162 protein-coding genes, 5 pseudogenes and 1 riboswitch are annotated in these 163,658 nt (G+C 42.1%); of the genes and pseudogenes, 42 read left to right on the top strand and 125 right to left on the bottom strand.

Annotation, left to right across the window (positions count from 1 at the left end; translation table 11 throughout):
- Positions 1-169: 169 nt before the first annotated feature.
- The 4 genes from F9856_RS00840 to F9856_RS00825 all read right to left on the bottom strand — a co-directional run bounded on the left by F9856_RS00840 (position 170) and on the right by F9856_RS00825 (position 4,447).
- Positions 170-1,234 carry an LLM class flavin-dependent oxidoreductase gene (locus tag F9856_RS00840; protein WP_172043152.1) on the bottom strand — a complete coding sequence of 355 codons (1,065 nt, stop codon included), beginning with the start codon at positions 1,232-1,234 and terminating at the stop codon, positions 170-172.
- A gap of 122 nt (positions 1,235-1,356) precedes the next feature.
- Positions 1,357-2,604: an ABC transporter permease gene (locus F9856_RS00835; RefSeq protein ID WP_172043153.1), complete on the bottom strand. Its 1,248-nt coding sequence runs from the start codon at positions 2,602-2,604 to the stop codon at positions 1,357-1,359.
- Complete coding sequence (locus F9856_RS00830) at positions 2,605-3,300, bottom strand: ABC transporter ATP-binding protein (RefSeq protein ID WP_029172991.1); 696 nt, start codon at positions 3,298-3,300, stop codon at positions 2,605-2,607.
- Entirely contained in the window at positions 3,281-4,447 is a 1,167-nt protein-coding gene (locus F9856_RS00825; protein ID WP_172043154.1) for an efflux RND transporter periplasmic adaptor subunit, read from the bottom strand. The genes F9856_RS00830 and F9856_RS00825 overlap by 20 nt, the downstream gene beginning before the upstream one ends.
- A gap of 213 nt (positions 4,448-4,660) precedes the next feature.
- Here F9856_RS00825 and gorA point away from each other — a divergent pair, with 213 nt between their 5' ends.
- A complete protein-coding gene (gene gorA, locus F9856_RS00820) occupies positions 4,661-6,010 on the top strand; it encodes a glutathione-disulfide reductase (protein ID WP_202105420.1) in 1,350 nt (449 codons plus the stop codon).
- 50 nt (positions 6,011-6,060) lie between these two features.
- Here gorA and F9856_RS00815 read toward each other — a convergent pair whose 3' ends face one another.
- Positions 6,061-6,798: a cyclase family protein gene (locus F9856_RS00815; RefSeq protein ID WP_013730222.1), complete on the bottom strand. Its 738-nt coding sequence runs from the start codon at positions 6,796-6,798 to the stop codon at positions 6,061-6,063.
- A 206-nt stretch (positions 6,799-7,004) separates the two neighbouring features.
- On the opposite strand from F9856_RS00815, the gene F9856_RS00810 reads away from it, so the two are divergent.
- Complete coding sequence (locus F9856_RS00810) at positions 7,005-7,544, top strand: biotin transporter BioY (RefSeq protein WP_105101091.1); 540 nt, start codon at positions 7,005-7,007, stop codon at positions 7,542-7,544.
- 11 nt (positions 7,545-7,555) lie between these two features.
- On the opposite strand, the gene F9856_RS00805 is transcribed toward F9856_RS00810, so the two are convergent.
- Positions 7,556-7,771, bottom strand: a complete 216-nt coding sequence (locus tag F9856_RS00805; protein ID WP_004194749.1) for a YdbC family protein — start codon at positions 7,769-7,771, stop codon at positions 7,556-7,558.
- 91 nt (positions 7,772-7,862) lie between these two features.
- Here F9856_RS00805 and F9856_RS00800 point away from each other — a divergent pair, with 91 nt between their 5' ends.
- Positions 7,863-8,186, top strand: a complete 324-nt coding sequence (locus F9856_RS00800; RefSeq protein ID WP_044777602.1) for a hypothetical protein — start codon at positions 7,863-7,865, stop codon at positions 8,184-8,186.
- Positions 8,187-8,398: 212 nt separating this feature from the next.
- Here the strand turns inward: F9856_RS00800 and F9856_RS00795 are convergent, their stop codons facing one another.
- Both F9856_RS00795 and F9856_RS00790 read right to left on the bottom strand, forming a co-directional pair.
- Positions 8,399-9,688 carry a peptidase U32 family protein gene (locus tag F9856_RS00795; protein WP_202105419.1) on the bottom strand — a complete coding sequence of 430 codons (1,290 nt, stop codon included), beginning with the start codon at positions 9,686-9,688 and terminating at the stop codon, positions 8,399-8,401.
- Between the two features lie 293 nt (positions 9,689-9,981).
- On the bottom strand, positions 9,982-10,911 hold the full coding sequence (locus F9856_RS00790; RefSeq protein ID WP_099871829.1) for a peptidase U32 family protein: 930 nt from the start codon (positions 10,909-10,911) through the stop codon (positions 9,982-9,984).
- 160 nt (positions 10,912-11,071) lie between these two features.
- Here F9856_RS00790 and F9856_RS00785 point away from each other — a divergent pair, with 160 nt between their 5' ends.
- Positions 11,072-11,386 carry a DUF3270 domain-containing protein gene (locus F9856_RS00785; RefSeq protein WP_002938687.1) on the top strand — a complete coding sequence of 105 codons (315 nt, stop codon included), beginning with the start codon at positions 11,072-11,074 and terminating at the stop codon, positions 11,384-11,386.
- Between the two features lie 21 nt (positions 11,387-11,407).
- On the opposite strand, the gene nmlR is transcribed toward F9856_RS00785, so the two are convergent.
- From nmlR to F9856_RS00765, 3 genes and pseudogenes are all read right to left on the bottom strand, one after another.
- Positions 11,408-11,818: a stress response transcriptional regulator NmlR gene (nmlR, locus tag F9856_RS00780; protein ID WP_099871827.1), complete on the bottom strand. Its 411-nt coding sequence runs from the start codon at positions 11,816-11,818 to the stop codon at positions 11,408-11,410.
- Between the two features lie 99 nt (positions 11,819-11,917).
- Positions 11,918-12,479: pseudogene (locus tag F9856_RS12405) on the bottom strand (phage tail protein).
- 87 nt (positions 12,480-12,566) lie between these two features.
- The gene (locus F9856_RS00765; RefSeq protein ID WP_202105418.1) at positions 12,567-13,502 is read right to left on the bottom strand and encodes a manganese-dependent inorganic pyrophosphatase; all 936 of its coding nucleotides are present in this window, start codon (positions 13,500-13,502) and stop codon (positions 12,567-12,569) included.
- Positions 13,503-13,640: 138 nt separating this feature from the next.
- Between F9856_RS00765 and F9856_RS00760 the strand changes: the two genes are divergently transcribed.
- The gene (locus F9856_RS00760) at positions 13,641-15,338 is read left to right on the top strand and encodes a M3 family oligoendopeptidase (RefSeq protein WP_202105417.1); all 1,698 of its coding nucleotides are present in this window, start codon (positions 13,641-13,643) and stop codon (positions 15,336-15,338) included.
- A 28-nt stretch (positions 15,339-15,366) separates the two neighbouring features.
- Here F9856_RS00760 and F9856_RS00755 read toward each other — a convergent pair whose 3' ends face one another.
- Positions 15,367-15,714, bottom strand: coding sequence for a winged helix-turn-helix transcriptional regulator (locus F9856_RS00755; protein ID WP_172025987.1), 348 nt, complete (start codon positions 15,712-15,714; stop codon positions 15,367-15,369).
- Positions 15,715-15,960: 246 nt separating this feature from the next.
- Between F9856_RS00755 and F9856_RS00750 the strand changes: the two genes are divergently transcribed.
- The 5 genes from F9856_RS00750 (at position 15,961) to F9856_RS00730 (ending at position 19,477) form a co-directional block, all read left to right on the top strand.
- Positions 15,961-16,500, top strand: a complete 540-nt coding sequence (locus F9856_RS00750; RefSeq protein ID WP_044688572.1) for an NADPH-dependent FMN reductase — start codon at positions 15,961-15,963, stop codon at positions 16,498-16,500.
- A 167-nt stretch (positions 16,501-16,667) separates the two neighbouring features.
- A complete protein-coding gene (locus tag F9856_RS00745; RefSeq protein ID WP_029943787.1) occupies positions 16,668-17,288 on the top strand; it encodes a thioredoxin in 621 nt (206 codons plus the stop codon).
- Positions 17,289-17,303: 15 nt separating this feature from the next.
- Positions 17,304-18,122, top strand: coding sequence for a cytoplasmic protein (locus tag F9856_RS00740; RefSeq protein ID WP_202105416.1), 819 nt, complete (start codon positions 17,304-17,306; stop codon positions 18,120-18,122).
- Positions 18,123-18,125: 3 nt separating this feature from the next.
- Positions 18,126-18,527 (top strand): nuclear transport factor 2 family protein, encoded by a 402-nt coding sequence (locus F9856_RS00735; protein WP_044781054.1) that lies wholly within the window; start codon positions 18,126-18,128, stop codon positions 18,525-18,527.
- Between the two features lie 107 nt (positions 18,528-18,634).
- Complete coding sequence (locus F9856_RS00730) at positions 18,635-19,477, top strand: VOC family protein (protein ID WP_202105415.1); 843 nt, start codon at positions 18,635-18,637, stop codon at positions 19,475-19,477.
- A gap of 328 nt (positions 19,478-19,805) precedes the next feature.
- On the opposite strand, the pseudogene F9856_RS00725 reads toward F9856_RS00730, so the two are convergent.
- From F9856_RS00725 to F9856_RS00710, 4 genes and pseudogenes are all read right to left on the bottom strand, one after another.
- Positions 19,806-20,998 (bottom strand): annotated as a pseudogene (locus F9856_RS00725) (IS110 family transposase).
- A 281-nt stretch (positions 20,999-21,279) separates the two neighbouring features.
- On the bottom strand, positions 21,280-22,422 hold the full coding sequence (locus F9856_RS00720; RefSeq protein ID WP_024375866.1) for a glycoside hydrolase family 3 protein: 1,143 nt from the start codon (positions 22,420-22,422) through the stop codon (positions 21,280-21,282).
- A 21-nt stretch (positions 22,423-22,443) separates the two neighbouring features.
- A complete protein-coding gene (gene pflA, locus F9856_RS00715; RefSeq protein ID WP_024375865.1) occupies positions 22,444-23,235 on the bottom strand; it encodes a pyruvate formate-lyase-activating protein in 792 nt (263 codons plus the stop codon).
- 245 nt (positions 23,236-23,480) lie between these two features.
- The gene (locus F9856_RS00710; RefSeq protein ID WP_002942867.1) at positions 23,481-24,818 is read right to left on the bottom strand and encodes a hemolysin family protein; all 1,338 of its coding nucleotides are present in this window, start codon (positions 24,816-24,818) and stop codon (positions 23,481-23,483) included.
- Positions 24,819-24,950: 132 nt separating this feature from the next.
- On the opposite strand from F9856_RS00710, the gene F9856_RS00705 reads away from it, so the two are divergent.
- Complete coding sequence (locus F9856_RS00705; RefSeq protein ID WP_105147129.1) at positions 24,951-25,730, top strand: ABC transporter ATP-binding protein; 780 nt, start codon at positions 24,951-24,953, stop codon at positions 25,728-25,730.
- 15 nt (positions 25,731-25,745) lie between these two features.
- On the opposite strand, the gene F9856_RS00700 is transcribed toward F9856_RS00705, so the two are convergent.
- Positions 25,746-26,300 (bottom strand): class I SAM-dependent methyltransferase, encoded by a 555-nt coding sequence (locus F9856_RS00700; RefSeq protein WP_029185180.1) that lies wholly within the window; start codon positions 26,298-26,300, stop codon positions 25,746-25,748.
- 9 nt (positions 26,301-26,309) lie between these two features.
- Positions 26,310-26,828: a TetR/AcrR family transcriptional regulator gene (locus F9856_RS00695; RefSeq protein WP_024378110.1), complete on the bottom strand. Its 519-nt coding sequence runs from the start codon at positions 26,826-26,828 to the stop codon at positions 26,310-26,312.
- Positions 26,829-26,949: 121 nt separating this feature from the next.
- Here F9856_RS00695 and F9856_RS00690 point away from each other — a divergent pair, with 121 nt between their 5' ends.
- The 4 genes from F9856_RS00690 to nadE all read left to right on the top strand — a co-directional run bounded on the left by F9856_RS00690 (position 26,950) and on the right by nadE (position 30,869).
- Entirely contained in the window at positions 26,950-27,768 is an 819-nt protein-coding gene (locus tag F9856_RS00690) for a cation diffusion facilitator family transporter (RefSeq protein WP_024378111.1), read from the top strand.
- Between the two features lie 51 nt (positions 27,769-27,819).
- A complete protein-coding gene (locus tag F9856_RS00685; RefSeq protein WP_029185181.1) occupies positions 27,820-28,464 on the top strand; it encodes a prepilin peptidase in 645 nt (214 codons plus the stop codon).
- 107 nt (positions 28,465-28,571) lie between these two features.
- Positions 28,572-30,032 (top strand): nicotinate phosphoribosyltransferase, encoded by a 1,461-nt coding sequence (locus F9856_RS00680; RefSeq protein WP_029185182.1) that lies wholly within the window; start codon positions 28,572-28,574, stop codon positions 30,030-30,032.
- A gap of 12 nt (positions 30,033-30,044) precedes the next feature.
- Positions 30,045-30,869, top strand: coding sequence for an ammonia-dependent NAD(+) synthetase (gene nadE / locus F9856_RS00675; protein ID WP_024378114.1), 825 nt, complete (start codon positions 30,045-30,047; stop codon positions 30,867-30,869).
- A 41-nt stretch (positions 30,870-30,910) separates the two neighbouring features.
- On the opposite strand, the gene trpB is transcribed toward nadE, so the two are convergent.
- From trpB to F9856_RS00600, 15 genes are all read right to left on the bottom strand, one after another.
- Positions 30,911-32,086, bottom strand: coding sequence for a tryptophan synthase subunit beta (gene trpB / locus F9856_RS00670; protein WP_024378115.1), 1,176 nt, complete (start codon positions 32,084-32,086; stop codon positions 30,911-30,913).
- A gap of 687 nt (positions 32,087-32,773) precedes the next feature.
- On the bottom strand, positions 32,774-33,298 hold the full coding sequence (locus tag F9856_RS00665) for a VanZ family protein (protein WP_024378116.1): 525 nt from the start codon (positions 33,296-33,298) through the stop codon (positions 32,774-32,776).
- Positions 33,295-34,407: a 23S rRNA (adenine(2503)-C(2))-methyltransferase RlmN gene (gene rlmN, locus F9856_RS00660; RefSeq protein ID WP_002942845.1), complete on the bottom strand. Its 1,113-nt coding sequence runs from the start codon at positions 34,405-34,407 to the stop codon at positions 33,295-33,297. The genes F9856_RS00665 and rlmN overlap by 4 nt, the downstream gene beginning before the upstream one ends.
- A gap of 8 nt (positions 34,408-34,415) precedes the next feature.
- The gene (locus tag F9856_RS00655; RefSeq protein WP_014638483.1) at positions 34,416-35,057 is read right to left on the bottom strand and encodes a YutD family protein; all 642 of its coding nucleotides are present in this window, start codon (positions 35,055-35,057) and stop codon (positions 34,416-34,418) included.
- A 187-nt stretch (positions 35,058-35,244) separates the two neighbouring features.
- Positions 35,245-36,294 (bottom strand): SepM family pheromone-processing serine protease, encoded by a 1,050-nt coding sequence (locus tag F9856_RS00650; RefSeq protein ID WP_014638484.1) that lies wholly within the window; start codon positions 36,292-36,294, stop codon positions 35,245-35,247.
- On the bottom strand, positions 36,281-36,769 hold the full coding sequence (gene coaD, locus F9856_RS00645) for a pantetheine-phosphate adenylyltransferase (RefSeq protein WP_002939048.1): 489 nt from the start codon (positions 36,767-36,769) through the stop codon (positions 36,281-36,283). Before coaD ends, F9856_RS00650 begins: the two co-directional genes overlap by 14 nt.
- Positions 36,759-37,298, bottom strand: coding sequence for a 16S rRNA (guanine(966)-N(2))-methyltransferase RsmD (gene rsmD, locus F9856_RS00640; RefSeq protein ID WP_014638485.1), 540 nt, complete (start codon positions 37,296-37,298; stop codon positions 36,759-36,761). The genes coaD and rsmD overlap by 11 nt, the downstream gene beginning before the upstream one ends.
- Before the next feature lie 299 nt (positions 37,299-37,597).
- Positions 37,598-38,320, bottom strand: a complete 723-nt coding sequence (locus F9856_RS00635) for a hypothetical protein (protein WP_029179803.1) — start codon at positions 38,318-38,320, stop codon at positions 37,598-37,600.
- A gap of 56 nt (positions 38,321-38,376) precedes the next feature.
- Complete coding sequence (locus F9856_RS00630) at positions 38,377-38,763, bottom strand: rhodanese-like domain-containing protein (RefSeq protein WP_029175886.1); 387 nt, start codon at positions 38,761-38,763, stop codon at positions 38,377-38,379.
- Complete coding sequence (locus F9856_RS00625; RefSeq protein WP_024375849.1) at positions 38,763-38,981, bottom strand: YqgQ family protein; 219 nt, start codon at positions 38,979-38,981, stop codon at positions 38,763-38,765. Before F9856_RS00625 ends, F9856_RS00630 begins: the two co-directional genes overlap by 1 nt.
- 104 nt (positions 38,982-39,085) lie before the next feature.
- Complete coding sequence (locus F9856_RS00620) at positions 39,086-39,688, bottom strand: response regulator transcription factor (protein ID WP_029175885.1); 603 nt, start codon at positions 39,686-39,688, stop codon at positions 39,086-39,088.
- A complete protein-coding gene (locus F9856_RS00615; protein ID WP_029175884.1) occupies positions 39,685-40,779 on the bottom strand; it encodes a sensor histidine kinase in 1,095 nt (364 codons plus the stop codon). Before F9856_RS00615 ends, F9856_RS00620 begins: the two co-directional genes overlap by 4 nt.
- 8 nt (positions 40,780-40,787) lie before the next feature.
- Positions 40,788-41,519: an ABC transporter permease gene (locus tag F9856_RS00610; protein WP_029175883.1), complete on the bottom strand. Its 732-nt coding sequence runs from the start codon at positions 41,517-41,519 to the stop codon at positions 40,788-40,790.
- Positions 41,516-42,394, bottom strand: coding sequence for an ABC transporter ATP-binding protein (locus F9856_RS00605; RefSeq protein ID WP_029175882.1), 879 nt, complete (start codon positions 42,392-42,394; stop codon positions 41,516-41,518). Before F9856_RS00605 ends, F9856_RS00610 begins: the two co-directional genes overlap by 4 nt.
- Positions 42,395-42,542: 148 nt before the next feature.
- Complete coding sequence (locus tag F9856_RS00600) at positions 42,543-43,061, bottom strand: Dps family protein (RefSeq protein WP_029175881.1); 519 nt, start codon at positions 43,059-43,061, stop codon at positions 42,543-42,545.
- 523 nt (positions 43,062-43,584) lie between these two features.
- Here F9856_RS00600 and F9856_RS00595 point away from each other — a divergent pair.
- The 4 genes from F9856_RS00595 to F9856_RS00580 all read left to right on the top strand — a co-directional run bounded on the left by F9856_RS00595 (position 43,585) and on the right by F9856_RS00580 (position 46,744).
- Positions 43,585-43,797 (top strand): CsbD family protein, encoded by a 213-nt coding sequence (locus F9856_RS00595; protein WP_044690644.1) that lies wholly within the window; start codon positions 43,585-43,587, stop codon positions 43,795-43,797.
- Positions 43,798-43,966: 169 nt separating this feature from the next.
- Positions 43,967-44,401, top strand: a complete 435-nt coding sequence (locus F9856_RS00590) for a low molecular weight protein-tyrosine-phosphatase (protein WP_024375843.1) — start codon at positions 43,967-43,969, stop codon at positions 44,399-44,401.
- A gap of 131 nt (positions 44,402-44,532) precedes the next feature.
- Positions 44,533-44,955: a membrane protein gene (locus F9856_RS00585; RefSeq protein WP_024375842.1), complete on the top strand. Its 423-nt coding sequence runs from the start codon at positions 44,533-44,535 to the stop codon at positions 44,953-44,955.
- Entirely contained in the window at positions 44,945-46,744 is a 1,800-nt protein-coding gene (locus F9856_RS00580; protein WP_202105414.1) for an acyltransferase family protein, read from the top strand. The genes F9856_RS00585 and F9856_RS00580 overlap by 11 nt, the downstream gene beginning before the upstream one ends.
- Positions 46,745-47,093: 349 nt before the next feature.
- On the opposite strand, the gene F9856_RS00575 is transcribed toward F9856_RS00580, so the two are convergent.
- The 15 genes from F9856_RS00575 to F9856_RS00505 all read right to left on the bottom strand — a co-directional run bounded on the left by F9856_RS00575 (position 47,094) and on the right by F9856_RS00505 (position 59,348).
- A complete protein-coding gene (locus tag F9856_RS00575) occupies positions 47,094-47,747 on the bottom strand; it encodes a phosphatase PAP2 family protein (protein ID WP_029177621.1) in 654 nt (217 codons plus the stop codon).
- Between the two features lie 24 nt (positions 47,748-47,771).
- Entirely contained in the window at positions 47,772-48,329 is a 558-nt protein-coding gene (locus F9856_RS00570; RefSeq protein WP_024375839.1) for an ECF transporter S component, read from the bottom strand.
- A 59-nt stretch (positions 48,330-48,388) separates the two neighbouring features.
- A riboswitch (FMN riboswitch) is annotated at positions 48,389-48,725 on the bottom strand.
- Positions 48,726-48,774: 49 nt separating this feature from the next.
- Entirely contained in the window at positions 48,775-49,320 is a 546-nt protein-coding gene (locus tag F9856_RS00565) for a tRNA (cytidine(34)-2'-O)-methyltransferase (RefSeq protein ID WP_024378130.1), read from the bottom strand.
- Positions 49,321-49,706: 386 nt separating this feature from the next.
- Positions 49,707-51,482, bottom strand: a complete 1,776-nt coding sequence (locus F9856_RS00560; protein ID WP_044688527.1) for an oligopeptide ABC transporter substrate-binding protein — start codon at positions 51,480-51,482, stop codon at positions 49,707-49,709.
- Positions 51,483-51,979: 497 nt separating this feature from the next.
- Positions 51,980-52,219: a membrane protein insertion efficiency factor YidD gene (gene yidD, locus F9856_RS00555; RefSeq protein WP_024375837.1), complete on the bottom strand. Its 240-nt coding sequence runs from the start codon at positions 52,217-52,219 to the stop codon at positions 51,980-51,982.
- The gene (locus F9856_RS00550) at positions 52,219-52,950 is read right to left on the bottom strand and encodes a pseudouridine synthase (RefSeq protein ID WP_024375836.1); all 732 of its coding nucleotides are present in this window, start codon (positions 52,948-52,950) and stop codon (positions 52,219-52,221) included. The genes yidD and F9856_RS00550 overlap by 1 nt, the downstream gene beginning before the upstream one ends.
- Positions 52,940-53,509 (bottom strand): SMC-Scp complex subunit ScpB, encoded by a 570-nt coding sequence (gene scpB / locus F9856_RS00545; protein WP_002939233.1) that lies wholly within the window; start codon positions 53,507-53,509, stop codon positions 52,940-52,942. The genes F9856_RS00550 and scpB overlap by 11 nt, the downstream gene beginning before the upstream one ends.
- Positions 53,493-54,212, bottom strand: coding sequence for a segregation/condensation protein A (locus F9856_RS00540; RefSeq protein ID WP_029996852.1), 720 nt, complete (start codon positions 54,210-54,212; stop codon positions 53,493-53,495). Before F9856_RS00540 ends, scpB begins: the two co-directional genes overlap by 17 nt.
- Positions 54,212-54,943 (bottom strand): site-specific tyrosine recombinase XerD, encoded by a 732-nt coding sequence (gene xerD, locus F9856_RS00535; protein ID WP_202105413.1) that lies wholly within the window; start codon positions 54,941-54,943, stop codon positions 54,212-54,214. The genes F9856_RS00540 and xerD overlap by 1 nt, the downstream gene beginning before the upstream one ends.
- On the bottom strand, positions 54,940-55,398 hold the full coding sequence (gene cbpB / locus F9856_RS00530; protein ID WP_024378617.1) for a cyclic-di-AMP-binding protein CbpB: 459 nt from the start codon (positions 55,396-55,398) through the stop codon (positions 54,940-54,942). The genes xerD and cbpB overlap by 4 nt, the downstream gene beginning before the upstream one ends.
- Positions 55,395-55,922, bottom strand: a complete 528-nt coding sequence (locus F9856_RS00525; RefSeq protein WP_024398407.1) for a metallophosphoesterase — start codon at positions 55,920-55,922, stop codon at positions 55,395-55,397. Before F9856_RS00525 ends, cbpB begins: the two co-directional genes overlap by 4 nt.
- A complete protein-coding gene (locus F9856_RS00520; protein ID WP_202105412.1) occupies positions 55,895-56,905 on the bottom strand; it encodes a nucleoside-triphosphate diphosphatase in 1,011 nt (336 codons plus the stop codon). The genes F9856_RS00525 and F9856_RS00520 overlap by 28 nt, the downstream gene beginning before the upstream one ends.
- Positions 56,902-57,696, bottom strand: a complete 795-nt coding sequence (gene racE / locus F9856_RS00515) for a glutamate racemase (protein WP_024381678.1) — start codon at positions 57,694-57,696, stop codon at positions 56,902-56,904. The genes F9856_RS00520 and racE overlap by 4 nt, the downstream gene beginning before the upstream one ends.
- A gap of 89 nt (positions 57,697-57,785) precedes the next feature.
- A complete protein-coding gene (locus tag F9856_RS00510) occupies positions 57,786-58,028 on the bottom strand; it encodes a YneF family protein (protein WP_024375830.1) in 243 nt (80 codons plus the stop codon).
- A 72-nt stretch (positions 58,029-58,100) separates the two neighbouring features.
- Positions 58,101-59,348: a diaminopimelate decarboxylase gene (locus F9856_RS00505; protein ID WP_202105411.1), complete on the bottom strand. Its 1,248-nt coding sequence runs from the start codon at positions 59,346-59,348 to the stop codon at positions 58,101-58,103.
- Between the two features lie 133 nt (positions 59,349-59,481).
- On the opposite strand from F9856_RS00505, the gene pepC reads away from it, so the two are divergent.
- A complete protein-coding gene (gene pepC / locus F9856_RS00500; protein WP_202105410.1) occupies positions 59,482-60,813 on the top strand; it encodes an aminopeptidase C in 1,332 nt (443 codons plus the stop codon).
- Between the two features lie 142 nt (positions 60,814-60,955).
- Here pepC and tnpA read toward each other — a convergent pair whose 3' ends face one another.
- From tnpA to F9856_RS00480, 4 genes are all read right to left on the bottom strand, one after another.
- Positions 60,956-61,420: an IS200/IS605-like element ISSsu4 family transposase gene (tnpA, locus tag F9856_RS00495; protein ID WP_002939996.1), complete on the bottom strand. Its 465-nt coding sequence runs from the start codon at positions 61,418-61,420 to the stop codon at positions 60,956-60,958.
- A gap of 198 nt (positions 61,421-61,618) precedes the next feature.
- Positions 61,619-62,320 (bottom strand): Bax inhibitor-1/YccA family protein, encoded by a 702-nt coding sequence (locus F9856_RS00490; RefSeq protein WP_009910586.1) that lies wholly within the window; start codon positions 62,318-62,320, stop codon positions 61,619-61,621.
- A 21-nt stretch (positions 62,321-62,341) separates the two neighbouring features.
- A complete protein-coding gene (locus F9856_RS00485; RefSeq protein ID WP_002942738.1) occupies positions 62,342-62,824 on the bottom strand; it encodes an HD domain-containing protein in 483 nt (160 codons plus the stop codon).
- Positions 62,825-62,870: 46 nt separating this feature from the next.
- Positions 62,871-63,611 carry a TrmH family RNA methyltransferase gene (locus tag F9856_RS00480; protein WP_002942736.1) on the bottom strand — a complete coding sequence of 247 codons (741 nt, stop codon included), beginning with the start codon at positions 63,609-63,611 and terminating at the stop codon, positions 62,871-62,873.
- Positions 63,612-63,741: 130 nt separating this feature from the next.
- Between F9856_RS00480 and F9856_RS00475 the strand changes: the two genes are divergently transcribed.
- Entirely contained in the window at positions 63,742-64,023 is a 282-nt protein-coding gene (locus F9856_RS00475; protein ID WP_202105409.1) for an acylphosphatase, read from the top strand.
- Between the two features lie 66 nt (positions 64,024-64,089).
- Positions 64,090-65,004, top strand: a complete 915-nt coding sequence (gene yidC, locus F9856_RS00470) for a membrane protein insertase YidC (RefSeq protein ID WP_024399634.1) — start codon at positions 64,090-64,092, stop codon at positions 65,002-65,004.
- A gap of 273 nt (positions 65,005-65,277) precedes the next feature.
- Here the strand turns inward: yidC and greA are convergent, their stop codons facing one another.
- From greA to rsmH, 25 genes are all read right to left on the bottom strand, one after another.
- Positions 65,278-65,760, bottom strand: coding sequence for a transcription elongation factor GreA (gene greA, locus F9856_RS00465; protein ID WP_002938298.1), 483 nt, complete (start codon positions 65,758-65,760; stop codon positions 65,278-65,280).
- Positions 65,761-65,833: 73 nt separating this feature from the next.
- Entirely contained in the window at positions 65,834-67,651 is a 1,818-nt protein-coding gene (gene mltG, locus F9856_RS00460; protein ID WP_105120080.1) for an endolytic transglycosylase MltG, read from the bottom strand.
- Positions 67,652-67,722: 71 nt separating this feature from the next.
- Positions 67,723-68,208, bottom strand: a complete 486-nt coding sequence (locus F9856_RS00455) for a GNAT family N-acetyltransferase (RefSeq protein ID WP_202105408.1) — start codon at positions 68,206-68,208, stop codon at positions 67,723-67,725.
- Between the two features lie 55 nt (positions 68,209-68,263).
- Positions 68,264-69,595, bottom strand: a complete 1,332-nt coding sequence (gene murC, locus F9856_RS00450) for a UDP-N-acetylmuramate--L-alanine ligase (protein ID WP_024400971.1) — start codon at positions 69,593-69,595, stop codon at positions 68,264-68,266.
- Position 69,596: 1 nt separating this feature from the next.
- Positions 69,597-70,259, bottom strand: coding sequence for a hypothetical protein (locus F9856_RS00445; RefSeq protein WP_024376675.1), 663 nt, complete (start codon positions 70,257-70,259; stop codon positions 69,597-69,599).
- A gap of 78 nt (positions 70,260-70,337) precedes the next feature.
- On the bottom strand, positions 70,338-73,430 hold the full coding sequence (locus F9856_RS00440; RefSeq protein WP_202105407.1) for a DEAD/DEAH box helicase: 3,093 nt from the start codon (positions 73,428-73,430) through the stop codon (positions 70,338-70,340).
- A gap of 139 nt (positions 73,431-73,569) precedes the next feature.
- Positions 73,570-73,878 carry a hypothetical protein gene (locus F9856_RS00435; RefSeq protein ID WP_024399415.1) on the bottom strand — a complete coding sequence of 103 codons (309 nt, stop codon included), beginning with the start codon at positions 73,876-73,878 and terminating at the stop codon, positions 73,570-73,572.
- A gap of 1 nt (position 73,879) precedes the next feature.
- On the bottom strand, positions 73,880-74,218 hold the full coding sequence (locus F9856_RS12340) for an MFS transporter (protein ID WP_328708140.1): 339 nt from the start codon (positions 74,216-74,218) through the stop codon (positions 73,880-73,882).
- A gap of 332 nt (positions 74,219-74,550) precedes the next feature.
- Entirely contained in the window at positions 74,551-75,861 is a 1,311-nt protein-coding gene (der, locus tag F9856_RS00430) for a ribosome biogenesis GTPase Der (protein WP_012027640.1), read from the bottom strand.
- Between the two features lie 180 nt (positions 75,862-76,041).
- Positions 76,042-76,755 (bottom strand): NADPH-dependent oxidoreductase, encoded by a 714-nt coding sequence (locus F9856_RS00425; protein WP_202105406.1) that lies wholly within the window; start codon positions 76,753-76,755, stop codon positions 76,042-76,044.
- Positions 76,752-77,651, bottom strand: coding sequence for a primosomal protein DnaI (dnaI, locus tag F9856_RS00420; RefSeq protein WP_014636109.1), 900 nt, complete (start codon positions 77,649-77,651; stop codon positions 76,752-76,754). The genes F9856_RS00425 and dnaI overlap by 4 nt, the downstream gene beginning before the upstream one ends.
- The gene (locus F9856_RS00415) at positions 77,651-78,802 is read right to left on the bottom strand and encodes a replication initiation/membrane attachment protein (RefSeq protein ID WP_202105405.1); all 1,152 of its coding nucleotides are present in this window, start codon (positions 78,800-78,802) and stop codon (positions 77,651-77,653) included. The genes dnaI and F9856_RS00415 overlap by 1 nt, the downstream gene beginning before the upstream one ends.
- Complete coding sequence (gene nrdR, locus F9856_RS00410; RefSeq protein WP_002938341.1) at positions 78,789-79,280, bottom strand: transcriptional regulator NrdR; 492 nt, start codon at positions 79,278-79,280, stop codon at positions 78,789-78,791. Before nrdR ends, F9856_RS00415 begins: the two co-directional genes overlap by 14 nt.
- Positions 79,281-79,351: 71 nt before the next feature.
- Complete coding sequence (locus tag F9856_RS00405) at positions 79,352-80,482, bottom strand: AI-2E family transporter (RefSeq protein ID WP_202105404.1); 1,131 nt, start codon at positions 80,480-80,482, stop codon at positions 79,352-79,354.
- A gap of 336 nt (positions 80,483-80,818) precedes the next feature.
- A complete protein-coding gene (locus F9856_RS00400; protein WP_202105422.1) occupies positions 80,819-81,508 on the bottom strand; it encodes a response regulator transcription factor in 690 nt (229 codons plus the stop codon).
- An 80-nt stretch (positions 81,509-81,588) separates the two neighbouring features.
- Complete coding sequence (gene gndA / locus F9856_RS00395; RefSeq protein WP_202105403.1) at positions 81,589-83,016, bottom strand: NADP-dependent phosphogluconate dehydrogenase; 1,428 nt, start codon at positions 83,014-83,016, stop codon at positions 81,589-81,591.
- Between the two features lie 89 nt (positions 83,017-83,105).
- Entirely contained in the window at positions 83,106-83,645 is a 540-nt protein-coding gene (locus tag F9856_RS00390; protein WP_105127860.1) for a YceD family protein, read from the bottom strand.
- 9 nt (positions 83,646-83,654) lie between these two features.
- Complete coding sequence (gene trxB / locus F9856_RS00385; RefSeq protein ID WP_202105402.1) at positions 83,655-84,572, bottom strand: thioredoxin-disulfide reductase; 918 nt, start codon at positions 84,570-84,572, stop codon at positions 83,655-83,657.
- Between the two features lie 11 nt (positions 84,573-84,583).
- Positions 84,584-84,808, bottom strand: a complete 225-nt coding sequence (locus tag F9856_RS00380) for a DUF4059 family protein (protein ID WP_172028263.1) — start codon at positions 84,806-84,808, stop codon at positions 84,584-84,586.
- A gap of 17 nt (positions 84,809-84,825) precedes the next feature.
- Positions 84,826-86,169, bottom strand: coding sequence for a DEAD/DEAH box helicase (locus F9856_RS00375; protein WP_172090984.1), 1,344 nt, complete (start codon positions 86,167-86,169; stop codon positions 84,826-84,828).
- A gap of 220 nt (positions 86,170-86,389) precedes the next feature.
- On the bottom strand, positions 86,390-87,223 hold the full coding sequence (locus F9856_RS00370) for a hypothetical protein (protein WP_105125124.1): 834 nt from the start codon (positions 87,221-87,223) through the stop codon (positions 86,390-86,392).
- Positions 87,224-87,321: 98 nt separating this feature from the next.
- The gene (mraY, locus tag F9856_RS00365) at positions 87,322-88,320 is read right to left on the bottom strand and encodes a phospho-N-acetylmuramoyl-pentapeptide-transferase (RefSeq protein ID WP_202105401.1); all 999 of its coding nucleotides are present in this window, start codon (positions 88,318-88,320) and stop codon (positions 87,322-87,324) included.
- Between the two features lies 1 nt (position 88,321).
- On the bottom strand, positions 88,322-90,571 hold the full coding sequence (gene pbp2X, locus F9856_RS00360) for a penicillin-binding protein PBP2X (protein WP_202105400.1): 2,250 nt from the start codon (positions 90,569-90,571) through the stop codon (positions 88,322-88,324).
- Positions 90,571-90,894: a cell division protein FtsL gene (gene ftsL, locus F9856_RS00355; protein WP_002942683.1), complete on the bottom strand. Its 324-nt coding sequence runs from the start codon at positions 90,892-90,894 to the stop codon at positions 90,571-90,573. Before ftsL ends, pbp2X begins: the two co-directional genes overlap by 1 nt.
- 11 nt (positions 90,895-90,905) lie before the next feature.
- The gene (gene rsmH / locus F9856_RS00350) at positions 90,906-91,856 is read right to left on the bottom strand and encodes a 16S rRNA (cytosine(1402)-N(4))-methyltransferase RsmH (protein ID WP_202105399.1); all 951 of its coding nucleotides are present in this window, start codon (positions 91,854-91,856) and stop codon (positions 90,906-90,908) included.
- A 270-nt stretch (positions 91,857-92,126) separates the two neighbouring features.
- Here rsmH and F9856_RS00345 point away from each other — a divergent pair, with 270 nt between their 5' ends.
- Genes F9856_RS00345 through F9856_RS00320 form a run of 6 tightly spaced genes read left to right on the top strand, consistent with a single transcriptional unit; the run spans position 92,127 to position 94,799 of the window.
- Positions 92,127-92,315: a helix-turn-helix transcriptional regulator gene (locus F9856_RS00345; protein WP_002942681.1), complete on the top strand. Its 189-nt coding sequence runs from the start codon at positions 92,127-92,129 to the stop codon at positions 92,313-92,315.
- Positions 92,316-92,328: 13 nt separating this feature from the next.
- Positions 92,329-92,529, top strand: a complete 201-nt coding sequence (locus F9856_RS00340; RefSeq protein ID WP_202105398.1) for a hypothetical protein — start codon at positions 92,329-92,331, stop codon at positions 92,527-92,529.
- A 13-nt stretch (positions 92,530-92,542) separates the two neighbouring features.
- A complete protein-coding gene (locus F9856_RS00335) occupies positions 92,543-93,625 on the top strand; it encodes a DUF3278 domain-containing protein (protein ID WP_202105397.1) in 1,083 nt (360 codons plus the stop codon).
- Positions 93,626-93,635: 10 nt separating this feature from the next.
- Positions 93,636-93,974: an MFS transporter gene (locus F9856_RS00330; protein WP_172003175.1), complete on the top strand. Its 339-nt coding sequence runs from the start codon at positions 93,636-93,638 to the stop codon at positions 93,972-93,974.
- A complete protein-coding gene (locus F9856_RS00325; protein ID WP_202105396.1) occupies positions 93,971-94,318 on the top strand; it encodes a hypothetical protein in 348 nt (115 codons plus the stop codon). Before F9856_RS00330 ends, F9856_RS00325 begins: the two co-directional genes overlap by 4 nt.
- Positions 94,319-94,370: 52 nt before the next feature.
- Positions 94,371-94,799, top strand: coding sequence for a NusG domain II-containing protein (locus F9856_RS00320; RefSeq protein ID WP_202105395.1), 429 nt, complete (start codon positions 94,371-94,373; stop codon positions 94,797-94,799).
- A gap of 41 nt (positions 94,800-94,840) precedes the next feature.
- Here F9856_RS00320 and menA read toward each other — a convergent pair whose 3' ends face one another.
- The 5 genes from menA to F9856_RS00295 all read right to left on the bottom strand — a co-directional run bounded on the left by menA (position 94,841) and on the right by F9856_RS00295 (position 100,374).
- Positions 94,841-95,797 (bottom strand): 1,4-dihydroxy-2-naphthoate polyprenyltransferase, encoded by a 957-nt coding sequence (gene menA, locus F9856_RS00315; protein WP_202105421.1) that lies wholly within the window; start codon positions 95,795-95,797, stop codon positions 94,841-94,843.
- Positions 95,790-96,839: an FAD:protein FMN transferase gene (locus F9856_RS00310; protein WP_202105394.1), complete on the bottom strand. Its 1,050-nt coding sequence runs from the start codon at positions 96,837-96,839 to the stop codon at positions 95,790-95,792. The genes menA and F9856_RS00310 overlap by 8 nt, the downstream gene beginning before the upstream one ends.
- Before the next feature lie 76 nt (positions 96,840-96,915).
- On the bottom strand, positions 96,916-97,395 hold the full coding sequence (locus F9856_RS00305; protein ID WP_002942658.1) for an FMN-binding protein: 480 nt from the start codon (positions 97,393-97,395) through the stop codon (positions 96,916-96,918).
- Positions 97,396-97,473: 78 nt separating this feature from the next.
- Positions 97,474-98,463: a polyprenyl synthetase family protein gene (locus tag F9856_RS00300; protein ID WP_172013033.1), complete on the bottom strand. Its 990-nt coding sequence runs from the start codon at positions 98,461-98,463 to the stop codon at positions 97,474-97,476.
- An 18-nt stretch (positions 98,464-98,481) separates the two neighbouring features.
- Positions 98,482-100,374: an FAD-dependent oxidoreductase gene (locus F9856_RS00295; RefSeq protein ID WP_172088351.1), complete on the bottom strand. Its 1,893-nt coding sequence runs from the start codon at positions 100,372-100,374 to the stop codon at positions 98,482-98,484.
- Between the two features lie 182 nt (positions 100,375-100,556).
- Here F9856_RS00295 and F9856_RS00290 point away from each other — a divergent pair, with 182 nt between their 5' ends.
- The 4 genes from F9856_RS00290 (at position 100,557) to F9856_RS00275 (ending at position 105,043) form a co-directional block, all read left to right on the top strand.
- Entirely contained in the window at positions 100,557-101,096 is a 540-nt protein-coding gene (locus F9856_RS00290; RefSeq protein WP_012027668.1) for a Gx transporter family protein, read from the top strand.
- Positions 101,097-101,358: 262 nt separating this feature from the next.
- The gene (locus tag F9856_RS00285; protein ID WP_002942653.1) at positions 101,359-102,708 is read left to right on the top strand and encodes a TrkH family potassium uptake protein; all 1,350 of its coding nucleotides are present in this window, start codon (positions 101,359-101,361) and stop codon (positions 102,706-102,708) included.
- Positions 102,709-102,719: 11 nt separating this feature from the next.
- Positions 102,720-103,385: a potassium channel family protein gene (locus F9856_RS00280; protein WP_002942648.1), complete on the top strand. Its 666-nt coding sequence runs from the start codon at positions 102,720-102,722 to the stop codon at positions 103,383-103,385.
- Between the two features lie 320 nt (positions 103,386-103,705).
- A complete protein-coding gene (locus F9856_RS00275) occupies positions 103,706-105,043 on the top strand; it encodes an MATE family efflux transporter (RefSeq protein ID WP_202105393.1) in 1,338 nt (445 codons plus the stop codon).
- A gap of 18 nt (positions 105,044-105,061) precedes the next feature.
- Here F9856_RS00275 and F9856_RS00270 read toward each other — a convergent pair whose 3' ends face one another.
- The 19 genes from F9856_RS00270 to F9856_RS00180 form a co-directional block, all read right to left on the bottom strand.
- Complete coding sequence (locus F9856_RS00270; RefSeq protein ID WP_228377182.1) at positions 105,062-105,355, bottom strand: hypothetical protein; 294 nt, start codon at positions 105,353-105,355, stop codon at positions 105,062-105,064.
- Between the two features lie 171 nt (positions 105,356-105,526).
- Positions 105,527-105,784 (bottom strand): DUF896 family protein, encoded by a 258-nt coding sequence (locus F9856_RS00265; protein ID WP_002942632.1) that lies wholly within the window; start codon positions 105,782-105,784, stop codon positions 105,527-105,529.
- A 9-nt stretch (positions 105,785-105,793) separates the two neighbouring features.
- Positions 105,794-107,830 (bottom strand): glycine--tRNA ligase subunit beta, encoded by a 2,037-nt coding sequence (gene glyS / locus F9856_RS00260; RefSeq protein WP_202105392.1) that lies wholly within the window; start codon positions 107,828-107,830, stop codon positions 105,794-105,796.
- The gene (glyQ, locus tag F9856_RS00255; protein ID WP_002939388.1) at positions 107,830-108,747 is read right to left on the bottom strand and encodes a glycine--tRNA ligase subunit alpha; all 918 of its coding nucleotides are present in this window, start codon (positions 108,745-108,747) and stop codon (positions 107,830-107,832) included. Before glyQ ends, glyS begins: the two co-directional genes overlap by 1 nt.
- 287 nt (positions 108,748-109,034) lie before the next feature.
- Positions 109,035-109,796 (bottom strand): elongation factor Tu, encoded by a 762-nt coding sequence (locus tag F9856_RS00250; protein WP_202105391.1) that lies wholly within the window; start codon positions 109,794-109,796, stop codon positions 109,035-109,037.
- Positions 109,797-110,104: 308 nt separating this feature from the next.
- Positions 110,105-110,809 carry a B3/4 domain-containing protein gene (locus F9856_RS00245; protein WP_202105390.1) on the bottom strand — a complete coding sequence of 235 codons (705 nt, stop codon included), beginning with the start codon at positions 110,807-110,809 and terminating at the stop codon, positions 110,105-110,107.
- A gap of 196 nt (positions 110,810-111,005) precedes the next feature.
- A complete protein-coding gene (locus F9856_RS00240; protein ID WP_202105389.1) occupies positions 111,006-111,635 on the bottom strand; it encodes a hypothetical protein in 630 nt (209 codons plus the stop codon).
- 18 nt (positions 111,636-111,653) lie between these two features.
- Entirely contained in the window at positions 111,654-112,565 is a 912-nt protein-coding gene (locus tag F9856_RS00235) for a hypothetical protein (RefSeq protein WP_202105388.1), read from the bottom strand.
- A 294-nt stretch (positions 112,566-112,859) separates the two neighbouring features.
- On the bottom strand, positions 112,860-113,552 hold the full coding sequence (locus tag F9856_RS00230; RefSeq protein ID WP_014638544.1) for a methionine ABC transporter permease: 693 nt from the start codon (positions 113,550-113,552) through the stop codon (positions 112,860-112,862).
- Entirely contained in the window at positions 113,553-114,617 is a 1,065-nt protein-coding gene (locus tag F9856_RS00225; protein ID WP_202105387.1) for a methionine ABC transporter ATP-binding protein, read from the bottom strand.
- Positions 114,610-115,977: a M20/M25/M40 family metallo-hydrolase gene (locus tag F9856_RS00220; RefSeq protein ID WP_202105386.1), complete on the bottom strand. Its 1,368-nt coding sequence runs from the start codon at positions 115,975-115,977 to the stop codon at positions 114,610-114,612. The genes F9856_RS00225 and F9856_RS00220 overlap by 8 nt, the downstream gene beginning before the upstream one ends.
- 156 nt (positions 115,978-116,133) lie before the next feature.
- A complete protein-coding gene (locus F9856_RS00215) occupies positions 116,134-116,991 on the bottom strand; it encodes a MetQ/NlpA family ABC transporter substrate-binding protein (RefSeq protein WP_044759061.1) in 858 nt (285 codons plus the stop codon).
- 178 nt (positions 116,992-117,169) lie between these two features.
- Entirely contained in the window at positions 117,170-121,003 is a 3,834-nt protein-coding gene (locus F9856_RS00210; protein WP_202105385.1) for a hypothetical protein, read from the bottom strand.
- Between the two features lie 110 nt (positions 121,004-121,113).
- The gene (locus tag F9856_RS00205; protein WP_202105384.1) at positions 121,114-121,803 is read right to left on the bottom strand and encodes a gamma-glutamyl-gamma-aminobutyrate hydrolase family protein; all 690 of its coding nucleotides are present in this window, start codon (positions 121,801-121,803) and stop codon (positions 121,114-121,116) included.
- A gap of 84 nt (positions 121,804-121,887) precedes the next feature.
- Positions 121,888-122,769, bottom strand: a complete 882-nt coding sequence (locus F9856_RS00200; RefSeq protein ID WP_202105383.1) for an ATP-binding cassette domain-containing protein — start codon at positions 122,767-122,769, stop codon at positions 121,888-121,890.
- The gene (locus F9856_RS00195; protein ID WP_202105382.1) at positions 122,762-123,622 is read right to left on the bottom strand and encodes an ABC transporter ATP-binding protein; all 861 of its coding nucleotides are present in this window, start codon (positions 123,620-123,622) and stop codon (positions 122,762-122,764) included. Before F9856_RS00195 ends, F9856_RS00200 begins: the two co-directional genes overlap by 8 nt.
- Entirely contained in the window at positions 123,622-124,452 is an 831-nt protein-coding gene (locus F9856_RS00190) for an ABC transporter permease (protein WP_044690184.1), read from the bottom strand. Before F9856_RS00190 ends, F9856_RS00195 begins: the two co-directional genes overlap by 1 nt.
- A complete protein-coding gene (locus tag F9856_RS00185; protein ID WP_202105381.1) occupies positions 124,449-125,411 on the bottom strand; it encodes an ABC transporter permease in 963 nt (320 codons plus the stop codon). The genes F9856_RS00190 and F9856_RS00185 overlap by 4 nt, the downstream gene beginning before the upstream one ends.
- 89 nt (positions 125,412-125,500) lie before the next feature.
- Positions 125,501-127,072 (bottom strand): ABC transporter substrate-binding protein, encoded by a 1,572-nt coding sequence (locus tag F9856_RS00180; RefSeq protein WP_202105380.1) that lies wholly within the window; start codon positions 127,070-127,072, stop codon positions 125,501-125,503.
- A 291-nt stretch (positions 127,073-127,363) separates the two neighbouring features.
- On the opposite strand from F9856_RS00180, the gene metE reads away from it, so the two are divergent.
- Positions 127,364-129,613, top strand: coding sequence for a 5-methyltetrahydropteroyltriglutamate--homocysteine S-methyltransferase (gene metE, locus F9856_RS00175; RefSeq protein ID WP_202105379.1), 2,250 nt, complete (start codon positions 127,364-127,366; stop codon positions 129,611-129,613).
- A gap of 3 nt (positions 129,614-129,616) precedes the next feature.
- The gene (metF, locus tag F9856_RS00170) at positions 129,617-130,477 is read left to right on the top strand and encodes a methylenetetrahydrofolate reductase [NAD(P)H] (RefSeq protein ID WP_053861571.1); all 861 of its coding nucleotides are present in this window, start codon (positions 129,617-129,619) and stop codon (positions 130,475-130,477) included.
- A gap of 347 nt (positions 130,478-130,824) precedes the next feature.
- Here metF and F9856_RS00165 read toward each other — a convergent pair whose 3' ends face one another.
- A complete protein-coding gene (locus tag F9856_RS00165) occupies positions 130,825-132,285 on the bottom strand; it encodes an NCS2 family permease (RefSeq protein WP_202105378.1) in 1,461 nt (486 codons plus the stop codon).
- 343 nt (positions 132,286-132,628) lie between these two features.
- Between F9856_RS00165 and F9856_RS00160 the strand changes: the two genes are divergently transcribed.
- The 6 genes from F9856_RS00160 to serS all read left to right on the top strand — a co-directional run bounded on the left by F9856_RS00160 (position 132,629) and on the right by serS (position 138,356).
- Complete coding sequence (locus F9856_RS00160; protein ID WP_192369418.1) at positions 132,629-133,441, top strand: Cof-type HAD-IIB family hydrolase; 813 nt, start codon at positions 132,629-132,631, stop codon at positions 133,439-133,441.
- A gap of 228 nt (positions 133,442-133,669) precedes the next feature.
- Complete coding sequence (locus tag F9856_RS00155) at positions 133,670-134,662, top strand: PTS sugar transporter subunit IIB (RefSeq protein ID WP_202105377.1); 993 nt, start codon at positions 133,670-133,672, stop codon at positions 134,660-134,662.
- A 31-nt stretch (positions 134,663-134,693) separates the two neighbouring features.
- Positions 134,694-135,506: a PTS mannose/fructose/sorbose transporter subunit IIC gene (locus F9856_RS00150; protein WP_024399371.1), complete on the top strand. Its 813-nt coding sequence runs from the start codon at positions 134,694-134,696 to the stop codon at positions 135,504-135,506.
- A 17-nt stretch (positions 135,507-135,523) separates the two neighbouring features.
- A complete protein-coding gene (locus F9856_RS00145) occupies positions 135,524-136,435 on the top strand; it encodes a PTS system mannose/fructose/sorbose family transporter subunit IID (RefSeq protein ID WP_105128468.1) in 912 nt (303 codons plus the stop codon).
- 59 nt (positions 136,436-136,494) lie between these two features.
- Positions 136,495-136,866: a DUF956 family protein gene (locus F9856_RS00140; protein ID WP_202105376.1), complete on the top strand. Its 372-nt coding sequence runs from the start codon at positions 136,495-136,497 to the stop codon at positions 136,864-136,866.
- Between the two features lie 215 nt (positions 136,867-137,081).
- Positions 137,082-138,356 (top strand): serine--tRNA ligase, encoded by a 1,275-nt coding sequence (serS, locus tag F9856_RS00135; RefSeq protein ID WP_202105375.1) that lies wholly within the window; start codon positions 137,082-137,084, stop codon positions 138,354-138,356.
- A 49-nt stretch (positions 138,357-138,405) separates the two neighbouring features.
- Here serS and F9856_RS00130 read toward each other — a convergent pair whose 3' ends face one another.
- From F9856_RS00130 to F9856_RS00105, 6 genes and pseudogenes are all read right to left on the bottom strand, one after another.
- On the bottom strand, positions 138,406-139,995 hold the full coding sequence (locus F9856_RS00130) for a type I restriction-modification system subunit M (protein ID WP_105128476.1): 1,590 nt from the start codon (positions 139,993-139,995) through the stop codon (positions 138,406-138,408).
- Between the two features lie 44 nt (positions 139,996-140,039).
- Positions 140,040-140,555, bottom strand: a pseudogene (locus tag F9856_RS00125) (restriction endonuclease subunit S); the annotation flags it as partial.
- Positions 140,556-140,647: 92 nt separating this feature from the next.
- Positions 140,648-141,316 (bottom strand): Fic family protein, encoded by a 669-nt coding sequence (locus F9856_RS00120; protein ID WP_024382878.1) that lies wholly within the window; start codon positions 141,314-141,316, stop codon positions 140,648-140,650.
- 12 nt (positions 141,317-141,328) lie between these two features.
- Entirely contained in the window at positions 141,329-142,492 is a 1,164-nt protein-coding gene (locus F9856_RS00115) for a restriction endonuclease subunit S (protein ID WP_202105373.1), read from the bottom strand.
- Between the two features lie 107 nt (positions 142,493-142,599).
- A complete protein-coding gene (locus F9856_RS00110) occupies positions 142,600-145,806 on the bottom strand; it encodes a type I restriction endonuclease subunit R (protein WP_202105372.1) in 3,207 nt (1,068 codons plus the stop codon).
- Positions 145,799-146,374 (bottom strand): restriction endonuclease subunit S, encoded by a 576-nt coding sequence (locus F9856_RS00105; protein WP_024398178.1) that lies wholly within the window; start codon positions 146,372-146,374, stop codon positions 145,799-145,801. The genes F9856_RS00110 and F9856_RS00105 overlap by 8 nt, the downstream gene beginning before the upstream one ends.
- Before the next feature lie 120 nt (positions 146,375-146,494).
- On the opposite strand from F9856_RS00105, the gene F9856_RS00100 reads away from it, so the two are divergent.
- Complete coding sequence (locus tag F9856_RS00100; RefSeq protein WP_024398179.1) at positions 146,495-147,421, top strand: site-specific integrase; 927 nt, start codon at positions 146,495-146,497, stop codon at positions 147,419-147,421.
- A gap of 79 nt (positions 147,422-147,500) precedes the next feature.
- Here the strand turns inward: F9856_RS00100 and F9856_RS12100 are convergent, their stop codons facing one another.
- The 17 genes and pseudogenes from F9856_RS12100 to F9856_RS00010 all read right to left on the bottom strand — a co-directional run bounded on the left by F9856_RS12100 (position 147,501) and on the right by F9856_RS00010 (position 161,984).
- Positions 147,501-148,166 (bottom strand): CPBP family intramembrane glutamic endopeptidase, encoded by a 666-nt coding sequence (locus tag F9856_RS12100; RefSeq protein WP_236659509.1) that lies wholly within the window; start codon positions 148,164-148,166, stop codon positions 147,501-147,503.
- 177 nt (positions 148,167-148,343) lie between these two features.
- Positions 148,344-148,976 carry a hypothetical protein gene (locus F9856_RS00085; RefSeq protein WP_202105371.1) on the bottom strand — a complete coding sequence of 211 codons (633 nt, stop codon included), beginning with the start codon at positions 148,974-148,976 and terminating at the stop codon, positions 148,344-148,346.
- Positions 148,969-149,448 (bottom strand): annotated as a pseudogene (locus F9856_RS12335) (GNAT family N-acetyltransferase). Before F9856_RS12335 ends, F9856_RS00085 begins: the two are co-directional and overlap by 8 nt.
- A 63-nt stretch (positions 149,449-149,511) precedes the next feature.
- A complete protein-coding gene (locus F9856_RS00075; protein ID WP_024376001.1) occupies positions 149,512-150,285 on the bottom strand; it encodes an acetyl-CoA carboxylase carboxyl transferase subunit alpha in 774 nt (257 codons plus the stop codon).
- Complete coding sequence (gene accD / locus F9856_RS00070) at positions 150,282-151,148, bottom strand: acetyl-CoA carboxylase, carboxyltransferase subunit beta (protein ID WP_202105370.1); 867 nt, start codon at positions 151,146-151,148, stop codon at positions 150,282-150,284. Before accD ends, F9856_RS00075 begins: the two co-directional genes overlap by 4 nt.
- 235 nt (positions 151,149-151,383) lie before the next feature.
- Positions 151,384-152,751 (bottom strand): acetyl-CoA carboxylase biotin carboxylase subunit, encoded by a 1,368-nt coding sequence (locus F9856_RS00065; protein WP_202105369.1) that lies wholly within the window; start codon positions 152,749-152,751, stop codon positions 151,384-151,386.
- Between the two features lie 293 nt (positions 152,752-153,044).
- The gene (gene fabZ / locus F9856_RS00060; protein ID WP_024378919.1) at positions 153,045-153,467 is read right to left on the bottom strand and encodes a 3-hydroxyacyl-ACP dehydratase FabZ; all 423 of its coding nucleotides are present in this window, start codon (positions 153,465-153,467) and stop codon (positions 153,045-153,047) included.
- Positions 153,464-153,940, bottom strand: coding sequence for an acetyl-CoA carboxylase biotin carboxyl carrier protein (gene accB, locus F9856_RS00055; protein ID WP_029188423.1), 477 nt, complete (start codon positions 153,938-153,940; stop codon positions 153,464-153,466). Before accB ends, fabZ begins: the two co-directional genes overlap by 4 nt.
- Positions 153,941-155,176 carry a beta-ketoacyl-ACP synthase II gene (gene fabF / locus F9856_RS00050; protein WP_202105368.1) on the bottom strand — a complete coding sequence of 412 codons (1,236 nt, stop codon included), beginning with the start codon at positions 155,174-155,176 and terminating at the stop codon, positions 153,941-153,943.
- A 347-nt stretch (positions 155,177-155,523) separates the two neighbouring features.
- Entirely contained in the window at positions 155,524-156,258 is a 735-nt protein-coding gene (fabG, locus tag F9856_RS00045; protein ID WP_202105367.1) for a 3-oxoacyl-[acyl-carrier-protein] reductase, read from the bottom strand.
- Between the two features lie 9 nt (positions 156,259-156,267).
- Entirely contained in the window at positions 156,268-157,188 is a 921-nt protein-coding gene (gene fabD, locus F9856_RS00040) for an ACP S-malonyltransferase (protein WP_029179322.1), read from the bottom strand.
- Position 157,189: 1 nt separating this feature from the next.
- The gene (gene fabK / locus F9856_RS00035; RefSeq protein WP_099777059.1) at positions 157,190-158,155 is read right to left on the bottom strand and encodes an enoyl-[acyl-carrier-protein] reductase FabK; all 966 of its coding nucleotides are present in this window, start codon (positions 158,153-158,155) and stop codon (positions 157,190-157,192) included.
- 169 nt (positions 158,156-158,324) lie between these two features.
- Complete coding sequence (locus F9856_RS00030; RefSeq protein WP_002938891.1) at positions 158,325-158,549, bottom strand: acyl carrier protein; 225 nt, start codon at positions 158,547-158,549, stop codon at positions 158,325-158,327.
- 59 nt (positions 158,550-158,608) lie between these two features.
- Positions 158,609-159,586, bottom strand: a complete 978-nt coding sequence (locus F9856_RS00025) for a beta-ketoacyl-ACP synthase III (protein WP_105146750.1) — start codon at positions 159,584-159,586, stop codon at positions 158,609-158,611.
- Positions 159,583-160,017 (bottom strand): MarR family winged helix-turn-helix transcriptional regulator, encoded by a 435-nt coding sequence (locus tag F9856_RS00020; protein WP_012775319.1) that lies wholly within the window; start codon positions 160,015-160,017, stop codon positions 159,583-159,585. Before F9856_RS00020 ends, F9856_RS00025 begins: the two co-directional genes overlap by 4 nt.
- Before the next feature lie 80 nt (positions 160,018-160,097).
- On the bottom strand, positions 160,098-160,889 hold the full coding sequence (locus F9856_RS00015; RefSeq protein ID WP_202105366.1) for an enoyl-CoA hydratase: 792 nt from the start codon (positions 160,887-160,889) through the stop codon (positions 160,098-160,100).
- A gap of 453 nt (positions 160,890-161,342) precedes the next feature.
- Positions 161,343-161,984 (bottom strand): annotated as a pseudogene (locus F9856_RS00010) (HAD family hydrolase).
- 175 nt (positions 161,985-162,159) lie between these two features.
- On the opposite strand from F9856_RS00010, the gene F9856_RS00005 reads away from it, so the two are divergent.
- A complete protein-coding gene (locus F9856_RS00005) occupies positions 162,160-163,515 on the top strand; it encodes an aspartate kinase (protein WP_044774590.1) in 1,356 nt (451 codons plus the stop codon).
- The last annotated feature ends 143 nt before the right edge of the window (positions 163,516-163,658 follow it).

Genomic DNA, 163,658 nt, shown 5'->3' with positions numbered 1-163,658 from the left:
CGAAAAAAAGATGAAAAATTTTTTAAAATCATCAAAATCGGGAAAAAGTACGCATTTTTGATATACAAAAAGAACCTCGCTAAACCCTTGATATGCATAGGGTTAGGGAGGTTTTTGTCGTTTCAAACTATCAAAGATGGGAGTATAACTCATCCTATCAACTATCTCATCAGTCTTGGGACTGATTCTCTTCTTTTTTTGCAAAATAATCTCGGACAATTGGCGCAACTTCTTTTCCGTAGAGTTCGATAGCACGGAGGACATCTTCATGTGACATTGAACCGATTGGGAGATGGAGGAAGAAACGGTCCAAGTCAAGTGTTTCAATAGTCTTGATAATTTTTTCAGCGACTCGTTTTGGATCTCCGACGATGGTTGCTCCTTCGTCTGTCAGAGAGTAGAGATATTGCGCCTTGGTCATCTCGCTCCAATGTGGGCGGTCTTTGGCAATATTGTCCGTAATTACTTTGGTTGGATGATAGTATTCTTCCACAGCCTTGTCATGGTCGTCTGCAATCCAACCCCAGGAATGGGCTGCAACTTTCGTTTTCTTTGGATCATGACCTGAGTTGCGAGCAACCTTGCGATAAGCATCGACTAAAGGTTTAAAGCGATGGGCACCTGCACCAATGACAGCATAAACGATTGGCAGGCCTTTCTTAGCAATCTTGATGGTGGACTCTACATTGCCCCCAGTTGCTACCCAAACGGGAAAATCTTCCTGAACAGGACGTGGATAGACTGGCTTATTATCGACAGACTGGGTAAAATGCCCATCCCACTTGAGATTGGTTTCCTTATCGATTTCCAGAAGCATATCTAGCTTTTCATCGAAGAGTTCTTCATAGTCGTGGAGATCATAACCAAACAAGGGGAATGACTCGGTAAAGGAACCCCGACCCGCCATGATTTCCGCTCTGCCATTTGACAAAGCATCAATGGTGGTGTACTGCTGGTAAAGTCTCACAGGATCCATGGAGGAAAGGATAGAAACTGCTGATGTTAACTTGATATGCTTGGTATTGACGGCACCAGCTGCCAGCACAATCTCAGGTGCAGAAACCGCAAAATCTTCTCGGTGATGTTCCCCAATCCCATAGACATCAAGCCCCACCGCATCTGCTAGCTCGATCTCTTTGACTAGCTGACGAATCCGCTCGTCGTGGCTGTAAGTCTCCCCTGTTTTTTCTAGTGGAGTTGTTTCGCCAAATGTTGAAATACCTAATTCTACCATGATGTGTTCTCCTTTACATCTCTTACTTATTTGATGGTCTTATTTTATTACTAACTAGTGATATTGTCAAGGAATTTGCTCAAATAATAAAACGACTAGGAAAACCTAATCGTTTCAATCAATTATTCGTAACGTAATGCCTCAATTGGATCAAGCTTAGAAGCCTTATTAGCAGGAAGAACGCCGAAGACAATTCCGACTGCTGCTGAAAATGCTAAACTTCCTAATACAACCGGTATTGAGATTTCAGCTGTCATCTCTCCCATAACCTTTGTGGCGTTGAGAATAAACACAATGGCTTGAGCGATAGCTAAACCGATTGCTCCACCTAAAGTGGTCAAGACCATAGCTTCAATCAAGAACTGCATCAAGATATTTCCTCGGGTTGCCCCCAGAGCTTTACGAAGACCGATTTCACGTGTCCGCTCAGTCACAGATACCAACATGATGTTCATAACACCGATACCACCTACAAGAAGTGAAATTCCTGCAACAGCACCGATAAACGTAGTGACACCTGACATTTGGTTCTTAAAATCATCTAACATAGCTGACATATCATAGATATCATAACGGGCTTCCTTTAGACCTGTAATGTTGGTCAAGTATGCTGCGGCAGCCTGACCAACCTCAGCAGCTCTACTCACATCTTCTACATGGACATAGAGCCCACTATTTTCCTTGGTACCCATTTCAGCAGCTAGTTGCGTATTGGTCATAATGGCATTTCCGCCTGAGTTGAAACCATAGAGGGAAGTACCTGCTTTGGGATCTTTGTAAACACCAACTACAAGGTAAGAATTGGCATTGACACTGACGATTTGGTTAAGGGCCGCTTCTGCTGAACCAAAAAGTTTCTCAGCAAGTGCAACATCCAACATGATAATACGGGAAAATCGGCTGTAATCGTTAGCTGTGAAACGACGGCCAGCCAAGATTTCTAATGCCTTTATGTCAAAATAGGATTGACTAACACCAGTAATAAAGACATTATCAGCTTGCGCATTGCCCGCTGCTACAGTAGAGGTACTTGAAGCACTAATGTAGTAGCCACTGAGCCCATCGATTTCCAAAAGCCCCTTTAACATTGTGTCCGTTACATCTGGCTCCTGTTCTTCAGAAGCCTCGCCAGGAACTGTGTACGTAAATGCACCCTGAGTTTGTTCTTCAGTTCCAACAAAGGGAGTAAAGTAGACCTGAACATTATTCTGATCACCAGCCAGAGACTTTTCAATACTCTTAGACATACCTGTTCCCATTGCTACAATGATCACAACAGAGGCCACACCGATGATAATACCTAACATAGTCAAAAGAGAACGCATCTTATGGGCTAGGATAGACTTGAGGGCAAATTTCCAATTTTCCATCTATACCTCCTCCCTTCTACTATCTTCTGTAATGACACCGTCACGCAAAACGATTTTACGTTTGGCATAGGCAGCAATCTCAGGCTCGTGTGTAACCATGATAATGGTCTTTCCTTCATTATTCAACTCTGTCAAGAGTTCCATGATTTGCTCACCTGTCTTGGTATCCAAGGCACCTGTTGGCTCATCTGCCAAGATAATAGCTGGTGTATTGACCAATGCACGCGCAATGGCAACCCGTTGTTTCTGACCACCTGACAATTCTGACGGTAGGTGGGTCATCCGTTCTGCCAATTCGACTTTTTCTAAGTATCGCTTGGCTAATTTTTTTCGTTGATTGGCTGGAACCCCTGCATAAATCAAAGGTAACTCAACATTTTGAAGGGCATTGAGTTTGGATAATAGAAAGAATTGTTGGAAAACAAAGCCAATCTGGTCATTGCGGACGGAGGCTAATTTCTTCTCAGACAGTTGACTAACTTCTTCACCTTCTAACCAATAGTTCCCTGAACTGGAACGATCCAATAGCCCGATAATATTCATCAAGGTTGATTTCCCTGAACCAGACGGTCCCATAATAGCCAAAAATTCTCCCTCTTCCACCTCTAAATCAATATCTTTGAGGACACGAAGTTCTTGGTCACCGTTTTTATAGGATTTATTGATATTGGTTAATCTAATAAGTTGGTTCTTCATTGGCTTCAACCTCTTTTCCTTCTTCAAGGTCTGGAGTTGGAATAGTAATGACCTGATCTCCTGCTGCAATACCTGCTGTCACCTCTTGATTGAGAGCATCTGCATTTCCAAGGGTAACCTCTACTTTTTTAGCCTTCCCTTCCACAATTGTCCATACAAAGTTTTTATCTTCTTCTGGAACAACTGCTGTTACAGGAATTAAAATATGATTGGTAGTATTAACAACTTCAATATTAACTGTAAAACCTTGCTTCAATTCACCCAATTCACTGGTCAAAGCAGCCTTGAAAGGATATTTGGCACCTGAGCCACCACTAGTTCCTGTTGCTACACTAGCAGTTTGTTCAGTTGAGGGATAGTTGGAGATATAGGTGATTTTACCTGTCCAGGACTTATCAGGGTATACCTTACTAGTCAATTTTACTTCTTGGTCAACCGCAATGTTTGCCAAATCGTATTCTGTCAAATTACCTGTAACTTGTAAGCTACCTTGGTTGACGATATGAACCACTGTCTGGCTAGATGTTGAACTTTTTGAGACAGATTTATTCACTTCCACAACTGTACCAGCTACTGTACTTGTAACTGTAGCTTCTTGCAAGGCTGTATACGCTTTATCCACAGCAGCTTGTGCATCTGCGTACGAATCATTCAAGTCTGCCAACTGCATATCTACTGAACGTTGAGCTGCAGCTGTTGCCGCTTCATCTGTTGCAGCATCACCCGTTGTTTGAACAGTCTGACCATTGTTTCTCAAATCATAAATCTGACGTCCAATCTTATCACGCCCACGAACAGCAGTATCCAAAGCAGACTGCAATTCTGTTGCATCATAGCGAATCAATGGTGTTCCTACTTCAACCTGAGTTCCTGGCTCAACTAAGACCTCGCTCAAATCTCCTTTTGAAGGATCATAGTAAACGTATTGTTCATCTGCTGCAGAAATCGTTCCTGTCAATAAGGTCGATGAAGCAATCGATCCCTCTTTAGCTACTGTATAGGTCAAACTGGTCGCAACTTGCTCTGTAGAAGTCGGTGAGGAACCACCTAATACACCTCCAAATACCAAGGCACCACCAATTAAGGCGACAGCCGCAACACTGAGACCACTGAACAAAGCAATTTTAGCCTTCTTTGTCTTTAACATATGATACTCCTTTTCTAATTCAAAACATATTTATTTTGTATTGTCTTTATAATACACAAATACACGTTTTTTTGCAAGTGTTTTCTTAATCATTTTACAAAAAGTTCGGTATTTTTCCTACTTACAATTTTGTAAGAGAACGTAGCGGATTTTTGATTGATAAGTAAAAAAACGATAGAATGAAGATAATTATCATTTAGAGGAGAAAAACTCATGAAAGAATTTGATATTATTGCCATTGGTGGAGGCAGCGGCGGTATTGCTACTATGAACCGTGCTGCTATCTATGGGGCTAAGGCTGCTGTGATCGAAGGAAGCCACCTTGGCGGAACCTGTGTTAACCTTGGCTGTGTTCCTAAAAAAATCATGTGGTACGGTTCTCAAGTAGCTGAAGCCATTCACCACTATGGACCTGAGTATGGTTTTACCAGCCAGGATGTAAAATTTGATTTTGCCACCTTGCGTAAAAATCGCGAAGCCTATATTGAGCGTTCACGCGCATCCTACGGTAATACTTTTAACAATAACGGAGTAGAAGTTATCCAGGGTTTCGCACGTTTTGTGGATAATCAAACAGTTGAAGTCAATGGTGAGCTGATTCGTGCAAAACACATTGTCATCGCAACTGGCGCCAAACCGGTAGTCCCTGCTATTCCTGGTAGTGAGCTAGGGATTGTATCTGACGATGTCTTTGCATGGGAAGAATTACCTTCTTCTGTGGCTGTGATTGGTGCTGGTTATATCGCTGTAGAAATGGCTGGTCTCCTACATGGACTCGGTGTCCAAACTGACCTCTTTGTTCGTGGAAATCGCCCTCTTCGTAGCTTTGATACCTACATTGTTGATGCCTTGATGGAAGAAATGCAACGTACCAACCTTCCACTCCATACTGGGAAAACTCCTGTCAGTCTTGAAAAAACTGATGATGGACAAATCCAGATTAACTTTGCTGACGGTAGTAACCATATTGCTCAGAAGGTCCTTTGGGCAATTGGACGTAAACCAAATATTGACAAACTCAACCTAGAAGCAACTAGTGTTCAACTTACTTCTTCAGGACATATTTCTGTCAATGAATACCAAGAAACAGCTGTACCAGGCATCTATGCCCTCGGTGATGTGACTGGTGAAAAAGAATTAACACCCGTTGCAATCAAGGCAGGTCGCCTTTTGGCAGAACGTTTATTTAACAATAAACCAACCGCAAAAATGGATTACACAACCATCCCAACTGTCGTCTTTTCTCACCCCGCTATCGGAACCGTTGGTCTAACTGAGGACGAAGCGATTGCCCAATACGGTCAGGACAATGTAAAAGTCTATACTTCAGCCTTTACCTCTATGTACACTGCCCTAGCAAACAATCGCCAAATGGCTAAGTTTAAATTAGTCACAGTTGGCGAGAATGAACAGGTTGTCGGTTTACACGGCATTGGCTATGGTGTCGATGAAATGATTCAAGGATTCTCAGTTGCTATCAAAATGGGAGCTACAAAAGAAGAATTTGATGCCGTTGTCGCCATCCATCCGACAGGTTCTGAAGAATTTGTTACTATGCGTTAACTCAATTGAAAAAGTCCAGACATGAAGGTCAGCACTGTCTGGACTTTTTCTTATGGTAATATAGCAATTGCTCGCACTGGTGAACCCGAAGCCTTCTCCCAATGAGGAAAAGCGATTGAAATCAATGCACCTGTCGGTGGTACCTGATCCAAGTTTGCCAATACTTCCAACTGATAAATATCTTTTGATAGGAGATAGTATTCTTCTGGTAAACTTCCTCCGTGTTTAGCTGCAGATACTCCTGAATCGGTATCCAACGTTTCATGACCAACTGCTTTCACCTGACGTTCTTCAATCAAATATTCTAGAGCTTCATGACTCCATCCTGGTGTACGTTGAACTCCATCTTCGTCTAGATTACGAATGGCATCTTGACTAGGCCAGCGCTTTGACCAATCCGAACGAAAGGCAACAAAAGATTCTGGCGCTATCGGACCATATTCAGCCTCAAAGTCTAAAATATCCTGCTTAGTTATCTCATAGTCATTATTTTCTATAACAGCAGCTGATTTATCAATAACGTAGAGTGGCAGGAGTAAATCTTTCAAATCAATCTCATCAAGATAACGAGCTCCTTCTACAAAATGAATCGGAGGATCAATATGGGTTCCATACTGCCCCACAACCGTAAATTGTTCGACAAAGAAGCCATCCTTATGAGTAAATAGGGCTTTCTTTTCGAGAGCTGGTAGCGCAGGGAAATGCGGGCTCTTTTCATTGATTTGGTGAGTCAAGTCTACCCAAGTTTTAGATTTAAGAGTACGGTAAATATCAAGTAATTCTGTCATAGAAATTCTCACTTTCTTTTTTTTATTATTCTAGCATAGGTATAGGTTGTTTTACATATAATTTGTTGTTTTTTTACTATATAAGTTTCTTATTAGCTGTTATAAAAATCACCTATAGAGTTGTTACATCCGATGAAAGAGCATTGACTTTCTTATCTAATCTCACTATAATTTTTGTTAACCATAAAATTTTAAGAGGATAACAAATGAAAACAACTTCTATCAAATCTCTTGTTTATATCGCTATTGGAACAGCCTTAATTTCCACCCTTTCACAAATCAGTCTGTCTATCGGACCTGTACCATTTACATTACAAACCCTAGCTATCGGCTTAGTAGCTTGTCTATACAAACCCAAGGAGGCAATTACAAGTGTCAGCTTATATCTAGTTCTTGGCGCTATCGGTTTACCTGTTTTTGCTGGTTTTTCTGGTGGCTTTGCTGCACTCACAGGACCGACCTCGGGCTTTCTATGGGGGTTTCTACTCTACACTATCATCACTTCTGCCCTCACTAAATCAGACTCCTCACCAGTCACAATTTTTCTAGCCTGCCTACTTGGAACAAGTATCTGTTTCCTTATCGGCTGTTTTGTATTTAAGCTAGTTTTAGGTGCCAGTTGGACTGACTCTATCGGATGGACTGTTATGCCTTTCATTCTTCCTGATTTAGCTAAAATTACACTAGTCATGATTTGTCATCGTTTATTGCAACCTGTTATCAAAAAAGAAGCCTATTTTGCTTAGGCTTCTTTCATTTATTTATTAGCAAACGCGTCGAGTAGAACTTGGAATTCCTCATTGCTGAGCGTGATCCCCTTGCCCATCTTGGTATGGTCAGGGCTCCAGGTTCGGATGTCATACTTGGCTGGTGCTCCATTAAAAGATACTCGATTAAGCTCCTTGGTCCATCCTTTATCATTTTCAGATAAGACCAATAATTTTTCTTCAATTTCAAATGTAAATTCTGCCATTTGTTACCTCCTCACTTATCTATTCGAAAAAGCTTGTCATTTTTATAAAAATTAGATAATATAATTATATCAAGTTTGAAAGGATTATGCTATGAAGAGGTTTTTAGAAGTTATTTTCGAGCAGATCACCGTCTTTTTAGAACATGGCAAAGCTCCTAAGTCTATTGAGCCAGATAGCAAGGAAGAAATCAAGAATAACTTGGAGCTGGCTTTATATAAAAAAGCTGCAGTCCATGTCATCTATGGTGATCGTAGTTTCACAGGTGACATTGTGAAATATGATACCGATCGCCAACGGATTATCATGAAAAATTTCAAACGTCAGGTTACCAGCATTATAAAAATCGAGGACATCAATAAAGTCACCTTGGTTCCAGATAGCATCAAGACTTCTCAACAACAAACAAAAGGCTGAAATTTCAGCCTTGCAGATTGAAGAAAAAGTCCATTTTGGACAATTTTCTTCAATCTTTTTTCTTTATATTGAAAATTAAAAACTCTCAGAAACACCGAAATATCAATGTTTCTAAGAGTTTAATGACTTGCTATCTTTCGCAAACTTCTTCAATTTTTATATTTTTAAGAGTTTATCTACGTTCTGAAGCTGAAATTTCAGCCTTTTTATGTTTATGCACGAATAGTTAGAGATTGCCCATCTTCTTGGTAGAGGTTGATGAGGCCTGATTTGCAGGCACGAATCATGTCACCAGGATAGATTTCACGGTCCAGCTTAATAGTTAAGAGTTCCATCGGCTTGTTGGCACGTTCAATTTTCTCACCTGTCGAATCACGAAGGTCTTGAATAGTAGTTTCAAAGTGGCGGAATCCTGGTCCATAGAATTCTACTTGGTCACCCTCGTTGATAACATTACGCTGACGAATGGTTGCGGTCATGGTTTCCTTGTCAAAAGCCACTACTTCGGCGATAAATTTGTATTCTGGAATCTTACGGCGGGCTCCAAAGAGCTGCTCATTTTCACTCGGCGGGCTATAGTAGAAACCTGTCGCCAATTCACGTTGGGCAACCTTCCACATCTCATCAATCAGGTCTTGCTTGATCGCTTCAAACTTTTCTGGGCTTTCAAGATAGGCATCTACCGCAGCCTTGTAGCAGTTGGTCACGGTTGATACGTAGTGAACAGATTTCATACGGCCTTCGATTTTCAGGCTATCGACCCCGTTTTCAATCATGTCTGGAATATGGTCAATCATACACATATCCACCGCAGACATGGAGAACTCCTCTGGTATTTCCCCCTTAATCGAACGGCGTTCTTCACCAAACGGGAGGTCGTAGAGGTTGTACTTCCAGCGGCAAGACTGAGAGCAACCGCCGCGGTTGGCATCGCGCTTGCTCATGTGGTTGGAGAGAACGCAACGACCTGAGTAGGAGATACACATGGCTCCGTGAACAAAGGCTTCAATCTCAACGTCTGTCCGTTTGCGGATTTCAGCCACTTCTTCCATGGTCACTTCACGGGCCAAGACGACACGAGTCAAGCCCAATTCTTTCCAGAATTCAAAGGTTTCATAGTTGGTGGAAGAAGCCTGGGTAGACAGGTGGATTTCAAGGCCTGGCGCTTCAGTAGCACAGATAACGATGAGGGCTGGGTCAGATACGATAACGGCATCCAAGCCCATGTCACGCAATTCGCGGAACCAGGCTCCTGCTCCTTCTTCATTGCCTTCGTGGGTGACCATGTTGGCAGCTACATAGACCTTGGCACCACGGGCATGGGCATATTCAATCCCTTCCCGCATCTCGTCCATGGTAAAGTTACCAGCTCGGCTACGCAGACCGTAGGCCTGACCGCCGACAAAGACAGCATCGGCACCATAATCAATGGCAACCTTCAATTTCTCCAAAGTCCCAGCAGGTGACAATACCTCGGGACGCTTTAATATTTTTGACGTCATGTAAAATCTCCTCTATTTGCGACGGTTTCCACATGAAACGATATTTTTCATGTGGAGACCTAGTGCAGAGTTTAGAATATCGCCCAAAGGCGTTCTCGTGCTCTGACCTTACATAGTAAGTGACAGAGCTAACTCTGCCAGGATAGAATACTGTAAACGATGTTGTTTCACTCGGAAACCTAGTGCAGAGTTTAGAAAATCGCCCAAAGGCGTTTTCGTGCTCTGACCTTACATAGTAAGTGACAGAGCTAACTCTGCCAGGTTAAAGTAAATAAATTGTGCTAAAAATATTGTTATTTAACCTTATTACGGTCAAATTCGTAGAAGCCTGTATCCAAGCCACGTTCAGCTGGATGGAGCTTGCGTACCTGTTCATCCAAAAGGAAGGCCTGATCATAAGTGAAGTCGCCTTTTTCAATCAAATCTCTTGCTTGAACAAAAAGCTTAACAATTTCAACAAAGTTCTGACCAGGGCAATAGATACCATCAAGTTTCCAATTATGATAACCATGTTCATCTAATTCTGATAGCTTGGTCATCATATCAATGTCATTGTTGATAAAGATATGGGTGCCATGCTTATCTTCAAAAATGGAATAGTGGCTATCTGGGTCGCTCGGCTCAGCTAAGAAAAGTCCACGTCCACGTGACAAATCTGTTTCATCAGCCTTTGTAAAATTGTAGTAATTCTGTAACAAGGTTCGTTTAGAATGGTGAATAACAGAGGCGCCGTAGACCAAGATTTCCGCTGGCATTTCCAAGTTCTTAGCAATATCAAAGAGTTCTTCTGATGGAATCTCTCTTGCCAAAACAGCCTCTACTGCTCCATGATCTTTCCAAAAGTTAATCTGACGGCTGGAAGTCACAAAGACAGATGTGTCATAGATTAGCTTAAAATTGTAGCCGTCACGTTTATTGATGTAGAAAATTCCAGTATCTCCGACAACCAGATAATCAACCTTTATTTCCCTCATTAGCTCCATAAACGGTTTGATATTGTCCATCATATCTTGGTGCATGAGGGCATTGGCAGCGACCGTCAATTCCTTCCCAGCGCTATGAACTAGCTCTCCTATTTCCCTGAGTTCATCATAGGTAAAATTTGTTGGGATGCGAAGGGCATGATCCTCTTCCCCAACATAAATACGGTCAACTCCTGCTGCAAGCAGTTCTTTGACCTGCTCAATACTTTCAGCTGTTGCTGTAATGATAATTTTTTCCATAAAGATAATTATATCAAAAAGAGAAATATCTGATAAGTGACTACCTGTATTTTAATATTCAGACTTTTCTAATTTTTCTCTTGTAACATTATTGTAATATAAATGACATAAAAATTCAGCAATGTTATGGTACTCTTTAAGGAGCAGAAAAGGAGACGATATGGCATTAAGACACTATCAGTCCCATGAGTACCAGTACGAAGAGTATATCCCGAAAGAGAAAAAGGCTAATTTTCAAACCTATCAGGCAAAAAATACCAATAAAGAACGTCTAAAGGAATTGTTGTTTTTTGTTAATATCGCATTTTTTAGTTTGATAACAGTCATCGCTAGTTATGTCTATCTATCCGTAGGCATTCCTGTTTTTGTTGCCATCATATTGGCAAGTGCGACGGGTTTTCTTGGACTACGTTTGGTTCAAATTGGGCTAAAGAAGAAATTTAAACCCAAACAAGTTATAAGAAAAAATGAATAATGAATTATAAAGGCAGAGAAGTTATCCTCTGCCTTTTTTGAATGAACTACCGCCGTCTGTGAACAATTGATTCTCTGCACCTCTTAATATAGTCTGGTAATTTTCTATTTTATAATCTAAACGATCTAGAGCTTGCTGAATTTCCGACAAGCGTGACCGCAGTTCTTCCTGTTCCTCTTTTAGTAAATCAATCCGGGCTTCCACTGTACTATCTCCTGCCTGCACCAAGCCCATATACTCAATCAAGCGCTCAATAGACATACCAGCACTCCTAAAACAGCGGATAAATTCCAAAATGGCTACATCACTTTCCGAAAAATTCCTTACTCCAGAAGATTTTCTTGCAATTTTGGGAGTAAGTCCTATCCGCTCATAGTAGCGAATGGTATCTGCTGATAGACCTGTTACATCACTAACTTCTTTGATATTCATTCCAGGCTCCTTTCTTTGTTTTCGCTTATTATACACCTTGAAGTCAACTCTAAGTCAAGTCATTATATAAAAAATCTGGGTTTCCCCAGATTTGCCATCCTATAAATACTCGCCCTTGACAACAAAGAAAGTCCCACGGATTTCGCCTGCCAGTTTGGAGCGTTGGCGGGCAAACTTGAATTTGCCTTCAAATTCTTTTGGAATGTCAATGCCGTCTGACAATTTGAAACCGACCGCTCGTTTGCCTCCTTCTTCTAGCGTATAGAGGACATTGACAGCCAGGCCATTGTCATATCGTCATTCAGTTTATCTTTTATTACTGCGTTAACTCGCTTTGCCGTACTCCAGTACTGCCTGCAGCTCGTTGCCTAGTACTAAAAGCAAACTGAAAGACTATAAAAGTTGGGCTGGGTTGAAGGAGTGTAGGGGAGTTTGATAGTCAGGGGAGTGACTATCAAAGCACAAAACGCTCTGCCAAGACCTTCTTGATGAAGGGCAGGATTTCAGGCTTCTCTTCTGGTGTATAGACCACGAACTCCTGCTTGTACTTGTTCCAGAAATAGCGAGCTTCGTTGGCACGCAGACCGGCCAAGACTTCTGCGACTGGACTAGTTTCCAAGCCTGTCGTTTCGACTTCTTTGAAATTTACTGTATAAGACATGATTTTCCTTTCAATAAAGAAAGCACCCGAAGGTGCTAGATAAGGCCTTCCTACCGACTCCAGGTTCGAGGTCGGTAGAAAAATTTATTAGGCGTTGAAAGCATCTGTCAATTGTGGCACCACTTGTTTCTTACGTGAAACGGCACCAGCAAGGAAGGCATGATTGTTTTCCAACTTGAAGTTAAAGGCCGCTTCCACCTTGTCCATGTTGCTACCAAGCGCAAGGATTTCAGAATTTGAGTTAACGATGTCTGTAATCATCAAAACAAAGTCAGAGTAGCCATTTGCTGCTGATGCTGCTGTCATAGCTGCTTCGATTTCTGCTTGGCGTTCCAAGACTTCCGCAATATCCACTGTGTTGACTTGGGCTACACGCACGTCATTGCCATTCAAGCCAAATGTTTTGGCATCAATGTCAATCAATTCTTCTGCTGACTTGCTGGCAAGGTTGGTACCAGCTTTCAAGAGTGCCAAGCCGTATTCCTCCAAGTTTACACCAGCAATTTCAGCCAATTCAGCCGCAACCTGTGGATCTGTTGCGTGAGTGGTTGGTGATTTGAGCAAGAGTGTGTCTGAAATCAAACCTGATAGGAGAAGTCCAGCTACTTCTTTTGGAGGTGTTACTCCGTTTTCTTTAAAGGCACGGTAAACGATTGATGATGCTGAACCTACTGGCTCCAAACGCATGTACAATGGATTTGCCGTTTCGAAGTTTGCGACACGGTGGTGGTCAATGACAGCTGCCACTTCCACATCCTTGATGTCTGCAATTGATTGTTGGAATTCGTTGTGGTCAGTCAAGATAACTTGGCTAACGCCTGCTGCCTTAGCAGACTCAACCACGCGCGGTGCAGTAACACCAAAATAGTCAAGCGCAAAGGCTGTTTCTTCATTTGGCGTTCCAAGTGCAACTGCTTCCGCATCACGACCAAACACTTCACGCTCCAAGTGAGCCCAACCGTATGATGATGCAATGGCATCTGTATCAGGATTTTGGTGACCAAAAACTAAAAATTTAGACATGTCTACAACCTCATTTTTTCTAATAATCTCCTACATTTTACCATAAATAGAAAGACTTGTGAACATGGATGGGTCCAGATTTGCCAAACGTTTTCAAAAAGAGTAAGATAGAAGGTAGTAATACAAAAGGAGAAAGATATGAAATTTTCAGACTATACCTATGTCCGTCCCGATTATGAAGCCATTAAGGCTCAATTTACTGACCTGACCGACCAGTTGGCTCAAGCAAGTGACTTGGAAACAACTCGTACACTTGTGGCAGCCGTTACCAAATTACTCAACCTGGTCGATACCCAGTACAACCTCTGGATGATCCGTCACACCATCGACATGAACGATGAGTTTTACAATGAAGAAACCAAGTTTTGGAATGAATATTCGCCACTTTTTGAAGAATTGACCACCAACTACTACCGTGTCATTGTTCAGACCCCTTACAAGGAAGAGTTGTCAGACATCTTGCCTAAAACCTTCTTCATGCAGGCAGAAAACAAGCTCAAGACCTTCTCATCTGATGTGATTCCCTTGTTCCAAAAGGAAAATGAATTGACAGATGAATACAGCAAGCTGATTGCCGGTGCTGCGATTGAATTCCAAGGTCAGACCTATAACCTGGCACAAATGGGGCCATTCGGTCAATCAACTGACCGCGAGGTCCGCAAGGCTGCTTCTGCTGCCACAACTGCCTTCTTTGAAAGCAAGGAAGCCGACTTTGACCGTGTTTACGATGAGTTGGTCAAGGTCCGCACGGAAATCGCCCACACACTCGGCTTCAAGGACTATGTGGAATACGGCTACCTCAAGATGAACCGTTTCGACTACAATCGTGACATGGTCAAGGTGTACCGTGAAGAAATCCTCAAGCATATCGTACCGATTGTGCAAAATCTTCGCCAACGTCAAGCCAAACGCTTGCAGGTCCCAAGCCTGAAACACTACGACCTCAATCTTGAGTTCTTAGACGGCAATGCGGTCCCACAAGGTGACCCAGACTTTATCGTCAGCCAAGCCCAAGACATGTACCGTGAATTGTCCGCAGAAACAGGCGAGTTCTTCGATTTCATGATTGAGCATGAACTCTTGGACTTGGTTGCAAAACCAGGCAAAAACAGCGGTGGCTACTGTACCTATATTCCTGACTTTAAGAGCCCTTTCATCTTCTCTAACTTCAACGGAACCAGCGGTGATATTGATGTCTTGACCCACGAAGCAGGTCACGCCTTCCAAGTCTATCGTTCGCGTTGGATTCAAAGTCCAGAAGTTGTCTGGCCAACCTATGAAACCTGTGAAATCCACTCCATGTCTATGGAATTTATGACCTGGCCTTGGATGGACCGTTTCTTCAAGGAACAGGTGGATAAGTATAAGTTTACCCACTTGGCAAGTGCCCTTCTCTTCTTACCTTACGGTGTCTTGGTGGATCACTTCCAGCACGAAGTCTATGAACGCCCAGAGATGACACCAGCAGAACGCAAGGCGACTTGGAAAAAACTCCAAGACCTCTACTTGCCAGACCGTGATTATTCTGAGTCAGAAGCCCTCAACCGTGGTATCTTCTGGTACCGTCAGGGGCATATTTTTGCCAGCCCATTCTACTACATCGACTATACCTTGGCTCAAGTCTGCGCCCTCCAATTCTGGAAACGTACGCAGGTAGATCACGATGAAACAGCTTGGGAAGATTACATCCGCATCTGTGATTTGGGCGGAACCAAGTCCTTCTTGCAAGTTGTTGCGGCTGCAAATCTCCAATCACCGTTCAAGGAAGGCGCCCTTGAAAGCACCGCCAAAGCTGCTGCCGATTGGTTAAATGCAGTTAAGGATGACGAACTATAAAAGACAAAAATCTGAATGAGATTCAAACTCATTCAGATTTTTTTGCTTTGACAAATTCGATGTACTTATCCCCAAAAACTTCAATTTGCTCCAAAACCAACTTGAATTCCCGACCAATCTCGCTCAGTTCATATTCCACTTTTGGTGGAACTTGTGCATAAACCTTCCGAGTGATTAAACCATCATCTTCTAGCTGACGCAACTGCTTGGTAAGGGTTGCTTGGGAAATCCCTGTCAATCGACGGTGCATTTCATTAAACCGAATGGGACCTTCTTCGATATGATGTAGTAATAAGATACTCCATTTCCCAGATAATACACTCTGAGTGGTCACAAAAGGACACTCCGGAACCGTATGTTGTGTGAAAGTTGCCATAATTTCTCCTTTATTTTCCCTTGATATTACACATTACTTCACAAAAAGATAGTGACTATTCAAAAAAATCGTACTTGTAATATTTTTAGTACCTGATACAATAATACCATAAACTGCGAAAGCAGGAAAGTATTTTCTCAAAGGAGTTATACAATGAACATCAATTGCACTATATAATACAAAGGAGTCCCTATGTCACTAATCTCAGTTTTCAAAAATATTTTTACAAAAAAGGAAGAAAAAAACATGAAAAACATTCTATTTATCGTCGGTTCACTACGTGAAGGTTCATTTAATCACCAAATGGCAAAGCAAGCTGAAAGCATCTTAGAAGGTCAAGCAACTGTATCTTATCTTAACTATAAAGAAATCCCGCTTATGAACCAAGATCTTGAAACACCAGTCTTGCCAGTTGTCCAAGCTGCTCGCGATGCGATTATGGCTGCAGATGCTATCTGGATTTTCTCACCAGTTTACAACTTTGCTATTCCAGGTACTGTGAAGAACTTGATTGACTGGCTCAGCCGTGCCCTAGACTTGTCAGAAACACGTGGCCCATCTGCACTACAAGACAAAATCGTTACTGTATCATCTGTTGCCAATGCTGGACATGACCAAATGTTCGCTAGCTACCATGCACTCCTACCGTTTGTTCGTACGCAAGTGGTTGGTGAATTTACAGGTACAACTGTCAATCCAGAAGCATGGGGAACTGGACAGTTGGTATTGTCAGAGGAAGCCATCGCTGGTCTGCAAGCTCAAGCTCAAGCTTTGTTAGAAGCTTAGATTCTACAGGTCAATATACATCCTTCTATATTCTTTATCGAGTTGAAGATGATAAAATTGCAGAACTCTGGGATGTTGTTGTACCAATCGAGGAAGATTCCAAAACTGCCAATAGCAATACTAAATTCTAATCAAAATCCAAGAAATCGAAATGAAAGAAATTTAATATGAAACTATATTACATCATCGATGCTTATTGTGGTTGGACCTACGGCTTTAACCACATTTTCACAAAATTCATGCAAGACCATCCTGACATAGAAATAGAGGTCATTAACGGAGGATTGTTTGTCGGAGATAACAAAAAGAAAATGGTTGATTTCCAGCAGGCACAGACCATCAACAAACAAATCGAAAGCTATTACCAAATGTCTTTTGGCGACAACTACAATCAATTGTTTAAGGATAAGGACTTTACCATGGACTCCCTCGGTCCTGCTAGAGCCTACTCAGTCTTGAAAAACTATGTTGAGACTCCTAACCACGCTCAGCTAACATTAGACATTCAAGCCTTATTTTTTGAAGATGGGTTAGATCTCAGTCAAGCAGACAGTTACACCAACCTAATCGGTAGCTATCAGTTACCTACAAAGGCTATGGAAGAACTATCAAGCATCTTAAATCAACCAGAAAATCTACACCCAGACTTTATCAAGGCTTATGAAATGGGGGTAACCTCTTTCCCAACCTTGTTACTTGAAAAAGACGGGAACTTCTTTAATCTTATTAACCAAGTACGCACAGTAGACGATTTGGAAAAAAATTTCCAAGCAGCTATTACGCAATAGAAAGGGCAACTATTTATGGAAAAACATTATAAGCTACAAAATGGAACAGAATTACACATCTTTACAAATGACGAATCAAGTTTTATGGTTACGGCGACCTTAATCATTAAAAATGGCAAGGCTCTCCTTGTAGGTTCAGGGTTTAAACAATCAGAAGGAGAGCGAATTGTTCGCTATCTACAAGACGCACAACTGACATTAGAAAAAATCTTTATCATTCAAGGGGATCCAGACTATTATTTTGCTCTTGAGCCTATCAAAAAATCATTCCCAGAAACCATTGTCTATGCAACGTCTTATGTTATCGACCATATTTTAAAAACAGTATCAAAAAAATTACAGGTATGGGGAGGCTCTTTAGGTGACCAAGCTCCTAAAAATATTATTTTACCAGCGCTCATTCAAGAGTCTACATTAGAATTTGAAGGTGATAAATGGGAATTTTTCGGTAGTGAACCAAGTCAAATCAATCTTTGGAATGCAGAAACCAAAACCATTATTGGCGGTATCAATACCTTTAATCAAATTCACCTCTTCTTAGCAGATTCACAAACTACCGAGCAATTGAAAGCCTGGCAAGATCGATTAAAAGATATGAAGGCACTGGATGCCTCTCTCATTATTCCAGGTCATGCAGATAGTGAAGGTTCATTTGATTCTCAAGCACTTGATTTTTCAATCGCCTATATTGAAGTAGCAATCAAATTAAAAAAAGAAGTCAAAGACTCAACTACTTTTGTCGCTAAAATGAAAGAAAAATTCCCTAATCTTCGTAACGAGGCAGTCTTAGAATTGAGTGCTAAAGTCTTAACCGGTGAAATACCATGGGGGTAATGTATGTCAAAAAATCAATTATATAAAAATATTTTAGAAGAAACTTATCTGGCTACTGCTCAAGGTCGAATAGAAGATTTCAAGAGCCATTTGGCTGCTGATGTCTCTTGGACAGAAGCTGCAGGCTTCCCCTATGCTGGTACTTATATCGGTCCAGATGCAGTGATTGAAAACGTCCATGCAAGACTAGGTTCTGAATGGACCAATTATAGTGCCACACCTGTTGATTACGCCTTTTCAGGAAACCGTGTCATGGTTTATGGCTACTACAAGGGAACCTACAACCTTACTCAGAAATCCTTCCAAGCAGACTTTGTCCATATCTATGATTTTAATGCAGACAATAAAATTGCTAACTTCATCCAAGTTGTAGATAGCGCACTTGTTGAGAAAGCTATGAGATAAAAATCAATTTTCAAAAGTCTATTCGTCACATATTAGTTCACCAAAAGATACTAAGTCTAAGTAACTCGAAAATTCCTATAAATTGTATCAGAAAGTCAGGTATTTCCATGTACAATTCCCAATTTGAGCTGGGCCATGTTGCCCTCAATGTCCGCAATCTGGAACTCCAAAGCCTGTTTTACCAGCAGGTATTGGGGCTCCAAGTTCTGACTGAAAACTCTAAACAGATTGATCTTGGTGTCGGGCAGACCACCCTTGTCCGCCTGATTCAAACAGAGCAGAAAGGCGAAGTCAGCCACAGCTACGGACTCTACCACTTGGCTATTGTCCTACCTAGCCGAGAGGACTTAGGAACCATTTTCCGCCACTTTATCGACAACAAAGTTCCCCTCCAAGGCGCCAGCGACCACGGTTACAGCGAAGCCATTTACCTAGCCGACACCGAAGGCAACGGCATTGAGATTTACCGCGACCTCCCGCAAGACTCTTGGGATGTCCGCCCGGACGGCCGTATCGTCGGCATTACTGAGCCTATGGATGCTGAGACGATCTATGCTTTAGGGAAAAAAGCTGACGCAGCCTATCAGATGCCGCTTGGCAGTCGCATGGGTCATGTCCATCTATCTGTCCGAGAAAGCTCCGCTTCTAGCCGATTTTACCAAGAAGTCCTAGCTGTCGAGGATAAATTCTCCGTCCCATCTGCAGCTTGGCTAGCCTCAGGCGACTACCATCACCACCTAGCAGTCAACGAATGGGGAGGCAAACATCTCCAAACACGAACAGAAGGTATGCCAGGACTTGCCTATTATACTGTTATCTACTCTAGCCCAGCAGACTTTGAAGCAACCTTGAATCGTGCCATTGCTGCAAACCTAAACCTTCAAAGACTAGACAATAGCGCAGCCTTTGTCGATGTGGATGGTATAAAAACTAAACTTGTTTTAGAATAATACGAAAAGAGGCTGGGCAAAAAGACCAACCTCGCTTCTCAGGGTTCGTGTCAACATCTCAGCGCAGTGGTTGATTGGTAGATTTGTTCGTGTTTTACACTCCAAATCTAACCTAATCAACTGTGCGGGGGGCGGGAAGACGAACTCTTTTTTCTACCATTTGTCAAGTTCATCAAGGTATTTGACGAAAAATATTTTGTGTCTCGTCATCCAAATAAGGAAATTATTTTATTTTGGACTAAAGTTTAGTGTAAAAAGTGTATACAAAAGCAACACCTTATGTTGAAAATTTTTGATAAGGTGTTACAATAATATGGCATAAACAATCTTACTGATTTTGGGTAGAACGATAATCGTAAAGTTTGTTATGCGTTATGAGGTAATACATTGTCCGAATGAGACGATGTATGGAGGCAATCGTGTGTGGCTTCGTAGAAGTCGTTTGCGATTGTCTTTTTCGTTTCTCATAAAAGTCGGCTATATGGCAAGGATTGGTGTGACTAGCTGAAGCGATATTGTGAATACATTTGAACAGAATTTTTCTAGCGTAGGGATTGCCACGCTTGGTAATGTGTTCCTTAGCGAGGAAGTTGCCAGATTCATAGTGTCTCAGATCAATACCGATAAAGGCATTGATTTGATTGGCAGACTGAAAACGGCGAATATCTCCCAGTTCACCAATAATACTTGTTGCAGTAGTCTCAGCTATTCCAGGAATAGAGAGCAGAATGTCGTATTCAGGTAATGGCTGAGCTAGTTCTACCATTTCGTCTAAGACTGCCTGTCTCTGTCCAGAAAGCCGAAGCAATTCTTTTGCATAGTAACGAACCTCTTCCATGATCGGAGAGGTTTTCTTAACGGCACAATAAGATTGATTAGCTAGTGCTGTCAGCTTCTCAACTAAGTACGCCACACGCTTATCCGAAATCCGTTTTGAAGTGGACTGACGGATGCTCTCTGAGAGTTCATCCTTGCTTAACTCAAGCACGAAGTCCTTGCAAGGAAAATCTATGACTAGGTTCCAGTATTGTTGGCCAGATGGTGTTGATAAGATAGTTTCCAATTCAGGAAAAGTGACTTGTAAGACCTTGTGCAGACGGTTTTTAGCTCGAACAATGTCCTCGGTCAGATTCTGATAGAAACGGCTGAGAGCCCGCAAGTTTTGGTAGACTTATAAGTGGGTTTACGATTCAGCACAAATTGAGATTGAGCCAGTTTTTCAGCGTCAATTTGATCTGTTTTCCTCACACGCAAGCTATCCAGTTGCTTCTTAGCTTCTAAGGGATTAAGCCGTGTATAAGCGTAGCCATGTTCATCCAGAAAAGCTTGAAGACGACGAGAATAGACACCTGTTGCTTCAAAGATGATTTCTGGCTTATGGACGGTTCTCAAATCGCCAAGTAGCCGAGCAAAGCCGAGGGCGTCATTGGACATGGTATAGCCATGAACTTTCTCACCATTGACTAGAATGGCCACTTCTGAACTTGCCTTACTCACATCAATCCCAAAAACTGCACGCATGATATTACCTCTTTGTCTTGAATGATTCCTTGTTTTAGTGATGTCATTTTCAATACTCGACGTCAGGCGTCCCACATACTTTGATAACATTCTTTCTAAAACAGGTGTCTTGCCAGTTTTTGATGCGACGTCTAGCGTCAAAAGAGTTCTCGACTTAACAAGACACCTCTACTTTAACATAAAGAAAAAGTAGTGACTACTCTCTCCCGTCGGAGATTTCCTCACTACTAATCTTAGTATGTTTTTGACCAGTCGAGTTCTTTCCCGCTCCCTTTCTTTGTTTATTTGATTAAGCCAAGATCATATTTCATTCCCAAAATCCGTTTGACGGATTGGTCAATCCGCTCCTCTGTTATAGTTCCAGCCTTTACTTGTTCGATAATATAAGGAATTTGACTGGCATAGCTTGAAGACAAAATCATATCTGTCCCAGCTTGAATGGTCTGCAAGGCACCTGTATCTTGATCTACAAATTGGACCAATCCCTGCATATCAAAATCATCCGTCATTATGACACCCTCAAAACCAAGCTCATTCCGAAGGATTTTATTGATTTCAGGTGAAATGGATGATGGGACATCATCAATGGCAGATACGATATTGTGACTGACCATAATGGAGTCAGCTCCTGCTTCAATACCAGCCTTAAACGGAAGAAAATCATTAGCCCGTAATTCTTCTAAACTGCGATTGTCATAGACCAAATCCGTATGCGAATCTGCATTGTCCCCATAGCCTGGGAAATGTTTCAAGGTCGAAGTAAACTGTTCTTGCTTTAACAATTTGACCAATTGACCAATATAGTCTGCGGTGGTTTTCGCATCCTGTCCAATGGTCCTATCGTAGATAAAAGATGATGGATCGGTGGATAAATCCGCAACTGGGAAGAAGCCTGCATAGATTCCCTCTTCCTTTAAAAGACTGGTCTTCTGCTTGGCGTCCGACAAAATCGCCTCAATGCCGCCAGATTGGTACAATTCCAAAGGTGATGCAAAAGGTGTTTCCAGAAGTTGACTAATCCGAGTTACCATCCCACCTTCCTCATCTGAAGCCATTAATAGCGGCACTTTTGAAAGTGATTGATAAGAAGCAATTTCTTCTTTAACCTGCTCCAGTGTCTTACCTTCAAAATCAGTTGCAAATAAGATATAGCCCCCAAAATGATAGGTTTCCAATGCCTCAGTTTGTCCTGCAGATGGCATTCGAGCAAAAATCATCTGTCCAACCTTTTCTTCTAAGGTCATCTGATTTAGATAATTTGCAATCACTTTGTCCCTTGCAGATATTTCTTGGCTAGACGATGTCGTTACAACTTTGGTTTGCTCCTTTTGTGTTCGATTTCCCAAAAAGAACAAGCCTAGCATAAGCCCAATAAACAAGAGACAAGCGATACTTGTCCCTAACACATTAAATCTTTTTCGCATCAATCTCCGACCTCTTCACTATTATCCCTTAATTCTATTCAAGTACTCCTGATAGGTCTCTGTCTCCATCAAGGCCTTTGCATTTTCCACTCGAGCCTTCGTTGGGGGCTTAGTCCCCTCTAGTGGATAAGGTCTGCCCAGCTCACGCCACTTAAATTCACCAAGATTGTGATAAGGTAGCACTTCAAAACGCTCCACATTATTCAAAGTTTTGACAAATTTTCCCAATTCAACCAAGTCTTCATCTCGGTCTGTCAATCCAGGGACCAAAACATGACGAATCCAAACTGGCTTACCAATATCCGACAAATAACGAGCACACTCCAAAATCGTCTTATTACTATGACCTGTAACAATTCGATGCTGATCAGAATTAATCTCCTTAATATCCAAAAGCACCAAGTCTGTTACTTCCATCAAGCGATTGTATTTTTCCAAATAACGCTCAGTCGAACGGAAAGTTAAAGCACAGGTATCCAAAGTGGTATGGATACCTTTTTCTTTGGCCAAGGTAAAGAGAGCAATCAAAAAGTCTATCTGAATGGTCGCCTCGCCACCAGAAACAGTAATACCACCTTCTTTTCCCCAAAACATACGAAAACGCAGGGCTTCATTGAGCACATCTTCTGCAGTCCTCTCAGTTGCAGCAGGATTGACCAAATCCCAAGTATCTGGGTTATGGCAATACTGACACCGCATGTGGCAGCCTTGCATAAAAATCACAAAACGCACACCAGGTCCATCAACCGAACCAAAACTCTCTGTTGAATGAACCAATCCAGTAACCTTACGATAATCAATTTCTGTCATCATCTCAACCTCATCACTTAATATGAATAGTATACCACAAAAATGAAAACGCTTCTATCATTTACTTTTTTTCTTTCATAACTATAGCGGTTTGAATTAGGAAAAGGACAGTTTTAAGTTATAGTGTTAATAACCCACTCCTAAAATAACTTTAGAGTTCTCAAATTAACAAACTTAGATATGTCCTGTTTCTAATTCACTCTACTATATCACCTTCCTTAAGAAAAAAGATAAAAGACTAGGTTGCCCTAGTCCTTATCGGTTTCTTCTTTCTCCAGTGGTGTAATCAAGAGTTTTAATTTTGTTACGCGACCATTTTTTACCTTATCGTTAATAAGAACCAGGTGGTGATCTTTACTATCCACTTCAAAGGAAACTTTCTCGTCTTGGCTCGGAATGGTACCGACTCCTGTCAGATAATAACCAGCAATCGTATCAACGTTATCACTTTCCAACTCCATCTCAAAATGCTCATTGAAGTCATTTAAGGTCATATTCCCTTGGACGATATAGGTGTTGTCAGCAATTTCTCGAACAAAAATTTCTGTCTTATCGGTCTCATCATCAATTTCACCGACAATTTCTTCCAGCAAATCTTCCAAGGTAACGAGACCTGCAACTCCACCATACTCATCTAACAAGATGGCCATTTGATTTTGGGTATTTCTCAACGATGTCAACAAATCATCCACGAAAATCGTTTCTGGAACAAAGAGAGGCTCCTGCATAATGCGGCGGATGTTGAGATTGTCAAAGCCATTACTGAAAGCTTCTGACAAGATTTTCTTGGTATGAATCAGACCAATGATATTGTCCTTATCGCCATCATAAACAGGTATACGTGAAAAATTCTGCTTGAGGATAGCTGCCATGATGGTTGCTGTATCATCCTCAATATCCACCATGAAAGCATCCGTACGGGGAACCATTACTTCACGTGCCATCAGCTCATCTAAAGAGAACACACCTTGAAGCATTTCGATTTCTTCGGCATCTAAGGTTTTCTCACTCTTTGTCAAAATATATTCAATTTCATCCCGTGTCATTTGCTCATCCGCATCATCAAAATTCATAGGAGTAATACGGCTGATAAGATTCGTTGCAGCTGATAATAACCACACGAACGGACTAACAATTTTTCCAAGGAAAATAATCACTGGTGCAGTGACTACCGCCAGATTTTCCTTCATATTCATGGCAATCCGCTTAGGATACAATTCGCCAAGAACGATTGAAACGAAGGTCAACATAGCCAGTGCAAGCCAGTATCCTGCGGTTTGCGCGGTTGTTGAATTCCCCATCCATTTGGCAAATACAGCTCCCAAATCATTAGCCAAGCTGGCACCTGAAAGGATGGAGATGAAGGTAATACCGACCTGAATGGTTGATAGAAAATTGTTAGGATTCTCTAAAACTTGAAGCAAGCGAATGTATTTCTTCTCACCGTCTGCGGCCTTTTGTTCCACTCGAGAACGATTGAGGGATACAAGGGCCATTTCTGAGGCTGAAAAGAAGGCATTGAACAGAGTCAATAAGAATAAAATTAACAGTTGTAAATAGATGGTCTGACTACCAGGGTCTTCCATGATGTTCTCCTATAATAAAATTTATAACATTTCCATTATACCACAAATTCTAAAAATTAACATATTTCTTGTTATAAATAGTCCCTCATGTCTGTTTATGTTACAATAATCAAAAGGAATAGGAGAACAACTATGATTATTTCGATGAAGAATGTCCACTATAAACGACAAGGTAAAACTATTTTAAAAGACATCAACTGGGAATTTAGAAAAGGCGAGCGTTGGGCTATTTTAGGGCTAAATGGGGCTGGAAAGTCAACCCTCCTTCGTATTTTAATGGCTGAGTTTTGGAAGACCTCTGGTGACCTGACTGTTCTTGGAGTAGAGTTTGGTAAGGGAGATATTCCTAGCCTACGCACTAAGATTGGGGTCGTCGGTTCTTTCCTTGCCGAACGCTTTCCCATTGATTTGACAGCTGAGCAGATTGTCCTGACTGGAAAGTACAAATCCTCCATCCTCTATCGTGAATACGGTCAAGCTGAATTGGATGAAGCCATAGACATGCTCAAAACCATTAAGGCCGAGCACTTGATTGGTCGTACCTATGCTAGTTTGTCACAAGGAGAACGTCAACTCCTGCTGATTGCCCGCAGTTTGATGGAAGAACCTCCTATTTTGATTTTAGACGAAGCAACAGTCGGCTTGGATTTACTAGCAAGAGAACGCCTGCTCCATCACATCGACCACATCTGCCAACTCCCTACGGCTCCTGCCATTATCTACGTCACCCATCACGCAGAGGAAATCACTGATAATTTCACCCATGTTCTCCTGCTCAAAGATGGAAAGGTCTTGGCACAGGGACCAAAACAAGACATCCTGACACCTGAACTCCTCAGCGATTTTTATGGCAATCAGGTGGAATTGATTGACTTGGGTGAGGGAAGATTGTTCATTAAGCCGATATTGTAAAAAACAAATCCAGCCCTAGTTTGAGCTGGATTTTAATCGTTCCACCATCACCAAAAACGGTGGGGTATTGATTTGATTGAGTGGTTTATAGAGCATGGCTGTAAAGACGGTCTGGTCTAGCTGGCTGACAAAGTCCAGGACAGCATCCTTCTCAAGAGCTCCACCCTCGTGACCATAGTAAATCATGATAGCCAAGCGACCTCCAACCACCAATCTATCCAGGACTTTCTCAATGGCCTGAAGGGTCGTTGCAGGCAGGGTGATGACTGACTTATCCGCCGAAGGTAGATAGCCCAGATTGAAAATCGCTGCCTTGCATTCCTCCACATACTTGTCTAGGTTTTCGTGCCCTGTCAAAACCAATTGGGCATTGGTCAAGCCAGCTTTTTCTAGTTTTTCAGCCGTTGTGGCCAGGGCTTGTTCCTGAATATCAAAGGCCACAACTTTTCCTGCTCGTTGGGCTAAAAATAGCGTGTCATGACCATTTCCCATCGTCGCATCGACCGCTAGGTCCTGGTCTGTTAAAATCTCATCTAAAAAGGCATGGGCCATGTGTAAAGGTCTAAGCATTTTCACTCCTTAAGCTAATAATCTTACATAATATTCGGTCAAGGTGGCTTCGTCCACCTTTTTGCGTTGCTGCAACCACCAGCTGACCGTCTCCACAAAAGTGGTCACAACAAAATGCACCAGCAAATCCTCTGGAAGATTCCCCTTGTCCTGCATGTAGTCTTCAACCACTTTTGGAAAAATGTCGTGTTTCAGCTCCGCTTCCAGTTCTCTTAGAAAATAGGCATTGCGGGACAATAAAAGGCTGGCAACACGATCTTGATTGGTTCGAAAGTGTTTGAAAATATGGGCCAACAAAGTCTTCACATCCGCATCTTCACGACCTGTAAATAAATGATGAAAGAGGTCGTGACAAAGTTCTTCCAAAAGAGCCTCTTTACTGGCATAGTGGGCATAGAAAGTGGAACGCCCCACATCTGCCAGGTCAATAACATCCTGCACGCGCATGTCATCATAACCTTTATCATTTAATAAGGTCAAAAAAGCCTGAAAAATAGCTCTTTTTGTTTTTGCAATTCGTCTATCCATTTTTCGTACATTTCAAACAATTTGTTCAGAAAAAGACAAACCGTTTCTCTTGTTTCTAGTTTTTCGGCTCATTACAGTACATAATAAACCTATAAACAGTATAACACAGAAAGGGAATCTCATGTCATCTTCTAAAAATACATTTATCGCTTTTCTCCTCAATCTCAGCTTTTCTATCATCGAGTTTATCTTTGGTTGGATCTTTGGTTCCAGTGCCATCTTAGCAGATGCTGTTCATGATTTGGGTGACGCTCTCGCCATCGGAAGCTCTGCCATCATGCAAACCTATGCCAACAAACCTGCTGACAAGAACTATCCTTTTGGCTACAAGAGATGGAATATTTTGGCCGCTCTCTTGACTTCTAGCATTCTGATTATCGGCTCCAGCTTGATCCTTGTAGAAAACATTCCCAATCTTTTCCATCCCAACCCTGTCAATCAGGATGGGATGCTGATACTTGGGATTATCGCTGTCATCATCAATTTCTTTGCTTCTCGTATTGTAAAAAATGGCCATAGCCATAATGAATCCATTCTCAGCTTGCACTTTTTAGAGGATATTTTGGGATGGCTGGCGGTCATCCTTGTTTCCATCATTCTTCAATTTACTGATTGGTACTTTCTAGACCCATTACTCTCACTGGGTATTGCTATCTTCATCCTCGCCAAAGCCCTGCCAAAAGCCTGGAACAATGTCAAGATTCTACTTGAAACAAGTCCGCAAGGAGTAAATCTTGAAGAAGTGAAAGGAGTCCTCCTGGCTCTTGAAAACGTTCACGAAATCACTCAGCTAAATGTCTGGACCATGGATGGATATGAACATTGCGCGACGGTGACGGTCAAACTGACAAATCCTGCTGTAGCAGACAAGACCAAAGCAAAAATACGAAATTCTCTCATTACCTTTGGTATTGTCCAGAGTACCATCGAAATTTTGTAAAAAAAAATAAAAAATATCACATTTTCCTCACCCATTTGCGAATAAATAGGTATGAAGACAATTATCCTATTTTTCCTTGGAGCTTCTATCGGCTCCTTCCTGGGATTGGTCATCGACCGTTTCCCTGAACAGTCCATTATCGCCCCAGCTAGTCACTGCAATGCTTGCAAACGACGGCTCAAGGCCTGGGACTTAATTCCAGTCCTATCCCAGCTTTCGACAAAATCCAAATGCCGTTACTGCAAGGCGAAGATACCTTATTGGTATCTGGGACTAGAATTCTTAGCTGGTCTAGTTGTCCTGCTCTGCCATTTTCAAGTCCTAAACCTAACCGAAACCATTCTCATCTTGGCAGGACTAGTTTTGACCATTTACGACATCAAACATCAGGAATATCCTTTTGCTGTCTGGCTCATTTTTACTTTTATAGCTCTGGTGCTCTCCCAGCTCAACTGGCTTTTCTGTGGCTTTTTACTCTTGGCCTATCTGACTGAAAAATGGCAAATCAATATTGGTTCTGGTGACTTTCTCTATCTGGCAAGTTTGGCCTTAATATGTGGATTTACAGAACTCCTCTGGATTATCCAGATTAGTTCCCTCCTAGGGCTTCTTGTCTTCGCCATTTTCAAACCCAAGTCTATTCCCTACGTACCACTCCTTTTTCTTTCAAGTATTCCTATCATTCTGTGCATCTAAATCGAGTTTTTCTCGATTTTTTTGTTATAATAGAAGGCATATTAGAGTTCAACTCCATCAAAATAATTGGAGTGCCTTCTTGATAGGAAGGCAAAAGGAGAAACGTTATGACACTATTTAAGGATGACAGTTTAACCCTGCATACCGACCTTTATCAAATCAACATGATGCAGGTCTATTTTAATCAAAACATCCACAATAAACATGCCGTGTTTGAAGTCTATTTCCGTTCTCAACCCTTTAAAAATGGCTATGCCGTCTTTGCAGGTTTGGAGCGTGTGGTAGAATATCTCAATAATCTCAGCTTTAGTCAGATAGATATTGACTATCTGACAGAACTAGGTTATCCGCAGGATTTCCTTGATTACTTGTCCCAATTGGAAATGACTCTCACTGTCCGTTCGGCTAAGGAGGGCGACCTGGTCTACGCTAACGAACCCATTCTTCAAATCGAAGGACCATTGGCACAATGCCAACTAATCGAAACTGCCCTCTTAAACATCGTCAACTACCAAACCCTAATTGCTACAAAAGCTCGCCGTATCAAGGCTGTCATTGAAGATGAGCCCTTGATGGAATTTGGCACTCGCCGTGCCCAAGAAATGGATGCTGCTATCTGGGGGACTCGAGCAGCCTTTATTGGTGGAGCATCTGCGACTTCCAATGTTCGAGCTGGCAAAATCTTCGGCATCCCTGTCGCTGGTACCCATGCCCACGCCTTGGTTCAAACATACGGAGATGATTACAAGGCTTTCAAAGCCTACGCTGAAACCCATCATGACTGTGTCTTCCTCGTTGATACCTATGATACGCTTCGTATTGGTGTTCCAGCAGCCATCAAGGTTGCCAAAGAAATGGGAGATAAGATTAACTTCAAAGGGGTTCGGATTGATTCAGGCGATATGGCCTATATTTCCAAGAAAGTTCGTCAACAATTAGATGATGCAGGTTTTACAGATGCGAAGATTTACGCATCTAATGACCTGGATGAAAATACCATCCTCAACCTCAAAATGCAAAAGGCAAAAATTGATGTCTGGGGAGTGGGCACTAAGCTAATTACAGCTTATGACCAACCTGCCTTGGGGGCTGTCTACAAAATTGTATCCATCGAAGATGAAGATGGAAATATGCGTGACACCATCAAGCTGTCTTCTAATGCGGAAAAAGTCTCCACTCCTGGTAAGAAACAGGTTTGGCGCATCACCTCCAAAGAAAAAGGGAAATCAGAAGGGGACTACATCACCTTTGCGGACACTGACGTCACACAGATGGATAATATCTATATGTTCCATCCAACCTACACCTACATCAATAAAACCATCGAGAACTTTGATGCCCGTCCTCTCCTAGTTCCTATTTTCGAAAAAGGAAAACAGGTCTATGAACTTCCAAGCCTAGCGGAAATTCAAACCTATGCCAATCAAGAATTTGATAAACTCTGGGATGAATACAAACGTGTGCTCAACCCTCAGCTCTATCCAGTCGACTTGGCACAAGATGTTTGGGATAATAAGATGAACCTCATCAATCGTATTCGCAAACAAACTCAGACCAAATCCATCTAAGAAAGGTATGTTATGACCCTACAAGAAACCATTATCAAGGAACTAGGTGTCAAGCCAAGCATTGACCCCAAAGAAGAAATCCGTCGCTCCATCGACTTTCTCAAAGACTATCTGAAAAAACACCCATTTTTGAAAACCTACGTTTTGGGAATTTCGGGTGGACAAGACTCGACCTTGGCTGGTCGTTTGGCCCAGCTGACTATGGAAGAAATGCGGACGGAAACGGGTGACGATTCTTATCAATTTATCGCTATCCGCCTACCTTACGGCGTGCAAGCTGACGAGTCCGACGCCCAAGCAGCCCTAGCCTTTATTCAACCAGATGTCAGCTTAACCATCAACATCAAGGAATCAACAGATGCCATGGTGGCTGCAGTCAATGCAAATGGACTTGCTATGTCTGATTTTAATAAGGGAAATGCTAAAGCCCGCATGCGCATGATTGCCCAGTATGCAGTTGCCGGTGAACGCAAAGGAGCTGTGATTGGAACCGATCATGCAGCTGAAAATATTACCGGCTTCTTTACCAAGCACGGTGATGGTGGTGCAGATATTCTCCCCCTCTTCCGCCTCAATAAACGCCAAGGAAAACAGCTTCTAGCCGAACTGGGGGCAGATGAAAAACTCTACCTAAAAGTCCCTACTGCGGACTTGGAAGAAGACAAGCCAGGTCTGGCTGATGAAGTCGCTCTCGGTGTTACCTATAACCAAATCGACGACTATCTCGAAGGCAAAACCATCGACCCTCAATCCCAAACCATTATCGAAGGATGGTGGAACAAAACTGCTCACAAACGCCACCTGCCAATCACGATTTTTGATGATTTTTGGAAATAACAAATAACCCCTGACGATATGCAACCGTCAGGGGATTTCTTTTATCTATTCTCCAAATAATCCGCAATAGCCGCCACATCCTTGTCTCCTCGACCGGAAACATTGATAATAATGATTTTATCTTTATCTAGTTGTGGTGCTAATCGAATAGCTTCTGCAATCGCATGAGAAGATTCAATGGCTGGAAGAATTCCTTCTGTACGACTTAAGGTCAAAAGGGCATTAACAGCCTCATCATCTGTTGCTGCGACATAATGAACACGACCAGTTTCCTTATAGTGGGCATGTTCTGGGCCAACACCTGGATAATCCAAGCCTGCTGAAATGGAATAAACAGGTGCTACTCCACCATTTTCATCAAAAAGGGAGATAGTCTTCATACCATCAACCACACCGACTGTTCCTTTCGTCATGGTCGCCGCATGCAGTTCTGTATCAACACCTTTACCAGCAGCTTCTACACCGATAAGCTTGACTGACTCATCTGGTAAATATTGAGAAAATGCACCGATGGCATTGGAACCGCCACCCACACAGGCAATAACGTAGTCTGGCAAGCGACCTTCTTTTTCCAGAATCTGACGCCGAGATTCCACACTAATAATCTTTTGAAACTCATGGACAATCGTCGGATAGGGATGTGGACCAACTGCTGATCCCAAAACATAGAAGGCATCTAAATCTGCCATCCAAGCACCGAATGCCGCATCAACTGCCTCTTTCAAGGTTTGAGTTCCATCCGTTACAGCATGAACACGCGCCCCCATCATCTCCATTCGGAAAACATTTAGCCGTTGACGTTTGACATCTTCTGCCCCCATATAAACATCACAGCCCAAACCAAATCGTGCCGCAACAGCAGCAGTCGCAACCCCATGTTGACCAGCACCAGTTTCTGCAATCACTCGAGTTTTCCCCATTCTTTTCGCCAACAAAATTTGCCCCAGCACATTGTTTAACTTATGAGAGCCTAAGTGATTCAAATCTTCCCGTTTGAGATAGATTTTCGCTCCACCAAGCTCCTTGCTCAATGATTCCGCAAAATACAATGGCGTTTCACGACCAGCATAATCTTTCAGATAAGCTTGGTATTCCGCCAAAAATTCTGGATCGTTGCGGTACTGTTCAAACGTCTCCTCCAACTGATTCAACAAAACCTGAATTTGCTCTGGTACAAAACTACCACCAAACTGTCCAAAATAACCTTTTTCTGTCATATAATTCCCTCTTTCAACATTCGCTACAAGAGACCAATAAGGTCAAAAGTTTAATCCTTCTTTACTTATCCTTAATTGCTACGCCATCGTTTCATATTGCTTACCTCGTAATATCTATCATCATCGAAATAGATTGCTTTTTTGATAAGAGACCAAGACCAGACATAAGTCAAGTTAGACAAGCTGAACGTGACAAAATATAAAAGCAATCTACAAAGACAATGAAAAAGCCCACGCAGGAAAAAACATCCTGCGAGGGCGTCAATGACACGGTGCCACCTCACTTATGGGAATTGTCTATAATCCTCCCATATCTCATCTCCTCTAACAAGGAGTTGCACTGTAAGGTGTGCGGACCGAACTATCATTGTTTTAAGTTCTTTTACGTGACTGTTTTGGCTGATTACTCAAAGTAAGTTACAGCAAACAATCATTGTGAATTTAGGGCATTTTAGGACTAGCAGTCGAGTGAAGGCAGTACTGGTGGTACGGCAAGACCGACTAACGACGTCATAAAATAGACATAAATGCACATCAGCCCATTTCATAAAACTCCGCCACCCGTTCTCAGCACCACAGGCTCCCTGAAGACTTCTGCTTTATTACTTCTTCTGATTTAAAGAGATTATACGGTATCTGCTCAAGATTGTCAATAGATTTTTTAAAATTTTCTAAAAAATCTGAAAACTACTGTTTCGTTCTTCCTTGACAGAATCTACACCACATTTTATAGGTTGTATAAGCCAACACACCGCCTAATGTATTAGTCCAGAGATCATCCACTTCAAAGACCCGACCAGCATCGATCAGGAGGTCCAACAGAAGCTGGGTGCACTCGATGAAGAGACTGATACAAAAACTATAACGAATCACCGCTCGAAGGCTCCGCCATTCTTCCCTAAGAAACAAAAGAAGAAAAATCAGAGGGAAAAGTAGAAAAATATTAGTGATGTTTTGCAAGAAAATCCATCCTAGGTCCGCCAAACTATCTACCTTGTCCCCGTTGACGATGCTGTTGAAAGGAGTTGGTAAAAGATAGAGCCGCCCAATTTGAATAATTCCCGGGGTCGAGAAATCCTTATACTGTGGGTACCAAGTCTGTGGTAGGAAACAAAGTAAAACAATAGCCAGAGCATAGGCTCCAGCTAAGGTCTTACAAATCTGTCTTCCTAGCTTGGTCAAGTTTCCATCTGCTTGGAAGAATTTTCTCATGCTCGAATACCTGCCTTTGCTTTTGCGGCTGCAATACGAGCACGGGCTTTTTCACGATCTTTCTTGAGCGTATTGGAACGCAATTGACCACAGGCCGCATCAATATCTGTACCATGTTCCTGACGAACGACACAGTTAACACCATTTTTCTTCAAAACATCAAAGAAAGCAAGAGTACGTTCCTTGGTTGAACGACTGTACTGGTCATGTTCACTAACTGGGTTATAAGGAATCAAGTTGATATAAGACAATTTACGGATATTCTTGGTCAAATCAGCCAATTCTTGCGCCTGTTCCACTCCATCGTTGACCTCATTAAGCATGATGTACTCAAAGGTAACACGGCGGTTGGTCACCTTGATATAGTCTTCGATTGCCTCGAACAAGACCTCGATTGGATAACGGCGGTTGATCCGCATAATGCTTGAACGAAGGTCGTTATTTGGCGCATGGAGTGAGACAGCCAAGTTAACTTGGACACCTTCACGTGCAAAGTCACGGATTTTTGGTGCCAAACCAGAAGTGGATACCGTGATGTGACGGGCACCAATTGCCAAGCCCTTGTCGTCATTAACCACTCGCAAGAAGGTCATAACATTATCGTAGTTATCAAGCGGTTCACCAATCCCCATCACAACGATATGGCTAACACGCTCATTCTGATTGCGCTCATCCAAGTACTTTTGTACCAACATAATCTGAGCCACAATCTCACCGCTAGTCAAGTCACGTTGCTTAGGAATCAATCCAGATGCACAGAATGTACAGCCGATATTACAGCCAACTTGTGTCGTTACACAGACTGAAAGGCCATAGTGCTGGTGCATGAGAACTGTCTCAATCAACATGCCATCTGGCAGTTCAAAAAGGTATTTGATAGTACCGTCCTTAGACTCCTGTACAATCCGTTGTTTGAGCGGATTAACTACAAAATGTTCTTCCAACTTTTCAATCAAAGATTTTGGCAAGTTGGTCATTTCCGCAAAAGATTGGACACGAGAACGGTAAAGCCATTCCCAAATTTGAGTGGCACGGAACTTCTTCTCTCCGTTTTCTAAAATCCAATCAACCAGATTGGCTTGACTAAATGCATAAATTGATGGTTTCATATTTCTCCCTATTTCTGGCGGATAACAAAGTTACGCTTCACTTCATTCATCTCACGCTTGCTCTGCTTACGCTCACGTTTTTGAGAACGCTCCGTTTGACTCGCCTTAACACCAGCATTCTTCATAGTAAAATGACGCTGTTCCGACTGTTTATTTTGCTGCTTCCCTTTTTTCTGACGGTCATTGCGATTACTTTTGTTTTCTTTTGGCGCAATAGGCTCCGTCCGCTGCTGATTTCTGTTCCGATTGCGAGAACGACTCCGCTTCCGACGCGGTCTATCCTCCTCCTCAGCAGGCAAGTCTTGTGGATTCGGATTGGCTAAGACGAAATAAGCACAACCAAAATTACAATACTCCGTCAAATAGTCGTCCAAGCGGCTGATTTTTAAGTCTGATTTAACATTTTTATCGTCTGTATAGAATCCCCTTAATCTCAGCTGCTCATTGCCCCAATCTCCCACAATATAATCAAACTTGAGCATGAGTTGTGAAAAACGTTGACCAAAAATCGTCTGGTCAAAAGCATTCTTGTAATCTTCCAAAAGGTCCAATTCAATATTTTCAGATACAACCTTATCTCCGACACGAGCAAAACTCGGGCCAGGGTATTTATTATAGTTATACATTTCAGGTGAAATTTCTTTTTTCATTTGTCCTCCTATCTTATAAAATCTTCATACGTAAAAATCATTTGATTAATAATCTATCTGGTCAGAATCTAAATTCTCACACTTAACCTTATCATTATAACACGATTTATCTGGAAATTCTCCTACTTTACCATTTAGGAGAAATTTCTGACAATTATAATATTATTCTCTAGCAAAAAAGGACGATTTACTCGCCCTTCGTTTTCTTCAAATAATCAATAGCCTCTTGAACAGTTTTCACAGGAACTACCTCAATATCCAACCCTGCTTTCTCCGCAGCTTCTTTAGCTTCCTCATAGTTGGTTTTAGCCTTTGGATCTTCCTTCAAAACTTCCACATCAACTGGATTATTTGGTACGAAAAAGATACTTGCACCTGACTTAGCTGCTGAAATAACCTTCTTATCAGCCCCACCAATGTCACCTACTTTTCCATCCTGCTCGATAGTCCCCGTACCAGCAATAATTCGACCATCACGTAAGTCAGGCTCTGCGAGTTGAGTATAGATGGCAAGTGTAAACATCAGACCAGCACTTGGACCACCAATATCTCCCGTTTGGAAATCAATCGGAATCGAACTTTGAACCTCTGTATGATCTACAAGAGTGATGCCTATTCCGTTTTTTCCATTAGACAATTTGATAATCTTACCGTCCGCAGATTTTTCCTGACCAGCGCTAATATAACCAACTGTCACATCACTTCCAAGTTCCAAGCCACTCACATATTTAATCAAATCAGGAGAAGACTCAAATGTTTTTCCATTGATACTCACAACAGTGTCAGCAATATTAAGAACTTTTTTAAAGGTCGAATCATCCGCCAAGGCAAGTACATAGACACCAAAGAAATCAAGATTGACTTCTTTTCCTGCCAAGGTCAAACCTTGGTACTTCGCCATATTTTGCGATGTCTCCATGTAAAACTGTGCTATACGGAAATACTCTTCATTGTCGGCCCCTCCTGTCATCTCTTCAGAGGAACGAACTGTCGTATAGGGATCAAACTGAGCAGCGAATAATTGTAAAGCTGTAGCTTGTTGGACTGATACATAGGTGAAGTTGTAAGAGCCATCCTCTTGGTCTATTTGATTGTTCACCGTTAGTACCTGACGAATATCGGCAGCTCCACCTGGACTTTCCAAATAATAAGGCAGACGAACAAAAACGGCAAACCAAATCAAAAGAGTTCCTAAAACAATAGATGCAATTAAGGTTAACTTCCTATTTTTCTTCATTCTTTCTAATCTCCTCACTAACAATTTCTGGAACATAAGGGCCTATATCCTGTTTGAAATACAGCAATTCTCGAACCTGGCTGGATGATACGAACTTAAGCTCTGGCTTGGCGATTAAATAAATAGTTTCCAAATCTGGCGCCAACTGACGATTGTAAAAATCAAAACTTGACTCGTATTCCAAATCGGTCGCATTACGCAATCCTCGGACCAAATGTGTCACTCCATAGCGCTTAGCTACATCGACTACCAATTCATTTTCAGACAGAACGACCTCGATATTCTCCATTCCTACAAAAAGCTTCTCCAAAATGGCTTTTCTCTCCAAGCCCGTCAAGAGTCCTGCCTTTTTAGGATTGGTAAAAACTCCCACATATAATTTATCAAATAGTCCACTCGCTCGTTCAATTAAGTCCAAGTGTCCATTGGTAATGGGGTCAAATGAGCCCGTAAACAATCCAATCTTATCTGACATATACTGTTACCTTACTAATTCCGTAGAGTTTCTCTTTCCATATCCCCAGCTCTGCTATTTCCTCCGGAAGAGAGACCGCCTTATCCGTTTCGCAGACTACCATAACATCATCTGCTAGTAAGTCACGGCGACAAAGTTCTGTTATCACATCTTCAATTTCCTGCTCTGCATAAGGAGGGTCCAAGAATACCAGGTCGAAAGGCCCTTCCACACTGTTCAAAGCCTGTCTAGCTTCCATTGCTAGAAGCTGAAATTTATCTGCTTCCTTAGTCATTGCAATATTTTCACGGATAATGGCTTGTGCTCGTCGATCTCGCTCAACCAGAACTGCTGACTCCATGCCACGAGATATAGCCTCGATAGATAACCCACCACTGCCGGCGTACAAGTCAAGAACTCTACCACCCTCAAAATAGGGACCAATCATATTAAACATGGCTCCACGGACCTTATCCGATGTCGGTCTGGTTGTTTTTCCATCTAACGTTTTCAGTGGCCTTCCACCATAGCTTCCCGATACAATTCTCATAAGGTATATTATAGCAAAAAATGAAGCTCGTTGCTGAAACCAAGTGCACTTTGTTCTGCTTTCCTTTTTGCACCAACTTTTTCATCCTCCTATCAAATATGCTCTCAACCGCTATAGCAAGAAATCATTCTCACATTATTCAATAAAATGATAAAAATAAAAAGCAAGGAAATTCTGTTTTACGCGAAATTCCTCACTCTTATCGTATGTATTAAACTAGATTGTTACAAGAAAAAATTGATGTTGAAATACAAATAGCTATTTTTCCAGTATGCTAATACACCCCGTAGCTAAAAAGCCTACGGATTATCTGGCGAACTCTCGTCAGCTGTTGGAACTGTTTCTACTGACTCAACCAGGCTAGTTGTTGAATCCGTCGTTTCCGCCGGTGTTTCAGAAACTGTTGGAGTTTCTACCACAGGTGCTCCTTCACTAGTCGGAGGCACTGAAGTACTTGTACTAGTTGACGCCACGCTGCTTGTATACTGGCTTGTTGAACTCACACTTTGATTTCCATATATATTTTGATTAGGCACTACATAGGATTCTTGTGAGGTCTCACTAGCTTCAGCAAGGTCCGTTGACTGACTAGTCCCTGTTTCAGATACTTTTTTCTCATCAGCTACTTTTTGGGCTGCTTCCGCCCTGACCAACTCCGCTTTTAGCTTAGCCTGTGTTTGAGCATCTATCTGCTGTCCCACTAGCTCTTTTACTTGGTCAATCCGTTTCTGTAATGCTGCTTTTTTAGTCGCATCCGTAACCTTGTTTACTGCAGATTGTGCCTCTGCAAGTTTCTCTTCAGTATGTGTTCCTTCTAATACAATGACAGCATTCTCAGCATCCTGAAATAATGTATCAACCGTTTTTTTCTGATTGGGCACTTGCTGTACTGTCTTTGTATCACTTGTTTCGCTTTGAGCATTTTTATACCAACTAGCGCCTAAGCTAATCAATAAAATAAGTCCCATAAAAGAAATAATGCCAATTTCTGCCAATGACAACTTTTCAAATTTCTTTTCCATATTTTTGCCCTTATCCGTCTTATTGCATAAGAAAATACTCTAGCCTACTGACAATGCTACTTAGTCGTTTTTACCTTACCATTCCATCCGTTTAGACCATAGCTTAAAATATAGATTTCGTTAAAGCCCTGTTTCTTCAGATGAAGAGCTGCAGGCGTTACCAACTGACCACGATCATTCTCATAGATTAAGACAGGTCTGTCCTTACGCAAAGCAGCTGTAGACTGGCGCAATTGCTGGTAAGGAATATTTCTCGCACCTAAGATATGCTTACGATTAAACTCACTCGGGTCTCGCAGGTCAATCAACTGACCTCCGTGTATCTTTTCTGCAAATTCTGCATTATCAATCACCGTCGCCGCACGGCGCAATCTCCAGTAATTAAAACCCATCCAGGCTCCCAATACTGCCAAAAATACTAAAAATACCCAAAATGTTGCCATCACTCATTCTCCCTTGATTTCTGATACTCTAATTCCAAACGATGTTCCCGTCGCAAAACCAATTCGGCCTCCATGTAGTCCATCCTATCCAGAAGACCAGCCTGATAAACGCGATTGAGCTCTATCTGCATCATCTCGATGTCATAGAGACGATTGCCCATATAGATGATAATACCAAAGCGTTTTAGCAACTGTTGCACATCATATAGTCGTTTCATATAGTAAATTTTAGCAGAATATCCGAAGATTTTCAATATAAAAACTCAAGTGCTGTTTCCCTGCATTCATCAAAAAAGATTGGGTTCTAGCCCAATCTCATTCGTTATGCTATCCAACCCTTTTCCTGTGCAATCTTAACAGCAGCCGTGCGGTTTTCTGCACCCAGCTTGGACAGGATAGAGGTCATATAATTGCGGACCGTCCCGTCAGACAGGTAGAGCTGACTAGCGATTTCCTTGTTGGACAAGCCATCAGCAACCAGCTTGAGCAGCTGGCTTTCCTGGTCCGTCAAGGGACTGCGTTGGGTTAGGAGGATATCCATCAACTCTGGCGAGTACTCCTTTCGCCCTGACAAGACCGTTTCAATAGTCCGCATAAGGTCCGAAATGGAGCGTTCTTTTAGCACGTAGGCATCCACATCTGCCTTGACCGCTCGCTCAAAATAACCTGGTCGCTTGAAGGTGGTCATGATGACAACCTTGACGGGCAAGGATTTCGCTCGCACCCATTCCAAGACATCCAGCCCCGTCTTCTCAGGCATTTCAATGTCTAGCAGTACCACATCTACTTGCTCTTTTTCCAAAAGAGCAAGGGCCTGACTGCCATTTTCTGCCTGTAAAACAGCCTCAACCGCATCTTGAAAGCCCAAGAGCTGACAGAGGGCGTCCCGCAGCATGGCCTGGTCTTCAGCGACTAAGATTCTCATTCTACCACCTCCTCAAACGGAATTCGGATGGACAGGCGGGTGGGCTTGGCTAGAGAGATAAATTCCAAACTTCCTTTCACCGTTACCAACCTGTCCTTTATGGTATGCAATTCCTGACCAGTCAACTGGGCAAAGCCCACACCGTTGTCTTCGTAGTATACAACCAATTCTTGCTGGTCTTTTTCAAAAACCAAACGACAATTGCTAGCCTGGCTGTGCTTGAGCAGGTTATTGGCCAACTCTCTCAGCACCATAGCCAGCTTGTTCTGGACGGGCAAGCTGAGCTGCTCTGCTATTTCCCCGCCCAAGACGACCAAATCCACTCCTGCCAAGTCCAACATCTGCTGCAAAATCTGGAGTTCCTCTGCCACGGTGTGCTGCTTGAGGGACTGGACAATCTGGCGGACATCCTGCATGGAGTCCTTGGCCAAGGTCTGAAGGTCTGCCACCTCCTTCTTGGCCTGGTCAATCTGGTCGTGGTCTAAAAGTGTCTGGACCAGCTCAGCCTTGACAGACAGCATGGCAAAGACATGACCAAGTGTGTCGTGCAAGTCCTGACCGATACGGTTGCGTTCATTCTCAGCCAGCAGGAGATTGATGGACGCATTTTGCTCCTGTAGGCGTTGCTGAAGGGCTTCCCGCTTGGTTTCAATCCAACTGAAAATCAGCAAGGCCAAGCCGAAAAAGTGAATGATGAGTGCAAAAGCTCTCATCTCAAAAGGAACAGGGCCAAAGAGAGCCCAGAGGATAATGGCCAGTAACAAGATCCCATAGGACACCGTCCGATAGGTCGGTCGATTCTCTTTATAATACCAGCCCAGCATAGTGGACAGATTAAAGATAAAGAGGGAGAATTGCAGATTGCCCCAAAAACTCATGACGGCGATATAGCCAATCAGGTAAAACCACCCCAGCAGGGAATAGAGCTTGTGGTCGGTGTAAAAGAGAGAACAATAGACCAAGGCAAAGAGAATGGTCGCTAGGACAACTGCCGTCGGATTGGGACTATACTGGGCATAGTAAAAGGGAAAATAGAGAAAGACCATGCCCACGAAGAACATGAGCGGTACCTTTCTTTTTTCAAATATCATCTGTCACCTCACTGTTGCTCCGATTTTCTATTCAGAACTAGAGCAATTCCTAAGAAAATTATCGCATAGCCTAGGACAATTAGCAAGGATTTCCAGAGAAAATCTCCCTCTTGGGCATAGATGGTCACCAGCTGGTTGGCATGGTAGCTGGGCATGAGTTTGCAGATTCGCTGTACCCAGTCTGGAAAGAGGGAAACAGGCATCCAAGAGCCGCCCATGATAGCCAGAACAAAGTAGAGCAAGTTTGCCACCACCGACATGGTTTGTTCCGACTGAATTTGCACCAAGAGCAAGCCAATAGCTAGAAATACGATAGAGGTTACTAAAAGTAAGAGAGCCGAAATTACCCATTCTTGAGCTGTCATCTCTACACCCTTAACTAAGCCACCCACCGCAAAGACAATGGCAATAGAAGACACAAAGCAGAGCAAGACCCGCACCAGTTTGGAAAGATAGTATTGCCAGATTGGCAGGGGCGAATGCTGGATAAAGGTCAACCAGCTATTTTTTCTGTCCTCTGCCAGCATCGTTGGAAAGGTGAAAAGGGCAAAGCCCGACATGGAAAAACCTGTCATGGTCAGCATATAGGACTGGATAAAGGCCTTTTGCATGGCCACATCGTCAAACTGGACCGTCGATGAGAAAATCAGGAAAAAGATGACGGGCATGCCGATAGACAGGAGAAATACTCCCAAACTTCTGGATAATTTTACCGCCTCTACTTGAACTAATGCTTTCATGATTCTTCCTCCCTCGTCTTGTCAAATAGGCTGTTGAGCAGGGTTTTGTTCTGAACCTCTAGATCCGAAATCCGACAACCTGCCTCCTGCAAGCTAGCCCAAACCTGCTCAATAGCTCGGGTCTTAAAGCTAACCGTATCTTGTTTGTAGCTGATTTCATTGATTTCAGCCAAGCTCTCCACCACCGCCGCAAAAGCAATCGGCAATGTCACTTCTTTTTCTTGCTCCTCACTCCGCATAGCAAATGGCGTGGTATCTCTTAGTAGCCGCCCCTGGTGCAAAACCAAAATCCGCTCCGCCGTATGCTCCACTTCCTCGATATAGTGGCTGGTATAAAAAATAGTCACACCCTGAGCCTTAAGTTCATGGACAATCTCCCAAAAACGCTGGCGGGTCGACGTATCCATGCCCGCCGTTGGCTCATCCAAGAAAAGCAACTTGGGCTTGCCAATCAGGCAGATGACGAAAGCCAAGAGCCGTTTCTGACCACCCGATAGCTTGCCGGCCAGTTGATTTTTTTGCTCTGGGGAAAAGCAGAGCAGGCTGTCGATTTCCACATCTGTCAGACTATCCTTGTAGATGGCTTGGAAAAAGCGGAGCAATTCCTTGACCTTCAGGTCTGTCGGAATGGCATTTTCTTGTGGTAAGACTGCTACCTTTTCCTTATTAGACTGAGCCTGTGGAGCCAGACCGTCCAACAAAACCTGGCCTTTCGTCGCCTTCCTATCTCCCAACAAACAGGACATGAGCGTTGTTTTCCCGGCCCCGTTTGGACCGATTAAAGCCACACATTCTCCTGACTTGATTTCAAAGGAAATATTGGACAAAATTGTCCGTCCTTTGATGATTTTTTCTAGTGCTTGTACTTCTATCATTTTTCTACCTCCTACTTCTTGAACATCTTACATACATAGTATATCTAGAAAAGGGAAGCCCTACTAGAAGACTTTGTCATTGACTCATGTGACAAATGTCATATCGTATCTGCATCAAAAAAAGAGTCCTACTGGACCCTTCAACTATTTACAATCCTGGAGCTTGACCTAATTCTGCCTGCAGCATCCAAATATGTTTTTCAATACTAGCCTTAGCCACATTGAAAATGTCGTTGGTTACGCTGTCACCTTCTTCATCACTGACATCAAATCCCTTTTGGAAAAGAGCAGCCAGATAGCGGAACACCTCTACCACACGCGCCAATTGCTCTTCAATCGTTTTATTGTAGTCACCAGGAACTTCCTTAAGCTGACTATTTTCACTAAACTCTTTAAGGGTAGAAAATGGTGCCCCACCTACGGTGATTAAACGCTCACTCATCTCATCCAAATAACCATCAATTTCTTCCATATATTCATCCATCTTTGGATGCCAAATCATAAAGCCACGACCACGCATATACCAATGAACTTGATGGAGGATTGAATGGGCTACTGATAAATCAGCCACCGCTTGATTCAAAACAGCCTTAGAATCAGCCAGTGATGGACGCGGGCTGAAAGACGCAATTTCTGCTGGAGATTGATAATATTTTTGTTTCATCATATATCATCCTTTCTTTTATTTATAATTATTATAAATAAAAGAAGAGAAAAATGCAAGAATTATCCCTCATCCTCTGACTTATTGGCAGACAAATCCCTTGCTATATTAACTTATATACGATAGACTAGTAAGTAAGAATAGTATGTGGGAGTGGGAAAGAACTCGACTAGTTCAAAAAGAGTTCGTCAACAAGTCTTTATTTCTAGTTATTGAGCTGAAACAGTCTATTCCCAGACTGTTTCACTCCCACCCCCGCACAGCTCCAACAGTCACTACTCTGACTGTTGGAGGTTGGAGATATAGCGAACAAAGTTCGCATCAGTCGTAGTGGCCAGATTTGGAGTGCAAAACACGAATTGCTGAGATTTGCTTCGCAAATCCTATCTCCAACCTTTAACAGTCCACTGGACTGTTAAACCCAATCAACCACTGCGCTGAGATGTTGACACGAGCTCTGAGAAGTGGTCCTGGGCTTGTTGCCCAGCCTCATCGCCCCCATATGTGTATATCAAGGAGGAATTTTATGTCAGAAGAAAAATTTGACGCAAAACTAGAACAGCTATCTGGCTCTGCAAAAGAGGTAATTGGTAAGCTGACCGGCGACAAGACAATCGAAGTTGAAGGACTTGTTGAGAAAAGAATTGGCAAGGCAAAAGAGCTAGTCGAAGATGCAAAAGACGGGCTTGAAGGTGCCATTAACGGCATCAAAAATGCTTTCGACAAAGAAGAGAAATAAACAAAGAGTTCAATATAGATAGGATTGGTCGTGCACTGTTTGATAATGAACATTACACTTAATTTGGTCTTTTACCTATAGCCCGAACAAAAATATACAAGAGAGGGGAACTCAGACATTTACCTGTCGAGTCTACCTTCTCTTTTCTTATGCCACGAAAGGAGAATCTATGAAAAAAATCGTTTTTGTCTGTCTTGGAAATATTTGTCGTAGTCCTATGGCTGAATTTGTCATGAAAGATTTAACAAATCAATTTCATATTGAAAGTCGTGCTACTTCAAACTGGGAGCATGGTAATCCTATCTACCCTGGAACACAGAAAATTTTCCAAAAGCACAAGATTCCCTATGATAAGACCAAAACTTCTCAACAAATCTCTCAAGCAGACTTTGAGGAATTTGATGTTATCATCGGTATGGACGGCAATAATGTCCGAGATTTACAGAAAATGGCACCAGCACATGCACAAAATAAGATTTTTCAATTCGCAGAAAAATCCGTACCAGACCCTTGGTATACTGGAGATTTTGACGAAACCTACGAAATGGTAAAGAAAGGTTGCCAAGACTGGTTGGACAGGTTACAGTCATTTGACCAAGAATAAGATTTTCTATGTAATATTTTTGTAATATTTGTAAAAAAATGGTAAACTATTTCTGACTGAACTGATAATTTCTTACTGTATCCTAGAAAGAACTGATTAGCATCGGTCAAATCCTATGAAAGAGTAAAACGATGAAAGAGTTTAAATTACCTAGTATAAAATGGCATGATATAACAAGTCATTTCACCCGTCCAAAACTTGAAATCCTCTCCCTTATTATCATCCTCATCTGTGCCCTCTCTGTATTTACAGGGCGAATTGCCAGCAAGCAAGCCATAACTTTCAATAATGGCGCCCTGCAGTACAACGGTTATGTGGTCGCAAATAAAATGAATGGTCAAGGAAAATTGACCTTTGATAATGGAGATGTCTACGAAGGACAATTTACAAATGGAATTTTCCACGGTCAAGGAACCTACACATCTGCAAGTGGGTGGGTTTATACCGGGCAATTTAAAAACGGCTACGCCGATGGAAAAGGAAAATTGACCACCGAAGGACAAGCTACCTACGAAGGAACTTTTAAACAGGGGATTTATCAATATGAAAATTAAATGGTTATCCGTTATACGTGTGATTGGATTAGTCTTTGTCCTACTCTATCATTTCTTTATCAAATATTTCCCAGGTGGCTTTGTGGGGGTTGACCTCTTCTTTACCCTGTCTGGATATTTGACAACCGCCCTTTTGATTGATGAGTTTGCAAAACATAAAAAAATAGATATTGTCAGCTTTTTCAGAAGAAGGTTCTATCGCATTCTCCCCCCTCTGGTTTTAACGATTCTTTTGGTTCTTCCACTTGCTCTGCTTGTCCGCAATGATTTCATTGCCAATATCGGCAATCAGATAGCCGCTGCGCTCGGATTCATGACAAACTTCTTTGAAATTCTATCAGGTGGTAGTTACGAGAATCAATTTTCACCTCATCTATTTATGCATACTTGGACACTAGCCATAGAAGTTCAGTATTACCTTGTCTGGGCTGGTTTAGTTTGGTATCTGACTCGCATCTCAAAAAGTGTGGGGCAACTACGTGGATCAATTTTTCTAACATCTATAAGCCTCTTCTCGCTAAGTTTTTTAGCAATGTCTATCTCAAGTTTCTTTGTAGATAATTTCTCAACCATTTACTACTCGAGCTTCACACATACCTTCCCATTCTTCCTCGGAAGCATTCTCGCAACCATCGCTGGTATCGGAAATACAACAACTGCCTTCCAGCAACAAGTGAATACATTGACTATCAAACAAGCTATAGGTCTGTTTCTTGGAGGACTAGGAGTAGAACTTCTTCTTCTCTTTACTCTTCAATTCAGTTCCATCTGGACCTATCTAATTGGTTTTCTTCTATCCAGTTTAGCTACAGCAACTATGATTTTTGCTGCTCGGGTACTTCACGAGAAAACCGAAGATGTCAAAGAACCTGCAATTATCCTCTTCTTTTCAAGTATTTCTTATGGTATCTACCTCTTCCATTGGCCCTTACTCATTATCTTTACACAACTGACAAATGCCACTATCGCTGCGGGATTATCCTTTGTTTTTTCTACTATCCTATCAACTATTTCCTTTTATATTCTAGAACCATATATTGCTGGAAAAGTAGGAAGCTTGTTTGGATTACCCATAGATTTGAAACCATATAAAAAATGGCTTCTTGGTAGCTTTGCTTGCTTGACCATAGTTGGCTTAGGTATCTGTCTGTTTGCACCAAAATTAGGAAGTTTTGAACAAGAGAGCATGGTTAGCAATCTTTACCAAGCTCAGACCCAACTAAATACAACACGATCTGCTGCTGAAAACGCTAAAGCTACTAGTTTTGAAATTCAAAAAGGAGTTATCATCTTTGGCGATTCTGTTACTGTTCGCGCAAGTGCTGCCATACAGACCACGCTACCAGATGCACAGATCGATGGAACTGTCAGTCGAAATCTCTCTGAAATTGCTAAATTGATAAATCTTTATAAGCAAAATAATAGCTTGAAAGAGACTGTAGTTGTAGCCCTAGGTACAAATACTACGGATAATTATCAGGAACTACTAGACCAGCTAGTCAAAGATTTTCCTAAAGGACGTCGCCTTATTTTTGTTACTCCTTACGATGGAAACTTCACTCCAAGCGAATCCATTTCCTATCAAACAGGTCAATACGAGAAAGAATTGGCTGAAAAATATGATTACATTTCCATTGCAGACTGGTATCAAGTTGCAAAGGATAATCCACCAATTTGGTACAATACCGACCTTGTTCATTTCAATCTTGAAAGTAATGGAGGCGAAGTCTTCGCCCAAACGATAAAAAATGCTGTCGAAGCCGTTGCTGATGGCCCAATCAAAAACTAGATTTATACATCATCATCCTCTGAGAATTTCTCGGAGGATTTTTGCACGATTTTCCGATAAGTCCAGCGCGAACTCTAAGAAATGGCGCTGTGCCTGAGCTCAGTCTCAATAAATCTTGTGAAATAAGCCACTTCTACAAAGGACGGAAAAGCGAAGTAACGATATAGTCAATATGTAAAGACCCCCAGTTGAGAATTCGTGGATTTACCTGTACACTAGAATAAAAAAAAACAATCAACTTCTAACAGGAATTACCACACTCAATTGGAGGTCTTTACATATTGTCTATAATAGAAAGATGACAAGTTAAAACTCCTACCTTTTACAGTAGGAGTTGGTGTCAAATTGACTATTTTTGCTTACTTTGGAAACGCCATTCAAAGCGTTTCTGATCGTAAAATGGATACATCATTTGTAAAAGAGTGACGGCAAGTAGCCAACCGCCGATAATATCTGTCGGGTAGTGAACCCCAATATAGATACGGGATACAGCTACTAGGACAGCAAGTAGAATCAACACGGCTTGTAGCACAAGTCTAGCTATGCCTTTCTTCATCCTCTGGTGAACAATAATAACAACTGCTCCTGCAATCATCATAGTTGATGCAGTATGCCAGCTAGGAAATGAATAACCGATGGTATCAATCAACCATTCAATACTTGGACGCGGACGTTGGTAGACATATTTCAGGGCTGTGGATGCCACACCCATCGCCGCAAAACTAGCAAGTAGGAAATAAGCTTCTATCTTCCATTTTTTATAGTAGTAAAAGATAGCAGCTAGAATCATGGTAATAGCTAAAATAATAACCGTATTTCCTAAAACAGTAATAGAGGTCCAAAATTGACTGGCTCCACTTGGCAAATTTCCACGAATGGCAGACTGGACAGTCGAGTCAAAACCTGCTAGGGTACTAGGATAAAATTTTACTACATAGCCCAATATCACAAAGGCTAGAGCAAAAAAAGATGCGTTTCGTAAATGGATTTGTTTATTCTTCATACAGTATAGTTTACCTTATAAAGGTTAAACTTTCTTTAAAATAGGTTGGGCTGCTTTGTAACAGATATAAAATATTGCTGAAAGCACAATCCCTTGTAAAAGATTAAAAGGAAGTACCATCATCAAAAGATAGTTAGTCAGACCCAAGATTTCTTTAATATCAAAATTTGCAAAGGCTGCATAGACAGGCACCGCATAAACGTAATTTAATACCAGCATCACTGCTGTCGAACCAAGCGTCGCAACAGCGGCTGCTTTTAAATAATTTTTTAACGTTTGTTCATTTTTCCAGAAATGAGCTACTGCTAAAATGAAAACTGACATAGCTGCAATATTCATCGGTAAGCCAATAATTGTCGATGGTCCCTGATTATTTAAAATCAGTTTGAGAAAAGTTCGTACCAAAAGGATAGCAAAACTAGACTTCATATCTAAAACAAGCAGACCAAATAAAATCGGTACGAGAGAAAAATCCACTTCCAGGAAACTGGCTGTTGGAATTAGCGGAAATTTCAAATACATGAGCAGAAAGGATACTGCTGAGAGAATGGCTATAATCGTCATTTTGCGTGTGTTTGTCATAAGGTTCCTCCAATTTTTGAAAATTGAAGAAGCGTGGAAGGGCAGGCAAAAAGCCGCCACTTCGTCTTCTCCCATCCAGACTTTACTGTCGGTTGTGGAATTGCACCACATCAGCTTTCGCTCGCAGACTGTACGTGTCTTTCTTTCTATTTTATGGCTTCGTTAAGTCGGCTTGACATACCCTTAGTATAGTCTGCACCTCCTTGCCTAGCCCTAAAATGAAACAAAAACACTTTTTTTGAGTGTTGCTTAAGATTTTTCTATCAGTCTAGGCGACAAGGCGAAGGCATAACTGGAGTTAGGCAAGCCTGGTCAACGACGAATGAGAGAAAAAGAAAAGCAAGAATCAAAAAAATCACTGCCGGTCGGGAATCTCACCCTGCCCTGAAGACTATTTCATCATACCAAAAAAGCCTTGCATTTGCAAGAGCTTGGTAAGTTTTCACTATTTTAACTTGTCCCCATCATAGGTGTGAACCAAATCTAGACCAACGAACTGTTGCTGCCGAAGAGCCTCATATACAATCATACACGCTGTATTAGAGACATTAAGACTACGCACATGTTCATCATTCATTGGAATACGGATAGCCTTCTCTGGATGTTCACGCATAAAATCTTCTGGCAAGCCCTTATCTTCACGACCAAATAAGAAATAATGAATGTTCCCATCATTATAGTCTTCATCCGAATAGGTTTTATCAGCAAATTTAGATACTAAGTGAACACGTCCTTGTTTGCTGGCATAATCCATAAATTCTGCTAAATTGTCATAGAAGCGAACATCTAACTTATCCCAATAATCTAGTCCTGCACGTTTCATCTTACGGTCATCAATTGGAAATCCCATAGGCTTAATGATATGGAGAGGACTATTGGTTGCAGCACAAGTTCGAGCAATATTGCCTGTATTCTGTGGAATCTGTGGTTCAAATAAGACAATGTGGTTTTTGGCTGTTTCTTCTATATACTCTAATGTTTCAATATTCATAAGGACCTCTCTGGTGACATTTCACTAAACACGAATACCCTCGAAAATCAAATCCAAACCATGTCAGCTTCATTTTGCCGTATACCAGTACAGTCTGCTGCTTGTTTTCTAGTTTCTTTTTTTGATTTTCATTGAGTAAAAAGACTCGACTGTCTCCTATGGCAAGAAAGACAAAAAAATAGCCACACTGCCCGGAGTCAAGCTCAGCAAACAGCATGGTGAATGATGATTCATTCACTTAACTCACAACAGGTTTGAGTTAAATCAATGAAATCGTGATACTATTGTAGCTTAAAGAAGGCTGAAAATCAAGAGTTTTGCCCCATTTTTTTCAAATTTTCATAGAAAATGAAAAAGGAGAGCAAATAAACTCCCCTTTCTTACATTTATTCTGCTGCAATCCCTTTTTCCGCAGTCAACTCAAGATTTTCATGGCCTGATTTACTATCCGAACCGATATAAACGTCGTAATATTTAACGCGTTTGTTAACGGCAGTAATACTTTCACGTTCAAAGGTTGGAATTGCAAAGGCTTGTTCGAATGCATATTCTTGCCAAGCTTTGTAGTTTTCAATATTTTTTTGTTCGTCAAATGACTCAGCAGAGGTAATTTTATTTAAAAGTGCTGTGTTTTCATCTGAAACGAAGCGAGTATAGTTGTACATCGCTTCAGGTCCCCACAATGATGTCGGGTCTGGATCTAGGCCGGCAATCCAAGCAGCAAGATAGACATCAATCCCCTCATCATTGGCAGCAATTGATTCATAGAAAGTATTGTACTCAATAGTTCTTCCTGTATAGAGTTCCACATTCAAACCAATTTCTTTCCACCATGTAAGGTATTGCTGTACCATGGTTTCTTGCGTTTCGGTTGATTTCTGTGCTGCAACACTGATGGTAAGCGATTTTCCTTCAGCATCTTCACGCATACCGTCTCCATCTACGTCTTTATATCCTGCCTCATCGAGAAGTTTTTTAGCCTTTTCAGGATTATAACTATAGCCAGCTAGTTCTGAATCGTGAACATCTCCAAAGAAAGAGATAATTAGTGAGTTTGTCGGGTGATACAAGCCGTTATATAATTTCTCTCCAATCACCGCATTGTCCAACGCATATCCCATTGCTTGACGCAATTTAACATTATTCATCTTAGCATTAGGATTGGTCACATTCTTACCACTAGCATCATCGTACTTACCAAGATTAAAGCCAATATAATTGTAAATACCATCCAAACTACCTAACAAAGTAATATTTGATAAGTCCTTGTAAGATTCGTACTGGTCTGTTGGCATATCAGCAATATCATAATTGCCTGCTCTCATTTCTGCAACAATCGTATCTGGTGAAACAATATCAATCCTGTAACTATCTAGCTTAACTTTCCCTTTAAAGTAGTACTCATTTGGTACATAGGTCACCGACTCGCCATTGACAATTTCCTTGACCTTATAAGGACCCATACCGACAACTTTTGCCGTACGAGAATACTCACTTGATTCCCAATCTTTGACTGCAATGTCTTTAAAAATGTGTTTCGGCATGACTAAATAAGGTACTCCACCACCAGCATACATCATGGATGGAGACATGTCTTTCACTGAGAGGACTACCGTATAGTCATCAACCTTCTTAACACCTGAAATTTCACTTGCTGTTCCAGCCTGAAATTCTTCAAAGCCAATGATATTTGTATAGGTAGTATCTGCACGAACCCCTGTATAGTCTGGACTAGCTAGTTGTTCGATTGTGAAAATATAATCATCGATGGTGAAGGCTTGCCCATCGGACCACTTATAGTCCTTGCCTGTCAAACTAACGGTAACTGTCTTTGCGTCTACATCAAACTCTGCCTTAGCAAGGCCTGAATCGTCTAACGTCCGAGCTGAATCATATCCAAACATAGAAATATCAACCATGCCTGCAAAGGTTGAGTCTACCGCCGTCTGCGATAATTCATCAATTAAGATACCGGTCGAAGGTGCCGAAGCTACCAAGGCATATTTGAGACTTCCGCCTTCAATAGTTTGTCCTTCGTGTGTCACTTCTGATTTAAATGTCAGAGCAACATCACTCGTCTTTTCTTTAGTTTGGCAAGCTGTTAACGTTGCAATAGAAAGCAGACCGATACCAGTTAAAGCGATGTTTTTCATTCTTTTCATATCCCTACCCCATTTATTTATTTTGAATAGTATAGCACGATTTAGCATAAATATGCAACTATCTTACCAACAATGTTCGCCTTTGAGTATTCTCACTTTTTTCCATTTTAACTAAAAATAGCAGCGAATAGAGGTAAAAAAGAGTACCTCTTCAGCCACTACTGCTTCTTCGTTTTTTATGATAGTCCACTAAGCCCAATACTCAATGAACTCGGATAAGTATAGTCTTGTCTGTAACAAAACGGAGAGTCATTTGGTTTATCTTTGATTCCTTCGACGAGCGGAGGCTGGGCAAAAAGACCAACCTCGCTTCTCAGCGTTCGTGTCAACATCTGAGCGCAGTGATTGATTGGCTATAACAGTCCAGTGGACTGTTAATATTGAGGCGAACTTGCTTCGCCCTATCTCCAGGCCTTAAAAGGTTCCCCAAACCTTTTGAGAGAGTACTAAAGGCAACCTAAAAACCTATATTTATACAAAACAAAAAGTAGGTTACCCTACTTCTGCTTATTTCTTTTCAAACTAAACCTGTCCGGCACAGGATCTTCCCCACCTTCCACAAAGGGATGACAGCGACCAATTCGAGCCAACCCCATCAAAAAGCCCTTGAGTCCATGTTTTTGCAAGGCCTCGATCATATAAGTGGAACAAGTTGGACGGTAGCGACAAGAGGGCGGAAAAAGGGGGGAAATAAATTTCTGATAGAATCGGACCAAGCCGATCAAGAGTCTTGTCATTATTTTTTAACTGGCTTAGTAACAGCCAGGGTATGTAGTTTGCTGATGTCTTTCTTGTTGAGTTTTCGGTATTCTCCTGGACGTAGGCCGGTCAAGTCAAGATTACCAAAGCGAGTACGAGACAGTTTATCTACCTGCAAGCCGACAGCCTCAAACATCTTCTTAACCTGGTGGTTTCGACCTTCATGGATTGTTAATTCTACAACTGAGCGGTTCTTAACAGGATCCACCTTGATAATCTCGTACACCGCAGGCTTGGTCTTTTTGCCATCAATGACAACACCACGGGTCAAAGGACGCAAAACTTCCTTGTTGGCAACCCCTTTGACACGCGCCAAGTAAACCTTATCAATCTCATTTCGTGGGTGAATCATCTCGTCTGTAAAATCACCGTCATTGGTCAAAATCAAGACCCCAGATGTATCCCAGTCCAGACGTCCTACAGGATAAATCCGCTCCTTAACTGTTGGCAACAAGTCCACAACCGTCTTTCTGCCCTTATCATCTGACACACTAGAAATGACACCACGTGGTTTATTGAGGAGGTAGTAAACCTTCTCTTCATTGTAGATTGGTTGTCCTTCGACTTCCACAATATCTCCAGACTTAATAGTAGTTGCCAACTCACGGACAACTTGACCATTTACAGTTACTAGGCCTTGTTTTATCAATTCTTCTGCCTTACGACGACTGGCAACTCCAGCATGGGCAATGTATTTATTAATTCTCATTTTCTAACTCATTTCTTTCTACGAATAGCTCTGTTTCTTCTTGAATCAAATCTATTTCAGACACATCAGGCAATTCTTCTAGACTATTAATTCCCATGTAATCCAGGAAATAATCTGTTGTCACATAGAGATTTGGTCTGCCAAGAACCTCTTTCTTACCGTTCTCACGAATGAGGTCAAAGGCCTGTAATTTACTGATGGCACCACTGGAATTGACTCCGCGAATATCATCAACTTCAATCCGAGTAATGGGTTGCTTATAGGCTACGATTGATAAGGTTTCCAAAAGAGCCCGTGACATAGTCTGATTGATTGGTGTTTTGGCATAGATTCGCAAAAGGTTTGCATATTCTTTTTTAGTAACCAACTTGTAGCGATTGGAAGACTCTAAGATGGCTAAGCCTGAGGCTTTGTCTGCCATATATTTCTCACTAAGTTTCTCTAACTGCTGGCTGACAGCTGTCGGCTGCATTTCCAACATCTCTGCCAAATTTCGTAACGTCAAGCCATCCTCACCTGCCACAAAGAGCAGGACTTCGATTTCAGCTAAGCGATTCATCTTCACTCCTTACTAGATAAATATCTCCAAAAGTCTCTGTCTGCTCCAAGACGATTTCATGAACCTTGACCAATTCCAAAGTCGCAAGGAAGATCGTAATCATTTCATTAACATCTTGACTTTCTTGAAAAAGCTGACGGAGTTCAAGGCGTGGACCAATCTCGAAACGACTGCGAACAAAGTCCATCATGTCTTCGATTTTATATTCATCACGGGCAATGGTCGCATGAGACTGACGGAGGCTTGCCTGTTTTTCAGCCATTACTTTAGAAAAAGCTAGGAAAATGTCAATGACGGTCTTATCCTTGGCTAACTGTACATCATCATAAATCAAATCTAATTTGGGTTTTGAAAAATAGTTGGCCCGTTCATCATGTTGCTCCCCTAATTTCTCACTGAGAAGTTTGAACTTGCGGTATTCTTCCAACTGGTCCAAGAGGTCCATTTCAGGATCATCTTCGGGATCAATTTGCTCAACAACCTTCGGCAATAATCGACGACTTTTGATGACCATCAATTGACTAGCCATGAGCATATATTCTCCCGCTACCTCTAAACGCATGGCTTGCAAGGTAGCAATGTAGGCCAAATATTGCTCAATAACCTCTGTAATCGGAACCTCGTAAATATCTACTTGATACTTGGACACCAGGTGTAGCAGGAGATCAAGTGGCCCTTCAAAATCTTTTAATTTTATATCCATTATCTAAATTTTTCCAAACTCATGCTTGTTTTTAGTCCCAACTGCTTGGCGATTTGGTCCAAGGATTTTCCTTCGTCTATCTGTTTTAGAATATACTGCTCCCGTAATTTTTGGGCTGTCCAATCAGGCTTGCCGATGGACTGGACAAATTCTGTCAGACGATTAAAAAACCACTGACGAGAATAGGTCTGCCCTTTTTTGTCAAAGACATACATTCCAGTCAAATGCCCTTCCAAATAAACAAGTAATTCCTTGGGCAAGTTGAGGACGCGTTTGGCTCCCCCTTTCTCAACTGTTAGGACTTGAAAATCCAGATTGACCTGCTGGCTAATCAGCTCTGCTATTTCACTAGGAGTCAGCCCTAGTAAGGCAATCAAAAGAGCAATCAGTTGCCCATCAAGCCAAGGACTTTCTTGAAAGAGGAGAGTTAAATCCTCACGCTCCAGTTTCTTTTTGACGCTGGCTGGACCTGACATCGTTTGTAATTTATAAAAACGATCCAGGAGATTATTTTCATAAAGAAAGTAGAGAAATTGATTGACCGCTGACATTTTTCTTTTCTGAGCAGCAGGCTTCAAGTCTAGAAGAGACTGCTGATAGACCCAAAGAGACTGTTGGCTAATCTCCCCCTTTGTTACTGTCACAAACTGCTGCAGGTCATAGGTATAGGACTTTTGGCTGTTGACACTGACCTTTTTGCTCTGGATAAAAGATTCAATCGCCTGCTTCATTTCTTGCCTTCTTTTGATGCTAGGGGAAAATTATGCAAGAGGGCATTAATGGCTTTGAGAATGGATTTGCGGGTAATAATGCCTAGAAATTCTCTGTTTTCCCCTAGAACAGGTAGGAAAGATTGATCTACTAGCTTGCGCATCACTTCTGTCAAATCATAATCCAGACCAACCGTCTCTTCATCTGTCTTAGCAATCAAGGAAATATCTCTGTTTAACTCATCATCCGATAGTTCATTTTCAGCTTGATATTTAATGATTTCCGTCAAGCCGATGGTTCCAAAAAAGCGGCCATCTTCTGTTACCACGGGTACGCGTGAATAGGTCATGTGACTGAGTAACAGTTTTGCATGGTCAATATTATGCGTATCAATAATTACTGCCAATTTATCCGCTGGTGTCAAGAAAGTTTCTTCCTGGTCCAATAAAAAGGCTTCAAATTCTCTTGCAATCATCTTGAAATATCCTTTGTCAATGCTGGGTAAAGTTGGTGCTGTCGATTATAGTAATCCACATGGAAGTGATCATCATAGATGGTCACAAGAGCATAGAGACATTCTCTGACCAAACCACGAGGTTGACTAACGGAGCCAGGATTGAGGAAGAGGGTCTTGCCACGCACTTCGGCATCAGGCACATGCAGATGCCCATACAAGCAAATATCCGCATCAACTTCCTGTGCCCAATAATCCAACCGTTGCCAGCCGTAATTAATGCCATAAAGATGACCATGAGTCTGAGCGATAGTCACACCATCCAATTGAGTAATGAGCTGGTCAGGGTAACCACCAAAATAGTCGCAGTTCCCATTGACCACTTGAATGCCGTCCCACAAACTATCTTGACTGTCCAGCTCCGAATCACCATTGTGAAAGATAGCATCGACCTTGCCAAGATAGTGGTTTTTAATCTCTTCTACAATCTGTCTATCCCCATGAGAGTCGCTCATGACTAGGATTGTTTTGCTTGCTCCTGCCATACTGGAAATGCCTCCACTAATTTTTCTAGTGCTTGTGCACGGTGGGAAATCTTATTTTTTTCTTCTAGAGTTAATTCTGCCGAGGTCTTACCTGTTTCGCCCACGAGGAAAAGTGGATCATATCCAAACCCATTTTCCCCACGAAGTTCCATACCGATAAAACCTTCCCAGTCCGCTTCGACAATCAAACTGTCACGATTTGGAGCAGCCATGACCAGAGTACAATGGAACTGAGCAGAACGATTTTTCAAGTCGAAGACCATAGCTAACTCATGCAAGAGTTTGGCATTATTGAGCTCGTCTGTGGCATCTGGGCCTGAAAAACGAGCAGACCAGACCCCTGGCAGGCCACCTAAAGCATCAACCTTCAAACCTGAATCATCTGCCAAGACCATTTTGCCTGTCAGCTCTGCTATGGTTTCAGCCTTGAGCCGTGCATTTTCCTCAAAAGTCATACCTGTCTCTGCTACATCTGGCAGGTCAGGATAATTGTTGAGGTTCTCGACCTGGTAGCCAAAACGCTCAAAAAACTTGCGAAATTCCTTGGTCTTACCTTCATTTTTAGTGGCAATCAAGACGGTATCTCCCACGCTTGCCAATCCCTTGTCTTGACCGAAGAAATCTGCCGTGCTAACCCCTGTTTGGGGCAGATGAACCAAGAGCAATTTGTCAGCTTCTGTGACCAGAATAGCTCCTTGGTGTTGGAGAACTTTGAACTGTCGATTGTTTAACTCATTCAAAATATCACAGGCAAATTGAAAGAGGGCAAATTCAGACTGAAGTTTGATCACTTCAATGTTGACACACTGGTTGAAATTCTCATCTTCAACATTACCCGCAATCAGTTTGTCAAACAACTGACCAATCTGGTAAATTTCCTGCTCTCTTCCATTTACTCCAAATGAACCAAATAGGTTGGCAAAGCTAGCCTTTCCAATAAACCAATTGTGTTCATCTCTGTATTCGTATATCTTGTCTGTCATAGTTCTACATGCTCCACATGAATATCAATGCCCATCCAGCTTTCAGCTATTTCTTTAAAAGCTGCCGGACTAGCTGTTGTGTAAAATCTGTGCTGAATATCCTTTTCGGTACGGCTGCGGTTGATTTGAAAATAATTTAATAAAACAGAAATATCTCGCGCGCACTCTGCCCCACTGTCAATCAACTTGACATCCTTGCCCATGGCATTCTGGATGATGGGGCGAAGTAGGGGATAATGGGTACATCCCAAGACCAAGGTGTCCACTTTCCCAACGAGTGGTCGAAGTGTCTCATAAACAACCTTTTTGGCAAGACTAGATTGGTGGCTATTGGACTCAACCAGAGGGGCAAATTTGGGACAGGCTAGGCTGTCTACCTGCGTTTCTGGAGAAAGGGCCTGAATTTTTTCACGATAGATATCGGATTGAATGGTCATAGCCGTTCCTAAGACACCAACCTTACCAGTTTGCGTTGCCTTGATAGCTGCCGAAGCACCTGGTAAAATAACACCCAAAACAGGAATATCCAACTTTTCCTTGACTTCTTCCCAGGCTACCGCTGTTGCCGTATTACAGGCAAAGACAATCATTTTTACATTTTTTGTCAAAAGGAAATTGACCAACTGCCACGTATATTCTCTGATTTGTTCCGCTGGACGGGGTCCATAAGGTGCCCGTGCCGAGTCCCCTATATAAACGATTTCTTCATGGGGAAGTTGGCGCATTAACTCACGCGCAACCGTTAATCCCCCCACACCTGAATCTAAAAAACCTATTGGTCGATTATCCATAATACTGAGATTAGCCAGAAAATCTGACTAGCCTTTCTTTTCTACTCAAAAAATGGGATCTAGGAATGAATATCCCAGTCCCAGTTTGATTATTTTTTCTTGCTTGCCACTTTTTGTTGGCTCTTGATTTGGCGAAGTACTTGTTGTACTTTTGCTTCGCTTGGCTTTTGACCCATTTGGCTCATCATCAAACGCAAAGCATTTTCATCCAAAACTGGCTTATCAGCAATGTAGTTTTCCACTTGTTTGCGTGACAAGTAAATACCCAAGGCTACACCACCTGCAAATGCCACAAGCACCAAAACAATTACTAAACCGATACCTAATTGCATATCAATCTCCTCAAATCTTTATTTCTACGTAACTACATCTATTATACCAAATTCAACAGTCTTTTCCAAGACTTACTTGTCAAATTCAAAACCGTAAATGGTCGCGAAATAATCCTCAGGAGTTTCAGCACGACGAATCATCCGCGCTGTGCCATCTTCCTGCAAAAGAATTTCAGAAGAACGCAGACGACCGTTGTAGTTGTAGCCCATGGAGAAGCCGTGTGCACCACTGTCATGAATGACCAAGGTGTCTCCTACTTCTGCCCGTGGTAAGTCACGATTAACCGCAAACTTGTCGTTGTTTTCACAGAGGGAACCTGCCACATCCACCACTTCGATTGGCGCATCAGGGCGCGTGATATTGGTGATATGGTGGTAGGCGCCATAGAAGGCAGGACGCATGAGGTTGGCTGCTGATGCATCGACACCAATATAAGTCCGATAGGTTTCCTTACGATGGAGCACCTTTGTAATCAAGTGACCGTGTGGCGCCAACATAAAGCGCCCCAATTCTGTAAAGATTTTTATATGTTCCATACCAGCTGGCGTGAGAATTTCCTCGTAAACCTTACGAACACCCTCACCAATGACAGCAATGTCGTTCGGTTCTTGCTCAGGACGATAGTTGACTCCAATCCCACCTGATAGGTTGATGAAGTCCAAGGTCACACCTGTTTCCTCACGAATTTCCAAGGCCAATTCAAACAACTGACGCGCCAGAACAGGATAATAGTCATTTGTTACTGTATTCGAAGCTAGAAAGGCATGAATACCAAATTCCTTGACACCTAGCTCTTTCAGTTCCTTATAGCCTTTCATCAACTGTTCCTTGGTCATCCCAAACTTAGACTCTTCTGGGTGGTCCATAATATCCGTTCCCAGCGAGAAGATTCCTCCAGGATTGTAACGGAGACAGACCGTTTCTGGAATCCCAGCAACATTTTTCAAAAACTCAATATGCTCATAGGCATCAAGGTTAATGGTCGCCCCAACTTTTCTGGCATAAACAAATTCTTGTGCCTGGGTGTCATTAGATGTGAACATGATGTCCTTAAAGCCCAATTTTTCACTCATCAGCACTTCCACATCGGTGGCACAATCCACTCCACAACCTTCTTCTTGAAGAATTTTTAAAATAGCTGGAGTTGGAGTCGCCTTGACCGCAAAATATTCCTTAAAGCCTTTGTTCCATGAAAAAGCTGCATTAAGGGCACGCGCCTTCTCACGAATGCCTTTTTCATCATACAAATGAAAAGGAGTCGGAAATTGCTCCGTAACGGTTTCTAAAACTTCTTTACTGACAAATGGTGTCTTGGTCATATCTCTACCTCATCAAATATTTTTCTTATTATATCACAAATATGTGAGGAACTGTAGCCTTCAACTCCACCAAATACTTGCAAAATAAATTTCTAGCGCTATAATGTGATTATCATTAAAAAAGGAGTAATATATGTCAACACTAGATTTTGATTTTACAGAACGCTTGTATGCCAACTATCTAGCTAATCCAAGCCTACAGGCAACCGAAAATGCCGTTAGCCATAACGGGCTTTTGAAATCCTTAGAAACACGCCAAAGCGCCATCGACAATGACTATGTCTTTTCAATCGACTTGACAAAGGACGCTGTTTCAAACCAAAAGGCTTCTGGACGTTGCTGGATGTTTGCTGCATTAAACACCTTCCGCCACAAACTCATCTCTGACTTCAAACTGGAGAATTTTGAGCTATCACAGGCCCATACCTTCTTTTGGGATAAATATGAAAAATCCAACTGGTTCCTCGAACAAATCATTGCCACAGCTGACCAAGAAATTGGTAGCCGTAAGGTAAAATTCTTATTGGATACCCCGCAACAAGATGGCGGTCAATGGGATATGGTTGTTGCCCTATTTGAAAAATATGGTGTGGTACCGAAATCCGTCTATCCAGAATCTATCTCATCCAGTGCCAGCCGTGAGCTCAATCAGTACCTTAACAAATTGCTCCGTCAAGATGCACAAATCTTGCGAGACCTCCTTGCCAAAGGAGCATCTCCGGAAGAGGTTCAAACACAAAAAGAAAACTTGCTTCAAGAAATCTTTAACTTCCTAGCTGTTAACCTTGGACTCCCTCCACGCAGCTTTGATTTTGCATATAGAGATAAAGACAATGTTTATCACCGCGATACAAATGTGACACCTCAGGCATTCTACGAGAAATACGTTGGTTTGAAACTATCTGACTATGTCTCCATTATCAACGCTCCAACTACTGATAAACCTTACAATAAATCTTATACAGTCGAATTGTTGGGGAACGTCATTGGTGCCCCTGCTGTCCGCTATCTCAATGTAGAAATGAACCGTTTTAAAGAACTAGCTATTGCCCAACTCAAAGCTGGTGAGTCCGTTTGGTTTGGTTCCGATGTCGGTCAAAGCAGCAACCGTCAAACTGGTATTATGGCAACCAACACCTACGACTTCTCTTCAGGTCTGGGTATCCGTTTCCATCAAGACAAGGCTGGAAGATTAGACTACTCCGAGAGCTTGATGACCCACGCTATGGTCTTAACTGGTGTTGATTTAGATGACAATGAGCAACCTCTCAAATGGAAAGTGGAAAACTCTTGGGGTGACAAGGTTGGTGACAAGGGATACTTCGTCGCATCAGATAGCTGGATGGATGAGTACACTTATCAGATTGTTGTCCGAAAAGAATTCCTCACACAAGAAGAACTAGCAGCTTATCAAGCTCAACCACAAGTCCTTGCCCCATGGGATCCAATGGGAGCTCTAGCATAAATCATGACCACCCGTCAAACGGGTGGTTTGAACAAGGGCTATAAGCCCACATCACCAGCCAGCGCCTAAAGACGCTGGCTTTCACTTTGTTCAAGCCTCACTGCTTTTGACTCGTCACTAGCCTCTTAAAGAGGCATTCGTACTACTTGCCATTATCCCTAAAGGGATCTTCATACTCTTTTACACTTAACTTATCAAGTGCTATATCATGTTTTTCCTGTTCTTGTATATATTTCTTAATTGTGGCTTCATTAAGTCCAACCGTACTTACATAATATCCCTCTGCCCAGAAATGACGATTGCCAAATTTATATTTGAGATTGGCGTGTTTATCAAACATCATAAGAGCACTCTTGCCTTTTAAATAGCCCATAAAACTTGATACACTTAGCCTTGGAGGAATACTGACTAACATGTGAACATGGTCTGGCATCAGATGACCTTCGATAATTTCAACACCTTTATAAGTACACAAACGTCGGAATATTTCTCCCAAACTACTTCGATATTGATTATAGATGATTTTTCGTCTATACTTAGGTGTGAAGACAATGTGGTATTTACACAGCCATTTTGTATGTGATAAACTATGTGCCTTTTGCGCCATATTTTTCTCCTTTCGCTTTACAATAGGCTTGAACACCTTTATTGTATCGCGTTTGGAGTTTTTTTGGTATAACCTTCATCGCGCACCCGCATAGCGGGTGGTTTATTTGTCACGCACCTTACGGAGCGTGACGGACTAAAAGTCACATAATAAACGACATATAAAAAAGAGGGTTACCCTCTTTTTTATATGTCATAATTAGTCTCGACTCAATCCACCAAAGATACGGAGTAAGTTGAGGAAAAGGTTTATAAAGTCAAGATAGAGCTGAAGCGCCATGGATACGACCCAACCTTGGCCAACATTACCACCAGTTTGTTCGAAAACATTGCGGATACGTTGGTTGTCATAAGCAATCAAACCTGAGAATACCAAAACAGAAATGATAGACATCATAAAGCTTAGACCTGAGCTACGAAGGAAGATATTAATAACACTTGCAATAATAATTCCCCATAGAGCTGCACGCAATGCCTGGGCCATACCAGAAAGATCTTTCTTCGTTGTCATCCCAATTACAGCCATGATAGCAAACATGAGAGCCGCTGACACGAAGGCGAGTACAACTGTTTCGCTAGTATAGAACATCAAAATCATGCTGATGGTAATCCCATTTGTTACTGAGTAGGCAAGAAACATTGGTAGAGCCATTGGGCTATTTTTAGCTGCCATTGCTGAAGCAGAAACAACCAAGGCAATCTGACCAATCATAATCAGCATCATGATGATGGAACCTGCACTCAGCAGACTAAGCAATAAAGATTGAAAGACGGTCACAGCCAAGAAAGAAACTAGAGCTGATAGACCAATTCCCATGGCAACCACACCATAAATTTTACCGAAGAAACGGTTGAGGGCGGTATTATCCACCTGATTAATAATAAATGAATCGTTATTCATACTATTCTCCTTTAAATCATTTTATTGAAACCGAAAGACCTTACGATTTTTCCACTTGTGTTGTAAGGGCAGACTCCACTCTCTCACAGCCCAATACTTATCCACACATGTCACAATCCAAGATTCCTTGTAGCGAGGAGGAGCGATTGTCGCACCAAACATATGCTTCACAATGATGTCTTCTTCTAGTTTATTGAGTTGAATGAGTTTCTGAGCATTGCGTTTAGCAATTCGTGGATGAACCCAAGCATGGCTCTTGTTGAATTTGGTATCTCTCCAATCATAGAAGAATAAATCATGCAATAGACCACCACGAGCTGTTGACTTGGCATCCCAACCAAATTTTTTCGCAATCTTATAGCTTGTATAAGAGACATTGATGGAATGTTCCAAGCGCGTGGAGTAATAATGATGAGGGATTTTCCCCAATTTTTGCACCTTGGGTGTGGCAATCAAGTGCCCCACGTAATGCATGTATTCTTTATCTTGTTTATATGCAACCATTCGTTAACCTCGTTGGAATATTATACCACACTATAGTACACTTGGCTTAAATAAAGCTAAACAATAAAATTCCTGCTGCAATCGCCACATTGAGGCTTTCCGCCTGCCCTGGCATGGTAATATGGACAAGTTGATCCGCCTCATCGGCTACAAAAGTTGAAATTCCTTGACCTTCATTTCCCATGACCAAGGCAAAACTCGGATTTGGCGTAACTTCCTTATAGTCAACCGACTGACTAGAGAGGGTTGTTGCCAAGATTTGTAGCTGATTGCTTTTTAAAGCAGAAAAAATAGCAGTCATCGGCATCCGATAAACTGGCAAGTGGAAATGACTCCCTTGCATGGAACGCAGAACTTTCATATTGTAAATATCTGCCGACTTATCCGATAGAAATACTCCATCAAAACCAGCTGCATCAGCTGTACGAATCATGGTACCAACATTTCCAGGGTCCTGCACATCCTCCAGAACCAAAAATTTTCCTGTTAAGACATCGGGTAAGGTCTGATTTGGTAAGGACAGTTGAGCTACTACCCCTTGCGGTGTCCGTGAGTCTGCTAAATCCTGCATAATATCTGAACTAACAACTGTTACATTGGATAAACCAGCAACCCGATGAACATGTTCTTCTGATACCAATATATGTTCAATAGGTACTTTGGCTGCCAAAGCCTCCTCCAACAAATGCCAACCTTCAATCAAATAAGAAGAAGTACGGTATTTTTTCTGTTGTAATTTCTTAACCTGCTTGACCAAATGATTGGCCTTTGAGCGAATGATCTCCATGAATGCCCCTTTTTCTTTTACTGCTCAGCAACTTCAATTTCCCAACGGCTAAATCAATTATCTTGATTTTTGAACAGTCTTACCCAACCATGATATAATAAAGTAAATGTCTTGTCAAAAGGAGAAACTTATGCGAAAGATAAAAATGATTGCATCTGGTCGTGTGCAAGGAGTCGGCTTTCGTTGGTCTGTTCAATTTTTAGCTGTGGAAATAGGCGACATCTACGGCAGAGTTTGGAATAATGATGATGGAACTGTCACCATTTTAGCTCAGTCAGATAATGCTGAGAAGCTCAGCCATTTTATCCATGAAATTCGGAAAGGGCCTTCTCGTATGGCCAAAGTCACCTATCTAGATGTCACCCTAGCCAACTTCGAAGACTATAAGGATTTTCAGGTGGCTTATAGATAAAACTTGTATATTTTGAACAAAAAAAGTAAAATAGAATGTATCTTGTAAAAAAAGGAATGTATCATTTTGAAAAAGAATAAACGAATTTTATTAACAGGTCTAGCCCTGTCTACGCTAGTATTTCTATCAGGATGTGTGCAGACAAAGAACGGTGTTCCTACTGGTGAAGGTTGGGTCTACAACTTCCTTGTTGCCCCAATGGGAAACCTGATTAAATTCTTCGCGGAAAACCAAGGACTCGGTTTCGGTGTTGCTATCATTATCGTGACATTGATTGTTCGTCTCTTCATCATGCCACTAGGTATTTACCAATCTTGGAAATCAACCTATCAGTCTGAGAAAATGAATTACCTCAAACCAATTTTAGGTCCAATCCAAGAACGCATGAAAAATGCAAGTTCCCAAGAAGAGCAATTAGCTGCCCAACAGGAATACTTTGCTGCTCAAAAACAATATGGTGTCAGCGTATTTGGTGGAATGGGCTGTCTTCCTATCTTGATTCAAATGCCATTCTTTACGGCACTCTTCTATGCAGCTCGTTACACAGAAGGAATCTCAGAAGCAACCTTCCTTGGCATTGATCTCGGTTCTGCAAGTCTCATTCTAACAGCTATTGCTGGTATCCTCTACTACGCTCAATCACTTCTGATGCAAGTCGGTATGGACGAAGAACAGAAGAAACAAATGAGAGCTGTGGCAATCATGAACCCATTGATGATTGTTATGTTCTCTTGGTCTTCACCTGCTGGTGTTACCCTCTACTGGGTAGTCGGTGGATTTATCGGTCTTATTCAACAAGCTCTTACAAACTTCATCTTGAAACCACGTATCCGTGCTAAGGTTGAAGAAGAATTTAAAAATAATCCTCCAAAACCATATAAATCAACTATCAAGGATGTAACTCCTAAAGCATCCGCTATCATCGAAGAAAAAACGTCTAAGAAATCAAACCGTAACGCCGGTAAACAACGTTCTAGATAAAAAATCGCAACCATCTGTTTCAGATGGTTGTTTTCTTATATAGTATGTTTAGTTTACTTTTTGTACGTGCTCCAACTATCTGGGAAATAGTTGGAGGTTGGAAATAGGGAGTGGGAAAGGAGCTCAACCATTCATAGAAGAGTTCGTCAACAATTTTTCGTTTTAAGTTGTTGAGCTGAATCGAACTCTGTTCGCCTCAGTACTCGTCGAAGAAATCAAAGCTATACTAAACGACTATACAAAAAGAGAGAATCTTTCGACTCTCTCCACACCTTATTTCGTTTTTTCAACCTTCAAGATTTTTACATCATAGCTACCAGCAGGTGTCTCAATTGTTGCAACATCTCCTGTTTTTTTACCAATCAAAGCATGGCCAATTGGGCTTTCATTTGAAATCTTGTTTGCAAAGGCATCTGCACCTGCAGCACCAACGATATGATAGACTTCTTCTTCGGTCTCACCAACTTCTTGAACAGTCACAGTCTTACCAATTGCCACTTCATCCGCAGCAACTGCATCACTGTTTACGATTTCAGCATAGCGAATTTTTGTTTCGATTGTTGAGATTTGACCTTCAACAAAAGCCTGTTCATCTTTAGCTGCTTCGTACTCAGAGTTTTCTGAAAGGTCTCCGTATGAACGAGCAATTTTAATACGTTCAACAATTTCTGGTCGACGAACTAGCTTTAGTTCCTCTAGTTCTTTTTCTAATTTTTCCTTTTCTTCCAAGGTCATTGGATATGTTTTTTCTGCCATTTGTCTTTCCTTTTCTTTTATTTTTCATGAAAACAAAATTATGTGGAAAACCACATAATTTTGTTATAAGAATTTACTCATTATTAAGATGTGCATTTACATACTTAGCAACGTTTTGGTTATGTTCATCAATATTATTTGTAAAGTAAACACTTCCAGTTGTAACATCTGCTACAAAGTAAAGATAGTCTGTCGTGTTGGCATTAATCACTGCCTCGATAGCCGAAAGGCTTGGACTATCCACTGGTCCAGGCATCAATCCTGGTGTCCAATAAATATTGTATGGTGACTCAATTGATGTATCAATCGCTGCATCTTCTGCCAGAGTTGTTTCTTGACCAAGTTTACCCTGAGCATACAAGATTGCAATATTGGATTGTAGAGGCATTGCTGCATTCAAGCGGTTAAAGAAGACACTTGCAATGTTTCGACGATCTTCATCAGTAGAACCTTCTTTTTCAACCAAAGATGCCAAGGTAAGAACTTCATTTACAGTCAAATTCTTAGCAGCAATCGTTTCATAATATGGTTGTAAACGATTATCCATCGCGGCAATCATTTGCTCAACGAGCTCTTCGATAGTTGTTTCATCGCTGTATTCATAAACCGCTGGGAAGAGGTAACCTTCCAACTGATAAATAACTCCACTATCAGCAGCTGGTAAGCTGGCAAACAATTTTGGATAAGTAGCAACCATTCGATTAATAAAATCTTGGTTGGTCACAGTAGCCATAAATTGTTCTGTGGTAAATGGTGTTTTATCATTTTTATCTTCTGTCTTGGTATTATCTGTAATAGCCTGAGCAATTTGTGTCAGTGTATACCCTTCAACAATCAAAATCTTACCTGCGGCTTCTTTTTGAGCTGTCGGAGTGCCACTTTCTTGAAGTGCTTTGGCGATGTCATCCACAGACATATTTTGTTTTAAATTATAAAAACCACTTTGGAAATTATTATAGCTCTTAATTTTAGAGTAGTAGTTAAAAATAGTAGCATTCTTAATCAACTTGTTATCAACTAAAATTTTACCAATTTCTAAAGTTGAAGAGCCTTCTGGAATCTCTACCTGAATAGCTTCTGTAGCTTTGGTATTGACTGGTTCCAGACTAGATTTTACCCACATATAGCCAGTAAGACCTGTCACTAGAACCGCCACTACAATAATCGACATGATAACAGAGACAATGCGTTTAGCGGCTTTATCCTGTTTTTTACGACGTTGCTTGTTTGCTCTGTGCGACGATGATCGTCTAGACTGTGTTGGTTGCATCTGCTCTTCTGTCGCTGCAACTGGAGCTACTGCCTTCGTTGCAACAATTGTTTCTTCCAGTGAGATAACCTCTGTATCACCCGTTACAGCTGATACATCTTCCGTTGGAAATTCCAAAAATGTATCTTCCAAAGAAGACTTCTCTGAAAGGACAGGCTCGACTGGTTCGGAAACCAACGAGCTTGATGGAGCCTCATCAAATTCTACAGTATTAGCAGCTACAAGGTTTCGTAGCTCTTCCAAGTTCCGCTCCACCGTATCTTGAGGAACCGGACTTGAAATGACTTCTTTTTCAATCACAAAAGTCTCTGGAGTAGCCAAAGTTTCTGATGTTGGCTCTTCAATACTTTCCGTCATCACTTCTGATTCTTGCTGTTCTTCTGGCAAGTATGAATCAGGGAAGGCAATACCTTCTACTTTTACAATTTCAGTCTCTCTATGGGGGGCTTTTTCTTCGGCAAGACTAGGCTGAAGCTCGTTGATAATTTCGTTACGCTTATCAACAAGAACATCCGCTGATTGTTCCGCCAAACGTTTCACCTTCAATTCTTCCAAATCTCGTAAAATTTGATCGCGGAAGCTTGAAGACTGCGTGTTTTTTTCATTCGTATCCTTTGTCACGCTGTTACTCCTTTCACACAGTTACTATACATTATATCTTAAAGGCTTATGAATTGCAAGAACTTCCCTTTCTACAAGGCTTTCCAGTACATATCACTCCACATTTGTCCTCCAAATTGTGACAAGGAGGGGCCAAAGTCTTCAAACTGATTCATTTCATAGTAGCCAATCAAATACTCTTTACAGGTCAGGGAAACTCCTTCAAATCCTCCTGCTAAAGTCACTTCTTTTATGGCTGCCAACAAAAGAGTCCCCACTCCCTGTCCCTTATAGGTATCCGCTACGGATAGACTGGCAATAGCTAGGTGACTGCCTGTCGGCATGTCACTCTCTGTCAAGTAAAAAATATCGTCTGTAACAGTCTGCGAAACAGAAGGACAGGATAATAAATATCCTGCTATTTCCCCATCGTGTTCCATTATTAAGCAGGTTTTACTCAAAGCATTCAGATAAATAGCAAGAACAGACTCAGCTATTTGTTCTTCTTTGGAAAAATTGGCATTTTCAATCAAAACAACTTGTTCTAAATCCGAAGGAGTAGCAAAACGAATTTCCATAATTTTCTCCCTTATATAGCGGAAAAACAGGGGCCATAGGCCTCCGTCTTTCTTTTTATTGGACGTTATTTGTAAGATTTGACAAGAGTCTTTCGAAGGAATATTCATAGGACTGAATATCACCAGCTCCCATAAATACATATACTGCATTGTCATGGTCTAAAAGTGGTGAAGTGTTTTCAACTGTAACAAGTCCACCTTTTTTGTTGATTTTAGCCGCCAAATCTTCTACCTTAACCTGACCATTGTCTGTTTCACGCGCTGATCCATAAATTTGAGCAAGGTAAACTGCATCTGCTTCATTCAAAGCATCTGCAAACTCATCGAGAAGCGCAATGGTACGAGTGAATGTATGTGGTTGGAAAATGGCTACCAACTCCTTGCTAGGATACTTCTGACGTGCCGCATCAATGGTTGCAATGATTTCCGTTGGATGGTGAGCAAAGTCATCAATGATAACAGTATCATTGACAATTTTCTCCGTAAAGCGACGTTTGACACCTCCAAATGTCTTCAAGTGTTCTGCAACCAGTTGCAAATCAAATCCAGCAATATAGAGATTAGCAATAACAGCTGTTGCATTCATCACATTATGCTTGCCAAAGGTTGGAATTTGGAATTCTCCCAACTCTTCTTCACCATGGCGAACTTTGAATTGTGAACCACTTGTAGAAGGCTTCAAGTCATAGGCAACAAAATCATTATTGTCTTCCAAGCCATAATAGTAGATTGGAGCATTTGCCGTGATACGACGAAGTTGCTCATCTTCACCAAAAACGAAGAGAGCTTTTTTTACTTGCTTCGCATAATCATTGAAAGCATTGAAAACATCCTCTAGACTAGTGAAATAATCTGGATGGTCAAAATCAATATTGGTAATGATGCTGTATTCAGGATGGTATGGGGCAAAGTGACGTTCGTATTCATCGGATTCGAACACAAAATACTGAGCATTTGCCGAACCGCGACCAGTACCATCACCAATCAAGAAGGAAGTATCTGTGATATTGCGCATAACATGTGCCAATAATCCCGTTGTAGAGGTCTTACCATGGGCACCAGCAACACCGAGGCTCGTAAAACCTTTCATAAATTCACCTAGAAATTCATGGTAACGTTTGTAGGTATAGCCCTGGGCATCAGCATAAGCGATTTCCACATTGTTATCTGGACGAAAAGCATTACCAGCAATCAATTCAACATCTGCTGTAATATTTTTCTCATCAAACGGTAAAATCTGAATCCCAGCTTGTTCAAGCCCACGTTGTGTAAAGTAGTATTTCTCTACATCACTCCCCTGAACCTTGTGCCCCATTTGATGCAACATAAGAGCAAGTGCGCTCATACCTGATCCCTTAATTCCGATAAAATGATAGGTTTTTGTCATGTTATCCCTCTTCTATATGTGTCAAATTTAATTCTTGTGCCACTTGGCGATCTCGTTGTTGTCTGCGCTCAGGATAATTGTAAACCTGACTCTTTCTTAAAAAGTCATACGAATTTTTCTTTATAACCTGCTCCTGTTCTCTATCTTCTTTCTTCAAAGAATAGACAGCTGGCATATCAGCGAGAATATAGTCTGTCTGACGTAGGTTGTCCGCCAAACGTGTCAACCGACCTGCCTTAGATTCAGTTGTTGAAACGACAGGAGGTTTCACCACAACTTTAGCTGGTGCTGGTTTTTCATCTCTTAAGTAGGTTGCTGATCGTTTTTTCTTCAAGTCTTCTCTAGCCTGTTCACGAGCCAACTGCCCCTGTGTTTTCACTGGAGAAGGCTTCGTTTTAGTCAGTTGCTGAAGGCGTTCCTTGCGAGAATAATGGCTTGGCTTAGCTTCAAACAGAGGAGGCAGGAGCTCATCTTCCGTTTGTGCTACTGGTTTTGCCGACGCAACTCGCTGTGAATCGGTAGACCAGCTAAATTCCTTTTCTTGATAAGGTCCCCTGATATTGCTAATCAGGTCGCTCTCATCATATAAACTCATAATTGGATTTTCTCCAACTAGTACCTCATCATCTGCGACTAGTGGAAATCTTTTTTCATGTCTAATCATAAGTCATCCTTTCGAACCCTTATTATACCATACTTAGGCCTTATTTCCTAATTCTACGCTGAGTCAACTGATTCCATATCACTCAATCCCTAAAATCTCACGAATATCCTCAACCGTCAAATTCGCTCGGCTTTCATTGCCATCAAGGACTGTTTTGACAAGGTTCTTTTTATTTTCTTGTAATTCTTGAATCTTCTCTTCGATTGTCCCTCTAGTAATCAGGCGATAGCATTCAACCTTCTCAGTCTGCCCCATGCGATGAGCCCGGCTGATAGCCTGTGCTTCCACGGCAGGATTCCACCAAAGGTCGACTAGGATGACTGTGTCTGCACCTGTCAAATTCAAGCCAACGCCACCTGCTTTCAAGGAAATGAGAAAGGCATCTCGACTTCCTGCATTGAAGGCCTGTGTCATTTCTTGGCGTTGGTTAGCAGGGGTTGAACCAGTCAGAGTATAGGATGTCATCCCAATTTCTACCAGCTGTTCTTCTATTTTTTCCAGCATATTTCTGAATTGGGAGAATATCAAGACCCTGTGTTCACCTTCTTTTAGTTGCAAGAGTAATTCTTTCAAACTATTGAGTTTGCCACTCTCACCACTAAACTCTTCCATGAAAAGGCTGGGGGTATCGCAGATTTGACGTAAGCGAGTAATTCCTGATAGGATTTCTATCTTACTACGATTGATTTGAGCATCATCTGCGCCAGCTATTTGAGTCCGCATTTGTTGAAGCTGGGCTAGGTAGATGGCTTTTTGTTCATCTGTCAGTTCATTAAGTACATTGACTTCTATCAAATCAGGCAATTCCTGAAGAACGTCTTCCTTATGACGTCTGAGAACGAAGGGTTGAATGGTCCGCGCAATGTCCTTGGCTGCTAATTTACCGAAGTCTTGTTTGCCTGGCAATAAACCTGGTAAGACAATTTGGAAAATGGACCAGAGTTCCGTCAAATGGTTTTCAATCGGCGTACCTGAGAGGGCAAAGCAATTCCCAACCTCAAACTCACGCAGTAGCTGTGCAATCTTAGACTGGGCATTCTTCATGACCTGCGCCTCATCTAAAATGAGGTAGTCAAAGCGTTCCTGTCTATAGAGTGCAACATCCTGTCTGAAGGATGGATAGGAGGTAACTAAGACTTGGTGACCATTGGCAATGATCTCTTCACGCTGTTCCTTGTTTCCATGAACAACTGCCACATCTAAACTTGGAGCAAACCGCTTACACTCATCTAACCAGTTATAAATCAAGCTAGACGGTGCCAATATTAAAACTTTGGAATCTTTTGTCATCCGACTGGACAGAAAGGCGATAGTTTGCAAGGTCTTTCCAAGCCCCATGTCGTCAGCTAAAATTCCACCAAAACCATACGTATCCAGCATAGTCAACCACTTAAGCCCTGTCTGCTGATAATCCCTAAGCGACGTTGTTACTTCCACAGCAGGAAGCGGGAACAAATCTGGCTGAGCTAGATAGCTTGCCATTTCCTCAAATTCCTTGGAGAAACTGACTTGGTTGAATTGTGACAAGGATTGAGCCAATTGGTAACCGGCAAGAGCATGGACTTGTACCTGCCCCTCCTTACCATGACGGGCCCGCAGATAGATTAGGGTTTGACTGATTTTCTTGGTTTCCTCATCAAAAACAAATACCTTACCGCTCGGGCTAGTATAGTGATCCTCTTGATTCAGCAAGGCTGTAATCGCCTGATCGATTTCAGATTGTTCAATACCTGATAAGTCAAACGAAATATCCAAAAGTGATCCGTTACGCACAATTTCTAATTGAGGTTTGGCTTCAATATATAAATCCTGGAGCTTTTCTACTAGATAAACCTGCCCCATTTTTTGTAATATAGGCAATTGTTGTTGGAAAAATGGATAGAGCTCCTGCTGACTAAGAGCCGCTCTCTGGGCATGATATGTCCCCCTAAAGCCAGCTAAACGAATAGCCTGATAGATCCTCTCCAAATGTTGGAAATGGCTAGCAAAAGGCAGGAGAGCCAAATCCTCTTCACTCCTTACCTGACGTCCATCAAAATCCAAAACCAATTGGAGTGATAAACTTTCATTTGCCTCCATCTGAATATGAAATTCTGGCTTGAAATCATGAATGATGAAGCGCTTAGGTGCCTTAACAGTCCCAATTGTCTGCAAATCCAGCAAGCTTAAAGCCAGACGATTTTGGTCAGGGAAATCCACCTGCACCTTTCTCAAACCTGATTCGGTTGGAACAAGTTCGGAAATTTGGTAAATCAGATGTTCTTGATGGCGATTGACACTATAAACCGTGCCATTTACTAAGAGATAGCGCCCATGAAAAAGTGGTCGGACTGGTTTTTCGTGAATAACCATTTCAATCATCTGCGTGTGAACGGTCACCTCAAAATGATAGAGCCCTTCCTCCCCTGTCAACGGAAGAACCATCAAGGAGGAATAGGACTGCTGTTGATAGGAAAAGTTAAAATGTTCTAGCTGATTTAACAGCTCCACCCCCTCCTCAAAATAGGCTTGTGGCAGACGAAAATGTCGTCCAAAATGAGTAAGAATATCCGAATCTATACCAACTTTCTCTGGTACCAAGGCCCAGAGAAAATCCAGGAGAGCCTGACTTGGTTCATCAAAATTTTCATAAGTAACTTGCTCATAATAATTTTTACCTATCTGATAGTGACCGTTGGCTTTCACAATGCGCAAAAAAGCTCCGATGTCCCGCACAATATACGAACGTGTATCTGGCAAGCGGGTCATTTTCAAGGTCCAATCTATCTGACGATCATAGGGCAATAAGCTCCCTTCAACTGATAACTGATACTTAATCCCCAATTCAGGTTCTGGCCGCAAAATTTCATCTAAAAAGAGACCGCCAAAATATGTCCGACGGACGGTTTCCTTATGTTGTTCACCATCTTCTTTCAAAGACTGCTTCATATCCTTGCCTGAGGCATCATTTTTTAAAAAATACTCCGTGGCAGCTAGGTGTTGACAGTAGCCCTTACTTTGAAATAACTGGCAACTACACTGTAAATCGCTATCTGCATCGCCGTAAGTAAAGCGCTCACCAGCAATATCCAGTACCATCTTTCCATTCTCACTATGAAGAACAGTCAGTTTTCCAGCCTCGTACAAATCAATTCCTTCTTGGCGAATCCGCCCTGGCATCATGCGACCCATTCTAACTCCTTTATCCTTCAACCAATCATCAGCTTTTCTGTAAAATATATCTAAAATATTATCTTTTCATTATAGCATATTTTCAATTTGAATTGTTTAAATAGGTATCAAAAAAACACCAGCAGTTAAACTGGTGTCTCTAATGAATAGCTAAATAATAAATCGTTGCTTGCCACATTTTCAAGATTGTTTTTCCGCTTTTCCAAAGCCAAAATAGGGCAAATAGCAGGAAAACAACTGCCACTACTACATTAATCAAGCCTTTTCCATCCAAGAAAAACTTGAAAAAGAAGACAGTCACACAAGTGAGCAAGGCTAGGAGTAAAACATGAATCAGAACTCCCAACCAGCCCAGCCAATAGCGAATTCCAAAGGGAGGGTGTTTCTTTTCATCGAAGTCTGCTAGACCAGTCAAAAACTCAACTAGCAACTCACCAAAAAATTCCATACTAGACTTCCTTTCTTAGCTGTCGGTAATATTTGGTTCGTCGAATCATTATCTTGATAGCCTTAAAGGAAAGTAAGGTTAGCATACTAGCCACGAATAGACAAAAAAGGAATATCACAACCAATGGCTGTTTATACTGATGATAGACCATAATTGAACCACCAGTAAAGGCGATAAAATAGGATGCCAAAGTCACAAAATTGAGCCAGATGCAAGCTACTAGTCCCAGCCAATAACGAAAGCCGAAAGGTTTATACTGACTGTCTTCATAAAATACAAGAAAAAATGATGAAAAAGACAGCAATATCAAAAAAGAACGCCAAATCGGAACCGCTACCATACCAACACCTCCAAGTCCATTCTAGCATATTTACGAATAATTGCAAAGAGGGAGTGGGACAGAACTCGCAAATTGTTAAAAGAGTTCGTCAACAAGTCCTTATTTCTGGTTGTTGAGCTGAAACAGTCTATCCCCAGACTGTTTCACTCCCACCCCCGCACAGCTCAAAAGGTTCAATGAACCTTTTGAGGTTGGAAATAGAGCGAACTTTGTTCGCAACAGTCGTAATGGTCAGATTTGGAGTGTAAAACACGAACAAATCTACCAATCAACCACTGCGCTGAGATGTTGACCCGAACTCTGAGAAGCGTGGCTGGACTTTTTGCCCAGCCTTACTTCCGTTTCCGTGCGATCAGATGAATCGGTGTCCCTTCAAATACAAAGGCCTTGCGGATTTGATTTTCCAAGAAACGCATATAGGAGAAGTGCATGAGCTCTTCTTCGTTGACAAAGACCACAAAGGTCGGTGGTTTGGTCGCAACCTGAGTCGCGTAGAAAATCTTGAGACGTTTGCCCTTGTCGGTCGGCGTCGGGTTAATAGCAATGGCGTCCATGATAACATCGTTGAGAACAGCCGATGGAATACGGGTATTCTGACTTTCACTGATAGCCTTGATCATCTCAGGCAACTTATGCAAGCGTTGTTTGGTCAAGGCTGACACAAAGATAATCGGTGCGTAAGACAAGTATTGGAACTGGTCACGAATATCGTCTTCCCACTGCTTCATGGTATGGTTGTCTTTTTCAAGCGTATCCCACTTGTTGACCACGATAATCATTCCCTTACCAGCTTCATGGGCAAAGCCTGCGATGCGTTTGTCGTACTCACGAATACCTTCTTCGGCATTGATAACCATCAATATGACATCTGAGCGTTCAATGGCACGCATGGCACGCATAACGGAGTATTTCTCCGTATTTTCATAGACCTTACCAGACTTGCGCATGCCTGCGGTGTCAATCATGGTAAATTCTTGCCCTTCTGGGTCTGTAAAGTGCGTATCAATGGCATCACGAGTCGTTCCAGCAACAGGCGACGCAATCACGCGCTCTTCACCCAAAATAGCGTTAATCAAACTTGATTTACCAACGTTTGGACGACCAATCAAGCTGAACTTGATAATATCTGGATTTTCTTCTGCTTCCTGAGCTGGTAGGTTTTCAATGATGGCGTCCAAGACATCCCCTGTTCCGATACCGTGTACAGAAGATACTGGGTAGGGATCCCCAAGACCGAGTGAATAAAAATCGTAGATGTCATTACGCATTTCAGGGTTATCGACTTTATTGACAACCAAAATAACTGGTTTGTTTGTCTTATAAAGGATACGCGATACATACTCGTCAGCATCCGTCACGCCTTCCTTGCCTGATACGACAAAGACGATAACGTCCGCTTCATCCATAGCAATCTCAGCCTGATGCTTGATTTGTTCCATGAAAGGTGCATCCACATCGTCGATACCACCTGTATCAATCAAGGAAAACTTACGGTTGAGCCACTCACCAGTAGCATAAATACGGTCGCGGGTCACACCTTCCACGTCTTCTACAATAGAAATGCGTTCCCCCGCAATACGGTTAAATAAGGTTGATTTACCAACGTTAGGACGTCCAACGATGGCGATAGTTGGTAGAGCCATAGCTCCTCCTCTTCTAATATAGTCGTTTTCGTTTATCTTTTATTACGTCGTTAACTCGCTTTGCCGTACTCCAGTACTGTCTGCAGCTTTTGATGTGAACTTGGTTCACTTTATCTCCAATCTCAAACTGTCTCCCAGACAGTTTGAGCGAGTACTAAAAGCAAATAAAAAGACTATAACTTACAATAGTTTATTTTTTTCTAATACAGCCCTCGTTTCAGGCTGCTCTGGCTGACCAAACTGGGCAACCATACGCTCAGACCAGGTTTCTGTCTGACGAACTCCTGCATAGTCTGACTGAACTTGGTCGTAGGCTTGGATTACTTCCACGCCTTGCTCCACATATTCTTCCTGAAAGACAATGGTTTCACTTGCCAAACGTGGTTTGACAGGATGGTTTTGGGCTGGTCGACCCAGGGCAATGCAGAAAATTGGATAGGTATAATCTGGCAAGTTGAACAGCTCTGCTATTGCCAAGGCCTTATGGCGAATCATACCGATAAATACGCCACCGTAACCTAAGCTTTCCGCTGCCAAGAGGGCGTTTTGCCCTGCTAGGCTCGCATCAACAGAAGAAATCAGGAGATTCTCTGTTCCTTTGGCATCAAAGTCTGAACCATGGAGTTGAGCCGCCTTGCTGGCACGATTATGGTCGCCCACAAAAACCAGAATGGCCTGAGCCTGTAAAATAGCTGGCTGGGGCACCAAATCATAGAGAGCCTGTTTTTTCTCCTCCGACTGCACCACAATGATGGAATAAGACTGGAAATTCTTCCAACTAGACGCAGCTCGCCCAGCTGATATAATAGCTTGCAAATGTTCCGCCTCAATGGGCTCTTCCGTAAAACGACGGACGGAAGTATGGTTCAGCATCAAATCAATGGTTTCATTCATCGGCGGTTATTTCCTTTCAAATGCAAATCGCGAGCCAGATAGCGAATCCGCTCCATTACCCGTTTGGCCTGCCAGGTCTCATCACCAGACTTACCAGAGGCGAAATGACGCTCCAAATCATCAAAGGAGAAATTGGAGGTAAAGAAGGTCGGCAGATTTTCCTGCATGCGGTATTGTAGAATGACCTGCAGCACATCGTCACGCACCCAAGGACTATGTTGCTCCGCTCCGATGTCATCTAGCACCAAGACCTGAGCCATCTTGATTTCATCAATTCGCTCCTTGACAGAACCATCTTTGATGGCATTTTTTATGTCTACCACAAAGGTTGGATAATGGAGCATGGTGGTTGATTGAAGATGGGTCTTGGACAAGAGATTGGCTAAATAAGCCATCAAATAACTTTTTCCAATACCGAAATTGCCATAGATGTAGAGGCCTTTTGGTTTTTCCTCAAATCGTTTGACAAAATCTGCAATAGCCAGCATGACTTCCACACGATTTTCATCACTCTTATCAATATCCGCCACTGTTACATTCTTCAAACTCGCCGGCATATTGATGAGCTGGATACGGTTCTTGATAGCTTCCAAACGACGGTATTCGACCAATTCCTCTGTTTCAAGATAGGAAACATCCGCATAGCCCTCGTTCATGACTAAAACAGGTTGATACCCCTTGGCAATATAGGATTCATCCTGCTTGACAAAGAGGTCACGCTGACTGATATATTCCAAAAACTTAGAAATGGAGAGTGTGATTTCCTGCTGGGTCAAACCTTCTTTTTTGATAAAAGCAGCGACTTCAGGATCACTCACTATCTCCTGATAGAGTTGCTGATAAGATTTTGGACTTGGATTGGTTGTTTGCGACAACCTGTCTTGAACTGATTTCATCAGCTACCTCCTTTGTTTTCCATTTCTTCTAATTCACGATAAAGAGCCGCCAGCTTAGCTTGACCTTCCTGCGTTTGTCCTTGCTGAACCTCTTCCTTACTCCACTCAGGCACATTGCTTTTCTGTGGCTGACTCGGCTTGGTGACAGCTTGACCTGTCTTCAACTCTCTTAGGTAAAGAACAGCTGCCTCTGCACTGCCAATTCCCTTGTAGGAAAAATCATTGCCCAGCTTCATAGCGTATTTTTCATTTAGATTGGCTGAGTCCACCTTGTTAAAGGTATAGAGGACCAAGACATTGATAACTTCGTCAAGCAGACCCAAATTGGCCAAATCCGTCAAGCATTTTCGTTCTGTTCCTGTCACGGCTGCCTTCCGTTGCTCCTTGATAAAGGACAGGAAGGTTAGGCTGGATTTTGCTTTTGCTTCACGAACAATGGCTTGTTCTTGGGCAGTGAGATTGGTGCTTTCTGTTGGCAATGACTGACGTGACTGCTGCAAGCGTTTGGTCGAGATCGTCTGTCCAATAGCTGTTGCTTTAGCCTGCCGATAGGTTTCCAACCAGGTCCACCCTGCCTGCTCTGCTATGTAACTAAGCGCAATAATATCCTCAGCTTCATCCTGAAAAAGAAGCTTATCTTTAGCCATTAATGCCTTGAAGGCAGACCAGTCAAAATCATGTTTCGGTTCAAAAACAACTGGAACCTGCCCATCCATAGTAAAGACCTGAGAAAAGGTTTTGGAAATATTTTGTTCCTGATTGGGTAGGTGAACAAGCAGATTCTCCATGCTTGACTCCCCAATCTTTCTTGCCAACAAGTTCTTATACAAGGGTTTCGCTAGAAAACATTTTACGGTCAGAGGGGCTTGTAGCGCCAAACCTGTTAATTCATCTGCACGATAGAGTTCTAGGAGCCCCATGGCAGTCAGAACATCCAGAGCCTTCTCCAAACGATTCATCCCAAAATCCATGTGATTGAGAATGACAGTCCATTTGTAACGGCCTTGCCCTTGATCGGCAAAACTATAAAAGTAATAATAAAGCGCTAATGCATCAAAACCGATAATCGGCTGGTAGCATTGGCTAAGACTGACAATATCAGGTGTAAACGGGTTGATTTTTATATAGGCAAATAAATCATTTGGTTTCATCTTTTTTTCCCGGTTTTACCTTACTTCCTTTGGAAATCATCTGCTTAAGCAAATTTTCTAGCTCTCCAACATCTTTGAAAGAACGATAAACCGATGCAAAACGCACATAGGTGATTTCATCCAATTCGACCAATTCTTCCATTACTAAATTCCCAATGACATCGGATTCTATTTCACTATCACCTTGTGCTCGAACTTTCTGTTCAATCCGATTCACCACTTCATCAATATCATCGGTTGATACAGGACGTTTTTGAGCAGATCGAATAATCCCATTGAAGATTTTCTCCCGTGAAAACTGCTCTCGCGTTCCGTCTTTTTTGACAACCACAAGGGTCTTCTCTTCAATCCGTTCATAGGTAGTAAAACGCTGACCACATTGATCACAGGAACGGCGACGACGAATGGTATTGCCATCTTCAGCCTGACGACTATCAATGACACTTGATTTCAAACTCTGACATTTTGGACAACGCATACTCTTTCTCCTACATTAACTTTATCACTTCAGTATAGCATAAAATTAACAAAAATAAAAGAAAGCGAGAATTACTCACTTTCCATCAACAATTCATCCTGTTTTTTCAATCGACTGGCAACCCATTCACGAACCAGGCGGTAGACAACTGCAAAAATTGGGGTAAAGAAGACCATACCAAGTAGGCCAAACAGATTTCCACCAATCAAGGCTGCCGCAAGGGTAAACAAGGTCGGAAGACCAACTGATTGACCAACCACGCGCGGATAAATCACATTCCCCTCAATCAACTGAAGAATCTGGAAAAGGACAATAGACCAGAGTGCCAGGAGTGGATTTTGAACCGCCACAAACAAGGCACTAATCAGACAGGCTGTAAAGGGGCCAATGTAAGGAACGAATGATAAGACACCCGCTAAAATCCCCGCCATGCTGGCATAAGGAATACCAGATAGGGAGTAACTGACAAAAACCAAGGTTCCAATGATACAGGCTTCCACAATCTGACTCATCAGGAATTTATCATAGGTATCGATAATCACTTCACCGATGTAGCTGATAACCCTTACCACTTTCGCAGGCAAGGTAGCTTGAAGGAATTGCCTTGTCATAGACTGCAAATGTTCCTTGCTTCCTAGAATTGCTAAGGTGAAGAAGAAGGCCATAACAAGCGTCATAGTATTTGAAAAAATTCCAGTGACATTTGACACCAAACCAGACAAGATTGGAGTTACCAGATTGGAAATAAAGGTAAGATTTTTTAATTGGTCTAACATTCCTGCAATTTGATCCCCAACCTGACCGGTCAAGAGACCATTTTCTTCTAGGAAACTTGTCAAGGCATTGACTGATTTAGGAATAGCCGTACTGCTGACCGTTACCAATTGTGAAACAGTTGTCATCAAAGTCGGCAATACAATTAATACAAGTCCTGTTACAATAAGCAAGAAACCAATCAATACCCCAACAATTGCCAATGAGCGTTTTGATTTTTTTAGAAAGGATACCTTTTCCAACTGGTCCTCAATTTTTTTCATCGGCACATTTAATATAAAGGCAATTATTGCTCCAATAAACAAGGAATTCATACTACCAAGTAAGACACCTATAGCCCCATAGATACTCGACCAATTGAGAACCGCTAAAAGCGTTGCTCCCGCCAGTAAAATCAAAAGAACTTTTTCTTTAAATGCTTTGTTCATTTTATCTCCGAAAAATTTTATGATTGGTTTCCAGTTTATCACAGGAATACAAAAAGGAGACTGGGCAAAAGCCCAGGACCACTACTCAGAGTTCGTGTCAACATCTCAGCGCAGTGGTTGATTGGCAGATTTGTTCGTGTTTTTCACTCCAAATCTGACCATTACGACTGTTGCGAACAAAGTTCGCTTTATCTCCAACCTCAAACTGTCTCCCAGACAGTTTGAGCTGTGCGGAGTGGGAGTAAAATAGTCCAGTGGACTATTTTAGCCCGAACCTGCATATTTGGAAGTGAGGGGAACTCTTTTTGACCTAGTCGAGTTCTTTCCCACTCCCTTTTAATCTCTCATCGCGTATCCAACACCGCGAACGGTTTTAATATAGGAAGACTTCCCTGGTAAATCCAATTTCCCACGTAGATAGCGTATATATACGTCAACAACATTTGTTTCAGAAGCCGCCTCATATTTCCAAACGCGTTCAAGTAATTGCTCACGACTAACAGGTTCTGGGCTGTTCATCAATGTTGCCAGAAGGTCATATTCTCTCCTGGTCAAATTAATCAACTCATCTCCACGAGTGACTGTTCGATTCTGAAAATCAATCGTTAAATCTCGGTAGGCTGCATGAAGTCGGACTTGTTTGCAATTATTGTCAATAAAGTCTCTACCACGAAAAATAGAGGAAATCTGCTCAACCAATTCACTAATGACAAAAGGTTTTACAACATAAGAAACTGCATAGGAGAGTACTTCTTCACCATACCGAGTGACATCCTCAGAATCAATCGCAACGATGATAACACTGGCCGGCTTAATAGACAATAACTCTCTAGATAAGTCTTTGCTGGACATATCAGAAAGCTGAAAACTCATCAAAATCAAATCAAAATCAGTTTCATGAGCTAGCTGAATAGCCTCCTCACCTGTTGAGGCATAATCTACCAAATAGTCGTGTTTCTGTAACTCCATAGAAACAAAATGCGAAAGATTTCGTTCTCTTCCTGCGATTAAAATTTTCTTAGCCATTATCTCTTTCATTATTCTCTCTATCAATCGGAATGGCAAGCAACAAATTAGAAAGAAGGGCGCTCACACGCCCATCCTTTTTATTTTGATTCGCTATACCAATCGTAGTGGAAGACACCTTCTTTGTCTTTACGGTTATAAGTGTGAGCACCGAAGTAGTCACGTTGTGCTTGGATTAAGTTAGCTGGCAAGTTTTCTGCACGGTAGCTATCGAAGTAGGTAATAGCCGCAGAGAAGGTTGGAACAGGCACACCAGCCTGAACAGCCAAGCTTACGACATCACGAACAGCTTGTTGGTATTTAGCTGTGATATCAAGGAAATATTCATCCAAGAGCAAGTTTGCCAAGTCTTCATCACGTCCATAAGCATCTGTAATCTTTTGCAAGAAACGAGCACGGATGATACAACCTGCACGCCAGATTTTAGCGATTTCGCCAAATGGCAAGTTCCAGTTGTTTTCTTTAGATGCTACGCGCAATTGTGCAAAACCTTGTGCGTAAGACATGATTTTTGAGAAGTAAAGGGCCTGACGAATTTTTTCCACCAATTCAGCCTTGTCGCCTTGGTAGGCAAACGGAGCTGGTTTTGGAAGGACCTTGCTTGCTGCCACACGCTCATCTTTGTAAGTAGAGATGTAACGAGCAAATACAGATTCTGTAATTAGTGACAATGGCACACCCAAATCAAGTGATGATTGGCTTGTCCATTTACCAGTACCCTTGTTACCAGCAGCGTCCATGATGTAGTCAACAATTGGACCATCTTGACCTTGGTCATCCTTGCGTTTCAAGATGTCCGCTGTGATTTCAATCAAGTAGCTATCCAATTCGCCTTGGTTCCACTCAGTAAAGATGTCAGCCATTTCATCTACTGACAAGCCAAGCAAGTGTTGCATGAGGTCATAAGACTCCGCAATCAACTGCATATCGCCATACTCGATACCGTTGTGAACCATTTTTACATAGTGACCAGCTCCATCTGGACCGATATAAGTCACACATGGTGCTCCATCTTCTGGTGCTTTTGCTGAAATCTCTTCCAAGACATCTGCCACCAATTCGTAGGCTTCTTTTTGACCACCAGGCATGATAGATGGGCCTTCAAGGGCTCCTTTTTCACCACCAGATACACCTGTACCGATGAAGTTGATACCTGAGTTTGCCAATTCTTTTGAACGACGGATAGTGTCTTCGTAGAAGGTATTTCCACCGTCAATCAAGATGTCCCCTTCATCCAAGTGTGGCAAAAGAGCTTGAATGGTTGCATCTGTACCAGGACCAGCTTGAACCATAAGCATGATACGGCGTGGTTTTTCAATAGAAGCTACAAAGCTTTCTACATCGTAACTTGGGACCAAGTTTTTACCTGGGTTGCTTGCTACAACGTCTTCTGTCTTATCAGCAGAACGGTTGTAAATGGCTACTGTGTAACCACGTGATTCTACGTTAAGTGCCAAGTTGCGACCCATTACGGCCATCCCTACAACACCAAAATTTGCTTTCGTCATTTGTTCGTACTCCTCTAATTTGTATCTCTTTCATTATACACTGAATGGCGAATATTGACAAGAATTTTCAGATAATTCAACCATTCAAACTATTCTTCGCTATCAAACAAGCCCTGCAATTGTGCAAATGGACTATTGGCTTCTTTTTTCTCTTGCGCTTTTTGTTGGAAATCTTCCTCTGTCATCAAAGCCCAAGCTTGACCCGAAGGCAGGTCAGTGCCAGCTTCTTCTTCAGGTGTCAAAACCTTGATTGGAATGGCTAAAAGAATATTGTCCGCCACACTTTCCTCAAGGACAATGTGATCATCTTCTACCACCAAGACCATATCTTCATCGATTAAATCCTGTTCCTTGAGAACTGCCTCATTGGCTACAAAAAGTTCATTGACTTCTTGAACCTCATGCATGAGGACTGGTTGCAAGGAACGGCTGGAAGCCAAGGTAATATCGTAGCTCATCTGGTAGTCCAAGAAAAAGAAACCAGATTCAAAACGGACATTTCCAGCTACATGGACTGGTGATAGTCCTAAAACTTCACCATTTCGAGCCTGCAATTCTTCCTGTAAATCCAAGGTTTTCTCAAAAGAAATTCCATCTGGATTTTTCTGAATATCGTAAATATGAAACATTGAATTCCCCTATTCAGCTAGTTCTGTGATGTAGTTGTAGACTTCTTGTCCAGCAACTGCTCCATTTCCCACAGCAGTCGCAATCTGACGGAGTTGATTTTGACGGATGTCGCCGATGGCATAAATACCAGGCTTGCTGGTTTCCATCTTTTCATCCGTGATAATCCAGCCAGCCTCATCCGTAATACCCAAATCGGCAACCGAATCCGTCATCGGATCCAAACCAACATAGATAAAGACACCACCGAAGTCCACTTCGCTGACTTCCTCTGTTTTCACATTTTTGATAACCACGCTTTGAACCCGTAGGTCATCGCCCTTGATTTCGTCCACTACGCTATCCCAGATGAAGTTAATTTTTTCATTGGCAAATGCACGGTCTTGGATAACTTTTTGAGCACGGAGCTGGTCACGGCGATGAACAATTGTCACGGTTTCAGCAAACTGTGTCAAGAAAAGGGCTTCTTCGACCGCAGAATCACCTCCGCCAACTACCAAGAGCTTCTGACCACGGAAGAAGGCACCGTCACAGACTGCACAGTAGGAAACACCTCGGCTATTGTAGGTATCCTCACCCGGAACACCTAATAAGCGGTGTTTAGCCCCCATAGCTAGAATGACAGTTTTGGTTTCCAAAACACCGTCTTCTGTAATAACTTTCTTGATTGGTCCATCTTCTTCGATACGCACCAAGGTGCCAAAAATGTGATCTACTCCGAATTTTTCCAGAGGTTCAAACATTTTCTCTGCCAAGGCTGGACCAGAAATATGGTCATAGCCTGGATAGTTTTCGATTTCAGCAGTATTGTTCATCTGGCCGCCGTAAATACCACGTTCCAGAAGAGCTACTTTTAGATTGCTTCGTCCTGCGTAGAGGGCAGCAGTCATCCCTGCAGGACCTGCTCCAACAACAATTGTATCGTACATATCTTTTCCTTCTATGCTTTAAACATTAACAAAATCCCCATGACCCCAAAAGCAAGAATTGGGATGGTCATGACGTTGATCATCAACAAATCAAATATAAAATCCTGGCGCTCTTGCGGCGTTCGATCAACTTTTTTACCTGCTCTTACAGCAAAATAAATCAAGCTAGATAGAATAGCCAGCAGGGCTGCAACCAAAAGCCCCTGCAAATAAAAACTGAGAATATTTTGTAACATGGTCTTTTCCAATCCTCCTAGAAGGTTTGGCGTTTGGCCTTGCGCTCTGCACGCCCCTTGGCACGCGCTTCCACACGTTTGGTCTTGCGGCGCTTCTCATCAACAGCCCATTGGATTTTCTTCTTGTAGCCTGGCTTGACTTTTTTCTTTTTCTTCTTCACCAAGCCAATCATTTCCAAGTCCAGTTTTTCACGAGATTTTTCTCGGTTGACACGGCGGTCACGGTCGTAGGTATCAACAAACTCCCCATTCTTCATTTCTTTTGGCAAGAATTTGATGTTGAGTTTTTCTAACTCGCGAATGTCCGCATCATCACTCGGCTGATAGAGGGTAATGGCAATACCTGACAAGCCATTTCGACCTGTACGACCCACACGGTGGACAAAGAAGGAAAGGTCCTGAGGAATGGCATCGTTGATGACATGGCTAACACCTTCGATATCAATCCCACGCGCTGCCAAGTCTGTTGCTACGATGTACTGATAATCCAAATTTTTCACCTGGTTCATGATCCGCTTGCGTTCACGCGGTGGAATGTCCCCATGAATTTTTGCAACCCGCAAACCATTAGCAGTTAAGTAACTGTGCAATTCATCTGCACGGGTCTTTGTATTAACAAAAATCATAGCCAAATATGGCTGCATGAGCTTGGTCGCTTCCAAAATCTGCGCATTGCGATCACGGCCCTTGGTTGAAATCAGCCAATTTTCAATGGTATCTGAAATGACCGTCTGGGTCTTGATTTGTTCCATGACTGGATTTGACAAATACTTTTTCAAAAACGGTTGCAGTTTCTGCGGAATGGTGGCTGAAAAGACCATAAATTGTAAATCTTTTGGCAGACTTCCGGCAATCTTATCAACCGTTTCCAAAAAGCCCATGTCCAAGGTCATATCCGCCTCATCCACCACAAAGGTTTTAGCCTTGTGAATGGCCAGGTCACCTGATTTAACCAAGTCATAAATACGACCTGGTGTCCCAACAACAATATGTGGCTGACCAGTTTGAAGTTTGTCAATCTGACGGTTTTTATCTGTACCACCAACATAATTGGTCACACGAACTTCGATGTCCGAATGACTAGCCAACTGGCGTGCTGCTTGATAAATCTGGGTCGCCAATTCACGTGATGGAGCTGTAATAACTGCTTGAACCTGGTCTAATTCCTCATTTAGCTTTTGGAAGATGGGAATTAAGAAGGTATGGGTCTTTCCTGAGCCTGTTTTTGACTCTCCAATCAAGTCACGACCAGACAAGACGATTGGGATTAGTTTTTCCTGAACCTCTGTCGGCTGAACAAAGTTAATTTCTTTCAAAGCCTCCTGAATGTAAGGCTTGAGTTTCATATCTGTAAATTTCATAGTTTCCTCTTTAGAACCCGTATTCACAAGGCAAGTATAGTCTTTTAGCTTACTTTTAGTACTAGTCAACGAACCGCAGGCATAACTGGAGTTAGGCAAGGCGAGTTAAAAAGAAAAACTAAATGACGATACCAACAATGGATACTGGTTCTTCATTATACTGCCTTCTATTATAGCACGATTTAGGTTGACAAGCAAAAAGGACGGATGCCCGCCCTCATTAGCTCTCACTTACTTCCGTAAATTCTGCCTCGATAATCCCTAGTTCTTTTTCCTCTGCCAAACTAGCCTTGAAGGCTTCGCTGAGTTCTAGTTCGCTATCGAAATCACCCTTTAATTTTTTTACAAAGGTATCAGCTAGCAAACCACCCATTGGTTGGAAAGTAAAATAGGTCAAACCACCTGAAATCAGTCCACCCAAAATAGGGACCGCATTGGCAATGGTTTTCTCCACAGTCTTTTTGGTAATCTTAACACCAATCACTGCAGCAACCTTTCTCACCAAGGGATACCAAGTCGTTTTGGTCAGAGCCTGCATGGCTACTTTCTTACCAACATTTGCCCCAACTGTTTTGGATACTTTATTTAGAAGCACTGCTGAACCACCTGCTCCAAACATGACACCGATGTAGGCAATAATACGGATTTGAACCTCTTCTGGAATTTCCTTTCCTTGACCAACAAACAACTCATCTTCTCCAAAAAGATAAGCAATTTGCTGCGATAAATTCAAGGCAAAGCCAAAATACTGAGCAATATCTGCTGTCCCAGCTGCTATGGCAGTAAAAGGATTGCCCGGCAAGCCTGCTGCAAAGGATAAAAGCGAGGTCTTGGTTGTCATATCATTGATGATTTTATCGGCCTCTTTGCGTAGGGCTTCGAGGCTATAAACCGCTGTTGGCCCATCCGCTAAAATCTTGTCCAAATAGGGACTATCCTTAAACCGAGTTTTCAAAAATTCTTCCCTGTTGACTTTAACCATCGGAAGCTGACTAGCTGCCGTCATGGTCTGGAGCACGACCCCATAAAGCTGTTCTTGATTTAACTGTTCCATAATTATCCTCCGCCTATTCCACTTCTCTTTATTCTACATCTCATCGACCATTTTTGTCAAGGTAAAAATAAAACAGCATTTCTGCTGTTTCTGAAATTCTATAGATAAAGAATGACCAAGGTAATCAGGCTCATGACAAGACCAACTGACCAAAGGAAGAAGTCAACCTGCCACTCGCTCCATTTTTCAGACTTACCTGTCAAACCACCTAATTCCAAATGATGATGGAAAGGTGTCATACGGAAGATACGACGACCTTCTCCAAAACGTTTTTTAGTGTATTTGAAATATGAAACTTGTAACATAACGGATGATGTTTCGATAACATAGACCAAACCGATTAGGAGGAGGGTCCATTCTTGACGAAGCGCAATGGAAATGGTTGCCAACATCCCACCGAGTGCCAGACTTCCCACATCTCCCATGAAGATCTTGGCTGGTTTACGGTTGTAGACAAAGAAACCAAGCAAGCCACCGATCATGGTCACACAGACCAAGAGAATATCAAACTTCTGCTCCTGGTAAGCAATAACAGAATAGGCCAGCAAACTGATTGTCACAGAAATAGAAGCCAATCCATCAATCCCATCTGTCAGATTGACCGCGTTTGAAAAACCAACCAACCAGAATAGAACAAATGGTAAATAGAGTACCCCAAGATTGATAATGTGGCCAAAGACATTGAGCTCACCACCACCAGCACCTTTGACATGGACAAAATAGAAAACAAGACCACCCAGGATTTGTAGGGCTAGCTTTTGCTTAGGATTAAGTCCTTCATTGATTTTGCGGAAGATTTTCAAGAAATCATCCAAAAATCCGACCAAGCCATAGAGAGCCAAAATGAAAAGAATAGCCAAGACACCACCTGTCAGCATTTTCAGGCTAGCTGCAAAAATAAAACTAACAAGGACAGCAACAACTAGGAAGACTGTACCCCCCATGGTAGGAGTTCCGGCCTTGAACTGGTGTTGCTTGACATCTTCGTGCATCTGTTGCCCTTCGATGCGCTTGGCTTGATAAAAGGTAATAAATCGTGGTATCAGGATTACCGTTGCTAAAAATGCAACCAATCCCGACATAAGTGCAAACTGCATATTATTCTCCTAACGTAACTGTTAATTTCTTGGTTTTATTCAACTTGGTCCCCACTTCTACGCTCTGCTTCACAACCTTGGAACCAGACCCCTCATAGGTCACTTCAATACCTGTCCATTCAGCTAGTAGATCCATATTCTCCTTGGTCACCGCATACAAGTCTGGCATTTCTTCCAATTTATTCGTCAATAAGAGAACCTGTTGATTAGGGGCTACTAAGCTACCTTTTTCCAAAGAAACCTTCTTAATCTCAGCACCTTTGCCTAAAATAACTGGTTGAACCAGATAGCGACGAAGCTCCTCAGCCGACTCACCAGGTGCCTTACCAATTAGATCTGGCAATGTGTAGTCCGTTTCTTTTCCAACAGAAGCTAGGGACGGAGCTGGAGCATCTATGTTCAAGCTATCCTTCAATAACATCGCTTCTTTTAAGGTCGGACTAATAATACTATCCCAAGAGAGAACACTCAATACTTCTGGTTGTCGAATCGTAACATACATGATAAATTCTGGATCTTCTGCGGGAATCATTGCTACAACTGAGTTAATGTATGCACCCTTAATATAACCTTGACCATCCTCACCTGCGATTTCGGCTGAACCTGATTTCATCGCAATATCATAGCCTTCAACCTGAATAGCCGGTCCTTGTAAATCGTGAGAATATAAGGTACCAAAGACTGGGTCCGTTCCAACATTTATCATATACCCTAAGGTAGCATCTGCCGCCTGTTCAGAAACTGGATTTCCAACTTCTTCTTTTGAAGAAAGTCTAGCTGAATCTGTATTCGGATTATAAAGGGCTGAAATAAATTTTGGCTCTAACATGATACCATTATTAGCAATTGCCGAAAAACTACGAAGCATTTGAGCTTGGTTAGCCGAAATACCATGACCAAAAGTTGACATTGCGATTGTGACAATATTGTCTTCAGGTACCAAACCAGGTTCCTCATCCCCCATACCAAATCGTGTTGGGTAACCATAGCGAAATTTAGCAAGATAATTTAGCCATTTTTCATCCCCCATTTCTTGTAGTAACAAAGTCATTCCGACGTTACTTGAGAGTGAAAAACCCTGAGCAAAATTTAACGTAACAGCTGATTGGCCAGCGTTTAAAGTCCAGTCATTGATTTTTGCGTCTGCAATCACATACTCGTTATTGGTATAGTAGGCATTTGGGTCAAAGGTTCCATTGTCAATAGCTGATGCGACAGTCAAAACCTTCATGGTAGAACCTGGTTCAAAGGCCTCTTGGTAGAGGAGGGAACGCTCTAGAACCCCCTCTTGTCCCAAGCCTTCCTTGGTATCTGAGTCATAACTTGGACGTTGTGTCGTTGCTAAAATCTCCCCAGTCCTAGCTGAGATCAGAGTAGCATTGGCGTAGCGCCCCTTGGCAGTATTAAAGAAGGTATCCATGTTGGTTTCTAAGGACCGCTGCAGGTCTGCAGAAATCGTCGTATAGACATCCTGACCATTGATAGTTTCTTCTTTAACTGTTTCTGTTCCTGGCAGCACACGTCCCTGACTGTCCTTTTCATAAACAACCTTGCCATCTTGACCAGCGAGGATGCTGTTCAAATAATACTCCATCCCACTTACACCCTGTAAACTATAACTGCCATCTTTGTTTTCAACTGGGTTCGCTAACCCGACAAAAATTGAGGCAAAATTTCCATTTGGATACATTCGTCCTGGACTGGCATTAAAGGCAATCCCCTTTATACCCGCGGTCTTCATCTCCTCTTGGATACTAGACATTGTACTGTAAGAAATATTCTTCCCTAGTGTACCAAAATAGACTTGTTTTAATTCTGGTTGATTTAATTGCTGATTGACATAGTCTGTCTCCATACCAAGGTACTTATTTAGTATTTCTGCAACCTTGCTAAATTGTGTTGCTTCAACATACAAGACTTCTTTAAATTCTGAAACATAATCTGTGTCTATAATTGCATAGATTGTGTAGGTGGTAGAATCTTCTGCAATTGGAATTCCGGTTCGATCATAAATTGTACCACGTCTCGCTTGTACAGTCACTTCTTGTTGATGAACAGCATCTGCCCTCTCAGAAAGCGACACACCTGCTTTACTATCCGTTCCAATAATGAGCGCAAAATTACTCAAAAAAAGAAAAAAGATGAAAACCGTCAAGAGTAGTAGATTCTGCCCTACTTTCTGACGATTTTTTGTTGGAACATATCTTCTTCGTAAAACATACCTCAAAAGTCGATTGTTTCTTCTAGACATTACTCTGCTACTCCAATATTGTCATTATTAAATGTTAATCCTACTTTTTCAGCTATTTCCATTAATCGAGCAGATCTTGTTAGCTCATTTTTTGCCTGCTTTGAGTCATTCAGTTCTACTTGTTTTTGGTTAATGTCTTGATTCACTTTCGCCAAGTCTGATTGAACTTGCAAAAGTCTCGCCTGCATAAAAATAATACCAACAGCCAATGCCAGACCTGAAATTACAATACTAGAATAGAAGGCTCTTTCAACACGAGTAAATGTCTTGATTTTGTCACCAATTACTCGCATGGTTGCTTCTCTACGTTTCTCTTGTACCATAAATCCTTCTCCTATTTATGTACCTTCTTAGCTACACGCAATTTAGCTGAATGTGCTCTGTTATTAGTCTCCAACTCCTCCTGACTCGGCAAAATTGGTTTACGATTGACCAATTCAAGAGGTGCCTTCAAGTCTTCTGGGATAAAAGGCAAACCTTTTGGAACATCAATCGTACTGGCTTCCTTAAAGAGCTGTTTGGTCAAACGATCTTCTAAAGAATGGAAGGTAATGACGGAAATGCGCCCCCCCACTGCCAGTAAGTCAATAGCCTGTTGGATAGACTCATCCGCCGCGCCCAATTCATCATTGACTTCAATCCGAATGGCCTGGAAAATCTGCTTAGCAGGGTGCCCCTTCTTCTTAAGTTCCTTGGCTGGCTTGGCAGATTTGATCAGTTCTGCCAACTCAGTCGTTGTTTCAATAGGTTTGATAGCACGCGCCTGTTCAATCTTACGAGCAATCTGCTTGGAAAATTTATCCTCACCGTATTTAAAGAAAATCCGCACCAAGTCTTGATAGTCATAGGTATTGACCACATCATAAGCCGTCAAATGTCCATCACGGTTCATCCGCATATCAAGCGGAGCATCTTGTTTGTAAGAAAAGCCACGCTCCCGCTCATCCAACTGTGGACTAGATACTCCTAAATCATAACAAATCCCATCAATCTCTGTTACACCCAGCTCTGCCAAGCGAGTCTTGAGATTGCGAAAATTGTCCTTGATGAAGGTCACTTGTCCCTTTTCAATGTAGGATGCCAAGCGAATATGGGCATGATCAATAGCAGTCTGATCCTGATCAAAGGCATAAAGATGCCCCCCATCCGTCAACTGACTAAGCAGATACTCACTATGCCCTGCTCCACCCAGCGTTGCATCTACATAAATTCCATTTGGTTTGATGTCTAACATATCGACTGTCTCATGCAAGAGAACAGTTGTGTGATTAAATTCCTTGGTCATATCTTTTCTATTGTACCACAAATTAAAATAAAAAGTTGTTGCAAACTTTTTACAAAAAAACTGTCAAATATAGTTGACAACTTATATGAACAGGTATATACTAACAGTAAAGAAACATGTCACATATAGTTGACATCAACAGGGAGGGTTCCCACATTTTTTTACACTAGTATGTCAGATATAATTGACAATCATTTAAAAGGATAGCCAACCTATCCTCTCATTTTTAACCAAATATGTCATATATAATTGACATGGAAAGGAGGGCACATGAACCGTGTCAAAGACTACCGCCTACTGCTCGGTATTTCCCAACTAGATTTGGCCAAGGCCATCGGCGTATCCAGGCAGACAATCAACATGATTGAAAACAACAAATACAACCCCTCGCTAGACCTCTGTATCAACCTAGCCAAAGCTTTACAGACCGATCTCAACAGCCTCTTTTGGAATGAATAGAAAGGAAAATATCATGAAAAAGAATACACGCAAAAACCTGATTTCTACCCTTATTTTTATCCCGCTCTTTGTCCTCTTTCAGCTTTGGGGCAATAGCAGAGCGGACATCTTGCAGATCATCAGCCATGTGAAGTTCTGGGTGCAACTGCTGATTGCTGGAACAGTCTACTTTCTTGGACTAGCTTACCTGCCACTCATTTTCCGTCGTAAGTAAATAGGAGTATCGTATGAAAAAGGAAACCTTTCAAGATAAATTGATTAAACGCTTTTACGGTATAGCTGGTCCCCTTGATGAATACCGCAAACAAGAAGCCTTCCGACTAGGCAATACCTGCTTTATCCTGCTCTTTTGGGGCACCATGGCTCTTACCCTGCTGGCACTCACTCTATCCAAACGCTACCCAGAAGTCGTTGCCTATGGCTACCCCGTTGCTCTGCTCCTATCCTACCTATCTGCTAGTACCTACATCATGTTTAAACTCCGGCACAGTCAAGTGGACAGTTTAGATGTAGAAGAACTGACTAGTAAGGAACAAAAGCAACTCAAGGGAGCAAGTATCAAATTCGCCCTCTATTTTACTACCGTTATGTACATTTGGGCTGTTGTTTTCGGTGCCTGGATGGAGGGGCTCAATCCTCTCGACCACCTATTTGACCTCCGAAAAGTCCTGTCTGCCTGTCTAGGTGGTGTTTTCACGGGCATTGCTCTTGAAATCATGTTACGCAAACGCATGAAAAAGGCAGAAAAACTAACTGTCAGCTCTGCTATTTCCAAAGAAGAACCTAAGTGGCTCCAAAATATGATACGGCACTTCTATGGTATCCGTGGTCCTTTAGACGAGTACCGACGGACCAAGGCTGATGAGATTGGGGGGATTGCCTTTATCTACCACTTCTACTTCCTTGCTCTTGGAAATGCTGTTGCCTACTTCCTAGCTATCCGCTATCCTGTGGAGGTTGCCACCTATTATCCAATGACAATTGCTCTCTTTAGCTTTATCTTGCTAGGTGTCGTTAATATGCGCACCCTCCATGCTGACCTGCCTCAATATGACATGGAAGAACTTAGCCCTGAGGAAAGACAAGGTCGGTCCCTTAACCCAATTCTTTGGGGACTGGGAGTTGCACTGCTTTCGACAATTTTTGCTGGAGTAGCAGACCTCTTTAGCCTCAATCTTCCCCTAACGGCCTCAATCTTGCATACAAAATCCCTCCTATTCGGTGGCACGATGGGTATCTTTGCTAGCATTGCCCTGTCTGCCTTTGCCTATCTGCATAAACTGGAAGCAGAAACTACTAAGAAAAAATAAGGAGCTGCCCATGAATAAACCTTTCACTCCCAAACAAACCTGTAAATTTTTTGTTCTATTTTATGGTTTATTTTCTGCCCTCTTCATCTACTCTTACATGGTCAATGAGCCGATTAGCGGTTCATTCTTGCTCATGCTACCGACCATTCAAATCATCAAATCCTATAAAACAGCCGAAGAAAAACACTACTTTATCATCCAAGCCGTCTTTGCCCTGTTTGCCATGACCTTGACCTATTCCGTAGGCATTTGGCTAGGGCATGTCAAACCACTTGCCCTCATCCTTCCTGCTGGATTTGCTCTTGCTATTCTTTATCGACTGTATTTCAAAAAGGAGGAATATAGATGAACAACTTCAACACAAAATTAGTCCTTTCCTTGTTTGTTCTCGCCTATGCGACCATTTGTGGCTTGTTTATCCACAGTTTTCTGACTGGGGACAATCCACCACTCTTTATCTTACTGTTCACTATACTTCCAATCTTGAATAGTGACTGGCAGACTAGCAGCCCAGAATCAAATGCTTTCCAAGAAGCTATCTATCTTTATCGTAAACCACTGCTCTGGTTTCTCATTGCAGGTCTTGTCCTAACCTTCTCCATTGGATTTTTCACTGGACAAATCAAACCACTCTTAGCTGGATTTTGGGGAATATTTACTCTCCTGCTCTTTAATGGACAATTGAAAAAGTAGTCTGCATCCAACATTTTACAAAGTAGGATTTTTTCTATAAAATAGATTGTATATGACATTCAAATCCATTATCAAACAACTCAAACTATTTGATTATATCTTAATCGGATTCACCCTTATTTTATCCTTTCTTCCAGCAATTTTTACCTACACACATCTGACAACAGATACAAATGAGGCAAAAACAATTGCCTATGTCCGCATCAATGGTGAGGTGGTCGACCAATTTGAATTATCAAAGGACACACCCCATCAAGAAAAGACCTACTATCCCAATGAAGGGCAATACAATATCATTGAAGTTGATGGCGAACGCATTCGAGTCAAGGAAGACAATAGCCCAGACCAAATTGCCGTTATGACCAGCTGGATTAGCCAGCCGGGTCAACTCTCCGTCTGTCTACCTCATAATCTCTTGATTGAAATCAAATCCGTCGGTGGAGAGGATACTGACGAAGAAGAACTTATTTTGCCACTATAAGAAAGAAGACACAGCCTGATAAACGACTGTGTCTTTCCTTTTTAGAAAATAAGGGCTAAAGCAAGTATCACCACATATAGCAGCGCAAAGAGTACAAAACTCTTTACTGCCTCGATAAAGGTTTCCCGTTTGACTTGCTTTTTCAAAAATATTTCTAGACTCTTATAAGCAGGCAAGGCTCCGAATAAACCAAGCAATGCCCAGATAGGTAAGAATCCAGTCAGACAGTAAATTATCCACAGCAACCATGGTAAACTTGCCAAGACAAAATACAATTTAAGAGCATTTTTCTTGCCAATATAGTAAACCAGAGTATAACGATGGTTGCGAATGTCTTCTTCTAAATCACAGGTATTGTTGGCCAACATGATATTGGCAATCAAGGTTACCAAAGGAAGGGACATGAAAATAATGTCTATTATTTTTGTCCAAGAGAACTGCAAGGTCATCCATTGACTACTTACTTGACTGGTCAATAGCCCAGCTGGGTCTTGGATAAAGACTGCTAAGAAGAAAATCCCAAATCCCATGGTTACTCCAGAGAAAACTTCACCCAGCGGCATTCTCGAAAGTGGAATAGGGCCAAAGGTGTAAAAGATACCAATGAGAAAACAGAGAGCCCCCATTGGTAATAGGAGCCAGCTGGTCCGCCAAACAAGCACTAATGAAATAATCACTGAAAAAATGAGTAAGGCAAAGACGATTCCAATCATCTGCCGAAAATCAAGGGAGAATTTCCCAATCACATTACTTTCCTGGCGATAGATTTCATCCTTGGCCTTGTAGTAGTCCATGCTATTGTTGATGGCAGTTGTACACATGTCAAAGCTGAGTACGGCAAGAACGAACAAAAGTGTATTGAGCCAATTGAAAGCTTGATAGCGATACAGGCTCCATAAAATCCCCAGGGTCATTGGAAATACACTGGCTACCTTGGTCTTCATTTCAACAAATTCTAGAAATACAGGCAAACTGAGTCCTTTAGTTGATTTATTCATTGACAAGATGATACTCCTCATTTGTTAATTCAAAGCTTTCTTTCAAACCATCACTCAGATGAACGCCCTGCTCCTTATCGATGAAAACAGCTTCTACACCATCAATCTGATTGATAAAGTTAAGACCTTTTTCCACACCTAGTAAGAAGAGAGTTGTGGATAAGGCATCTCCTTGGATAGATGTTTTGGAAAAGACTGTCACACCTGAGATATCATTTTCCACAGGATAGCCAGTTTTGGGATCAAGAATATGGTGATATTTGACACCGTCCACCTCTAAGTAGCGCTCATAAATACCTGAGGTAACAACGGAATTATGTGTCCCTGGCACAGAACCAACCGTTGCTCCACGCACTTGGTCTGGGTCCTGAACTCCCACATTCCAACCATTTTGCGTCGTAGGCGAATCCCCCATAACCACTACATTCCCGCCTAGATTGATGATGGCTGTCGTTATCCCTTTGCTGACAAACAATTCTCTAACCTTATCTGCAATATAACCTTTGGAAATGGCTCCTAATTCTAGCGTCATTCCTTCTTTGATAAAGACGGTCTTCTTCTCCTTATCTAAAGTAATGTCTTTATAATTGATAAATGGCAGAGCAGCTTTGATTTCTTCATCACTCGGCTTACGTGCATCCTCATCTCCAATTTTCCACAGATTGCTCACAGCTCCAATGGAAATGTCAAATAGCCCCTGACTTTCTTTACTCATGTCAATAGCTGTTTCAATCACTTCAAAGGTACGTTCATCCACCTCAACAGCTTCTTTTCCTGCTGCCTGATTGATACGGTAGACATCTGCCCCTTCCAAGTTTGTGGACAACAGACTTTCCATCTCCTTGATATAGGAGACAGCTTCATCCATCGCTTCTTCCTGATTTTCATGATAAATGCTCAATTGCACTACTGTGTGAAGTAAGCTTTCACTACGAGTCAACGGAGTTTTCACAACAGATAAACTTTCGTTTTGTTTACCACCACAGGCAACAAGCAAAACCATCAGTAGGCCCACGAACAATAGACTTGCAATTTTTTTCACTGATTTTACCTTCCCTAAAAAATAAGAAGACACAGTAGCCAAACAAGTGCGACTGTGTCTTTCTGAACTGACTAAATTAGTCAAGTTTTACAGTTTCTGTTTTTCCTTCAGCAGCTGCTGCAAGAAGGGCTTCTGTACTCTTCTTGAAGTCTTCTGAAGTCTGTGTTGCACCTGAGACAACTTCAACAGCTGAAAGGTCTTGTTCTTTCACTAAAGCTGCATTAAGTTGTTCGATTGCTTCACCAGCAGAAACTCCAGCTTTATCTTTCATGTTTTTGTTGTACTCTTCATTTGCTGATTTAAGACTTCCATCTTCAGCTTCGTAGTCAAATTTTGACTCACTGATTTTTCCGTCTTTAACAGTCAATGTGTGAACAATTTTGTAGCCATAATCGTCTTTGCCTGACTCAGCTTTGTAAGTACCATCTTTCAATACTACTGTTTCTGTAGTTGAAGATGAAGTTGAAGTAGATTCTTGTTTAGAACCGCAAGCAGCAAGTGCAAATACCGCACCAAGAACTACCAAACTTTTCAACACAACTTTAGTTGTTTTCATAACAATACTCCTTTTGTAAAGTAAATAGTTTTATATTTATAATGATATACCTAATAAACTAAATTGTCTAGTATTTTTTTAAAAATAATGACTAAAAACTATTGCCACCAAATTTTGCATAGACGCAGTCGATAACTGTGGTATTCTATCTACAAAATTCATCATTTTTTCCAAATAGCTAACAATCAGTTTCTCTGTTTTGGCAATAGCATGCGTTGCAAAAATCCTATCTGTAAGGATTTCCAACCCTTCTGCCGTAGGGGATTGAATATAAGCCCGCAATTGTTGCTGGATAGACTTGTCTTCTCGCATAGCAAATAGTAGCGGTGCAGTATAGATACCGTTTTGAATATCTTGCAATCTAGGTTTTCCTGATTCTGCTACATCCAGCTGATAGTCAATTAAGTCATCTCGTAGCTGAAAGGCCATGCCAAGTGCTTGCCCAGACCGAAAAGCCATGCTACTGTCTTTCCTAGATTGACCTGGTACAAAACTCCCAAGTTGACAGGCAAGTCCAAATAGAAAAGCTGTTTTTCCTTGAATTTGCTTGAGATAGGCTTTCATAGTCATATTGGCATCAAATTGATTGAGTAGCTGAGATAATTCTCCTCGAAGAATTGTTTCCATCAGCTTATCATTGCCCAAATCCAAATCATCACATGATACTTCTAGCAAACGAAGCCCTTTTCCAAATAGTCGACTTGAATAGGCCAGAAGATAATCACCCGTGTAGATAGCGATTCGATTCGAAAATTGTTGATGAGCCGCCGTGACTCCCCTCCGTTTATCCGCGCCATCAATCACATCGTCATGAATAAGAGTCGCCAGATGCAGAACTTCTAAATGGGCAGCAAAATATAGCTTTGAACGGCTAATCTTTCCTTCCGTCATTTGTGCAAAGAGTAGACAGAGGCCAGCACGCAGGTATTTCCCTGGTGCCTCTACATATTCAACAATCTTCGATGTAACTGCTGGATGCAGGACCATCATCTCAGATAAGATGATGGATTTTACCTCTTCAAGTCCCCTCTCAATCTCAGGATAGGTATTCCAAATTTGATGTACCACTAACTTTCTATATTTCCTTTATTTTTTATCCTTGATACGGTAAATATGCTTGGGCTTTCCATAAATCTTCTTGTCTAGGAAACGACCCAACCACGGCATAATCCAGTAGTCTAGACCGAAGGCTCTACCCGCACCATTCATAAGAGAAATAGCTGCTGGGATGAACCAAATATTTACCCAGTAGAACATGCCTGACAGGCTGAACATAACTACCAAAGCAACCGTTGCAGCAGATACAATCCATACAAAGGCACCAGCAATCAAAGCCAGACCAATACCGATTTCTGCTACTGTCATGAATTTTTGCATAAAGAGAGCAACTTCTTGGTTTGGCATCATAAATTCCATGATAGAAGCAAACCAATCAGGCATTTTGTCCAAAACAGCCATCGGTGCTTCACCATAGGCATAGCTCAAACCAAAAATTGGTTCAGCTGCTTCTGCCGCAGCAGTTGCCGCTTGTGAGGCACTTGAAACCGCCTCAGCAGCAGATGCACCAGATACTGGATCAGCTAACCAAGGGAATGGGAAGACAACTTGATCCCCAAACCATGATGTTGTTCCAAATAGACCAAAGGCTTTCTTGATACCTTCGTAGAGCCATACTGAACCATAAAGGACACGCATTGGCACAGACCAGAGAAGATTTCCTTTGCCTGAAGTATGACCGCCAAAAATGTTTCGCTTATTCTGAATGTCAAAGAATTCATGACGAACATAAGAACCCATGTAGAAGAAACTACGGATGGTAAAGAAGTAGAGTAGGTTTACCATGTGTTTGACAGCCATTGCCATAAAGCCTGACATGTGGTATTTGTCCATCAAGAAGGCTACACCGTAGCGTGCTCCAATAGACACCATAAACCCATCATATTTACCTTTGTAGCTATGCTTTTCGCCACCCTTGATTGCTGCAATAATATTGCTTGCTGCCGTATGACCTGTCTGTTCAGCTGCTTGTACAATCTGTGGAGTTGGTTTTCCTTCTGATTCTTCAAAGTAAACCAAGTCGCCAGCTACATAGACATTTTCCTTGCCTTTCGCTTCCATGAACTCATTGGCTACCAAACGACCTGCACGTGCTTTTTCAATACCAAATTCACTTGCGTCTGTATTGGCTTGAACACCAGCTGTCCAAATAGAGGTATAGGTAGGAATTTGACGACCTGATGAAAGTGTCAAGCTATCTTCTTGTACACTTGCTACACCATCGCCAAGTACCAATTCAACACCTTTTTTCTCAAGGTATTTACGTGCCTTGACTTGCTCTTTTTCAGTAACCATAGCCAAGATATTTGGCGTTGCTTCGACAACCTTGAGAGAGAATTCTTTTGGATCCAACTTGAACTCACGCGCCAAAATTGGTACCCAGTCAATCAACTCACCGATCATCTCAATACCTGTGAAGCCAGCACCGATAACGGTAAAGGTTAAAAGAGCGCGACGTTTGGCTTCATCATGCTCACGCATGGCACGATAGCAAGCATCAATCATGTGGTCATGCAAACGTTCTGCTGCCTCGATAGACCAAAGTGTAAAACCGTGTTCCTTAACACCTTTCACACCAAAGTCATTAGCTTCACCTCCCATTGCAAGAAGCAGATAATCAAAATCCAGGGTTTGGTGCTCTGCTACGACTTGTTTCTTATCATAGTCAATCTCCACAACCTTGTCTGTTACTAATTGAACCTTTGGATATTTTTTGAAGATACGTTGAAGGTCATACTTGATTGCACTTGCTTCCACACGCCCAGCCGCAACTTCATGCAACTCTGTCATATAGGTATGGAAAGAGTTCTTATCAATCAAGGTAACTGTTACATCTTGATCCTTTTTAAAGGTTTTTCCTAGCAATCGAGCTGCTGCAATCCCTGCATAACCAGCACCGACAATCACAATATTTTTCGTCACAATTTTACCTCCTTGTGAAATTCACAACAAATGACATGTTCCCATTATATCGTATTCCAAGATAGTTGACAAGCGAATTTCAATAATTAGTAATATACACAAACAAAACTTGCCATAGTGAACAAAAACAAGTATGATAGTAAAATAGATAATCGACTAGAAAGAGTTTTTTCTCTACACCCATGAATTCTAAACGTCAAACACTTAACTTTATTACGATGCTGGCAGCTCAGGCAGTTGTCATTTCTTTGATTGAACGACTCATCACCCCCCCATTTGCCTTTGCTCCAGGTGCCAAGCTAGGACTGGGAAATTTAATTAGCTTGATCGCTATCTTTACCCTCCCTACAAAGGATAGCCTAAAGGTTGTCGCACTACGCTTGCTCATCTCAACCTTTCTGGGAGGCACCTTTTCCACATTCCTCTATGGCTTTGCCGGAACTACTTTGAGTTATGTAGGAATGCTCTCTGCCAAGCAGCTCGGTCCAAACCGTGTCAGTCCTATTGGAATTTCTATTCTGGGTGGGATGTTGCACAATCTTGGTCAGCTTCTTGTTTTTGCTACCATCGCCCGTTCTTTCTATGTACTGAACTACCTGCCAATCCTCGCTTTTACTGGAATTCTATCAGGCTTATTGGTCGGACTGGCTGCTACCTACCTCCTCCAAAAGGTCGGACCTTTACGTCACTATCATCAACAAGTCTTAGCAGAATGGAAATAAATCTCCCTAGGTCAACTAAGGAGATTCTTTTTATGGTCCGCACCACTTTTTCATTATCCATAATAATTTCCCCATAATCCTGGTGTCACAAGTAAAATGAGCCACCTCATATAAACACCACTTATAAAATCCATGGTAATAAAAAACAAGGAAGCTTTCAAGAAGAGAAAAAATCAGGTTCTTTGCGTGTTTTAGTCGTACATTTTCTTTCTTTTGTGCTACAATATCTTCATCTTTTATTTTTTTGAGAAAAGGTAGAATTATGTCACCATTTAGGATCAAACTTTCTCCCAGTCAGCGAATCATTATCAGTTTCTTATTCGTGATTCTGACTGGATCAATTTTACTAAGTCTTCCCATCTCACAAATTAGCACCTCTACAGCAAGTTATTGGGATCATCTCTTCACATCTGTCTCCATGGTTTGTGTGACAGGGCTATTTACCAAAGCCGTTGCTGAAACCTATTCTACTTTTGGACAGATTATCTGTATGATGCTAATCCAAATTGGTGGTTTGAGCTTGATAGGATTCATCGGTCTCTTCGCTCTACGCGGTGGTCGTAAAATGAATTTCATCAATATGGCGACCTTACAAGAGGCTCTAAACCGATCTGACACAAAATATTTTCGTAACTTCCTCAAATCGGCTTTTGGTTTTACCTTGGCGGTCGAAGCCTTTGGAGCCCTCTTACTGTCCTTTCATTTTGTACCTGAATTTGGATGGGCGAGAGGTTTATTTACCTCGATTTTCGTAGCTATATCAGCCTTTTGTAATGCTGGTTTTGATAATTTTGGCTCAACTAGCATCATGCGCTATGTGGATAATCCTCTGATCAACATAACATTAGCCAGTCTCATTATTATGGGAGGTCTTGGATTCTCGGTTTGGTTTGACCTTCAGACACAAATCGGGCAAAAACGTAGCCTACGAAAACTAGGGTTCCATACAAAGATTGTTCTAGGTCTAACAGCTACTATACTAACCCTCGGAACTCTGACAACCTTACTCACCGAATGGAACAACCCTTCTACTATCGGGCAACTATCATTTGGTCATAAATTATTAGCCAGCTTTTTCCAGACGGTTACCATGCGAACCGCTGGTTTTGCCAGTATCGACTACACGAAAGCTGAACCAATCACCCTCTTGCTCTATATCTTTCAGATGATGCTTGGCGGGGCCCCAGGTGGAACAGCCGGCGGTATTAAAATAACCGCCTTCCTAACCTTAGTACTCTATGCTCGTAGTGAAATTCTCGGCCTCCCTCATACCAACTTTATGGGACGAACCATTGATAACCTCAGCATCCGCAAAGCTTTTGCGACATTCTCCGTCTTCCTGCTTATGTTTATCATAGGACTCTTCGCACTTGCCTTAACAGATGACCGACAACCACTTCTATTTTTAATGTTCGAGGTCATGTCAGCACTAGCCACTGTAGGTGTTACTGCCAATCAGACACCAAGTCTAACCATGGCCGGTCAAGCAGTCATTATGGCGCTCATGTTCTTCGGCCGTATCGGTCCACTTTCTATTCTCGCAAGCCTTTCTGTTCGAAAATTATCTAAAACCGAAAGTCTTCAATACGCAAAATCATCTATGCTTGTTTAAAAGGAGAAATCATGCCAAACTATACTATCGGAATTCTCGGTCTGGGAGTTTTTGGTACTACCATTGCAAAAACATTACACAATTACGATTGCAATATCATTGCTATTGATAATCATGAGCAACGTATCAATCATCTAGAACCTATTCTCACGCGCGGTATTGTCGGAGACATCACCGATCGCTCGCTCCTACGTGCAGCAGGAATCGGTAACTGCGATGCTGTTGTTGTAGCTACTGGCGAAAACTTGGAATCCAGTGTTCTTGCTGTTATGCATAGCAAGGTCCTAGGCGTTCCTATGGTCATTGCTAAAGTCAAAGGAACAACTGCGAAAGAAGTCCTTCTCAGAGTTGGTGCTGACAAGGTTATTTCCCCCGAACGCGAAACAGGTATTTCCCTAGCAAAACAATTACTCCACCGAGACACAACCAGCCTTTTTGAGCTTGACGGTAATGTTTCCATTGTTGAGTTTCACCCGCCAGTAAAATGGATTGGCAAAACACTCGGCGAATTAAAACTCCGCCAACACTATAAACTCAATATTATCGGTTACCGAAGTGGCAAAAATCAGGAATTAAACATCCAACTAACTCCTGACTATGTCTTCAAATCTGACGAACTCATCTTAGCAGTAACAGACCATAATACTGTCGATCATTTTGAAGAGCTGACAAATTAATACTCAATGAAAATCAAAAACAGACTAGCTCCAAAGTTTTGGGGAACCTTTGGAGGTTGGAGATAGGGCGAACGTAGTTCGTTACTACTTACGCAGATAGAACCCTGTTACTATTTTGTTTCAAGGTAACAGGCTGAAAGGCTCCACTGGAGCCTTTCACTCATCAAATCAAGTCAACAACGTCTTATTTTGATTTTCGAAGAGTATAAATAACAAATTTACGCCCTATACTCCGTTTTCAGGAGAAATATTTTATCCCTAGAAAGCCTACTAGACTATCATTTTTCTAGTGGGCTTATCATCTGTCAAAAGGAGAGATTATGAATGATTTAACCAAAGGAAAGCCGATTGCGGTCATCTTACAATTCGCTATTCCCTTGTTGATTGGATCTTTTTTTCAACTGGCCTATAATTTTGCTGATTCCATGATTGTGGGGCATACTTTGGGAAAGGATGCCTTTGCCAGTGTCGGCTCAACTGCCAGCCTGATTTTTTTAATCATCGGTTTTGCCCAAGGTGTTACCAATGGATTAACCATTATTTCTGCCCAACGCTTTGGAGCTGGCGACTTAGAGGGGCTTAAAAAATCTTTTGTCCACGGACTCTTCTACGCTTCCCTCATCAGCCTTTTACTAACAGTCTCAGCCTTAGCTTTTTTGAAACCTATCTTGGTCTTAATGCAAACGCCTGTGAGTATCATCGACCACTCCCATGCCTTTCTAACGGCCATGTTTGGAGGATTGACCTTTACTATTTTTTATAATTTCCTGTCTTCAACCCTACGCAGTCTCGGAAACTCTAAAACACCTCTACTGGCTCTAGTTATCGCTTGTTTTATCAATATCGGTCTGGATTTTTTCTTTATCTTAGTTATGAACTGGGGCGTTTTCGGAGCTGGCTTTGCAACTATCCTTGCCCAAGCCTGTTCGGTCCTCTTTCTTATTTTTTACATTATCCACAAGGTACCTCACTATCATATCGGACTAGCTGATTTAAAATTGGATAGAGGTAATCTCAAGAAACATGCCCAGCTTGCTTTTCCAATGGGATTTCAAGCCAGTATTATCGCCATCGGAGCCATGACCTTGCAGTTTATGGTCAACCAACTAGGGACAGACGCAATCGCCGCCCAGGCCATTGCCCTTCGTACTGACCAGCTGGCTATGCTGCCCATGGTCAATCTGGGCTTGGCTATCGCAACCTTTACTGCTCAGAACTACGGTGCCAAACTCTATGACCGTATTCGAGAAGGAGTGCGCCACTCATTACTCCTCAGCATTGCTTGGGCCATTGTATTTGCGGTCATTCTCATCTTGGGCAATCGCTTCTTCTCTGGTCTCTTTCTGCCAAATGCCAGTCAAACAGTGCTGGACTTGGCTCTTGTTTACTACATCATTAACGGCTCTTGTTACTGGATTGTTGCTTCCCTCTTTATTCTTCGTAGCTTTATTCAGGGACTTGGCAAGGGCTTTATCCCAACACTAGCAGGCTTTGGAGAATTGATTTTCCGAGCAGCAGTCGCCATCATCGGTATGCAGTATTTCGGTTTTTATGGGACCGCCGCCGCTAACCCTGCCGCCTGGATCGGAAGCATCATCGTCCTGATTCCAAGTTCCATCATCTTTATGAAAAAATTAAAAGCTGGACAAAGTATATAAAGAAAACGCATGAAACTCTCATGCGTTTTTAAAATAGTATTTTCGTAGGAATTGGATAAGCATAGCTTGCCAAAGGAGTACATAGCTGATACCTAAGAGGATTGCCAGGCCTCTATGCCAATTCACATCTGGAATGAAACTGACCAAAATGGAGAAAAGTAGAATGGTTACTACCATAATCTTGTCCCTCTTAGATCCCCACGGTAAATACTCTGACAATTGTTTTTCAGGATACTTTTTGACTTCTTGATGTAGGGAATAGCTTAGGCCCAGACCAACTCCTGTTGCCTCAACAATTCCAGAAAAGTACATAAAAGGCAGTAAGAAACAAGAGAAAATAGAGTAGTTTTTTCATGACAAAGCCCTCCTGAGCCTATTTATCTATATACATTTTATCATTTATGAATCGAATGAACAAGTAAATATATGTTCTCAAAAGCACAAAAAAAGACTAGGAAACCTAGTCTTTGCTTATTTTTACTCTTAGGAATTTGGATCATCCAAACTACGGCCATGCAAGCCTTTTTCACGTTGGACTTGACGGAGTTTCTCTGGCGTCACATCATTGCCGTCCTCATCAACCAGCTTAATCCCCTCAATATGATGACGGATTGCTCGACGATACCCCTCGATGTATTCTTCCCTGAGCTGAGCCTGTTCAACTTTTTCCTCTGGTGTCAAGGTACCAGCTTTTTTCTTTTTAGCCAATTCATTGATGCGATCGATTTTTGCTTGTTCCATGAATACCTCCTACTTGCTATTCAAGAGATTGAAGACCGCCACAGCACTTGCCTTATCCGCCAAGGCTTTCAAGAGAGCCAAGCGGTTGGCTTTGACTGCTGCGTCATCTACCATAACCATGGTATTGTCGAAGAAGGCCGCGATGACTGGGCTGAGAGCAAAGAGCTTGTCCAAGTTGCCCGCCATGTCTTCTGTCAACTCCAAACCTGTCACTGCAGCAGCAAGGGCTTTCTCCTGGTCGTTTTCAAAGAGAGCCTCGTCAATCGCAGTCGCCTCCGCCTTTTCAGCCAAGTTGAAGACCCGTGACAAGTTTTCCACGGCTTCCTTGTAGTCAGCCTCTTTTGATTTTTGGAAAATAGCAGAGCTAGCTGCTAGTTGCAGTCTGACCACAAAGGTTGAGCTAGCCAGTACAGCCTCGCGGATGTCTTTCGGAATGGCCTTATCCATCATCTTCTCTACACGGGCACGGATAAAGTCCATCACAGCTGGCTGGTTGTCATAGGTCAAGCTAGAAAAGTTCAAGCTGTAGAGCTCCGCAATCAACTGATCCAATGGAATTTCCCAACCAAATGCTTCCAAGATCCGTACGATACCCTGTGTTGCACGACGAAGAGCGTAAGGGTCGTTTGAGCCAGAAGGAATCAAGCCTACTGAGAAGAAGGATAGGAGGGTGTCAAACTTGTCAGCCAGTGCCAAGACCGCACCGACCTTGCTCTCAGGCAATTCGCCTTCTGCTGAGTTAGGAAGATAGTGCTCACGGATTGCCGCTGCCACCGCAGGTTTTTCCCCTGCAAGAAGGGCATACTTCTCACCCATAATCCCTTGTAATTCATCAAACTCGCCGACCATGCCTGTCAAGAGGTCAAACTTGTAGATGTCCGCCGCACGTGCCACATCTGCTTTTTCATCCGCAGACAAGCCTGCCAAGTCAGCCAGTTTTTCTGCGATGACTTTTGTGCGTGCCATGTGCTCGTAAAGCGAGCCGATTTTCTCATGGAAGGTCACGACTTTTAGGCGTTCTACCAAGTCAGCAATCTTAAGTTTTTGGTCTTCACGCCAGAAGAACTCACCATCTTCCAGACGAGCCACCAAAACTTTTTCATTTCCTTTGATGACATTATCAATGTACTGGTCATTACCATTGCGGACGGAGATGAAGTTTGGCAAGAGTTTGCCAGCCTTATCACGCACCACGAAGTAACGTTGGTGGTTTTTCATTGAAGTCACCAATACTTCTTCTGGTACTTCCAAATACTTGGTATCAAAAGAGCCCATAAAGGCGGTTGGGTACTCGACCAAGTTGAGAACTTCATTGAGCAGGTCTTGGTCAATCTCAACAGTCACATTGTGTTTGTCCTCGATCGCCTTGATTTGCTCAACAATCATATTTTGACGCTCTGCGGGGTCTGTAATGACAAACTGTGCACGCAAGTCAGCCTCGTAAGAATCTGCACTTGCAATCTCGGTTTCATTTCCAAGGAAACGATGACCACGGCTGATGCGAGCTGACGAAATGTCCAAGAAATCCATATCCAATGCTTCGTCGTCCAAGAGAACGGTCAGGGTGTGGACAGGGCGGATGTAGGCGAATTTGTTGGAAGCCCAGTTCATGCTGACAGGGAAGGTCATAGCCTTCAAGACCTCTGGAATGGCCGCCAGAACGGTCTTAGCTGGCTGACCCGCTTCATGCTTGGTCACATAGACATACTCTTCGCCCTTGATTTCGCGGAATTCGATGTCCGCTGTCGTCAAGCCTTTGCCACGGACAAAGCCTTCTGCAGCTTTAGTGAAGTTCCCGTCTGCATCCAAGGCAATCTTCTTAGCAGGACCCTTGAAATCTTCTGTAAGATCAGTCTGCTGGTCTGCCAAACCACGGACACGAACAGCCAAACGGCGTGGCGTTGAAAAGACATCAATGCTGTCAAAAGCCAAGCGATTGTCTGTCAAAAAGGTTGCCATGCGATCACGCAACTGGTGCATGGCTGGGGTTACGATGTAGGCAGGAATTTCTTCCAAACCAAGTTCAACAAGTAAATTCTTTGTCATTATTCTGCGTCCTCCTTCAACAATTCTGCTCGTGTTGCTTCATCCAAAAGTGGGAAACCGAGTTTCTTCCGCTCTGCCACAAAGGTCTTGGCAACGACACGGGCAAGATTACGGATACGGGCAATGTAGCCTGCACGCTCGGTTACAGACACAGCTCCACGGGCATCCAACAAGTTAAAGGTATGAGAGCATTTGAGTACATAGTCAAAGGCTGGGTGAACCAAACCTTCTTCCAAAGCCCGCTCTGCTTCTTTCTCAAACTTAGTAAAGTTTTCAAGGAGCATGTCCTGGTCTGATACCTCAAAGGAATATTTGGAATGCTCGTACTCTGGCTGGATAAAGATTTCACCGTATTTAACACCGTCAGCCCATTCGATATCGTAAACGGAGTCAACCTCTTGGATATAGGAAGCCAAACGCTCCAAACCATAGGTTACTTCGGCTGTGACTGGACCTGTTGCCAAACCACCAACTTGTTGGAAATAGGTAAACTGTGTGATTTCCATACCGTCCAACCAAACTTCCCAGCCTAGACCAGCTGATCCTGTTGACGGGTTTTCCCAGTTGTCCTCAACGAAACGAATGTCATGTTCCAAAGGATTGATGCCCAAACGCTCCAAAGACTCCAAGTAGAGTTCTTGGATATTAGATGGAGATGGTTTCATAACCACTTGGAATTGGTGGTGCTGATAAAGGCGGTTTGGATTTTCCCCGTAACGACCGTCCGCAGGACGACGACTTGGCTCTACATAAGCCGCATTCCAAGGCTCAGGACCGATGGCACGCAAGAAAGTGTATGGACTCATAGTCCCCGCCCCTTTTTCCGTATCATAAGCCTGCATGAGCAAGCACCCCTGCTCATTCCAAAATTGTTGTAAGGTCAGGATAATCTCTTGAAATGTAAGTTTTTTTGACATATATTTCCTTCTTTCTTTAATTATAAGTCTTTTAGTTTACTTTTAGTACTAGGCAACGAGGCGTAGGCATAACTGGAGTTAGGCAAGGCGAGTTAACGACGTAATAAAAGATAAACCAAATGACGATGTTCTTGCGACGTGAGCCTTCCTAGCCGATATTGCTAGGAAAGGCGAACTAGTACAGCGTCTAGCTCAGTCGCCCTAGCGATGAGCGTGTGGCAAAGGAGATTATGCCACTGACGCTGTGAAAGGTAAGTTTTTTAGACATAAGTTACTCCTGTTTCTTTTTAAATTTCTTTTTCTAATAATTCTTCCTGCACAAACCAGTTGAGTAGCGAAATGCTTTGGTCTGACTGCGCCCATTTATGATAGGTTTCAAAAAGTGCTTGGACCGAACCTACTTTCTCTACTAACTGGTCAATGGTGAGAAAACTTCGCCAGTACTCGTAAAAAATACTCGCGTAATCTCCTTCGTAAGTGGATTTTCCAAAAGCATCCAAGGAATGCCAGCCGTATTTTTCTTGAAAGAGGTCAACCAAGAGCTGATTACAGAACCGCTCTTGAGCAAACTCTTCTTCTGTCAAAAAATACTGTCTGCTGATGTACTCGACCATGCCCTCTTCAAACCAGATGTTTGCATCATAGTCCGCAAAGTCATCCAGAAAAAGGTCTGACCAATGCGCCAGCTCATGACCGATAATTTGCAACAGATGATTTTCCGACAAACCTTTGTAGTGAGCACTCAATGTCTGCAAGTCTGGGCTGTTCTCGTAGCTATCTAGTTGATGCTGGTAAATCTTTTTCCAAACTGCTAAGTCTGGTGTCATGACCATGCGGATATCATTAGTGTAGGCTGGTACGGGACTTTGGCCAAGTAATTTTCTTGCGGCTTCTTCATTTACCCAGATAAGGGCTTGGGGCAAATCACGAACTTGATATTCCTTCCTTAGAAAATGGATATAGTCATGCCATTTTGCCTCGTATTTTGAGACAAATTGCTGATAGTTAAACAGCTGTTCTTGGCTATCCACTAGATAAAAATTCTTCATATTCTCTCTTTCATCTCTGGTAAAACAGAAAAAGAACCACATTCTCTTCCCCTGTCAACAGACATAGGGGCGTTAAGAACGCGGTTCCACCCTAATTTATTACTTCATTTGTATGATTCTGATTGAGTCGGACAGAGTCACGACTGGGAAAGCGCCAATTATTTCAAGACTGGCTTGGCTTTCACTCTCCCAAGCTCGCTAAACAGGCTTTTGAAATAACCTTCTTTCATGCTTAGTATTGTAGCAGAAAAATCAGCATTTGTCTAGAAAGACCACTATTTATCCGAACACAATCTCACTGACAAATCCTACAAGGCTATTGCAGGCCTATCGCAATCTAATAGATATTTTTCTGGTACTACTCCCAAGAATTTTTCTGCCTGTTGACTGATAAAATCTAGGGCATTTTCCAAATCTTCTACTCTATCAGAATTGACCAGCTCCATGACCAAGAAAGCATTCTTCGTGCTATCTGTAATCATGGTCCGCTCACCATCTCGCCAGTTGAAACAACGACAGACCGCGCCTTTATCATCCTTATAGCAAACTTCACCTGGTAGAGTTGGGTTATTGGTTTCATCACCAATGAGATAGAATTCATCCCCTCCCTCAGTGACCGTTAGTTGAAGATTGCCTACAAATGTATCTAAATCTTCAGCACCACATGGAAGACCGAAACGCAAACTTGCCGCATTATAGATATCCACTAGCGGTGAAATGGTTGAAACTGGACGGTCACTAGCAGAACGCTTCAAAAGCGCTTCGATACTCGAACGAGCGCCTTTTTTTGTTTTAAATTTTTGATAGGCTTGACGATATGTACGAATGACCTCGTTCTCACTAAAGGTATCTTCCGTAAGAAATTTCTGGGCAATTCCGTTGCTTTCTTCCAGTAATTTCACTAATTCATCAGGTGATTGCGTCGGCGTTTTATAATCTTTCAATAAAAGAACTCCGATTTTTGCATCTGGAAATAGACTCCAAAAAGTTGAATCAATAACAAATTGTGACATATTCTCACTCCTTTTATAGAAAAATCAGCACCCTATGAACATCTTCTAAGACCTAACGACGTTCATAAAATGCTGTTGCATGACTACCCGGTGGCAGTGTTTATTTAATTAACATTATTGTATAAAATCACAGTGAGAATGTCAAACATTATCTCAGAATATGGGGAAACATACTCTGAGGTTAGCCACAAGAAAATTAAAATTTATCTACAAAATTATCTCTATTGATGCGAACGTTTAAGAACATATAAAATGCCGATAGGAGCGTACACAAAATCAAAACGATTCCAACTGGTTTCAATTCTGGAACATCATAATTTGCCAATGCTAATACAGGAACACTTAAAATAATGTAGGGAAGTAACATGGTTGACCCTGCAGCAACATCTACTAAATCTTTGTCAGGGTCCTCAACAAACCAAACAAATGGTAAAAATAAACGAAGCCATTTTGCTCTCTCTGTAGATCCTAAAATTGGTCGAATAAATAGTGTCAGCAACTTGTATCCAACAAAAGCAAGTAAGCGATACCACCATAGAAAAACAAAGGCAAGAAGGACACCAATTAGCCAGGTCCAAATATCAAAACTATCCTCCTTACGACTTTTTGGCGCAAACAAATTCGCCAAGATAACTCCCACTCCTATTTGCGGAACAAGACTGACCCATGTATCTAAATTAGGATTATCATATCCAATTTTTATATACTCTAAGCCATCGTAATGATAGACATTATTATTCAAATCAATATAGGTTCCTTCTTTATAGGGGTGAAGTTCACCCACATTTTTCTTAACATATTCATTTGCTGTTTTACGAAATACCATATTTGCCTACCTCAATTTCTATTTTTTTAATACATTGTAAATTGTATTAAATGTAGCCATCTGTTGGATTTGTTCCGCTCGCTGTAGTGTGGCAGCTTGTTGGCGCAACAGTTGGTCATATTGACTTTCTTGATGATACAGATTTAGAGCTTCCTGTAAGGTATTGACACGCCCCTCATTGACATAACCAAGCATTGTTTCAAAAAAGAATGATGAACTATGTTGCCCCTGTTGCATAATCAATGGATGCTCCTGAGCTTTATGATAGTGCCAACTTTTACACTCTTTTACTTCCTCAAGCCTTTGTTTAATCACTGCAATATCTTCTTGCTTTTTCTGATGTTTTCTCTTTGCAAAAATACCGATAATAGCTGATAAGAAAAAGAATGTCAAACTCCTTTGAAAATAGCCAGCCCTATCATTACCGAAGAGCAATTCTCCAATAGCCAAGAAGAGGGTCAAACCAAGAAGCCACCAAATCCAATTCCCCTTTTTTTCCCTGTTAGACCAGGCAATAAGCACCTCATTTTCCCAATGCAGAGTTGATTCCCATCTACTCATCAAAATCACTGCATCATAAAGATACCACCTCAATTCATTCACATTGAATTTTTCAAAGAAACCTATTCCATATACCGAACGGTACCATTCCTCAGAGGTCATTACTTGACTAGTCAGATGCCGAACCCTTTCAAGAGTTCCTGCGCTCTCGCCTAATTTATCAACAGCTTTCTCATCTTCCGGCGAGAATACTATTTTATTCATTAAGTAATGCTCATAAGTTGGGGCATCTTTAGCTGCTTCACTCTTGTAACCATCGGGAATATCGTAATAACGATACTCTTCAATAATCCTGTTTTTCTTTTGCAAATTCTCTGCCTTAAATTGTTCGATTAGTTGCAAATCCTCTTGATCTAAAAACTTTGCCATTTTTACCTCCAAAATCTATCTCTAATCTATCTCTTTTCAATCCATTTTATGAGAGTATTTTTGCTTTTATAAATATGTCTCAATCTATATACTACTTTAAAATGGCAAACCTAAATGATTATCACCAATTTTAATAACCTGATGACTTCCACATTTCGGACACATATATTCCCCCTAATTTGCTTTTTAGAAAGGCTTGGCTGTAAAGTCAAGCCTTGTTATACTAGTATAACAAGAAATTTGTCAAGTATTTTGCATCAAAAAAGAGGACCAACTGTCCTCTCAAAACATAACTTATCTATGACTAATCTTCCTCGTCAAGAAATCTCCAATAAACTGGATTACGAAGATGATAACTAAAATCAAAAGAGTTGCTAAAAAGGTCACATCATTATTATACCGTAGGTAGCCGTATGATAGCGCAACCTGTCCCAAACCACCTGCTCCGATAGCTCCTGCCATGGCTGTATAGCCAACCAATGAAACCAAAGCAAAAGTCGTCACACGAATCAAGTCAGGCAGACCCTCACGCAGATAGACAAGGACAATATCCCAGAAAGTCGCACCTGATGCCTGAGCCGCCTCAATGACACCACGGTCCAATTCTGACAAGACCACTTCAACCTGACGTGCAAAAAACGGAAAGACTGAAAGAGCGAGCGGCACCAAAGCCGCCTCTGTACCAATTGTTTTTCCAACAATAATTTTCGTCAAAGGAGCAATGGCCGCCAACAAAATAATGAAAGGAATGGCACGGAAGATAGAAGCTACCTTATCCAAAATCCAATAAACCGTCTTATTGGCAATAACCCCACGTGGACCTGTCAAAACCAAGAATAAACCAGACACCAAGCCCATAAATCCACCGAAAGCAAAGGAAACAAAGGTCATATAGAGGGTCAAATTAAAATGTGTTAACCAACCTGTCTGACCATCCCAGCCCAATTTATAAATATCTGGAAAATTCGTTTGAATCCATTCTAACATCTAATTTGCTCCTTTCAAAATCGTCACTTCCACACGCGCCTCCGTCACCGCCTCAATCGCACGGTGCAACTGACCAGGTTCTCCTGATAAGATCACTACCATCTCACCGACTGGTGTATGGTCCAATATTTCAATATTGCCATAAAGAATATTGGCAGATACTTGATAGAATTTATACAAATCATTGACAATCGCCGTATCCGTATTGGAACCAGCATATTTCAATTGAACTAAGAGGCTATTCTCAGGCAAATTCTGAACAATATCCTGCTGATAAATTTTCACCAAGGCCTCATCAATTCCTGTTGCTGTTTTGATGAAATCCTGGGTCAATTCTTCTTTTGGATGAGAGAAAATTTCCAATACTGAACCCTCTTCAATCAAGCGACCATCCTGCATAACAGCCACACGGTTACAAATGTCTTTTACAATCTGCATCTCGTGGGTAATCATAACAATGGTCAAGCCCAATTTTTTATTCAATTCCTGCAAGAGTGCCAAAATCTGCTTAGTTGTTTTCGGATCCAAGGCAGAAGTAGACTCATCTGAGATCAAGATTTTAGGGTCATTTGCTAAGGCACGGGCAATGGCAACACGTTGTTTTTGACCACCAGACAACTGAGCTGGATAGTTTTCAGCACGGTCAGAAAGCCCAACCAAGTCCAACAACTTAGCAACTTTTTCTTTCTTCTCTTCCTTGCTCAAACCCGAATGCTTAAGGGCAAAGGCTACGTTTTCTTCTGCCGTCATTTGAGCCATCAGATTGAAATGCTGGAAAATCATGCCGATTTCACGGCGTTTGCTTCGCAATTGAGCTGGGGTAAGTGTGACCTTTTCTCCCTCGTAAATTACATCCTCATCGATAGTAATTTTACCCGCAGACGGAACCTGCAACAAATTGATGACGCGGACAAGGGTAGATTTACCAGCTCCAGAATAACCTACGATACCGTAAATATCCCCTTGATTGATATGGATAGTCACATCCTTTACCGCTTCAATCGTACGTTTTTTCTGCTGGAAAGTTACATCAATATTATCTAGCTTAATCATTTCCTTACTCATAACTTGCTATTAACTCCTCTACTAATTCAACATGGCTATAGTAGTCAGCGATGCTGACATTTTCATCACCGGCATGGTCGCGACTGTTGGCATTTCCTAGACCAAAGCCCGCAATCGGTACACCTAGAGCATGAAAGACTGTGTGCATAGGGCCTGTCCCCGGGGACGTTGGCAAGACAGCAACTCCTTCTGGTGTCAATTTTTGGGCCAATTCAATCACATTGACAATGGCAGGGTGGGACATATCACTTCGGTAACTCATCTCTCCTAGAGTGAAGACAACCTCAACTTTGTCAAAACCATGTTTGTCCAAATGCTGGCGAATCTTATCTAATACATCATGCGGCTCCAACCCAGGTACCAGACGAACTTCCATCTTAGCAGAAGCCTGAGCTGGTATGATGGTCTTGACACCTTGACCAAGATAGCCAGTTGACAAGCCTTCAATGGTAATCGATGGCTCAAAATACAAACGCTTGAGAAACTCACGACGATCTTCTACCAAGGTTGGAAGGGTTAGTCCATAAATATCCGTCATAGACTGACTGGTAGCCAGTGCAAATTCTTCCACTAAGGCCAATTCACGCTCATTTGGCTCTTGCACTTGTTCGTAAATACCATCTACCAGAATTTGCCCATCAGCCGCTCTCATGGATTGAAGAGCTGATAATAAATACCAGCTTGCCGAATCAATGACACCACCATAGGAAGAATGAATATCCAAATCAGCTGATTTAACCTGAAGATCGAAGGTCACAATTCCCTTATTTCCCCCAGCAATTTCTAGCTGATGTAGGCTATTGCGATGCCCCTGCTCCCAGACAAGCAAATCAGCACCAATCAAATGTTCTTTATATTTTGAAAGGTACTTATCCAAGTCGACAGAAGCTGACTCTTCTGCCCCTTCCATAATAAAAATCACATTGACTGGTAAATGGCCATTCTGTCTAGCCTGATATTTTTTCAAGGCCGACAGACGAGCTGTGATATGGCCCTTGTCATCGTCCACCCCGCGACCATAGATATAACCTTCAGAAATAGTCAATTCGAAGGGGTTGCCCTTCTCCCAGACCTGATCGGCATCAGCAGGAACCGTGTCATAGTGATTGTAAAAAATCAAGGTCTTAGCATTTGGCACCGAAGCCTTAAACGTAGCCATGACAAATGGTGCTGCATAGCTGTCGTCTAAAACAACAGCTGCACCAGCTTCTTCAAACATATCTTTCAAATAAGTCGCCACATCCAACAAACCAATCTGCTGAGCAAAAATAGATTTCTTTGAAATCAAGACCTTCAACTTTTCAAAATAATTTTGAATAATCGCATCATTTTCAAATAATTGAACTTTACTATCTGCCATACTTCCTCCTCATACTCAATGAAAACCAATTAAATCTACTAACCAAAATCAAATATTCTCCCGCATTTCTGACTTTGGTTAAGAGATTTTTTCTTATCTCTATAAAAACAGATAGAGGGCTGAACAATTCTGCCCAGTCCTCAACCTATTTACATTTTACCAAACTGGCTCATCCATACCGTCTGAAGTCTCTTCAATAACTTTTTTCACTTCATCCGTGTGGTAGGCTTCGATAATTTTCTTAATCGCTGCTGCTTGCTCTGATTTTTCCCAATCGCTACGAGCTGCAATCAAGTTGTACCACTGTTTTGAATTTTCATCTTTTTGTTCTTTATAAAGAGCGTTCTTGTAATCCAAACCAGCTTCCAACACAAATGTGTTGTTTACAACTGCTGCATCAACTGAGCTAAGTGAGCTTGCTGTTTGGCTTGCATCCAACTCAGTGATCTTCAAGTTTTTCTTGTTTTCAGTAATGTCAGCAATAGTTGCCAATTCTGTACCAGATACACCAACCTTGATCAAACCAGCTGCTTGAAGAAGGTAGAGAGCACGACTTTCGTTTGTTGGGTCGTTTGGAACCGCAATTTCTGCACCATCTGGAATTTCTTCCACTTTAGTGTACTTGTTTTTTCCATCAGCTGTACCTGAGTAAAGACGGATTGGTGCGATATAAGTATCCGCAATAGCAACCAAGTCTTCACCATTTTCTTCATTCCAGTTATTCAAGAAGTTATAGTGCTGGAAGGCGTTGATGTCTACCTCATTTTCAGCTACTGCCTTGTTTGGCTGTGAGTAATCTGTAAATTGAGTGAACTCCAATTTCACTTCGTCCCCGAGAATTTCTTGAACTTTATCCCAACGGGCTTGCTCAGAATCGCTCAAGCTCATCACACCCACACGAACAGTTGTTGCTGAAGAATCGGATGAAGAGCTAGAAGACGAGCTACCACATGCAGCAAGTACACCTACTGATAAAGCAGCTGTTGCCAAACTAAACAATTTTTTTAATTTCATAAAATGATCTCCTTAAATTAAAACTGTATCTATCTTAACACAGAATTTTCTTTCTGACTAATTGACTTTTTTTATAGAAAGTTATAACTTTTCGTTATAACAAATACCCTTGCAATTATAAGCGTTGATAATAAAAAGAGGGATACCATTCCCTCTTTCGTAATAATTTCCCAGTTTGCTAGCCTAAGAAATCTTTTTTCCTTTTAGCTACAGTTAAGCTAAGAAGTGCGAGTCCCACCAAAATTGGTAGCTTTGACTGATGTCCATTTGTTCTAGGTAAGATAGAGGCCGATGATTTTTCAGATTCTACTTTCTGTCTCGAAACGGTAGTTGCTGAATATAAAGCCTCTTTATTAGTATTTCCCATTGTCAATTGGGTCGATACTTCGATAACTGGATATACTAGATTAGTTAGGGTACTTGAAGATTCAGTAACTGCTGATACTCCTTTGATTAGTGCAACAGGTGTTTCTATGACTGGCGGATCGACTTCTGTTCGAGATGGCGACATTTCTTCGACTGGTGAGTCTACTTCTATATTTTCTACTTTCGAGCTTGATTTCAAATTGACAACAATTTCATAAAAGGGACCATTATAATTCAAATCGCTACTAAAAATTGTAGTGAAACCTTGACTTACCTCAACAGATTCAAAATAATATGCCCTTTCATCAATACCATTACTTTCATCACGAATGACATTATCAATTGTGGAGTTTGCAACTCGACGACTCTCTTTAACTACTGATTCACCATCTTTAAATTGAATAGTATATAAGGCTTGCCTGATAGTTGAATTATCATAGATCACACCTTCTGGTAGAAGTTTTTTCTCAATTTCAGGCAGAGGGTTATCCGATGTATTTACAACTAGTTGCTGGTATGAACGTATTACCTCTGTTTGAGTCCGATTTCCAACAGTAACTGACCTTGAAGAGATTTGACTCTCACCAGTACCAAGTAAATCAAATGTTACACCATGTTCATTTTCATATGCTGAAATTGCCTCACGAATCACTTGTTTCATTGCTTCAAGGTCTTCACCATGGAAATTTGTGCGAATCAGTACTCGCCCACTTGATTTTTCAACAACCTCAATATTGGTTACTATTGTCGTTTCAACAACCGGATTTAAATTTTCTACATCATTAGCCTGATTGACAACAATGGTTTTCGCAGGCAAACTATCAACAGTGGATAAGTAACTCGTATTGCCATAAATATCTGTCAGATATAAATATCTCAGATCATATTGTCCTGGTAAATAAGAATAGTGAATTGTTTCAGATAAAGTCAGTCTTTTTCGATTTCCCTCCAATTGCTCAATATTCGTAATATTTTCGCCAAATCGGAGCGTTCCTGACTCACTTTCAAATCCAAGAATAACAGATGCGATATTCGAATCGTCTTCCACTAAAAGTACCACTTCAACTGTCTCGCCTTGTTTAGCTTCATTTCGACTAGTTTCTAACTCAATAAACTTAGGTGCTGAAAAATCAGTAACGATATTAGGTGAGTTGATGATAGCCTGGGTAGCAATATTTTGAATAATTTCAGGTTCTGAAAGGCTATTTGATGAACTTTCGTTTTTAGCATTCAAATAAATAAAGTCCAAAGATAGGTCTGACTTAGGATAATCACTTGCTATTGGTACAGTAACATCAAAGCGATATAGTCTATCCGCTAGCTTGATTGGGCTGCTACTCTCTCCTATAAGCACATACTGACTTGTCAAATTTTGATCAGATAATCCAAAGAAAATACTCTCCATTTCCTCTTCTGACGAAACCACAAAACTAGCAGTTAGTTTGTCTCCAGGCTGGTAAGACTCTTTATCAAATGTCAGGGATTCCAATTTAGGAACAGGAATATACTGTAGAGTCAATACCGTATCACCTTCTACAAGTTCACCGTAAAGAGAAGGTTGGTTCTCATATGATAATCTATAAATTTTTCCATCTTGCTCAATTGTCCGCACTTGATAATCATAGACATTGAAATCTGGATAGCTTTGAATTGGTTCAGATAAGCTCTCTGATCCATCAGCATAAATTGTTTTTTCCCGATAACTAATTAATGTTTCTGGAACGGCTTCAACTGATTCTTTAAGAGTTTGCCCTGACCTTGTTTGATACTGAACAATCACCTTGCCTATTTTCTTTTCGACCTGCTCTGTGGATACCAAATAAGGTGTGTAGGTATAGGTTACTTCCGTCAAACCTGCTTTCAAAAGCCCCTGCTCTACACCGTCTACTTTAACCTTATAATACTGCCTACCATCCATACCATTCAGAAACAATGGAGCTTCACTACTAGTATCGTATGTAATCCCTGTCGCAACTGGTGCCTCCGAACCAAATGCTAACGTCGACACCACGCCTGAAATTCTCTTGTCTTCAGCTATGGTAGTCCCATCTTCAAGTTGATAATGAATCAAGACTGAACCCGAAGTAATACTATTAACCGTTATCGAGAGTGGAATAAGGCCTTTCTCTCCTTGTTCAAAAAGAAAATATGAACTGCTATTACCAATCGAGTCACCTAAACCGATATAGTCTAATCTATACTCATCGCTGGGGCGGTTAGAAGGGATAACTCCTGTAAGATTAATACGAAAGTGACCATTGGAAAGAAACTCCAAACTAGAGGAATCTGCACTTAAACTGAGAGAACGAACACCTGATTCAGAATAAGTGCCTAAGCTTGCACTAGCATCGAGTAAATCACTGTCATCTGAAACTTCAACTGTCAAAGTAATAGTTTCTCCAGCCTGATACTCGGCTTTATCAAAATGATAAGAAATTAATTTAGGAGCTATACGATCTGTAACCGTCCCACTTACTTTGACTGTTAGTGGAACTAGCCCTTTCTCTCCTTGTTCAAAAAGAAAATATGAACTGCTATTACCAATCGAGTCACCTAAACCGATATAGTCTAATCTATACTCATCGCTGGGGCGGTTAGAAGGGATAACTCCTGTAAGATTAATACGAAAGTGACCATTGGAAAGAAACTCCAAACTAGAGGAATCTGCACTTAAACTGAGAGAACGAACACCTGATTCAGAATAAGTGCCTAAGCTTGCACTAGCATCGAGTAAATCACTGTCATCTGAAACTTCAACTGTCAAAGTAATAGTTTCTCCAGCCTGATACTCGGCTTTATCAAAATGATAAGAAATTAATTTAGGAGCTATACGATCTGTAACCGTCCCACTTACTTTGACTGTTAGTGGAACTAGCCCTTTCTCTCCTTGTTCAAAAAGAAAATATGAACTGCTATTACCAATCGAGTCACCTAAACCGATATAGTCTAATCTATACTCATCGCTGGGGCGGTTAGAAGGGATAACTCCTGTAAGATTAATACGAAAGTGACCATTGGAAAGAAACTCCAAACTAGAGGAATCTGCACTTAAACTGAGAGAACGAACACCTGATTCAGAATAAGTGCCTAAGCTTGCACTAGCATCGAGTAAATCACTGTCATCTGAAACTTCAACTGTCAAAGTAATAGTTTCTCCAGCCTGATACTCTGTTTTATCTAATGTATAAGAGACAAGTTTTGGTGCTGTACGGTCTTCCAACACCACTGATGCTCTATCTGTTGCTGGAGAGCTGGTCGATGAAACATTAGCCTCTAAATTCGTATTTGATTCTGGTGTAGTTGAAATTGACTCTCCGCTTATATTACTTACTTCTACATCAGTTGAAGGAACAGCTTCTACTATCGAAGAATTTGTACCTGTCGTGGTTTCAACATCTGAAGTCCCCTCGTTTCCTACAATTTCGGTTGATATTGCGACATCATTTTCTGCAGTTAATTTAAGAGTTTCTGAAGTATTTATGACTTGTTCAGAACTTGCTATAGTGGGAGTATTCTCACTCACTTCATCAGCAAAGACAACATCCGTAGTAGAAAACAGCAAACCTAGAGTCAACACTCCTACTGCCCCATGGATTCCTTTTCTAATACTTCCATAACCTTTGGATTCTTGGCATTTCTTTGACATATAATCCTCCTTTAACTACTGTTAGTATATACAATTTTATCTGATTTATAAAGTATTTACTGGCAAATTATTACAAAAAACACTCAATTACTTGAGTGCAAAGAATATGACTAAAACACATCCACCAAATACTGAAACAGGTCTCGATGTTGTTTACAATCATTGTATAAAAATTCTGGATGCCATTGGATACCAAATAAAGCTTGGTTCCCTTTGCCTTCGTAGGCCTCAATGGTTCCATCTCGTGGATCTAGTCCAGTTGCCACCAAACCTGGTGCCAAATCTTTAATACGCTGATGATGGAAGGAATTAATGGAGCTACCTTGAGAGAACAACTGACTGACACGACTCTTTGGTTTAACCTGTAAACGATGAGATGTTCCCTCGATACCCTCTTGCCAATGATCAGCCACTTCCTGCTCTAAACTACCACCTAGAGCAACATTCAGCAACTGCATCCCTCGGCAGACCGCAAAAATGGGCTTCCCTTGACGAAGGGCTTCCTCAATCAAAGCCAGTTCAAATTCATCCCGTTCCAAGAGGTAGTCATCACTATCTATCAAACGTTTTTGACCATACAAACTTGGATCCACATGCTGACCACCTGACAAGATCAACTTGTCAATCATATCGATATAATCCTTGGCTAAGTCAGGAGTTCCCATAAGAATAACCATTGGCACACCACCTGCCTGACGAACGCTGTCTGCCAATTCACGCGCTACCGTTACATATACGCGACCAGATTTAGTTGGAAATTCTTGCTCATTTCCTGAAATTCCAATAATCACCTTTCCCATAAGAAACTCCTTTCTGCGATTTTATATATTGTAACACGATGGACTAGCCCTGTCTAATATAGAAGTTTTATGGGCTGATAAAAATTATTTATCAGTTGCCTTTAGTACAAAATGTTCCTTATCCACCTGAGTCCACACACCATCTGTTACAAAATCCTTTATAAGCCCAGTTTGAGATAGCTCTTGCAACTGAGCACGTGCCTCCAGCGGATCAAGGCTCAGATTGGATTGCAAGAGGTAGCTGGTATAGGGATGTTGGGGATTTTGAAAAATATCCTGTGCTGGACCAATTTCAACCAAGCTTCCCTTGTACATGACCGCAATACGATCTGCGAATTGGTGCACCAAGTTTAGATCATGAGAAATGAAGAGATAGGTCAGTCCTAAATCCTCTTGCAACTGGTTCAACAAATCCAGTATGGTCGCCTGTATCGACACATCAAGAGCCGAGGTCGGTTCATCACAAACAATAAATTGGGGATGAGAAACGACTGCACGAGCGATGCCAATTCGCTGGCGTTGACCACCACTAAAAGATTTAGGGCGTTTGTGTACAGCATCCCCCTCTATACCCACCCGTTTCAACATAGCTAGAGCCTTCTCTTCCGCCTCCTTCTTAGGAAGTGAGTAGAGAGGTTCTTTGACCAGTTCTAAGGCCGACAGGTAGGGATTGAGAGAAGAATAGGGGTCTTGATAAATCACTTGCAGGGCTTGATTATTTAATTCTTCTGATGTCAAACCTGGAAAATCAACCCGGCCTTGACTAGCCTTTTCCAATCCTAAGACAATTTTAGAAAGTGTCGATTTGCCACTGCCAGATTCACCAACCAGACCAAGTGTCTCACCTTTATAAATAGACACATTTACACCGGTCAAAGCATCGACACGTTGCTCTTGCCCAAACCAATTCTTCTTAGAGTAAGTTTTGCTCACATCCGAAACCTGTACTAGAACTTCCTTATCCATTCTTCTCCTCCTTTCTAACCCAATGTCCTGGACTAACTTGAATTAACTGACTATCTTCGGAGTCGGCTAAAACCGCTCCAAGACTGGCTTCCAAACGAGCTGCTCTTAATAGTGACTGGGTATATGCGTGTAAGGGTTGTGAAAAGATAGAATCAACCGTTCCGTGTTCCACAATCAATCCATTCCTCATGACATAAACCAAGTCACAGATTCCAGCAATAACACTGAAATCATGACTCACTATCACAACTGTCAACCCCAACTGTTCCTGTAATTCTTTGAGCAAGGCCAAGATTTGGGCCTGAATAGTTACATCTAATGCAGTTGTTGGCTCGTCTGCAATGAGCATATCTGGCTTGGTCAATAAGGCCATGGCAATCATGATCCTTTGACGCATACCACCTGAAAATTCAAAAGGAAACTGTTTGAGACGCAGTTCTGGATGTTCAATTCCCACCTTTTCCAACATTTCATGGATAGTTCTGTCCCGTTCTTCCTTAGTCAACTTGGGTTGAAAACGTCTTAGAACTTCCTGTAAATGATAACCTACTGTCCGCAAGGGATTAAGAGAGGTCATTGGATCTTGAAAAATCATGGACAAAGGCAAAACCTTTGGATTATGTACTTGCTTTCCATTCATTTCAAATCGATCATAGCTTGCTTCCAAACTTTTTGGTAAAATGCCCATCAGAGACTTCATCGACAAACTCTTACCCGAACCAGATTCTCCAACAATACCTACAATTTTTCCTTTGGGAATAGACAGGTCAATCCCCTTCACCAGTATCGATTGTCCATTTCTCTTTTTGTTGATAATGGTGAGGTTACTTATTTCGACTAGCTGTTTTGACATTAGTAGACCTCTCTTTCAAGGCAATCCCGTATCAGATCACCGATATTGTTAAATGAATAAATGGTCAATAGGATAAAAAGTCCAGGCAATATTGCCATATGAGGAGCACTCTGCAAGGTAGACTGGGCATTTTGCAAGAGACTTCCCCAGGATGCTAGAGGTTGTTGAATCCCCATTCCTAAGAAGCTGAGGGCTGATTCCGTCATAATAGCTGAGGAAATACTAGTTGAAGCGGTCACAATCAAAGTCGGAAGGATTGCTGGAAAGATATGCCGCCAGACAATCACTGGTTTCTTTAAACCAATAAAGGCAGCATACCCAACATAATCCGCCACTTTAGCTTTCAATGTTTCAGCACGCAACATCCGAGCAATACTCATCCAAGAAAAACCACCTATTACAATGATAATCGTAGTCAAACCTGGTTTCAGAAAGACGCTGAGGACGATAACTAAAACCAACCAAGGTATGGATGATAGGACATCGACAAACCGCATAATAGCATTATCCCATTTTCCTCCAAGATAGCCTGCTGTAATACCAACAAGACTTCCAATCGTAACTGATGCAGTCATTGCCAATAAACCAACTAAGAGTGAGATGCGACCACCATAAATCACTCGAATGAAGTAATCACGTCCCACCTGATCTGTACCAAACCAATGCGCTGCACTAGGACCCTGGTTCATCTGACTTACGTTGGTCACATTTGGATCTATCGGGATCAGTGGTGCAATCAAGGATAAAAATAGTAGAAAAAGAATGAACAAAATCGAGAATAAATAGAGTGGCGAACTCTTTACAGTCTCCTTAAATTGCTTCAAAATCATTGACCTTCTCCTCCTTTCCAAATACGCGGATCCACCACAGCATAGAGAATATCTGATAAGAGATTCCCAAGAATTACCAAGGTAGCTGACAAGAGCATGACTGCCATTATAACCGGATAATCTAAGCTCTTTGTAGCTGCTGTCAAATAAGGACCAACTCCCGGCCATGCAAAAATGGTTTCTGTAATGATAGCACCTGTTACTAGCATCGGCAAGGCCATCCCAATTTGAGTCACAATAGGAATCAAAACATTGCGGGCCACATGTTTCCCAAATATCTCAAATCGGCTGGCTTTGAAAGCCTCTTGAACGGTCACATAATCTTTCTCAACTTCGACAATTGCTGAGGCTCGAATAAACCGAATCAATTCTGGTAAGAATGCCATTGTCAAGGTCACATAGGGTAAGGTAAAATGTGCCAGAAAATCAAGAAGGTTTCCTTCTTTTCCCAAGGTATACATCCCAATAAATGGGAAGACCTGCCATTTATATCCAAAAAAGTAAATTAAAATCATGGCAAACCAGAAAGTCGGGACTGCAATTCCTACAGAAGCAAAGGCATCAATAATCTTGTCTACCCATTTACCCTTTTGGGATGCAGCAAGCAAACCCAATGTAATCGCTAAGACTAGGGCCGTCACATATGCAGGCAAGACCAATGAAATGGTATTGGGTATTTTTTCAGCCAAATCAACCCCAATCGAGTGTTGAGTCATCAGTGAAAAACCTAAATCTCCAGTCAGTAACCCCTTCAGCCAGACAGCGTATTGAACGAGAAACGGTTGATCCAAACCATATTTTACCTTTAATAAATCAATTTGTTCTTGACTCATATTTGGCGTTGTCATCGAATCTATGACATCAAACGGTGCCAATTGAATCAAAGAAAAGACAATAAAAGAAATCAGCAGCAAGAGAGGAATTGCCTGCAAGATTCTTTTGACAATATATCGAAACATATATCCTCCAAAAACACGAAAAAGAGGGGAGGAGTTTCCACTTTTTACCACTCCTTCTCCTCTTTGCTGGTCATACCAGCATACAAAGACTATTCAATTGTTAACTTCGACGGATCTTCAAATGTATAAATTGGAATCAAACCCGCTTCTTCTACATTTTTCACACGGTTGTTCACCGCCAACACTTTCTTGTTATCTACGATTGGATAAATAGCAGCTTGGTCAGCCAGTGTCGCTTGCAAATCATCATAGATTTGTTCGCGTTTCGTTTGATCCAATTCAACAGCTCCTTGCTCAAAGAGGCTATCCACTTCGTTTGAAGACAATTTGAAGTAGTTTGAAGCTCCACCTGTTTTAAATAGGCGAGCATATTGATCAGGGTCATTTCCCATAATATAGCCACCCAAGAAAAGGTCATAAGCTGTTGAACCTTCTTTTTTCAACTCTGTAAAGAGTGCTGTAGAGTCCCCACCTGCCAATTCAACTGTCACACCAATAGCTGACAATTGTTGTTGAATTAAGGTAGCCTGTAAAGTTTGAGCTGCATCAGAACCTGCATAACCAAGATTTAAAGTCAGATTGCTGACACCTGCTTCAGTTAAGAGTTGTTTTGCTTTTTCCAAATTCTGCTCATATTTCTCAACATCTTCCGTCACATATGGATTGGCAACAGGCAAGAATGAATATGGATTTTCATAGTATTTTTTATCCAAGTAAGCAGCTTGGTTGAACTCTTCTTTGTTCAAGGCATATAGCAAGGCTTGACGAACTTTTACATCCTTCAATTCTTCAGTCGAAGTATTGAGCCCAAGATAACCGACACGATTCTCACTATAGGCATAGGTCGTGATGGTATCCGTACTCAAATCTTGAATATCAGAAGGAAGGACAAATGCCGCGTCCACTTCACCTGTTTGTAAGGCTACTTTAGTCGTATCAGCACTTTCAATAATCCTCAAAACGAGGTTATCAATTTCAGCCTCTCCCTTGTAGTAGTACTCATTAGCAGCAAGTTTGATATATTCACCATGCTTGTATTCTACAAACTTGTACGGACCAGTTCCCACTGGTGTCGCTGTCAATTGGCTTGCTGAGAAGTCTGCCTCATCCTTGAAAATGTGTTGCGGAATAATGTATGTTTCCGTAACAATATTGTCCAAGGCTGGTGCAGAAACAGCTGGAAGAACGAATTTAACCGTGTAATCATCCAACTTTTCAAGCTTAACTGGTTGGTCATTTATATAAAGACCATCTGAACCACCATTTTCCTTTTTAAGCTTTTGTTCATAAGTAAAGATGACATCATCAGCATTGAAACTTTCCCCATCAGACCACTTGACATCTTGACGAAGTTTAACGGTGATACTTAGACCATCTTCGGCAACTTCATAAGAATCAGCCAATTCATTTACATAGGTACCATCTGCTTCAACACGAATAAGTGGAGAGTAAATAAAATTAGTTAAGGTCAAGCCCCAACGATCACTAGTATTGATTGGGTTTGTCGAACTAGGATCTCCATTAATTGCATAAGTAAAAGTTTCCGAATCGGCAACTGAGTTTGAGCTTGATGATGCAGTTGATGAACCGCTACTAGCACAAGCTGCCAAGGTTAGTACTGCTACTGTAGATAATAAGCCTGTTAGCCACTTCTTTTTCATAGAACTTCCTCCAATTTCAAAAAGTAGTACTAGTCTACCAAGGATATAAAATTTTGACAAATATATAATATTTATCAACTCATTAAGAAAAACTATAGCGATACTATCTACTCTGTATTATGAAGTGTTGAAAAATAAAATAGTTGTATTATATAGTAGACATTCTAAACACAAAATCCATACCAAGGTTGTTATAACTAAAAACTATAACAACATCTAATTTTTTACAATTATACAAGTGGTATTTTTTCTGTTAGGATAAGAGCATAGAAATATTTTGGAGGAACAACCATGACTACTACTATTATCGGCTTCCCACGTATCGGCGAACACCGTGAGTTAAAATTTATTACTGAAAAATACTTTAGAAATGAAATTCCACAAGAAGAACTTTTGACGGCAGCTAAAGACTTGCGTGCCAAGCACTGGACTATTGTCAAAGAAGCTGGCATTACTGAAATCCCAAGCAACGACTTCTCCCACTATGACAATGTTTTGGATGCAGCTGTTCTCTTCAACATCGTACCAAAAGCTGTTCAGGAGCTTGAATTGACAGACCTTGAAAAATACTTTGCCCTTGCGCGTGGCTATCAAGGTGAAAAAGGTGATGTTCGTGCTAGACCCATGAAAAAATGGTTCAACACCAACTACCACTATATCGTTCCTGCCATCGAAAAAGATACAGAGATTAAACTAGCTGGTCATAAGATTTTCGATGAATTCCAAGAAGCAAAGAACTTGGGCATCACAACTCGTCCAGTTTTGATTGGTCCATTCACACTCTTACAATTAACTGATTTTGAAGAAGGTTTAACTGCTACTGATTTCGCTGATAGCTTAGTCGCTGCCTACGGACAAGTCTTTGAGAAATTGGCAGAGCTTGGTGCTGAAAAAATCCAGCTGGACGAACCGAGCTTGGTCAAGGACTTGACTGCAGAAGAAAAAGCCCTTTTCCTACGTATCTACCAAACACTCTTGGCAGATAAGAAAGGTTTGCAAGTCCTCATCCAAACCTACTTCGGTGATGTTCGTGATATTTACACAGAATTGACCAGCCTACCAGTTGATGCCATCGGTCTTGACTTTGTAGAAGGTAAAGAAACTGCTGCACTTGTTGCGACAGGCTTCCCAGCTGATAAAACGCTCTACGCTGGTATCGTCAACGGTAAAAATATCTGGCGCAACAACTACGAGAAGAGCCTAGCTGTTTTGAATGCTATTCCAGCTGAAAATGTCGTCCTAACAACTTCTTGCTCCCTTCTTCACGTGCCTTTCACAACAGCAAATGAAGAGTTTGAACCCGCAATTCTCAACCACTTTGCCTTTGCAGTTGAAAAATTGAACGAATTACGTGATTTGGATGCCATCCGTAACGGTCAAGGCGAAGTTGCTCTCAAAGCTAACAAAGACCTCTTTGCCCTTGAACGTGTAGGGCGTGACACAGCGCTTGCCGATCGTCTTGCAAGTTTGACAGACGCTGACTATACACGTCTACCAGTCTTTGCAGAGCGTGAAGTCATTCAACGCGAGAAGCTAAACTTACCACTTCTTCCGACAACAACGATTGGATCTTTCCCTCAAACAAAAGAAATTCGCAGCACACGCTTGGCCTTCCGCCGTGGAGATATTACCGAAGCTGAGTATGATGCCTTTGTAGAAGCTCGTACGGATGAGTGGATCAAGTGGCAGGAAGAAGTTGACTTCGATGTCTTAGTTCACGGTGAGTTTGAACGAAACGACATGGTAGAGTACTTCGGCGAAAACCTGTCTGGCTACCTCTTCAGTAAAAACGGTTGGGTACAATCATACGGTATGCGTGGGGTAAAACCACCAATCATCTGGGGTGATGTAACACGCTTGAACCCAATTACTGTCAAATGGTCTAGCTACGCTCAAAGCCGTACCAACAAACCAGTTAAAGGTATGTTGACAGGTCCTGTAACCATCCTCAACTGGTCATTCCCACGTGAAGATATTTCTATCAAAGAATCAACTCTTCAAATTGCCCTTGCTATCAAGGAAGAAGTTCTCAACCTTGAAGCAGCGGGTATCAAGATCATCCAAATCGACGAAGCAGCCCTTCGTGAAAAACTACCACTCCGTCGTAGCGACTGGTACAGCGAGTATCTTGATTGGGCAATCCCTGCCTTCCGTTTAGTACACTCAACTGTTGCACCAGATACACAAATTCACACTCACATGTGCTATAGCGAATTTACTGACATCATTCCTGCCATCGACAATATGGATGCGGACGTTATCTCCTTTGAAGCCAGTCGTTCAAATCTCGTTATCCTAGATGAACTCAAGGCTAAGAATTTCCAAACTCAGGTAGGTCCTGGTGTCTATGACATCCACTCTCCACGTGTCCCTGCCGTTGATGAAATTGCACACACGATCCAAGCCATCCTTGCAAAAGTACCGAAAGAAAAAGTTTGGATTAACCCAGACTGCGGACTCAAGACTCGTGGCGAATCAGAAACAAAAGCTAGCCTTATCCACTTGACCCAAGCAGCTAAGGCAGCCAGAAAGGAACTCTAATTTATGATTGGTCAAACCCCAAGTCTCTCATTTGAAATTTTTCCTCCAAAACCAGAAGTAGGCAATGAAAAAATTATCCAAACTCTCGATGAGATGCAAGGTTTGGCCCCTCATTTTATCAGTGTTACATGCAGCAATAACAATTTGAACGTAGAAGAGACGACTGTCAAGTTGGCTAACCATGTTCGCAATGAATTGCATATTCCAACTATCGCACATTTGCCAGCTGCTTACTTGACAAAAGAAAAGGTCCGATCCGTTCTTCATTCTCTCGATGAAATTGGTGTGCATCAGATTTTAGCACTTCGTGGCGATATTATTGAAGGTCTTCCCCCTAAAGAGGACTTCCAATATGCAACTGACTTGATTTCCTTTATCAAGGAAGAAGCCCCACATTTTGACATTATTGGAGCCTGTTATCCAGAAGTACATCCAGAATCACCAAATTCTGTCTCAGACATCAAAAATTTGAAAAAGAAAGTTGATGCCGGTTGCTCAACCTTGGTAACTCAACTCTTCTTCGATAACGAAGCATTTTATAACTTTCAGGAGAAATGTTCTCTAGCAGACATCGAAGTGCCTATTATCGCAGGTATTATGCCTATCATCAACAGGAATCAGGCACTTCGACTCTTGAAAACCTGTGAGAATATCCGCCTCCCTCGTAAATTCAAGGCCATCTTGGAAAAATACGAGCACAATCCTGAATCTCTTCGCGCAGCAGGTCTGGCCTATGCTGTAGATCAGATTGTTGACTTAGTGACCAATGATGTCGCAGGTGTTCATCTTTATACCATGAACAATGCCGAAACGGCCCGCACCATCCATCAAGCAACTCATTCGCTATTCAAACATTATAGTTAGAAAACTCCCCTGAGCCCAAGCTCAGGGGTTATTCTATGCCCTGTGACTCCCAAAGACTACATGATAATTTTTTCACCCCATCATGACATTAATCCAGCAGATGTCTAGGTATGTGACATCTTGCTTACAATAACGAACAGCCATTTAAAATACAGTCACAAGGAGTAAAAATGGCACTAAAAGGAGACAGAGAAGCGATGAAATGGAAAAATAAACTCCATCCGTTTACAATTTACAATATTCAATACAGCATTCTGCTGAATAAATCACATTGATTCCCATATATTTTAATCGTAAATAAAAAAACTGACCTTCAAATGAAGATCAGTTCAAGGATAATAAACAGATTACAAGATAGCTAGAATGATGAAATTCAGAATAAATAGAGCTGTAGCACCCCAAAGGATTGGATGAATTTCTTTAGCCTTACCAGTTGAAACTTTTACTAGGCAATAGAAGATAAATGCTGCTGCAATACCGTAAGAGATAGAGAAGCAAAGCGCCATGAAGAAGGCTGCAAAGAAGGCTGGAAGAGCGTCTTCAAACTGGCTCCAATCAACATCAAGGAAGGATGAAACCATCATGACACCGACGATAATCAAGGCTGGAGCTGTTGCAGCATTTGGCACAATTCCAATGAATGGTAAAATCAAAATTGATAGCAAGAAGAGAACGGCAGTTGTAACAGCTGTCAGACCAGTACGACCTCCCGCTGAGATACCCGCTGCCGACTCCACATAGGTTGTCGTGTTTGAAGTACCAAATAGTGCACCGATAGAGGTACCAATCGCATCTGCAAATAGCGCCTTGTCCATCTTAGAGTTAAATCCTGTACCATTTTCGAGAGCTTTCTCATCTTCTTCTGAGAAAATACCAGTCTTACGACCTGTACCGATAAAGGTACCAAGTGTATCAAAGGTGTCTGACAAGCTGAAGGCAAAGATAGTCATTAATACGAGCGGGAGACGGCTAGTGTCGCTAAAGAGTGATGCCATACCATCAAAGGCTGCGAGGAAGGTTGTTCCCAACTCACCAAAGGCTGACCCAATGTTGTTTGAAGCAAGATTGATAGATGATACATCTACAACACCGGCAGGAATACCTGCGAGAGTAGTCACCACGATACCAATTAGGATACCGCCACGAACATTTTTAATCACAAGTACTGCTGTTAGTAGCAATCCGAAAACCGTCAGAAGGACGCTTGGATCTGTAAATGTTGAGATAGATGGGACTACACCACCTCCCGCCAAAACAGAGAAGACACCATTTGAAAAAGTTTCTGCTGTCGCTTCAGCAGGTGCAACACCATTGACAGTGATAATGTCTGAGCCAGAAGTCAGGAAAGTAATCAGGTTTGAATTTTTAAAACCAAGATAGGCAACGAAAACCCCGATACCTCCACCGATGGCATGTTGCAAGCTAATCGGAATCGCCTTGATAATGCTCTTACGAACCTTTGTAACGGTGATAAAAACGTTAAACAAACCGCAGAGGAAAACCATTGCCAAGGCTTCCTGCCAAGTAAAACCAAGACCAATAACCACTGTATAGGTAAAGAAGGCATTTAACCCCATACCTGGTGCCAAGGCGTAAGGTACGTTAGCAAATAATCCCATAACAAGCGTTGATACAGCACTCGCAATAATAGTCGCTAAAAATACTGCTTGAGTTGGCATACCTGCCACACTCAATACGCTCGGGTTAACGAACAAAATATAGGACATGGCAAAGAAAGTTGTAAGTCCTGCCATAATTTCCGTAGAAACAGTCGTTCCTTGTTCTTTCAATTTAAAAAATTGATCCATTTTTTCATTTCTCCTTTAATTTACGAACGATAAAAACATTATAATCAAAAAACATTCTAATTTCAAGTTTTTTAATCTCGAAAACATTATTTTATTGATTTTCAACTTAAAACATCCGTAAATCCCGAACGTTGCAGGCTTGCAAAAATCTATACAAAATTTATCGCTTCTTTGCTTTTATTATCTCCTTTTGTTATACTGGAAATTATTAGTTCAAGATGTGGCTACCTACAAGTACTATTCTTTGACGCATAAAATAATTTCTCAGCAGTCTAGCTACTACCTAAATACTATTCACTATTAAAAACTAGTATAACGAATCTAGAAAGGAATGCTATTAAATATGAAGAAAAAAATTATAGCTATCGATTTGGACGGCACATTGCTCAATAATGATAGCCAATTATCTGATTATACCATCTCAACTATAAAGAAGGTCCGCCAAGCAGGACACACCGTTCTTATCGCCACAGGTCGCCCCTATCGAATGGCTGAAAAATTTTACCAACAACTAGAACTGGATACTCCCATGATTAATTTCAACGGTTCTTTAGTTCACATCCCTGGAAAGAAATGGCAATGGGAACAAAATATTTTAATCGACAAAAAATACCTACTCGAATTTCTAAAAGAAGAAGAAACATTCGAGGCAGATTTTATTGCTGGTGAATACAAGAATAAATTCTACATCACTCAAAAGAACTTAGACAAGATTGATCCTGCTCTGATGGGAGTTAAACAGATTACTCCAGATACACTCATCAAACCTGAATTAATCACTAGTGATCCTCATTCCATCCTTATGCAGACTCGTGCAACTGATAAGTATGAACTTGCAAAAGAAATGAATGCCTATTTCAAAGATGAGTTAGAAATCAATACGTGGGGAGGACCATTAAATATCCTCGAAACTTGTGCAAAAGGTGTCAATAAGGCAACCGCTCTGAGCTATGTTCTTAACCTCTACCAAGCCACTCCTAGCGACTTAATTGCCTTCGGCGATGAGCACAACGATGTTGAGATGCTAGACCTAGCAGGAACAGCCTATGCCATGAAAAATTGTAGCGATACACTTCGTCCACATGCCGACAGATTGACAGCATTTGCTAATTTTGAAGATGGTGTCGCACGTGAACTAGAAAACCTATTTTTATAGACATCAAAAAACCTGATAAACTGTCAGGTTTTTGTCATATTCGTTGCATATTTTTATCACTTTTCTGAAATACGATTATGAAAAGTTTCGGAAACATTTTGCACTTTTAACATAATTCCTCTTGACAAATGCACTGAAAACGTTTTATAATAGACAAGTTCAAAAAATGTAAGCCTATTCATAGTTTTACATTTCAAAGGAACTAGAAAAAATTTAGGAGGAACAATAATGAGTATTGGAATCATTATTGCAAGTCATGGCGAATTTGCTGCTGGTATTCATCAATCAGGTTCAATGATCTTTGGCGAACAAGAAAAAGTACAAGTTGTTACTTTTATGCCAAGTGAAGGTCCAGATGATTTATACGCTAAGCTAAATGCTGCCGTGGACGCATTCGATGCCGATGATGAAGTTTTGGTTTTGGCTGACCTTTGGAGTGGTTCACCATTCAACCAAGCAAGCCGTGTAGCTGGTGAAAATCCAGATCGTAAGTTTGCTATCATCACCGGTCTAAACTTGCCAATGCTGATCCAAGCTTACACAGAGCGTATGATTAACGCTGCTGCTGGCGTGGAAGAAGTTGCGGCAAACATTATCAAGGAAGCCAAGGATGGTGTGAAGGTTCTTCCAGAAGAACTTCAACCCGCAGAAGCTGCTCCAGTAGCTGATGCAGTACCAGCCGCTCCACAAGGTGCAATCCCTCCAGGGACTGTTATCGGAGATGGCAAGTTGAAAATCAACTTGGCTCGTATCGATACTCGTCTCTTGCACGGTCAAGTGGCGACTGGTTGGACTCCTGCTTCTAAGGCAGATCGTATCATCGTTGCTTCAGATACAGTTGCGAAAGATGAATTGCGCAAACAACTCATCAAACAGGCTGCTCCTGGTAACGTGAAAGCGAACGTTGTCCCAATCAAGAAATTGATTGAGGTTTCTAAAGACCCTCGCTTTGGTAACACACATGCCTTGATTCTCTTTGAAACACCACAAGAAGCTCTTGAAGCAATCGAAGGTGGCGTAGAAATCAAAGAATTGAACGTTGGTTCTATGGCTCACTCAACTGGTAAAACAATGGTTAACAATGTATTGTCAATGGACAAAGATGACGTTGCAACCTTTGAAAAATTGCGTGACCTTGGCGTTGAATTTGATGTGCGTAAAGTACCAAACGATTCGAAGAAAGACTTGTTTGAACTTATCAACAAGGCAAACGTTCAATAAATCGGTTTGTTAGTATAGAAAGGATTACAACATGTCAGATATTACACTTATTTCTGCAATTCTCGTTGTCATCGTTGCCTTCTTCGCAGGTCTTGAAGGTATCCTTGACGAATTCCAATTCCATCAACCATTGGTAGCTTGTACCCTTATCGGTCTTGTGACTGGTAACTTGGCTGCAGGTGTTATGCTTGGTGGTTCTCTACAAATGATTGCACTTGGTTGGGCAAACATTGGTGCAGCTGTTGCTCCTGACGCTGCTCTTGCTTCTGTAGCTGCTGCAATCATCATGATCAAAGGTGGCGACTTCTCAGCAGAAGGTATTGCCGTTGCAACAACAACTGCTATCCCTCTTGCCGTAGCTGGTCTTTTCCTTACAATGATCGTTCGTACTATCTCAGTTGGTTTGGTCCACGGTGCAGACAAGGCTGCTAAAGATGCTAACTTCGCTGCGGTAGAACGTTACCACTTGTTCGCTCTTCTCCTTCAAGGTTTGCGTATTGCCATTCCTGCAGCTCTTCTACTTGCAATGCCAGCTGAAGCTGTTCAAGGTGTCCTTGAAGCAATGCCTGAATGGCTCAAAGGCGGTATGGCAGTCGGTGGTGGTATGGTTGTTGCCGTAGGTTATGCTATGGTTATCAACATGATGGCGACTCGTGAAGTATGGCCATTCTTCGCAATCGGTTTTGCCCTTGCAGCTATCAGCCAATTGACACTGATTGCACTTGGAACCATCGGTGTTGCTATTGCTTTCATTTACCTCAACCTCTCTAAACAAGGCGGATCAGGTAACGGTGGTAACGCTGGTTCAAATGACCCAATCGGCGACATTCTTGAAGACTACTAAGAGAAGGGAGATTCATCATGTCAGAAAAAATTCAACTTTCCGTAAGCGATCGTAAAAAAGTTTGGTGGCGTTCAACCTTCCTTCAAGGTTCTTGGAACTACGAGCGTATGCAAAACTTAGGTTGGGCTTATGCAATGATCCCAGCTATCAAAAAACTTTACACGAAAAAAGAAGATCAAGCTGCTGCTCTTGAGCGCCACTTGGAATTCTTCAACACTCACCCATACGTTGCTTCACCAATCCTTGGTGTAACTCTTGCCCTTGAAGAAGAGCGCGCAAACGGTGCTGCTATCGATGACACAGCTATCCAAGGTGTGAAAATCGGTATGATGGGACCTCTTGCTGGTATCGGTGACCCAGTTTTCTGGTTTACTGTTCGTCCAATCCTTGGTGCTCTGGGTGCTTCACTTGCACTATCTGGAAATATCATGGGACCAATCATCTTCTTCTTTGGTTGGAACGCAATCCGTATGGCCTTCCTATGGTATACTCAAGAATTTGGTTACAAGGCTGGTAGCGAAATCACTAAAGACATGTCTGGTGGTATCCTTCAAGACATCACTAAAGGTGCATCCATCCTTGGTATGTTCATCCTCGCTGTTCTAGTTCAACGTTGGGTATCAATTACTTTCGCTGTAAATCTTCCTGCTAAACAATTGTCAGAAGGTGCTTACATCGTCTTCCCAGAAGGTACTGTTACTGGTGCTGAGTTGAAAGGTATTCTTGGTCAAGCTCTTAGCGGACTTAGCCTTGAACCAACTCAAGCTCAAACATTACAAGGTCAGTTGGACAGCTTGATTCCTGGTTTGATGGGACTTCTCCTTACTTTCCTCTGCATGCACTTGCTTAAGAAGAAAGTAACACCAATCACAATGATTATCGGTCTCTTCATCGTAGGTATTCTTGCTCGTTTCTTCAACATTATGTAATCAAGGACCCCGCTCTTGCGGGGTTTTATGATATAATGAACATCTAGGAAAGGAGCACTATGGCACAATCACAAAATACAAGCGTTGAACTACAAACCACAGGAGTTTCCTACATGGGCTTTGGTGGTAAGGTTGGTAAATTTCTCATTGGGGACAAAGCACTTGAATTCTACCCAGACAATAATGTCGAGCGCTATATCCAGATTCCTTGGGATTCGATTCAATCCATCGGAGCCAATGTACATCACAATAAAATCAGTCGGCATTTTGAAATCTATACAGAAAAAAGTCGCTTCTTATTTGCCTCCAAAGATTCTGGTAAAATCCTAAAAATTGCCCGTGAGCATATCGGCAATGAAAAAGTTGTGAAATTACCGACTCTTATGCAAACAATCGGCAGAAAAATTTCGAATCTATTTGCCAAAAAATAAAAAATCAAGTATAATAGTAGAAACGGATAAGTAGCATCTGGCTCCTTCCAGAAAGTCTGCGGTCGCTGTGAGCAGATAGGAAAAAGTTGTGAAATTCTACCGTTGGCTAAAAATGACATACTTAAAGTGCACAGAATGTGAAGCTGGATGGAACCGCGGTAAATATCGCTCCAGCATCTCTCATTCTGTGTTTTTTTATTCTAAAGGAGACATCTATGCTAGATATCAAACGTATTCGTACAGATTTTGACGGAGTGGCTGCTAAACTTGCTACTCGTGGTGTGGCTGCCGAAACCTTGGCAGACATCAAGGAATTGGATGCAAAACGCCGTGAAATCTTGATTACTGTAGAAGAATTCAAAGCAGAGCGCAACACCGTTTCTGCGGAGATTGCCCAAGCAAAACGCAACAAGGAAAATGCTGATGACAAGATTGCTGCCATGCAGAAACTGTCTGCAGACGTAAAAAATTTGGACGCTCAGCTTTTGGAAATCGATGAAGAATTGAACGCTATTCTCACCGTTCTTCCAAATACGCCGCACGATTCTGTCCCTGTTGGTGCAGACGAAGAAGAAAACGTAGAAGTTCGCCGCTGGGGTACGCCTCGTGAATTTACCTTCGAGCCAAAAGCACACTGGGACTTGGGCGAAGACCTGGATATTTTGGACTGGGAACGTGGGGCAAAAGTAACCGGTGCCCGTTTCCTCTTCTACAAAAACTTGGGTGCTCGTTTGGAGCGTGCCCTCTACAACTTCATGTTGGACGAGCATATCGCAGAAGGCTACCAAGAAATCATCACACCTTACATGGTCAACCACGACTCTATGTTCGGTACTGGTCAATATCCTAAGTTCAAGGAAGATACTTTTGAGTTGGCAGATACCAACTTCGTCCTCATCCCAACTGCTGAAGTGCCATTGACCAACTACTACCGCAACGAGATTTTGGAAGAAAAAGACCTGCCAATCTACTTCACAGCCATGAGCCCATCTTTCCGTTCTGAAGCTGGTTCTGCTGGTCGTGACACCCGTGGTCTTATCCGCCTTCACCAATTCCACAAGGTTGAAATGGTCAAATTTGCCACACCAGAGCAGTCTTATGATGAATTGGAAAAAATGACAGCAAACGCAGAAAATATCCTTCAAAAATTAGGCTTGCCATACCGCGTTTTAGCCCTCTGTACAGGCGATATGGGCTTCTCAGCTGCTAAGACCTACGACTTGGAAGTCTGGATTCCAGCCCAAAATGCCTACCGTGAAATCTCAAGCTGTTCAAATACCGAGGATTTCCAAGCTCGCCGTGCCCAAATCCGCTACCGCGATGCTGCTGACGGTAAGGTCAAATTGCTCCACACCCTCAACGGTTCTGGTCTGGCAGTTGGCCGTACCGTTGCGGCAATCCTTGAAAACTACCAAAACGAAGATGGCTCTGTCACCATTCCAGAAGTTCTCCGTCCATACATGGGTGGGGTTGATGTGATTAAACCTTAAGATATACAAAGAAAGAGCGAGGAAAATTCTACTCGCTCTTTTCATTTATCTAAAAATCTACTCCCAAAGTCTTTAATTGTTGACGAATCTTATCTTCTAGTGCCCGAATCTCTAGTCTATCTTGTTCTAGTTGCTGCGTTACTTGCCCGAGATCAATCTCTTCCTCTTCCTCAAAAGTATCGACGTAACGAGGAATATTTAGATTGTAGTCGTTTTCTACAATTTCTTCTATTGATGCCAAATGAGCATATTTGTCAAGAGACTGACGATTATGATAGGTCTCTACAATTTTTTCTACCATGTCATCGGAAAGGTGATTCTGGTTCTTCCCTTTTTCAAACTCCTTGCTCGCATCGATAAAGAATACATCCTTGGTCTGACGATTTTTTTTGAAGACTAGAATAGTGGTTGGAATGCCTGTGCCATAAAACAGGTTAGCTGGCAAGCCAATAACTGCATCCAGGTAATTTTTCTCAATAATCAGTTTGCGAATATGACCTTCTGCTGCTCCCCTAAAGAGCACTCCGTGTGGTAAAACAATGGCCATGGTCCCTGTATTATTCAGATGATAAAGACTGTGTAAGATAAAGGCAAAGTCCGCTTTAGAAGCTGGTGCTAACTTACCGTATTCCATAAACCGTGGATCCTTCAATTTGGACTCACGATTGTCCCATTTAGCAGAGTAGGGTGGGTTTGCGACGACCGCATCAAAACTACGTGGCTGATCGATTCCAAGTTCATCGACCCCGTCCGGCCAGTCACTTTCTAAGGTATCAGCATTATTCAAAATCATATTGCTGTAGCCGACCTGATGCATCATCAGGTTCATCCGCGCCAAGTTATAAGTAGTTGTGTTCATTTCTTGGCCATAGAATTTGATATGCTGGCCCTGAGGTAGTTCATTACGCACTGTTAGTAGCAAAGACCCTGAACCCATGGTTGGATCGTAAACAGAGAAGCTAGTATCTGATTTTTCCAAACCTAAAGTAACAATCTTGGCTAAAATCTTACTCACTTGATGCGGGGTATAAAATTCTCCACCTTTTTTACCTGCCGAAGCGGCAAACTGTCCAATAAGATACTCATAGATTTCTCCCAGAATATCCTTTCCTTCATCATTTTTATACTCAATGCTGTCAATCAGCTTCACAATACTGTTCAAGGATTTTGCACGCGCAACCGTTGAATTGCCCAAACGAGAGTCACCTAGATTGATGTCATTAAAGACGCCTCTGAAATCTTCCATAGCATCCTGATTGAGTTCTACATTGGCGTTAAAATGATCGAAAATCGTCTGGTAGTCACTCGCTACAATCTCACTGTTATCAATTTTGGCTACCAGTCTTGCCCAGGTATCTTCTGGTGCAATCGCGTATCCAAGGTGAGAAGCTGTATTTTCCAAATACTCCACCAAGTCATTCCCAACTGCTTCTCGCGCATAGGCATCCTGAACAGTTTCCCCTGGAGCAGGACTGATAATTTCATCTTCCACCAAGAAACGCTCTTGATGCTCAGATAGGTAGCGATAGAACATGAAGGCCAGGATATAGTTCTTATATTCCGAAGCATCCATGTTTCCTCGCAATTCATTGGCCATGGACCAAATCTGATTGGTAATGGCTTGAATAGTTTTTGACATGTTTTTGTAATCCTTTCATGTTGTTTCATTTTTTACTCGAAATCTCATTTTCGCTGATGAAGAGTAATAAGCTGATCTAGGTCGGAGAAGAAGCTGCCGATGGCTTCTTGTTCGGGGAGGGTGGGGAAATCCAAGTCCACCTTTTTCAGATCTGAATTATGAAGATGTACTACAGATTTTCCCTGAGCACGTTTACTCAAGCCTTTTTGTTGTTTTCCATTAGATATAGTAAGTGCTAAAAATACAGGAAAAATCTCCGAATGTAATCGAATTATATTTATATCTCCACCTAAGATTATGCCTTTTTTTGCAACAACGGAAGCCCTAGCAATATCTAGTGAACTTTCACCCGAAGCAGGTACTAACACCTCACCACCTTCACTATACACTACACTATTTTTATTATCTTCAACAGATACAAAAGTATCAACTTCTGAGATAACCGTTTCATACTTCGTATATAGACGACCATATAAAATAATCGGGGAACCTTCAATAACTAAATCTTTCTTCGAATAACCGTTTCCTTTGGCAAAAGTAGCCACCTCCCCCAACTTACGCTGTTTCCAAGTAGTTGTGAAAGTAAGGTTTTCATTGTATTTTCAGGCAAAAATAATAGTTCCGATTGAAAGCCGCTTTCTGAAAACTCGACTTAAAACTGTTTTTTTCGTTCTTGTTCAAACTCCAAGGAGCGTTTGAGTAATTGGGATAATCCAGTCACATCTTGTTCCGCTAACAACTCCATATAAAGAGCTCGATCTTCCTTACTAATCAGTACGGGCGCTCCCAACTTGAGCATACTTTGAAACATCAAAATCAGCCGTCCTGTCCGACCGTTCCCATCACTAAATGGGTGAATACGCTCGAACTGAATATGCACATCTGCCAACACCTCTAACAGCTCAGCTATTTCCAAAGGCAACCCCAAGCGATAGTTGGCATTGTCCACCCACTGTTGCATAAGAAAAGGCGTTTCCTCTGGCGATGCAGTCTTGAAGGTCGCACCAATAATAGCGTTTTGCACCGACTTAAACTGCCCCCGATCATGCTGGAGGCGGTCCATCAACAAGGCATGAATATCCTTAACCAGTCCCAAACTCAGCTCTTCCCCATTATCTAAGGCAAATAGCAGAGCTTGGAAGGCTTGTTTGTGATTTTCAATCTCGTAAAATTCACGGATACTCTTGTGCTTGCCAGGTAGCGTGCTTTCCAAAATAATCGAAACCGTCTCAGGCAGAGAAATGGTATTCCCCTCAATCCCGCTGGAATGATAGGCCATTCGTACCAGAAGGTCATCTAAATAATCCTGCGAATATGTCATACTGACCTCTTTCTATATAAACATCTGCTGTAACAGCGCCTTTTTCAACAGTTTCAGATGATCCAACTGACGCTGATGAAGAGTAATAAGCTGATCTAGGTCGGAGAAGAAGCTGCCGATGGCTTCTTGTTCGGGGAGGGTGGGGAGGGGAATCAATGAACTTTTAATATCACCAGAATTTATTGATTCAAAAGTGGAACCAGTACTCAACTTCATCCAATAACCAAACTGCTTCATTCTTATTAAAGTCTGATAGATAAAATCATTTCCCTTAATACCTGCAACTCCACGCCCAAGAACAACCTTATATCTAGTTTTGGCAACATCTCCAACAGGGGCTCTGACCGATACAATGATGTCTCCTTTTTCTGCAATCTTTGTAATTTGCGTTGTCCAAACTCTTGGTTCAACATTCCCATTTTTTAAATCGGCATTTCCTTGAACTAAAATATTGTCTAAAGGATTATTAGTATAGTTTTTTGAATCTGGAGATTGTCCCATCACTACCACCGCCACCTCCCCCAACTTACGCTGTTTCCAAGCGTCCGTAAATTCTGGGAATCTTAGCTCAGGAAAATCGTTTCCATTCCCTTTCGGAAACATTTTCTGTAACAAAGCCTTCTTCAATTCTTTAACATCATCTAATTTTCGCTGATGAAGAGTAATAAGCTGATCTAGGTCGGAGAAGAAGTTGCCGATGACTTCTTGTTCGGGGAGGGTGGGGAGGGGAATCAATGAACTTTTAATATCACCAGAATTTATTGATTCAAAAGTGGAACCAGTACTCAACTTCATCCAATAACCAAACTGCTTCATTCTTATTAAAGTCTGATAGATAAAATCATTTCCCTTAATACCTGCAACTCCACGCCCAAGAACAACCTTATATCTAGTTTTGGCAACATCTCCAACAGGGGCTCTGACCGATACAATGATGTCTCCTTTTTCTGCAATCTTTGTAATTTGCGTTGTCCAAACTCTTGGTTCAACATTCCCATTTTTTAAATCGGCATTTCCTTGAACTAAAATATTGTCTAAAGGATTATTAGTATAGTTTTTTGAATCTGGAGATTGTCCCATCACTACCACCGCCACCTCCCCCAACTTACGCTGTTTCCAAGCGTCCGTGAATCCGGGGAAGCGCAATCGTGGTACTGTTGATTTTTCTTTTGTCATAGTCCCTCCTTTTCTACTTTCTTTTTGTTTCATTTTTGAAAGTTATTTTTGCAATTTTTCGGACGATTTCCATTCTATTATACGCTATCATCCAACAAAATCGCAACCTATTGACCAACCAAGTCATCAGCCAAATCATATAGTGCTTGTCTCAACTGATTACGGTACTGAATCTTACTCAAGCCTTTAACAGCATCACCTTCTGCCCAGGTCTGGTAATCGCGACTAGCTTCTTTTATCAAGGTACGTAAGTGTCCGGTATCATCCAAGTCATTCTGACCATATCGATGTCTCGCCAACAACTCTCGTAGTTCTTGGTTGCGGATATGCTCCGTCAAGCCCCATTGGATTCGGAAAGCAAAGAGCTTCTTGTCAATGTAAACATGCGAGGCTTCTTGGATAATCTTCTGACTATCAATCCCCTTGACTGGATAAGCAAAGTTCATATCTTGTGTCGGAAAATCACCTCGATAGATTGCATCCCCTGTTTGACGGATCTGGTCAGCATAGTTGAGGTCTTCCAAACCGCTTGCAAATCTATCCAATTCATCCCTGGTAGCTGCGGCTTCTACCATCTTCTCTTCGTGAACCTGATTCAGCAAGAGCTCAACCAGTTCGGTCAATTTATCGTAGTCAATTGTCACTTCCTTGATGTGAGTCATCTTGAGTTCAATTTGGTGAATGCTAACTTTTTGTTCTTTCGCCAAGGTTCGTTTCAATTCGTTGGCTAAGACTGTCGTCAAAAGTTTTTCTTCCTCTACAGACATTCCCAAACTTTCAATAAAGCGGTCCGGCTGATTGTAATCAAATCCTTCAATCACCCCATCAACCTCCTCTGGCTGATACTGTTTCAGCTTAGACAATCCTTGATTGTAAGCACGGAGCAATTCTAACATAGCCTCACGCTTTTTCTCAGACTTCGGAATATCATTGAAATCACCCGTCAACTCTCTCAATTGGTCGACCGTTTGTTTGACTTCAGCAAATACATCCTTGAAAGGCTTAGCCACCAGTCCATTTTTTTCATTGTTATTTTTTTGTTCCGCATCTGATAAATCGGCAGCACTATCATCTGCATAGATGGCCAAGGCCTGATTCATCAATTTCTCATTATGGGCTGGCCAGCGGTAATTGACCACCCGTCCAAAAGGTTTTTTATCCATATCCTCCACACGATTGGTGCGAGAATAGGCCTGGATAAGACTAGCTCCTTTTAAGGTTCGGTCAACATAAAGAGTATTGAGCTCAGGAGCATTGAAACCTGTCAACAACTGATCCACTACAATCACCAAATCTAAGTAGTTCTTGTCCTTGGCTGTTCTATTGAGGCGACTAACCAAGTCCTCTGTATAAGAAGCAACATCTGACAAGCCAAAGGACGTCCCAAATTCTGTGTTATAGATCGTAATAGCTTCAAGCAAACCAGTATTTGACTCGACCATGCTATCATTATTTTGAGTATTCAAGGCAAAGGTCACTCCCACCTTCAAGACCAGACCTCCTTGCTCTCGATGCAGTTGGTTGATTCGTTGAAACTCTCGGAAATACATCATAGCCATGGGTGTGGAGGCCCTGCCTCCACCTACGTGGGTGGTGAACAAGGCATTGTAACGGCCACTGCCAGAGCGATTTGCCCAGTGTTTGAAGACATCTTCGACTACCAATCGAACATGCTCTGGATTTTCGTCATAGATGCTAGAAGTCACCGCATCATCCATATCATCTGGACTTAGATTGGCAATCTTTTCTTCAATCTGTGCACTTGTCCACTTCGGATATTTTTGCCGATAAAAATCTGGTAAGTAAGTTGTTTTTAGTTTTTCCTGATCGATGGTTGTCTCAAAATCCACCTTAAACCCTAGCACATTGCGGTCACTAATGGCATTTTTAATAGTGTAGGCATGAAGAAGAGGGCCAAAAATATCTTGCGTCCGCAGACTAGCACCTGTATCATCTAAGTTGGGAGTTCCTGTATAGCCAATCCAAGCCGCTTTCTTAAAAGCCTTTTGAATCCCTGCAAAACTATCTCCACCAGTTGAGCGATGAGCTTCGTCAACGATAAACACGATATGCTTATCTGGTGATTTGAAAGATTTTCTCTTCACCAGTGTATCCAATTTTTGCACAGAAGTAACGATAATCCCACTATCCTTACTAGTCAACTGCCGTGCCAAGGCTGTGGTATTTTGAGTTTCTCGAATACTACCAAAACTGTTCTCCCCAGCTTCTGGATCATAAGCCAGATAATCATCCTTAGTCTGATTGGTCAAAGCAATACGATCCACTAGAAAGACAACCTTGTCTACCTTGGGCATTCGACTTGCCAGCCAAGCTGTTTTAAAACTAGTGATCGTCTTCCCTGAGCCTGTCGTATGCCAGATGTAGCCAACCTTGTTACAGCCTAATTCAAAATCGACTTTTTTTATCCCCTCAATGACCGCCTGAGTGGCGTAAACTTGATAGGGACGCATGACTTTCAGCATTTGTTTCTGCGGTGTCCCGTCTAAGATCATGTAGTTGGTCGCCATCTGATGGGCCATAGGAATGCTGAGCATGGAATCCGCAAATTCTTTCCAATTCCGAACTTTACTACCGTCAGATTTACGCTGCCAGTGGAAAGCAAAGTCCTTATTAAATTTCTCCGCAGTGGTATTGGCCATATAGCGAACATTGTTGGGGGCGATAGCGACTAGAATCTGCAAGGTAGAAAAAATATCCGTATATTGCCGTTCCTGGATATATTGATGCATTTGGTTCAATGCCTTGTCCACATCTATCGTATCCTTTTTCTCTTCAATCTGAATAATAGGTAAGCCATTAATCAACAAGGTTGTATCGAATATACATTCTCGTCGTCCAGGGATTTTAGGAGCCCTACGAATTTGGTTCACCACTTGGTAGACAGTGTCCCCACCGCCTATCTTACGTTGGTCGAATACTGTCAAAAATGTATGCCGTCCATCATCAAGTGTAATTTCCAATTCGGAAACACCGCTAATTCCATATAAAAACTGACCAGCCTCATAAGGTGTTTTCAGATCTGAAATAATCTGCTTGACCTGAGCAAACTCGGTATCGCTCAAGGGTTTGTCCAATCGATGTTGGTTGTGTTGCCAGAGAATATTACGAAAATTTTCCCATAATTGCTCCGTTGTCTTGATACTCGGCTCATAAGTCCACAGTTTAGATTTGACTGCATACAGGGTCGAAGAATCACTAACAGACCATTCTAGACCTTCTAGGTGCTCCGGCTGTGTAATAGTCCCTGTCGTAATATATTGAATCAATTCTGTTTCAAATGCTAATTCATTCATGTGCGTAAACCTCCTTTAACAAATATGTTAGCCGTAAAAAATCTCCTTGCGCATAAGCTTGCCGCTTCTGCCGTAAGACTAATCCATCTAAATAAATCTTTCCTAGTTTCTGCTGACTATCTAAAGGAGGCAAGGCGCCTAGCTGTAAACTTTTCAGTTGCTTGACTGTATATTTCATTACCTCACTCCCCTGTAAGCTTTGGTAAAACTGCCGTCTAATAGCCGAGGATTCATTGATCAGATACAGCAAGAAGACCTTATCCAGCTTTGCAATGGGCTCAATTTTGATATAGTTCTGGGTATAGAGTAAGCCTGCGTGCTCCGCTCTCACTAAAACAGCCTTCCCCGATAGTAAACTAAAGAGTAAGTCTCCCTCCTCGAGCAAGGTCACTTCTCTATCTGTCGTCACGGTCCGACTATCTATCACTTCTTCTATCACCTCATAACCATCCAATTGATGATGTTGCTGATTGTAGAGGATATAGTCTCTAGCATCTTCCCAGCTGGTAGTATCCAAGCGAACCTGTAAACTACCTCCCGTAAAGTGAGCCAATTCTTCTAGTTTCATAATTTTCCTTTCTTTGAAATTTTTCATAATTACATTTTTTCGCTAAAATAAGTATAGCATCTCCTCGGAAATCTGTCAATAAATTATGTAATTTTTAAAAATTAAAAAGGAGGTTCTGCCATGAACTTATCAAAAGAAAAACAGCTTTTCCATCACTATTATGCAAATTGGCTACGGATTTACAAGGAAGGAGCCATTCGAGAAGTCACTCTCAAGAAATATAGAATGACATTGCAGTGGCTTATCAGACTAGCTCCTAGTCTGTTGTTGGAAGATTTGAATCGGGTTCGTTACCAAGAATTGATTAACAGCTATGCTAAAACACATGAACGACAGACAACCATGGATTTTCATCACCAGTTGAAAGGAGCTATTTTAGATGCTGTAGATGAAGGAATTATTGAACGAGACCCGACACGTAAGGTGATTATCAAAGGAAGACTTCCTCGAAAGAAAAAGACAAAATACCTCAACCAATTTGAGCTTCATCAGTTGATACAAGAATTACGTCTCGGAGAGGAGCTGAATTGGGATTGGCTCATCTTATTAATTGCTAAAACAGGTATTCGATTCTCAGAAGCCCTTGCTCTCACTACTCAAGATTTTGATTTTCATAGACAGCTATTGACCATTGATAAAACATGGAATTATAAAGGAGACGGCGGATTTTTACCTACAAAAAATAAATCTTCAATTCGAAAAATCCAACTCGACTGGCAAACCAGCACCCAATTCGCCAACTTATTGCAGCACACCCAACCCGATGACCTACTTTTCGTGAAGAAAGAGCGGATTTACAACTCTACCATCAATGCCATTCTTGAAAAGCGTTGCCTAAGTGCAAATCTTCCTGTCATCACCATTCACGCCCTGCGACACACCCATGCATCTATTTTATTATTTGCCGGGGTTTCTATCGCAAGTGTTGCTAGACGACTTGGTCATGCAAGCATAACAACGACCCAAAAAACCTATCTTCATATCATTCGTGAGTTGGAAAACCAAGATGTTGATTTAATTATGCGGTCACTATCAGGACTTTGTTGACATTCCTATCTCTATCGTGACAAGGCTTGTACTGACAATAGCAAAAGACGACTCCACTTGGAATCGTCTTTTCTGTTGCTTATTGAAAATAGTAGAGTGCCACTACCGACCAGGCATTATTGATAAAATGAACAGCAATAGGATAAATCAAGTAGCCCGTCTTATGATAGAGAACACAAAAGATAAGACCGCTACCTCCATAAATCAGCCAAGAGGCAAGATCGGTCGGTCCATGAAGGGCTCCGAAAAGCAGGCTTGAAACAATGATTCCAACAACTGCTTGCGACCCAAACAATTTCTTAAAGAAATAACCCCGCAATATAATCTCTTCTGCAATTGCTGGCAAAAATGCTGTTGTCAAGAGTGCCAGCCCAAAAGGAACTCCCTTCAAAGATTCGATGATGGAGGCGTCGTTAGCTGTCGTTGTAGCCCCCTGCAATTCCAACAAATAGAAACCAAGCATATCTGTCAGTTGCATGGTAGCAAAGGCTAGTATGACTATTGCCAGACCGTCCCAAGAAAGAACGTTTTTGTCCCAGACTGGTAGATTATTTTTCTCAGCCCGCCACCAGAAAAAGACCAGAAGACCCAGTGTCACCAGTCCAGCCATTACCAAGGCAGTTTGTGACTTGGACTCTTCCAAAATCAGATTTGGAAGGACAGCAAGCACTAAGAGACCAAAAATCCTTAATAATAACCAAATCTTCCGACCAATCCATTCCAAACCTTGACTTAGTTTCTCCATACTCTTCTCCTCTTCCGCTCCATCATATAGAGTGCCTTCAATCTATTATAGGATTTCACGTAATGTCAATCAAGCTGTTCTGTTGTTGTGATACAATTTTACAAAAGTTCAATGAATTTGTCAATATACACTAAAAAACAAACACCCTTACGATGTTTGTTGCCATCACCCCACTGATTATTCAGCGGGGTGTGTTATCTTCAAGTAGGGTTCTAGTAGAGAAAAGCCCTGAATCAAGCGTTCCAGCAGTTCCTCTTCGGACTCAACCGTTTCAAATGGTACGTCATATTTGACCAGTACTTTTCGAACCCGCTCTGCTTCAACAGCTTCTAGTAAAATCTGCCTATTCTCCTCCGTTCCATCCAGGCGATAAAATACCTGTCCCTCCTGTACCCAGTAATAAAGCGGTGCCTGAATCGGACAGTTCAGCACACGGTTTTGCTGAAGCAGAGAGGTCTCTACCTTCTTTCGCTCAATGAAGCTAACTTCTACTGAAATCCCCGCTTCAACTCCCTTACCATACAGACGAATGGCGAAAGCTGGGGCCGATGGACTAGCAGAGGGAAGGCGGTAATAGGTCCAAAAATGCGGTCTGCAAATCTGGGCTTGGTTCATCCATTGACTGACTCTCTCTGGCACCAAGGGACCGACTTGCTCAGCTAAGGCTAAACTTAATGTCTGAAACTCCTTACGTGCTGCCTGTGCTAAGCTTCTTAAGGCTGTCATGTCGCTTGCCGAAGCTCCTGCTTTTTCAGGCTTGCAATAATGAACTCCTTGATAATCCAGGTATCTGCGACACTGTTCAAGCATCTGAATCTCCTATCCACTTCTCCATATAGACCATATCCATATCCTCCTGCTCAGGCTCGGTTTTAATGACCTTGTAGCCTAGACTCTCATAGAAAGTAACTAACTTTGCTTCCTGTAAGACCGTGCAGAGCACCCACCTCTTAACCGTTGGATAAAGTTGTTCTAACTCTAACATAGCCTTATGACCATGGCCTTTTCCCCTATGGTCTGGATCAATGCCAATCAAGCCTAGCCAGCCCTAGCCCTGGTCAGCATCTTCAGCGACCGTTGTTCGTACTAGTCCGACTGTGTGCCCTTCCTCGACAATCTTGTAGTAGCTGCAATTTGGTCGTGCAAAGCGTGACTGGAAATAGTCCATGGTTTCAATGGCTGGGTTGTACTGGTCCTGATAGGTTTCATATAAAGCCGCAAATGCTCGGTGCTGAATAGGTAGCAATTCTTCTGCGTTTGATAGATCTGCTTTTACTAACATGGAAAACCTCCTGAAATTATTTTATCCATTGTATCAAATCTATCAAAAAAATACTAGGTCTTCCTAGTATTTTCTAAAGCGTTGATAGCGGTTTTCGAGTAGTTGATCAAGTGGCAAGGCTTGTAACTGATCCAACTGGCTGACCAGGTTTTCCTTGATGTCAGACAAGACTTCCTTGGTCGCTCTGCCATTTTCCAAAACAACCCGATCGACCACTTGGAGTTTCTCCAACTCGTATGACGTGATCTTCATGAGTTCTGCTGCTTCCATGGCCCGACTACCGTCTTTCCAGAGGATAGAGGCGAAACCTTCGGGGCTAAGGACGGCGTACATGGAGTTTTCCAGCATCCAGACCTGGTCTGCGACTGCTAGAGCCAGAGCTCCACCAGAGCCGCCCTCGCCGATGATAATAGCGATTATAGGCACCTTGAGGTCGCTCATCTCCATGAGGTTGCGGGCAATGGCCTCGCCCTGTCCACGCTCCTCGGCACCGACACCTGGATAGGCTCCAGCAGTATTGATAAAGGTGACAACGGGACGGCCGAACTTCTCCGCCTGCTTCATAAGGCGAAGGGCCTTGCGGTAGCCTTCTGGGTGGGGCTGACCGAAGTTACGCTTGAGATTATCCTGGAGGTTCTTACCCTTTTGGATACCGATAACTGTCACAGGCTGACCTGCTAAAAAGCCAATCCCACCCACTACAGCTTCGTCATCACGGAAATTGCGATCGCCGTGCAATTCGATAAAGTCATCAAAGAGCTGTGTGGCATAGTCCAAGGTGGTCAGGCGAGCCTGGTCACGTGCCAAACGGATCATACGTGCTACATCACTGGTCATCTGACACCTCCATGCATTCTCAACAAGCGACTGATGGTCGCTGGCAAGTCCTGGCGTTTGACAATGGCATCGACAAAGCCGTGTTCTTGTAAAAATTCAGCCTTCTGGAAATCATCTGGCAGATTTTCACGCACAGTTGACTCAATAACCCGTCGTCCTGCAAAACCAACCAAGGTATGCGGTTCAGCTAGGATAATATCGCCTTCCATGGCAAAACTAGCTGTCACACCTCCTGTTGTCGGGTCTGTCAAGACTGTTAGGTAAAAGAGACCAGCATTGGAATGGCGTTTCACAGCTGCCGAAATCTTAGCCATTTGCATCAGACTCATAATGCCTTCCTGCATGCGAGCACCTCCAGATGCGGTAAAGAGGACAACTGGCAAACGCTCTTCAATCGCCAACTCAAAGAGGCGGGTAATTTTCTCACCAACTACCGTTCCCATAGAGGCCATGATAAAATGCGAATCCATGATTCCAAGGGCAACTGGCTGACCACCGACGGTCGCCTTGCCTGTCAAAACAGCCTCGTCCAAGCCTGTCTTTTGACGGGTGGCTGCCAATTTTTCCAAATAATTTGGGAAATCTAAGGGATTTTTTGTTTCAATCCCTGTAAACAATTCCTCGAACGAGCCTTCATCCACTGTCAAAGCCAAGCGTTCCTGGGCTGTAATCCGGAAATTATAGGAACAGTGTTGACAGGTTTTCTCTGGTCCCAAGTCCTTCTTGTAGAGGATTTCCTTACAAGCTGGACATTTGGAAAAGAGTTCATCTGGCACCTCTGGCTTTGCTTGAGGTGCTGACTCTATCCGCGAACGATTGGGGTTAATGCGGATATATTTGTCCTTTTTGCGAAACAAAGCCATAGCATTCTCCTAGTTTACTTTTTTATCGTCATTTAGTTTTTCTTTTATTACTTCGACGTAAGAGGAAACTTCGTTTCCTTATTTCCAACTTCAAACACTCCACTGGATTGTTTGAAATCGCTTTGCCGTACTCCAGTACAGCCTGCAGCTGTTGACACAAACTTCGTTTGTTTCATCTCCAACCTTCAAAGGTTCCCCGAACCTTTGAAGCTAGTACTAAAAGTAAACTAAAAGACTATAATTCTGCTTGATAGCGGGGTAAAAATTCTTCCATAAGATAGGCAGTGTCGTAATCACCAGCCACCACTCGCTTGTCGGAAATCAAGTCCAGCTGGAAGTCGGTATTGGTCACCACTCCGTCAATTTCCAATTCGTAGAGAGCTCGTTGCATCTTCATCAGGGCTTCAAAACGATTTTCCCCATGCACGATAACCTTGGCAATCATGGAATCGTAATAAGGCGGAATGGTGTAGCCTGGATAAACTGCAGAATCTACACGCAAACCAACGCCACCACTTGGCAGGTAGAGATTGGAAATCTTACCTGGACTTGGGGCGAAGTTGAAGGCTGGATTTTCAGCATTGATACGGCATTCAATAGCATGGCCTGTAATCCGCACATCTTCTTGGCGGACGCTGAGTTCCTGACCAGCCGCGATCTTGATTTGCTCCTTGACAATATCCACACCGGTGACAAATTCGGTAACTGGATGTTCCACCTGCACCCGTGTGTTCATTTCCATGAAGTAAAATTCGCCCTTGGCTTCGTCCAAAAGGAACTCAATGGTCCCTGCATTTTCATAGCCAACTGACTGGGCAGCCCGCACCGCTGCTTGACCGATACGGTCCCGCATGGTCTGGCCGATAGCAATAGACGGAGCTTCTTCCAAGACCTTCTGGTTGTTGCGTTGAAGGGAACAGTCCCGTTCTCCCAGATGAATGACATGACCCTGTTGGTCTGCTAAAATCTGTACTTCGATGTGGCGGGCTGGATAGACGACACGCTCCATATACATGGCACCGTTGCCAAAAGCTGCCTTGGCTTCGCTGGAAGCCGATTCAAAGGCTGACACTAGGTCTTCAGCTTTTTCCACCTTACGAATCCCCTTCCCGCCTCCACCTGCCGATGCCTTAAGCATGACAGGGTAGCCAATCTTTTCAGCGATTTCAAGGGCTTCTTGGCTGGTCAAAACCTCACCGTCTGAGCCTGGAATGACAGGCACTTGAGCCTTAATCATCTCCGTCCGAGCATTGATTTTATCGCCCATGGTATCCATGACCGTCCCAGAAGGTCCGATAAACTTGATACCAACTTCTTCACAGAGGGTGGCGAATTTGGAGTTTTCACTCAAAAATCCAAAACCGGGATGAATGGCCTGGGCACCCGTCACAACAGCCGCCGAGATGACCGCCTGCATATTGAGATAGGAGTCTGTCGAACGGGCAGGTCCGATACAGATAGCCTCATCTGCCAACATGGTGTGGAGGGCTTCCTTGTCAGCCTCTGAATAGACAGCCACCGTCGCAATCCCCAGCTCCCTGGCCGCACGAATAATCCGCACCGCAATCTCACCACGATTGGCAATCAAAATCTTCTCAAACATGATGAATCCTATCTCCTTTTTAACATAGAATAATTGTTTATCACAAGCTCAGCCCTTAACTAGTTTGCAAAATAACGGACCGATTCATACTCAATGAAAATCAAAATCAGGCTAGCTCCAAAGGTTTGGGAAACCTTTGGAGGTTGGAGATAGAGCGAACGAAGTTCGTTTCTCCAAAAGCAGATATACTCCTGCTACTTTCTTATCTTATGGTAGCAGGCTGTCAAGCTCCACTGGAGCTTGACACTCATCAAATCAAGTCAACAACGGCTGAGTTTGATTTTCGAAGAGTATTATTTTCCAATAGCAAAAGTCAACACCCCCGACGCAGCCAGTTTTCCGTCCACCTCTGCCTTTGCCTCAACGACCGCAATGGTTCCACGGCGTTTGACAAATTTAGCTGTCATGATCAACTGGTCACCAGGTACAACTTGCTTCTTAAATTTGACCTTGTCCATGCCGGCATAAAAGACCAGCTTGCCCTTGTTTTCTTCCTTGGACAACTCCAAGACACCTGCGGTTTGTGCCAAAGCCTCCATGATGAGAACACCTGGCATGACAGGATAGTCTGGGAAATGCCCGTTGAAGAAGGGCTCGTTAATGGTCACATTTTTAAGGGCGACAATCTCATCTTCTGATACTTCAAGGACACGATCGACCAAGAGCATAGGATAGCGATGAGGAAGAGCCTCTTTAATTTTCAAAATATCAATCATTTGATGCGTACCAATCCTTGTCCAAATTCTACAACATCTTGGTTGGCCACCAAAATTTCTGTAACTACGCCGTCACGGTCTGCTGGTACTTCGTTCATGACCTTCATGGCCTCGATAATCATGAGGGTCTGGCCTTTTTTGACCGTATCCCCAACCGTCACAAATGCTGGCTTGTCTGGAGCTGGTGACAAATAGGCCACACCAACAAGTGGACTTTCCACTACCGCACCCTCTGCTACAGAGCTTGAGCTAACTTCTACTGGAGCTTGCTCACTCGTTTCAACTACCTGTACAGGGGCTGGACTTGCTGCAACTACTGGAGCAAGCGGAGCTTCTACGATTGGACTCGGAGCCGCTGTCGCCTGCTGGTTTTTACTGAAATGCAAGGTTTCCCCAGCATTGCTATATGAAAATTCTCGCAAACTTGACTGGTCAAACTGACTCATCAAGTCCTTCATTTCTGTAATATTCACTTAAGCCTCCCAACGCTTGAAGGCAATCACCGAGTTGTGACCACCAAAGCCAAATGTATTTGAAATGGCATGACGGATTTCCATGTCACGACCTTGACCGAAGATAACATCCGCCTCAATGTAGTCAGACAATTCTGTCGTACCAGCTGTCTTTGGTGCGTAAGAATGACGCATAGCCTCAATAACAGCCGCTGCTTCAACGGCACCCGCCGCCCCCAACAAGTGACCCGTGAAGGACTTGGTGGAAGAAACTGGCGTGTTCTTGCCAAAGACAGATACGATAGCTTGACTTTCCCCTTTTTCATTAGCCGGTGTCGAAGTTCCGTGTGCATTGATGTAGTCAATGTCAGCTGGCTCCAAACCTGCTTCTGAAATGGCCAACTTCATAGCTTTAATGGCACCCAAACCTTCTGGGTGTGGAGAGGTCATGTGGTGGGCATCGCAGGTATTTCCATAACCAACGATTTCAGCCAAGATGGTTGCCCCACGTGCTTCTGCGTGCTCCAAATTTTCCAAGACCAAGACCGCAGCACCTTCTCCCATGACAAAACCATTGCGGTCTTTGTCAAATGGAATAGACGCACGTTCTGGATCCTCAGTAGTTGACATAGCTGTCAAAGCTTGGAAACCACCGATTGCAAACGGAGTAATGGCTGCCTCTGCTCCACCTGCCAACATGACATCTTGGAAGCCAAACTTGATTTCACGGAAGGCTTCTCCTAAGGCATCATTTGACGAAGCACAGGCTGTGATGACACACTTGCAGACACCATTGGCACCGACCTGCATGGCAATATTTCCAGCCGCCATGTTTGGCAAAGCCTTCGGAAGTGCCATAGGACGAATCCGTTTTGGTCCTTTTTCGTTCATGCGAGCAACCTGCTCTTCAATTTCCAAAATCCCACCGATACCAGTTGACAAGATAACACCAAAACGATCACTATCAACCGCTTCTGTATCCAGGCCAGCATTAGTTACTGCCTCACGAGCCGCATAGAGAGCATAGAGGGAATAGTTATCATAGCGATTGCTATCTTTTTTAATGAAGTATTTGGCAAAAGGAAAATCTTTGATTTCCGCAGCATTATGGACCGAGTATTCACTGGTATCAAACTTGGTAATCTTTCCGATCCCAATCTTACCATTGACCAGGCTATCCCAGAATTCCTCTGGCGTATTGCCAATTGGCGATGTCAGACCGTAGCCTGTCACTACTACACGATTTAATTTTGTCATTTTCAAACCTCTCTTAAAATAACACACAAAACAAGATTGAATTTACAGTGCGTTATTGCAGTCTTTCAGTTTGCTTTTAGTACTACGAACAAAGTTCATTTCAACAAGCTGCAGACAGCTTCAATAGTCCAGTGGACTATTGAAGATTGGAAATCGTACTTACGATAGTAAGTAACGCTCCGTTAGTACGGCAAAGCGAGTTCAAACAATCCAATAGATTGTTTGAAGCTGGAAATCTGGAAACGTAGTTTCAAACTACCACTCTTTAACTCAAAGGTGGTAGGCTGAAAACCTCCACTGGAGCTTTTCACTCATCGAAGTAATAAAAGATAAACTGGAAGACTGGATTATTGCATGGTCAAGCCGCCGTCAACCGCAATGACCTGACCTGTCAGATATTCTTGCTTGGCTAAGAATACAGCTACATCTGCTACTTCTTCCGTCAGTCCAAAGCGTTTCATAGGAATTTGCCCCAACATGGCATCCTTGATTTTGTCAGACAGAACATCTGTCATGTCGGACTGAATAAAGCCTGGTGCGATAGCATTGATACGAACATTGCGACTAGCGACTTCACGGGCAATAGATTTTGTAAAGCCGATCACACCTGCCTTAGAAGCGGCATAGTTGGCCTGCCCAGCATTCCCTGTCAAACCGACCACACTGGAAAGGTTGATAATAGCCCCTTCACGTGCCTTGGTCATCGGTTTCAAAACAGCCTGGGTCATGTTAAAGGTCCCTGTTAGATTGATACTCAAAACGCTCTCGAAATCTTCTTCCGTCATTCGCAAGGCCATACCGTCTTTGGTAATCCCTGCATTATTGACCAAGATATCGACGCTACCAAGAGCCTCAACTGCCTCAGCTACCATTCGTTTGGCATCTGCCGAGCTGGAAATATCGCCTGAAATCGCCACCACTTTGACACCGTAGCTTGAAAAGCTATCCAGCAAGTCCTGCCCCAGCTGACCACGACCATTCAGCACCACATTGGCACCAAGGCTTGCAAACTTATGGGCAATGGCCAAGCCGATTCCACGACTTGAACCTGTCACAAACACATTTTTTTTGGTAAGTTCCATGATTTCTCCTTATTGGCTAGTCAACAAGCCTTCTAGACTTGCCACATCTTCTACTGTCACCACCTCAGCTGTCTTATCAATTTTCTTGATAAAGCCTGCCAAGACCTTTCCTGGACCGATTTCGATAAATTTGGTCACACCAGCTTCCTGCATGGTTGCGATTGACTCATAAAAACGGACTGGTTCCATCACTTGACGGGTCAAGAGGGACTTGATGTCCTCTTTTTTCATGACCTTGGCTTCCGTATTACCGACCAACTCTACTTGGAAGTCCGAAAATTCCACCTGCTCCAAGGCCTGAGCCAATTGCTCCGAAGCTGGACGCAAGAGAGCCGTGTGGAAAGGCCCCGACACATTGAGGGGAATCATGCGTTTGACTCCCGTCACCTTCAAGGCTTCAACCGCCTCATCCACTGCAGCCACCTCGCCACCGATAACGATTTGGGCTGGTGTGTTGTAGTTGGCTGGAGAAACAATCCCAGAGGTAACAGATGAACAGACCTCTTCGATCAAGCTGACATCTGCATTAAGGACAGCGACCATCTTACCAGTCCCTGCTGGCGCAGCCGTTTCCATAAACTCACCCCGTTTGGCAATCAAGGCAATGGCATCTTCAAAGGCCAAGGCACCGGAGGCAACCAAGGCTGCATATTCTCCCAAGGACAAACCAGCCACCATGTCGGGTTTTATCCCTTTTTCTGCCAACAAACGATAAATGGCAAGTGAGGTTGTCAAAATCGCAGGCTGGGTATAGCGGGTCTGGTTGAGCTCGTCTTCCCGATGGTCAATCAAGTCCCGCACATCATAACCCAGAATCTGACTAGCCTGGTCGTAAGTTTCCTTGACAATGGGATAAGTCTCATAGAGGTCACGGGCCATACCAAGTGTCTGGGCCCCCTGACCTACAAATAAAAAGGCTGTTTTTGTCATCTTATTCTCCAACGGAAGCCCAACGACTTGCCTCATCTCTAATCACTTTGGCTGCTCCATAATAGATGTCTTTCAAAATATCTTCACAAGATTCTTCTTTAGAAACTAGACCAGCAATTTGACCAGCCATCACGGAACCATTTATTACATCACCATCAACAACTGCATTGCGGAGTGCTCCCGCACCAAGTTCTTCAATAGCATCTGCCGAAATTTTACCTGCCAAGAAATCTTTCTCTGCAGCTGCATAAGCAGATAACAACTTATTCTTGATAGCTCTCACAGGATGTCCAACAATAGAAGCAGATACAGTTGTATCAATATCCTTAGCTTTTAAAACTTTTTCCTTATAAGCCTGATGGGCATTGGACTCTGTAGCTACTACAAAACGAGTTCCAACTTGCACCGCTTCTGCTCCCAACATAAAGGCTGCCGCTGCACCTGCACCATCTGCAATACCACCTGCTGCGATAACAGGAATGGATACAGCTTCAACAACCTGACGAACCAAGGTCATGGTGGTCAATTTACCAACATGGCCTCCGGCTTCCATACCTTCAGCAATAACAGCATCTACCCCTAATTTTTCCATGCGTTTCGCAAGAGCCACACTTGGTACAACAGGAATAACTGTAATCCCTGCAGCATGGAGACGCTCCATATACTTCCCTGGATTTCCTGCTCCTGTGGTAACAACTTTCACACCTTCTTCGATGACCAAGTCAACAATGTCATCCGCAAAAGGAGACAAAAGCATGATATTGACACCGAAAGGCTTGTCTGTGATAGACTTCACCTTGTCAATATTCGCCTTAACGACTTCTTTTGGAGCATTACCTCCGCCGATAATCCCTAGACCACCAGCATTTGAAACCGCACCAGCCAAGTCACCGTCAGCAACCCAAGCCATACCACCTTGAAAAATTGGATACTTAATATCGAGCAATTCTGTTATTTTCGTCTTCATAATTCCCTCATCTTTTTTTCTTGCTTACCTAATCATTTGAATATCAAATCATTAGGTAAACAAGTGAAGGGTTGCCCCCTCACTCAAAAATAGTTTGATATTTCAATGTTTTGATTATCAAAGTATTTAATTTAAGAAAAATGCTAAATAGCACTTTCCTTAACAGTCATTATTTTGTTTTTTCTTCAACGTAGGCAACCAAATCGCCTACAGTAGTCAAACCTTCTTCAGTGTCGATTTGGATGTCGAATGCATCTTCGATTTCAGAGATAACTTGGAAAAGATCCAATGAATCTGCGTCCAAATCTTCAAAGGTTGTTGTAAGAGTTACTTCTTCAGCATCCTTACCCAATTCTTCAACGATGATTTCCTGTACTTTTTCAAATACTGCCATGATATGTGTCTCCTTTTGGAAAATAAAATATTTTAATCTTGCCTAGGGCAAGGAATTAACTAAAGTTGTAAGAGTAGAGTTCCCCATGTGAGGCCTCCACCGAAACCAGCCATGAGAATAGTCTGGCTTCCATCCAATCGCAACATTCCGCTCTCTACACATTCTGATAAGAGAATAGGAAGACTTGCTGCGCTGGTATTACCATATTTATCCATATTTGCTGGAAATTTTTCACGCGCCACTCCCAATTTACGAGCCATCTTATCCAGGATACGTATATTGGCTTGGTGGAGCAAGAAATAATCAACGCAATCCACAGTCATATCAGCTTGTTCTAGCAGCTCTGCCATGGTTGCCGTAACATCTCTCGTCGCAAATTCAAATATAGCTCTACCCTCCATTTGGATAAAGGGTTGTTGACGGCTTTGTGTCGAGAATGGCGTCTCTTTCTGGTCTATCCCTGCTGTCAGACTAGCACCTCGACCGCCATCCGTTCGCAAGATTTCTGCTAAAAAGGTCGGTTGTTCACACGCTTCCAGCAAAACTCCTCCAGCACCATCTCCAAATAAAACAGCCGTTGATCGATCCGACCAGTCGACAGACCTAGATAGGGTCTCTGCACCAATGACAAGTCCTCTCTTATAGACTCCTGAAGCAAGTAATTTTTCCGCTGTTGATAGCGCAAAAACAAATCCTGAACAAGCTGCAACGAGATCATAGGCGAAAGCCTTTTTTGCGCCAATTGCTGCTTGAACCATAGCTGCCGTAGATGGCATTGAAGCATCTGGAGTAATCGTTGCTACGATGATGAAATCAATTTCACTAGCATCTAGCTGAGACTTTTCCAGTAATTTTCTAGCCACTTGACTAGCCAAATCACTCGTCGTCTCTCCAGTAACAATGTGTCGTTGACCGATACCTGTACGGCTACGAATCCACTCATCACTGGTATCCATTTGCTGGGCCAAATCATCATTGGTCACAATCTTCTTCGGAAGATAGTGGGCCACCTGACTGATTTTAGCATGGTTTCTCATTTCAAATCCTCCAAGAAGTGATAGAGTTTCATGAGTCCTTTCTTCATTACCTGATACTCTGCATCATCCATACCATCTGTAATCTGTTTCACCATTTCATTGTGAAATCGTTGATGCAAACGATAGACCAGTCGACCTTTTTTGGTCAGATAGAGATGAACAACTCGCCGATCTTTGGTCGAACGAATACGCTCAACATATCCTTTTCTTTCCAAATTGTTCAAGCTAGTTGTAACAGTACCTAAGGTTACCATCAAAGTCCGAGCAACATCACTCGGAGTAGCTCCATCAATACTTCCTATCACATCAATCGTGTGCATTTCCTTAATCGAAATATCATTGAATCGGCTACCACGCAGACTTGTTTCTTCAATCACCAACACATTGTTAAAAATGGCCGTTAGATATTCATTTACTTTTGGATCTTCCAAAACAGGCCTCCTTTACTTTGATAGTCAAAGTATAAACCATAAAACTTTGATTGTCAAACATTTTTTTACTAATTTAAAAATTAATCTCCCGTAAACACTGGTCTACGTCGTTCTGCGTGCGCTCTAACTCCCTCTTTAAAATCCTCTTTATAGGCCAATGTTTCTTGTAAATCCAGCTCCAATCGGCGATAAGACTCCCAGTCTTTAAATTGACTTTCCCATGTCAGTCGTTTGATTGCTGCATAAGAGTTTACTGAGCCTCGCAAGAGTTTTTTTATGACCTGGGCAACTGTCTTTTCTAGTTTTTCTGGCTCTGCCAATTTATAAACAATCCCATATTCTAAAGCCTTATCCGCTGATAAGCCCTCTCCTGTCATCGCCAAGTGACTAGCACGATTAGCCCCAATAGCACGACTCAGTAGAAAGAGTCCCCCCGCATCCGGCGCAAGTCCAACGCCTACAAAGGCTTGGATGAATTTTGTCTTGCTGGAGGCAATAACAAAATCAGCTGCCACTGCCATATTAGCCGCGGCTCCAGCCACTGCCCCATCTGTCACCATAATGACTACTTTAGACAATTTCTTCATCGCAAACGAAATATCATTCACCAGCTCTGCTATTTTTACCAAAGAAGCAATATCATCATCATCAACTGCACGCTTCATCTCAACTAAATCTCCACCCACGGAGAAAATGGAACCCTGTGCTTGAATTTGTAAAATTTTGACGGAGGCATCCCCTTCTGCAAGGCGGATTGCTTCTAAGATTTCTTCACACATAGGAATATTAAAACCATTTGCCACTTCCGGTCTGTTTAAAGTTAGAATCGCTACGGAATCAATTACTTCATAACGAATTGTTTGGCAGGCCATTCTCTTGCTCCTTTCAAAATAGTTTGATAATTAAAAGATTTGAATATCAAACTTCAAATTCTTGTTTTCCATTGTAACACAGTTTTTATAATTGTCACTTTTTTTCTAGCAAGTAAAGTGTGACGTCCGAAAAAGATGGGGACTATCATCGCAATATAAAATTTAGATATGCTAGAAAATAACGTGTCTAAGAACCTATATTCACACGCAAAGCGCCTTGGCTTTTTCACTCATCAAGGTAGGTTTTGCGGGAAATACTGACTGTATGAAATACTGACTGTATTTTGAAAAAAACAACCTCAATATGCAAGTCTGAACTGTAAATATAGGATCTAAGATTAATTTACAACTTTCATTTTTTCACGTTAATACTTTTGGAAGATTTAACTGGATTCTGAGCTAGAAATACCATTTTTCACGAGAACTGATGCTTGGACTACAATATCATATTTCTTAAAATCGCAATAAGTCAAAGGCATCTTCAAGATTGTCTATCAATTTGTCTGCTTTCGACTGATCAATTCCATAATGCTGGTCTCGAATAGCCCAAACTGTCAAACCTGCTTTTTTAGCCGCTTCAATCCCCTTCGCACTATCTTCAAATACTAAAATGTCCGATTTAGCTACTCCTGTTGCACTAGCTGCTTTCACATAAACCGCGGGATCTGGTTTTGGAGTCTCACAATCCATCGCTGAGAAAATATGACTAAAATGAGAGCGTATACCAGCATCTAGTAGAGCACGTTCGATTTCTGAACGGTCGGTATTTGAAGCCAAAACTACAGGAATACCTTGGATAGTTAGTCTCTCCAATACCGCTTTAACTTCAGGAAAAATCCTCTCTGCATAAGGGGTTGGTCGCTTTTCTTTATATACACGATATTCTTCTTCCAAGGCAGGGACATCCTAGTTATCATAATCATCCCCTAAAATCCGTTGCCAAATTTGACTAGCCCTTCCACCTACAAATATAGATGGATCCAAATGATCAACCGATAAACCTTTTGTCGCTAAAAAATCCGCTCGACGCTGAAAATAGAATGTTTCTGTGTCAAAAAGTACACCATCCATGTCGAAAATAATTGCTTTTACCATACTCGCCTCCTATTCCTTTAATTGTAACACAGTTGAAAGAAAAAATATTTTTCTGAAATTTTCATACTTGTCTCTTGTTCGTTTTTCGATAAAATTCTTGGCAAGATTTGTCTGAACATACTGACAATTTCATATCATTCTGCTATAATAGAAAAAAATATCCAAGGAGATGAGAATGAAAGTTATTAAATTTGGGGGAAGCTCACTTGCTTCAGCTGGACAGTTAGAAAAAGTTTTCAATATTGTTCAATCTGATTCAGAACGTCGCTTTGTTGTGGTGTCTGCACCTGGAAAACGCAATGCCGAGGATACTAAAGTTACTGATGCGTTGATTAAATATTATAAAGAATATGTTAACGGAAAAGATGTGACTGCCAGTCAAGAATGGATCATCAACCGTTATCAGGCAATGGTTGACGAACTTGGTTTCACAGCTAACAGCATGAAGAAAATCGCAGACAGCATCATCTCTTTGGCCAGCCTACCAATTGATGATAACGAATTCCTTTACGACGCATTCTTAGCAGCTGGTGAAGATAATAATGCCAAATTGATTGCCGAATATTTTACCCACAGAGGATTGCCTGCACGCTATGTCCATCCTAAAAAAGCTGGTATTGTTGTCAGCTCCGAGCCAGGAAATGCTCGCATTTTGCCTTCAAGTTATGACAAAATCGAAGAGCTTCGTGATACAGATGAAGTACTCATTATCCCAGGATTCTTCGGTGTAACTGTTGATAACCAGATTTGTACCTTCTCACGAGGTGGATCGGATATTACAGGTTCCATCATTGCTGCCGGGGTCAAGGCTGACCTCTATGAAAACTTTACAGATGTCGATGGTATTTTTGCAGCCCATCCTGGCATCATTAAAGATCCACATTCAATCAAAGAATTGACCTATCGTGAAATGCGAGAATTAGCTTATGCAGGTTTCTCCGTCCTCCACGATGAAGCCCTCCTTCCTGCCTATCGCGGACGGATTCCATTGGTTATTAAAAACACCAATAACCCAACTCACCCTGGTACCCGAATTGTACACAAACATACCGAGCAAACAGTTCCTGTTGTCGGTATTGCTGCAGACGATGGTTTTGTCAGCATTAACTTGTCTAAATATTTGATGAACCGTGAAGTTGGTTTTGGTCGCAAGGTTTTGCAAATTCTCGAAGATCTCAATATTCGCTGGGAGCACATGCCGACCGGTATTGACGATTTATCCATCGTAGTCCGTGAGCGTGAATTGACTCCTATCAAGGAAGAAGAGATCCTTCGTCAACTCAATACGAAAATGGAAGTTGACAAGGCCGAAATCGAACATGGTTTATCTATTATCATGATTGTTGGTGAAAATATGAAGAGCCATGTCGGTGTAACAGCTACCGCTACCACTGCCCTCTCTAAACAAAATGTCAACTTGGCAATGATTTCACAGGGAGCCAGTGAAGTTTCTGTTATGTTCGTTGTCAAAACCGAAGAAAAGAAACGCGCTCTGCACGCACTCTATGAAGCTTTTTTTAACGAGCAATAATCACAACGAGGTCGGTCAGTTCCCTCTTCATACTCTTCGAAAATCAAAACCAGACGTTGTTGACTTGATTTGATGAGTGTCAATCTCCATTGGAGCTAGTCTGATTTTAATTTTCATTGAGTACCAATTAAAATTTGAATAAA

Origin of the sequence: Streptococcus suis (genome assembly GCF_016743335.1) — a bacterium.
GTDB lineage: Bacteria > Bacillota > Bacilli > Lactobacillales > Streptococcaceae > Streptococcus > Streptococcus suis_Y.
Note: the sequence above shows the minus strand (reverse complement) of the source record. Positions and strands in the feature narration are given on the sequence as shown.

Bases quoted from the DNA above. Each gene is read 5' to 3' on its own strand.
- menA (WP_202105421.1), bottom strand. From the start codon at position 95,797: ATGAATAAATCAACTAAAGGACTCAGTTTGCCTGTATTTCTAGAATTT.
- F9856_RS00755 (WP_172025987.1), bottom strand. From the start codon at position 15,714: ATGGCAACTTTCACACAACATACGGTTCCGGAGTGTCCTTTTGTGACC.
- F9856_RS00735 (WP_044781054.1), top strand. From the start codon at position 18,126: ATGTCAAAAAATCAATTATATAAAAATATTTTAGAAGAAACTTATCTG.
- F9856_RS00100 (WP_024398179.1), top strand. From the start codon at position 146,495: ATGAACTTATCAAAAGAAAAACAGCTTTTCCATCACTATTATGCAAAT.
- F9856_RS00565 (WP_024378130.1), bottom strand. From the start codon at position 49,320: ATGAATATTGAAACATTAGAGTATATAGAAGAAACAGCCAAAAACCAC.
- F9856_RS00655 (WP_014638483.1), bottom strand. From the start codon at position 35,057: ATGAAAAAAGAAATTTCACCTGAAATGTATAACTATAATAAATACCCT.
- F9856_RS00345 (WP_002942681.1), top strand. From the start codon at position 92,127: ATGAACCGTGTCAAAGACTACCGCCTACTGCTCGGTATTTCCCAACTA.
- F9856_RS00695 (WP_024378110.1), bottom strand. From the start codon at position 26,828: ATGGATAGACGAATTGCAAAAACAAAAAGAGCTATTTTTCAGGCTTTT.
- F9856_RS00425 (WP_202105406.1), bottom strand. From the start codon at position 76,755: ATGAATGAAACCATTGATTTGATGCTGAACCATACTTCCGTCCGTCGT.
- F9856_RS00145 (WP_105128468.1), top strand. From the start codon at position 135,524: ATGTCAGAAAAAATTCAACTTTCCGTAAGCGATCGTAAAAAAGTTTGG.
- F9856_RS00270 (WP_228377182.1), bottom strand. From the start codon at position 105,355: ATGTACTTTTCTGGAATTGTTGAGGCAACAGGAGTTGGTCTGGGCCTA.
- gorA (WP_202105420.1), top strand. From the start codon at position 4,661: ATGAAAGAATTTGATATTATTGCCATTGGTGGAGGCAGCGGCGGTATT.
- rsmD (WP_014638485.1), bottom strand. From the start codon at position 37,298: ATGAGAATTGTATCGGGAAGCTATGGTGGAAGGCCACTGAAAACGTTA.
- der (WP_012027640.1), bottom strand. From the start codon at position 75,861: ATGGCTCTACCAACTATCGCCATCGTTGGACGTCCTAACGTTGGTAAA.
- F9856_RS00195 (WP_202105382.1), bottom strand. From the start codon at position 123,622: ATGTCAAAACAGCTAGTCGAAATAAGTAACCTCACCATTATCAACAAA.
- F9856_RS00005 (WP_044774590.1), top strand. From the start codon at position 162,160: ATGAAAGTTATTAAATTTGGGGGAAGCTCACTTGCTTCAGCTGGACAG.
- F9856_RS00720 (WP_024375866.1), bottom strand. From the start codon at position 22,422: ATGCGAAAAAGATTTAATGTGTTAGGGACAAGTATCGCTTGTCTCTTG.
- F9856_RS00445 (WP_024376675.1), bottom strand. From the start codon at position 70,259: ATGATTAGACATGAAAAAAGATTTCCACTAGTCGCAGATGATGAGGTA.
- fabF (WP_202105368.1), bottom strand. From the start codon at position 155,176: ATGACAAAATTAAATCGTGTAGTAGTGACAGGCTACGGTCTGACATCG.
- F9856_RS00570 (WP_024375839.1), bottom strand. From the start codon at position 48,329: ATGACAAACACACGCAAAATGACGATTATAGCCATTCTCTCAGCAGTA.
- F9856_RS00745 (WP_029943787.1), top strand. From the start codon at position 16,668: ATGAAACTATATTACATCATCGATGCTTATTGTGGTTGGACCTACGGC.
- rlmN (WP_002942845.1), bottom strand. From the start codon at position 34,407: ATGAAACCATCAATTTATGCATTTAGTCAAGCCAATCTGGTTGATTGG.
- F9856_RS00440 (WP_202105407.1), bottom strand. From the start codon at position 73,430: ATGGGTCGCATGATGCCAGGGCGGATTCGCCAAGAAGGAATTGATTTG.
- coaD (WP_002939048.1), bottom strand. From the start codon at position 36,769: ATGTCAGATAAGATTGGATTGTTTACGGGCTCATTTGACCCCATTACC.
- F9856_RS00370 (WP_105125124.1), bottom strand. From the start codon at position 87,223: ATGGAACAGTTAAATCAAGAACAGCTTTATGGGGTCGTGCTCCAGACC.
- F9856_RS00610 (WP_029175883.1), bottom strand. From the start codon at position 41,519: ATGAAAGCATTAGTTCAAGTAGAGGCGGTAAAATTATCCAGAAGTTTG.
- F9856_RS00245 (WP_202105390.1), bottom strand. From the start codon at position 110,809: ATGTCACAATTTGTTATTGATTCAACTTTTTGGAGTCTATTTCCAGAT.
- F9856_RS00475 (WP_202105409.1), top strand. From the start codon at position 63,742: ATGCGAAAGATAAAAATGATTGCATCTGGTCGTGTGCAAGGAGTCGGC.
- F9856_RS00825 (WP_172043154.1), bottom strand. From the start codon at position 4,447: ATGTTAAAGACAAAGAAGGCTAAAATTGCTTTGTTCAGTGGTCTCAGT.
- F9856_RS00305 (WP_002942658.1), bottom strand. From the start codon at position 97,395: ATGAAAACAACTAAAGTTGTGTTGAAAAGTTTGGTAGTTCTTGGTGCG.
- F9856_RS00730 (WP_202105415.1), top strand. From the start codon at position 18,635: ATGTACAATTCCCAATTTGAGCTGGGCCATGTTGCCCTCAATGTCCGC.
- F9856_RS00835 (WP_172043153.1), bottom strand. From the start codon at position 2,604: ATGGAAAATTGGAAATTTGCCCTCAAGTCTATCCTAGCCCATAAGATG.
- fabK (WP_099777059.1), bottom strand. From the start codon at position 158,155: ATGAAGACGAAAATAACAGAATTGCTCGATATTAAGTATCCAATTTTT.
- F9856_RS00225 (WP_202105387.1), bottom strand. From the start codon at position 114,617: ATGAGTAAGGAAATGATTAAGCTAGATAATATTGATGTAACTTTCCAG.
- F9856_RS00320 (WP_202105395.1), top strand. From the start codon at position 94,371: ATGACATTCAAATCCATTATCAAACAACTCAAACTATTTGATTATATC.
- F9856_RS00115 (WP_202105373.1), bottom strand. From the start codon at position 142,492: ATGACAAAAGAAAAATCAACAGTACCACGATTGCGCTTCCCCGGATTC.
- F9856_RS00525 (WP_024398407.1), bottom strand. From the start codon at position 55,922: ATGGCAGGAGCAAGCAAAACAATCCTAGTCATGAGCGACTCTCATGGG.
- F9856_RS00635 (WP_029179803.1), bottom strand. From the start codon at position 38,320: ATGGAAAAGAAATTTGAAAAGTTGTCATTGGCAGAAATTGGCATTATT.
- F9856_RS00580 (WP_202105414.1), top strand. From the start codon at position 44,945: ATGAAAATTAAATGGTTATCCGTTATACGTGTGATTGGATTAGTCTTT.
- racE (WP_024381678.1), bottom strand. From the start codon at position 57,696: ATGGATAATCGACCAATAGGTTTTTTAGATTCAGGTGTGGGGGGATTA.
- F9856_RS00325 (WP_202105396.1), top strand. From the start codon at position 93,971: ATGAACAACTTCAACACAAAATTAGTCCTTTCCTTGTTTGTTCTCGCC.
- F9856_RS00415 (WP_202105405.1), bottom strand. From the start codon at position 78,802: ATGAAACCAAATGATTTATTTGCCTATATAAAAATCAACCCGTTTACA.
- F9856_RS00105 (WP_024398178.1), bottom strand. From the start codon at position 146,374: ATGAAACTAGAAGAATTGGCTCACTTTACGGGAGGTAGTTTACAGGTT.
- F9856_RS00455 (WP_202105408.1), bottom strand. From the start codon at position 68,208: ATGGAAATTCGTTTTGCTACTCCTTCGGATTTAGAACAAGTTGTTTTG.
- F9856_RS00160 (WP_192369418.1), top strand. From the start codon at position 132,629: ATGAAGAAAAAAATTATAGCTATCGATTTGGACGGCACATTGCTCAAT.
- F9856_RS00275 (WP_202105393.1), top strand. From the start codon at position 103,706: ATGAATGATTTAACCAAAGGAAAGCCGATTGCGGTCATCTTACAATTC.
- F9856_RS00795 (WP_202105419.1), bottom strand. From the start codon at position 9,688: ATGACGTCAAAAATATTAAAGCGTCCCGAGGTATTGTCACCTGCTGGG.
- F9856_RS00165 (WP_202105378.1), bottom strand. From the start codon at position 132,285: ATGGATCAATTTTTTAAATTGAAAGAACAAGGAACGACTGTTTCTACG.
- F9856_RS00650 (WP_014638484.1), bottom strand. From the start codon at position 36,294: ATGAAGAAAAATAGGAAGTTAACCTTAATTGCATCTATTGTTTTAGGA.
- F9856_RS00765 (WP_202105418.1), bottom strand. From the start codon at position 13,502: ATGTCTAAATTTTTAGTTTTTGGTCACCAAAATCCTGATACAGATGCC.
- F9856_RS00605 (WP_029175882.1), bottom strand. From the start codon at position 42,394: ATGATAGAAGTACAAGCACTAGAAAAAATCATCAAAGGACGGACAATT.
- F9856_RS00150 (WP_024399371.1), top strand. From the start codon at position 134,694: ATGTCAGATATTACACTTATTTCTGCAATTCTCGTTGTCATCGTTGCC.
- F9856_RS00785 (WP_002938687.1), top strand. From the start codon at position 11,072: ATGGCATTAAGACACTATCAGTCCCATGAGTACCAGTACGAAGAGTAT.
- F9856_RS00700 (WP_029185180.1), bottom strand. From the start codon at position 26,300: ATGCTTAGACCTTTACACATGGCCCATGCCTTTTTAGATGAGATTTTA.
- serS (WP_202105375.1), top strand. From the start codon at position 137,082: ATGCTAGATATCAAACGTATTCGTACAGATTTTGACGGAGTGGCTGCT.
- F9856_RS12100 (WP_236659509.1), bottom strand. From the start codon at position 148,166: ATGGAGAAACTAAGTCAAGGTTTGGAATGGATTGGTCGGAAGATTTGG.
- F9856_RS00085 (WP_202105371.1), bottom strand. From the start codon at position 148,976: ATGCTTGAACAGTGTCGCAGATACCTGGATTATCAAGGAGTTCATTAT.
- pbp2X (WP_202105400.1), bottom strand. From the start codon at position 90,571: ATGTCTAGAAGAAACAATCGACTTTTGAGGTATGTTTTACGAAGAAGA.
- dnaI (WP_014636109.1), bottom strand. From the start codon at position 77,651: ATGAAATCAGTTCAAGACAGGTTGTCGCAAACAACCAATCCAAGTCCA.
- F9856_RS00280 (WP_002942648.1), top strand. From the start codon at position 102,720: ATGCCAAACTATACTATCGGAATTCTCGGTCTGGGAGTTTTTGGTACT.
- F9856_RS00705 (WP_105147129.1), top strand. From the start codon at position 24,951: ATGATTATTTCGATGAAGAATGTCCACTATAAACGACAAGGTAAAACT.
- F9856_RS00690 (WP_024378111.1), top strand. From the start codon at position 26,950: ATGTCATCTTCTAAAAATACATTTATCGCTTTTCTCCTCAATCTCAGC.
- F9856_RS00230 (WP_014638544.1), bottom strand. From the start codon at position 113,552: ATGTTAGAATGGATTCAAACGAATTTTCCAGATATTTATAAATTGGGC.
- tnpA (WP_002939996.1), bottom strand. From the start codon at position 61,420: ATGGCGCAAAAGGCACATAGTTTATCACATACAAAATGGCTGTGTAAA.
- F9856_RS00190 (WP_044690184.1), bottom strand. From the start codon at position 124,452: ATGATTTTGAAGCAATTTAAGGAGACTGTAAAGAGTTCGCCACTCTAT.
- F9856_RS00285 (WP_002942653.1), top strand. From the start codon at position 101,359: ATGTCACCATTTAGGATCAAACTTTCTCCCAGTCAGCGAATCATTATC.
- F9856_RS00480 (WP_002942736.1), bottom strand. From the start codon at position 63,611: ATGGAGATCATTCGCTCAAAGGCCAATCATTTGGTCAAGCAGGTTAAG.
- F9856_RS00810 (WP_105101091.1), top strand. From the start codon at position 7,005: ATGAAAACAACTTCTATCAAATCTCTTGTTTATATCGCTATTGGAACA.
- F9856_RS00560 (WP_044688527.1), bottom strand. From the start codon at position 51,482: ATGAAAAGAATGAAAAACATCGCTTTAACTGGTATCGGTCTGCTTTCT.
- yidD (WP_024375837.1), bottom strand. From the start codon at position 52,219: ATGACAAGACTCTTGATCGGCTTGGTCCGATTCTATCAGAAATTTATT.
- nmlR (WP_099871827.1), bottom strand. From the start codon at position 11,818: ATGAATATCAAAGAAGTTAGTGATGTAACAGGTCTATCAGCAGATACC.
- gndA (WP_202105403.1), bottom strand. From the start codon at position 83,016: ATGACGAAAGCAAATTTTGGTGTTGTAGGGATGGCCGTAATGGGTCGC.
- F9856_RS00760 (WP_202105417.1), top strand. From the start codon at position 13,641: ATGAAATTTTCAGACTATACCTATGTCCGTCCCGATTATGAAGCCATT.
- fabZ (WP_024378919.1), bottom strand. From the start codon at position 153,467: ATGATTGATATTTTGAAAATTAAAGAGGCTCTTCCTCATCGCTATCCT.
- metF (WP_053861571.1), top strand. From the start codon at position 129,617: ATGATTGGTCAAACCCCAAGTCTCTCATTTGAAATTTTTCCTCCAAAA.
- mraY (WP_202105401.1), bottom strand. From the start codon at position 88,320: ATGCAGTTTGCACTTATGTCGGGATTGGTTGCATTTTTAGCAACGGTA.
- F9856_RS00330 (WP_172003175.1), top strand. From the start codon at position 93,636: ATGAATAAACCTTTCACTCCCAAACAAACCTGTAAATTTTTTGTTCTA.
- F9856_RS00120 (WP_024382878.1), bottom strand. From the start codon at position 141,316: ATGACATATTCGCAGGATTATTTAGATGACCTTCTGGTACGAATGGCC.
- F9856_RS00790 (WP_099871829.1), bottom strand. From the start codon at position 10,911: ATGGAAAAAATTATCATTACAGCAACAGCTGAAAGTATTGAGCAGGTC.
- murC (WP_024400971.1), bottom strand. From the start codon at position 69,595: ATGACAAAAACCTATCATTTTATCGGAATTAAGGGATCAGGTATGAGC.
- F9856_RS00685 (WP_029185181.1), top strand. From the start codon at position 27,820: ATGAAGACAATTATCCTATTTTTCCTTGGAGCTTCTATCGGCTCCTTC.
- accD (WP_202105370.1), bottom strand. From the start codon at position 151,148: ATGGCTTTGTTTCGCAAAAAGGACAAATATATCCGCATTAACCCCAAT.
- nrdR (WP_002938341.1), bottom strand. From the start codon at position 79,280: ATGCGTTGTCCAAAATGTCAGAGTTTGAAATCAAGTGTCATTGATAGT.
- F9856_RS00340 (WP_202105398.1), top strand. From the start codon at position 92,329: ATGAAAAAGAATACACGCAAAAACCTGATTTCTACCCTTATTTTTATC.
- pepC (WP_202105410.1), top strand. From the start codon at position 59,482: ATGTCAACACTAGATTTTGATTTTACAGAACGCTTGTATGCCAACTAT.
- F9856_RS00520 (WP_202105412.1), bottom strand. From the start codon at position 56,905: ATGACAGACAAGATATACGAATACAGAGATGAACACAATTGGTTTATT.
- F9856_RS00800 (WP_044777602.1), top strand. From the start codon at position 7,863: ATGAAGAGGTTTTTAGAAGTTATTTTCGAGCAGATCACCGTCTTTTTA.
- fabG (WP_202105367.1), bottom strand. From the start codon at position 156,258: ATGGAACTTACCAAAAAAAATGTGTTTGTGACAGGTTCAAGTCGTGGA.
- F9856_RS00220 (WP_202105386.1), bottom strand. From the start codon at position 115,977: ATGGCAGATAGTAAAGTTCAATTATTTGAAAATGATGCGATTATTCAA.
- xerD (WP_202105413.1), bottom strand. From the start codon at position 54,943: ATGAAGCAGGCGATTGAATCTTTTATCCAGAGCAAAAAGGTCAGTGTC.
- glyQ (WP_002939388.1), bottom strand. From the start codon at position 108,747: ATGTCAAAAAAACTTACATTTCAAGAGATTATCCTGACCTTACAACAA.
- rsmH (WP_202105399.1), bottom strand. From the start codon at position 91,856: ATGACCAAGGAATTTAATCACACAACTGTTCTCTTGCATGAGACAGTC.
- nadE (WP_024378114.1), top strand. From the start codon at position 30,045: ATGACCCTACAAGAAACCATTATCAAGGAACTAGGTGTCAAGCCAAGC.
- F9856_RS00240 (WP_202105389.1), bottom strand. From the start codon at position 111,635: ATGGTATTTCGTAAAACAGCAAATGAATATGTTAAGAAAAATGTGGGT.
- F9856_RS00615 (WP_029175884.1), bottom strand. From the start codon at position 40,779: ATGATATTTGAAAAAAGAAAGGTACCGCTCATGTTCTTCGTGGGCATG.
- cbpB (WP_024378617.1), bottom strand. From the start codon at position 55,398: ATGATTGCAAGAGAATTTGAAGCCTTTTTATTGGACCAGGAAGAAACT.
- F9856_RS00710 (WP_002942867.1), bottom strand. From the start codon at position 24,818: ATGGAAGACCCTGGTAGTCAGACCATCTATTTACAACTGTTAATTTTA.
- F9856_RS00630 (WP_029175886.1), bottom strand. From the start codon at position 38,763: ATGGCAACATTTTGGGTATTTTTAGTATTTTTGGCAGTATTGGGAGCC.
- trpB (WP_024378115.1), bottom strand. From the start codon at position 32,086: ATGACAGAAAAAGGTTATTTTGGACAGTTTGGTGGTAGTTTTGTACCA.
- ftsL (WP_002942683.1), bottom strand. From the start codon at position 90,894: ATGGTACAAGAGAAACGTAGAGAAGCAACCATGCGAGTAATTGGTGAC.
- F9856_RS00805 (WP_004194749.1), bottom strand. From the start codon at position 7,771: ATGGCAGAATTTACATTTGAAATTGAAGAAAAATTATTGGTCTTATCT.
- F9856_RS00265 (WP_002942632.1), bottom strand. From the start codon at position 105,784: ATGGAACAAGCAAAAATCGATCGCATCAATGAATTGGCTAAAAAGAAA.
- F9856_RS00540 (WP_029996852.1), bottom strand. From the start codon at position 54,212: ATGGATATAAAATTAAAAGATTTTGAAGGGCCACTTGATCTCCTGCTA.
- F9856_RS00830 (WP_029172991.1), bottom strand. From the start codon at position 3,300: ATGAAGAACCAACTTATTAGATTAACCAATATCAATAAATCCTATAAA.
- F9856_RS00840 (WP_172043152.1), bottom strand. From the start codon at position 1,234: ATGGTAGAATTAGGTATTTCAACATTTGGCGAAACAACTCCACTAGAA.
- greA (WP_002938298.1), bottom strand. From the start codon at position 65,760: ATGGCAGAAAAAACATATCCAATGACCTTGGAAGAAAAGGAAAAATTA.
- fabD (WP_029179322.1), bottom strand. From the start codon at position 157,188: ATGACAAAAACAGCCTTTTTATTTGTAGGTCAGGGGGCCCAGACACTT.
- F9856_RS00400 (WP_202105422.1), bottom strand. From the start codon at position 81,508: ATGGCTAAGAAAATTTTAATCGCAGGAAGAGAACGAAATCTTTCGCAT.
- F9856_RS00375 (WP_172090984.1), bottom strand. From the start codon at position 86,169: ATGAAATTTACAGATATGAAACTCAAGCCTTACATTCAGGAGGCTTTG.
- F9856_RS00380 (WP_172028263.1), bottom strand. From the start codon at position 84,808: ATGTTACAAAATATTCTCAGTTTTTATTTGCAGGGGCTTTTGGTTGCA.
- F9856_RS00575 (WP_029177621.1), bottom strand. From the start codon at position 47,747: ATGAAGAATAAACAAATCCATTTACGAAACGCATCTTTTTTTGCTCTA.
- glyS (WP_202105392.1), bottom strand. From the start codon at position 107,830: ATGACAAAGAATTTACTTGTTGAACTTGGTTTGGAAGAAATTCCTGCC.
- F9856_RS00680 (WP_029185182.1), top strand. From the start codon at position 28,572: ATGACACTATTTAAGGATGACAGTTTAACCCTGCATACCGACCTTTAT.
- F9856_RS00335 (WP_202105397.1), top strand. From the start codon at position 92,543: ATGAAAAAGGAAACCTTTCAAGATAAATTGATTAAACGCTTTTACGGT.
- F9856_RS00550 (WP_024375836.1), bottom strand. From the start codon at position 52,950: ATGAGAATTAATAAATACATTGCCCATGCTGGAGTTGCCAGTCGTCGT.
- F9856_RS00200 (WP_202105383.1), bottom strand. From the start codon at position 122,769: ATGGATAAGGAAGTTCTAGTACAGGTTTCGGATGTGAGCAAAACTTAC.
- F9856_RS00600 (WP_029175881.1), bottom strand. From the start codon at position 43,061: ATGATGAAACAAAAATATTATCAATCTCCAGCAGAAATTGCGTCTTTC.
- F9856_RS00405 (WP_202105404.1), bottom strand. From the start codon at position 80,482: ATGAACAAAGCATTTAAAGAAAAAGTTCTTTTGATTTTACTGGCGGGA.
- F9856_RS00290 (WP_012027668.1), top strand. From the start codon at position 100,557: ATGAATTCTAAACGTCAAACACTTAACTTTATTACGATGCTGGCAGCT.
- F9856_RS00740 (WP_202105416.1), top strand. From the start codon at position 17,304: ATGGAAAAACATTATAAGCTACAAAATGGAACAGAATTACACATCTTT.
- F9856_RS00235 (WP_202105388.1), bottom strand. From the start codon at position 112,565: ATGGCAAAGTTTTTAGATCAAGAGGATTTGCAACTAATCGAACAATTT.
- F9856_RS00110 (WP_202105372.1), bottom strand. From the start codon at position 145,806: ATGAATGAATTAGCATTTGAAACAGAATTGATTCAATATATTACGACA.
- F9856_RS00155 (WP_202105377.1), top strand. From the start codon at position 133,670: ATGAGTATTGGAATCATTATTGCAAGTCATGGCGAATTTGCTGCTGGT.
- F9856_RS00510 (WP_024375830.1), bottom strand. From the start codon at position 58,028: ATGCAATTAGGTATCGGTTTAGTAATTGTTTTGGTGCTTGTGGCATTT.
- scpB (WP_002939233.1), bottom strand. From the start codon at position 53,509: ATGAATCGCTTAGCTGAAATCGAAGTCCTGCTCTTTGTGGCAGGTGAG.
- F9856_RS00815 (WP_013730222.1), bottom strand. From the start codon at position 6,798: ATGACAGAATTACTTGATATTTACCGTACTCTTAAATCTAAAACTTGG.
- pflA (WP_024375865.1), bottom strand. From the start codon at position 23,235: ATGATGACAGAAATTGATTATCGTAAGGTTACTGGATTGGTTCATTCA.
- F9856_RS00075 (WP_024376001.1), bottom strand. From the start codon at position 150,285: ATGACCAGTGATGTAGCACGTATGATCCGTTTGGCACGTGACCAGGCT.
- F9856_RS00665 (WP_024378116.1), bottom strand. From the start codon at position 33,298: ATGAGAAAATTCTTCCAAGCAGATGGAAACTTGACCAAGCTAGGAAGA.
- F9856_RS12340 (WP_328708140.1), bottom strand. From the start codon at position 74,218: ATGGTAGCGGTTCCGATTTGGCGTTCTTTTTTGATATTGCTGTCTTTT.
- F9856_RS00215 (WP_044759061.1), bottom strand. From the start codon at position 116,991: ATGAAATTAAAAAAATTGTTTAGTTTGGCAACAGCTGCTTTATCAGTA.
- F9856_RS00065 (WP_202105369.1), bottom strand. From the start codon at position 152,751: ATGTTTGAGAAGATTTTGATTGCCAATCGTGGTGAGATTGCGGTGCGG.
- F9856_RS00250 (WP_202105391.1), bottom strand. From the start codon at position 109,796: ATGAAGAATTTTTATCTAGTGGATAGCCAAGAACAGCTGTTTAACTAT.
- F9856_RS00490 (WP_009910586.1), bottom strand. From the start codon at position 62,320: ATGAATAACGATTCATTTATTATTAATCAGGTGGATAATACCGCCCTC.
- F9856_RS00185 (WP_202105381.1), bottom strand. From the start codon at position 125,411: ATGTTTCGATATATTGTCAAAAGAATCTTGCAGGCAATTCCTCTCTTG.
- F9856_RS00590 (WP_024375843.1), top strand. From the start codon at position 43,967: ATGAAAAAAATCGTTTTTGTCTGTCTTGGAAATATTTGTCGTAGTCCT.
- F9856_RS00025 (WP_105146750.1), bottom strand. From the start codon at position 159,586: ATGAGAAACCATGCTAAAATCAGTCAGGTGGCCCACTATCTTCCGAAG.
- F9856_RS00585 (WP_024375842.1), top strand. From the start codon at position 44,533: ATGAAAGAGTTTAAATTACCTAGTATAAAATGGCATGATATAACAAGT.
- F9856_RS00620 (WP_029175885.1), bottom strand. From the start codon at position 39,688: ATGAGAATCTTAGTCGCTGAAGACCAGGCCATGCTGCGGGACGCCCTC.
- F9856_RS00390 (WP_105127860.1), bottom strand. From the start codon at position 83,645: ATGTTTCATATTTACGATATTCAGAAAAATCCAGATGGAATTTCTTTT.
- F9856_RS00595 (WP_044690644.1), top strand. From the start codon at position 43,585: ATGTCAGAAGAAAAATTTGACGCAAAACTAGAACAGCTATCTGGCTCT.
- F9856_RS00505 (WP_202105411.1), bottom strand. From the start codon at position 59,348: ATGACCAAGACACCATTTGTCAGTAAAGAAGTTTTAGAAACCGTTACG.
- F9856_RS00485 (WP_002942738.1), bottom strand. From the start codon at position 62,824: ATGGTTGCATATAAACAAGATAAAGAATACATGCATTACGTGGGGCAC.
- F9856_RS00750 (WP_044688572.1), top strand. From the start codon at position 15,961: ATGAAAAACATTCTATTTATCGTCGGTTCACTACGTGAAGGTTCATTT.
- trxB (WP_202105402.1), bottom strand. From the start codon at position 84,572: ATGTACGATACAATTGTTGTTGGAGCAGGTCCTGCAGGGATGACTGCT.
- F9856_RS00205 (WP_202105384.1), bottom strand. From the start codon at position 121,803: ATGGGAAAGGTGATTATTGGAATTTCAGGAAATGAGCAAGAATTTCCA.
- F9856_RS00140 (WP_202105376.1), top strand. From the start codon at position 136,495: ATGGCACAATCACAAAATACAAGCGTTGAACTACAAACCACAGGAGTT.
- F9856_RS00030 (WP_002938891.1), bottom strand. From the start codon at position 158,549: ATGGCAGTATTTGAAAAAGTACAGGAAATCATCGTTGAAGAATTGGGT.
- F9856_RS00015 (WP_202105366.1), bottom strand. From the start codon at position 160,889: ATGGCCTGCCAAACAATTCGTTATGAAGTAATTGATTCCGTAGCGATT.
- F9856_RS00180 (WP_202105380.1), bottom strand. From the start codon at position 127,072: ATGAAAAAGAAGTGGCTAACAGGCTTATTATCTACAGTAGCAGTACTA.
- F9856_RS00210 (WP_202105385.1), bottom strand. From the start codon at position 121,003: ATGTCAAAGAAATGCCAAGAATCCAAAGGTTATGGAAGTATTAGAAAA.
- F9856_RS00435 (WP_024399415.1), bottom strand. From the start codon at position 73,878: ATGGAATTTTTTGGTGAGTTGCTAGTTGAGTTTTTGACTGGTCTAGCA.
- F9856_RS00130 (WP_105128476.1), bottom strand. From the start codon at position 139,995: ATGTCAAAAACTATTCAAGCCATTACCAATCAGATTTGGTCCATGGCC.
- F9856_RS00625 (WP_024375849.1), bottom strand. From the start codon at position 38,981: ATGAAACGACTATATGATGTGCAACAGTTGCTAAAACGCTTTGGTATT.
- metE (WP_202105379.1), top strand. From the start codon at position 127,364: ATGACTACTACTATTATCGGCTTCCCACGTATCGGCGAACACCGTGAG.